Origin of the sequence: Anaerobium acetethylicum, from assembly GCF_900096945.1 — a bacterium.
Taxonomy (GTDB): domain Bacteria; phylum Bacillota; class Clostridia; order Lachnospirales; family Lachnospiraceae; genus Anaerobium; species Anaerobium acetethylicum.
The window spans coordinates 346,030-576,715 of sequence record NZ_FMKA01000001.1; the positions used below are offsets into that span (position 1 = coordinate 346,030).

The 230,686-nt window shown below is 43.2% G+C and carries 205 protein-coding genes, 2 tRNA genes and 2 other annotated features (2 of these 209 running past the window's edge); of the genes, 31 read left to right on the plus strand and 176 right to left on the minus strand.

The window, feature by feature from the left end; genetic code table 11:
* From queA to BJR36_RS01575, 4 genes are all read right to left on the minus strand, one after another.
* A protein-coding gene (queA, locus tag BJR36_RS01560) for a tRNA preQ1(34) S-adenosylmethionine ribosyltransferase-isomerase QueA (protein WP_091229085.1) crosses the window boundary here: on the minus strand, positions 1–145 show its start. The gene continues 881 nt to the left of window position 1, outside the view; the window shows 145 of its 1,026 coding nt (coding positions 1–145); it begins with the start codon at positions 143–145; the stop codon falls past the left edge of the window.
* A gap of 16 nt (positions 146–161) precedes the next feature.
* Positions 162–2,582, minus strand: coding sequence for a phenylalanine--tRNA ligase subunit beta (pheT, locus tag BJR36_RS01565; protein ID WP_091229089.1), 2,421 nt, complete (start codon positions 2,580–2,582; stop codon positions 162–164).
* A 60-nt stretch (positions 2,583–2,642) separates the two neighbouring features.
* Positions 2,643–3,662: a phenylalanine--tRNA ligase subunit alpha gene (pheS, locus tag BJR36_RS01570; RefSeq protein WP_091229095.1), complete on the minus strand. Its 1,020-nt coding sequence runs from the start codon at positions 3,660–3,662 to the stop codon at positions 2,643–2,645.
* 47 nt (positions 3,663–3,709) lie between these two features.
* Positions 3,710–4,016, minus strand: a binding site (T-box leader).
* 112 nt (positions 4,017–4,128) lie between these two features.
* Complete coding sequence (locus tag BJR36_RS01575; protein WP_091229098.1) at positions 4,129–4,473, minus strand: hypothetical protein; 345 nt, start codon at positions 4,471–4,473, stop codon at positions 4,129–4,131.
* 274 nt (positions 4,474–4,747) lie between these two features.
* Here BJR36_RS01575 and BJR36_RS01580 point away from each other — a divergent pair, with 274 nt between their 5' ends.
* Both BJR36_RS01580 and BJR36_RS01585 read left to right on the plus strand, forming a co-directional pair.
* Positions 4,748–5,128: a response regulator gene (locus BJR36_RS01580; RefSeq protein ID WP_091229101.1), complete on the plus strand. Its 381-nt coding sequence runs from the start codon at positions 4,748–4,750 to the stop codon at positions 5,126–5,128.
* Complete coding sequence (locus tag BJR36_RS01585) at positions 5,128–6,015, plus strand: cyclic di-GMP-binding domain-containing protein, MshE-related (protein ID WP_091229104.1); 888 nt, start codon at positions 5,128–5,130, stop codon at positions 6,013–6,015. The genes BJR36_RS01580 and BJR36_RS01585 overlap by 1 nt, the downstream gene beginning before the upstream one ends.
* 95 nt (positions 6,016–6,110) lie before the next feature.
* Here BJR36_RS01585 and thrC read toward each other — a convergent pair whose 3' ends face one another.
* The 5 genes from thrC to leuC form a co-directional block, all read right to left on the minus strand.
* Positions 6,111–7,598: a threonine synthase gene (gene thrC, locus BJR36_RS01590; RefSeq protein WP_091229107.1), complete on the minus strand. Its 1,488-nt coding sequence runs from the start codon at positions 7,596–7,598 to the stop codon at positions 6,111–6,113.
* Positions 7,599–7,790: 192 nt separating this feature from the next.
* Entirely contained in the window at positions 7,791–8,705 is a 915-nt protein-coding gene (locus tag BJR36_RS01595) for a cell wall hydrolase (protein ID WP_091229110.1), read from the minus strand.
* 371 nt (positions 8,706–9,076) lie between these two features.
* On the minus strand, positions 9,077–9,859 hold the full coding sequence (locus tag BJR36_RS01600; RefSeq protein WP_091229113.1) for a carbon-nitrogen family hydrolase: 783 nt from the start codon (positions 9,857–9,859) through the stop codon (positions 9,077–9,079).
* A 231-nt stretch (positions 9,860–10,090) separates the two neighbouring features.
* Complete coding sequence (leuD, locus tag BJR36_RS01605; RefSeq protein ID WP_091229147.1) at positions 10,091–10,576, minus strand: 3-isopropylmalate dehydratase small subunit; 486 nt, start codon at positions 10,574–10,576, stop codon at positions 10,091–10,093.
* Positions 10,577–10,589: 13 nt separating this feature from the next.
* A complete protein-coding gene (gene leuC, locus BJR36_RS01610) occupies positions 10,590–11,855 on the minus strand; it encodes a 3-isopropylmalate dehydratase large subunit (RefSeq protein ID WP_091229150.1) in 1,266 nt (421 codons plus the stop codon).
* A gap of 176 nt (positions 11,856–12,031) precedes the next feature.
* On the opposite strand from leuC, the gene BJR36_RS01615 reads away from it, so the two are divergent.
* Entirely contained in the window at positions 12,032–12,922 is an 891-nt protein-coding gene (locus BJR36_RS01615; RefSeq protein ID WP_091229153.1) for a LysR family transcriptional regulator, read from the plus strand.
* A 148-nt stretch (positions 12,923–13,070) separates the two neighbouring features.
* Here BJR36_RS01615 and ilvC read toward each other — a convergent pair whose 3' ends face one another.
* The 16 genes from ilvC to BJR36_RS01695 form a co-directional block, all read right to left on the minus strand.
* The gene (gene ilvC / locus BJR36_RS01620) at positions 13,071–14,090 is read right to left on the minus strand and encodes a ketol-acid reductoisomerase (protein WP_091229155.1); all 1,020 of its coding nucleotides are present in this window, start codon (positions 14,088–14,090) and stop codon (positions 13,071–13,073) included.
* A gap of 37 nt (positions 14,091–14,127) precedes the next feature.
* Positions 14,128–14,616, minus strand: a complete 489-nt coding sequence (gene ilvN / locus BJR36_RS01625) for an acetolactate synthase small subunit (RefSeq protein WP_091229158.1) — start codon at positions 14,614–14,616, stop codon at positions 14,128–14,130.
* A 323-nt stretch (positions 14,617–14,939) separates the two neighbouring features.
* Positions 14,940–17,378: a homocysteine S-methyltransferase family protein gene (locus BJR36_RS01630; protein WP_091229160.1), complete on the minus strand. Its 2,439-nt coding sequence runs from the start codon at positions 17,376–17,378 to the stop codon at positions 14,940–14,942.
* A gap of 32 nt (positions 17,379–17,410) precedes the next feature.
* Positions 17,411–19,207: a bifunctional homocysteine S-methyltransferase/methylenetetrahydrofolate reductase gene (locus tag BJR36_RS01635; RefSeq protein WP_207648800.1), complete on the minus strand. Its 1,797-nt coding sequence runs from the start codon at positions 19,205–19,207 to the stop codon at positions 17,411–17,413.
* A gap of 138 nt (positions 19,208–19,345) precedes the next feature.
* Complete coding sequence (gene nagB, locus BJR36_RS01640; RefSeq protein ID WP_091229164.1) at positions 19,346–20,083, minus strand: glucosamine-6-phosphate deaminase; 738 nt, start codon at positions 20,081–20,083, stop codon at positions 19,346–19,348.
* Positions 20,084–20,275: 192 nt separating this feature from the next.
* Positions 20,276–21,904: an FAD-binding protein gene (locus BJR36_RS01645; protein WP_091229167.1), complete on the minus strand. Its 1,629-nt coding sequence runs from the start codon at positions 21,902–21,904 to the stop codon at positions 20,276–20,278.
* Between the two features lie 9 nt (positions 21,905–21,913).
* Positions 21,914–22,945, minus strand: coding sequence for an ABC transporter ATP-binding protein (locus BJR36_RS01650; RefSeq protein ID WP_091229169.1), 1,032 nt, complete (start codon positions 22,943–22,945; stop codon positions 21,914–21,916).
* Positions 22,935–23,948: an ABC transporter ATP-binding protein gene (locus BJR36_RS01655; RefSeq protein WP_091229173.1), complete on the minus strand. Its 1,014-nt coding sequence runs from the start codon at positions 23,946–23,948 to the stop codon at positions 22,935–22,937. The genes BJR36_RS01650 and BJR36_RS01655 overlap by 11 nt, the downstream gene beginning before the upstream one ends.
* 12 nt (positions 23,949–23,960) lie before the next feature.
* Positions 23,961–24,890 (minus strand): ABC transporter permease, encoded by a 930-nt coding sequence (locus BJR36_RS01660; RefSeq protein WP_091229176.1) that lies wholly within the window; start codon positions 24,888–24,890, stop codon positions 23,961–23,963.
* Between the two features lie 11 nt (positions 24,891–24,901).
* Positions 24,902–25,864, minus strand: a complete 963-nt coding sequence (locus tag BJR36_RS01665; RefSeq protein ID WP_091229178.1) for an ABC transporter permease — start codon at positions 25,862–25,864, stop codon at positions 24,902–24,904.
* 86 nt (positions 25,865–25,950) lie between these two features.
* Entirely contained in the window at positions 25,951–27,636 is a 1,686-nt protein-coding gene (locus BJR36_RS01670; RefSeq protein WP_091229181.1) for an ABC transporter substrate-binding protein, read from the minus strand.
* 90 nt (positions 27,637–27,726) lie between these two features.
* Positions 27,727–28,560 (minus strand): MurR/RpiR family transcriptional regulator, encoded by an 834-nt coding sequence (locus BJR36_RS01675; protein ID WP_242875425.1) that lies wholly within the window; start codon positions 28,558–28,560, stop codon positions 27,727–27,729.
* Between the two features lie 63 nt (positions 28,561–28,623).
* A complete protein-coding gene (locus BJR36_RS01680) occupies positions 28,624–29,073 on the minus strand; it encodes a NanQ anomerase/TabA/YiaL family protein (protein ID WP_242875426.1) in 450 nt (149 codons plus the stop codon).
* A gap of 495 nt (positions 29,074–29,568) precedes the next feature.
* Positions 29,569–30,402 carry a MurR/RpiR family transcriptional regulator gene (locus BJR36_RS01685; protein WP_091229907.1) on the minus strand — a complete coding sequence of 278 codons (834 nt, stop codon included), beginning with the start codon at positions 30,400–30,402 and terminating at the stop codon, positions 29,569–29,571.
* Between the two features lie 216 nt (positions 30,403–30,618).
* Entirely contained in the window at positions 30,619–31,629 is a 1,011-nt protein-coding gene (locus BJR36_RS01690) for a GGGtGRT protein (protein ID WP_091229184.1), read from the minus strand.
* An 18-nt stretch (positions 31,630–31,647) separates the two neighbouring features.
* Positions 31,648–32,340: an iron-sulfur cluster assembly scaffold protein gene (locus BJR36_RS01695; RefSeq protein WP_091229187.1), complete on the minus strand. Its 693-nt coding sequence runs from the start codon at positions 32,338–32,340 to the stop codon at positions 31,648–31,650.
* A 219-nt stretch (positions 32,341–32,559) separates the two neighbouring features.
* On the opposite strand from BJR36_RS01695, the gene BJR36_RS01700 reads away from it, so the two are divergent.
* Entirely contained in the window at positions 32,560–33,351 is a 792-nt protein-coding gene (locus BJR36_RS01700; RefSeq protein WP_091229190.1) for a zinc dependent phospholipase C family protein, read from the plus strand.
* A gap of 70 nt (positions 33,352–33,421) precedes the next feature.
* Complete coding sequence (locus BJR36_RS01705) at positions 33,422–34,675, plus strand: MFS transporter (protein ID WP_091229193.1); 1,254 nt, start codon at positions 33,422–33,424, stop codon at positions 34,673–34,675.
* Between the two features lie 252 nt (positions 34,676–34,927).
* Here the strand turns inward: BJR36_RS01705 and BJR36_RS01710 are convergent, their stop codons facing one another.
* The 20 genes from BJR36_RS01710 to tgt all read right to left on the minus strand — a co-directional run bounded on the left by BJR36_RS01710 (position 34,928) and on the right by tgt (position 56,611).
* Positions 34,928–36,499 (minus strand): putative ABC exporter domain-containing protein, encoded by a 1,572-nt coding sequence (locus tag BJR36_RS01710; RefSeq protein WP_091229196.1) that lies wholly within the window; start codon positions 36,497–36,499, stop codon positions 34,928–34,930.
* Positions 36,487–37,194: an ABC transporter ATP-binding protein gene (locus BJR36_RS01715; protein ID WP_091229198.1), complete on the minus strand. Its 708-nt coding sequence runs from the start codon at positions 37,192–37,194 to the stop codon at positions 36,487–36,489. Before BJR36_RS01715 ends, BJR36_RS01710 begins: the two co-directional genes overlap by 13 nt.
* 143 nt (positions 37,195–37,337) lie before the next feature.
* On the minus strand, positions 37,338–38,033 hold the full coding sequence (locus BJR36_RS01720; protein ID WP_091229200.1) for an acyltransferase: 696 nt from the start codon (positions 38,031–38,033) through the stop codon (positions 37,338–37,340).
* 44 nt (positions 38,034–38,077) lie between these two features.
* Positions 38,078–40,069: a DNA topoisomerase gene (locus BJR36_RS01725; protein ID WP_091229203.1), complete on the minus strand. Its 1,992-nt coding sequence runs from the start codon at positions 40,067–40,069 to the stop codon at positions 38,078–38,080.
* Between the two features lie 204 nt (positions 40,070–40,273).
* On the minus strand, positions 40,274–41,359 hold the full coding sequence (gene asd, locus BJR36_RS01730) for an aspartate-semialdehyde dehydrogenase (protein WP_091229206.1): 1,086 nt from the start codon (positions 41,357–41,359) through the stop codon (positions 40,274–40,276).
* Positions 41,360–41,701: 342 nt separating this feature from the next.
* Positions 41,702–43,096, minus strand: a complete 1,395-nt coding sequence (gene argH / locus BJR36_RS01735) for an argininosuccinate lyase (protein ID WP_091229209.1) — start codon at positions 43,094–43,096, stop codon at positions 41,702–41,704.
* Positions 43,097–43,179: 83 nt separating this feature from the next.
* Entirely contained in the window at positions 43,180–43,818 is a 639-nt protein-coding gene (locus BJR36_RS01740) for an epoxyqueuosine reductase QueH (RefSeq protein ID WP_091229211.1), read from the minus strand.
* Between the two features lie 115 nt (positions 43,819–43,933).
* A tRNA-Thr gene (locus tag BJR36_RS01745) sits at positions 43,934–44,006 on the minus strand.
* Between the two features lie 217 nt (positions 44,007–44,223).
* Positions 44,224–45,621: a hemolysin family protein gene (locus BJR36_RS01750; RefSeq protein WP_207648801.1), complete on the minus strand. Its 1,398-nt coding sequence runs from the start codon at positions 45,619–45,621 to the stop codon at positions 44,224–44,226.
* 23 nt (positions 45,622–45,644) lie between these two features.
* The gene (gene alr / locus BJR36_RS01755) at positions 45,645–46,853 is read right to left on the minus strand and encodes an alanine racemase (RefSeq protein WP_330387778.1); all 1,209 of its coding nucleotides are present in this window, start codon (positions 46,851–46,853) and stop codon (positions 45,645–45,647) included.
* Between the two features lie 37 nt (positions 46,854–46,890).
* A complete protein-coding gene (locus BJR36_RS01760; RefSeq protein ID WP_091229219.1) occupies positions 46,891–48,375 on the minus strand; it encodes an NAD(P)H-hydrate dehydratase in 1,485 nt (494 codons plus the stop codon).
* A complete protein-coding gene (gene acpS, locus BJR36_RS01765) occupies positions 48,372–48,740 on the minus strand; it encodes a holo-ACP synthase (protein WP_091229221.1) in 369 nt (122 codons plus the stop codon). The genes BJR36_RS01760 and acpS overlap by 4 nt, the downstream gene beginning before the upstream one ends.
* Position 48,741: 1 nt before the next feature.
* Positions 48,742–49,347, minus strand: coding sequence for a hypothetical protein (locus tag BJR36_RS01770; protein WP_091229224.1), 606 nt, complete (start codon positions 49,345–49,347; stop codon positions 48,742–48,744).
* Between the two features lie 30 nt (positions 49,348–49,377).
* Entirely contained in the window at positions 49,378–50,028 is a 651-nt protein-coding gene (locus tag BJR36_RS01775; RefSeq protein ID WP_091229225.1) for a redox-sensing transcriptional repressor Rex, read from the minus strand.
* Between the two features lie 156 nt (positions 50,029–50,184).
* The gene (locus BJR36_RS01780) at positions 50,185–51,084 is read right to left on the minus strand and encodes a mechanosensitive ion channel family protein (RefSeq protein WP_091229228.1); all 900 of its coding nucleotides are present in this window, start codon (positions 51,082–51,084) and stop codon (positions 50,185–50,187) included.
* Between the two features lie 113 nt (positions 51,085–51,197).
* Positions 51,198–53,687: a 1,4-alpha-glucan branching protein GlgB gene (gene glgB / locus BJR36_RS01785; RefSeq protein WP_091229231.1), complete on the minus strand. Its 2,490-nt coding sequence runs from the start codon at positions 53,685–53,687 to the stop codon at positions 51,198–51,200.
* 293 nt (positions 53,688–53,980) lie between these two features.
* Positions 53,981–54,301, minus strand: coding sequence for a rhodanese-like domain-containing protein (locus BJR36_RS01790; RefSeq protein WP_091229234.1), 321 nt, complete (start codon positions 54,299–54,301; stop codon positions 53,981–53,983).
* Positions 54,302–54,492: 191 nt separating this feature from the next.
* Positions 54,493–54,822, minus strand: coding sequence for an ArsR/SmtB family transcription factor (locus BJR36_RS01795; RefSeq protein ID WP_091229236.1), 330 nt, complete (start codon positions 54,820–54,822; stop codon positions 54,493–54,495).
* 203 nt (positions 54,823–55,025) lie between these two features.
* On the minus strand, positions 55,026–55,328 hold the full coding sequence (gene yajC, locus BJR36_RS01800; protein ID WP_091229239.1) for a preprotein translocase subunit YajC: 303 nt from the start codon (positions 55,326–55,328) through the stop codon (positions 55,026–55,028).
* 158 nt (positions 55,329–55,486) lie between these two features.
* Complete coding sequence (gene tgt, locus BJR36_RS01805) at positions 55,487–56,611, minus strand: tRNA guanosine(34) transglycosylase Tgt (protein ID WP_091229240.1); 1,125 nt, start codon at positions 56,609–56,611, stop codon at positions 55,487–55,489.
* 248 nt (positions 56,612–56,859) lie between these two features.
* On the opposite strand from tgt, the gene aroC reads away from it, so the two are divergent.
* Positions 56,860–57,963, plus strand: coding sequence for a chorismate synthase (aroC, locus tag BJR36_RS01810; protein ID WP_091229243.1), 1,104 nt, complete (start codon positions 56,860–56,862; stop codon positions 57,961–57,963).
* A 113-nt stretch (positions 57,964–58,076) separates the two neighbouring features.
* On the opposite strand, the gene BJR36_RS01815 is transcribed toward aroC, so the two are convergent.
* Positions 58,077–59,132, minus strand: a complete 1,056-nt coding sequence (locus BJR36_RS01815) for a lactonase family protein (protein ID WP_091229244.1) — start codon at positions 59,130–59,132, stop codon at positions 58,077–58,079.
* Between the two features lie 373 nt (positions 59,133–59,505).
* Here BJR36_RS01815 and BJR36_RS01820 point away from each other — a divergent pair, with 373 nt between their 5' ends.
* Genes BJR36_RS01820 through BJR36_RS01825 form a run of 3 tightly spaced genes read left to right on the plus strand, consistent with a single transcriptional unit; the run spans position 59,506 to position 61,066 of the window.
* A complete protein-coding gene (locus tag BJR36_RS01820) occupies positions 59,506–60,045 on the plus strand; it encodes a helix-turn-helix domain-containing protein (protein WP_091229247.1) in 540 nt (179 codons plus the stop codon).
* A 23-nt stretch (positions 60,046–60,068) separates the two neighbouring features.
* A complete protein-coding gene (locus BJR36_RS20845; protein ID WP_278276575.1) occupies positions 60,069–60,191 on the plus strand; it encodes a hypothetical protein in 123 nt (40 codons plus the stop codon).
* On the plus strand, positions 60,185–61,066 hold the full coding sequence (locus BJR36_RS01825; RefSeq protein ID WP_091229249.1) for an RluA family pseudouridine synthase: 882 nt from the start codon (positions 60,185–60,187) through the stop codon (positions 61,064–61,066). Before BJR36_RS20845 ends, BJR36_RS01825 begins: the two co-directional genes overlap by 7 nt.
* Before the next feature lie 155 nt (positions 61,067–61,221).
* Here BJR36_RS01825 and BJR36_RS01830 read toward each other — a convergent pair whose 3' ends face one another.
* The 3 genes from BJR36_RS01830 to trpS are packed head-to-tail and all read right to left on the minus strand — an operon-like array spanning position 61,222 to position 63,738.
* Positions 61,222–62,190, minus strand: a complete 969-nt coding sequence (locus BJR36_RS01830) for a Gfo/Idh/MocA family protein (protein WP_091229252.1) — start codon at positions 62,188–62,190, stop codon at positions 61,222–61,224.
* Positions 62,191–62,202: 12 nt separating this feature from the next.
* On the minus strand, positions 62,203–62,703 hold the full coding sequence (locus BJR36_RS01835) for a heme-degrading domain-containing protein (protein ID WP_091229255.1): 501 nt from the start codon (positions 62,701–62,703) through the stop codon (positions 62,203–62,205).
* Between the two features lie 30 nt (positions 62,704–62,733).
* Entirely contained in the window at positions 62,734–63,738 is a 1,005-nt protein-coding gene (gene trpS / locus BJR36_RS01840) for a tryptophan--tRNA ligase (RefSeq protein WP_091229256.1), read from the minus strand.
* A 384-nt stretch (positions 63,739–64,122) separates the two neighbouring features.
* On the opposite strand from trpS, the gene BJR36_RS01845 reads away from it, so the two are divergent.
* Positions 64,123–64,602 (plus strand): S-ribosylhomocysteine lyase, encoded by a 480-nt coding sequence (locus BJR36_RS01845; protein WP_091229257.1) that lies wholly within the window; start codon positions 64,123–64,125, stop codon positions 64,600–64,602.
* A 60-nt stretch (positions 64,603–64,662) separates the two neighbouring features.
* Here the strand turns inward: BJR36_RS01845 and BJR36_RS01850 are convergent, their stop codons facing one another.
* The 10 genes from BJR36_RS01850 to BJR36_RS01895 all read right to left on the minus strand — a co-directional run bounded on the left by BJR36_RS01850 (position 64,663) and on the right by BJR36_RS01895 (position 77,532).
* On the minus strand, positions 64,663–65,202 hold the full coding sequence (locus BJR36_RS01850; protein ID WP_278276576.1) for a DUF5662 family protein: 540 nt from the start codon (positions 65,200–65,202) through the stop codon (positions 64,663–64,665).
* 42 nt (positions 65,203–65,244) lie between these two features.
* Entirely contained in the window at positions 65,245–65,949 is a 705-nt protein-coding gene (locus tag BJR36_RS01855) for a TraX family protein (protein ID WP_091229258.1), read from the minus strand.
* Between the two features lies 1 nt (position 65,950).
* Positions 65,951–67,906: an alpha-amylase family glycosyl hydrolase gene (locus BJR36_RS01860; RefSeq protein ID WP_091229260.1), complete on the minus strand. Its 1,956-nt coding sequence runs from the start codon at positions 67,904–67,906 to the stop codon at positions 65,951–65,953.
* 4 nt (positions 67,907–67,910) lie between these two features.
* Positions 67,911–69,713 carry an ABC-F family ATP-binding cassette domain-containing protein gene (locus BJR36_RS01865; RefSeq protein ID WP_091229910.1) on the minus strand — a complete coding sequence of 601 codons (1,803 nt, stop codon included), beginning with the start codon at positions 69,711–69,713 and terminating at the stop codon, positions 67,911–67,913.
* Positions 69,714–69,767: 54 nt separating this feature from the next.
* Positions 69,768–70,523 (minus strand): exodeoxyribonuclease III, encoded by a 756-nt coding sequence (locus BJR36_RS01870; RefSeq protein ID WP_091229261.1) that lies wholly within the window; start codon positions 70,521–70,523, stop codon positions 69,768–69,770.
* A 157-nt stretch (positions 70,524–70,680) separates the two neighbouring features.
* On the minus strand, positions 70,681–72,225 hold the full coding sequence (gene gpmI / locus BJR36_RS01875; RefSeq protein WP_091229263.1) for a 2,3-bisphosphoglycerate-independent phosphoglycerate mutase: 1,545 nt from the start codon (positions 72,223–72,225) through the stop codon (positions 70,681–70,683).
* 196 nt (positions 72,226–72,421) lie between these two features.
* Positions 72,422–73,168 (minus strand): triose-phosphate isomerase, encoded by a 747-nt coding sequence (gene tpiA / locus BJR36_RS01880; RefSeq protein WP_091229266.1) that lies wholly within the window; start codon positions 73,166–73,168, stop codon positions 72,422–72,424.
* A 70-nt stretch (positions 73,169–73,238) separates the two neighbouring features.
* Positions 73,239–74,432, minus strand: a complete 1,194-nt coding sequence (locus tag BJR36_RS01885; RefSeq protein ID WP_091229269.1) for a phosphoglycerate kinase — start codon at positions 74,430–74,432, stop codon at positions 73,239–73,241.
* Positions 74,433–74,633: 201 nt separating this feature from the next.
* Entirely contained in the window at positions 74,634–75,647 is a 1,014-nt protein-coding gene (gap, locus tag BJR36_RS01890) for a type I glyceraldehyde-3-phosphate dehydrogenase (RefSeq protein WP_091229271.1), read from the minus strand.
* A 226-nt stretch (positions 75,648–75,873) separates the two neighbouring features.
* Positions 75,874–77,532, minus strand: a complete 1,659-nt coding sequence (locus tag BJR36_RS01895; protein ID WP_091229912.1) for a Na/Pi cotransporter family protein — start codon at positions 77,530–77,532, stop codon at positions 75,874–75,876.
* A 295-nt stretch (positions 77,533–77,827) separates the two neighbouring features.
* Here BJR36_RS01895 and BJR36_RS01900 point away from each other — a divergent pair, with 295 nt between their 5' ends.
* Positions 77,828–78,628 carry a histidinol-phosphatase HisJ family protein gene (locus tag BJR36_RS01900; protein WP_091229914.1) on the plus strand — a complete coding sequence of 267 codons (801 nt, stop codon included), beginning with the start codon at positions 77,828–77,830 and terminating at the stop codon, positions 78,626–78,628.
* Positions 78,629–78,781: 153 nt separating this feature from the next.
* Here BJR36_RS01900 and mnmA read toward each other — a convergent pair whose 3' ends face one another.
* From mnmA to BJR36_RS01920, 4 genes are all read right to left on the minus strand, one after another.
* Positions 78,782–79,870 carry a tRNA 2-thiouridine(34) synthase MnmA gene (gene mnmA, locus BJR36_RS01905; protein WP_091229273.1) on the minus strand — a complete coding sequence of 363 codons (1,089 nt, stop codon included), beginning with the start codon at positions 79,868–79,870 and terminating at the stop codon, positions 78,782–78,784.
* A 125-nt stretch (positions 79,871–79,995) separates the two neighbouring features.
* A complete protein-coding gene (nifU, locus tag BJR36_RS01910; RefSeq protein WP_091229276.1) occupies positions 79,996–80,439 on the minus strand; it encodes a Fe-S cluster assembly scaffold protein NifU in 444 nt (147 codons plus the stop codon).
* 29 nt (positions 80,440–80,468) lie between these two features.
* On the minus strand, positions 80,469–81,656 hold the full coding sequence (gene nifS, locus BJR36_RS01915) for a cysteine desulfurase NifS (RefSeq protein ID WP_091229278.1): 1,188 nt from the start codon (positions 81,654–81,656) through the stop codon (positions 80,469–80,471).
* Positions 81,657–81,669: 13 nt separating this feature from the next.
* Positions 81,670–82,128: an RrF2 family transcriptional regulator gene (locus tag BJR36_RS01920; protein WP_091229280.1), complete on the minus strand. Its 459-nt coding sequence runs from the start codon at positions 82,126–82,128 to the stop codon at positions 81,670–81,672.
* Positions 82,129–82,387: 259 nt separating this feature from the next.
* Here BJR36_RS01920 and BJR36_RS01925 point away from each other — a divergent pair, with 259 nt between their 5' ends.
* Entirely contained in the window at positions 82,388–83,431 is a 1,044-nt protein-coding gene (locus tag BJR36_RS01925; RefSeq protein WP_091229282.1) for a 3-deoxy-7-phosphoheptulonate synthase, read from the plus strand.
* A 50-nt stretch (positions 83,432–83,481) separates the two neighbouring features.
* Here the strand turns inward: BJR36_RS01925 and xerD are convergent, their stop codons facing one another.
* From xerD to BJR36_RS01965, 7 genes are all read right to left on the minus strand, one after another.
* Positions 83,482–84,366 (minus strand): site-specific tyrosine recombinase XerD, encoded by an 885-nt coding sequence (gene xerD, locus BJR36_RS01930; protein WP_091229916.1) that lies wholly within the window; start codon positions 84,364–84,366, stop codon positions 83,482–83,484.
* 212 nt (positions 84,367–84,578) lie between these two features.
* The gene (locus BJR36_RS01935; RefSeq protein WP_091229919.1) at positions 84,579–85,118 is read right to left on the minus strand and encodes an NUDIX domain-containing protein; all 540 of its coding nucleotides are present in this window, start codon (positions 85,116–85,118) and stop codon (positions 84,579–84,581) included.
* A 138-nt stretch (positions 85,119–85,256) separates the two neighbouring features.
* A complete protein-coding gene (locus tag BJR36_RS01940) occupies positions 85,257–86,453 on the minus strand; it encodes a pyridoxal phosphate-dependent aminotransferase (protein ID WP_091229285.1) in 1,197 nt (398 codons plus the stop codon).
* 358 nt (positions 86,454–86,811) lie between these two features.
* On the minus strand, positions 86,812–88,368 hold the full coding sequence (rny, locus tag BJR36_RS01945) for a ribonuclease Y (RefSeq protein WP_091229287.1): 1,557 nt from the start codon (positions 88,366–88,368) through the stop codon (positions 86,812–86,814).
* 148 nt (positions 88,369–88,516) lie between these two features.
* Entirely contained in the window at positions 88,517–89,125 is a 609-nt protein-coding gene (locus tag BJR36_RS01950) for a regulatory protein RecX (protein ID WP_091229289.1), read from the minus strand.
* 115 nt (positions 89,126–89,240) lie between these two features.
* The gene (gene recA, locus BJR36_RS01955) at positions 89,241–90,296 is read right to left on the minus strand and encodes a recombinase RecA (RefSeq protein ID WP_091229292.1); all 1,056 of its coding nucleotides are present in this window, start codon (positions 90,294–90,296) and stop codon (positions 89,241–89,243) included.
* A gap of 549 nt (positions 90,297–90,845) precedes the next feature.
* The gene (locus tag BJR36_RS01965; RefSeq protein WP_091229296.1) at positions 90,846–91,172 is read right to left on the minus strand and encodes a hypothetical protein; all 327 of its coding nucleotides are present in this window, start codon (positions 91,170–91,172) and stop codon (positions 90,846–90,848) included.
* A gap of 303 nt (positions 91,173–91,475) precedes the next feature.
* On the opposite strand from BJR36_RS01965, the gene BJR36_RS01970 reads away from it, so the two are divergent.
* A complete protein-coding gene (locus BJR36_RS01970; protein WP_091229297.1) occupies positions 91,476–92,030 on the plus strand; it encodes a CDP-alcohol phosphatidyltransferase family protein in 555 nt (184 codons plus the stop codon).
* Between the two features lie 105 nt (positions 92,031–92,135).
* Here BJR36_RS01970 and BJR36_RS01975 read toward each other — a convergent pair whose 3' ends face one another.
* The 5 genes from BJR36_RS01975 to BJR36_RS20165 form a co-directional block, all read right to left on the minus strand.
* Positions 92,136–93,500, minus strand: coding sequence for a L,D-transpeptidase family protein (locus BJR36_RS01975; RefSeq protein ID WP_091229299.1), 1,365 nt, complete (start codon positions 93,498–93,500; stop codon positions 92,136–92,138).
* 471 nt (positions 93,501–93,971) lie between these two features.
* Positions 93,972–94,637, minus strand: coding sequence for a molybdopterin-dependent oxidoreductase (locus BJR36_RS01980; protein WP_091229302.1), 666 nt, complete (start codon positions 94,635–94,637; stop codon positions 93,972–93,974).
* Positions 94,638–94,743: 106 nt separating this feature from the next.
* The gene (locus BJR36_RS01985) at positions 94,744–94,929 is read right to left on the minus strand and encodes a hypothetical protein (protein WP_091229304.1); all 186 of its coding nucleotides are present in this window, start codon (positions 94,927–94,929) and stop codon (positions 94,744–94,746) included.
* 165 nt (positions 94,930–95,094) lie between these two features.
* Positions 95,095–95,841 (minus strand): YebC/PmpR family DNA-binding transcriptional regulator, encoded by a 747-nt coding sequence (locus BJR36_RS01990; protein ID WP_091229307.1) that lies wholly within the window; start codon positions 95,839–95,841, stop codon positions 95,095–95,097.
* On the minus strand, positions 95,811–96,008 hold the full coding sequence (locus tag BJR36_RS20165) for a hypothetical protein (protein WP_169823561.1): 198 nt from the start codon (positions 96,006–96,008) through the stop codon (positions 95,811–95,813). The genes BJR36_RS01990 and BJR36_RS20165 overlap by 31 nt, the downstream gene beginning before the upstream one ends.
* 118 nt (positions 96,009–96,126) lie before the next feature.
* Between BJR36_RS20165 and abc-f the strand changes: the two genes are divergently transcribed.
* On the plus strand, positions 96,127–98,049 hold the full coding sequence (abc-f, locus tag BJR36_RS01995) for a ribosomal protection-like ABC-F family protein (RefSeq protein WP_091229309.1): 1,923 nt from the start codon (positions 96,127–96,129) through the stop codon (positions 98,047–98,049).
* 124 nt (positions 98,050–98,173) lie between these two features.
* Here the strand turns inward: abc-f and BJR36_RS02000 are convergent, their stop codons facing one another.
* From BJR36_RS02000 to BJR36_RS02080, 17 genes are all read right to left on the minus strand, one after another.
* Entirely contained in the window at positions 98,174–98,878 is a 705-nt protein-coding gene (locus BJR36_RS02000) for a GntR family transcriptional regulator (protein ID WP_091229311.1), read from the minus strand.
* A gap of 16 nt (positions 98,879–98,894) precedes the next feature.
* Positions 98,895–100,061, minus strand: coding sequence for an isocitrate/isopropylmalate family dehydrogenase (locus BJR36_RS02005; RefSeq protein WP_091229314.1), 1,167 nt, complete (start codon positions 100,059–100,061; stop codon positions 98,895–98,897).
* Positions 100,062–100,086: 25 nt separating this feature from the next.
* Entirely contained in the window at positions 100,087–101,475 is a 1,389-nt protein-coding gene (locus BJR36_RS02010) for a beta/alpha barrel domain-containing protein (RefSeq protein WP_091229318.1), read from the minus strand.
* Positions 101,476–101,774: 299 nt separating this feature from the next.
* Positions 101,775–102,320: an HD domain-containing protein gene (locus tag BJR36_RS02015; RefSeq protein WP_091229322.1), complete on the minus strand. Its 546-nt coding sequence runs from the start codon at positions 102,318–102,320 to the stop codon at positions 101,775–101,777.
* Between the two features lie 59 nt (positions 102,321–102,379).
* A complete protein-coding gene (locus BJR36_RS02020) occupies positions 102,380–102,961 on the minus strand; it encodes a DUF1653 domain-containing protein (RefSeq protein ID WP_091229327.1) in 582 nt (193 codons plus the stop codon).
* 115 nt (positions 102,962–103,076) lie between these two features.
* On the minus strand, positions 103,077–104,456 hold the full coding sequence (locus BJR36_RS02025) for an MATE family efflux transporter (RefSeq protein WP_242875428.1): 1,380 nt from the start codon (positions 104,454–104,456) through the stop codon (positions 103,077–103,079).
* Positions 104,457–104,600: 144 nt separating this feature from the next.
* Positions 104,601–104,753, minus strand: coding sequence for an OadG family transporter subunit (locus tag BJR36_RS02030; protein ID WP_091229331.1), 153 nt, complete (start codon positions 104,751–104,753; stop codon positions 104,601–104,603).
* Between the two features lie 30 nt (positions 104,754–104,783).
* Positions 104,784–105,929: a sodium ion-translocating decarboxylase subunit beta gene (locus tag BJR36_RS02035; protein ID WP_091229335.1), complete on the minus strand. Its 1,146-nt coding sequence runs from the start codon at positions 105,927–105,929 to the stop codon at positions 104,784–104,786.
* 184 nt (positions 105,930–106,113) lie between these two features.
* Complete coding sequence (locus tag BJR36_RS02040) at positions 106,114–110,490, minus strand: DUF4214 domain-containing protein (protein WP_091229339.1); 4,377 nt, start codon at positions 110,488–110,490, stop codon at positions 106,114–106,116.
* A gap of 181 nt (positions 110,491–110,671) precedes the next feature.
* Positions 110,672–111,130, minus strand: coding sequence for a YaiI/YqxD family protein (locus BJR36_RS02045; RefSeq protein ID WP_091229342.1), 459 nt, complete (start codon positions 111,128–111,130; stop codon positions 110,672–110,674).
* Positions 111,131–111,240: 110 nt separating this feature from the next.
* A complete protein-coding gene (locus BJR36_RS02050; RefSeq protein WP_091229346.1) occupies positions 111,241–113,283 on the minus strand; it encodes an SPFH domain-containing protein in 2,043 nt (680 codons plus the stop codon).
* Between the two features lie 104 nt (positions 113,284–113,387).
* Positions 113,388–113,870, minus strand: coding sequence for an LURP-one-related/scramblase family protein (locus BJR36_RS02055; protein ID WP_091229349.1), 483 nt, complete (start codon positions 113,868–113,870; stop codon positions 113,388–113,390).
* A 51-nt stretch (positions 113,871–113,921) separates the two neighbouring features.
* On the minus strand, positions 113,922–114,392 hold the full coding sequence (locus BJR36_RS02060) for a hypothetical protein (protein WP_091229352.1): 471 nt from the start codon (positions 114,390–114,392) through the stop codon (positions 113,922–113,924).
* A 30-nt stretch (positions 114,393–114,422) separates the two neighbouring features.
* Positions 114,423–115,649 (minus strand): NAD(P)-dependent oxidoreductase, encoded by a 1,227-nt coding sequence (locus tag BJR36_RS02065; protein WP_091229356.1) that lies wholly within the window; start codon positions 115,647–115,649, stop codon positions 114,423–114,425.
* A gap of 45 nt (positions 115,650–115,694) precedes the next feature.
* Complete coding sequence (locus BJR36_RS02070) at positions 115,695–115,967, minus strand: acylphosphatase (RefSeq protein WP_091229358.1); 273 nt, start codon at positions 115,965–115,967, stop codon at positions 115,695–115,697.
* A 25-nt stretch (positions 115,968–115,992) separates the two neighbouring features.
* A complete protein-coding gene (locus tag BJR36_RS02075; RefSeq protein WP_091229360.1) occupies positions 115,993–117,759 on the minus strand; it encodes a hypothetical protein in 1,767 nt (588 codons plus the stop codon).
* A 35-nt stretch (positions 117,760–117,794) separates the two neighbouring features.
* Positions 117,795–119,597, minus strand: coding sequence for a glycoside hydrolase family 2 protein (locus BJR36_RS02080; RefSeq protein WP_091229364.1), 1,803 nt, complete (start codon positions 119,595–119,597; stop codon positions 117,795–117,797).
* A gap of 287 nt (positions 119,598–119,884) precedes the next feature.
* On the opposite strand from BJR36_RS02080, the gene BJR36_RS02085 reads away from it, so the two are divergent.
* The gene (locus tag BJR36_RS02085; RefSeq protein WP_091229367.1) at positions 119,885–120,070 is read left to right on the plus strand and encodes a (2Fe-2S)-binding protein; all 186 of its coding nucleotides are present in this window, start codon (positions 119,885–119,887) and stop codon (positions 120,068–120,070) included.
* Between the two features lie 112 nt (positions 120,071–120,182).
* Here BJR36_RS02085 and leuS read toward each other — a convergent pair whose 3' ends face one another.
* From leuS to BJR36_RS02110, 5 genes are all read right to left on the minus strand, one after another.
* Entirely contained in the window at positions 120,183–122,588 is a 2,406-nt protein-coding gene (gene leuS, locus BJR36_RS02090; protein ID WP_091229370.1) for a leucine--tRNA ligase, read from the minus strand.
* A 542-nt stretch (positions 122,589–123,130) separates the two neighbouring features.
* Positions 123,131–123,397: a binding site (T-box leader), on the minus strand.
* Between the two features lie 122 nt (positions 123,398–123,519).
* A complete protein-coding gene (locus tag BJR36_RS02095; RefSeq protein WP_091229372.1) occupies positions 123,520–125,256 on the minus strand; it encodes an ABC transporter ATP-binding protein in 1,737 nt (578 codons plus the stop codon).
* Positions 125,253–127,040 carry an ABC transporter ATP-binding protein gene (locus BJR36_RS02100; RefSeq protein WP_091229375.1) on the minus strand — a complete coding sequence of 596 codons (1,788 nt, stop codon included), beginning with the start codon at positions 127,038–127,040 and terminating at the stop codon, positions 125,253–125,255. Before BJR36_RS02100 ends, BJR36_RS02095 begins: the two co-directional genes overlap by 4 nt.
* Positions 127,041–127,098: 58 nt before the next feature.
* Positions 127,099–128,694 (minus strand): hypothetical protein, encoded by a 1,596-nt coding sequence (locus tag BJR36_RS02105; RefSeq protein ID WP_091229376.1) that lies wholly within the window; start codon positions 128,692–128,694, stop codon positions 127,099–127,101.
* A 334-nt stretch (positions 128,695–129,028) separates the two neighbouring features.
* The gene (locus BJR36_RS02110; RefSeq protein WP_091229379.1) at positions 129,029–131,119 is read right to left on the minus strand and encodes an elongation factor G; all 2,091 of its coding nucleotides are present in this window, start codon (positions 131,117–131,119) and stop codon (positions 129,029–129,031) included.
* Positions 131,120–131,503: 384 nt separating this feature from the next.
* Between BJR36_RS02110 and aroF the strand changes: the two genes are divergently transcribed.
* The 3 genes from aroF to aroA all read left to right on the plus strand — a co-directional run bounded on the left by aroF (position 131,504) and on the right by aroA (position 134,988).
* Entirely contained in the window at positions 131,504–132,517 is a 1,014-nt protein-coding gene (aroF, locus tag BJR36_RS02115; protein WP_091229380.1) for a 3-deoxy-7-phosphoheptulonate synthase, read from the plus strand.
* Positions 132,517–133,614, plus strand: coding sequence for a prephenate dehydrogenase (locus BJR36_RS02120; protein ID WP_091229383.1), 1,098 nt, complete (start codon positions 132,517–132,519; stop codon positions 133,612–133,614). The genes aroF and BJR36_RS02120 overlap by 1 nt, the downstream gene beginning before the upstream one ends.
* Before the next feature lie 93 nt (positions 133,615–133,707).
* Positions 133,708–134,988 carry a 3-phosphoshikimate 1-carboxyvinyltransferase gene (gene aroA, locus BJR36_RS02125; protein WP_091229384.1) on the plus strand — a complete coding sequence of 427 codons (1,281 nt, stop codon included), beginning with the start codon at positions 133,708–133,710 and terminating at the stop codon, positions 134,986–134,988.
* 93 nt (positions 134,989–135,081) lie between these two features.
* On the opposite strand, the gene BJR36_RS02130 is transcribed toward aroA, so the two are convergent.
* Together BJR36_RS02130 and BJR36_RS20170 are read right to left on the minus strand one after the other, a co-directional pair.
* Positions 135,082–135,366, minus strand: coding sequence for a hypothetical protein (locus tag BJR36_RS02130; protein WP_139133501.1), 285 nt, complete (start codon positions 135,364–135,366; stop codon positions 135,082–135,084).
* Between the two features lie 77 nt (positions 135,367–135,443).
* Positions 135,444–135,593 carry a hypothetical protein gene (locus tag BJR36_RS20170; RefSeq protein WP_169823563.1) on the minus strand — a complete coding sequence of 50 codons (150 nt, stop codon included), beginning with the start codon at positions 135,591–135,593 and terminating at the stop codon, positions 135,444–135,446.
* A gap of 356 nt (positions 135,594–135,949) precedes the next feature.
* Here BJR36_RS20170 and BJR36_RS02135 point away from each other — a divergent pair, with 356 nt between their 5' ends.
* On the plus strand, positions 135,950–136,507 hold the full coding sequence (locus tag BJR36_RS02135) for a DUF2703 domain-containing protein (RefSeq protein ID WP_091229390.1): 558 nt from the start codon (positions 135,950–135,952) through the stop codon (positions 136,505–136,507).
* A gap of 67 nt (positions 136,508–136,574) precedes the next feature.
* Here BJR36_RS02135 and BJR36_RS02140 read toward each other — a convergent pair whose 3' ends face one another.
* From BJR36_RS02140 to BJR36_RS02160, 5 genes are all read right to left on the minus strand, one after another.
* Complete coding sequence (locus BJR36_RS02140; RefSeq protein ID WP_091229391.1) at positions 136,575–137,618, minus strand: anti-sigma-I factor RsgI family protein; 1,044 nt, start codon at positions 137,616–137,618, stop codon at positions 136,575–136,577.
* The gene (locus BJR36_RS02145; RefSeq protein WP_091229394.1) at positions 137,602–138,093 is read right to left on the minus strand and encodes an RNA polymerase sigma factor; all 492 of its coding nucleotides are present in this window, start codon (positions 138,091–138,093) and stop codon (positions 137,602–137,604) included. Before BJR36_RS02145 ends, BJR36_RS02140 begins: the two co-directional genes overlap by 17 nt.
* Before the next feature lie 108 nt (positions 138,094–138,201).
* On the minus strand, positions 138,202–138,615 hold the full coding sequence (locus BJR36_RS02150) for a Fur family transcriptional regulator (RefSeq protein ID WP_091229396.1): 414 nt from the start codon (positions 138,613–138,615) through the stop codon (positions 138,202–138,204).
* Positions 138,615–139,436 (minus strand): metal ABC transporter permease, encoded by an 822-nt coding sequence (locus BJR36_RS02155; RefSeq protein ID WP_091229399.1) that lies wholly within the window; start codon positions 139,434–139,436, stop codon positions 138,615–138,617. Before BJR36_RS02155 ends, BJR36_RS02150 begins: the two co-directional genes overlap by 1 nt.
* A 5-nt stretch (positions 139,437–139,441) precedes the next feature.
* The gene (locus BJR36_RS02160; protein WP_091229402.1) at positions 139,442–140,107 is read right to left on the minus strand and encodes a metal ABC transporter ATP-binding protein; all 666 of its coding nucleotides are present in this window, start codon (positions 140,105–140,107) and stop codon (positions 139,442–139,444) included.
* A 159-nt stretch (positions 140,108–140,266) separates the two neighbouring features.
* On the opposite strand from BJR36_RS02160, the gene BJR36_RS02165 reads away from it, so the two are divergent.
* On the plus strand, positions 140,267–141,175 hold the full coding sequence (locus BJR36_RS02165; protein WP_091229404.1) for a metal ABC transporter substrate-binding protein: 909 nt from the start codon (positions 140,267–140,269) through the stop codon (positions 141,173–141,175).
* A gap of 213 nt (positions 141,176–141,388) precedes the next feature.
* Here the strand turns inward: BJR36_RS02165 and BJR36_RS02170 are convergent, their stop codons facing one another.
* The 21 genes from BJR36_RS02170 to BJR36_RS02265 form a co-directional block, all read right to left on the minus strand.
* On the minus strand, positions 141,389–141,733 hold the full coding sequence (locus BJR36_RS02170; protein WP_091229406.1) for a phenylpyruvate tautomerase MIF-related protein: 345 nt from the start codon (positions 141,731–141,733) through the stop codon (positions 141,389–141,391).
* A 277-nt stretch (positions 141,734–142,010) separates the two neighbouring features.
* The gene (locus BJR36_RS20175) at positions 142,011–142,184 is read right to left on the minus strand and encodes a hypothetical protein (RefSeq protein ID WP_169823564.1); all 174 of its coding nucleotides are present in this window, start codon (positions 142,182–142,184) and stop codon (positions 142,011–142,013) included.
* 25 nt (positions 142,185–142,209) lie between these two features.
* Positions 142,210–144,690, minus strand: a complete 2,481-nt coding sequence (locus BJR36_RS02175) for a Lon protease family protein (protein ID WP_091229411.1) — start codon at positions 144,688–144,690, stop codon at positions 142,210–142,212.
* A gap of 313 nt (positions 144,691–145,003) precedes the next feature.
* Positions 145,004–146,566: a sodium/proline symporter gene (locus BJR36_RS02180; RefSeq protein ID WP_091229414.1), complete on the minus strand. Its 1,563-nt coding sequence runs from the start codon at positions 146,564–146,566 to the stop codon at positions 145,004–145,006.
* A 226-nt stretch (positions 146,567–146,792) separates the two neighbouring features.
* The gene (locus BJR36_RS02185) at positions 146,793–148,406 is read right to left on the minus strand and encodes a LysM peptidoglycan-binding domain-containing protein (protein WP_242875429.1); all 1,614 of its coding nucleotides are present in this window, start codon (positions 148,404–148,406) and stop codon (positions 146,793–146,795) included.
* Between the two features lie 488 nt (positions 148,407–148,894).
* Entirely contained in the window at positions 148,895–149,251 is a 357-nt protein-coding gene (locus tag BJR36_RS02190) for a YtxH domain-containing protein (protein WP_091229418.1), read from the minus strand.
* 210 nt (positions 149,252–149,461) lie between these two features.
* Entirely contained in the window at positions 149,462–150,355 is an 894-nt protein-coding gene (locus BJR36_RS02195; protein WP_139133502.1) for a hypothetical protein, read from the minus strand.
* Between the two features lie 64 nt (positions 150,356–150,419).
* A complete protein-coding gene (locus tag BJR36_RS02200; protein WP_091229423.1) occupies positions 150,420–151,787 on the minus strand; it encodes an APC family permease in 1,368 nt (455 codons plus the stop codon).
* A gap of 48 nt (positions 151,788–151,835) precedes the next feature.
* Positions 151,836–152,813: a diaminopimelate dehydrogenase gene (locus tag BJR36_RS02205; protein WP_334292919.1), complete on the minus strand. Its 978-nt coding sequence runs from the start codon at positions 152,811–152,813 to the stop codon at positions 151,836–151,838.
* A gap of 112 nt (positions 152,814–152,925) precedes the next feature.
* Positions 152,926–153,861: a DMT family transporter gene (locus BJR36_RS02210; RefSeq protein ID WP_091229429.1), complete on the minus strand. Its 936-nt coding sequence runs from the start codon at positions 153,859–153,861 to the stop codon at positions 152,926–152,928.
* 209 nt (positions 153,862–154,070) lie between these two features.
* Positions 154,071–155,780, minus strand: coding sequence for a hydroxylamine reductase (gene hcp, locus BJR36_RS02215; RefSeq protein WP_091229433.1), 1,710 nt, complete (start codon positions 155,778–155,780; stop codon positions 154,071–154,073).
* Between the two features lie 193 nt (positions 155,781–155,973).
* Positions 155,974–156,747 (minus strand): Crp/Fnr family transcriptional regulator, encoded by a 774-nt coding sequence (locus tag BJR36_RS02220; protein WP_242875430.1) that lies wholly within the window; start codon positions 156,745–156,747, stop codon positions 155,974–155,976.
* On the minus strand, positions 156,669–157,631 hold the full coding sequence (gene asrC, locus BJR36_RS02225; RefSeq protein ID WP_091229441.1) for a sulfite reductase subunit C: 963 nt from the start codon (positions 157,629–157,631) through the stop codon (positions 156,669–156,671). The genes BJR36_RS02220 and asrC overlap by 79 nt, the downstream gene beginning before the upstream one ends.
* 16 nt (positions 157,632–157,647) lie before the next feature.
* The gene (asrB, locus tag BJR36_RS02230; protein ID WP_091229444.1) at positions 157,648–158,442 is read right to left on the minus strand and encodes an anaerobic sulfite reductase subunit AsrB; all 795 of its coding nucleotides are present in this window, start codon (positions 158,440–158,442) and stop codon (positions 157,648–157,650) included.
* Complete coding sequence (gene asrA, locus BJR36_RS02235; protein ID WP_091229446.1) at positions 158,429–159,451, minus strand: anaerobic sulfite reductase subunit AsrA; 1,023 nt, start codon at positions 159,449–159,451, stop codon at positions 158,429–158,431. The genes asrB and asrA overlap by 14 nt, the downstream gene beginning before the upstream one ends.
* 4 nt (positions 159,452–159,455) lie before the next feature.
* Positions 159,456–160,223: a formate/nitrite transporter family protein gene (locus BJR36_RS02240; RefSeq protein WP_091229449.1), complete on the minus strand. Its 768-nt coding sequence runs from the start codon at positions 160,221–160,223 to the stop codon at positions 159,456–159,458.
* Between the two features lie 359 nt (positions 160,224–160,582).
* Positions 160,583–162,325 carry an NADH-dependent [FeFe] hydrogenase, group A6 gene (locus BJR36_RS02245; RefSeq protein ID WP_091229450.1) on the minus strand — a complete coding sequence of 581 codons (1,743 nt, stop codon included), beginning with the start codon at positions 162,323–162,325 and terminating at the stop codon, positions 160,583–160,585.
* Between the two features lie 34 nt (positions 162,326–162,359).
* A complete protein-coding gene (locus tag BJR36_RS02250) occupies positions 162,360–164,147 on the minus strand; it encodes an NADH-quinone oxidoreductase subunit NuoF (protein WP_091229451.1) in 1,788 nt (595 codons plus the stop codon).
* 19 nt (positions 164,148–164,166) lie between these two features.
* A complete protein-coding gene (locus BJR36_RS02255; RefSeq protein WP_091229454.1) occupies positions 164,167–164,541 on the minus strand; it encodes a (2Fe-2S) ferredoxin domain-containing protein in 375 nt (124 codons plus the stop codon).
* 98 nt (positions 164,542–164,639) lie between these two features.
* Positions 164,640–165,197 (minus strand): ATP-binding protein, encoded by a 558-nt coding sequence (locus BJR36_RS02260; protein WP_091229457.1) that lies wholly within the window; start codon positions 165,195–165,197, stop codon positions 164,640–164,642.
* A 13-nt stretch (positions 165,198–165,210) separates the two neighbouring features.
* On the minus strand, positions 165,211–165,705 hold the full coding sequence (locus tag BJR36_RS02265; protein WP_091229459.1) for an NADH-quinone oxidoreductase subunit NuoE family protein: 495 nt from the start codon (positions 165,703–165,705) through the stop codon (positions 165,211–165,213).
* Positions 165,706–166,012: 307 nt separating this feature from the next.
* Between BJR36_RS02265 and BJR36_RS02270 the strand changes: the two genes are divergently transcribed.
* The 5 genes from BJR36_RS02270 to BJR36_RS02290 are packed head-to-tail and all read left to right on the plus strand — an operon-like array spanning position 166,013 to position 169,188.
* A complete protein-coding gene (locus BJR36_RS02270) occupies positions 166,013–166,363 on the plus strand; it encodes a DRTGG domain-containing protein (protein ID WP_091229462.1) in 351 nt (116 codons plus the stop codon).
* On the plus strand, positions 166,357–166,782 hold the full coding sequence (locus BJR36_RS02275; RefSeq protein ID WP_091229465.1) for an ATP-binding protein: 426 nt from the start codon (positions 166,357–166,359) through the stop codon (positions 166,780–166,782). Before BJR36_RS02270 ends, BJR36_RS02275 begins: the two co-directional genes overlap by 7 nt.
* A gap of 25 nt (positions 166,783–166,807) precedes the next feature.
* Positions 166,808–168,127 (plus strand): [Fe-Fe] hydrogenase large subunit C-terminal domain-containing protein, encoded by a 1,320-nt coding sequence (locus BJR36_RS02280; protein ID WP_091229468.1) that lies wholly within the window; start codon positions 166,808–166,810, stop codon positions 168,125–168,127.
* Between the two features lies 1 nt (position 168,128).
* Positions 168,129–168,464 (plus strand): hypothetical protein, encoded by a 336-nt coding sequence (locus BJR36_RS02285; RefSeq protein WP_091229470.1) that lies wholly within the window; start codon positions 168,129–168,131, stop codon positions 168,462–168,464.
* A complete protein-coding gene (locus BJR36_RS02290) occupies positions 168,457–169,188 on the plus strand; it encodes a PHP domain-containing protein (RefSeq protein WP_091229473.1) in 732 nt (243 codons plus the stop codon). The genes BJR36_RS02285 and BJR36_RS02290 overlap by 8 nt, the downstream gene beginning before the upstream one ends.
* Before the next feature lie 103 nt (positions 169,189–169,291).
* Here BJR36_RS02290 and BJR36_RS02295 read toward each other — a convergent pair whose 3' ends face one another.
* The 13 genes from BJR36_RS02295 to BJR36_RS02355 all read right to left on the minus strand — a co-directional run bounded on the left by BJR36_RS02295 (position 169,292) and on the right by BJR36_RS02355 (position 188,722).
* Positions 169,292–169,528, minus strand: coding sequence for a hypothetical protein (locus BJR36_RS02295; protein WP_091229476.1), 237 nt, complete (start codon positions 169,526–169,528; stop codon positions 169,292–169,294).
* A 385-nt stretch (positions 169,529–169,913) separates the two neighbouring features.
* Complete coding sequence (metF, locus tag BJR36_RS02300) at positions 169,914–170,774, minus strand: methylenetetrahydrofolate reductase [NAD(P)H] (RefSeq protein ID WP_091229923.1); 861 nt, start codon at positions 170,772–170,774, stop codon at positions 169,914–169,916.
* A gap of 221 nt (positions 170,775–170,995) precedes the next feature.
* Positions 170,996–171,613: a L(+)-tartrate dehydratase subunit beta gene (gene ttdB / locus BJR36_RS02305; protein WP_091229480.1), complete on the minus strand. Its 618-nt coding sequence runs from the start codon at positions 171,611–171,613 to the stop codon at positions 170,996–170,998.
* On the minus strand, positions 171,613–172,512 hold the full coding sequence (ttdA, locus tag BJR36_RS02310) for a L(+)-tartrate dehydratase subunit alpha (RefSeq protein ID WP_091229507.1): 900 nt from the start codon (positions 172,510–172,512) through the stop codon (positions 171,613–171,615). The genes ttdB and ttdA overlap by 1 nt, the downstream gene beginning before the upstream one ends.
* 49 nt (positions 172,513–172,561) lie before the next feature.
* A complete protein-coding gene (locus BJR36_RS02315) occupies positions 172,562–173,827 on the minus strand; it encodes an SLC13 family permease (protein WP_091229509.1) in 1,266 nt (421 codons plus the stop codon).
* Positions 173,828–174,198: 371 nt separating this feature from the next.
* Entirely contained in the window at positions 174,199–175,128 is a 930-nt protein-coding gene (cysK, locus tag BJR36_RS02320) for a cysteine synthase A (protein ID WP_091229512.1), read from the minus strand.
* Between the two features lie 35 nt (positions 175,129–175,163).
* The gene (locus tag BJR36_RS02325) at positions 175,164–176,474 is read right to left on the minus strand and encodes an O-acetylhomoserine aminocarboxypropyltransferase/cysteine synthase family protein (protein ID WP_091229514.1); all 1,311 of its coding nucleotides are present in this window, start codon (positions 176,472–176,474) and stop codon (positions 175,164–175,166) included.
* A 557-nt stretch (positions 176,475–177,031) separates the two neighbouring features.
* Positions 177,032–177,466 carry an RrF2 family transcriptional regulator gene (locus BJR36_RS02330; RefSeq protein WP_091229515.1) on the minus strand — a complete coding sequence of 145 codons (435 nt, stop codon included), beginning with the start codon at positions 177,464–177,466 and terminating at the stop codon, positions 177,032–177,034.
* Positions 177,467–177,804: 338 nt separating this feature from the next.
* Positions 177,805–179,139 (minus strand): NADP-specific glutamate dehydrogenase, encoded by a 1,335-nt coding sequence (gdhA, locus tag BJR36_RS02335; RefSeq protein WP_091229518.1) that lies wholly within the window; start codon positions 179,137–179,139, stop codon positions 177,805–177,807.
* Positions 179,140–179,570: 431 nt separating this feature from the next.
* The gene (locus BJR36_RS02340; RefSeq protein ID WP_091229520.1) at positions 179,571–184,934 is read right to left on the minus strand and encodes a DUF4214 domain-containing protein; all 5,364 of its coding nucleotides are present in this window, start codon (positions 184,932–184,934) and stop codon (positions 179,571–179,573) included.
* Between the two features lie 656 nt (positions 184,935–185,590).
* The gene (locus tag BJR36_RS02345; protein ID WP_091229926.1) at positions 185,591–186,634 is read right to left on the minus strand and encodes a M42 family metallopeptidase; all 1,044 of its coding nucleotides are present in this window, start codon (positions 186,632–186,634) and stop codon (positions 185,591–185,593) included.
* Positions 186,635–186,742: 108 nt separating this feature from the next.
* Positions 186,743–187,507, minus strand: a complete 765-nt coding sequence (locus BJR36_RS02350) for a DUF308 domain-containing protein (protein ID WP_169823565.1) — start codon at positions 187,505–187,507, stop codon at positions 186,743–186,745.
* A 249-nt stretch (positions 187,508–187,756) separates the two neighbouring features.
* A complete protein-coding gene (locus tag BJR36_RS02355) occupies positions 187,757–188,722 on the minus strand; it encodes a DMT family transporter (RefSeq protein WP_091229927.1) in 966 nt (321 codons plus the stop codon).
* Positions 188,723–189,114: 392 nt separating this feature from the next.
* Here BJR36_RS02355 and BJR36_RS02360 point away from each other — a divergent pair, with 392 nt between their 5' ends.
* Entirely contained in the window at positions 189,115–190,719 is a 1,605-nt protein-coding gene (locus BJR36_RS02360; RefSeq protein WP_091229524.1) for a CTP synthase, read from the plus strand.
* A gap of 147 nt (positions 190,720–190,866) precedes the next feature.
* Here BJR36_RS02360 and BJR36_RS02365 read toward each other — a convergent pair whose 3' ends face one another.
* The 17 genes from BJR36_RS02365 to nuoE form a co-directional block, all read right to left on the minus strand.
* Positions 190,867–191,202 carry a carboxymuconolactone decarboxylase family protein gene (locus BJR36_RS02365; protein ID WP_091229527.1) on the minus strand — a complete coding sequence of 112 codons (336 nt, stop codon included), beginning with the start codon at positions 191,200–191,202 and terminating at the stop codon, positions 190,867–190,869.
* A gap of 70 nt (positions 191,203–191,272) precedes the next feature.
* Positions 191,273–191,452 (minus strand): hypothetical protein, encoded by a 180-nt coding sequence (locus tag BJR36_RS02370; RefSeq protein WP_091229529.1) that lies wholly within the window; start codon positions 191,450–191,452, stop codon positions 191,273–191,275.
* 89 nt (positions 191,453–191,541) lie between these two features.
* A complete protein-coding gene (locus BJR36_RS02375; protein WP_091229532.1) occupies positions 191,542–192,192 on the minus strand; it encodes a hypothetical protein in 651 nt (216 codons plus the stop codon).
* 58 nt (positions 192,193–192,250) lie between these two features.
* On the minus strand, positions 192,251–192,697 hold the full coding sequence (locus tag BJR36_RS02380; protein ID WP_091229535.1) for a hypothetical protein: 447 nt from the start codon (positions 192,695–192,697) through the stop codon (positions 192,251–192,253).
* Positions 192,698–192,962: 265 nt separating this feature from the next.
* A complete protein-coding gene (locus tag BJR36_RS02385) occupies positions 192,963–193,892 on the minus strand; it encodes an MYG1 family protein (protein WP_091229539.1) in 930 nt (309 codons plus the stop codon).
* Positions 193,893–194,019: 127 nt separating this feature from the next.
* The gene (locus BJR36_RS02390; RefSeq protein ID WP_091229542.1) at positions 194,020–194,376 is read right to left on the minus strand and encodes a hypothetical protein; all 357 of its coding nucleotides are present in this window, start codon (positions 194,374–194,376) and stop codon (positions 194,020–194,022) included.
* Positions 194,377–194,842: 466 nt separating this feature from the next.
* On the minus strand, positions 194,843–195,742 hold the full coding sequence (locus BJR36_RS02395; RefSeq protein WP_091229545.1) for a DUF2156 domain-containing protein: 900 nt from the start codon (positions 195,740–195,742) through the stop codon (positions 194,843–194,845).
* A gap of 207 nt (positions 195,743–195,949) precedes the next feature.
* Entirely contained in the window at positions 195,950–196,588 is a 639-nt protein-coding gene (locus BJR36_RS02400; RefSeq protein WP_091229547.1) for an iron-sulfur cluster assembly scaffold protein, read from the minus strand.
* Positions 196,589–196,590: 2 nt separating this feature from the next.
* Complete coding sequence (locus BJR36_RS02405) at positions 196,591–197,766, minus strand: cysteine desulfurase family protein (protein ID WP_091229550.1); 1,176 nt, start codon at positions 197,764–197,766, stop codon at positions 196,591–196,593.
* A 9-nt stretch (positions 197,767–197,775) separates the two neighbouring features.
* Positions 197,776–198,195, minus strand: a complete 420-nt coding sequence (locus BJR36_RS02410; protein WP_091229930.1) for a DsrE/DsrF/DrsH-like family protein — start codon at positions 198,193–198,195, stop codon at positions 197,776–197,778.
* Positions 198,196–198,215: 20 nt separating this feature from the next.
* On the minus strand, positions 198,216–198,437 hold the full coding sequence (locus BJR36_RS02415) for a sulfurtransferase TusA family protein (protein WP_091229552.1): 222 nt from the start codon (positions 198,435–198,437) through the stop codon (positions 198,216–198,218).
* A 47-nt stretch (positions 198,438–198,484) separates the two neighbouring features.
* Positions 198,485–199,798: a phosphopyruvate hydratase gene (gene eno / locus BJR36_RS02420; RefSeq protein WP_091229555.1), complete on the minus strand. Its 1,314-nt coding sequence runs from the start codon at positions 199,796–199,798 to the stop codon at positions 198,485–198,487.
* Positions 199,799–200,047: 249 nt separating this feature from the next.
* Positions 200,048–200,377, minus strand: coding sequence for a rubredoxin-like domain-containing protein (locus BJR36_RS02425; protein WP_091229557.1), 330 nt, complete (start codon positions 200,375–200,377; stop codon positions 200,048–200,050).
* Positions 200,378–200,710: 333 nt separating this feature from the next.
* Entirely contained in the window at positions 200,711–202,453 is a 1,743-nt protein-coding gene (locus BJR36_RS02430; protein ID WP_091229560.1) for an NADH-dependent [FeFe] hydrogenase, group A6, read from the minus strand.
* A 16-nt stretch (positions 202,454–202,469) separates the two neighbouring features.
* Positions 202,470–204,263, minus strand: coding sequence for an NADH-quinone oxidoreductase subunit NuoF (locus BJR36_RS02435; RefSeq protein ID WP_091229563.1), 1,794 nt, complete (start codon positions 204,261–204,263; stop codon positions 202,470–202,472).
* 13 nt (positions 204,264–204,276) lie between these two features.
* Positions 204,277–204,672 carry a (2Fe-2S) ferredoxin domain-containing protein gene (locus BJR36_RS02440; RefSeq protein ID WP_091229566.1) on the minus strand — a complete coding sequence of 132 codons (396 nt, stop codon included), beginning with the start codon at positions 204,670–204,672 and terminating at the stop codon, positions 204,277–204,279.
* A gap of 11 nt (positions 204,673–204,683) precedes the next feature.
* Positions 204,684–205,298 (minus strand): NADH-quinone oxidoreductase subunit NuoE, encoded by a 615-nt coding sequence (gene nuoE / locus BJR36_RS02445; RefSeq protein WP_330387789.1) that lies wholly within the window; start codon positions 205,296–205,298, stop codon positions 204,684–204,686.
* 41 nt (positions 205,299–205,339) lie between these two features.
* Between nuoE and BJR36_RS02450 the strand changes: the two genes are divergently transcribed.
* Positions 205,340–205,411: transfer RNA gene (locus tag BJR36_RS02450), tRNA-Val, on the plus strand.
* A gap of 182 nt (positions 205,412–205,593) precedes the next feature.
* On the opposite strand, the gene BJR36_RS02455 is transcribed toward BJR36_RS02450, so the two are convergent.
* From BJR36_RS02455 to BJR36_RS02465, 3 genes are all read right to left on the minus strand, one after another.
* Positions 205,594–206,160: a DUF4256 domain-containing protein gene (locus tag BJR36_RS02455; RefSeq protein WP_091229931.1), complete on the minus strand. Its 567-nt coding sequence runs from the start codon at positions 206,158–206,160 to the stop codon at positions 205,594–205,596.
* 452 nt (positions 206,161–206,612) lie between these two features.
* Positions 206,613–207,515: an alpha/beta hydrolase gene (locus tag BJR36_RS02460; RefSeq protein WP_091229572.1), complete on the minus strand. Its 903-nt coding sequence runs from the start codon at positions 207,513–207,515 to the stop codon at positions 206,613–206,615.
* 61 nt (positions 207,516–207,576) lie between these two features.
* Complete coding sequence (locus BJR36_RS02465) at positions 207,577–208,644, minus strand: ADP-ribosylglycohydrolase family protein (protein WP_091229934.1); 1,068 nt, start codon at positions 208,642–208,644, stop codon at positions 207,577–207,579.
* Between the two features lie 408 nt (positions 208,645–209,052).
* Here BJR36_RS02465 and BJR36_RS02470 point away from each other — a divergent pair, with 408 nt between their 5' ends.
* A complete protein-coding gene (locus tag BJR36_RS02470; protein WP_091229576.1) occupies positions 209,053–209,529 on the plus strand; it encodes a helix-turn-helix domain-containing protein in 477 nt (158 codons plus the stop codon).
* Positions 209,530–209,886 carry a hypothetical protein gene (locus tag BJR36_RS02475; RefSeq protein ID WP_091229579.1) on the plus strand — a complete coding sequence of 119 codons (357 nt, stop codon included), beginning with the start codon at positions 209,530–209,532 and terminating at the stop codon, positions 209,884–209,886.
* Positions 209,887–209,926: 40 nt separating this feature from the next.
* On the opposite strand, the gene BJR36_RS02480 is transcribed toward BJR36_RS02475, so the two are convergent.
* Positions 209,927–213,022, minus strand: coding sequence for a glycoside hydrolase family 2 TIM barrel-domain containing protein (locus tag BJR36_RS02480; RefSeq protein ID WP_091229582.1), 3,096 nt, complete (start codon positions 213,020–213,022; stop codon positions 209,927–209,929).
* Positions 213,023–213,220: 198 nt separating this feature from the next.
* On the opposite strand from BJR36_RS02480, the gene BJR36_RS02485 reads away from it, so the two are divergent.
* Positions 213,221–214,063: a helix-turn-helix domain-containing protein gene (locus tag BJR36_RS02485; RefSeq protein ID WP_169823566.1), complete on the plus strand. Its 843-nt coding sequence runs from the start codon at positions 213,221–213,223 to the stop codon at positions 214,061–214,063.
* Between the two features lie 50 nt (positions 214,064–214,113).
* Here the strand turns inward: BJR36_RS02485 and BJR36_RS02490 are convergent, their stop codons facing one another.
* The 3 genes from BJR36_RS02490 to BJR36_RS02505 form a co-directional block, all read right to left on the minus strand.
* Positions 214,114–216,879 carry an AAA family ATPase gene (locus BJR36_RS02490; protein WP_091229587.1) on the minus strand — a complete coding sequence of 922 codons (2,766 nt, stop codon included), beginning with the start codon at positions 216,877–216,879 and terminating at the stop codon, positions 214,114–214,116.
* Positions 216,876–218,012, minus strand: a complete 1,137-nt coding sequence (locus tag BJR36_RS02495; RefSeq protein WP_091229592.1) for an exonuclease SbcCD subunit D — start codon at positions 218,010–218,012, stop codon at positions 216,876–216,878. Before BJR36_RS02495 ends, BJR36_RS02490 begins: the two co-directional genes overlap by 4 nt.
* Before the next feature lie 298 nt (positions 218,013–218,310).
* Positions 218,311–219,222, minus strand: a complete 912-nt coding sequence (locus BJR36_RS02505; protein WP_169823567.1) for an HNH endonuclease domain-containing protein — start codon at positions 219,220–219,222, stop codon at positions 218,311–218,313.
* Between the two features lie 542 nt (positions 219,223–219,764).
* Between BJR36_RS02505 and BJR36_RS02510 the strand changes: the two genes are divergently transcribed.
* Positions 219,765–220,274, plus strand: coding sequence for a recombinase family protein (locus BJR36_RS02510; protein WP_091229599.1), 510 nt, complete (start codon positions 219,765–219,767; stop codon positions 220,272–220,274).
* Between the two features lie 207 nt (positions 220,275–220,481).
* On the opposite strand, the gene BJR36_RS02520 is transcribed toward BJR36_RS02510, so the two are convergent.
* The 14 genes from BJR36_RS02520 to BJR36_RS02575 form a co-directional block, all read right to left on the minus strand.
* Positions 220,482–221,678, minus strand: a complete 1,197-nt coding sequence (locus BJR36_RS02520; protein ID WP_091229604.1) for a tyrosine-type recombinase/integrase — start codon at positions 221,676–221,678, stop codon at positions 220,482–220,484.
* 77 nt (positions 221,679–221,755) lie between these two features.
* A complete protein-coding gene (locus BJR36_RS02525; RefSeq protein ID WP_091229607.1) occupies positions 221,756–221,959 on the minus strand; it encodes a helix-turn-helix domain-containing protein in 204 nt (67 codons plus the stop codon).
* 34 nt (positions 221,960–221,993) lie between these two features.
* The gene (locus tag BJR36_RS20850) at positions 221,994–222,125 is read right to left on the minus strand and encodes a hypothetical protein (RefSeq protein ID WP_278276577.1); all 132 of its coding nucleotides are present in this window, start codon (positions 222,123–222,125) and stop codon (positions 221,994–221,996) included.
* 592 nt (positions 222,126–222,717) lie between these two features.
* Positions 222,718–222,879 carry a hypothetical protein gene (locus tag BJR36_RS20180; RefSeq protein WP_169823542.1) on the minus strand — a complete coding sequence of 54 codons (162 nt, stop codon included), beginning with the start codon at positions 222,877–222,879 and terminating at the stop codon, positions 222,718–222,720.
* Positions 222,880–222,883: 4 nt separating this feature from the next.
* Positions 222,884–223,843, minus strand: a complete 960-nt coding sequence (locus tag BJR36_RS02530) for a nucleotidyl transferase AbiEii/AbiGii toxin family protein (RefSeq protein WP_091229610.1) — start codon at positions 223,841–223,843, stop codon at positions 222,884–222,886.
* Complete coding sequence (locus tag BJR36_RS02535; RefSeq protein ID WP_091229612.1) at positions 223,830–224,606, minus strand: type IV toxin-antitoxin system AbiEi family antitoxin domain-containing protein; 777 nt, start codon at positions 224,604–224,606, stop codon at positions 223,830–223,832. Before BJR36_RS02535 ends, BJR36_RS02530 begins: the two co-directional genes overlap by 14 nt.
* A gap of 986 nt (positions 224,607–225,592) precedes the next feature.
* Positions 225,593–226,210 (minus strand): flavodoxin family protein, encoded by a 618-nt coding sequence (locus BJR36_RS02545; RefSeq protein WP_091229614.1) that lies wholly within the window; start codon positions 226,208–226,210, stop codon positions 225,593–225,595.
* Positions 226,211–226,323: 113 nt separating this feature from the next.
* Entirely contained in the window at positions 226,324–227,187 is an 864-nt protein-coding gene (locus tag BJR36_RS02550) for an aldo/keto reductase (protein ID WP_091229616.1), read from the minus strand.
* Between the two features lie 59 nt (positions 227,188–227,246).
* On the minus strand, positions 227,247–227,942 hold the full coding sequence (locus BJR36_RS02555; protein WP_091229619.1) for a flavodoxin: 696 nt from the start codon (positions 227,940–227,942) through the stop codon (positions 227,247–227,249).
* 153 nt (positions 227,943–228,095) lie between these two features.
* Positions 228,096–228,635, minus strand: a complete 540-nt coding sequence (locus BJR36_RS02560) for a flavodoxin family protein (RefSeq protein ID WP_091229622.1) — start codon at positions 228,633–228,635, stop codon at positions 228,096–228,098.
* Positions 228,628–228,774, minus strand: coding sequence for a hypothetical protein (locus BJR36_RS20545; protein WP_207648802.1), 147 nt, complete (start codon positions 228,772–228,774; stop codon positions 228,628–228,630). The genes BJR36_RS02560 and BJR36_RS20545 overlap by 8 nt, the downstream gene beginning before the upstream one ends.
* A 69-nt stretch (positions 228,775–228,843) precedes the next feature.
* The gene (locus BJR36_RS02565) at positions 228,844–229,470 is read right to left on the minus strand and encodes a flavodoxin (RefSeq protein WP_242875431.1); all 627 of its coding nucleotides are present in this window, start codon (positions 229,468–229,470) and stop codon (positions 228,844–228,846) included.
* Between the two features lie 99 nt (positions 229,471–229,569).
* Positions 229,570–230,466 carry a permease gene (locus BJR36_RS02570; protein ID WP_091229625.1) on the minus strand — a complete coding sequence of 299 codons (897 nt, stop codon included), beginning with the start codon at positions 230,464–230,466 and terminating at the stop codon, positions 229,570–229,572.
* Positions 230,459–230,686, minus strand: the final stretch of a protein-coding gene (locus tag BJR36_RS02575; protein WP_334292921.1) for a DUF362 domain-containing protein. Its footprint extends 624 nt past the window's final position; 228 of the gene's 852 nt are visible here — the last part of the coding sequence; its start codon lies off the right edge, out of view — the gene reads right to left on this strand; the stop codon is at positions 230,459–230,461. The genes BJR36_RS02570 and BJR36_RS02575 overlap by 8 nt, the downstream gene beginning before the upstream one ends.

Consider the following 230,686-nt stretch of genomic DNA (forward strand, 5'->3'; position numbering starts at 1 on the left):
AATCAATTATATCGGTAAAAACATGATGTTCTACCTCGCCAGTCTTTTTATCCAGTGTCAGCAGGCGCGAACTCGAACGGTCCTCAAGAGGATCCTGCGCGATCAGCTCCAGCGGCAGATAGAAATCAAAATCCTTTACATTCATCTCTTCACCATATCCCTTACTGTCTTAATTCGATTCCGATTCCCTGCAGTTCTTTCAAAATCCTGCTCATTGCAGCATTTACGTCAGCATCTTCAAGCGTTCTGTCCTTAGCACGGAATACGATCGAGTAGGCAACAGACTTGTGTCCTTCCTTGATCTGGGATCCTTCATAGATATCAAAGAGACTGTAGCTTTCCAGGATTTTCCCTCCCTTTGCTTCAATGATTGCTTCAACCTGGCCCACAAGAATCTCTTTCTTCATAACCATGCTGATATCTCTTGTCACTGCCGGATATTTCGCAATTCCTTCATATTTTCTGTCAAATGTGGCAAATGGTATGATTCCCGGCATATCCAGAACGGCAACATATGCCCTTTCTCCGATATCATAGTTATCCGCAACTTCCGGATGTACTTCTCCCAGATAACCTACCACTGTGTCTGCATAAACAATGGAAGCCTGTCTTCCCGGGTGAAGGAACGGTTTGCCTGATGCTGGATCATATGCCACCTTATTCTTCATTCCGATTTCTTCAAAGAACTCCTCAATAGCACCCTTCATCGTGAAGAAATCTCCTTCTCCGTACATACCGAGTGTAAACTGCATTTTTTCTTCAGGCAGCTCGGTCACCGGTATCTGCTTTGGAAGATAGATGTTTCCCATCTCGTAGAGGCGCACATTTTTATTTCTCCTGTTGTAGTTCGTGGCAAGTGATGTAAGCATTCCGTTAAGGGAGGTTGTCCTCATGATGCTGAAGTCTTCTCCGAGAGGATTGATAATCGTAACTGCATTTCTCAGTTCAGAATCAGCTGGTATCAGCAACTTATCGAATACTTTTGGGCTTTCAAAGGAATAAGTCATCCCCTGGTTAAACCCGCAGAACTGCGATGTGCTCCTTGCAACCGCTTCAATACGAAGTTTGAAGGAAAGCTTTCCTATGGTAGCCTCGCCTGTTGGGAGCGTTGTCGGAATGTTGTCATAACCGTAGAAGCGTGCAACTTCTTCTGCAAGGTCTGCAAAGCATTCCAGATCCTGTCTGAAAGTAGGTATGATAACTTCCTTCGCATCCGCATCATATCCAAGCTCAAGTTTTTCAAAATAAGACAGCATGGTCGCTTCATCGATGTCAGTACCGAGCATTTTATTTACTTTTTCGTAATCAAATGCGATTCTTCTTGTCTCGCTGCGCATTGTATATACATCTATCATACCGCCGACAACTTCGCCTGCTCCAAGCTCTTCAATCAGCTGGCAAGCCCTGTCCATTGCAGCTTCTGCATTTTCAGGGTCAAGACCTTTTTCAAACTTGCCTGATGCGTCAGTCCTGAAGCCGACCTTCTTGCTTGAAAGACGGATGTTGGTTCCGTCGAAACATGCCGCTTCAAAAACCATGGTCTTTACATTGTCTGTTATCATGGAGTTCTCTCCACCCATGATTCCCGCAATCCCAACCGGTTTTTCGCTGTCACAGATCATGAGGACGGAAGAATCCAGGATCCTTTCCTGCCCGTCAAGAGTTCTGAACACTTCTCCGTCTGCAGCCCTTCTTACAACGATTTCTTTTCCTGCGATCGTATCAAGATCATAGGAATGCATTGGCTGTCCGAATTCTTCCATAACAAAGTTTGTAATGTCGACAATATTGTTGATTGGCCTGATTCCGCTTGAAGAGAGGCATCTCTGCATCCATTTCGGAGATGGTCCGATTTTGATATTCTTCACTACTCTTGCACAGTAACGCGGGCAGAGATCCTTATCTTCTACATTGACCTTGATATAGTCGTTTACATCTTCGCTGTTTTCCTCGAACGTAACTACAGGTGGGACAAAAGCCTTTCCAAATGTAGCCGCTGCTTCCCTTGCAATACCAAGCACGCTGTAGCAGTCAACCCTGTTCGAAGTGATTTCATATTCAAAAACAATGTCATCCAGGCCAAGAGCCTTGATTGCGCTTTCCCCGACAACTGCCGATTGGTCAAAGATATAGATTCCATCTTCTGCAGCTTCAGGATACATGTCTTTTGTAGATCCCAGTTCTTCAATTGAGCAAAGCATTCCGTTGGATTCTACGCCCCTGAGTTTGCCTTTCTTTATTTTTATGCCGCCTTTTGTCTTAACGCCGTCATGGCCGCCTGCAACTCTTCCGCCATCTAAAACTGCCGGCACTTTATCGCCTTCATGAACATTCGTAGCGCCCGTAACAATCTGCACCAATTCCCCTGTTCCGAAATCGATCTGGCAGACGATGAGTTTGTCAGCATCCGGATGCCTGTCAATTTTTATGATCTGTCCGATAATTATTTTTTCAAGATCTTCATCAAGCCTTTCAAATCCTTCGACTTTTGTTCCTGATAATGTCATCGCGTCTGTGTATTCCTGTGCTGAAACTTCCAAATCAGGAACATATTTTTTTATCCATGATAATGATGTATTCATTCTTATTCTCCTTCTTGTATATATATTAATCGCTTCGGTACGGTACCGAAAAAAATTTGTCTAAAACTGCTTTAAGAATCTCACGTCGTTTTCATAGAGAAGCCTCATATCGTCGATTTCATATTTCAGCAAAGCAATACGTTCGAGACCAATTCCGAATGCAAAACCATTGTATTCGTCAGGATCGATTCCGCTCATTCTAAGCACATTAGGGTGAACCATACCACAGCCTAATATTTCAATCCATCCTGAGCCCTTGCACATCCTGCAGCCTTTACCGCCGCATTTGAAGCAGGTTACATCAACTTCAGCGCTTGGTTCCGTGAACTGGAAATGATGTGGTCTGAATTTAACCTTTGTCTCTTCGCCAAACAGTTCTTTTGCAAACTGTGCAAGGGTTCCTTTTAAATCGGCAAACGTTATGTTTTTATCGATTACAAGGCCTTCAATCTGATGGAATGAAGGTGAATGCGTTGCATCTACTTCATCTGACCTGAACACCCTTCCCGGCGCAATCATCCTGATCGGAAGATGTCCCTGTTCCATTGTACGCACCTGCACAGGTGATGTCTGCGTCCTTAAAACGATATTGCTGTTCACATAGAACGTATCCTGCTCATCTTTTGCCGGGTGATTTGCCGGTATATTAAGAGCCTCGAAATTGTAGTAGTCATACTCTACTTCTGGACCTTCAACAACTTCATATCCCATTCCAACAAAGATTCTTTCTACTTCCTCTAATGCTATGGTATTTGGATGACGGTGTCCTACATCGTTTTTCTTCGCTGGCAGGGTAACATCGATTACTTCTTCTCTTAATCTTGCTTCCCTTGCTACTTTCTCCATTTTATCTTTTGTTTCATCTAAAAGACTCTCAATTGCTTCTCTTGTCTCATTCACCAGCTGGCCGACCATTGGCCTGTCTTCAGGAGATACATCCTTCATGCCTTTCAGCACTGCGGTCAATTCTCCTTTTTTTCCCAAAAACGCTACTCGTACCTCGTTCAATTTTTCAAGCGTATCCGCTCCCTGAATCTGTCTGATTGCTTCTTCTTTGATAACTGATAATTTTTCTTTCATTATCGATAATCTCCTTTCTTTTGCTAAACAAAAAAACTCCGTCCCCGGCAAGGGACGAAGTTATATTAATTCCGTGGTACCACCCTAATTCCTGTATAAAACAGGCTCTTAGCATGCTTAACGCGCACAGTCGTCATTTTCTACCCGTTTAACGGCAACCACTTGATTCTGATATGATCCGATGAGGCAGGCTCTCCCTGACACACATATCCTACAGTATAGCTTGCGTTAAATTTCAAAAATGCAGCTCCGGTGGGAAATTCAATAATCATCTGAACTTAAGGAAGTTTTCAGCCGGCGTCTTCCTCTCTCTGTAAGAAAATGATCATCTACTGGCACCATCAATGCCTTTTCATATATAAGCATGATCATCACGAAACCTTACAGTTTGCTGACAATGCACACTCGTTCCGTATAATTTTATCACATTGCAAAAAGTTGTCAACACCTAATTGTCTGCAGAAATCTAAAAAAACTTTTTAGCGCCTTTTGAAGATACGACCGCATACCATATCAGGCAGCCCCAGAAAACAAATGTGCTTGCCATTACAATTATATCGTTAAGCTCAATCAGGTAGGTGTTAATAAGCCCGATAGCTCCATATATAATGACCACGACACCGAATATCCCCGTTTTAAGGGACATAAAATCAATGTAGCCAGGCAGATCTTTGCAGGCATCAAGATTCAACGCGCCGCTGATCAGAAATCCTTTTTTCATCTTCCCTGTAGTCTTCCAGACATATACGCTATAAAGAACATACAGACCGACGCCAACTACAAAAAAATCCATAAATTTCAAAAAATCCATTATTCTCACTTTCCTTTTCTTATAATTTGTTACTTGAATTATATCCTTTTTAAACCATTTGCACAAGGAATAAATCACTCTGCAAAAAGTGTTCTGAAACATTTCACAATTTTTCCGAGTCTTTCTTAACACGTTGCACAATTATTTTCCGATCTACACATATTTTTTCATTATCATATGTAATATTGTTACATAGAAGATTGAAATTGTCCTGTCATTAGTGTACTATATGATATATAGGTATACACTCAGATATATTAAGGAGGAGCAAATTATGGATTTTTCTACGATAAAGATACTCATTACTGACGATTCCGTTCTGGCAAGAAAGAAACTGAAGGACTATCTGGCCTCTTTAGGCTGCCAGCATATCTATGAAGTTTCAGACGGCCAGCAGGCGATAGACAGTTACAAAATCAACAAACCTGATCTTGTATTTCTGGACATCATCATGCCGGTAAAAGACGGCATTACCGTTGTCAATGAAATACTCGAATTCGACCCGAAAGCACGTGTTGTAATGGCTTCCTCCGTTGGAACCCAGAGCTATCTGAAAGAAGCGCTCAAAGCAGGAGCCATAGACTTCTTACAAAAACCACTTGATAACGAACTTGTTAAAAAGGTTGTTCTGAACGCAATAGGAGGACAAAAATAATGTATACGCAATTTTTTGGCAACTATCTATTAAGCAAAGGACTCGTCACATCAGAGCAGATGGTTGAAGCCATACGGTATACTAAAACCGTACATTTGAAACTCGGTATGCTGGCCATCCATGCAGGGTATATGACTTCAGGAGAAGTTGAGCAGGTTCACATCCTGCAGACGCGCATCAGCAAACCTTTTGGCGAACTTGCAGTTGCAGAAGGATTTCTGACTCCTGAGCAGGTCACCGAACTTTTAAGTGCTCAGAAGCCGGGATTTCTGCTTTTGGGGCAGGCATTGATAGAACGGGGATATATTTCCACCAATCAGTTCGAATCAGTTCTTTCCGCTTATCAGTCGGAATTTGAAATTACCGACAATGATTTTTCAGAAGATCAGACACATAGGATCGACACGCTGATCCAGGATTTTTACTATAGCAATCGTTCCGAAAACAGTGCTTATTATCTCAATTACATCACCCTGCTGTTCAATAATTTAATCCGTTTTATAGGCGAGGATTTTACTCCCTTTAAGGCATCCGCAATTTCAGCTTATCCTTCTAATTATTGCGTTTCCCAGGTTATTAAAGGCTCTTTTTCAGCATATACTGCAATCGATATGGACCGGGACACCTTTATCACATTTGCATCCCGTTATGCAGGCGAAAACTTTTCAGAATTCGACGAATATGTCAAGGCTTCCGTTGAAGACTTTTTAAATCTGCACAACGGTTTATTTGCAGTAAACATGTCGAACGATCACTCTATAGACCTGACTTTAAACCCGCCAATCCATGAAAACAACTGCATCATAGCCCCATCAGCTTTTTTAAGCTGCATCCCTGTAAGTTTTTCATTCGGCACAATCAATTTCCTGATTTCCAACCTCGAATAACTACAACAGGCAGTGAACCATATTAGAATGGTTCACTGCCTGTTTATTTTTGAAATATAGGAAATCCCTCGGATCTCCTATATACCTCTTTAATTCTACATGCCAAGAAATTTCGTAACAACAGCAGGCATTTCATCCACTTCACATACAGTATCATGAAGAACTTTGGCATCCCTGATTTCCTCAATTGCCTGAGGCACTTCTACGCCTGAAATTCTTGAAAGTTCATCAATCAATTCAAAATCACCCATGCTGTCATACTTATTATCAATTGCGTCCATTACGCTTCTTGCAAATTTGTATGGACTTGCTGTAGATGCAATTACTGCCTTTGTTTCATCTTTTGTTTCTGCTTTATACTTTTTATAGACACTCGCAGCAACCGCCGTATGCGTGTCGATCACATAATTTGTATCTTCATATATCTGTTTGATTACTGCAGCTGTTTCCTCTTCGCTTGCGTAGTTTCCGTAAAAATCAGCAAGTTCTGTTTTCATGCTGTCAGTTATCTCATATTTTCCGCTTCCGCTTAAAAGCGACATAAGCTCCTTATTTTTCGTTGCATCAGATCCTGCAATTCTGTAGATCAGCCTTTCAAGGTTGCTTGAAATAAGAATATCCATTGAAGGAGAAGTTGTCAGAATAAATTCGCGATTCCTGTCATAGCTTCCTGTGCGGAAGAAATCATACAGAACCTTGTTGTCGTTTGATGCACAAATAAGCTTGTCGATTGGAAGCCCCATGTTTTTTGCATAGTAAGCCGCAAGAATATTTCCGAAGTTTCCAGTAGGCACTACAACATTTATCTTTTCATCTTTTGATATTTCATCATTTGCGTATAATTTTGCATAAGCATACACATAATATACAATCTGTGGCACAAGCCTTCCAATATTGATCGAGTTCGCAGATGAGAACTGAAAACCTTCTTTTTCCATCGAAGCTTCTAATTCTTTGTCATTGAACATTGCTTTTACGCCGCTCTGTGCATCATCGAAGTTTCCGTTGATGCCAACTACCATTGTATTGGCGCCCTTCTGGGTCACCATCTGTTTTTCCTGAATCGGGCTAACGCCGTCCTTAGGATAAAATACGACGATTCTGGTTCCTTCAACATCTGCAAATCCTGCAAGGGCAGCTTTTCCAGTATCTCCGGAAGTTGCAGTCAGGATTACGATTTCATTTTTGACGTTATTTTTCTTAGCTGCTGTTGTAAGAAGATGAGGCAGGATTGAAAGAGCCATGTCCTTGAAGGCGATCGTCGCTCCATGGAATAATTCTAAATAATAAGCTCCGTCCGCTTTTACAATAGGTGCTATTTCATCTGTATCGAACTTTGAATCATATGCTTTTTCAATGCATCTTTTCAGTTCTTCTTCTGTATAATCTGTAAAGAATCTTTTCATCACTTCATATGCGACCTGCTGATACGACATAGCCGCAAGCGTGTCCATATCGATATCGAGTACCGGGATTTCAGTTGGCACAAATAGTCCGCCATCATCCGCAAGACCTTTTAATATCGCCTGCGATGCAGTTACAGTTTCGTTTTCGCTTCTTGTACTTTTATATAATAATTCCATAAACTCATTCCTTTTCTATATTCTTAGCAAGCAGATTCCCTTATATCAGTCTCCCCTACCGTCATGAATTATATCATACCTTTTAGGCCACTACAAGCCGTTTTTATGGAGTTTGAATTTTTATGCATGCACGATGTTTGTTCCTGCAAAGTCCTAAGGATAAGACATCCATAAACGGACCGTTGCTATTGATCAGTCCTTCAGAGCGTAGAATTCATGACCTCCATATTCAAAAAGCCATTTCAAATTCCTGTCGAACCAGCTCATATTGGAAGGATCTGCATCCGACCTGGCAGAGAAATAGAGCGCCCCCTGTGACGGGTTCTCTCCTGCCAGCGTCCGTGAAACAGCTTCCCTTGTTTCTTCCGAAACGGATACCCTGTAGTATCTGCCATCTGCCACAGGCGAAAACTGAACACTTCCTCCACTTTTTTGGAATACAACCCCTTTAACCGTATCCGGAAACGCATCATTATTCACTCTGTTAAGAATGACATTTGCCACCAGAATCTTACCAGTCATGTCTTCTCCGCCCGCTTCAGCCTCGACTATCCGCAAGAGTACATACCGCTCCTCCTCTGAAAGCTGAATTGCGGGTTGAGGGGGCGCCGGAACAGACTCCTTTTCTACCTGTGCACCTGTATCACAAGCTTGTGCAGATGCTGCGGAAACATCTGATTCATGCTCCGCCCGGACAGGTATGGCGCCATTCCCGATACACACCTTATAACGGGCTTCAACTTCTTCTTTCTTTTGCTTCATGCTGGCCACAGCATTTTTCAAACCCTGCGTCCCTGTCATCTTCCTGTTTTGCAAAAAATAGTCTTCCAGACTTTGTGTTGTGATAAGCAGACCAGCAACATCGAATTGTACTTTTGCCTTTGCGTCAATTTCTTCGTCATTTTCATCCTCTGAACTATTCGTGGATGCTTTTTCAAATCGCACAACCTTATTCTTGCCCGAACCGCTAAATTCATTCGAGCTCAGACTTATGATACAGAGCACCGCAGTGCCTGTAGAAATAATTGTGCAGGTCCTATAACTTTTCTTTGATACATTCTTGAGAAAGTTATAAATTCCTCGGAGAAACGAGTGTACTGTCAGCATACATACTCCTCTTTTCGTAATTTATTCATACAGGCAAGTTTTGTATATATGGCGGCTATGCCGCAGCCATCCAAAACATTCCCGCTATGTATATAAAAACAAATGATGAAAACGCCGCTCTTACGATACGTGCAATCTAAAGATCATGATTATACGCAATCAGTGAACAAGACTCTCTCGGACTATTCAACAGAATGATTACATTTATTTTCACTCTCTATTATGCATTTATGAACAAATTGTTGTTTTATTTCAATATTTATTAAATATTATATAATCTTTTCGATTTATTTGCAATCAATTCTTAACAAATTCGATACCTTTAATACTATCGTCTTTATAAGATGGGTTTCACAAGATGAACAAAAGCATCAAAGTTCCCTGTATAGATCTTCTCTCCTGTCATCCCTGATACGAAATGATTCACGGCACCTGTCAACCTTCTCTATATCGATTTCCCCCTCGATCAGCATTTCTCCATTTCCCGCCTCTGCGATCACCCTGCCTGTGGGATCGACAATCATGGAGTCTCCGCTGTAAGCGATCCCGTTTCCTGTTCCCACCCTGTTAATCCCTGCGATATAGCATTGATTTTCAATCGCCCTGGCTTTCAGCAGCGTTACCCAGTGTTCTTTTCTTGCCGCAGGCCAGTTTGCAGCAACCGTGATCAGTTTGGCTTTCCGTGATGCTGCCTGGAAAATTTCCGGAAATCTGAGATCATAGCAAATAAAGGTGGAAACGCACACATCATCTATCATGCATTCTGAAATAGCATCGCCTCCAACGTAATAAGCATCCTCCCCACCATTTGAGAAGGGATGTATCTTGGCATAATCTGATATCACGCTTCCGTCTTTAGAAATTATTGCATACCGATTCTCAGCTTTCCCTCCATTTCTTAAAAAAACATATCCTATGCCGCAGGCCATCCCGAATTCCAAAGCAAATCCCCGGAAGGTTTCCAGTGTGCGCAGACCGCCTGGAGATTCTCCGATTTTCTCAGTATCCATTGAAAAACCAGTCATGCTAAGTTCGGGAAAAAGGATCAGGTCCACATTCTGCAGTTTTGCATCCGCCATGAAACCCTTCGCCTTTTCGTAGTTGGTTGCCTTATCTTCCCATTTTATATCATACTGAGCCAGACATATCTTCATCCTTCTGCCCTCCTTGTTCTATATACAGGAACCCGACTAAGCATCAAGTTTCTTCCCATATCCACACGCCTAATCCTCTTTTAGGATTGTGTTTCTTCCTATTAAAAATTCTATATCTTATTCCGCAATAACAGATGCATCTTTACATGTTGAACCTTCCAGAAACTATGCTCTTATGATAGCAACAAACAATGCCGCAGGATTCCAAATAAGTCCGGCGGCATTGAATTGCTATTTTTCGTTTATGTAGTTTATAAGACCTTCTGCTTTTATTATTTTCTGCATGAACTCAGGAAAAGCCTGTCCCTGGAACTGGGTTCCCTTTGTTCTGTTATAAATCATTCCACTGTCAAAGTCCACTTCCACTTCGTCTCCGGCCTCTATTCCCTTTGCCGCTTCTGGACACTCGATAATCGGAAGCCCTATATTGATTGCATTCCTATAAAAAATCCTTGCAAAGGTTTCAGCAATTACACAGCTGATTCCTGATGCCTTGATCGCAATCGGAGCATGTTCTCTCGATGATCCGCATCCGAAGTTCTTGTCTGCAACAATGATGTCGCCCTTCTTTACATTCTTTACGAAATCAGCATCGATATCTTCCATACAGTGTGTTGCCAGTTCCGCAGGATCTGATGAATTTAAATATCTTGCAGGAATAATTACGTCTGTATCTATATTGTCGCCATATTTAAAAACTTTTCCAAATGCCCTCATATGCCTTATCCTCCTATAATCCAAGTTCTGCAGGACTTGAAATTTTTCCTGTCACCGCACTTGCCGCTGCTACTGCAGGGCTTGCCAGATATACTTCTGATTCGACATGTCCCATACGCCCAACAAAGTTACGATTGGTTGTCGAAACACATCTTTCACCTTTAGCAAGGATACCCATGTATCCGCCAAGGCAAGGTCCACAGGTAGGCGTACTTACTACAGCGCCAGCTTTTATGAATATCTGAATCAAGCCTTCATCTATCGCCTGAAGATAAATCTTCTGTGTTGCAGGAAGGATTATACATCTTATTCCTTTTGCCACTTTTCTGCCTTCCAGCACTTTTGCAGCAATCCTTAAATCATCAAGTCTTCCGTTTGTACATGAACCGATCACCACCTGGTCGATTACAACTTCATCTATTTCATCCATTGTCTTTGTATTTTCCGGAAGATGTGGAAACGCAACTGTTGATTTCAGGGTGCTTAAATCGATTACTATTTCCTGTTCGTATTCAGCATCCTCGTCCGCTTCATATATTTTAAATTCTCTTTTTGAATGCTCTTTCATGTATGAAACCGCGAGATCATCCACAGGAAAAATCCCGTTTTTCGCGCCGGCTTCAATTGCCATATTTGCAATTGTAAATCTGTCATCCATAGTCAGGTTAGCAATCCCGTCGCCTGTGAATTCCATCGATTTGTATAGAGCTCCGTCAACGCCGATCATGCCGATAATATGAAGGATTACATCCTTTCCACTAACCCATTTAGGAAGTTTTCCTGTAAGGTTGAACTTAATGGCAGCCGGAACCTTGAACCATGCCTTCCCAGTAGCCATTCCTGCTGCCATGTCTGTACTTCCTACACCTGTTGAAAAAGCGCCAAGAGCTCCGTAAGTACAAGTATGTGAATCTGCCCCTATTACGACATCTCCCGCAACAACCAATCCTTTTTCCGGCAACAGGGCATGTTCGATGCCCATTTCCCCTACCTCGAAATAATTGGTTATGTCGTGTGCACTTGCAAATTCCCTCACGCATTTGCAGTGTTCAGCAGATTTTATATCCTTGTTCGGTACGAAATGGTCGGGAACCAGAGCTATTTTATCTTTATCAAATACTCCCGTTACTTTCATCTTTTCCATCTCATGTATCGCTACTGGTGAAGTTATGTCATTGCCCAGTACCAGATCCAAATCAGCCTCTATCAATTGTCCGGCTTTCACTTCATGCAATCCCGCATGCGCCGCCAGTATTTTCTGAGTCATTGTCATTCCCATTTTTGGTTCCTCCTTGTGCTCTTATTGCTTTTGCAACAGTTATGGTGTTATTCTAACATATAATCTGGTATAATAGAAATACATATTAAGAATGTTTGATATAATCTACAGTCATATCGTTTACAGTTTTTCAAATCACAATATATGTGAAAAATATTTTAAGAAAGGAATTATCCATGGAATCAAACCTCTCTCTTTATAAAATCTTTTATACAGTTGCCAGCACCGGCAATATCTCAAGATCAGCCGAGAAGTTATATATCAGCCAGCCCGCAATCAGCAAGTCAATAGGCCGGCTTGAGGAAAACCTGAAAGCAACCCTTTTTATCAGGAATTCCAGGGGCGTAACCCTGACCGACGAAGGAAAGGTTCTTTACAGCCATCTGAAGACTGCCTTCGAAGCAATTGCCGCAGGTGAAGAAAATCTGAAGCACATCAGCGACCTCGGCATCGGCCATATACGCATAGGCGTAAGCGCAACCCTGGGCAAGTACATGCTCCTCCCGTACCTTAAGGATTTTGTGCTCAGGTACCCCCATATTAAAATCACGATCAAATGCCAGTCAACTGTACATACCCTCAGCATGCTGGAGCATAACGAAATCGATATCGGACTTATCGGGAAATCGGACAGCATAAAAAATCTTGAACTATTTCCTCTGGGAGAAATCGAAGATGTTTTTGTAGCAACCTCGTCTTACCTTGAGAATCTGGAACTCCGTGAAGGCAGCAGCAAATCCGATTTTTTCAAGAGCGGCAACCTCATGCTTCTTGATGAAGAAAACCTGACCCGTTCCTATATCGACAGCTATTTCCTGAAACACCATATCGAAACCCATCATATCCTGGAAATCAGCGACATGGATCTGCTCATAGAATTCGCACGGATCGGGCTCGGCATAGCATGTGTCATAAAGGAATTCGTGACTGATGATATAAGTGCAGGCACCCTTATGGAACTTCCGCTTCCCGCTCCCATAAAAAAGAGGGAAATCTGTTTTGCGTGGTCCTCGAAAACAGCACTTTCCCAGTCGGCGAAGACGTTTCTTGAGTTTTGCAGGGCATAGCCGGGCGAACTCTCATGCCGCTTCGGCGACCACCCTCCGCATGAGAGCCTGTCCTGGCATGCTTTCTGTTCCATGACGGCAAAGGCCCCCATGCTTCTATGCACGAGGGGCCTTTACTTCTATCTCTTATTTCAATTCCATAATCAGATTAGTTATTGATGAACTTATCTTCTTCGTTGTTCCAGCTGTAGAGTTTACGGATTTCTTCACCAACTACTTCTGAAGAATGTTCAGCGCCTAATTTTCTCATTGCTCTGAAGTGAGCCTGTCCGCCAGCTTCTGACATGTCTAACAGGAAGTCTTTTGCAAAAGTTCCGTCCTGGATGTCTGTCAATACTTTTTTCATTGCTTTTTTAGTCTCTTCAGTAATGATCTTTGGTCCAGTGATGTAATCACCATATTCAGCAGTATTTGAGATTGAATATCTCATTCCCGCAAAACCTGACTGATAGATCAGATCGACGATCAGCTTCATTTCATGGATACATTCGAAGTATGCATTTCTTTCATCATATCCAGCTTCTACGAGTGTTTCGTAACCAGCCTGCATAAGTGCACATACACCACCGCAAAGAACTGCCTGTTCGCCGAAAAGGTCAGTTTCAGTTTCTGTTCTGAAAGTAGTCTCAAGCACGCCTGCTCTTGCTCCGCCGATTGCTGATGCATAAGCCAAAGCTTTGTCTAATGCTTTTCCTGAAGCATCCTGGTGAACAGCTACTAAGCAAGGAACACCTTTTCCTGCCTGGTATTCGCTTCTTACAGTATGTCCAGGTCCCTTAGGAGCTATCATCGTTACGTCTACATTTGCAGGAGGAACGATCTGTCCGAAATGGATTGCAAAGCCGTGAGCGAACATAAGCATATTTCCTTCTTCAAGATTTGGTTCGATATCATTTTTGTACATAGCAGCCTGTTTTTCATCGTTGATCAGGATCATGATGATGTCAGCTTTTTTAGCAGCTTCTGCTGCAGTATATACTTCAAATCCCTGAGCTACTGCCTTGTCCCATGATTTGCTTCCTTCATAGAGACCAATGATAACGTTAGCTCCTGATTCTTTTGCGTTAAGTGCGTGAGCATGTCCCTGGCTGCCGTAACCGATAACAGCTATGGTTTTTCCTTCTAACATGGAAAAGTTACAGTCTTCCTGATAATAAATTTTTGCCATTCTAATTCCCTCCAGAATTTAATATTTTTTTTATGAGTTAAAGGTCTGATGATCCTCTAGCTAACCCTGTGATACCTGTTCTAACAAGTTCTTTTATTTTCAGCCCTTCAATAAGGCCGATAAACGCATCAAGCTTTGCCTGGTTTCCGGTAAGCTCTATCATCATGGAGTTTGTAGCGACATCCACGACTTTGGCCCTGAAAATATCTGCAACAGCAATGACCTGCGGCCTCTTTTCAGCAGTAACTTCGATTTTTACCAGAATAAGTTCTCTGCAGACCGACTCGCCATCTGACAGTTCTACAATTTCTTTAACGTCCACAAGTTTTCCAACCTGCTTCTCTATCTGTTCCAGAATCTGATCATCGCCATGGACAACAACTGTCATTCTTGAATACTTCGGATTTTCTGTCACGCCAACTGTGAGGCTGTCAATATTATATCCGCGTCTGCTGAACAGCCCTGATACCCTGCTCAAAACACCAGCGGTATTTTCTACCAGTATGGATAATACCATTCTTCTCATTGATAAACCACCTTCCGTTTTTATAAAAAACCACGTTATAAGACTGGACATTATAACGTGGAAAATTCTTTTTTATAATTCTTACGTTCTATTTATCTCAATAAGTGAACCCACTATTTGCTTATTACAACGTAACCATCCAGCTGCTGTTTATGCGTGCTTCCTTTACGAATTTATCGTAAAAGCATGTGGTCCGCCGTGCTAAAACATGTGTTTCGGCATGGCCTGTGCATATCATCTTAAGGTGAAACCGGCACGACCGAACAGTTACATTCTAACAATTATATTATTCTTTGTCAATATTCACAGAACACTTTTTCAATTTATTGCGTTAACGTAATTCTCTGCACCAGCTTTACTGCGTCCGCTGCATCCTTAGAGTAGCCATCTGCTCCGATTTCATCAGCATAGCCCTGGGTAATTACTGCCCCGCCGATTATCACTTTAGCCGTGCATCCGTTTTCCTTTGCATGCCGAATCACATGTTTCATCTCCTGCATGGTCGTTGTCATCAATGCAGAAAGTCCGATTACAGCCGCATTGTTTTCTATTGCTGTCTTGACAATCAATTCTTTTGAAACATCTTTTCCAAGATCGATCACGCGATAGCCATAGTTTTTCAGCATGAGCGCCACAAGGTTCTTTCCAATATCATGGATATCGCCTTCCACTGTGGCGATGACTACCACCGGCATCGCTTCGCCTTCTGCAGTCTCCTCAAGCATCGGTTCAAGATATTCGATGGCCTTTTTCATTGTTTCCGCACTGGCTATGAGCTGAGGCAGGAAGTAGATCTGCCTGTCAAAGAGCCTTCCCACTTCATTTATTGCCGGAATCAGCATTTTATTCAGAATATCTCCTGGTACTGCCCCTTCCCTGAGGCACGCCTTGACCAATTCCACAATGGTTTTCCTGCTTCCCTTCAGCACTCCTTCATAGATCTTTGTTTCGTAATTTTCCGCAACGGGGACAGTCTTACCCTGAACAGTTTCCATGGATGCTGCCGTTTCCTGCTCTTTACTGTTCATTTCTGTTATTTTGTTGATATAACTGATATCCGCTTCCTCCTTGTTCATGAGGAGGTCTGCTGCAAACGCTGTCTTTACAAGCATTTCCTGAGACGGGTTTGCTATGGCCATGGTAAGTCCTTCCTTAATCGCCATTGTCAGAAAAGTACTGTTAACGAAAGACCTGTCAGGAAGACCGAAGGAAATATTGGAAAGCCCGATGATCGTGGCAAGTCCAAGGGTATCCCTGCAATAACGGATTGTGGCAAGGGTGTCCAGCGCAGCATTCTTATCTGCACCGACGGTAGCGACAAGGCCGTCAACTACGATATCTTCCTTCGTCATGCCGTGCGCTATTGCCGCTTCCAGGATTGTATGAATAATTTCCATCTTTTCTTCCAATGATTTTGGAAGACCTTTGTCAGAAAGAGGAAGGAGAACGAACATCGCACCGTATTTTTTTGCAATCGGGATCAGCTTTTCAAATTTTTCGGTCTCGAGTGAAATAGAGTTGATCAGTGCCCTGCCCGGATACTGCCTCAGCGCAGCTTCAACCACCTCAATATGGCTTGAATCGATGCAGAGAGGAAGGCTCACTGCAGACGATACTTCACGGATTGTCTGCAGCATGGTCTGCTTTTCATCAATTCCATTCATTCCCACATTAATGTCCAGTATCTTGGCGCCGCATTTTTCCTGTTCAGCAGCAAAATCCAGCACCATGTTGAACTCGCCATTTCTGAGCTCTTCCTGGAGTTTTTTCTTTCCTGTCGGGTTTATTCTCTCGCCTACGATCATGAACCTGCTGTCCAGGCCAAAGCTCAGCAGCTTTCTCTCCGAGGCGATCACCCTGCCCTGGCTTTTGTTGAGCGGAGCAGGTTCCATATCTTCAGATGCATCCTTTAAAGCCCTGATGTATTCCGGAGTCGTTCCGCAGCATCCGCCGATTATGCAGGCTCCTGCTTCAACGATCTTCTTCATGTTCTTAACGAATTCCGATGGCTCCATGTCATATACCGTATTTCCGTTCTCATCCAGTGATGGAATGCCGGCATTCGGTTTTGCAATAATCGGTACGATGGCATGCTTCTTCATTCTTTCAACAATGGCGATCATCTTGTCAGGGCCTGTCGAGCAGTTCACGCCGACAGCATCCGCCCCCAGGTTCTGGAGTACGACGACTGCGGTTTCAGGATCTGTTCCATAGAGAGTCCTGCCCTCTTCGTTAAATGTCATCGTAACCATTACAGGCAGGCTGCAGGTCTCTTTTGCCGCAATAAGGGCAGCTCTGGATTCCTGAAGACTCATCATCGTTTCTATGACCAGGAGGTCGACGCCAGCTTCCGCAAGGTATCCGATCTGCTCCTTGTATATGTCGATCAGTTCCTCAAATTCCAAAGGCCCCATCGGCGCAAGCTGCTCCCCTGTCATAGTGATGTCACCGGCAACAAGTGCTCTTCCTGCTGCTGCCTCTTTTGAAATGGCAACCAGCTCTTTGTTGAGTCTTTCTATTTCATTTTCAAGGCCATATTCCGCCAGTTTGATCCTGTTGGCTGAAAAAGTAGGCGCATAAAGTATGTCTGTTCCCGCTTCCACATACTCCCGCTGAAGACCAATCAGCACCTCCCTGTTCTCAACTATCCATTTTTCCGGACAGACCCCCGAAGGCATCCCGCGTTTCTGAAGATTTGAGCCAGTTGCTCCATCAAGGATAACCGGGCTTTGTGTCAAGTTTGAAAATTCCTTTTTATTCATCTGCTTACCTGCCTATTCTTGTATTTTTCACTTTACAGCCTGCTTTTCTGTTCATTCTTTAGCATTCCTTCTACCAGGTGTACTCTGTTGAACGGAAGCATGAAATAAAAGCCATCCGCAACATCACCAAGCTTCGCCATAACTTCCCGGGCAATCGCAACGCCTGTGGCTTCGCCTTCCTCCCTGGTCATATCCGGACTGTACCTGTCCACGATTTCCTTCGGAACATGAATTCCCGCAATCTCATTCTTGATGAAGCTGGCATTTCTGTAGCTGATCAGCGGCATGATTCCGCAGAGAATTTTCGTATCCACCCTGCTCTTTATGTAATGTATCCTGTCCACATCTTCATCAGAAAAAATAGGCTGGGTCAGGAAATAAGAGGCACCTGCTTCGATTTTTTTCTGCATTCGTTCTATTTCTTTATCTATATTCGCACGTCCATGATTGAGTGCTCCGCCATAGACAATCGGCTCCTCTGAAAAATGCTCTACATTCATCTCCTTCACGAATTCCATCAGCTTTACGGAATTGAAGTCGAAAACGCTTGTAGTCTCATCCCTGTCGCCGCTGGGAATCGGGTCACCTGTCACGATCAGAAGATTCCTGATATTATTAATGTAGCCGCCAAGAATACCGGCTCTCATGGCGATTACATTCTTATCCCTGCACGCAATATGGGGCATGACCGGAATACCTACCTCATTGCCTACTTTTGCACTCATCAGGATAGAATCCACCCTGCCTCTGCCCATAGGCGAATCAGCAAAAGTAAGTATGTCAACATTGCCCGCCTTCAGTATGTTTGCACACTCCATTATCTTTTCAACTTTAGCATCATAAGGGGGATCAAGCTCTACAGCTATCACTTTTTCTCCGTTGAGAAGTTTTCTGTAGAACTTATTATTCACCGCAGCTTCAGGCTCCGTTTTCTCCCTGTCCATATGCATCTTTCCGATATCAACAGGGCTGAAATCAATCCTTTTCATGGTCTCTTCGATGTAAAGCGGGGTCGTTCCGCAGCAGCCGCCCAGAATGCTCACTCCAAGCTCAGAAATGCTCTGCATTTTTTCACCGAAATATTGGATGTTGTCAAGATAGACCATGCGGTCCTGCAGCATTTCAGGATAGCTGGAGTTCGGCATTGCCGAAACGTATTTCCCTGTTTCAAACTTCATCTTCTTCAGAACCTGGTAAAGATGGCTGGGCCCTATTCCACAGTTGAAGCCTACGGCATCAATTTCCTCTATGCTTCCAGCTTTTGCAAACAGCCTTGATGCGCTGATGCCCGACTTTGTATAGCCATAGCGGTTAATGCAGAACTGCGTGATAATGAATGCATCCTTGTTCTTCTCTTTTATGTATTTGACGATTTTCTTTATATAGTTGACATTCGGAAAAGTCTCAAATACGAAAACCTCGGCGCCGCATTCTAAAAAGCAGTCGCAGATCCTTAGATATTCATCCATGATTTCTGCAGGTTCGGAATGAAGATCCTCGGGAATCGGCCCTATGTCCGCCGCCACAAAGACCTTACAGCCGCTTCTGTTCACAGCCTCCCAAGCCAGCCTGTAGCCGCTTCTGATAATTTCATCCCTTTCTGCTGCAGTCCCGCCAAGAATCCGGGTATTTGCAGCAAAGGTATTGGTCCTGATCAGGCGCGCACCTGACTTTATATACTCTGAATGTATCCTTAAAACAAGTTCCGGATTTGTAAGGTTAGCTCTTTCCGAAATGGTCTCATTTGTATTATTTATCTGTGAAAAATAAGTACCAAAGGCCCCATCCGCAATCAGCTTTTTTGTTTTTAAATATTCTCTGATGCCCATATTATACCTCTTATTCATAATCATACTTTCAAAACATAATAACACAGTTTTTTTACAATGAAAAGCCGGCAGACAACATAGGTTGAAAAAAAGACTTCCAGCATTATGCCGAAAGCCTTTTCCTATTTTTACTGATGACTATATAAACTCCTGAATTTCTGCCAAAGCTGCCTCATCGCCCACTATTGTTACATCATTATGGAACTGGAGAATGGATGCAGGTACTTCAGGGGTAACCGGTCCAAAGAAAGCCTTCCTTACGATCTTGGCCTTATCCGCACCGCTTACTATGATTAAAATCTTCCTTGCCTTCATGATCGTTCCAACGCCCATTGTATATGCGAATCTCGGAACGTCTTCCGCCTTTTCGAACAGACGCGAATTTGCATCTATTGTACTCTGCGTAAGTGCGACACAGTTTGTTCCCTTTGCGTACTCCTGAGCCGGTTCATTGAAACCGATATGGCCGTTATGGCCAAGCCCAAGAAGCTGCAGGTCTATCCCGCCAGTAGCTGCAACTACAGCATCATATCTTGTACATTCAGCATCATCGTCAGTTGCCAGCCCATCGGGAAGATTTGTATTTTCAGGTTTGATATTTACATGCCTGAATAATTTTTCATTCATGAAATAATAATAACTCTGGTCATTTTCTTTTGAAAGTCCCTTGTATTCATCTAAATTTACGGACTTCACTTCCGAAAAATCGAGATCGCCGTTTTCATAACCTTCAATAAGCCTTTTATAAGTTCCTATCGGTGATGAACCCGTCGCCAACCCCAGAACGCAATCAGGTTTCATTACAATCTGCGCTGCAATGATATTCGCCGCTTTTCTGCTCATTCCCTCGTAATCTTTTGCTTCATAAATCCTCATAAATCCTGTTCTCCTTTCAAATCCGGCATTCACAAATGCCGTATAGCCCAAACTATGGTTCGATTATAACGCAGGTCCGGTCAAATTTCAAAAAATAATGGGGTTTAGGAAATACTTTCCTACTTTTCTTTGTTTTGGCCGCATTACACATGTAATTCTGAAATTAGTTTCAGCTGTTTTTGAATCGGAGGATTATTTTTGTATTTCAAACTCCGTCTGGCCATTATGTAAAACGATGCGTTTTCCATACTCCGGATCTGTCTCCGGATAATCCGCTCTGTAATGGGACCCCCTGCTTTCCTTTCGCATCAGAACAGCCTGGTTGAGCCCTTTCGATAAAGCAAGGATTGCCCTGAGCCTGCAGGATGTTTTCAGTTCTTCATACGAAAATTCATCAGTCCCCATACTTGTAGTACTGTCTTTTGTCTTCTGTTCTATTTCTTCTATTTCCGCTAACGTTTTCCTGATCTGATCATCCTGCCTGAAAATCATTGCAGTTTCAAAATTCAGCTGCCTCAGCCTTTCGATCCATCTTGCTGCATCCTTGACCACAGGAATATCTATCTCCATTTCTGTTTCAACGATATCAAGCTTCTTTGCATACTCAGCTGCGCTTCTGCCGGCAATGCTTCCAAACACAAGACCGTTTGCAGTAGAAAGCCCGCCTATCCGGTCAGCTCCGTGCATGCCTCCTGTAGCTTCACCGCATGCAAACAGTCCTTCTACTCCCGTTGCCGCATCTGAGTCTATCATGATTCCGCCGTTTGATGCATGATAGAATATGCCAAGCTGTATATCATCTTCTATAGTAAGGTTTTTCTTTTCTTTGAGCCAGTCAAAATAAGTCTTGATGAATTCGGGCTGGTTTTTCTTAAGCGCATCTTTATAGTGCACGGTGACACCGCGCTCATCCTTCATGCAATGTCTGAATATCCTGAAATCGACGTACTTCGAATACATTCTCGAGGTGAACGGTCCATGAGTCGAACGCTCATTCAACGCCCGTTCCCAATCCGTTCCGTCTTCTTCAAAAATGGACTTCTTTGTCTCACAATCGAGAAACTCGCTGTATCGGAATACCTTCTCATTAAAGACAGTCTTAGGGCATGGATTCAGATAACCGGGCATCATCTGCATGAATTCCAGGTTTACGAGAGTCGCACCCATCTCCATTGCCAGATACTGCCCCATGCTTGTCACATCATCCGTGTTCAGACGGTACTTGAAGAGTCCACCAAGTCCGCCGGAAGCAATGATGATGCTTTTGCAGAAGATCCTGATGAATCCCTGCTCTCTGTGGATGCCCAAGGCTCCCGTCATCCGGCCTTTATTCTTGAAGCACTGCACAATTTCAACATCAGGCAGCAGATTGATGTGATTCTTTTCAAGCTGCTTCGAAAGTGCTTCTTTTGCCCCTGCCTGCAGCAATCCGTTCCATTGCCGGTTTTTATGGTCGAAACAGGGAATGAATTCTGCCGCGCCTTTGTCCTCGGCTTCCTTCAATGGAACTTCATATTTTCTGAGTTTATCAATGCCTTCCGTTATATGGCTCACGAAGGTTTCAACAAGCGTTTTATCCGCCATTCCCATTCCCACATTCAGGATTGTATCAATGAAATCCTTTTCATCCTCTTTATCCTCAGGACCTACAAGGCCGAAGCCCCAGGTTCCGGGATAAAAACTGGATCCGGAAAAAATTTTCGTGCAGCTCGCCAAGGTTACATCTGCCTTCTGTTCTCCTGCCTTTATTGCAGCCATAACACCTGCGATACCCGCACCTATCACTAAGACATCTGTTTTTATTGTTCTGCTTTTTTCCATTATATTATTTTACTCCTGTCCTTTTTTGACGCTCTTGATTGTCTCTTCAGCAAAATGGCAGGCAACAAAGTGTTCTTCTCCATCAATGATATATTTCTTTAATTCAGGCCTCTGTTCCTTGCAGATCTGCTGGCACATGCGGCATCTCGGATGGAAATTACATCCTGAAGGAGGATTTACAGGGCTCGGAACATCGCCTTCCAGCAATATGCGCTTTTTCTCATAGTCGATATCTGCAACCGGAATTGCCGACAAGAGAGCCTGGGTATAAGGATGAATATGATGTGTATATAATTGCGCAGCATTAGAAAGTTCAACGATTCTTCCCAGATACATAACCGCAATCCTGTCGCTGATATATTCAACAACGCTTAAATCATGTGTAATGAAAATATAGGTAAGGTTTTTCTCTTCCTTCAGATCCTTTAGCAGGTTGAGAACCTGAGCCTGAATCGATACGTCAAGGGCACTTACCGCTTCGTCACAGATTACAAGTTCAGGATTGATGCACAGAGCCCTGGCAATTCCAATCCTCTGTCTCTGTCCGCCTGAAAATTCGTGAGGGTATCTGTCCATATATTCCCGGCGCATGTTAACAGCCTCCAGAAGGTCGCCGATAAGCTTGCGTCTTTCTTCTTTTGTCTTAATGCCAAATTTCTTAAGCGGATCTGAAAGCGACTGATAGATTGTAAAGGAAGGATTCAGGGAAGACTGAGGATCCTGGAAAACAATCTGGATTTTTCTTCTTGCCAGATCCATTTCCTCTTTATTGAGCTTCACAAGATCCTTTGGACCTCCTTCAAAATTATAGATCATTTCTCCTGCTGTCGCTTTATACAGCTGAAGAATGGTCTTTCCGAGGGTCGTCTTTCCGCACCCTGACTCACCTACAAGGCCGAGGGTTTCCCCTTTGTATATAGTAAGATCTATATCATTTACAGCCTTTACATAATTCTGGATTTTTCCAAAAAAGCCGCCCTTGATAGGGAAATGTGTTTGTACACCTTTTAAGGTTAATAATGGTTCTTTCTTATTTTCCATCTGCCATTACCTCCTGAAATCTGATACAGCGGACCATATGTGTTCCTCCAACCTGGTTTTCCTCAGGCATTGCTTCGTTACATTTGTCGCATGCATAATCGCATCTTGGCGCAAACTGGCATCCTGTAGGACGGTTGAACGGATCCGGTGTTGAACCTTTGATAGGATTGATATCCTGATTAGCACCCTTTCCTAAAATAGGGATTGATTTCAGCAACGCTTTCGTATAAGGATGTCCAGGACTCTTAAGTACTTCCCGGGCGCTTCCGCTTTCAATTATGTTGCCCATGTACATAACAGCCACATCATCCGCCAATTCACAGACAACGCCCATGTCATGGGTGATCAGCATGATAGCCGTATCATATTCCTTTTTCAGTTTATCCATAAGTTCGAATATCTGCGCCTGGATTGTTACGTCAAGAGCTGTTGTAGGCTCATCCGCAATCAGGACTTTCGGATTGCAGCTCATTGCCATTGCGATCATGGCCCTCTGCCTCATACCGCCTGAAAACTGGTGGGGGTATTCGTCAATCCTCTTTTCCGGATATGGAATCCCCATATCCTTCAGAAGCTTCAGCGCCCTCGCCTTCGCTTCTTTCTTAGATACATTCTCATGAGCCCGGATCATTTCAACAATCTGCCAGCCTACGGTATATACCGGATTCAGTGCAGTCATAGGATCCTGGAAAATCATAGCGATATCCTGTCCTCGTAAGGAACGCATCTCTTTTCCATTTCGCTCAAGCTCGTGGATTTTGATATCGCCCCTGTCCTCACTGTGGTAGATGATTTCGCCTTCTTCTATTCGTGATAATTTTGGCAGAAGCTGCATGATTGATGAAGCTGTAACGCTTTTTCCACATCCAGATTCTCCAACGATACAGAGAGTCTTGCCTCTTTTAATATCCATTGAAATTCCATTTATTGCTTTATTACACCTCTGGTTAGTGTAAAAATATGTTTTTAAATTTTTTACAGAAATAACTGTCTGGTCCTGCATATTCTTTGCCTCCTAACCTTGCTGCGTAGGGTCGGTAGTATCTCTCAGACCATCGCCTACAAAGTTTATACTCATAACAAATAATGATATTACTATACCCACAGGAAGCCACATCCACCAGTTGTTCTGGAGCGTATACATATCCTGTGCGGAATTGAGGATATTTCCCCAAGTCGCTATTTCAAGCGGAACACCAAGTCCTAAAAAGCTGAGTGCTGCTTCTTCCAGTATGAACATGGCAGTACTGAGCGTTATATTTACAACAACTGGTCCGATGGCATTTGGAAGCATATGCTTATAGCAGATAAGGAAATCGTTCAGACCGAAAACCTTAAGAGACTGTACATATTCTTCTTCCCTGATCGACAGGATCTGGGAACGCACCATACGGAAAACGCTGCCCCATCCGCAGATTATAAAAATGATCACGATATTCTTTGTACTCTGTCCTAATATGGAAACGAGCATAAGTACGAGAATCAGCTGCGGGAATGACATGAACACTTCCGAAACACGGACCATAATGCTGTCGAATAAGCCGCCTTTAAAACCACTGTAGCATCCAAACAGAATACCAAGTGTAGCGCATCCAAGGGCGCTTCCGAAACCAATCAGGATCGAAAGCCTTCCTCCGTAAAGTATCCTTGATAAAATATCTCTTCCTACTTTGTCAGTTCCGAGCAGGTGGTCAGCTGAAGGCCCTTTCAGGATGCTCTTCATGTCTACCTTAAGCGGATTATAAGACGTCAGCAATGGTGCAAATATGCACGCCAGAAGTATGACAAGGAATATGACCCCGCCCACAACAGCAAGGCGGTTGTTCAACAGTTTACGGAGCGTACGATTGCCTGCTTTTTTCGCTGCGAGAATGCCGCTTTCTTCCTGCTGTTTCAATTTATCTAATTTATTGTTAAAACGTTTTTTACTTGATAATGCAAACATACTGAGCCTCCTTAGCTATCCAATTTGACACGTGGATCCAATATTGCCGTTAAGATATCTACGATCGTACTTGCAAATAAAACCATTATTACAAATAACAATGCAACTATCATTACGAGATTATAGTTAGATGCACGGACTGCTGCATTAAACACCTGGCCAACACCTGGCCACTGGAACACTGTTTCGATTACTACAGACCCTGCAATCAGTGTCGGGAGCCTGAAGCCTACAAGTACGACAACAGGAGTTAACGATACCCTGAATCCATGGATGAGGTTTACTCTCCATTCAGGTATTCCCTTGCTTCGTGCTGTCCTGATGTATTCTTTATTCATCGTATCAAGCATACTGGTACGGGCATATCTCATTACGCCGGCAGTAAGTGATATTCCAAGAACAGATGCAGGCAGTATCAGATATTTCAGACGTCCGAAGAATGACACGACACTTGGATCTGTTCTGCCGCCAACCGGAAGCCATTCCAGGTTAAGTGCAAAAACAAGGATACAGACCATACCAAAAAAGAACTGAGGTATGGAAACGCCGATCATACCAAAAACTGTCAGCACGTTGTCTCCGATTGTTCCTTTTTTGATTGCGCCGGCAACACCAAGTATGCTTCCCAACAAAGTGGAAATCAGGAGTGCCGTTCCAGAAAGTTCAAGGGTTGCAGGAAGCGATTCTGCGATGATCTGACTTACAGGAACGCCGCTTGACACGCTGTAACCGAAGTTCCCCTGTACAAGCTGTAAGAGCCATTTGAAGTAGCGTACAACAAACGGATCATTAAGTCCGTATGTCTCGCGAAGAGCTTCCAGCTGTTCTGCAGAAAGACGGGCCAGCGCTTCGGGATCCATCAGATGGGAAACGGCGTCACCTGGTGTCAGGTCCAGCAGAAAGTAAATCAAAAATGTAATGATAAAGAGCATCGGTATCATTCCTAATATTTTCTTAAGTATGTACTTAAGCATTATAAATCCTCCTTTAATTCAGTCAGAGGGCTGTAGCTGCGAACTACAACCCTCCTGCCGAATTGAATATTTCTATCAGGTTATTGCTATTCGCCTAACTTCCAGTTCTGAATATCCCAGTTGTAGTTATACTGAGGATTTCCGATAGTTGCAGGACCTTCTGTAATCTTATCGCTAGTCACAAGGAAGATTGGCTGATAGTAAAGCGGAATTTCAAATAAAGTTTCGTTTTCATATTTCTGAAGTTCGAAGAAAGCTTCTTTCTGTACTTCAGGATCTGTTGAAGTGTTTGTTGCCGCAATCAGTTTATCCAGTTCTGGATCTGATGGAGTATGTGAGTTGATTGAATATCCAGTCTGATATCTGTCGTAGTATTCATGCATTGATAATGCTGCATTTGCCGCATAGCACATATCCCAGTCAACTGCTGAAGGTCCGTTTACAGGATCAGCTGGTGCCTTCCAGAGAATAGTTGCAAGATCGCCTTCCACTAATCTGAAGTTAATCTTGATTCCTACTTCTGACAGATAGCTCTGAATAATTGTCATCAGATCAACTGTTGCCTGATCTGTGTAGTAGTAAACCACGTCAAGTTCAGTATTTGAATCCCATCCTGCTTCTTTCAGAAGCGCTTTTGCTTTTTCTACATTATAAGCATAGTCGTTTAATCCTTCTGCTTTCCATTCTCCGTTCGGAGTAAGGCTGTTTGCAGAAATAGCTGCACCTTCGAAGATTCCTTCAAGAATGCTGTCCATGTCGAGGGCATATTTGATTGCCTGACGAACTTTTGGATTTGCAAGCGGTGCTTCTGATCCGTCAGCTTTTTTAAATTTGTTTACATAAAGAAGACGGGTGTATCTTACGTCTACCTGTTCGATATTGATTCCTTCAACACCTGTCAATGCTTTAACATCTGCAATGCTCTTTGTATAAGCATAATCTAATTTGCCAGCTTTAGCATTTGTTACAAAGTTTGCATCACTGTCGCCTGCGCTTGGATTGAGATAAATTGAGAAGTTTGCTGCTCCTCCCCAGTAATCTGCATTGGCTTCAAGTGTTGTATAGTTGTTCATCTGAACTTCTTTTACTTTGAAAGGTCCTGAACCGACAGGGCTCTGGAAGAACTTAGCCTGCTGGATGCTGAGTGGGTCTACGCCTTCAAATTGTGCCTTTGGAAGCGGTGCGAACTGTGTGAATGCAAGCAGCGCGTCCGATGCAACTTTTGAAAAAGTGAGCGTGATTGTCTTTCCATCAACAGCAATACCGGAAATACTGTCAGCAGTTCCTGCTATATAAGCATCAGCGCCGTCAATTGCCATAAATGTTGATTTGAATACTGAATTAAGAACTGTAGTCTTAAGGCTGTATTCGATGCTCCATTTGATATCATCAGCAGTAATGTCTGTTCCGTCGTGCCATTTGATTCCATCTCTCAGTACGAAAGTTAAGGTCTTTCCATCATCTGTAAAGGTGTAGCTTGCTGCCATCTGTCCTTCACCTTCAAGAGCTGTCAGGGAGCTGTCAGCCATAAGCAGGCGGTCATATAATGTCTTATTGTACATATATGATCCTGGATTTAACCATGGTGTTTCAAAAAATTCAGTTGGTCCTCCATTTGAATATAATACCTGTGGTCCTCCCGAAGTCTCTTCTTTTGTTTCTTCTGTTGCTGTTTCTTCTTTTGTTTCCTCTTTTTCCTTATTACCCGAGCATGCCGCAAGGCCCAACACCATTACGCCTACAAGTAAAAGACTTAAAATTCTCTTTTTCATAATTCTTCCTATCCTTTCTGAATGTTTTTTATAATCAGCGTTTCTCTTTCTCACGCTTATTATTAATTTGAATTGCTGCTCTGACCCGGATTATCCGAAATCATCACCTCTGGTCAGGGCGGATACCGTTTCCCTGTGCTTGGCTGATTTATAGTAGAAATCAGTATTCAGGAAATAAGTATAGAATATATCCGTCATCACCAGAATCGGGAACTGCGGAGAAATCATAGTGCCTCCTTCTAAATTTGCGGTGGATGCAATACTTAGAAGTTCATCACATGTGTCTGCGTATTCCTCATGTCTGCCTGCTGTAATAAATAGTACCCTGGCTTTTCTTTCTTTCGCAATCTTCATCCCTTCCAGAATATCCTTTGTTCTGCCGCTTATCGAAATCGCTATGACCAGCGTATTTTCATCTGCTAATGCTGCATTCATCTTTATTCTGTGGGAATCCTTCACTGCTACCACTCGAAGCCCTAATCTCATGAACCTCAGCTGAAATTCGTCAGCGGCGATTCCCGAACTGCCCATACCCATAACATAAACCTGGCTGCTTTCCGAAAGCATTTTCGCAATTCTGTTCATCTGCGATTCATCGACCAGCTTCACTGTCTTGTTCAACAGGTTCTGGTAAATATCCAATACTCGTTTTGTCAGTTCATTTATGTTGCTGTTCCTTTGGGAATAATCGAAACTTCTTTCGTAATCATAAATGAATTCACGGAAACCTTTATATCCGCATTTCTTTGCGAATCTTGACAAAGAAGCTTCTGATACGAAGAGCCTTGCCGCTATTGCTTTTGAAGAAAAGTCCGTCCTTTCATTATTTTCCATGAAAAATTCTGCGATACTCTTCTCCACATTCGTCAGGCTGTCATAAGATTCGATTATATGTCTAATCACAACTACATCAAAATGATCCACACAATCCCTCCACCAACACCTCCCAGCTAAAAAAGCAAATGATACATCTTCTACAGGTGCTGTCTAGATTTTAATTTTAAAAATCGCTTTTTTGATCCTTCCGGGCTTTTCGACCTGTACTGCCGTCATATGAGCATCCTCCGGATAACATACAAGGAAATCTCCCGGACTCAAAATCACACTTGAGGCTTTTTTCCCATCGAGGGGAAGAAAATCATCATCAGGAACATAATCTTTCTGTACCAGGTTGTCGATAAAATTAAGGTCAATCTCTTCCGTGCCTTCCAGCATAAGATGCACATCCAGATATTGTCTGTGCGCTTCCCAAAAGCGTTTTTCAGGAACTGTTGTCTCGTATGAAACAATGTTTACAAACAGATCTTTTCCTTCAATTTCATAACTGCCCGGTTCCCTTTCCAACAATCCATTCTCTGTTGCGTATGAAAGGCATTTCCCGATTTGGCTGGTCAGTTCTGTTCCATTGCCTGCATATTTCACATTACCCAAAATCACGTTGCGTCCCTCCTTTTGAACACCAATGAACATATATGAACTGTTTCATTCATGTCTATGTGCTTATTATATTCTCTTTAAAATTAATTTCAATATATGTGCCTTGTTCTGAAATCACTTTCACCTGTTTAGTCACTTTATACAATTATCGAACTTCCACCATGTTAGTTTTTGTGCTTTTAGTTGTCTGCTTGAAATATATTACCAATGTCATAGTGTATTTTAAACATATTGATTCAACGTTTTTGCAATAATACATTTTTATTGTTTTAAATAATAGCTGGAAAATAGCATTTTCCAAGCCGAACCATTCTTATCTCCTGATATTTATCTTAACGGAATCCGAAGCACTACTTGTCATTTGACAGCTTTGTTCAGAGAAAAGACTTATCACACAACATATTTTCATTTTAAAAAAAGCAACGGTATCAGGGTTTTCCTTCTACCGTTGCTTTCATATTGTTTTTTTCTTATCAGGTTTTTTAAATTCAGGAATCACCTTCCAAATTCACCTCTCAAAAGAGCTGACAATGTTTCTGTGTGTTTCGCTGACTTGTTATACAAATCCGTATTAAGGTAATATGTATAAAAAATATCGACCATGACAAGTATCGGAAACTGAGGTGAAATCGCAGTTCCTATCTCCAGGTTTTTTGAAGAAGCAATTCTCAGCACATCATCACAAATATCAGTATAATCTTCCGGATTCCCTCCCGTTATAAAAAGTATCTTCGCTCCTCTTTCCTTCGCAATGCGCATTCCCTCCAAAATCTCCCGGGTCTTGCCGCTTATGGATATTCCGATCAGAAGTGTATCTTCATCTGCCAGAGCAGAATTCATCTTAATCCTATGGGAATCACTGATCGCCTCGACACGCAGACCCAGTCTCATAAAACGGAGTTGGAACTCGTCCGCTGCAATTCCTGAGCTTCCCATTCCAATCACGTAAACCTGGCTGCTTTTTGTAAGCATCGTCGCAATCCGTTTCATCTGAGATTCATCAACAAGTTTAAAGCTCTTATTCAAAATGCCCTGATATATATCCAGAACCCTTTTCGTCATATCATCGATGCTGTCATTTTTTTTCGTATTTTCAAAACTTCTCTCATAATCGTAGATCAATTCACGGAAGCCCTTGTATCCGCATTTTTTTGCAAATCTTGAAAGGGAGGCTTCTGAAACAAAAAGCTTTTCGGAAATGCTTTTAGATGAAAAGTTTGATTTTTCCTTATTGTTGAGGAAAAACTCCGCTATATTCTTCTCCACATTTGTTAGCTTATCATAAACTTTGATTATATTTTTCACAACCATATCATCGGCATAATTCATAACATCCACCCTTTTGTCTCCGTAGATAAACGGATTATTTTCGCTAACTTATCAGGTGAAAACAAATGATGGCTGCGCCATCGCTTGTTTTCCTTCTGATAAGTTATATTATATGGGTTTATGAAAATTATTTCAAGTTTAACATAATTCACAAAATTCCGGATAAAAAAATCAGATATGCTTCTGAACAAGCATATCTGACTCTTTTGTGTTTTCTTAGAATTTACCAGCGTCAGCTGATTCCTGGATGGATACTGCAACTGCAACAGTAGCACCAACCATAGGGTTGTTACCCATACCGATAAGTCCCATCATTTCAACGTGAGCTGGAACTGATGAAGAACCAGCGAACTGTGCATCTGAATGCATACGTCCCATAGTATCTGTCATACCGTATGAAGCAGGACCAGCTGCCATGTTATCTGGGTGAAGAGTTCTTCCTGTACCACCGCCTGATGCTACTGAGAAGTATTTTTTACCCTGTTCGATACATTCTTTTTTGTATGTACCTGCAACCGGATGCTGGAATCTTGTAGGGTTAGTTGAGTTACCAGTGATGGATACGTCAACGCCTTCTTTGTGCATGATTGCAACGCCTTCTGTTACGTCATTTGCGCCGTAGCAGTTAACTTTTGCTCTGAGGCCTTCAGAATATGATTTTCTGAAAACTTCTTTAACTTCTCCCGTGTAGTAATCCATTTCTGTTTCTACATAAGTGAAGCCGTTGATTCTTGAGATTACCTGAGCAGCATCTTTTCCAAGACCATTTAAGATAACGCGTAAAGGTGCTTTACGTACTTTGTTGGCTTTTTCTGCGATACCGATAGCTCCTTCTGCTGCTGCGAAAGATTCATGTCCAGCCAGGAAGCAGAAACATGCTGTTTCTTCTTCAAGAAGCATTTTTCCAAGGTTCCCGTGTCCTAAACCTACTTTACGCTGATCAGCAACTGATCCAGGAATACAGAAAGCCTGTAGGCCTTCACCGATTGCAGCGGCAGCATCAGCAGCTCTTCTGCAGCCTTTTTTGATTGCGATTGCAGCGCCTACTACGTAAGCCCAGCTTGCATTTTCAAAAGCGATTGGCTGAATTCCTTTAACCTGATTATATACGTCTAATCCGGCATCTTTAGTGATTTTTTCAGCTTCTTCGATAGAAGCGATACCATAGCTGTTTAATACAGCGTTGATTTTATCTATACGTCTTTCATATGATTCAAATAAAGCCATCTTGTTTTACCTCCTCTATTACTCGTGTCTTGGGTCAATAATCTTAACAGCATCTGCTACTCTTCCGTACTGACCTTTGGATTTTTCAAAAGCTGTGTTTGCATCGTCGCCTTTTTTGATGAAATCCATCATCTTGCCAAAGCTTACGAACTGGTATCCGATGATTTCATCGTCTGCGTCAAGAGCAACGCCTGTTACATAGCCTTCTGCCATTTCAAGGTAACGAGGTCCTTTTGCAAGTGTTCCGTACATAGTACCAACCTGTGATCTTAAGCCTTTTCCTAAATCTTCAAGACCTGCTCCGATTGGAAGTCCGTCTTCTGAGAAAGCTGACTGAGTTCTTCCGTATACGATCTGTAAGAATAACTCTCTCATTGCAGTGTTGATAGCATCACATACTAAGTCTGTATTTAAAGCTTCAAGGATAGTTCTTCCTGGTAAGATTTCAGAAGCCATCGCTGCTGAATGTGTCATACCTGAACATCCAACTGTTTCAACTAATGCTTCCTGGATAATACCCTCTTTAACGTTAAGTGTTAATTTACAAGTTCCCTGCTGAGGTGCACACCAGCCGATACCGTGTGTTAAACCGGAAATATCTGTTACGTCTTTTGCTTTTACCCATTTTGCTTCTTCTGGGATTGGCGCAGCACCATGGTTAACGCCCTGTGCTACTTTACACATTTGTTCTACTTCATGTGAATAAATCATTTTAAGACTCCTTTCAACTATAACTTGAAATTTTTAATGTGCGGATAGACCACACACTTTGCATGTGTTATTATGTATATATGGTTTTTTGCTAAATTGTTAACACACACTCCTTTGTTATTTTCGCATAATATTGTGGATGTGTCTAGCAATTTTTGTTTTTTTCTAATTACTGATCCCAAAAATCCATTCTAACATTTGAAATACGGAGGAATTCATATGCCAACTACCTATGCTCACTACTCTTTCGGAAAAAAAGTACTGGAAAACCTGAATCCGGAAATCAAAGAGCTCATCACCGGACACCTGCCTCTTTTCTACCTCGGCCTTCATGGACCGGATATCCTTTTCTATTATAATCCGCTGCACGCAAATCCGATTATCCAGGCCGGCGACCGTCTCCATAAGAAAAATGCTGATGAATTTTTCAAAATGGCTCGTTCGATCATCCAGAAATGTCCGGATCCCGATGCCGCCACTTCCTATATTCTTGGTTTTATCTGCCACTTTATGCTTGATAGCGAATGTCATCCATATATCGAAGAAAAAGTTGTATCTACTGGCATTTCCCATGCTGAAATCGAGATGGAATTCGACAGGGCTCTCATTGTGGAAGACGGTCTGAATCCGCTCGCATTCAGACCGACAGGACACCTGAATCCGGACATCGCGAACGCGGAATGCATCTCCTGGTTCTTCAAGGCCATCTCGAAGAAGCAGATTCTTTCTGCACTGAAATCCATGAAGGCTTATCTCAACTTATTGGTTGCACCCGGAATACTGAAAAGGAATTTTATAATCGCAGCTCTCAGAATTACCGGAAACTACGATCATATGATTGGACTTATGGTAAAGCATGAACCCAATCCTGCCTGTGCGGATACCTGCAACACCTTGAAAATCCTAAGTTCTGCTACAGTCTGTCCTACAGTAAAAATGCTCCACGAATACCATTCAAATCTCAACAATTCCGAAAAACTGAGCAGCCGATTCAGCAGGAACTACTTGTAGACTTATACACAGCCGGGACAGATAATACTGGAATTACATAATCTCTCACGATCAGAAGGAGGCTACCATCATGAACAGTTCAAAAGACAGATTGACAAAGCTCGAAAAGTACTGGATTTTATACGACATCGGAAATTCTGCATTTATTATGCTGATATCAACAATCATTCCTATCTATTTCAAAAATATTGCACAGGCCAACGGCGTTTCAGCCTCTGACTCCACTGCATACTGGGGTTATTCCATATCAATCGCCACTGTCATAGTTGCAATCCTCGGACCGATCTGCGGCACCCTGGCCGACACCCGTGGTTATAAGAAGCCCTTATTCGCACTCTTCATGATGCTCGGCGTTCTCGGATGTGCGGCCCTCGCAGTTCCGATGCCGTGGATTGCATTTCTGACAGTTTTTATAATTGCCAAAGTCGGAATATCATCCAGCTTCATATTCTACGATGCCATGCTCCCCGATATTACAACCGACGAACGCATGGACTCCATTTCCTCAATGGGCTATGCATGGGGGTATATCGGAAGCTGTGTGCCTTTTACAATAAGCCTTCTTCTTATACTGAATGCCGGCAGTTTTTCGCTTACCACTTCAACTGCTACCGGAATCGCCTTTATACTCAATGCGCTCTGGTGGTTTTTCGTAAGCCTGCCGCTTCTTAAGAACTATAAACAGACTTATTATGTGGAAGTTGAAAAACATGTCATAAAAAAAAGCTTCCGGCGTCTTGCATCTGTAATCAAGGATATCAAACCCCACAGGGAAATCTTCGCTTTCCTAATTGCCTTTTTCTTCTATATTGATGGCGTCTATACCATTATTGAAATGGCAACCTCGTATGGAAAGGATGTCGGAATCAGCGACAACCAGCTGCTCTATGCCCTGCTGCTTACCCAGGTTGTAGCCTTCCCTTTCGCCCTGCTGTTCGGAAGGCTTTCCAAAAGCTTCAGGACAGAAAAACTGATCAGCATCTGCATAGCAGGCTATTTTGCAATTGCCCTGTTTGCCCTGCAGCTTAACCATGCATGGGAATTCTGGTTTCTGGCCGTATGCGTTGCCATGTTCCAGGGGGCCGTGCAGGCGCTGTCCCGTTCCTATTTTGCCAAGATCATCCCGAAAGAAAAATCGAGTGAATACTTCGGTTTCTTCGACATCTTCGGCAAGGGCGCTTCCTTTGCCGGAACGCTCACAATGGGCATCGCGACACAGGTATTCAACACCTCAAGGGCGGGCGTTGCTGTTATATCCATAATGTTCGTAATCGGATTTATTTTATTCAGGAGAGCTGTAGCCCTTAATACTGCAAGGTCATAAGGGCTTCAAATTTTTTATGGAATTTTTCACTCAGGAAATACTTCATTTACAGCCAGACAAAAAAGAGCGTAAGACTGCCGGACCGGCATGCCTTACGCCCTTTTTTAATTCATAGGAAATTCCTCAAATTTCCTATGAATTAAAACGCTCCGCGAGGATGCGCATGACGCACAAGAAGAATATGTCGCAAAAGCGACTGCGCGTCAGCGCGGGAGTTTCTCAAGCGAAACTCTTTGTTCTATAATTTGCTGCCTACTCTATACTCTCCATTCTCTCAAACAGGACAGATGCCCCCAATGCGGCAATCAGGGTGCCTGCTCCGCTCATTAGGATTGCCAGAACAAATCCAGCTTCCACATTGATCAGCAGCGTGCCAATTACCGCTGCCGCTATGGAAATCCCCATAAAGAACATCTGCAGAAACATTTTTGTAAACCGCTTGAAAAGCATTGGCAGAACTTTGCCAAGAAAGGCCTCCACAAATACAACCAGATAGAGCCTGTTCGCCTGTATAGATACATGAATCAAAATACACAGAAGAATCTGAAAGGCATTCAAGCCTAGAAAAATCCCCGCCGGCACCGCTATCAGACAGCCGTCAACAAATGCCCTGATGTGTTCGACAAGTGTTGCATACCATAATTTCTTCATTGCCGTATCCGGAATCAGATAAGTATATGGATTCATCAGTTCTTTTTCCCACTTCGTCGGATATCCGCTGAATAATACCGCAATATATGCGGACACACCTGGAATCACGAAAATACCGTACAGATCAACATCGTTCCTGGATGCAAAAAAGGCGATCGCGCAGCCCGCACCCAGACAGACAAGACTGAAAGGACTGAAAATGAAAAAACGGTTCTTCTTATACTCGAGCAGCTGCCTGTAAAATATGGCTTTTGCGTAACTTCCTTTGTATACGATATCTGCCTTTCTGTATTTCTTTTTCTTGCCGAACAGAAAAACTGCCTCTCCTTTTCTGGATTTCTCAAGCACATTCGTATAATCCTCTGCAAAACTCATGGCGTCCTCATAATATGCCCCTGTGCATTTCATTTTCCATGCCAGTACGCCTAGTACAAATGCCGTTATGCAGTATAGAACCGTGCATGCAACGTTCAGTGCGGTAGGACCCAGGAGCAGAAGCCTGATAAACGCTATGTTCCATCCTGCAAGCGGTACCATCTGAAGAAAAGGATGATTCAGAAAAAGACTCACTATATTAAAGGAAGCATTTTCGGAATAGAAAAGGTAAAGACCAAACAGAACGAGAATGCCTAAAATTCCAAATACACACCATCTTATGACTTTCGCCGTCTTTTCTCCGTCGCCTTCATTTCCATAAATCAGTACCATCATTGAAGCTTCCAGTACATTTTCCACAGCAAATGCGAGGACAAAATATGCCACCATTATCCAGGCTGAGACATGGAACCAGAAAACCCCTGCAAAAGCAAGCAGCAGACTGAAGACGAATCCCATTATATATTGCCTGATCTGACCGTACAGGAGCACAAGTTTCGGAGCCGCAGGCGATGTAAACACAAACTGGACATCACTGTTTTTGAACACAAGCCCTCTCCTTTTTGCATACGACAGCAGATTCATGGGAACCGTCATCAATGTGAAAAACGACAAGATCACAACCAGTCCTTTCGGGTTATCAAGCCCCATGTCAGTTATCATCTCCGGCATCGCAAAGAGCATACCTGTAAGATAGCAGCCTGCGAGCACCAGATAAATATAAGTGACAGGTTTTTTAAGCGATCTTTTCAGACTGTTTCGGATTGACGCACGGTAGACATAGATTAAGCTCTCCATTGTTCTTCACCGCCCGTAATCCCGAAAAAGAGCTCATCCAGAGCCTTGCCCTTGGCATCCTCTTTCGTATATTCGCCTATGATCGTTCCTTCTTCCATCACAAACATGACATCCCAAAGCTCTTCTACCATTTCAAGCATATGGGTACTTATCAGGACCGTCACTCCGTCCGATTTAAGTTCACCAATCACGTTCTTGAGTTCCTTGATTGCCATTGGATCAAGCCCTACCATCGGCTCATCAAAAAGAATAACCCTTGGCTTGATCAGCAGGGCACAGCATATGCTGACCTTCTGCATCATCCCCTTGGAAAGTTCATTTCCAAGCTTATCCTGCTTGTCCCTGAGTTCAAAACGCTCTAACAGCGCGTCTATCTCTTCTTCCGTGACGTCCAGGGCATATGCCTGTTTCACATAGTTCATATGCTCTCTCACCGTCAGCATCTCAAACATCGCCGGAATTTCCGGCACATAGGCAAAGACCCTTTTTGCATTCACATCTCTGGCCGGCATGCCTTCAATTCTGACGTCACCGGTGAACCTCAGCAGACCGGCGATACTTTTAATGATGGTTGATTTTCCTGCGCCGTTTGGCCCAAGCAGTATCCCGACAGTTCCGTTTTCAAGCGAAAACCCTACATCCTTCACCGCAACAATCTTACCGTATTTTTTTACCAAATTCCTAACTTCAAGCATCTCTTGTCCCCCTTGTCAACGCTTATATAATTGTACTAGTATCCTAATACAATCATATAATTTAGTTAAATATTTGTCAAGAGATGTTTTGTATATATATGGAAACTTTTTTTGTTTATACCTGATCCTATGACTGCTCCGGTCTAAGCTCTGCTGATTTCAGGCTGTACGGAAGCATTTTTTGACACGATCTCGCCTTCTTTTTTGAATATGCTGTTTTTAGGCACGAATCCTCTTACACTGGAAAGCGGATATATATTGCTGTTTCGTCCAACAATAGTACCCGGATTCAGAACGGAATTACATCCCACCTCTACATTATCTCCAAGCATCGCACCGAACTTCTTGAGCTGTGTGCCAATCTGCATATCCTTCATTTTGACTGTTACAAGGGTCTTATCCGACTTTACATTGGAAGTGATTGAGCCTGCTCCCATATGAGCCTTGTATCCCAGAATAGAATCGCCTACATAGTTATAATGCGGGACCTGCACCTTATTGAAAAGCACAACATTCTTCAGCTCAGTCGAATTTCCAACTACCGCACCTTCTCCCACTATTGCATTTCCCCTGATGAATGCGCAATGGCGGATTTCAGCATCTTTTCCTATTATAGCAGGACCATGGATATATGCAGACGGAGCGACTTTTGCTGTTTTTGCTATCCATATATTTTCTTCCCTTACTTCGTATTCTTCAGGACTCAGTGTTGCTCCCAATTCAAGGATGAAACTTCCAATTTCAGGAAGTACCTCCCAGGGATAGCTTTTTCCTTCAAATAATTCCCTGGCGATCGTCTGATCTAAATCAAATAAATTCTGGATTTTCAACTGTTCCATACAATTCTCCCTCTTTCTCTGTTTCCATATTTATGTCAAAACGGTTATTTGTAATTTACCGCCAGACTGTCAAAGCTTTTCAATAGTGCATGCTGATTATTCAGGTTCAGGACCCCATGCGTCCTTCCTCCAACAAATTTTTCCAGTTTTTCCATGTATTCATCAGGAGTTATATCCCCGTCTGCGACATAGGTGAGACCTTTTTCCCAGCTGGCAGTCAGTTCGGGATTCAGCAGCGATCTGACCGAAGCGTTCACCACATCATAAATCATGTCTCCAAGCTGTGTCGGAGATATCATCTGGGTTTTGCTGTTCAGGGAAATGTATTTTATGTTTACAAGCTTTTTCAGGATCTCAGCCCTTGTGGCGCTCGTTCCGATACCGCTTCCCTTGATCTGTGCTCTGAGCTCATCGTCCTCTATCAGCTGTCCCGCATTCTCCATTGCAAGAATCATCGAACCGGAATTATAACGTTTCGGTGGAGATGTCTCTCCCTCCTTGACATACATATCCCTGACCGGAAGTTCCGAACCTTTTTTCAGCGATTTCAGTATATTCATGAAGGCCTCATCGCATTTTGCGTCATCCCCATCCTGATCCTCCGCTTTCTTCTTGTCAAAGGAGTTGCCGGTCACTTTCAGATATCCCTCATCAGCCAGGACCTTAAAATTGGCAAAAAAGCTTTCCCCTTTCACCTTCGTCACGACACTGACTTTCTGATAGACTGCAGCCGGATAGAAGATGCTTAGAAATCTTCTTGCGATCAGCTCGTAAATCTGAGCAGATGTTGGAGAAAGGCTCCTGAGGGCATTCATCCCCTGGCCTGTCGGAATGATCGCATAATGGTCTGTAATCTGTTTGTCGTTGACATATCTGGTCTTCTCGATATTCTTATAATTTCCCGAATCGAGCACCTCGGATGCGAATTCCGATACCAGCGAAAAATTCTTAAGACCGCCTATATTTTTTTGTATTTCCTTCGCTACTGCAGTTGACAGGACCCTTGCATCCGTCCTCGGATAGGTGACCATCTTTTTTTCATACAACTCCTGCACCACTTTCAGTGTCTCATCAGGGCTGATCTTAAACAGCCTCGAGCAGTCATTCTGAAGTTCAGCCAAATTAAAAAGAAGCGGAGGGTTCTTGTTTTCCCTCTTTTTTTCTATCGATTCTATGACTGAAATAACCGGCTGTTCGGAGGTAAGCGTCTGAATGAGCTCCTCCGCCTTTTCTCTTTCCTTGAATCCGTTCTCCTTATAAAGGTCTCTTGATTCAAAATACCTGGAACCGGCTACGGCTTTCCATTCCGCCTCAAACTCCCTGCCTTCACAGTCAAGTCCGGCCAGGACTCTGAAAAACGGAGTCTTGACGAATTCCCTGATTTCTCTCTCTCTTCGGACCACCATACCCAGCACGCATGTCATTACCCTGCCTACCGAAAGTACTGTTCTGTCTGTTTTCAGATATTTCGATATGGTATTTCCGTATTTCAGGGTCAGCAGCCTTGAAAAATTGATCCCCATCAGGTAATCCTCTTTTGCCCTCAGATAAGCCGCTGCCGAAAGGTTATCATATTCCGCAAGATCCTTGGCATTCTCCACGCCCCTTAGTATCTCATCTTCGGTCTGTGAGTCGATCCATACCCTTTTCCTTTTCTTGTTTTTCACACCCGCCATCTGTTCAACAAGACGGTATATGTATTCCCCTTCGCGTCCGGAGTCAGTACAGACATAGATCATATCGACATCCTCGCGGTTCATAAGCCCGCTTACAGTATCGAACTGTTTTTTGACGTTCGGAATCACTTCATATTTAAACTCCTTCGGAAGAAACGGAAGAGTCGACAGACTCCATCTCTTCAGTGAAGGATCATAGGCTTCAGGATAGCTCATGGTGACCAGGTGGCCTACGCACCAGGTCACAATCGCCTGGTCTGCTTCTATATAGCCGTCCCGTCTTCTGGTATCCAGCTTCAGCGCTTTTGCGAATTCCTGTGCAACGCTTGGCTTTTCTGCTATGTATAATGATTTGGACATGTATTACCAACTTTCTTTTTTCTTATGCAGTTCTTTTTCTCTAACCGTTCAGAACCCCAATTCTGAATAGTTACCTTTTTCTTTAACATTCTAACATAAGGCATGGATTTTGAAAAGGGGATGCAGCTCTGCTGCATCCCCTTTTCAAAATACGTATCACTATTTAGGCCTGGCCTTTGCCGGCTAACGATTATGAATCGCAGCCTATTTTACCTGTATATACCCCTGTGCTTTTAATAACTCGGCGATCAATACTGCTCCGCCTGCTGCTCCACGAACTGTGTTGTGTGATAATCCTACGAATTTGTAATCGTAAACGATATCCTCTCTTAATCTTCCAAGGGTTATGCCCATTCCTTTTTCATAATCCCTGTCGAGTTTGGCCTGTGGCCTGTTGTCTTCTTCGAAGTATTTTATGAACTGTTTTGGTGCGCTTGGAAGTTCAAGTTCCTGAGGAAGCCCATTGAATTCAGCCCATGCTTTTAAGATTTCTTCTTTGGAAGGTTTCTTATCGAACGAAACGAATACTGCTGCTGTATGACCGTCTGAAACAGGAACCCTGATGCACTGTGTTGTGATTACAGGAGTGCTTGCTTTTACGATTTCTCCGTCTACAACCTTGCCCCAGATCCTTAACGGTTCCTGTTCGCTCTTTTCTTCTTCTCCACCGATATATGGAATGATATTGTCAACCATTTCAGGCCAATCCTGGAAGTTCTTTCCGGCTCCTGAAATTGCCTGGTATGTAGTTGCAACAACTACCTTTGGTCCGAATTCTTTCAGTGCATGTAATGCAGGTGTATAGCTCTGGATTGAGCAGTTCGGTTTAACCACGATAAATCCTCTTTCAGTGCCAAGGCGTTCCTTCTGTGCCGCAATCACTTCAAGATGTTCAGGATTCAATTCCGGAACAACCATCGGGACATCTTTTGTCCAACGGTGTGCACTGTTGTTTGAAACAACAGGAGTTTCTGTTTTTGCATAAGCTTCTTCGATTGCTTTGATCTCATCTTTTGTCATATCTACTGCGCTGAATACAAAATCTACTCCTGCAGCCACTTCTTCAACATCATTTACATTCTTTACGATTAATCCTTTAACAGCTTCCGGCATTGGAGTAGTCATTTTCCAACGGCTTCCCACTGCTTCTTCATAAGTTTTTCCAGCTGATCTTGGGCTTGCTGCTACCGTAACAACTTCAAACCATGGGTGGTTTTCCAATAATGAAACAAAACGCTGTCCTACCATACCTGTGCCGCCAAGAATACCTACTTTTAATTTCTGATCCATGCTAAAATCTCCTCTTCACATTCTTATATTGATGATACCTGCACACGCAATATCCGGATATTTCCGCTGTGTGTTTTTGTATCGCGTACATTTGTCTTCCTGTTATGTATAATAAACTATCTACATCAAAAAATCAACTTGTTTTTTTATTTTGTACAATTCATCCATCTCTTTTCGTCAGCTCATGCAAATTCTGTCATTATGCACAATTGCAGCCAAGAGTCTTAGTCGGCAGAGCGTTTTCTATCGCATAGGACAATCTGCTTATGAGATAAAAAGAGCCGGCCGGTTGCAAAAGCAACCGGCCGGCTCATCGGAATGGTTCATCCCTGCGTCCGTGATTTAGACACGGAACAGATGCTGATTTTCCGAAAGATATTTTTTATTTACTTCAATTACCTTTTCCATGGCTTCCTTACCAGGTGCACCGATGGTCATACGTTTTTCCACGCATGTTTTCAGACTGATCGCTTCGTAGATATCGTTTTCGAAAACAGGGCTGATCGCCTTGTATTCTTCCAGGCTCATATCATCCAGGGCAATGTTCCTGCCAATGCAGAAAAGAACAAGCTGGCCGACAATGCCGTGGGCATCGCGGAATGGAACACCTTTGTTTACAAGATAATCTGCCGCATCAGTCGCATTTGTGAATCCGTTCTTTGCACTTGCTTCCATTGTCGTCTTATTGAACTTCATGGTAGCTGCCATTCCCGTAAAGAGAGCAAGGCATCCTTTTACCGTATCGATCGCATCAAATGTAAGTTCCTTGTCTTCCTGCATGTCCTTGTTGTATGCCAGCGGAAGCCCTTTCATTGTTGTAAGGATAGACATGAGGGCACCATATACGCGTCCCGTTTTTCCCCTGACAAGTTCTGCAATATCCGGATTCTTCTTCTGAGGCATGATGCTGCTTCCGGTGCTGTATGCATCGTCAAGCTCCACAAAGCCATATTCGTTCGAATTCCAGATGATAATTTCTTCCGAAAATCTGCTAAGGTGCATCATGATTGTGGAAAGGGCTGAAAGCAGCTCTATCACATAGTCCCTGTCTGCAACAGAATCCATGCTGTTCAGGGTAGGCCCGTCAAAGCCGAGAAGTTCTGCAGTATACTCCCTGTCAAGGGGGTAAGTAGTGCCTGCGAGGGCGCCCGAACCGATCGGCGAAACATTCATCCTTCTATATATGTCTGAAAGCCTTGAGCGGTCTCTCTTAAACATTTCAAAATAGGCCCCAAAATGGTGAGCCAGTGTAATAGGCTGGGCCTTCTGCAGATGCGTGAAGCCCGGCATATAGGTTTCTGTATGCTCCTCCATTGTTTTGATCAGCGTATCCAGAAGCTCCTTTAAAAGACTGTCTATTTCAATCACTTCGTCCCTGGTATACAGCTTCATGTCAAGCGCAACCTGGTCATTCCTGCTTCTTCCAGTATGCAGACGTTTACCCGGTTCCCCGATGCGCTCTATCAGAGTCGCCTCCACAAAGCTGTGGATATCCTCATATGTTTCTCCTATCTCAAGCGCGCCGCTCTCTATGTCTGATAAAATACCTTTCAGGCCGGCAACGATGGCCTCTTTGTCTTCATTTGAAAGTATCCCCTGCTTTGCAAGCATTGTTACATGGGCAATACTTCCTTCTATATCCTGTTTATAAAATTTCCTGTCAAAAGAAATTGATGCATTGAAATTGTGTACAAGCTGATTTGTTTCTTTTGTGAAGCGTCCGCCCCAAAGTTTCATATTCAGTTCCCCTTTTCTTCCTGTATTTTTATATAATATCTCTGGTTTTTAATTATAACATCATATTCAAAAAAAGAAAGTCCTTAATTCAAGGACTTTTCTCTTTCCATTTTCGAAAATACGCATCCGCAGTAATCCTGCCTGTACATTCCATACTGCGCTGTCAGCTCAACAGAACGCTTGAATCCGTTCTTTTTCTTGAAATCGGAATAGAGATAGGCAATTCCCGTTTCTTCTGAAATCTTCTTTCCTATCTCGTTCAGCTGATCCGCATTTTTATGAGGGCTGATCGACAGGGTCGTCGTGAAATAATCGAATCCGCCCTCTCTGGCCCTTTTGGCAGTCTCCCTAAGGCGCAGCTCAAAGCATCTGGAGCATCGTTCTCCTCCTTCAGGCTCTTTTTCAAGTCCCCTGGTCTCTGCATAAAACAGGTCGGTATCATAGTCTCCTTCAAGAAATGAAATCTTATGCAGCACATCCAGACGGTCTGCGAATTCCCTCTGTTCAGCCGCTCTTTTCTCATATTCCTCTGGCGGGAAGATGTTCGGGTTATAATAGTACACGGTAATCTCGAAATACGCAGACAGATATTCCAGCACATAACTGCTGCAAGGCGCACAGCAGCTATGAAGCAGCAGTCGCGGTACTTCGCCATTTTTTTCCAGGGCATCCGTGATCTGATCAAGCTCTTTCTGATAATTCCTTTTTGGTATACCGTTCATAATCGTACTCCTTACTATGGTGAAGCTGCAGTATCAAGTTCCGGCTGCTCCTCGGTTCTCGGGAGCATCCGGATTCGGATACCCTTGTACCCGCAGGTTCCAGGGCGCAAAAAAAAGCTTCCGATCGGACTCGAACCGACGATCTGCTCATTACGAGTGAGCCGCTCTACCAACTGAGCCACGGAAGCAAATGTAAAAACATTACAGTCCTATTATACTCGTTTTTCAAAAATTTGCAAGACATTTTTTGGTTTTTTTCCAGTACAAACGTTCACGTATTACTGTTCACGCTGTGACTAGCAGCAAGCTGCTCGATGCACATTCTAAATAGCGCAGTTTTCTGTCATTGCAAGGGTCTTACTGTGCATGAAGAATAACAGAGAGTCTGCCAAGGCAGACTCTCTGTTATTCTTCATCTTCAGTTGTATCTGCTGGCTGATTCTTTTCTTCTGCTATCCTGCTGACATGTACGCTCCTGATCATCTTATTCTCCACAGACATGATATGGAATCTATATCCTTCATGTTCAATTTCAAACACTTCATCTTCTTCCGGAATTCTGTCAATCTTAGATATAAGGAATCCGTTGAGGGTTTCATAGTCCTCGTCTTCGAATTGTAATCCGAGTGCCAGCTCCACCTCTTCAAGAGGCGTGCTTCCTTCCATCATAAATGTTTCGTCAGACTGCTCTATGATATTGCTGTCATCTATGTCATACTCATCCATAATGTTACCCACTATTTCCTCGAGAATATCCTCCATAGCGACAAGCCCGGCTGTCTGGCCATATTCATCCACAACGATCACCATATGCATATTCTGTGACTGCATATTTTTGAACAGAAGGTTAATGTTCCTCGTTTCGGGAATAAAATCAGCTTCCCTTACAAGGCCTTCGATCTCCATGATAGACATGCCCCTCATTTCCGGATGGGAATAGGATTTCATGGCATTCTTCAGGTGCAGTACACCAATGATATTATCAAGATTGCCGTCGTAGACCGGAAATCGGGAATTCCGCTGGTTCAGTATGAAAGCAAGGGCATCATCAAGCGTCATTTCCCCATCAAGGGCAATCATGTTCTTTCTGTGCGTCATGATATCCTTTGCTTCTTTATCAGCAAACTCGATGATATTGTTTATCATCTGCGCTTCGCTTGCCTGCAGCACGCCCTGCTCATGGCCTTCATTTACCATATATATAATTTCTTCTTCGGTCACATCCTCCGCTTCATCAAACGGGCTGATTCCGAAGACGGAAACCACATTTTCTCCGAATTTTACCACCAGCCATATGAAAGGGCTGAAAAGCACGATTATGAAATTCACAGGACTAACCAGAAAATAAGCCAGCTGATTGCATCGCTTGATTCCTATTCTTTTCGGAATCAGCACGCCAAATGCCAGCATGATAAACATGACTGAAAATACAGCCAGCACCAGCGATACCGCATCGCTGACATTCGTATTGATTGCAGGAATCCCCCTGATCATCAGCCCGGCCAGGAAGCCTCTGATCCCTGTGACCGTAAACATACCGGCAGTAATGCCCGTAAGCATGGAGATGGTATGAACTGCTGCTATCAGATAAGAGGGGTTTTCAATGAATCTCAGCAGCCGCAAAGACTTCCTGTCTCCCTCCTGAGCCTTCAGACTGACCTCCATCTCACTTATGCTCTGTGCTGCTGCACCAAACCCAAACATAATCGCATCTAATGCTGTTAAAATAATCAAAAATGTAATACCGTCAACAAGACTCCCGCCTTCTGCCATTAATTCATGCTCCTTTTTTACCGGTTTCAATTTTAAATTCTGTCTAAAAGCCCCTAATTATCAAAATAATCAATGGCCTCAACAATTTTTCCGTTTTTCAAATAAACTCTTGGTATTCGTTTCCCAAGATCACAGACAAATTCATAATTGAACCGGTCTGCCAGATTTCCCATTTCCTCTACACTGATCCTCTGATTTCCATTTACGCCGATCAAAGTCGCCTCATCACCTTCCGAAACACCATCAATATCAGAAACGTCAACCATAAACTGGTCCATACAGACGCGCCCAAGAATCGGTGCCTTTTTACCTCTGATCAGGACCCATCCTTTTGAAGAAAGGCTTCTCGGGTATCCGTCCCCGTAGCCAACAGGTATGGTCGCCACCCGCATGTCTGCAGGAGCTCTGTATGTGGCTCCGTAACTTATCCCTTCACCCTTTTCAACATTCTTGATGTATACTATATGGCTGATCAGCGTCATAGCAGGGGTTAATTTGACCGCTTCCTTCGACACCTCGTCCGAAGGGTACAGTCCGTACATTGCAATGCCCGGACGTACAGCATCGATATTGGCCTCCTGAAGGTCGATACTTCCGGCACTGTTAGAACAGTGCCTTATCTTGAATTTTATGCCTTCCTTTTCAAGATCTCCTAAAAATTCTTTGAATTTTCTCAGCTGTTCAAAAGAAAAAGATTTGTCCAGTTCATCCGCTTTGACGAAATGAGTGAAAATCCCCTCAAGTTCCACATTCGGCAGACTGCTTATCTCCCTGACGATTTCAAAACTTTCTCTGCATGGCTTAATCCCGATCCGGTTCATCCCCGTATCCATTTTGATATGCATGATAACCTTTTTCCCGAGCCTGACGGCCGTTTCAGAAAGGCTTTTCGCCATATCAAGCTTAAACACTGCAGGTCTAATTCCATAGTTCACAATATCTTCATAATGTTCCGGAAACGTAAATCCCAGAATCAGAACAGGCTTTTCGATCCCGTTTCTTCTGAGGCTCAGCGCCTCTTCAACCGTTGCAACAGCAAAACCGAAAACAAAGTCCTGCGGTTCAATAAGCCGGGCAATCGGCAGTGCTCCATGACCGTACGCATCCGTCTTAACGACAGCGATTACCTTTGTTCCGTCTTTTAAATTATTTCTGATTGCAAGCATATTGCCTTCAATCGCATCCAAATCTATCTTTGCACAAACTCTTCTATATTCTTTCATCTTTATTCTTCCTCTGCTGCCGCTTACTTTTTTAAGCATTTTATTTTAAGCTGTCCGGGCCGATTCCAGACACTCATTATCTTACAATATCAGCCAGGCTGTCAATAATATCATGGGCCATCATGGAATACTGTCCTTTGTTTTCTGCGGCTATATCTCCTGCCATTCCATGAATGAGAACTCCTAAAGTGGCAGCCTCAACAATTGTGGTGTTCTGCGAGAGCAGTCCTATGATAATTCCTGTCAGGACGTCTCCCGATCCCCCGGTTGCCATGCCGTTGTTCCCTGTCTGGTTCATATACACTGCACCCGTTCCGTCTGCAACAACCGTCCTGGCATCCTTAAGCACACAGACAACATGGTGCTTCCTAGCAAATTCATCTGCCTCTGCAAGAAGATTCTGGGCAATCCCTTTTATATCTCTTTTCAGAAGCCTGGACATTTCTCCCAGATGGGGAGTCAGTATAATATCCTGTTTATGGTTTTCAAGAAGTTCAATATGCTCTGAAACAAGATTGATTCCGTCTGCATCGATTATTACGGGAACCTTTGCATTTCCCAGCAGTATATTCAGTATCGTCTTAGCTTCGATTCCCTTGCCGATTCCCGGTCCGATTCCTATGACATCTGCCCATCCTATGATCTCTTTAAAAGCTGTAACATCTATATGAAATCTGTCATAGGTCGAAAGTATTGCCTCCGGAAGCATGGTTTGCAGAATCTCTCTGTTCTCGCTTGGCGTATAGATTCTTACCAGACCGGCACCAGTCCTGTATGCGGCCTTGGCTGCCAGGTATGCGGCGCCGCTCATGTTGCATGATCCCGCGATTATGAGGATTTTGCCATAAGTGCCTTTGTTAGAATAAGGCCGTCTGTCGGGTATCCTTTTCAGATCTGATTCATCGTATGTATATACCTTCGGCAGGATGCCTTCAAATCCGAGATCTGTAATCCCAATATCTCTGACCTCGGTCCTGCCGCAATAAACCGCACCAGGATACAGAACCTGACCGAGTTTTTTATAGGCAAATGCAGCAGTAACATCAGCCTTCACTGCTGTCCCCAGAACCTGCCCGGTGTCCGCAGACACTCCGCTCGGAATGTCTGCTGCAAGCACCCTGGCATCCATGCTGTTGATCCGATCAACCGCTTCTGCATAACGGCCGCTGATTTCCGTATTCAGGCCTATGCCAAACAGAGCATCCACAACTGTCGTATATTCCCTGTCAGGAATAGTGTTTTCCACTTCTTTTCCATGATTTTTCAGAAGCGCCATCTGTGTGCCGGCATCTTCTGAAAGCCGGTCTTCATCACCTATGAACGCCACATCAACCTCATATCCTTTTAAAAAAAGAAGTCTTGCAGCTGCAAATCCGTCTCCTCCATTGTTACCGGCCCCGCATACGATCAATATTCTTTTCAGATTGAACTCTCCGTTTTCAAGTTCTTCAACAATGGAAAGTGCTGCCCTTTCCATAAGAACCATCGACGGAACTCCGATTTTTTCAATTGTGGCCTTGTCGCATCTTTTCATTTCGCTGCTGTTTACAAGGTATTTCATATGCTCTCATCCTCTCCAACTGCAAATGCGGAAACCAGTTCCTTTGTGTTTGAAATCGTTACATACATGTTTTTTATATGAAGCTCATCAGCCCTTTTCTTCGCTCCCCCGTACAGGTTCACGTATGGCTTTCCCCTCTCGTCCCGGAGCACCTCAATGTCTTTGGGCCCGAATCCGGAAAAACCTGTGCCAAGTACCTTTGATACGGCTTCTTTGACTGCAAAATTCCCGGCAGACTTTCGTGCATTTCCCTTCATGAACGCAATCTCTTCATACGTAAAATAACGCGCCAAAAAAGCCTCTTTTTTACAGGCTTTTTCAACACGGCCAATTTCAATTAAATCTGTGCCTATTCCCTTTATCATTTTATATTTCCTTATATTCCAAATCAAATAGATCGACGATTTCTGGTCCCAGTATATCATGCATATAAGAATAAATTTCAGCATTCTTCTGTTCCATATCCTGCTTCCGGATAATATTTTTCTTAAGTTCAATCCGTACCTGTTTGATCCATTCACCGATTTTGCGAATGCCTGAAGCATTCTCCTGAAGAATGCCATAGCACACATCCATACTCTGAAGCATCAGTATCTCATTAGCTTCCTTGATGCTTCTGGGAATATCCAGAAGCTCATCATCGTAGCTTTCGATTTTCTCGTTGATTTCTATAATCAGCCTCTGATTCTCTTCGAGTTTTTTCCCGCTCGAAGGATTTGTATCAGCAGCATCCATATGATCAACTATTTCCTGCATCAGATCGGATTTTATTCTTTTTAAATCTTTTATATCATTTACCAGTTTCCCCTGTCTTTTCAACAGGTCGTTGAGTGCCTTCTCGCTATCCCTGACTGCTGAAGTCTTTGCAGTGTCTGGTATGAGATTGTGCCATTTTTTATCCAGAGTCAGAATTGGCACCTTTTTATTTTCCAGCGACTTCCTGAACTCTTCTATTTCTTTTACCCCTGCCATGGCTTCCATCCTTATCCGCTCATACTGTGGCTATTTCTGTTCTTCCCTGCTCTTTTCAACACTTGTGATGTTATAGGAAAGCCGCATCAGGCTTTCTGATAAATGAACATTTTCCACAAGCACATCTTCAGGAAGATTCAAATCTGTATGCGCAAAATTCCAGATTGCTTTTACTCCACAATTAACAAGGCGTTCTGCAACTTCTTTCGCTGCTGTTTTTGGTATTGTCAAAGTTGCAATATCAACTTCATTTTCCTTAATGTAAGCTTCCAGTTCTGACAACGGCAATACTTCTATGTCGCGGATTTTTTTTCCTATCCTTTCAGGATTGATATCAAAAAGTGCTGTCATAATGAAGCCTCTTTTTTCAAATGCCACGTAATTAGCGATGGCATGTCCTAAATTTCCAGCACCAATGATTATCACATTATGCTTTTTGTCCAGGCCCAGAATCTTGGCAATTTCGGAATAGAGGAATTTTACATTATAACCATATCCCTGCTGGCCGAACCCTCCAAAATTATTCAAATCCTGTCTGATCTGGGATGCCGTCACTTTCATCCGCGAACTCAGTTCGCTTGATGAAATCCTTTCCACTCCTGATTCAATCAATTCACCTAAATATCTATAATATCTCGGCAGCCTTCTGATGACTGCTTTTGAAATCTCTTTTTCTTCCACCGGATCAACCTCCTATTTATGTCTATGCTTTATTATATATAAATGTTAAATTATTGTCAACAATTAACAGTTTCAAAGGGATAAGATTACCAGGATTGTAGCATATGCATAGAAGAAAGAGTCTGCCAAGGCAGACTCTTTCTTCTATGCGGCCTTTTACCCGATGACATTCTGATTCATCATCTGTTTTGAAAGGCTGATATCAATCCGGCTGTTTGGAAGTTCAATCTGATTTTCGTCAAATGCAAGCTTAATGTCCTCTGTCACCTTCCACTTCGTCGAATTAAAGTCCGATATATGTACCCAGAACTTGCATCCGATTACAACAGCCCTTTCTTCAAGGGCACCTACGAATATAGAGATTTCATCTTCTTTCAACACCTTTTCATCAGCATCAAGAAGCTCCCTGATGATTTCTTTTGCTTTCTTCAGGTCTGCTTTATAATCTATTCTGACGCTTATAGAAATCATTCTCTTGTCCTGTGCCGTCACATTTGTAAGACTTATATTCGCAAGTATTCCATTAGGAATTACTACCACCTTATTATCTGATGTCAGCAGCCTTGTGTGGAAAAGTTCAATAGAAACTACTGTTCCTTCATTCTTCTTATTGTCTTCAATAATGTAATCTCCCACTACAAAAGGTTTAACAATAAGGATAATGACTCCTCCGGCAAAATTCGACAAGCTCCCCTGAAGAGCCAGTCCTATTGCAAGTCCGGCCGAGCCAAGCAGGGCAATAAACGAAGTAGTCGGTATACCGAACAGCTCTATAATCAGAAGCAGAAGCACCATGTACAGGAGCGCCCTGACAATCGAATCGAGAAATCCGATTACACCGTCATTTACTCCTGTTTTCATCAGAGAACGGTTTACTATTTTCAGCATCACCCTGATCAGTTTGCGACCCGCCAGAATAATTGCAATTGCGATCAGTACCTTGATTCCAAAATCAAGGATCCCGGGGATCCTTTCACTGAAAAATTCAATTATCATATTGCTGTCAACAGATTTTATATCAATTTGTTGAATATCATCTACACTCTCAAATAACATTTTATTACTCCTGACTTTTATATTTGCTTTAATTCAAGAATATGCACACGGCATAGGCCATGTGCATATGTTGTCTGTTCAATAATTTTTGCCTTAATTCCTGAAGTCCTTTTTTACTTGTCCTTTTTAGCAGTCGCTTTTTTAGCTGCCGGCTTTTTTGCTGTTGACTTTCCCACAGATGTTTTCTTAACCGTTTCCTTTTTTGCGGCTTCCGGAACCTGTTTTTCTGCCACTGGGTCTATCAGGACAGAATGTGTGCTCATGAATTCCTCATTCTCAGCCTCAGCCTTTGCTACCTGGGCTGCAAGCTGCTCTTTCAGATTCGGTTTCTTTCCTGCCGGCTTCTTATCAGCGTCTTTGGCTTTTGTCTTCAGAGCCTTATTGTCAGATGCCTTCTCTGCAATCTTTGAAAATTTGAAAACAGAAATTCCAAGAGGTGGCACCTTAATTGTGATTGAATGATCCCTGTCATCGCATTCCTTTTTCTTGGACTGCTTCAGACGCGGATTTACAAACCCTGTTCCGCCGAAATCCGCACTGTCGCTATTGAAGATTTCTTTATACTTTCCACGGTACGGAACCCCGACGAGATAATCACTATACGATAAAGGAGTGAAATTGCATACGATGAGCAGCGTGTCTTCCTGATTCTCAGTCTTCCTTGCAAACACAACAATATTCTCATTTGCTGATATATTGTTTATCCATTCGAAACCTTCCGCATCATAGTCCATGCTGTAAAGTGCTGGTTCGGTTTTATATAGTTTATTAAGGGCCTTGACGTATTCCTTCATGTTGATGTGGTCTGTGTACTTCAGAAGATCCCATTCAACACTCTTTTCTTCCGACCATTCAGAGAACTGGGCAATATCCTGTCCCATGAACAGAAGCTTTTTGCCAGGATGAGCCATCATGTATCCGTATGCAAGCCTGAGGTTGGAAAACTTCTCTTCCCTGTCTCCTGGCATTTTCCCGATCATGGATCCCTTTCCATGAACAACTTCGTCATGGGACAGAACAAGTATGAACTTCTCGCTGTAGGCATATATCATGCTGAAGATCAGTTCTCCATAATGATAGGAACGGAAAAACGGATCATACTGCATATATCCGATAAAGTCATTCATCCATCCCATATTCCACTTATAATCGAAACCAAGGCCATCTTCTTCTACATCAGCTGTAACCATCGGCCACGCCGTGGATTCCTCTGCGATCAGAAGCGCTCCGTCTTTCCTCTTCTTGAATATTGAATTGAGATGTTTCAGGAATTCAACCGCTTCCAGATTTTCATTTCCACCGTAGATATTAGCTACCCATTCTCCATCATTCTTTCCATAATCAAGATAGAGCATAGATGCAACCGCATCCATTCTGATGCCGTCTGCGTGGTATTTTTCAACCCAGAAAAGCGCATTTGCGATAAGGAAATTGCTTACTTCCGGCCGTCCATAATTGTAGATCAGTGTTCCCCAATGAGGATGTGCTCCCTGCCTTGGATCCCTGTGTTCGTACAGGCAGGTTCCATCGAAATTAGAAAGAGCAAAGGTATCCCTCGGAAAATGTGCCGGTACCCAGTCGAGAATAATGCCTATTTCCTGCTGGTGCATATAATCCATAAAATACATAAAATCTTCCGGAGTTCCATACCTGCTTGTCGGTGCGAAATATCCAGTCACCTGGTATCCCCAGGATGCATCATAAGGATATTCCATTATTGGCATCAGTTCGACATGCGTATATCCCATCTCTTTGACATATTCCGCAAGCATGGGCGCTAATTCCCTGTAGTTATAAAACTCCCTGCCATCCTCAGGCCTTTTCCACGATCCAAGATGCACTTCATAGATCGCCATGGGCGCCGAACCGGAGTCTGTTTTTTTCCTTTTTTCGATCCAGCTGCTGTCGTTCCAATTGTACCCATCTATATCTGTAACTACAGAAGCAGTATTCGGCCGGAGTTCTGCTGCGTTTGCATACGGATCCGCTTTCAGGATTACAAGGCCGCTCTTCAATTTCAGCTCAAATTTGTATACTTCACCCACGTTGAGATCTGGGATGAAAATCTCGAAAACACCGGAATCCCAGAGCCTCCTCATCTGATGGACTCTTCCATCCCAGAGGTTGAAATTACCGACAACGCTGACGCGCATCGCACTAGGCGCCCACACTGCAAAATAGATACCCTCAGTTCCGTTAATTACTGCCTTATGCGCTCCCAGATGTTCATATATCGAATAATGGATTCCCGCATTAAAACGCTTCGTATCTTTTTCAGTAATCAGCGGCTGAAATGCATAAGGATCTTTGATTTCCCTTATCTCGCCATTATCGTATTCGATTGTGAGCGTATACTCAGGTATCGTCTTTCTCGGAATCAGAACCGCAAAGAATCCCCCTTCGTCTACAAGCTCCATTGCATATGACTTTGAAGTCTTAATCAGATTAACGCTGATACTTACAGCCGTAGGCATGTATGCCTGAATCAAAACACCATTTTCCGTTATATGCGGTCCGAGTATACTGTGAGGATTTTCTTCCTCCGAATATACCACCGCCTCTATTTCTGCCCAGTTCATCAATTCATAAAGCTTGTCGTCCACAAAAATCCCTCCATATTACTATTTTTATTTATGTCCCTATTTTCAGCATTTCTATACTCAGCCCGTTTTTCCCCTGTTATCAGGCTATATGCAGTTGATTTTAACCAATTGTTTATAAAACTGCCTACATCTAAGATATATGCTAAGCAAAATTTTGTCAACCTTCACAGACTTTTTCTGTATAAAAAGGACCACAGATAACATTTCTATCATCTGCGGTCCTCACTATTTTTCTATAATTTTAAAGCATGGTCTCCATCTCTTCATTCTGAAGGGATTTTGCTTCAGACATGTTATTTTTTCTTTGTACCGACATATGATCCCATTCCACCGGATACATTTATTACGCTGAACCCCTGTTTTCCAAGAATCCCGCAGGTTCTTGCACTTCTGGCCCCTGACTGGCACATGATGTAATAGTCTTTGTCCTTCTGCAGGTATTTTCCCGGATTCTCCAAAAGCTGACCCATCGGTATGTTCTTTGCAGTCTTGAGACTTCCGCTGCTGTATTCATAGGGTTCTCTGATGTCTATAATTTCCACCTTGCCTATAAGACTATCTATATCATTTACATTTATGACTTTTCCATCATTTCGTTTTAAAAATTCAAACATCTTTATCCTCCTTATTTGCAGCCCTGTCCAGGCATTCTTTTCAGGTTTTAGTCCCCAAAAGAGTATCTGCTGAAACTTTGATCATCAAATTGCTTACATTTACAATTATAGCACCTGGACTCTTTTTATCTGTGACTATGTCACTTTTCAAGATTAATACGCAAAATCAGATTGCAATGCCTGCCTGTAACTTATTTGAATTTTATTCTGCTTCCGCAGGAGCATCCTCCAGTTTTTCCGGAGCCGCCTTTTGAAAACACATCCAGGATTTCTTTCAGTTCATTCAGTTTTCCGCTATTCAGCGAATAGTGCATCCATTTCCCGGACTTGCGGCCTTCAACGATTCCGCTTTCACAAAGCATTTTCATGTGGTAAGACAGGGTAGATTGTGTAATCTCAAGCTTTTCCAGTATTTTGCATGCGCATATCTCCCCATCCACGAGAAAACTCACAATTACCAGCCTGTTCGGATCCGAAAGCGCTTTGAACATCTGGGCATACGCATTGTATTTTTCTTCCATTAAAATTCCCTCCCATTGCTATTCATATAGGACATGCTCCGCGGAGCGTATTTTATGTCATAGAACTGACATCCTTTAAAATATAAAAACCTCCCTGCATGCACTACTGTCCACAGGGAGGTTTTCAAGCGGATAGTCATAACCCGCGCTTTTTCTCAATTTTTACAGATTTATCGGCGCCGCCGGTTCTGCAAAATCATTCATTAAGCGTTCGCTTTTTCAACTTCAACGATTGCTGATTTCTGCATAGGAATACGACAGTTCTTGTTGCTTCCGAATTCCACGATTACTGTATCATCTGAAATGTCTATGATTACGCCATAAAAACCACTGGTTGTAAGTATGCTGTCACCTACTGCCAGTTTTGCGAGCATTGCAGTTACCTTCTGCTGCTGCTTTTTCTGTGGCCTGATTGACATAAAATAAATCAAAGCGCCAAAAATCACAATATAGGCAATAATGATTATCCAACTGCTGCCTGTTCCGCCTGTTGCTAAAATAGTCATAACTATTCCTCCTGAGAAATGTATTTTTATTTTGACCTGATTTCATATTTCCTAAAAAATACAAACATCTGCTATAGTCATTCTACACAATCCCCCAAAAATAGGCAAGGGGTTTTCATGAATTTATTATATTTTTAGAATTATTCAGAACATTAAATCTACAGTTGAAAACCTTCCAGTTTTGCCTTTTTATATTCCTGGTAGCGTCCTTCTTCAATTGCATTCCTTATTTCCTCCATCATGTTATTGTAGAAATAAAGGTTATGGAGAACACAAAGCCTCATACCGAGCATTTCCTTTGCTTTCAAAAGATGCCTGATATATGCCCTGCTGTAGCTTCTGCATGTCGGGCACTGGCAGTTTTCATCAATCGGCCTGCTGTCAAGCTCATACTTTGCATTAAACATGTTCATTTTTCCATGGTCAGTATATACGTGTCCATGACGGCCGTTTCTCGAAGGATATACGCAGTCGAAAAAATCGACCCCTCTGTCAACGGCTTCCAATATATTCGCCGGAGTACCGACACCCATAAGATAAGTCGGCTTGTCAACAGGAAGGTATGGGACTGTTTCATCCAGGATCCTGTACATTTCTTCGTGGGATTCTCCTACGGCCAGACCACCAAGGGCATATCCATCCAGATCCATTTCGGAAATTCTCTTAGCATGCTCGATCCTGATGTCTTCATAGGTCCCGCCCTGGTTGATGCCAAACAGCATCTGATTCTTGTTTATCGTATCAGGAAGGGCATTGAGCCTGTCCATTTCCTTTTTGCATCTTTCCAGCCATCTCGTGGTTCTGTCTACCGATGCCTGCATGTATTCCCTGGTCGCTGGATGGGGAGGACATTCGTCAAATGCCATGGCAATCGTAGACGCCAGGTTCGACTGTATCTGCATGCTTTCTTCCGGTCCCATGAATATCTTCTTGCCGTCTATATGGGACCTGAAATAAACACCCTCCTCTTTTATCTTCCTGAGGCCGGACAGTGAAAACACCTGGAATCCGCCCGAATCAGTTAAAATCGGCTTATCCCAGTTCATGAATTTGTGAAGGCCGCCTAGCTTCTTTACAATCTTATCCCCTGGCCTTACATGGAGATGATACGTGTTGGAAAGCTGTACCTGCGTCTTGATTTCCTGCAGGTCAGTCGTTGCGACTGCACCTTTTATTGCCGCAATCGTTCCGACATTCATAAATACAGGCGTCTGGATGACTCCATGTACCGTGTGCAGTTCTCCTCTTTTTGCCTTGCCGTCTTGTGTTAAAAGATTATACATATATACCACCGTTTCTAAATTTTAATTGATTTGTCAAAACCCTATTGACTAGTATATCTTTATTCCATTGGTTTTTCAATGCATTTTACGTCTTTCCTTTTCATTTTATGTTTACGAAAATGGGTTTTTGTAATATACTGTATGGAAATGCGGAGATCCTGATCCAGAATCTCCATGCAGGCCAAGCAGGTTTCTGAAGCCCTGCGGCCGTTTACGTTATTTATTACACTAATGAAATGAGGTTGTTTATGTCAGGTTCAGTATATGGAAATTTATTCAAAGTATCTACCTGGGGCGAGTCCCATGGTCGGGGAATAGGCGTTGTCGTCGACGGATGTCCGGCCGGTCTTCCCCTTTGCGAAGAAGACATCCAGATTTTTTTAGACCGGAGAAAACCCGGGCAGTCGAAATACACCACTCCAAGAAAAGAGGATGACGCTGTTGAAATTCTTTCTGGCGTTTTCGAAGGCAAAACTACTGGCACCCCAATTTCCCTTGTCGTTTACAACAAATCACAGCGTTCCGGGGATTATAGTGAAATCGCATCCTATTACCGCCCTGGCCACGCCGATCTTACTTATGACATCAAATACGGCTTCCGGGATTACAGGGGCGGAGGACGCTCTTCAGGCCGCGAGACCATCGGCCGGGTGGCAGCTGGCGCCATAGCCTCCAAAATACTGGCAGAAATAGGCGTAAGCATCTGCACCTATACAAAGTCCATCGGCCCGATTGAAGCTGACATGGATAAATTCGACGAGTCAGCAATCTCCCAAAATCCGCTTTACATGCCGGATTCCGATGCTGCCGAAAAAGCCGGCGTTTTCCTCGAAACATGCATGAAGGAACACGATTCTTCTGGTGGAATCATCGAATGCATCATCCGGAACATGCCTGCAGGCATCGGTGATCCCGCTTTTGACAAGCTGGATGCCTGTCTTGCAAAAGCCCTTATGTCCATCGGCGCAGTCAAGGCTGTGGAAATCGGTGATGGTATGGAAGCAGCACGACATCGTGGTTCTGTAAACAATGATCCCTACTCCTATGCCGCTGACGGCTCTATATTAAAGACAGCCAATCGTTCAGGCGGAATTCTCGGTGGCATCAGCGATGGTTCAGATATCGTCCTCAGGGCCGCTTTCAAGCCTACTCCTTCCATAGCGAAACTTCAGCCTACCGTCAACAAGGATGGAGAAAATATTGAAGTAAGCATAAAAGGACGCCATGATCCCATAATTGTTCCAAGAGCCGTTGTCGTTGTGGAGTCGATGGCTGCGATAACCCTTTTGGACCTGCTTTTCTCAGGCATGACTTCAAGACTTGATTCTGTCGTCAGGTTCTTCAGCAAATAAACACAGAGTCTGCCAAGGCAGACTCTCCTATGAGATAAAAACAGCCGTTCCCGGTACATTTCCTGTATCCTGGAACGGCTGTTTTTCAGTTCTGAAGAGCTGCCTACTGCTTACTAGTTTTCAATCTTTGAAACGATTATGCAGTTAGGAGTCTCAATTGCAATTGGTTTCCCGTTCAGCACAATATTTCCATTATCATAATTGACTTTGAAAATTGTGATTTCGTTGGACTCGTGATTTAATGAAATCAGATGTTTTCCATCAGGAAAGATTTCGATATCCTTCGGATAGTCGCCGCTGATCGGAAGAATGTTCAGCATCGTAAGGAGTCCCGTCTTCTTATCAATCCTGAATATTCCCACACTGTTGTCTCCGGCATTTGAGCAGTAGAGATAATTTCCATCCATGGAGAATTCCATAGCCGCAGCTGCCGTACCCTTGTTGTCACCAGACTTAACAGTCGGCACATTCTGAATCAGTTCAAACTTCGGATTCTTCTTTGTACCGTCATAGCTGTATACATTGATATAATTCTTCAGTTCGCATATCAGATAGGCAAACTTGCCATCATGGCTGAATCTCATATGTCTTGGTGCAGATTCCAGTTCACATCTCAGGAAATCAACAAGACTGATCTTTCCTGTATCGTGATTGAATCTGTATAATTTTACATGATCCACTCCAAGATCCACAGCGCAAAGATATTTTTCATCAGGAGTCAGCGTCACACAGTTCACATGCGGTCTGAAGTTACGTTCTGCTATACTCCCAAGACCTTTATGGAATACCTGATCCGCTATATCGCCTATCGTTCCATCTTCCTTGAGCCTCATCACAGTAACTTTGCCGTCATGATATCCTGCAACGAAAAGATATTTATTAGCCTTATCCGTTGAAAGATGGCATCCTCTCATGCCTTGTATGGATCTGATGCTCGTCATCGCCAGATCTCCATCCGGTTTAATCAAAAACGATACGACACCTTCATCGGCAATTGAATATAAATACTTTCCGTCCGCTGATTTTGTTATATAAGAAGGATTATGAATCTTTACCACTTTACGTTCCGTCATTCTTCCTTCTTTTGCATCAAGATCGTAAATGTGTATTCCCTCGCTGTGTCCGTGTGTATATGTTCCCACATAAGCAACGTACTTTTCTTTTTCCATATGAATGCCTCCTCTATATTGTCTTCCTGTCAGTGTTCTCATATTATGAGGATAAAAAGTTTATCCCGGCAGGTTCATGTGCCCTATATTTGCTATATTAACATAAACCGTCAATTTTGTTAAGATGCTATCTGAATTTTATCAACACAAATGCTGGCACCTGCTGTTCCGGAATATTGACAGCAATGTTTTTCAGTGTATAATTATAGTAAATGTTCAGAACCCCTGTCTCGCGAGGTGTTGTTATGCTGAATTTGCATATAAATCCGAGACATGCGTGCGCCAGATTGCTGATTTTTCAATTTTCAGCCATTATCAGGAACATCCGGATAAATCGGAAATACGCTTTTAAAGCACAGAAGGGAATGCCGATATGCAGATTGGTATAAAATTAAAGGAATTACGCATAATGAAAGGATTGACGCAGGAAGAGCTCGCCGACAGAGCCGAACTTTCAAAGGGATTCATCTCCCAGTTAGAAAGAGACCTCACTTCGCCTTCAATCGCCACCCTCATGGATATCCTGCAGTGCCTGGGCACTGATTTGAAGGATTTTTTCAACGATTCACCGGATGAGCAGGTAGTCTTCAAGAGTACCGACTATTTCGAAAAAATTGATTCTGATTTTAAGAACAGAATTGAATGGATCATTCCGAATGCACAGAAAAACACAATGGAACCTATCCGCATAACCCTGGAACCAGACGGTTCTACATACCCGGACAATCCTCACGAAGGCGAGGAATTCGGATACGTGCTCCAGGGAAGCATTACACTATATCTGGGCAAGAAGATTTTCAAGGTAAGAAAGGGCGAATCTTTCTACTTTACGCCCAACAAGGAGCACTATATAAAAGCCAGCTCTAAAAGCGGAGCCTCCCTGATCTGGGTCAGCTCTCCGCCTAATTTTTAACTTATTAATACTTGGAGGAATTTATGTATAAATTTACAGAACAGAAACCAGAAGAACTCGTTAACAACCCTTTCGTAATGATTGACGAAGACTACCATACCCTTTACATAACAGAAATCGAAAAGGTCTTTGTGAAGTCATGCTAAAAGTTTTGACCTACAGGATTTCCGAAAAAGAAGATCAGATGACGATCAATGATTTTCTGCACAGCAAAGGTTATTCCAGCCATCTGATCGTCCATTTGAAAAAGACCGAATCCGGCATAACCATAGACGGAGCGCTGAAATACATCACTTACCGCCTTTGCGAAGGGGAACTCCTCACGATCCGCATCCTGGAGACCACTTCATCTGAGAACATTGTTCCAACCGCCATGCCTCTTGATATTGTTTACGAAGACGATGACCTGCTGGTGATCAACAAGGCTCCCGACATGCCCGTCCATCCCTCACAGGGCAATTACAGCAATACACTGGCAAATGGCCTGGCTCATTATTTCAGCCTCCAGGGCCGGAATTTCACCTTTCGCTGTATCAACCGCCTGGACCGCGATACGACGGGACTTATGATTCTTGCAAAAAACATGCTGAGCGGCTGCATCTTATCCGACATGGTGAAATCAAAAAAAATCCAAAGGGAATACCTGGCCATTGCAAAAGGGATGGTTCCTGACGAAGGCGTAATAGAAGCCCCCATAGGCAGACTGGACGGATCCACGATTGAGCGGTGCATAGATTATGAAAAGGGCGATCATGCAGTAACTCATTACCGCCGGATCAAATACGGAAACGGACATTCCCTTGTTGCATTGAAGCTTGAAACGGGCCGCACCCATCAGATCCGTGTTCATATGAAACATCTGGGTTATCCGCTTCCCGGCGACTTTATCTACTGCCCCGATTTTTCAACTATATCGCGGCAGGCCCTTCACTCCTGGAAGCTTACATTCTTTCACCCCCTTACAGAGGAGCTGATGAAGTTTGAAGTTCCGCTTCCGGATGATATGAAAGCGATTCTGTAGCACGCACGTTCTTGAACTGCCCTCTTTTAGCACCCTATCATAAAAATATGCAAGCAAAAATCCCCATTTTACCGGGGATTTTTTCAATTATAGCAGATTTGTGCTATCCGTTCATGCTGCCTGTTCACAACCTTATTTCTGCTTCCCTGATCCTGTCAGTATCCGATGCATGCTAATATACGGTCTATGATCCGGGCATTTTTTATGGAAAACTCATTGCTGACGCATGGCTCTTCATCATGGAGTATGCATCTTCCGAGCTGCTCTATTTCAAGCATATAATTATCTGGAACGGCAACGGAAATCGTATCGCTCTTTTTTGCCCTGTGTACATAGAATTTCAGAACTCCATCGGCATTAAACGGAATCGGAACCTCCATTGTACCATCTGTGCCGTAGATATAGTATCTGTCTGCCCGTCGTCCGGAACACATACCGGTCAGAATGCTTGCCCTGGTTCCGCCGGGAAATTCCAGATAGGCAACAGTGGTATCGTCTATGCCCGCTTCCGTCAAATGAGCAACTGCTCTTACTTCACTTGGTTCTTCTCCAACCAGCATAAGGATCAGGCTGGTATTGTAGCAGCCAAGATCATACATAGCTCCTCCAAGGGTCTCTTTTCTCATCCTGATATCATCAGCCTCGGGACTCGGGGTCACAAATGTAGTCTCTATAAGGGTTGGAGTTCCTATGATTCCGGAATCCAGTGCATCCTTTACGATCTTGGATGCCGGACTGTGGAGATAAGCAAATGCCTCCATCAGAATTACACCGGCATCTCTGCAGGCTTTTACCATCTCTTCGACATCCGCAGCATTGCCTGCAATCGGTTTCTCACAAAGGATATGCTTTCCTTTTTCCGCAGCCTTCAGCACCCATTCCTTATGCATAGAATTTGGAAGCGCAATGTATACCGCTTCAACCTCCTCATCCTCCAGCATTGACTCATAGCTGTAAAAAGCCTTTTCAAACTGAAACATTCCTTTGAACCTGTCTGTCTTTTCCGGATTCCTCCCTGCAATGCCGTATAAGGTGCAGTTCTTCGCCTTCTGCATTGCAGGTATTGTACATTTTTTTGCTATATCAGCGGTACCTAACACTCCCCATTTAACCTGTTTCCCCATAGAAAACCTCCTTTACAGTTTGCCACCCCTGATTCTGGGCACTTCGTCAATATGAAGGTACTTGCTTATACATTTGATAAGCAGATCATGATCAGACATATGATCCATACCCGATACTATGATTGAACCAATTACTCCCACATCCTCAATTCTTATCGGGAATGCGCCGCCGCTTATTGCATATTTTTTGGGATCTAAAAACCAGCCATCAAGATCGTTTTCCGTCTTCTGCAGCAGGGTGCAGAGATGAAGGCTGCTTTTCTCCGTCACCTTAACTGTATTATGTCTCATCTTCATCTGCTGTTCATTGTAAAGAGTCGTTCCATCGAGACCGAACTGAAATACCGTATAACCATTATTCAGACGTATGCTTATTGCTACAGGCTTTTGCCTCCTTCTGGCTTCAGCCACAAGCATACACCCAAGTTCCCACGCATCCTCATTTGTAAAGTGGGTAAACTGCAAAATTTCTTCCTGCATTTCCAGAATTTTTACTGCTTCATCAATAGTCATATTAATTCCTCCTTACATAATTCCTTGCTTTTATCTGATTCTGTCAGGGAATCCTACCTTGCGCTGCACTTTTCTTAATGTCTTTGTTGCATAGTAATTTGCTTTCTCAGCATTGTTCTTGATGATTCCGTCGATATAATCCTTGTTTTTGGCAAGGTCTGCGCATCTGTCCTGTATCGGTTTCAGGCAGTCTCCGACTGATTCTCCGACTGCAGACTTGAAATCGCCATAGCCTTTGCCTTCGAATTCCTTCACTACATCATCCGCTGTCTTTCCTGTAACAGAACTGTAGATATCGATAAGGTTTTTGATTCCTGGTTTTGCATCGCTATATAATATTTCATTCTCCGAATCCGTTACCGCCCTTTTGCATTTTTTCATTATCACATCAGGTGGATCCATAAGATAAATGCTTGCATTTGGATTTTCGTCCGATTTGGACATCTTTTTTACCGGGTCCTGAAGGCTCATGATCTTTGCTCCGGTTTTTCCGATATATGCTTCCGGTATGGTGAATACGTCCCCATAAATTCCGTTGAATCTCTGGGCTAAATCCCTTGTAATTTCAAGATGCTGCATCTGGTCAATTCCAACGGGTACGACATCTGCCTGATAGAGAAGTATATCCGCCGCCATCAGCACCGGATAAGTGAAAAGACCGGCATTTATGTTGTCTGCATTTTTCTGTGATTTATCCTTGAACTGGGTCATCCTGTTCAACTCGCCCATATAGGTAAAACAGTTCAGAATCCAGCTCAGCTCAGCATGGGCTGATACATGGGACTGATAATAAAGGCAGTTTTTTTCAGGATCGAGTCCAGCCGCAATATATAAAACAAGCAGGTCTCTCGACCTTTTCCGAAGCACTGCCGGATCCTGCCTTACTGTAATCGAATGCATGTCTACAACGCTGTAGAAGCATTCATATTCATCACAAAGTGTAACCCAGTTTTTCAAAGCCCCCAGATAGTTTCCAAGTGTCAGGTTTCCTGTCGCCTGCATCCCGCTGAAAAGCACTTTTTTGTCATTGATCATTGTTAGTTCCTCCATAGTTATTATATAAAACAAAGCAATTTTTTGCCCTTGCAGACTCTTTGTCCTTTCACAGGAAAGCTTGTCCCATGATAGAAAAAAACATCACCACCAGCAACTGCCGGGGACGATGTTCCCTAATGTCACCCATTATGATTATGTCATCCATAATTTTAGATTCTAATGCAGTTACCTGTAATTTATTTAGTAACATCTCAATTTTTCAAAGTCTGTTGATAAATTACTTTAAGTTTATCACCCGTAACTTTGAAAGTCAAGAAATAAACAATGTGGTTGCATTCGCCATTTGGTATGGTTTATAATATTAGAACATCCTGTTAAAAGACGGCATACATCTGTCAAAAAAATTCTGAAAGGAAGTATAAAATGAAGAAGATAACCAGCTTTACAATTGACCATATAAAACTCCAAAAAGGAGTTTACGTTTCCAGAAAAGATCCTGTCGGCAGCAAAGTCATCACGACTTTTGATATCCGCATGACCAAACCGAACGAGGAGCCCGTAATGAATACGGCAGAGATGCATGCGATCGAACATCTCGCTGCAACTTTTTTAAGAAACCACTCTGAGTTTGGCGAACGCATCATCTACTTCGGACCTATGGGTTGCCGGACCGGTTTCTATCTCCTGCTTTCAGACGACTGCGAATCAGGAGACATTCTTTCGCTCCTGATCCAGATGTTTGAATTTATACGTGATTTCGAGGGCGAAGTTCCAGGTGCATCCGCAAAGGATTGCGGCAACTACCTTGATATGAATCTTCCAATGGCAAAATACCTGGCAAAAAAATATCTCGACGAAGTTCTATACTGCATAAGCGATGCCCAGCTGGTTTACCCGGAATAGGTCTCAGCTACGGACAGAACCATCCTGCTTTTATCGCTGTATGATAAAAGCAGGATGGTTCTATTTTTTTTTCAGGACGTCTGCCTTTATGTAGGCTATAGCGGCCTCCTCGCCCTCATCCGCCAGTTTGTTGAGAAGGGTTTCCAGGATGGATTTCGTATCATCATGAAGGAACTTTATTTTTCCTGCTTCATAGTATTCCAGGGGGCTCCTGTCCGTATAACTGCTGGCCAGGTATACTTTAGAAGCTGCTATACGATCAAAGAACATCTCTACCACATACTGCTCAGGCATTCTCATGCCCACTATCTCGCCCCTGTATTCGGCACTGTAGTCAAGCCAGTACTCATAATGATGCTTATTCCTCCCCTTATGGTGCAGCCATGCGGATGAATACCCCCGGTTCTCACGTTCGGCATTGTTCGGGCTTCTCGTTCCCTGAAAATATCTGCATCCAACCAGGAATTCTGACAGCGAATATTTTGACATGTCATGAAGCAGTCCCTGCCTGTAGAGTCCTACGCTGAAACAGTATTTTCTTACCATCAGATGGTGTTTTGTTATGGTTGTAAAATGTTTTACTATTTTTAAATCTTTCAAATCAATTTCTCCTTTATTGCCTTGTACAACATAATGCCATCTTTAGAAATTCCCATAGATCCTGACTACCGCCAGAACTGCAAGATGTGCGGGATAAAACAGATAGAAGGCATATTTCATCGAACGCCCCTTCTCCCCATTATATAGGGCAATAGGGAGCATAGAAAATATTGCATATGCCTGGATTCTGCCCTGAAAAAGCAGTATGTTCACGATTGCTGAAGAAACAGACAGCATCAGCATATTCTTCCGGAACATATAGAACAGGATAATTAAAAGGACTCCCGCAAAGCTGTAATCAGTCCTGAACAAATATACGAACAGGAAACAGACCGATACAACAGCCCCATATATAAGTCCTGAAGCCGAACCGCCCTTTCCATGGTTTTCAGACCGAGAAACCGCCGTGCTGTTCCTGTCTATCGCACATATTGCTGCAAGCCCGGCTGCAAGGGTGAAAAACACATTCTGGTGCCCCATGTAAACCGGTGTCCCATAAAAGGCCAGATCAAAAGGTATTTCGGAAATCAGTGCAAAAGCAGCCATGCGGAGGATATATTTTTTGACATTCTTCGTATGGGCATACCCCTCCACAAGCAGGAAGCAGTAAATGGGAAAGGCAAGCCTTCCGATTATCCGGAGCAGCAATACTTCCGGAAACACGACTGCGCCAATGTGGTCCACTGTCATGGAAATAACAGCAATCAACTTCAGTACAAATGAATCTATTCCTCTTTTTTTCTCCATACTAATTACCTATGAGGACTGCTATAGTCCTGGGCTTGATTTCAATGAGTCTCTGGTTTTCAAGGACCGGCTCGCTTCCTGCCGGATATATGCCGCAGCCTTCAGCCGCCCCTGTGTCTACTGCCACTTTCCAGCTCCTGCCTTTCGGAAGCTTCGGCATCGCAAATTCGTGCTTCTCCCAGTGCATATTATATGCCACATAGAGGAAATCGTCTTCCTTCCCGCCAGCCAGAACGGCGTATTTACCGCAGTACATCAGACCGATCTGCCGCGCATAGATGCCAAAATCAGGGTACCATGGTTTTTCGCCATGGTAAGAAAGATCGGGATATCCGCAGGAAAGATGATCCATGATCTTCAGCTCGGCAGGCATATGAAGGATCCTGTGTGCCTTCCGAAAACTAATCAGTTTCTGAACGAACTCCAGAATTTCACTGTTCTTTCTGCAGTCCTTCCAGTCAATCCAGGTACTTGTATTATCCTGACAGTAGGCATTGTTATTGCCTCCCTGGGTGTGCCCCATCTCGTCGCCTCCGAGCAGCATGGGCACCCCCTGGCTGAGCAGAACCAGCACAAGACCATTCTTGATCTGTCTCTTTCTAATCTCCATGATCTTTTTCTTTCTGGTTTTCCCCTCTGCACCGCAGTTCCAGCTGTAGTTGACGCTCATACCGTCATTGTTGCCTTCTCCGTTAGCTTCATTATGCTTCTCATCATATGATACGAGATCCATCAGCGTAAATCCGTTGTGGCTCGTCAGATAATTTATAACGCCTTCTTTCGATGGGTTTCTGCGTATGCGGTGTGCCATCTTGTTCAGATGATCATCATCTCCCTTTAGAAACCGTCTGGCATCAATCATAAAGCTGTCGTTATAATCGGCTATATGACGAAATGATGGATGCCTGCCTTCGGAATCACCATATCCTGCCGAGGCTCCGGCCCACATGATCTTTGTTTTCGAAAAAATCGGTGACGAAGCCACCGTCGTCATCGGAGCAGCTTCCCCATTCACATGGAAGCCGTCAACATGATATTCCATAGCCCAATGCTCCAGACAATCCATCAAAAGGCTGCAGGGGGTACCAGGAGCGAAATAGAATTCCATCACGATTTCAATTCCGTTCCTGTGAAGCGCCTTTACCATATCCTTAAATTCCCGTTCCGGATTTCCAGTTCCAGAATAGGAGGCCTTGGGAGCAAAATAGAATCCCGGACCGTATCCCCAATAATTTATTTTCGTAGCTTTTGCCTTCTCCTCCTCACCCGGCCATCCATAACCGGCGCTATTCCTTGACGGATCCATATTCCCCGTATTTTGTTTCATACCCTTATAATCAAGATACCGGATCCTGGATGCTATATCTTCCGGCTCCCTTACCATCTCATCAAACTCATAAACGGGCATCATTTCGATCTGATTGATTCCAAGCTCTTTGAGATAAGGAATTTTTTCTGCAATTCCCGAAAACGTTCCTTTTTCCTTCACATTCGAGGACGAATGCCTTGTGAATCCTCTCGGATGGATACAGTACATCACGATTTCTTCAAACGGAATCTCAAGAGGCCTGTCGCCTTCCCAGTCATAATCTTCATTTAGAAATCCACACCTCAAATCCCCGGCCGGAATCTCTATTCCCCAGTGTTCCCTTCCGGCTATAACCGCGGCATATGGATCCTGGACGATTTTCCCATCAATCCGGTAGTTATATTCATATCTGCCGCAATCAAAATCAGCCAGCATGAGAAAGTATATATCCCCCGCTTTACAGCCTTCCGAAAAGGATATTTCCTCACAGGGCTCTTTGCTGCCTTTTTCGTATAGCACGAGGCTGCAGGTTCTGTCATCCGGTACGGCAACGGCAAAGTTCATTCCCTCATGGGTCTTCGTAGCTCCAAGGGGTTTGGGCAACCCTCTTTTTATCTTAAAGCAAAAACCGTCCCTTTCACATTTCATATATTCAGCTCTTCCTCTCAAGTTCTATCTTTTCTGCCAGGTCATTGAGGTACATCCAGCGCTCCATCTTTTCTTCCAGTTCTGCCTCCAGCAGGGCCTTCTCACCCATAAGACTGTTCAGGGTACCATAGTCTGTAGCAGATTTTTCAATCTGCCTGTCCATCTCCTCAATTTTCTCTTCAAGGCCGGCGATGTCATCGTCGATCGTTTCGAATTCCTTCTCCTCCTTATATGAAAATTTAAGCTTCTTTTCCCGGACCCGGGTATCCTTTTTCTCAGCCGCCTGAGCCTTCTCCGTTTCTGGCGCCTTTTCGTACTCTTCCCTTTCCTTCACTGCAAGATAATCGCTGAACCCGCCTTCGTACTGTCTGAGGCTTCCATCCTCCTGAAATGCGAATATCCTTCTTGCAATCCTGTCCAGGAAGTACCTGTCATGAGAAACACTGATTACGATGCCGTCAAAATTATCAAGATAATCCTCTAGAATCGTAAGTGTCTGTATGTCAAGGTCGTTCGTCGGTTCGTCAAGAATCAGGATATTTGGTGCATCCATAAGGATCCTCAGCAGGTACAGACGTCTCTTTTCACCGCCTGAGAGCCTGTTTATATAGGTCCACTGCATATTTCCATCAAACAGGAATCTTTCAAGCATCTGGGATGCGGATATGCTCCCATCTGGCGTCAGCACATACTCAGCTACATTTTTAATGTAATCAATAACCCTGAGAGATTCATCCATATATTCATTTTCCTGAGAAAAATAACCAATTTTCACAGTCTGGCCGATGTCTACAATCCCCTCGTCCGGCTCGACCACACCGTTTATTATTTTCAGCAGGGTAGTCTTCCCGCAGCCGTTTCCTCCGATGATGCCAACCCTGTCACCCTTCAGGAATATATAAGAAAAATCGTTAATATAGGTCCGTCCATCATATGATTTCGTAATTCCGCTGACTTCAAGAGTCTTTCTTCCCAGCCTGGAGGATATGGAATTCATTTCCACAGAAGCAGCCTTCTGGGGACCTTTTCTATCCCTCAGCTCTTCAAAGCGTTCGATTCTGGCCTTCTGTTTGGTAGAACGCGCTCTCGCACCTCTCTGGATCCACTCAAGTTCCGTTCTCAGTATGCTGCTGCGCTTCCTCTCAGATGCGGCCTCTATACCTTCGCGCGCCGCCTTCAGCCTCAGATATTCTGAGTAATTTCCAGGATAGGAATAGATACTGGCGCCATCGATTTCTACAATCCTGTTTGATATCCTGTCCAGGAAATACCGGTCATGGGTCACCATCAGCAGAGCTCCCTTGAATTTCATAAGGTACTCTTCCAGCCATTCCGACATCTCATTGTCAAGGTGGTTTGTAGGCTCATCCAGTATCAGGATATCAGCAGGAGAAAGCAGGACATTCGCAAGCGCAACCCGCTTCTTCTGTCCTCCGGAAAGATATTTCGTCTCCCCATCGAAATCGGGAATTCCAAGTTTATTCAGCATCGCCTTTGCATCACTTTCGACAGTCCATTCGTTGTCTTTCCTGATATTTCCCTTCAGGACTGCCTCAAGCACAGTGCTGTCTTCATCAAATACCGGATTTTGAGAGAGATACCTTATGTGAATCTGGCGTCCCTTCGTTATTTTTCCGGAATCCGGCTCCTCAAGACCGGCTATCATCTTTAAAAGGGTTGATTTCCCGGTACCGTTTATTCCGATAATACCGATTTTTTCATTATCATTAATACTGAAATCAGCATCTTTAAAAACAAACCTGTCTCCGTATGTTTTTGTCATATTTTCTATCGTCAATAAGTTCATATCATAATTCCCTTTCATTCCCCTGCCAGCAATAATCCATCAGCGTGGGGACTTCTATTTCATAATCAGTTCTACAGGGCAATGATCGGACCCTAATATTTCAGTATGGATTGCCGCACTTTTGATTTTTGATTCAAGAGCCTTAGAGACACAGAAATAGTCTATCCTCCATCCTGCATTCTTAGCCCTTGCGCTGAATCTGTAGGACCACCAGGAGTAGATTCCTTCCGTATCTGGATAAAAATACCGGAACGTGTCAATAAATCCGGAGTCCAGGAGTTCGGTGAATTTAGCCCTTTCCTCATCTGTAAATCCTGCATTTTTTCTGTTCGTCTTTGGATTCTTAAGATCAATCTCCTTATGGGCAACATTCAGGTCTCCGCACACAACAACCGGTTTCTTTTCTTCAAGTTTCTTCAGATAAGCCCTGAAATCATCTTCCCAGCTCATCCTGTATCCCAGCCTTGCAAGTTCTGCCTGTGAATTCGGCGTATATACATTAACCAGATAATACTCTTCAAATTCAAGAGTAATTACCCTCCCCTCGCTGTCATGGCCGTCAATTCCTATGTCGTAACTGACAGACAGCGGTTCCTTCTTTGTAAAAACTGCCGTTCCCGAATAGCCCTTTTTAACAGCATAATTCCAATACTGATAGTAACCTTCCAGCTCCAGATTGATCTGGCCATCCTGAAGTTTTGTTTCCTGAATGCAGAATATATCGGCATCTATATTATTAAAAAAGTCAACGAACCCCTTCTGCACGCAGGCTCTGATTCCGTTAACATTCCATGAAATCATTTTTGTCATCTGTTTTGCCTCCTAACCCGTATTGTATTAATTATAGCATTAGTGCAATTCCTTTGTATAGTTCAATTTGGCCAGCCATTTTCACAGACAACCTGAAAGGACACGGCGCATATGCGCCGTGTCCTTTCACCAGAGTATTCAAAAATGCTGTTCCTGATTACGCTTTTTTAACAAGAAGCGACTTTCCAGTCATTTCTTCTGGCTGTTTCATACCCATCATTTCGATAAGCGTAGGCGCTATGTCCGCAAGACATCCGCCTTCTTTAAGGGTGTAGCTGTCGTCATAATTCACAAGAATAAATGGAACCGGATTAATTGTATGGGCTGTAAACGCTTCGCCTGTCGTATAATCCACAAGCTGTTCTGCATTTCCGTGATCAGCACAGATGAACATCTGTCCATCAACTTCCATCAGCGCATCAACTGCTTTTCCTACGCACTCATCAACTGCTTCGATGGCTTTCACTGCTGCGCCCTCAATTCCCGTATGACCAACCATGTCAGGATTTGCAAAGTTAACGATAATCACATCATATTTATCTGATTTGATTGCTTCCACAAGATTTTCAGCTACCTGATATGCGCTCATTTCAGGCTGAAGATCATAGGTGGCAACTTTTGGAGATTTCACAAGGGAACGTTCTTCCCCTTCGTTTGGAACTTCCACGCCGCCATTAAAGAAAAATGTTACATGTGCATATTTTTCAGTTTCAGCGAGTCTGAGCTGTGTTTTTCCATTTGCTGCAAGGAACTGTCCGAATGTGTTGTCAATAGATACTTTATGGAATGCCACAATCTTATTCGGGATTGTGATGTCATATTCTGAAAAGCATACAAAAGTAACATCCAGTCTCTTTTCACGCGGGAATCCTGTGAATTCATTTTCGCAGAAAACTCTTGTGATTTCCCTTGCCCTGTCAGGCCTGAAATTGAAGAAGATTACGGAATCCTTGTCCTGAATTGTTGCAACAGGCCTGCCGTCTTTTTCAATGACAGTAGGCAGTACAAATTCGTCGTTTTTGCCATCATCATAGGACGCCTGGATCGCTACAGAAGCACTTGAAGCAGTAGCGCCTTTTCCATATGCCATTGCCTTGTAAGCGAGTTCTACCCTGTCCCATCTGTTGTCACGGTCCATTGAATAGTAACGTCCCATAACTGATGCAACTTCACCTACACCGATTTCCTTCATTTTCTGTTCAAGTTCTTCAACAAAACCTTTTCCGGAAGTAGGTGCTGTGTCCCTTCCATCGAGGAAACAATGTACGTATACTTTTTCAAGCCCCTGCTGCTTCGCAAGTTCCAAAAGGCCATAGATATGCGTATTATGGCTGTGGACGCCGCCATCCGAAACAAGTCCGAAAAGATGGAGTGCGGAACCATTTTTCTTTACATTTTCAACCGCTTCATTAAAAGCTTCATTTTTAAAGAAATCGCCATCCTGAATTTCTTTTGTAATCCTTGTCAGTTCCTGATATATGATACGTCCGGCTCCCATGTTCAGGTGTCCAACTTCTGAATTTCCCATCTGTCCTTCCGGAAGGCCTACAGCCATACCGCTGGCATAACCTTTTACGAATGGGTATTCTTTCATAAGCCTGCTGATAACAGGAGTTTTTGCTTCTGCTATGGCATTGCCGTCTGTTCTTTCGTTTAATCCATAACCGTCTAGTATCATTAACACTGTTGGTTTCTTGCTCATATAAAATGCTCCTTTATACTATAATAGTCTGTAACTGTTCAGGACTATGTCCTTCCTAGTCACAATGATTTTACAGCCGGACCTGTATGACCAGTTCCGCTGCCGCATGCATCAACTGCATCCAATGTCTGCATTGGATGAATAGCCGAACAGGGATATTGCACCCCATCCGGCCAAAAAAATCCCTGGATTCTGGCTATTTGTAGTTTACGATTTTACCGAAATCAGGTTTTAATGAAGCTCCGCCAACTAAGCCTCCATCGATGTCTGGCTGTGCAAATAATTCTGCTGCACTTGCTGCTGTTACGCTGCCGCCGTACTGGATACGGATAGCTTCAGCTGTAGCCTGGTCATAAATTTCAGCTATGCATTTACGGATTGCTGCACATACTTCCTGTGCCTGTGCTGTAGTTGCAACTTTGCCTGTTCCGATTGCCCAGATAGGTTCATAAGCGATTACGGCTGCTGCTGCCTGTTCAGCTGTAACGTCTAAGAAAGCAATCTTGATCTGCTGACGGATAAAATCGATCGTTACGCCCTGTTCTCTCTGAGTGAGGGTTTCACCGCAGCATACAATCGGAGTGATTCCGTGTTCGAAAGCTTTTTTAACTTTCTTATTAACTGTTTCATCAGTTTCAGCGAAGTATTCTCTTCTTTCTGAATGACCGATTACAACATACTTTACGCCTACGTCAGTAAGCATAGAAGGAGAAATTTCTCCTGTGAAAGCGCCGCTTTCTTCGAAATACATGTTTTCAGCACCGATTTCAATGTTGCTGCCTTTTGCAGCTTCCATAGCCGGAATGATGTCGATTGCCGGAACACAGAATACTACGTCAGCTTCATCTGTTGCAACGAGTGGTTTTAATTCATTTACTAAAGCAACTGCCTGACTTGGAGTCATGTTCATTTTCCAGTTGCCTGCTATAATTTTTCTACGCATATCTATAATTCTCCATTCTTTTTCAAAAAGTGGTTATCTTGTCGAACTGTAACAGAACATCGTCCTGTTTTTACTTATCGTTAGCTGCAACAACGCCTGGAAGCTCTTTTCCTTCAAGGAATTCAAGAGAAGCTCCGCCGCCTGTTGAAATATGAGTCATCTTGTCGCCGAATCCTAAGATATTTACAGCTGCTGCAGAATCTCCACCGCCGATGATTGTAGTTGCATCGATTTCAGCTAAAGCTTTCGCTACTGCAACAGTACCGGCTGCGTAGTTTGACATTTCAAATACGCCCATAGGTCCATTCCATACAACAGTCTTAGCGTCTTTAACAGCGTCAGCGTAAAGAGCCTGAGTCTTAGGTCCGATATCAAGACCCATTTCAGTTACTCCCATTTCACCTTCGTTAACAGTTCTGAAAGGAACATCGTTTGAGAATTCTTCAGCTACTACTGAATCGATTGGAATCAGTAATTTAACGCCTTTTGCTTTTGCTTTTTCAATCATTTCTTTCGCATATTCCAGGTAATCTGCTTCAACCATTGATTTTCCTACTTCTTCTCCATTAGCTTTCATGAATGTGTATGACATTCCGCCGCCGATGATTAAAGTGTCTACTTTATCAAGAAGGTTGTTGATTACAGAAATTTTGCTTGATACTTTTGATCCGCCTAAGATAGCCACGAAAGGTCTTACTGGATTGTTAACCGCATTTCCTAAGAAATCGATCTCTTTCTGCATTAAGTAGCCTACTACTGCAGTGTCAACATACTGAGTAACGCCTACGTTTGAGCAGTGAGCCCTGTGAGCTGTTCCGAAAGCGTCGTTTACGAATACGTCAGCTAAAGAAGCAAGATCCTTGCTGAATGCTTCACCATTCTTAGTTTCCTCTGCTCTGTAACGTGTATTTTCTAAAAGGACAACTTCGCCGTCTTTCATAGCTTCAACTGCTGCTTTTGCGTTAGAACCAACAACTTCAGGATCAGCAGCGAATTTAACTTCCTGTCCTAATAATTCTGTTAATCTTGCAGCAACAGGTGCTAAAGATAATTCTGGTTTTGGTTCGCCCTTTGGTTTTCCAAGGTGTGAACAAAGGATTACTTTTCCTCCGTCAGCGATTAATTTTTTAATTGTTGGAAGTGCTGCAACAAGACGGTTTTCGTCTGTGATTTTTCCTTCCTGTAATGGAACATTGAAGTCACATCTTACTAAAACTCTTTTACCTTTTACATTGATGTCGTCAATTGATTTTTTATTAAGCATATTAACTGCTCCCTTCAACATGTATTTATTTTAAACTGCCCCGTTATATCAGGAGGGACATTCTTGAAAATGGGCCCGGTCCCATAAGCCTACCCTACAAGACCGGACCCACTATAGGATCTTATTCATTATAGCTTTTGTGAATGCCGTTTCCGACAAGGATATCCGCAATCACAGATGCCATATGCTGTTTAACAGAAATTAAGCTAATTCAGCAAAGTATTTGATTGTTCTAACCATCTGGCTAGTGTATGAATTTTCGTTATCATACCATGCAACAACTTTAACTAAAGTTTTTCCATCTCCAAGAGCTGTAACTTTTGTCTGAGTTGCATCGAATAATGAACCGAAAGTACATCCGATGATATCTGAAGATACTAATTCTTCTTCAGTGTATCCAAAAGATGCTGAAGCTGCTGCTTTCATAGCTGCATTAACATCTGCTGCAGTTACAGTGCCTTCACAAACAGCTACTAATTCAGTAACTGATCCTGTTGGAACTGGAACACGCTGAGCTGCTCCGTCTAATTTTCCTGCTAATTCAGGAACAACAAGACCGATTGCTTTAGCTGCGCCTGTTGAGTTAGGAACGATGTTGCAAGCTGCTGCACGAGCTCTTCTTAAATCTCCCTTTGGATGAGGACCATCTAAAGTCATCTGATCTCCAGTGTAAGCATGAATTGTAGTCATGAAACCTTTCTGGATTGGAGCTAATTTATTTAATGTGTCAGCCATAGGAGCTAAACAGTTAGTTGTACATGAAGCTGCTGAGATGATAGTATCTTCTGCTTTTAAAGTATCTTCATTTACGCTGAATACAACTGTAGGAAGATCATCTCCAGCTGGAGCTGAGATAACTACTTTCTTAGCGCCTGCATCGATATGAGCCTGTGATTTAGCTTTTGATACATAGAATCCAGTACATTCAAGTACTACGTCTACTCCGATTTCTCCCCATGGAAGATCTGCTGCGTTCTTTTCAGCATAGATTTTGATTTCTTTTCCGTCTACTACGATTGAGCTTTCTTTCGCTTCAACTTTATCGCCTAAAGCATATCTGCCCTGAGCTGAATCGTATTTTAATAAATGAGCCAACATTTTTGGGTTTGTTAAGTCGTTGATTGCAACTACTTCATATCCTTCTGCTCCGAACATCTGTCTGAATGCAAGACGTCCAATACGTCCAAAACCATTAATTGCTACTTTTACTGCCATGATTATATTCCTCCTAATTTTAAAAAAATTTATAATATACTGTCTCGGACAGTAGATTAAACAATGTCTTCCTGCAGGACCACTGTTCTGCAGTGCTTTTTTAATACCATAGTACCGAATAAACACTTCAAACGCAAAGATTGTTAAAGAAACAACAACCGCTTTATACATTCTACATAATTTGTCTGCAAATTTCAAGTATATTTTTAAATTTTATACCCAGGCGCTAAATTTCTTCCTTTACATATAATGCGATATTCTGAGCGTGATCCGAAATTCTTTCCAGGTTGCTTATAATATCAAGAAATGCAACTCCTGCTCCCGTCTGGCATGTTCCGTCAGATAATCGCTTAATATGCTTCTCACGCAGGTCTTTTTCCATAACATCAACCTTATCTTCACATTCTAACACTATATTTATATTTTGGATATCTTTTTCTTTCCTTGCATGGATGGCATTTTTATAGCTTTCGAGGACGATCTTCATAATACTGTTCAGTTCTTCCATTGCAGTATCTGAAAACCGGATTCCGTTTTTTTTCTTATATTCACCGAATTCAGCAATATTTTCCGCATGATCCCCAACCCGTTCTATGTCACTGACGGTATAGAACAGATTCTTTATGATATTGTGCTGTTTTTCGCTGAGAGACAAATTGCTTATTTTAATCAGATATTCCGTAATGATCTTTTCCATCTTGTTGATTTTAATTTCGTTTTCATGTACACGGGCACTTTTTTCAGTGTCATTTTCCTTTGCCGCTTCAAAAGAAAGCTCCAGATTTTTCAAAGTCACATCTCCCATATGCACAACTTCTAGAATTGCGTTTTCAACTGCAAAAGAAGGCGATTCCAGAATTCTTTCATCCAGATGTCTCAGGGCAACCTGATCCTCATCTACCACTTCAATTTCAGCTGTTTCCTCCTTAACCATTACGCCAGACAGCTTCACCAGCTTATCAGCAAAGGGCAACAGTATCAGCGTATTTGAAATATTGAAAATCGTATGGAAGATGGAAATCTCCACACTGTTAATTGACGATGACGCTAACTTCTTGTTAAACAGAAAGAACAGGAACATAATCACGCCAAAAACAACTGCCCCTATCACATTAAACAAAAGATGTATCACCGCAGCCCTTTTGGCTGTCTTGCTGGCTCCGATACTTGAAATCATGGCGGTTACGCATGTACCGATATTCTGGCCCAGAGTGATAAAGATTGCCGAGTTCCAATTCACCACCCCATTCATTGCCAATGTCTGAAGAATGCCAACTGATGCCGATGAGCTCTGTATGATTCCCGTCACGACTGTACCTGCGAGAATTCCCAAAAGCGGATTCTTGCCAAGCACGGCAAATGCCTTTGCAAAAATCGGAGCATCCTTATAAGGACCGATTGCCCCCGACATAAAGCCCAAACCTATAAAAAGTATACCAAAACCAACGCCGATTTCGCTGATTGTGATTTTCTTTTCGTCTTTCGAGAACAGAATTGTGAATACACATACACCGATTACAAGCGGCGCAAGGAATTCAGGTTTTAAAAACGCCCCCCATTCACTCATGGATACAATCCATGCCGTGACCGTGGTCCCGATATTTGCGCCCATAATCACGCCGACAGCCTGTCCCAGCTGCATAATGCCAGCATTTACAAAACCGACAACCATTACCGTCGTCGCCGAACTGCTCTGTATCACGCCAGTGATTGCAGCGCCTACAAGAACCGCAAGCAGCCTGTTGTTCGTCAATAATCCAAGAAGATTCTTAACTTTATCACCTGCTGATTTTTCCAGTCCATCCGCCATTACATTCATTCCATACAGGAACATGCCAAGGCCGCCGATAAACTTGAATGATAACTCGATACCACTCATCGCAATTTTCTCCTCCATTACTTGTTAAATTTCAATTGAATTTTCAGGGATTTCCAAGAATATTTAACATATTCTTAACATATATTTAACCTTTTAAAGAATAACATATTTTTGTCTTTTTTCAACATCTATTTTCCTAATATGGACATTTCTTGCATATTCACTTATTATATAGTTGTAACAGCCATTAAATTTTGCACTATTTCCACACGTATTTTAAGCGATTTTACTTTTTTACGAAAAAAATCGATGGATATTGTAAAAAATGACGATTAATCTAATCAGAAAGGAATCAAGCCATATGAATTCAGACTTTCATCTTCACTCCGATTTTTCGGGGGACTCTGATACGCCGCTTCACGAAATGATTGAAGAAGGAATCAGACTGGGACTTGAAACAATGTGTTTCACGGATCACCAGGACTGGGATTACCCGTCAGAAGATACCAGCTTTACATTTGACACCGACTCTTACTTCAGCGAACTTGCACGATTGAAAGAACACTATGCCGACAAGATTACAATACTGACCGGCGTTGAAATCGGGCTGCAGCCCCACCTTTCCGAACGATTGAAGCATTATGTCGAAAAGTATCCTTTCGACTTTATAATAGGCTCATCACATGTCGTACACAGGATGGACCCTTACTATCCGGAGTTTTTTGAAAGCCGGAGTGAAGAGGAAGCATACCAGGAGTATTTTGAATCGATCATCGAAAACGTCCGCCTTTTTTCCGATTTTGATGTTTACGGACATATTGACTATGTCGTGCGCTACGGCCCCAACAAAGGACTGTATTATTCATACGAAAATTATGCCGACGTTATCGACAGAATACTGAAGCTGCTGATTGAAAAAGGATGTGGCATCGAACTCAACACTGCAGGCTTTAAATATGGTCTTGGATATCCGAATCCTCATCCCGACGTCATAAAACGATACCATGAACTCGGAGGAGAAATCATAACAGTCGGTTCAGACGGACATAAGCCCGAACATATCGCCTACGACTTCCACAGAGTATCCTCTATCCTTAAGGATGCCGGATTCCGTTACTACACCGTATTCGAAAAACGAATTCCGTCTTTCATCAAACTGTAAACTGATCAATCCTTTCGAAAAAGAAGCTACATGAACAACATCTGATTGTTGATGTTCATGTAGCTTCTTTTTTATGCTTATTTTTATGTTTCTTTTTTATGTTTCTTCTTAATGTTAATAACTAGTCCTGACTATGTCCTTCACATCAATTCTTTACCGAAAGGCACTGATGATGGTTCCGCCTCCCAGCACGTAATCGCCATCATAGAATACCACCGCCTGTCCAGGCGTGATTGCCCTCTGGGGCTCGTCGAAGGTGCAGACAAGCCTGTCTGCATCCACCTTTTCAATCGTGCATGGTGCGCCCTTGTGGCTGTATCTGATTTTGGCGACAACTCTCACTTCGCCTTCTATGTCATCAACCGACATGAAATTCAGATGATCGGCATAAAGTCTTTTTGCGAAAACTTCATCCGAATCTCCTATCACTACTTCGTTGGTTCCAGGGCGGATTTCGAGCACAAATACCGGATGGCCCATGGAAAGATTAAGGCCTTTCCTCTGGCCCACCGTATAATGGGTGATTCCCTTATGCCTGCCGATCACTTCGCCCTTCGTGTTGACGAAATTGCCTTCTTCTATTTTTGCATCCGTATTCTCTTCGATGAATTTTGCATAATCATTGTCAGGGATAAAGCAGATTTCCTGACTGTCAGGCTTGTTTGCAACCCTGAGGCTGATGGTTTCCGCTATCTTCCTGATTTCATCCTTTGTATATTCTCCAACCGGCATGAGAGTATGGGAAAGCTGGTCCTGGGTGAGGTTATAAAGCGCGTAAGTCTGATCTTTCGCTGCTGTGGCAGATTTTTTCAGCGCATAACGGCCATTTGGAAGTTTCTCTATCTGCGCATAGTGTCCCGTTGCGATGTAATCCGCTCCTATTTCCAGGCTTCTTTTCAGAAGCGACTCCCACTTCACATAGCGGTTGCATGCGATGCATGGATTTGGTGTCCTGCCCTTTATGTATTCGTCCACAAAATAGTCCATGACATTTTCCTTGAATTCATGTTTGAAATTCATTACATAATAAGGGATATCAAGCGCCCGGGCGACCCTCCTGGCATCATCCACCGCACTGAGGCCGCAGCATCCACCGCTTTCCTCCTGAAGGTCATGTTCTTCATCCTGCCATATCTGCATCGTAACCCCAATGACATCATAGCCTTTCTCTTTCAGCAGGTATGCGGCAACCGAAGAATCCACTCCTCCGGACATTCCTACTACCACTTTCTCTTTTTCCATATACAGATCCTCTCAATCCTTACCTTGTCATAAACAGAATTATCCCACGGCCTCAGCCGCGGGAATATTCTGTCTTCTATCAAAACATATTATCAGCCTGTTTTTTTATCAGCTTCAAATCAAGCCTAATACTCTTCTTCAGGTGCTTCTTCATCCTCATGGATATCGGACTTTGGCTTTTCAAGCCCTTCTATTACAAGGCCGTTCTTCTCTGCATAATCCCAAAGTGCCGCATGGATGGCTTCTTCAGCCAAAAGCGAGCAATGTACTTTTACAGGTGGCAGCCCGTCAAGCGCTTCCATAACTGCCTTATTCGTGATGTTTAAAGCCTCCTGAACTGACTTGCCTTTTACAAGTTCAGTTGCCATGCTGCTTGTTGCCACCGCAGCGCCGCATCCAAAAGTCTTAAACTTCACATCCTGAATGATTCCATTGTCATCTATGTCCAGATAAATCCTCATTATATCTCCGCATTTTGCATTTCCGACGGTTCCAACTCCGCTGGCATTTTCAATTTCTCCTACATTTCTCGGGTTTTGAAAATGATCCATTACTTTTTCTGTATACATTATGAATTCCTCCTGATTATCTCTTTTTATTATTTGGCAGCCGCTCTTTTCACAAAATCTTCATACAGCGGCGACATATTCCTCAGTTTTCCTACGATTTCTTTTGCAGCTTCTGCAACGAAATCCATTTCCTCTACTGTATTTTCTTCACAGAGAGTAAGTCTTAATGAACCATGTGCAATTTCATGGGGCAGACCGATTGCCAGAAGTACATGAGACGGATCCAGCGAACCTGACGTACATGCTGAACCGCTTGATGCAGAAATCCCTTTCATATCCATCATGATCAGGAGCGATTCTCCTTCTACAAACCTGAAGCTGAAATTCACATTGTTCGGGAGCCTGTTTGTCCTGTGTCCGTTAAGCCTTACATAAGGGACTTCAGCAAGAACCTTCTCAATCAGATGGTCTCTGAGTTCAATTTCCTTTGCGGCTCTCTCTTCCATTGTGCTGACAGCTCTCTTGACCGCCTCCCCGAAACCGACTATTCCCGGAACATTCTCTGTTCCTGCGCGCCTGCTTCTTTCCTGACCGCCTCCGTGTATGAAGGAGCGGATTTTAACGCCTGTCCTGATGTAGAGGAAGCCGATTCCTTTTGGCCCGTTGAGCTTGTGCCCACTTGCACTGAGCATATCAATGTGACATTCGTCAACATTGATCGGAATCTGTCCAAAAGCCTGAACTGCATCCGTATGGAAAAGAATTTTATTTTCATGGGCAATTTCCCCGATTTCTTTTATAGGCTGTATGGTTCCTATTTCATTATTGGCGTACATGATGGTAATCAGAATTGTGTCCGGTCTGATTGCCTTCCTGAGCTCATCAAGCTTTACAGCTCCGTCTTCATCTACGTCAAGGTAGGTGACCTCAAAGCCTTTCTTTTCCAGATATTCGCAGGTATGCAGGACCGCATGATGTTCGATTTTCGAAGTAATGATATGCTTTCCTTTTGATTCGTATGCTTCTGCAGCGGCCTTAATCGCCCAGTTGTCCGATTCGCTTCCGCCTGCAGTAAAATATATTTCTTTGTCCTTCGCGCCCAGTGCTGATGCGATTATATCCCTGTTTTCACTTACCGCCGCTTTGCTTTTCGAAGCAAATTCATATACGCTGGATGGATTTCCATAAAATTCAGTGAAGTAAGGAAGCATTGCCTCTACTACTTCAGGTGCTGTCTTTGTTGTCGCTGCATTGTCTAAATAAATACTTCTCTTCATTATATTGATCTCCTTACTTCTGGCTGCATGAAGCATCTGTCGGCTCAATTCCGCGAACCTGCCTGCTTTCATCCACCAGTTCTTTTAGTTTCATTTCGTCTACCGTCTGATTAATACTGTCATTGATCCTTTTCCATACATGCTTCGTAACGCATATATCCGAACCGCTGCAGACATGTTCCTCATCAAATCCCATGCATTCTACAGGGTCGAGGCTTCCCTCAAGCGCCCTCAGGATATCACCCACCGAAATGTCGGCTGTCGGCTTTGCAAGGACGTATCCGCCCTGTGCCCCTCTTATGCTTTTGACAAGCCCGGCCTTTTTCAGTTTCGCCACAAGCTGCTCCAGGTAGCTTTCTGAAATTGCCTGCCTTTCAGCGATGCTGCAGATCGAAACGGGGTCTTTTTCACTATATAATGCAAGGTCAATCATGGCCCTGAGTCCATATCTTCCTTTTGTTGATAACTTCACACAATCACCTCTTTTTTAATTCCGACCGAATTACTCGGATATCACAAATCAAAGATATCACAATATGATTACCTTGTCAATAAGTCTGTGTCAAATCTTATCACAAATTATTTCTGCTATGCATGCACAATCTTTTTCGTCGACATTTGTCTGAAACTATATTATAATTGGACTTGTTTTAACAACAGACTGCCGGAAGATGCATCCAATATATGATGGATTGCCGCAGCACCGGTAAATTTTACAGACAAAAAGGAGAATGACTATTATGAGCTTTGAATTCATAAAAAAGCTGCCTACACCAAAAGAAATACGTCAGGAATACCCCATTTCCGAACGGCTGGCAGCCATAAAACAGCAGCGCGATGCTGAAATCAGGGATGTTATCACTGGAGAAAGCAAAAAATTCCTTGTCATAATCGGACCTTGTTCTGCAGACAATGAGGATTCTGTATGTGATTACATATGCCGCCTTGCCGCAGTCCAGGAAAAAGTAGCCGACAGGCTGATTCTTGTACCAAGAATCTACACAAACAAGCCAAGAACGACAGGCGAAGGCTACAAGGGCATGGTGCACCAGCCGGATCCCGAGAAAAAACCGGACCTTCTGGGGGGCCTTATTGCAATGAGGAAAATGCATATCCGCGCTATTGAAGAATCCGGGCTCACAGCAGCCGATGAAATGCTTTATCCGGAAAACTGGGAATACCTTACCGACATCCTTTCCTATGTCGCTATTGGCGCCCGCTCCGTCGAAAACCAGCAGCACAGGCTCACTGTAAGCGGCATTGACATTCCTGTTGGTATGAAGAACCCTACAAGCGGGGATCTGTCAGTACTTATGAACTCCATTGTAGCTGCCCAGAGCCGCCACCGCTTCATATACAGAGGATGGGAAGTCAAAACTGACGGAAACGAACTTGCTCATGCCATATTGAGGGGAGCTGTCAATTCACAGGGTTCTGCAATTCCAAACTACCACTATGAAGACCTTAGCAGGCTTCTCGAAATGTATAACGAAAGGGATCTTGTCCACCCTGCAGCCATCATAGATGCCAATCATGCAAACTCAGACAAAAAATACAGGGAACAGATCCGTATTACGAAAGAAGTTATGCACAGCCGTAAACTCTCATCCGATATCTGCGGCCTTGTTAAGGGTGTCATGATTGAAAGCTATATAGAAGGCGGATGTCAGAAAGTCGGCGGCCATGTTTACGGCAAATCGATTACCGACCCATGCCTCGGCTGGCAGGAATCAGAACGCCTGATCTATGAAATTGCCGAACTTAATATCATGTAATTCAAAAAAGCACGTAAAAGAGCAGGAACTTTGATGGTTCCTGCTCTTTGTTATCCCCTGGGGTGCGCTTTCATATACACCTCTCTGATTTTGTTATCAGACAGATGGGTATATACCTGCGTCGTTGATATATCTGAATGTCCAAGCATAATCTGTACGGAACGCAGATCCGCTCCGGCTGCTATCAGATGGGCTGCAAACGAATGCCTCAGCGTATGAGGCGTAATATCCGAAGTGATTTCTGCTTTCTTAGCATACTGCTTCAGCAGCTTCCAGAACCCTTGTCTGCTCATTGGTGTTCCGGAACAGTTCGTGAACAGTATGTCATTTTCAGCATCGGAAACCATACTTTGTCTGGAATGGGTCAGATAGTTTATCATTGCATTTTTGGCTGCTGCTCCAAACGGTATCAGCCGCTGTTTAAGGCCTTCATGACATACGATATAGTCCATATGCAGATTCACATCTGAAAGCCTCAGAGAAATAAGTTCAGTGACTCTGATGCCGGTCGCATATAGCAGCTCAAGCATGGCTTTATCTCTCAGTTCCTTAGGTGAATTTCCTTTTGGCTGGTCCAAAAGCCTTACCACCTCATTAGCCGAAAGTATTCCCGGCGTCTTCTTTTCAATTTTCGGCGGTTTGATCGCTTCGGCAATATCCCCATGCACCATTCCGTTTTTACTCAGATAGCAGAAAAACGATTTCATTGACGCGATGTTCCTCGATATGGTTGCCGTTGCAAATCCATTCCGTTCCAGATATAGTGTATATGAATTCAGGTTAGTTGCCGTAACCTTGGAAACATCATCGACACCCTGTTCCTGCAAAAAATGCTGCAGTTTGTTTAAATCACGCTGATAGGAGATTTCTGTATTCGCAGAAGTCTTTTTTACATCATGCAGATAACTGATAAATCTCAAAATTTCCTGTTCCATAATCATTCTTACCCCTTAGCCCGTTTAATGTATAACCCCGCATATACTCTTGCATAAGCATCATTATAATGATTATCCCCCAGAAAATCAAATGCTAATTTTTTACATTTTCTTTGAATCCCTTAGCAAAAAACAAAAAAATACAACATATCGGCCGATATAATTCCGGCCGTACTATATGTTGTATTTTATCATGAAAATCTTTTTTTATATTAGCTGCAGTATTTTTCTTTATAAGCCAGTATAGCCGAAATAGTCTTTGAATCCTGGATTATTCCAGTAAAAATCATGTTGCATAACTCATCAACACTGTATTCTTCAACATCCACAAACTCGTCATCGTCAAGATTCTGCTTCGACGGCTTAAGATTCTTTGCAACGTAGATATCGATCATCTCATTGCAGAAAGCAACCGATGTCGCAATTGAAATAAGAAATTCAAGTTCCTGAGACTTATATCCCGTTTCTTCTTCAAGTTCTCTTGCTGCACATTCAATGGTCGGTTCCTGACCTCCGCTATTTAATCCACCCGCCGGGATTTCCAGGGTATTCCTGTCCATCGCATTACGGAACTGCCTTACCATAAGTATTTTTCCTTCATCTGTCACCGGTACAATAGCGGCAGCCCCCTTATGCCCGATAAAATCCCATTCTGCTATATTTCCGTTCGGTATCTCTACATAGTCTTTATATAGATCTATGATTGAACCTTTATGTATAAGTTCTCTTTTCAATCTTTTTAATTCCGCCATGTTTTCCCCTTTCTTTCCACTGATTTTCTCGTGGACCATAACAATTATAGCATATTTAAAAAGCCTGCAGAAAAGAAACTTTAACCAGGTTTCTTTTCTGCAGGCTATTATATACCTGAAATGCCGATATACTAAGGATTATAAACTCTTAACGAATTTCTCTATCCTATCCAATCCTTTTTCAATCTGAGTGATCGAAATCGCATAGGAAAGGCGAATGTGATCATCGAATCCAAAGTCGCCACAAGGTATTACAGCCACAGCATAATCATCAAGAAGAATAGATGCCAGTTTTTCTGTAGTTCCGATTACTTCGCCCTTGTATTCTTTCTTCAGCACATCACTTACATCAACAAAAAGATAGAATGCTCCTGTTGGTTCAAGCGCTGAAATAAGAGGCATATTTAAAACTCTCTCATACATGTATTTTCTTCTTTTGTCGAATTCTTCCTTCATGATCTCAACTGTATCCTGAGGACCGTTTAAAGCCTCTACAGTAGCCTTCTGTGCTATAGAATTCGGGTTTGAAGTCTGATGGCTCTGGACGCTTCCCATAAGCTTGGCAATTTCCACGCTGGAGCCGGTATATCCGATTCTCCATCCCGTCATGGCATAACTCTTAGCCACGCCGCTGCAAGTGATGGTTCTTTTATAAATCTCTTCGCCAAGAGATGCAATGCTCACATGCTCTTCGCTTCCGTAAATCAAGTTTTCATACATTTCATCAGCCACTACATAGATGTCGTTTTTAACGGCAACATCTGCTATAGCTTTTAATTCTTCTTTGGAGTAGACCATTCCTGTCGGATTGTTTGGTGTATTTAAAATGAGTGCTTTTGTATTTTCAGTGATCGCAGCCTGAATCTGCTCAGCATTAACTTTATACCCCTGCTCTTTTTCCCCTCTGATGTATACAGGCACACCATCAGCTAATTTCACGATTTCAGGGTAGCTTAACCAGTATGGTGCAGGAATAATCACTTCATCACCCGGATTTAAAATAGCTTCGAATATGTTAGTTAAGGAATGTTTACCACCGTTGCTGATTACAATCTGGTTCAATTTGTAGTCAATGTTGTTGAAGCTCTTGAATTTCCTGCAGATCGCTTCTTTAAGTTCAAGAATTCCTGACGCCGGCGTATATTTTGTGAATCCCTCGTTGATTGCCTGGATTGCTGCTTTATTGATGTTGTCCGGTGTATTGAAATCAGGTTCACCTGCACCAAAACCTACAACGTCAATCCCCTGGCCTTTCATTTCTTTCGCTTTTGCTGTGATCGCTAATGTTGATGAAGGCTTAACTGCTGACGCCTTCCTTGATAATGATAATGACATAATACTGCACCCACCTTATTATTAATATAATATATAATTTACATTTACAAGTTGAGACGGTCTGAACATGTGCTCTTCCATCCTTGATACATTGTAATACATATTTTTCTCTTTTGCAAGTTTAAAGTTTCTGAAATTCTTTTTTCTGTCGTTTTGCATAACCAATACATGGTTTTTGCATTCTGTTTACATGTTTTTTTGCAAGTTACTCGTTTTTCTAATTCAGTTTTAGCCATTCCCCATACCAATTACTTTTGATCTCACAACAGGGACTTCGCCATTTGATAAAAAAAAATGGCCAGACCCTTAAAACATTCTGTTTTAAGGGTTCTAACCATTATTAAAATCTTACCGGTAATTATTTAGCGTAATCAGTTACTCTTGATTCTCTGATTACATTTACTTTAATCTGTCCAGGGTATTCAAGTTCTGTTTCAATCTGTTTTGAAATATCCCTTGCAAGCAATACCATATCTGCATCACTCACCTGTTCAGGCACTACCATGATACGGATTTCTCTGCCCGCCTGGATTGCAAAAGACTTATCTACACCTTTAAAAGCATTTGTAATATCTTCAAGCTGTTTCAATCTGTTTGTATAAGTTTCTAAGGTTTCTCTTCTTGCACCTGGTCTTGCTGCAGAAATCGTATCTGCGGCCTGTACAATGCATGCAATAAGTGATTCAGGCTCTACATCGCCATGATGAGATTCGACCGAATTAATAACAATTGCGGATTCCTTATACTTTCTGCATAAATCAACACCGATCTGAATGTGTGAACCTTCCATTTCATGGTCGACTGATTTTCCGATATCATGAAGTAATCCGGCTCTTTTTGCCATTCTTATATCCACACCGATTTCAGCTGCTAAAAGTCCTGAAATCTGAGCAACTTCTATAGAATGTTTCAAAGCATTCTGTCCATAACTTGTTCTAAATTTCATCTTGCCAAGCAATCTGACCAGTTCAGGGTGGATTCCATGTACGCCAACTTCCAGCGTCGCAGCTTCACCTTCTTCACGAATCATGACTTCTACTTCTTTCTGTGCTTTCTCAACCATCTCTTCAATTCTTGCCGGATGGATACGACCATCTACAATCAGCTTCTCAAGGGCAATTCGAGCCACTTCTCTTCTGATTGGATCAAATCCAGAAAGGATTACCGCTTCAGGTGTATCATCAATTATGAGGTCTACGCCCGTCATAGTTTCAAGGGTACGGATATTTCTTCCTTCCCTTCCAATAATTCTGCCCTTCATCTCGTCATTTGGAAGCTGTACTACGGAAATCGTGGTTTCAGCAACATGGTCAGCTGCACATTTCTGTATCGCTGTTACAACATATTCCTTAGCCTTCTTGTTTGCTTCTTCCTTAGCCCTGCTCTCGTATTCCTTGATCATCTTGGCAGTATCATGTTTTACATCGTCTTCAACAGTCTTTAAAAGATATTCTTTTGCCTGTTCGGAGGTAAGTCCTGAAATTCGTTCCAGTTCCTGCACTCTTTTTTCATGAATTTCTTCGACTTCGACTTTTTTCTTATTGAGCTCTTCTTCTTTTACTGCAAATCCCGCTTCGCGTTTTTCAATTGCTTCAGATTTTTTATCTAATGCTTCTTCTTTAGATAAAACTCTTCTTTCGTAACGTTGCAGCTCAGCTCTTCTTTCCTTGGTCTCTCTCTCGAGTTCATTTTTTGTTTTAATGGACTCTTCCTTAGCTTCAAGTAAGGCTTCGCGTTTTTTCGTTTCGGCAACCTTCAATGCTTCATCTATTATTTCTCTTGCTCTTTCTTCCGCACTTCCAATTTTAGATTCAATAAATTTCTTTCTATAGGAAATGGCAATAAGGGAAGTAATAGGCACAGCTAAAATAAGCGTAAGCGCAATAGTAATAGCTATAATTACACTTGTTTGCACAGGAGCACCTCCTTATTTAATTTTCATTGTACAAATACAACACTTAAATTTTATACTGTTTTAATAACTATGTCAAGTGGGGATAATGATTTTTTATGCAAAATGTTACAATAAACATGTAATTGTTACAACATTTTCATGATTTATCTCAATAATCTCTATTATTCATTCTGATGCGTCTAAGGATTTCATCCGAAGAAAACCCTTTCCGCATTAAAAACCCATAAAGCTTCTGTTTTTCCTCTTTTGTAGCCGTTTCAGGATCTACCCGTTTCTTTTTGATCAGTTTTTCGATCAGCTCTGCCTCGCTGTCTTCATTCCCTTCAAAAATCCTGCCTATTATATCCTTTGAAATCCCTTTATTCTGAAGTTCCTGCTTGATCTGCCTTCTGCTCCTGCTGCCGCTTCTGTTAAAGGCATAGTTTCTGGCATATCGCTCGTCATTAATATAGCCATAGGATTTTACATACTCCACCGCGCTGTCAATTATCTCTTCTGTGTAAAAATTCTGTCTGAGCTTCATTCTGATCTGGTTCTCTGTCCTGTCCATACTTTCCAAAAGATGAAGGCTTCTGGCTTTTGCCCTTTTGAGTACAACATCTGCGATGATTTTTTCATAATCTTCATCTGAAATCTCCGCTCCTTCTTCGATATGGAACCTTCTGATTTCACCTCTGTACAGGGCAAATGCGAATTCTTCGTCAAGGAATACTTTGCTTTTTCCTTTGTCTATCTTAATAATTTCAGTAACTGTCATTCTGAATCCTCTATTCTCCATTTATATCTCGTTAAGCGAACACTCTTACGAGATGACTAAAAATCAAATCAGGTGTGGTTTTGGCCACACCTGATTTGATTGAACCTTATAATTGTTATTCTTCGCTTTCGCCAGCTGCCGAACCTGATGATTTCAGTGCTTCCCCTGCCGCGCCGGTATTCAGCCCGAAACTCTCTCTTACTTTTAATTCAATTTCATCCATAACTTCCGGATGTTCTTTCAGATAAATCTTAGCATTTTCGCGTCCCTGTCCGATTTTCGCATCATTATATGCATACCAGGAACCGCTCTTAATGACTATGTTCTGATTAGCTGCAAGATCAAGAACATCGCCTTCTCTTGATATTCCCTGGCCAAACATGATGTCGAATTCTGCTTCCTTAAAAGGCGGAGCGATCTTATTCTTGACCACCTTTATCCTCGTCCTGTTTCCGACCATTTCTCCGCCCTGTTTGATTGCCTCGATTCTTCTGACATCAAGACGTATGGAAGAATAGAATTTCAAGGCCCTTCCGCCTGTTGTAGTCTCTGGACTTCCGAACATGACTCCGACCTTTTCACGGAGCTGGTTGATGAAGATTACCGTACAGTTTGTCTTGCTGATCGAGCCTGTCAGTTTTCTCAGCGCCTGCGACATCAGCCTTGCCTGAAGTCCCATATGCGAGTCACCCATATCGCCCTCGATTTCAGCTCTTGGAACAAGCGCCGCAACGGAATCGACAATGATGATGTCTACTGCTCCAGACCTTACCATTGTTTCAGTAATTTCCAAAGCCTGTTCTCCATTGTCCGGCTGTGATATGTATAAATTATCGATATCTACACCAATCCTCTTTGCATATGCCGGGTCAAGCGCATGCTCCGCATCGATAAAGCCTGCTATTCCTCCCCTTTTCTGAACTTCTGCAACCATGTGAAGGGCAACTGTCGTCTTACCGCTCGATTCAGGTCCATAGATCTCAACAACCCTTCCCTTAGGAATGCCGCCAAGGCCCAGGGCTATATCAAGACTGATCGATCCAGTCGGGAACGTCTCAATATTCATATTTGCTCCCGAATCACCAAGCTTCATGACAGCTCCTTTTCCGAACTGTTTTTCTATCTGCATAATCGCTGATTGTAAGGTCTGCATTTTATCTTCTTTTGCCATTATTATTCTCCTTCGTTACACGAACTTATGTTCGTTCCAATGATAATATAGTATTCCATTTCCTTTTGATTGTCAACACTTAATTTGCCTTTATTCAACCTGCAATAAGCATCCCTCCAGACACTCTGTTCTTTTTTACTTTCATGATGGGATTTTCCGCAGCAGAATGCTGCATTTAGAAATTATGGGAATTATATGAGCAACTGTTCCGCCACCCCTGGCTGCTGGGTTGTTGGCCAGAATGTTACTTATATTATAAATTTTAGCACAAGCTTCCTGTTTTGTAAAAGCAAACTTTTCTATAATTTTCTCTTCTGTCCAAATGCCGATTTCGGCGTCATGAGAACACATGCGAGTTCTTTCTCCAAAGATAAAGGCATCCTTTCGGATGCCTTTATCTTTGGAGACTTCAATAAGCTTAAGTAAGCTTTAATTCACTTTATTCATTATACAGTTCAATTCAAATCCAGCTTCGACCAATTCAAAATTTTTCACCGGTTCCGAAGCAGTCGGATTTCCAAACGTTCCCAAAACCTTCACAAGGTACATCTATTCAGCTGCATACATAGTTCCCTTATATGATTTTTCACGTTCAATATCGTCTTTGAGGCTTTTCAGCAACGCAATCTTCTTTTGAAGATCCCCTGCTTTGACCTCATGCTTCGAAATAGGGCAGGAACTATCTTCCTCACACAATCCGAACATATCAAAAGTCAGGTCGCCATATGATGCGCGCGATAAAAAGCCCCCAAGTATACTTTCCTTCTCTGCTATCATTTTCTCTTTTTCTACTTCCTGCTGATACTGGACTATCATATTATTAATATCCTCAATCAACTGGTCTGCTGCACTTGAATAGTAAAAATCCTGATCCATATTCCACCATCCTTTCGTAAACATTTTTTTAACTCGGTCTTCTCAAAAAAACGATACTTTTGCTCTTTTCACAATTATTATATCTTAAAACATCACGATATACAATCAATTTCAGCTTTGCCGCTTTTCATTTCAGTTATTTCACCATTTAAATCATTATTCGCTTTCTATTTTATTCCAACTGTAATATAATTATAAAATAAGAGCGTTTCATCCCCAGCCGGCCAATCATTATTCCAGGTTATTTTTCGAGCACTTTTGTTCTTTTAATCTAGACGCACATCATCCGAGGAGGCGATTTCAATGAAGGTTCAAGTAAAGAAAGATGCATTCAAGATCCCTAATCTGTTTGGATATTTCAGAATTATTTTAGCTGTCGTATTTGCGATAATTTATCTCAATGCAGACTCTCCAACAGATTACTACCTTGCTGCCGGGATAATTGCCCTGTCCGGTTTTACAGATTTCATTGATGGGCAGATTGCCCGGAGATTCCATATGATAACGGATTTCGGAAAAATACTGGATCCGGTCGCAGACAAAATCACCCAGGGGACCATCGCCTTCTGCCTGACAACAAAATTTCCGTGGATGATAGCTCTGGTTATACTCTTTTTGATCAAGGAAAGCTATCTGGGAATTGCCGGATTGAAGATTCTCAAAAAGATTGACAGCAACGAAGGTGCTAAATGGTATGGCAAGATCAGCACCGTTACGCTTTATGTCATCACCTTTGTACTGATTCTTTTTCCCGAGATGCCGGATCTGCCTGCCAATATTCTGATTTTCATCTGCATGGCAGTTATGCTCAATGCTTTTATCCTGTACATCAGACTTTACCGCAGGCTTTTAACATAAAATCATGGAAGGCGCTCTGCAAGGACCAGACTGTATCTGACACAGGCAAAGCCGGAGGTTGTGAACGGACAACCTCCGGCTTTGATTTTAATGATAGTTTTTTATTCAGTAGACCACAACAGCCATGCGCTTATAAACCATTTCATATATTTTAGCAGCATTCTCAGGCGGAAGATTGATACAGCCATGAGAGCCGTTTGTCTTGTAGATCTCCCCCCCGAAGGCTGTCCTCCACGGAGCATCATGCATGCCTATGTTTGAATTGAATGGCATCCAGTAACTGACTCCGGATGAATAGTCCTCTCCTGTAAGCGTCGCATCCCGCTCCTTATAGCTGATAGGAAATACACCGGTCGGAGTTCCCCTTCCAAGCGTTGTATTGCCAGTAACACAGGGAGTTTCTATTTTCAATTCTCCATTTATATATACAAACACGGTCTGTGTAGCAAGGCATATCTCAACATAGGAATTTCCAATATCGTTCGTATCCCTTACCAGCACGCTGTATGAGTATACCGGTTCAATTGTCTTGTCTTCCCCTTGTTTAACAGCCTCTATGAGGGCATTTGCGCTTTTCGTAACCTGCATGAGCCAGCCGTATGTGCCGCCCTTGATTTTTATGGTTTCGCCATAGCTTGTCCTGAATTCCCTCGTATCCCCATAGGTATCATACTTGCGGGAGATTAATCTCTCGTATTCCTTGACCTTGTCCAGATCGAATTGTATCTGGCCGGCCTCAATGGTGATCCAGTCCTTAATCAGCTCTTTATCTACAATCTCGGTCCTGTCACCAAAATCATACGTAATCACTGTAGACAGATATTTGTTGGCCTCATTTTTTAAATCCGTCATTTCCCTGCTGTCAGATGCTATGGCCGGTTTTGCAACATAATCGTCTACAGGCAGTCCTGTCTCTCTTACAGTGACGCCAGCCTCGATCATGCCATACAGTTCGTCCTTATCGATTTGAAATGCATATCTGTCCTCTACGATGACAAATTCTTCTGTCTCCTCAGAATACTCCACCCGGGCATCTATTGCATTTCCATACTGTATGTCTGAACTGTCAAGAATATCGTATAGTTTCTCTTTATTATATTCGTTTTTGACCTGTATATCATAATGCGTTTCTCTGCCGGCGTACAGGAACCAGCGCCATTTCACAAAATTATTTTTCACTTCCGTCAATTCATCAATTCCGTCATACACGCTGTCGATCTCATCTGCATTTATGGCAAACAGCGTTTCACCATATGCGGATACTTCCATGCCATCCCATACATTTGCCTTTGCCAGAACCTCGTTCGCCTGTGCAACATTCATGCCGCCCATATTGATATCGTTTACATATGTATTTGCCGGAAAATTATCTTTCATTTTATAAACGCCATATGCATAAACGGCCGCTATCGATAATACAGCCATTGTAACCAGGATTACTATCACTGTCGATTTCTTTAATTTCCTCATCTGTTCCTCCCCCTTCTTGTTTAATCCCCCGCTTGTTGCCGGCGCAGCCCCTCCCTGCAGCCGGAAGTTAATTGTTTCGTTTTATCATTTTTTGCAGACATGCCATTCATAGTTCCATGAAACGTAGGGATACCCTGAGTATGCACTCAGGGTATCTCGACATGTGTTTATAAAAAACATATTAATGCCACAACGAATGATCACTCTCTGTAAATCCGGTCCACAACAGTCCTGTTGATAGTCAGTGTTATTTAATTATTCGTAACTATTCAGGACTACGTCCGTCATAGTCACAAATGATGTACACAAATTGCAAAATCAGCAATTTGGGGCACGCATGTCTCGGGTTTTATGCAAATTCAGCATAAAAACACCTCGCGAGACAGGGGTTCTGAACAGTTACAATTATTCTAATAAATATTATACCGTAGGATTTTTAATTCGTAAAGCCCATTGTCCAATACAGTCCGTTTACTCTTCAACCTGATCGGAATAACCCCTGCTTTCCCAGTAGCCCTCATATTCCTCATTGTCCGACAGTTCGATTTCATTTACCCATCTCGCCCACTTATAACCAGGCTTGTCTTCGGCAACTACAATAAACGGATACCCAAGGGCAGGGGGCAAATCCAATTTATTTGCCGAATAGGCCAGAATCATATTTTTATCAATTATATTCTGCAATGGCTGTGATGTAGTATAACCGTCTACGGAATGGAATATTACAGTATTGGCCTTACCATCAGCTCCGGCAAGATCAATGATATCTTTCAGCAGAACTCCCTTCCAGAGCACAGTTGCCTCCCAGCCTTCCACACAATAAAGCGTTATCAGCTTTTCGTAGGATGGAAGCGCCAGCACGTCTTCATACCTCAGCGAATCCGGCTTTTCTACAAGGCCCGAAACCTTCAGGACATAGCTGTTGATATCTACTTCCTGTATGCCCTGAATGGAATTGTCACGTGGACCGATTGAAGGATCCAGCCTTATTCCATTGTATTCCCTGATTTCAAGCTCCTGATATCTTTCTTCTGTGGCACTGGAAATTCCGTCTGTATCCGTTGTACCGGTGCTTCTGCATGCGTTCAGAAAAAATATGCACACGAATGACAAAATGCAGCAAAATACTTTTCTCATGTCTTTTACCTCCTTTACGGCAAATCAGGAGTTCTTTTCAATATATACTTGTCTTTATTATAACTATATTTTCTTTATAACACAAACAAAACCGGTACTATCTGCGTTAATTTCCGACTATTCCGCACACAGCTTCCCCCATAAGGCTGTTGCAATCTGATAGAACGGACTTTCCCTTCAAAAAAATAGCCACAGCATGTTTGAAAATGCGGTACCCTTTCATCGTCCTTTCGCTTATCTTTCTCAGCTTGCAGTAGAGCAAGAACTCCTTAAGTACATCTTCGTTGAACATAAAAAAACCTCCTTAACATTGTGGATAAATGTTAAGGAAGTTGAATTATGTATGACCTTAATTGTTTTGATACATTTTTTACGTTTACCGTATCTGGTCAATTTCACCAAATTTTTCAATCGAATATATGTTTTGCAAAGTGCTTCAAGCTACTGATTTTACAAGCTATTCTGAATCGTCAGACGGTTCATCCCAGTTGTGGTAAACCTCCTGCACGTCGTCGTCCTCATCAAGAAGATCAAGGGTCTTCTGCATGGACTTGATGTCCTTTTCGTCTGTGAGTTCGCCCCATGTCTGAGGAATCATTGTGACTTCCGCGCTTATCATCGTAACGCCTGCTTCTTCAAGAGCCTGCCTTACGTCACTGAAGCTGTCAGGATCGGTTATTACTTCATAGCTGTCCTCTTCGTCTGCGAAATCTTCAGCGCCTGCGTCTAATGCAAGCATCATCAGTTCGTCGGCGTCCATGTCGCATTCTTCTTTGTCGATGATAATCTGGCCCTTTTTATCGAACATAAACGATACGCATCCAGGTGTACCGACGTTTCCGTTTCCTTTTGTGAATGCGTTACGGACGTTTGATGCAGTACGGTTCTTGTTATCGGTAAGCGCATCTACGATGATTGCGATTCCATTAGGACCGTACCCTTCGTATGAAACGAATTCATAGTTCACGGCATTTGCATCGCCGGCAGCCTTTTTGATGCTCCTGTCGATTGTATCGTTAGGCATGTTGTTTGATTTTGCCTTGGCGATTACATCTCGTAATCTGCTGTTGTTGTTCGGATCCGCACCGCCTTCTTTTACGGCAACGGCGATTTCTCTTCCTATTCTTGTAAAGATTTTCCCTCTGGCGGAATCGTTCTTTTCTTTCCTATGTTTTATGTTGGCGAACTTTGAATGTCCTGACATAATAACACTCCTTTTCTTCTCATAATATTTCTTTCTATGTAAACATCCCAGTTTGAATGTTTCATTACCGTCATATATTCTATCATTGTTTTCCAGCCATGACAAGGATAACTTGGCGGAAAATCACGTTCTGCATGCCCCTTGAATCCTGCATTTTCGGCATCCATTTTCAAATATAGGTTGTTTTTTGGTATTTATAAGTTATAATAATATGTGACTATCCAGGTCTTTATCCTGGATGGTCACATATTATTATACTAGATTTTTTTATTGGAGGTAAAGTGCATGATACTTGCATGTCAAAATATAAACAAATCCTTTGGCGATAAGGAAGTCCTTGTCAACGGATCGTTCCACATAGAAGAAAGGGAAAAAGCGGCGATTGTAGGAATCAACGGTGCCGGAAAATCTACGCTTCTGAAAATTATTATCGGTGAAATGAAGGCTGACTCAGGTGAGGTCATTATCACAAAAGGCAAGACCATAGGCTATCTTGCCCAGCACCAGGAACTGCCCGGCGGAACTTCCATCTATGACGCTCTGCTGGAAGTCAAAAGAGATGTGATTGACCTGGAGGAAAAGATCCGTTCCATCGAGGTTGAAATGAAATCACTGGAAGGTGCGGAACTCACTGCAAAACTCGAGTCCTATACCCGCCTGACCCATGATTTTGAACTAAAGAACGGTTACTCCTATAAGAGTGAAATCACGGGCGTTCTAAAAGGACTCGGATTTTCCGAAGAGGAATTCACAAAGGATGTAGACACACTCTCCGGCGGGCAGAAAACGAGGGTTTCCCTTGGAAAGCTTCTGCTGTCAAAGCCTGACATCATACTCCTCGATGAGCCAACCAACCACCTGGACATGGAATCGATCGCCTGGCTCGAATCATTCCTTCTGAATTATCCCGGGGCGGTAATCATCGTGGCGCATGACCGGTATTTCCTGGATAAGGTTGTGTCAAAGGTCGTAGAAATCGACAACGCCAGACTGAAGACCTTCCTCGGAAACTACAGCGCCTACGCGGTAAAAAAGGAAATGCTCAGGGATGCTCAGATTAAACAGTTCCTGAACCAGCAGAAGGAAATCAGGCATCAGGAGGAAGTAATCACCAAGCTTCGATCCTTCAACCGGGAAAAATCCATAAAACGCGCAGAAAGCCGTGAAAAGCTCCTCAATAAAATGGAGATCGTCGAGAAACCGACTGAACTCAATACTGATATACATATTAAGCTGGAGCCGAGATTTATCAGTGGAAACGATGTCCTTACGGTATCGGAACTGGCAAAATCGTTTCCGCCAGTCAGACTGTTCGACAATCTGAATTTTGAAATTAAGCGTGGCGAGCGGGTCGCTATCATCGGCAATAACGGAACAGGCAAGACCACGATCCTGAAAATCATAAACGGAATCATAGAACCGGACGGCGGCGAAGTCAAGCTGGGCTCCAAGGTCAAAATAGGCTATTATGACCAGGAACACAATGTGCTCAACATGGAAAAGACCCTTTTCGAGGAGCTTTCCGATGCCTATCCGAATCTGACCAACACCCAGATCCGGAATATACTGGCCGCCTTTCTTTTTACCAACGACGACGTGTTCAAACGCATCTCCGATCTGAGCGGCGGGGAACGAGGAAGGGTTTCCCTCGCAAAGCTTATGCTCTCCGAATCCAACTTCCTGATACTGGATGAACCTACCAACCATCTGGACATCACTTCCAAAGAAATTCTTGAAAATGCGATCAACAAGTATACCGGAACTGTGCTTTATGTATCCCATGACCGTTATTTCATTAACAAGACTGCAACAAGGATTCTGGATTTGAAAGCGCACACTCTTGTTAATTACATCGGAAATTATGACTACTACATGGAAAAACGCGACGAGTTCACAAAAATATATACAGACGGCTTATCCAGCTCTGATGCTGTTGATGAGGATACAGACTTGTCTACTACAAAACTTGACTGGAAACAGCAGAAGGAAGAACAGGCCAGGGCAAGAAAAAGAGAAAATGACCTGAAGAAGACCGAAGAACAGATTACAGCCGCTGAAAAAAGGGCCGCCGAGATAGATGCCCTTCTCTCTGATCCCGCTGTATATTCGGATGCTTCGAAACTGATCAAGCTCAACAATGAAAAAACCGAACTGGATGCCGAAATGGAACGGCTCTTTGGACTTTGGGAAGAGCTTGCTGAAGAATAATAATCAACACACAGGGCTCATTTTCCTGTTATTCAAAAACAAAAACGCGGAAGCTTTTGGAGCTCCGCGTTTTTTGTTTATCCGATTATGTAGAATCTTTATTGAGCCTGCTGTTTCAGTCCTGTCAGTTGCCGCTCTCGCTGCCCTGTCCAAGAATATCGTCAATAGCATAATTGCTCAGATTCTTTATTGTATTCATCATATGCTGATTTGCAAGGGCTTCTGCTTTATCTGCGTCCTTGAGCTTCAACGCCTCGACTATCTGCTTATGTTCCTCGTTAGATTTAAGTGCCCTGCTTTTAGTTGCCATGGTAATTTTTCTTACCCTTTGGACATAATGATGGAAATCCGACAATACGTGCTCTAAAATCTGACTTCCCGAAATATTGTACATCAGCTCATGAAACTTATTGTCAAGCTCCAGGACCTGGTCGAAATGTTCCTTTTCTGCATGGAATTCAGACAGATAGATGATTTCTTCAAGTTCGTCAAGCTGTTCATCTGTCACGAGACTGGCTGCCCATCTGGCACACAGTCCTTCAAGCAGGGAACGAATCTGATAAATATCCTTTACATCCTTTGACGTAATTCCCATAACATAAGCACCCTTGTTTGGAATGATATTGACCAGACCCTCCAGTTCAAGCTGCCTCAGGGCCTCCCTGACAGGAGTTCTGCTGACGCCCAGTTCCGACGCAATAGCAGTTTCCTTCAGTTCCTCGCCTCTTTTAAACTTTCCCGACAGAATATCTTCACGGATCCTGTTAAAAACGCGACCCCGGAGCGAATACTTGTCCGTTACTTCCTTTTGAACATCATAGTTGCCCAAACAAAAGACCTCCTGCCTAGTCTAACTTTTCAACAGTTTCCATGATGTAATCAGCGAACTCAGCGCTTGTACAGCCTGTATCCCTGCCCGTGATTTCCATTTTCTTTTCGGTAATTGTACAGATATCAAGTGCCTTGTAAAGCTTATCAGCTTCTGTATTGTATCCGATGTGTGCAAGAAGCATTGCTGCCGCACGGATAACGCTGCACGGATCAGCATATTTATCTCTTCCTTCGGTTACCATACGTGGTGCTGAACCATGAATTGCTTCGAACATGGAATATCTCTTGCCGATATTAGCGCTTCCTGCTGTACCTACGCCGCCCTGGAACTCAGCAGCCTCATCTGTCAGGATATCGCCGTAAAGGTTAGGAAGAACGAGAACCTGGAAGTCTCTTCTTCTCTTCTCATCAACCAGCTTGGCTGTCATGATATCGATATACCAGTCATCCGCTGTGATATCCGGATAATCCTTGGAGATTTCCCTGAAAATATCCAGGAATTTTCCGTCTGTAGTCTTAATGATATTTGCTTTTGTTACTGCAGTTACCCTTGTCTTGCCATTTGCTTTTGCGAATTCAAAAGCCGCTCTGATGATTCTTTCGCATCCCTGGCTGGTTACTACGGTGAAGTCAACGCCTAAATCTTCAGTCACATGGATTCCCTGGCTTCCAACAGCGTAGCTTCCTTCTGTATTTTCCCTGTAGAATGTCCAGTCAATTCCCTGTTCCGGTATTCTTACAGGCCTTACGTTTGCAAAAAGATCCAGTTCTTTTCTCATTGCAACGTTTGCGCTTTCTACGTTAGGCCATTCGTCACCTTTTCTAGGAGTCGTTGTAGGTCCTTTTAAAATAACATGGCATTCTTTTAATTCTTCCAGTACTGCAGGAGGAATTGCCGCCATTTCAGCCGCTCTTCTCTCAATTGTAAGGCCATCGATCGTCTTGAATTCAACTTTTCCTGCCTTAACATCTTCCTTCAAGAGATATTCCAGGACACGCTGAGCCTGAGCTGTGATAGCAGGTCCGATTCCGTCCCCTCCGCAGACACCGACGATGATTTTGTCCAATTCCTTATAGTTCAGGAAATCACCCTGGGCTTTCATCGTATCTACTCTCTTTAACTGTCCTTCTAAAAGCTTTCCGAATTTCTCTTTTGCTGCTTCAATCTGTGATTCGTACATTCTTTTTTCCTCCTATTGTTATCGATTATAATGTGACGTTCAGTTTCCTGCAGCTGTCTTCTATAACAGCTATCAATTCATCGTCTGTAAGCACTGTCACACGGCCTGATTCGTATTCTTCGTCAACCCATACTTTAACCATCTGTACAAGTTCAGAATTCTTGTCGACCTGTCTTTCGTCCTTCAGCTTATAATACGTATTAATCCAGTGAGCGATTCCCGCAAGACCGGATGTATTCGATACTGCAACAAGTACCGGACGATTTAAAAACTTCTCAGTATCAAATATATTATAAATCTCTTCATTTTTCAAGAGTCCGTCTGCATGAATTCCTGCACGGGTGACATTAAAGTTCCTTCCGACGAAAGGAGTCCTTGATGGAACCCTGTATCCGATTTCATTTTCGAAGTACTCTGCGAGCTCAGTAATGACCGTGGTATCCATTCCATCAAGTGTTCCTTTAAGCTGCGCGTATTCAAAAACCATTGCCTCAAGAGGGGTATTTCCTGTTCTTTCGCCGATTCCAAAAAGCGAGCAGTTTACGCTGCAGGCGCCATAGAGCCATGCAGTGGTGGAGTTCGTGACCGCCTTATAGAAATCATTGTGTCCATGCCATTCAAGGAGTTCTGACGGAACACCTCCGTGTGTCATCATGCCGTAGATAATTCCCTGAACGGAACGGGGTATAACCGCTCCCGAAAAATTCACGCCGTAGCCCATTGTATCGCAAGCCCTTATTTTAACCGGAATCTGATATTCTTCCATCAGTTTCATGAGTTCCAGGCAGAAAGGAATTACAAATCCATAGATATCTGAACGGGTGATGTCTTCCAGGTGGCATCTTGGACTGACGCCTGTTTCAAGACATTCTCTGACCACTCCAAGATAATGATTCATAGCTTCACTTCTGGTCATCTTCATCTTATAGAAAATATGGTAGTCGGAACAGCTTACCAGGATACCCGTTTCCTTCATGCCAAGATCCTTGACAAGTTCAAAATCCTTTTTGCTTGCACGGATCCAGCTTGTTACTTCAGGGAATTTATATCCCCTTTCCATGCATTTATATACAGCATCCCTGTCCTTTTTGCTATACAGAAAAAATTCGCTCTGGCGGACAATCCCCTTAGGACCGCCCAGTCTATGCAGATAATCGAACATCGTTACAATCTGCTCTGTTGAGTACGGTGCCCTCGACTGCTGTCCGTCTCTGAATGTAGTATCTGTAATCCAGATTTCATCAGGCATATTGAGTGGTACGATTCTGTTGTTGAAAGCAATTTTTGGAACCTCGTCATACGGGAAAAGATTACGAAAAACATTTGGTTTGTCTACGTCTACCAGATGATACATGTGTTCCTCAAGCTGCAGAAGGTTTGTATGCGGATTCATTTTAACCGGTCTATTTTCCATTTTGCTGCATCTCCTTTTCTTATAAATATACATTTTAAATTTTACAGTATAAGTCAAAAAACCTTGGTATCATTGTATACAATGATACCAAGGTTTGTCAACATGTATTTTATCATTTCATTTTCACTTCAATTCACCCGTTACTGTTCACTCCGCGACCAGTAACACGCTACGCGATGCACAGAAATGGTTGAAATGCACCATTTCGCGCTGCAAGCCCCGGGTTTTTCGTGATTTCCGCTTCGCTACACTCACAAAAAACACCTTGTGCAAACAACGTGTGAACAGCAACATTCACCCTAACCAAATACCTCTGCATAAAGTGCTTCCAGTTCCCTGTACATATCATGCTCATGAAGGGGTTCAAGGACTCTCACGAGGCTTCCGTAATACCACTTCTGTTCCTTCTTCCCTCTGTTGAACCGGCTCCACAGATTTTCTGCATGCTTCCTGTAATCAATGGATATGCTCCTCAGATTTGCAAGCTTGTCCGCACACATCAAAAGCATCTCATCATAATCGGCTCTGTCCTTAATGAATTCGATTGTATGCTGTTTTCGCTCCTCCCAGGAAAGCTCCTTGTTTTCCGAACAGGCGGCAACGAGCCCGGCAACCTTATCACCAAATTCATCTTTTATAATTTCCAATCCTACATCTGTATCTTCTACCGTATCATGAAGCAGTCCTGCTATGACAAGTTCCGTGCCACAGTCTGCCTTCTGGAGTATCATTGCCGTTTCAAACGGATGCACGATGTACGGAGTGTCCGTACCTTTTCTGAATTGCCTGAAATGTGCGTTTGACGCAAAACTAATTGCCCTGCTTAAATCCAGATTATCCTTCACTAATCGTTTCCCCCATTATATGAATAAGCTGTAACTGTTCAGAATCCCCATCCGGGCAGCTATCTCAACCGGTTGCATTCAAACTTAGCGTTTGCCTCGAGACAATGCTTCACAGCCTCGTATCTTTCTTCAATCGTCCCTTCATCCGCGACCACATCAAGGGATACGGCAATGTCGCTGATCAGCCTGTCGCTCACCTTTCTCTTGAGGCTCTTGAGTATTTCAAGTTTTTCAACATAGGTGCCAGCCTCCAGAAACTTAAGCAGGTCAGGATTCACTTCTTCATTCATACCAGACCTTCCAGCATCTTTCTGCAGCCTGACTTCAGCCGGCTGCCCGAAGTCCTCTGCATCCTCCCGTTCAACATCCTCTTCCTTTGTCTCAGAGGCCGGCGTAAGCATCTGCCTGTCTACAGGCTCGAATCTGTATTTCTGCTTCACATCAGGATACTTATTGCGGTCTACCTCACTGCAGAACATATCAAGCGGCCTTGCATAGGTCATGTAGCTGCCATAAAGAGCCTGATATATTACAAGCTGTTCTCCCGTCTCGGAATGAGATGCCACGGTTACGATCTGATAAAGCCTGTTCTTAAAATGCCTGTATATTTCCCCTGGTTTTGGTATTCTTTTCTGTTCCATACTCAACAGCACCCTTTCCTCAATAAAGCTCATTTTATATCTTAATTATAACATTCCGGCAATGCATTGGCAATGATGCAGACTAACTGTCCTGTAATCCACCGTCCTGTAATCATCAGCGCGTGACATTCCTCAGCCATTTCATGCTTCTGTAGCGTCTTGTCGCAACCGGTATTTTTATCAGTTCGTCGCACATCAGGATAACATAAACAGCCAGGACGCCCCATTTGAAGACGAAAGCGGCCAGGAATCCGAATATAATAGAGAACCCCCACATGAAGGCTACGTCCAGAAAAAGTCCGTACCTGGTATCTCCGCCAGCCCTGAAAACCCCTACTATCAGGGTGCAGTTATAAGCCTGTGCCATCACGAAGTATGCCATTACAAAAAGCATGAATCCCAGATATGATTTTGCCTGGCCGGATATGCTCATGTTCGATACCAGCAGTGGCCTGATTGCAAGCACCACACATGCACCGATCAGCCCGAACACGATGCTTAATCGTCTCAGTTTTTCAGCATATACTTTTGCCTCTTCAAATTTTCGCTCACCGATTGCCTTTCCCAGCAGAATTGCAGTGGCCGTGGAAATGCCGAAGGAAACCACCATTGCGAGCTGTTTGATTACCTGTGCTATGGAATTTGCAGCGACTGCAGAGCTTCCCAGATGCCCGATTATCGCAGCATTTGCCGATACCCCTGCTCCCCACATGAGCTCATTCACCACTACAGGAAGGGAAAAAATCATAAAATCCCAAAACAGAGTCCTGTCTATCGCAATAAAATCCCTGAATCGTATCTTCACTATATCGTTCATTCGGAATGCATAAAAAATAACAATAACCAGCTCAAGGATACGGGCAATCAGGGTTGCTGTTGCCGCACCTTCCACACCCATCGCCGGAAAGCCAAGATATCCAAATATCAATATGGCATTGAGGATAACATTCGTCAATAACGAAAGGAGATATACAACCGTTGAAATAAATACACGTTCTACACTCCTTAGTATATTCAGGTACGTCATCGTAATTGATGTCAGGATATAGGAAAACGAAACGATTCTCAGATATTTTACACCTTCCGCAATTACAGGCGGCTCCGATGTGAATATCCTGAGAAGTGCTTCAGGCACTGCCATGGCAGCTATTGTAAAGATAAGTCCGACGATCAGGGAAAGCCTGAGCGCAATGCTCATCACCTTCTCTATAGCTCTCATGTCCTGCTTTCCCCAATACTGCGCCGTAAGGACTGCTGCACCTGATGTCAGCCCGAAAAAGATAAGGTTCATCACAAACTGCACCTGACCGGCAAGGGACGCCCCCGCCAGTGCCGTTTCTCCCGCTTTTCCAAGCATAATAACATCTGCCCCCGTTATTCCGACATTGATCATGTTCTGCAATGCCATGGGTAATACAAGGGCAAATACTTTCCTGTAAAAAACCTTGTTTTCTTCCGATATTTTTAATTTTCTTTTTCCATTCATTATGTTCATATGACCTGCTCCTGTTATTTTCCTTTGGAAAGAGGAATCTTCCCTTTTCTGCCCGAGATTCAGTCTTGAAAGAACTGTGCACTCCTTTCCCGACTAAAAAACGAGAACCGGCAAATCGCTTCGCAATTTGCCGGTCAATAATTTCTATTTGTTTTCTTCGTTGGCTCCCTTATCAGGAATTTTCGACATAAGAATAACTATAAGGGTAATCAAAATAATTACCGCAAATATACCGAACATTCCTTTCCACATAATTTCCAAGCCATAAAGAACATTTTGCATAACATCTGGGTTCATAAAAAAGCTCCTTTCCTGTAGCCCCGTTTCCTATTTTAAGATCTGCGCTACCAACTCTAAAAGAATACCGCCTGCAAGTACTGAACCGATCTGTCCTGAAACATTCGCGCCGATTGCATGCATTAACAGGATATTTGTAGGATCTTCCTTTGTTCCCATCTTCTGAATAACACGCGCTGACATCGGGAATGCTGAAATTCCGGCGCCTCCAATCATAGGATTGATTTTCTTCTTCAGGAAGAGGTTCAGGAATTTTGCAAACAATACGCCGCCTATTGTGTCAAATACAAATGCTACAAGTCCAAGTCCCATAATCAGAAGGGTGTCAACGCTAACAAATTTGTCAGCTGTCATACTGAAGGAAATCGTAAGCCCAAGCAGTAATGAAATCAGATTTGCAAGTACATTCTGTGCTGTGTCTGAAAGTGAATTGAGGACACCACATTCTCTTAAAAGATTACCAAACATAAGGAAACCTACCAGCGCAATTGACGTTGGCGCAATCAGTCCGGCAATTACCGTAACGATAATCGGGAATGCGATTCTGGTTTTCTTTGAAATCTGTCCCGGTTCATATGGCATCTTAATCATACGTTCCTTTTTGGTCGTAACAAGCCTGATCGCTACTGGCTGTACGATTGGAACGAGAGCCATGTAGGAATATGCAGCAACTGCAATGGCACCAATATACTTTGATCCTAATATCTGTGATACAAGGATTGAAGTCGGGCCGTCAGCAGCACCGATGATACCGATCGATGCAGCATCCTTTAAATCAAATCCAAGCAGACAGGCTACCACGATTGTAAAGAAGATACCGAACTGTGCGGCTGCACCGAACAGGAACATGATCGGCTGGGATAATAAAGGTCCGAAATCGATCATTGCACCGATACCGATAAATAAAAGAATCGGAAGTGCTTCTGAAGCCTCAATACCTACCTCAAATAACCACTGAATGATACCGTGGGTATCCCCTACGCCTTCCAGTACCTGGTTCAATGCGCCTGATGCAGGAATGTTAACCATAATCGCTCCAAATCCCATAGGGAGAAGAAGTGTTGGTTCAAGTTCTTTTGCGATAGCCAGATAAATCAGCAAAATTCCGACTGCTATCATGGCCAGACTTTTTGGAGATGTAAACAGTGCTATAGCGCCGTCAAATAAAAATTCCATTGTTATTCCTCCTAAATTCTATTCATATAAAATTCATTATACTATAGAAATTCAATTAAAAAAAGATAAAATTTTACTATTATTAATAATATCAGAAATTTCCCCGCGCAGTATTATCCTGGGCGGGGAAATCGATTTTGTTTTTATCGGTTCTATTATGTTTTTATCGGTTCTATTTGTGATCTCAGTTTTTCAAACCAAAGCTTTCTATTATCTTTCTGAATTCCGGTGAATCCGCAAACCCAAACATGATTTCCTGCCTGCTCGTCTGGTTATTCATTCTATTGAGATGATACTCAAGTCCGCCCTGGTCATATTCCCTTCCCATAAACGTTCTATACAGGACTTTGACATAATCACTGTCTGTGAGGTTCTTTTTCTGGAATTCCGGCGAAAATATAAAGTTCTGTGCCGCCTGGACAGGAGTCATCCTGCCTTCCTGGATTTCACGTGCATAGTAGCTGAGACCGCCGGCTTCCGCCTCTCGATTTAATACTTCTGCATATAGACGGTATATGTACATGGCAAGATTGGGATTCTGATCTGCCGGATCCGTAACCGCAACGCTTCCTCTGTCTATTCCGTAGGAACTGCAGATATCCGTGAATTCAACTGATTCAACAAATCCCCTGAACACCCAGAGCCTTGACACTCCCTTATCCAGAAAGTCTGACCAGTATGCCTTTCCGCCTGCATCTGAAGCCCTGCCCATGAATGTCTCATAAAGCATCTCCACATATGCCCCGTTGCTGAGGTTCCGTCCCAGGAATTCCGGGCTGAATACGAATCCGCGGCCTACATCTGCCCCTGTACTTATACGGTCGACCAGATTTCTCCGATAAAAGCCTATTTCATCATCACCAGCTGTTCTTCCCAGTACCTTGTCATACAGCCTTCTGATAAAATCATCAATCTTTTCCTCTTTTGATGATTCTTTTGCAGTAATTCGGACCTCTCTGGTTCCTGAAACCTGATTTCCATCTGAATCCGACACCGTATATACTGCTGTGTAGCTGCCTGCAGTAACTGCATTTCCCAGCGCATCCAGGGGAACACCCGAGAACTCGAAATTGTCAGCATTAAGTTCAACTGTCCCATCTTCGATATCCGTTACTGTGATATTTCTCTTTGCCCAGTCAATCAGATTCAGCGCATTCCCTGTTTCCACAACTATGCTTTCAGATGCATGATTGCTGATTACAGGTATGCTTCCGCTAAATAACTGCCTGTTTTCCTCCATCATCGCAGCCTTGTCTGCTTCCTTAAGCAGGTTCAGTGCTGCAAGAAGTTTGTTCTTGAATACAAAACAGGATTTCTTATTCACTGCCTGTTCTTCATTCATATTACCCATGACAAAAGCAGTATAATTTTTCACTTTATTCAGGTAACTGCTATATACCGCTTCTTCTGAATCCGCAAGTTTTGCAAGTCCGTACCCTGTTATCCGGTAACTGTTTACAATCCTGTTTTTAGGAGAGAAGAAGGCTGACACATCTTCAAGGGTTGACCTGCTTATAAAATTCAGCTTTGCCGCACCCTCAAGATGCGTTATATTGATTTTGTACCCAACCTTAAACTTTACATCGATTTCTTCAGGTGCATTTACGTTTGCGATATAATTTTTTACATAGACCTGCTTTCCCGATTCATCAAGCACCTCAATCGATGCAAATGTCTGGCTGTCAAAAAGCGTATGAGGCTTGCAGTCTGCCGATGAAATATGAAGGTTCATCGTATGATAGTCAATCGTCATATTGGCGAAGGTGTTTGCATAGCCGCGGAACAGAATCTGCTCATCTCCGCTAAGCGGGCTTGTTGTCATCTTCCTGTAAGTAAAGCTGTCCGGTGTATCCTGTCCTTCTTTTACAAGGATATACTTATAGCCGTACTCATATGCCCCTGATTTTGGAGTCGGCATTTCCAGTTCATATGCGCCGATTGGGAGGTTTTTAAAGGACAACTTTAAATTTCCGGTATCCGCCTGAATCATCTCTTCGGTAATTCTGACTTCTGCTGCCGTCTCGCTTCCATTTTTGACAACACAGTATTTGCCCATGATTTGCGAAATGTCGTCAATGCTGACCGTAACCGCTGCATTTCCCCTGAGTCCAAAGCTGCTCAACTCAGCAGGAGCTGCCAGGGCATACATTCCTTTTCGTCCCAGTGCATTGGAAATTTCAACAGCCTTCTCATCTGTGTTTACCAGATCCCTTATGAAGTAAAGCATCGGATAGTCGGATTCATAGACCTCTGATGTCGTTTTGTCATCCGGCTCCAATGCCCATGCATTCAGATATGGAATGACATTCTTCCCGGAATAAGAGCTCAGATATCTGGCAATTGCATTGCAGGCATTTACATTATCCCCGCTGCATGCCTCCTTACGGACGCCTGTATGAAGCGCGCTCCAGCCCTCTTCAGGCCCGATTGTATTTAAGAGATTTACGAAAACATATAGTTTCGAGCCAAACCCCAGGCTGTCAAATTTCAGGTCTCCATTACGCTCGCGGATGAATTCTGCTTCTTTCGATTTATTTGAAAGATTTCCAAGCCATCCTGTCTGACCATATTCCAGGTACTTCATTTCCTGATAATGGCCAAGCACGTTATTTACGACTTCTCCAATATCCATTCCGCTGCTCTGCAGGACACCCCCATAACCATGTCCAAGTTCGTGAAGCGTCATCCAGTCTTTTACAAAGTAATCCCTGATACTGTTGCCATTGAAGGCTGTGTGGTCCCCACTGTAGTACGCAAGCCCAGCACCATGGATATTCGCTTTGACGAAATATTTTGTTCTCACGTTCTGGTTCATCCAGTCATTTGTGTTGATTTCCAGCCCAGTGTAAGAATCATATTCTTCCAGAAATTCATTGTACCAGGCAAGTGCATCGTCGAATGTTGTAAACTTCCTGTAATTATTGACATTAATTATAGTGCCTGTCCTCAAAGTATTATCCTTATCCTTTAATGGAAGCAGGAAAGTGGCGCGTTCCGTTTCAATTACAGAATACCCCGCCTTCGAAGCAGTCCAGCCAGCCATGAATGCCGCCTGGTTGTCACCATCATGATAATAGTCAAGTGCCTTTACGCTGTTCTCAAATTCAATTTCTACCACAGGATAGATATTGCCGTCATATGCCGATTTCATAAACGGGACCATGTTCAGGTTTTTAGACTCTGCTGGATAGTCCGCATCCCAGATCAGTCCTGGTTTTGCAGCAGTAACGGTTACAGGTGTTCCGTCTGCCGGGACGGTATAAGCTGATTCTTTTGCAGAGTCATCTGCAAACAGATTCAGATTCAGATTTGACTTATATGCTGTATTGACCTGCTTGATTTTAAAACTTGTTCCCTCAGGCATATAGATTCCAAGATTCTGCCTGTCATGATAGTTGCCTCTGTTCATTCCGGCAGCGTCCATGTTCCTTACACTTTTGATGGTATACAAAGTCCTCTGTATGACCATGGAAGTGGTCCCGTCGCCCTTGACTGTAACAGGCACATCTATTTCGGCCCTGTTGCCGTGACTGTCTGTGACAGAATACCCTATGCTGTAGGTTCCCGCTTTAGCGGTATTTACATTACTGTCTGTCAGTGAAATACTGTTGGTCAGATCTCCGTCCTCAAAATCCCTCGCAAAAATCCTGAATCTTGCGTCATCTGCGTTAAAATTCGTATTTAGCGGAATTCTTATACTGGTCGTTCCATAAAACGACGGGGCGTTCAAAACAGAGTAGTGGCCAAGCTCATTGTTTGCGAGCTTTTTTGCTGCCACGATCTGACCATTTAAATAGTCCCTGAATACATGGCTGTCAAGTTCTCCGCGAATATCTGCTTCAAATGCATTTACTGCCTCCGGAGTACGATACTGATCATTCAGTGCTGTGTGTTCCTTGTTTGAGAACAGGGCATCCATTTTGTTCAGAACCCTGTCTTCCCTGTAAAAATGAAGAAGGGATGCACTCGGACACGCATTGTAACAGTCTGCAAATTCAAATCTCAGCCTTTTGAATGCGGTCGGTGTGAATTTGAATTCCATCACATTTCCAGAAACCACACTTGAGGCTGTGGCAGCCAGGACGAAATCCTCTCCGCTATCAGTCTGGGAGGCATATATTTTGGCTACTGTGGCATAACCTTTGTTGCCGGAATTCATTCGGGCAGCATAAATAACACGGTCAAGAATTTCTGTCGAAGCAAATGTTACCGTTATTTTCGTGGGATCTGTTGATTTCCATACACCCGTATTTATGCCATAAAATGTATCCGTTGCATCATCAAACGCATTCGCCAGAGATTCCGCATTCGAGTATGCCGGATGATTGCTCACGTATGATGCAGGCACCGCCTTGTATTGATTGCTGTAAGCAGCGAAATCCTTCTGGTTTCTGATTTCAAAAACATTTACTTTCGCCGTTTCACCCACAGCACCTTCTGCCGCCATAACTTTGCCAATCATAACCTCAGAAAACATCATCAGATGATTTTCCGTGAATAGCATGGCAAGAATCAGAATCACTGCCCAAAAGGATATCCTCTTGTTTTTTTTGTAGACCATTTTGTTGTTACCTCCCGTGTCTGCTATTTGCTTAATAGAATTATTATGCTGGAATGCACGAACGATTTCCCGAAAAGTCCATAAACATCCCAAATTAATACAATCATAGCACAGATACGCACAAAATTATTTGTCTTATCACCTTATTTATTTGCATAATAAAGGTGCTTTCTATTACTTTTTATTCTTCATTCCTTTCTGTATCCAACTTGTTTTCAACAAGCTCGCCGAACCTGCTTTCAAACTCATTCCGGGCCTCGTCCGTAAATTTCTTATGCTTTCCAGCCCTCATTCCGCTGCGTCTTGCTTTTTTTGCAAGATGCCTTTCAAAAAGCTTCTGCTCTATATTCCCGTCAGTAAACTGCTTTCCCGTATGATGCATAGGGTATGCCTTTTTCGCAAGGGCCATTGCTGCCACGCCGTAATCCTGGGTAACAACGATATCCCCTTTTTCTATCATGTTGACTAGTGCAAAATCTGCTGCGTCTGCTGCTTTGCTGACCGTTACGACTTTAGCATAATCCGATTCCAGGATATGGCTTGTATCGACTATATAAATAAGTTCAACACTATTTTTCTTTGCAATCTTTTCTATGATTTCCCTGACCGGGCACGCATCTGCATCTACAAGTATTTTCATCTGCTCTGATCCTTTCTTTTCAGCAATGTTTCCGTATATAGCAAAAGCCCCCAGACAGGAAATCCGTTTGGGGGCCCAACTATTATGTTTGCTGCCTGATATCCGTTACCTTATTTCACTTCTTCTGGCTTCTGTATATCCGAAACCTGAACTTCCCCACCTTCAGCAACCGGCTGGGAACCCGCAGCCGGAGCCACGTCTTTTTTCATGTTCTGATCACTTCCGTCAAGAGACACCCCCAGTTTGTCCAGGGTGATGAATTTTAAAAGCGTATCCAAAACATTGCTGTTTCCTGTATTTTCGCTGCTGCCTCCCATATTTACGACGGTTTTCGGTACTACGTCTACTTTGGAATTCTTTATAGCGTCAGCCAGCTTTTCAGCAACTTCCTGGATAACCCTGTATTCAGCTCCTCCGTAAGCCTGAACCTGCGCATCGATTGCTCTTGCCTTCGCAAGACCCACATTCGTCTCTTTTGAAGCCTCTGCTTCACCTTCAAGAGTGATCTTCGTGGAATTAGCCCTGGCAAGCGCTACAATCTGGTTGGCTTCCTGTTCTGCCTTGCTTGCAAGCGCAGCACCGCTATTTCTTTCCACTTCAATCTGAATCTTTGATTTTGTAAGGAAGGCCTGCTGCTCAGCTGTCGCTTCGGCTTCGCGGAGTGATTTCTCGCTCTCAGCTGCTGACTGCTGCTTCTGGTAAGTTACCTTCTTTTCCTCTGCAATCTGCCTTTCCCTGAGCTGCATCAGGATATTCTCTATCTGGATATCTCCCACAGCTGCCTTTGGTGTGCCGATCAGCACTTCTTCGAGCTGAAGATTATATTTCTGGAATTTCTGCTTCATTTCATCAACGGCTCTTTCACGGATTGCGCTTCTTTCCTGAATCAGCTCGATCAGGGTCTTTGTCTGGGCAACATCCTTGAAATAAGCGCTTACCAGAGGATCCAGGGACTGGTTCACAAGCATATTGATGTCACCAAAACGCTGTATGACCCATGGCGCCTGCTTGTAGTCGATATGCATGACGACCGAAAGCGGAAGCGCAGGCTCGAATGCATCCTTGGTTATGATGTCCACTTCCGTCAGGTTCTCGTCGTATTTATGATCTCCTGTCTCTGCCTTGTTCCATTTTAATATGATGTTGGTCGTAGGTACCAGGACTACTTTTCCTGCATCCGTATTAAATGCATATTTTCCAGGCATCAGCGGCTTCTCCAGCACGCCCTTGCATCCGGCTCCAACAAGCTCTCCATGCTTATAGTCGTTTCCGCTTGTATCAACACCCGCGCTTCCAAAAAACGAAACCACGACGCCGACATAGCCGATCGGAACTACCGTCTTCGGTTTGAAATCGACTGTTGCGAAAAGTCTGTTGATATAGTAGGTACCATCCGTAAGCACCTGAAGCTGTTTACCACGTCGTCCGCCAAGTTCAAGGAACTTCTCCGGATCCTGAAAACTTGCGTGCTCTTCTCCAACACTTGCTGCGATGATCTCCCCTTCCTGCAGCGAAACGCCGTCATGTACAGTAACAATGCCCATGATGTCGCTGGTCTGCTCCCCTGATCCCATGATGATGACTGGACTGAATGCGTTTCGGGCGAGCAGTGTCTGCTGCATGGAAACCAGCTCCACTTTCTCCTGCTTTGAGCTGTTGAAAATCGCTTTGATTTCCCCCTGGGTTATGACGATAAACTGGGCTAAATTGATCGCATAGGTTCCTTCCCTGAGTATTCCCCTCTGGGGCCCTCTCTGTCCTCCATTCTCAAGAAATCCATGAACATCCTGAAAATTATTGGCTTCAGGAATGACTTTTCCAAGCGTCTGTGTAGGTGCCAGCGGCTTGCCGTCACGGGCAAATAAATAAGCAATCTGCCCCTGCGGAATCGTAATAAGCGGATACCTGTGGATCTTGAACATCAGCGCAGACCGGAAATGAATACCGCCTCGCAGAAGATCTGGCGAGTAACCCGCTTCACCCTTCAGTGCGATAATAGAGTTCTTCAGCGATCCTTTCATGCTCCACCACTTTTCGACCACAGCTACTTCGTCCGACGCAATGATCCTGAGTCCTAAAATCTGAAAAACAATAAGATAGAACCCGACTATTCCGGCTAAAATATATAAGCCTGTTGCAACGTAATCCCCCATAAAAAATCCTCCTCTAAAATTGTTATTTATTTCACTATACACCTTTTACAAAAAATAACAAGTAGAAATAATCTGGGGGCGGGTTCAACTTTGATTCTTCAGATTTACTGGTTGTTCTGATTATGCATGCAGTTATCAATTGCAACCACAAGCGCACACATAAATGGTGTATCCTGCTGATTGAATATGTCAATTTCATAGCTATCGCCCCATGACAGCCACTTTTTATGTATGCTTCCGAAATACTGTCCATCCTTCAATACATCATAATCCATTCCCAGGCAGTTTCCGCTTATTTCAAATCTCCCATAAATACTGCTGACATTCAGCTTCCTGCTAAGAATTGAAAACTCCTGGGTTATGGCAGCACACTGGCTGCCATCCTTATAAATTTCATACTGTGCCATAAAAAAAGTAAACCTTTTCTTTATGAAATAAAGTTCCCTGCCAAAAGGATCCTTCAAATGCATCTTGGCATTAATTGTAAACATTTCCCCTTCTACGTTGTAAACCACATTCTGATCCATATCATATATGTCATATTTGTCATTAAAGGAAAATACCCTCTGTTTAATATATAGTTTCATCGCTGTCTCCCTTACATTATAGTTTTATATACCGCTGACTCAATCCCCATGCTACTGGCCCGCAAACTGCGCGCCAAGAAATCCTTTGAGATTATTGATCATCTCCGGATTTTCTCCCACATAGAGAACAATGATATTTCCCCTTTTGAAAAAGTGTGGCAGGGAATCCCAGGACATCTGGATGTTTTTACTGACATCGTCTTTTACAGCACTGTAATAGAATCCGCAGGCATCCAGACACAGGGAATCTTCCTCCATGGCCCGGTTATTCTCATAGACATATACATAGATATTCTCCTGCCCGTTCACTGTAAGCCTGGTCCGCTCCCCGGCAAGAATATCTTTCATCATATCTTCCATTTCCAGCGAAAATCCTTTTTTCTCCAATTCATCAGCCAGATCATGCATAAGGTCATAATCTGCAATTACCCTCGCATCTTTCGATGAATAATAAATGAAGGTCGCTGCCAGCATCACGCCCATAATTAGCACTGCACCAATATACAACATGCCTTTTTTCATATAAACATCCACCTCCAAAGCCGCCTGCTATCAGATATCTTTGAATTTCTGCATATATTCATCCATGGCAGCTGCCACAGTTTTTGAGTATTTGACTGCTTCCACAACGGTTTTTGCTCCCAGCACGACATCGCCAGAAGCGAATATGCCTGCCCTTGTTGTTTCTCCTTTGCCGTCCGTCACCAGAAGTCCCCTCTCGTTCACCTCAATTCCCGTGGTGGTAGATACAATCCTGTTCCTTGCCCCCTGGCTTACCGAAATTATGACTGAATCCGCAGGCCTGAAGAATGTCTCTTTGTCCTCCCAGATCACGTTTTCATTTTCGTCTACCTTGACTTTTCTGAAGATTACCCCGTCATCGGTAATTTCAACCGGAGCGACTTCATATTCGAATTCGACGCCGTCAATCTTGGCATATTCCACTTCGCGTGGGCTTGCTGCGGCAGTTGCCGTTCTTGAATATACGGTCACATTGGAGGTCCCGTTCCTGAGGACAGTCCTTGCGACATCCATTGCTGCATTTCCGGCACCGATAATGACCACTTTTTCGCCCAGATCATATACATCCGGATTGGAAAGGTAATTGATTCCAAAATGCACATGGCCTAAAGTCTCGCCCTTGATGCGAAGCCTGTTGGGCTTCCATACACCTGTTCCGATGAATATGGACTTATAGCCGTCCCTTATCAGATCATCTACGCTAATGGTAAGTCCGATTACTGTATTCGGGCGGATTTTAATACCCATCTCCTTTAGTTTCTCCAGATACTTTTCCAGAATCGCTTTCGGGAGGCGAAATTCCGGTATCCCGTAGCGAAGAACTCCTCCGATTTTATCTTTTGATTCGAATATAGTGACATCATAGCCCTTCTGAGCCAAATCTACCGCAATAGTAATTCCTGCCGGACCTGAGCCTATGATGGCCGCTTTTATCCCGTTTTTCTTTGGGATACCAAGTTTCATGCGGTCGAAATAAGCCGTCGAAATATAATTCTCTATACTGCTGATATGCACCGGCATACCCTTTTTATTGAGTATGCAGTGCCCCTCGCACTGCTTGTCATGATCGCATATCAGGGAACATACTATAGAAAGCGGGTTATTTTCAAATAACATTTCTCCAGCCTTCATCAGCTCCCCCTTAAGAAAAAGCTCTATCATCTGCGGAATCTGGGTTTCAATAGGACACCCGACCCTGCATTGCGGCTTTTTACAGTTCAGACACCTTTTTGCTTCGTTTACAACATGAATCGACATGAATTTCCTCCTTGTGAGCGTATAATTCTATTTTTATCATAAAAGTCAATACCTGATGCTGAAATCAGATTCCTTCTTGTTTTCCATCTGTTCAATATGCAGCCTTTCAACATGTATGAACATGTTTCCGCCGTTTTTCAGTTCACTTATAAGCTTTTCAATCTTTTCCGTCGGACCCTGAACCTCCATTTCGACCATTCCGTTATCGAGATTTTTCACATAGCCTGCAAGACCGTATTGTATTGCCTTTGTCCTTACGAAATAGCGGAATCCGACTCCCTGAACCCTTCCTTCTGCAAGTATATGCCTTCTTTCCATAAAGCACCTCCCTTATCCTTCCAGTCTATTTTACCCGGGCCACAAACCCGGCACCGTTTGAAAAAACCTTTTCAAGAGACTCAAAATACTCCCTAAATTCAAAATAGATGTCGCTGTCGCTTTTGGTGAAAACCAGGACATAATCAGCTTTTTCCCGAATCTTTTCCAGAAACTCCTCGCCTCCGGTGAACCAGTGATAATAGTGTTCATGCCTCTGGTTTGTAATCGCTTCATACCAGTGGACATCATCCCAGGGGCCTGCCATAGGGACGTCATACTTTTCCGGCAGCAGATTTTCATAGACGTAGTCATACAGGGCAAGCTTATCCGCTGAATATCCTGATGTCCGAAGGGATCTGTAATTAAATACGAATATATTGCTGTCAATGGCCGAATCCACAGCCGGGGCGAATCGCTCATTCCTTTCCCTGATGCGCTCTTCGATACCAAATCCCTTCATTCCCAGCACAAAAAGCGCCGTTAATGCCGCCGATGCAAGTATCCCCTTTACATCTTTTGACAGATAACGGATTCCGTTAAAAAACAGAACCCACATTACAAGCCAGAGCGGATGGTAATTTTTATAATAATAATAGGAGGATGCGACGCCCCCCAATCCGATCAAAAGAAGCACAAGCATAGATACAAGAACCGTTGCCGCAATGAACACTGCAGAATCTGCGGCCCTGTTTCTCAGTATTTTATATGTCCCATAAAGGGAGAATGGCATCAGGAGTATAAAGTTATAATACAGATCCTTATAAATAAAGCCTTCCGTATTGATTGCCGACCCTAGCGAAACATCGCCTCCGAAAGTTCCGGTCAATATGTAAAACAGACCAACTGCGCAGGGAATCAGAAATATCGCCAGAAACAGCATGACTGTGTCCTGTCCGAACAGCTGCCTCTTCATAAAGCGGTCGCGGGCTATTGTCACAAATATTCCCACAAAAACAGCCGGCATAAACAGAACGTAGCATAGGAAAATTCCCAGGCACCCTAGGGAAATCAGCGCTATGCCCACCCTTTTGTCCCATTCATTTCTCAAAAAACCATCCGTCATGAAAATCAGGTATGCCACAAGGGTAACGCCAATGCCAAGATAGACCGATCCTAAATTGATATTATTCATCGGGTATCCCAGCATGTAGACAAGCGTAACTGCCCAGGCGGCAGCCTTCAGAAATTTGGTTCTTGCATATCCCGCAATCACAGCAAAAAACATCATCCCGCTGAGCAGGAACATGGCAAGATCCGAAATGATAAAAAGCCTGTAGTATCTGTTGACCTCGGAAAGCGGCGACAGCATCTCAATCACAAGGGCATTATTCAGCGATGCATGATACATGCCATAAACTTTCCTGTCATTGATGATATTCATTGCATATTTCAGATGGTTCTGAGGATCCGTAGTCTGATAATGGATCTGAAGATCCGTTCCATACCTCTGCACCGCAAACCCCGCCACAATCATCAACAGAATTCCTGCAAACAGGACATCTGTTTTTTCATAAAAATATTCCTGCCTTTTATTGTCTGCGATAATCCGATACCAGAAAAACAGAGCCGCTGCCAGATCACCGATTCCGATGGAAATAATGCCGACCGGAATATGGACAAAACTGAATATGCCAGCCACAAGAGTATGAAAGCACATCAGGGCGATAGCCGTAACAGGCAGCCAGACAACTCCATTCTGTCTGATTTTCGACTTTTCATAAAAATAGAATCCGCCCCCTGCTGAAATGCATCCCAAAAAAAATACTACTGAAGCTGTCCATGATAAGTCCATAATTTCTCCTCCGTTGTTACGATCACGCTATAATTTCAAATTTTAAGCCAGGCTGCGATCTTCTTCATTTCTTCCGGCTTCACCTTCAGGACCTTCCGGTCGTAGGTGAAAAATCCGTTTGTTTCATCCTCCACATCGCTGACCTGGGTATAGATCGATGCGCAGAGCCCATTTTTAATCTGTCCTGCAACCTCGTTCAGATAAACCTCATTCAACGCATTTTGAAATTCCTGCTCTCCCTGAAAAAACCGGTACCCATATGTTTTTTTCGAATTGCAGGAATGGTCCTGCAGCTTGTACGAGTATCCGCCGAATTCTGAAAGCACGACAGGACGTCCCCCGCCGCTGACTGCAATCTTATCAAAATATACATGCCGGCTCAGGACATCGCTTGATTTCTGATGGAACCATCCAGATCTGCTGATTACTATTCTTCCGTTATCTGACTTCTTCGCAGCCTCATACATCCTGTCGCTGTCGAATTGCCCCCAGCCTTCATTGAAAATGGTCCAGCAGCAGATAGAAGGATGATTATATAAATGTCTGATGGTTCTGCTCATATGCTTCTCGAAATTTCTCTTAACAGCCTTTGTCCTGAACTGTCTGGTATCATTACCCCCTGTATACCCCAGCGCAGGAAGGACGCTGTTCCTGAAATATGAATAGTGTCCCATATTCACCATATCCTGAAAAACCACCATTCCAAGCTTGTCACAAAGGTAATAATACCAGGCCGGCTCGATTTTTATATGTTTGCGAAGGGTATTGAATCCCAGTTCTTTCATAGTCTCGATATCCCTGCGATACCCCTTGATGCTGGCCGGAAGAAAAATTCCGTCGCTATGGTAGCCCTGATCCAGGACCCCGTGAAAAAAATAAGGTTTCCCATTCAGGCATAGCCGACTGACGCCGCCCGACTCCATGACGGATATGGTTCTCAGCGCAAAGTAAGATGTAACCGCATCTCCCGGCGTTTTCATCTCAAATTCATATAAATAGGGATCTTCCGGGGACCAGAGCCGGGGGTGTTCAATTGCTATCTTTATTTCCCGGCCCTCAAACCGCTTCCGGACAATTCCATCTTCCGTTTTTATCCATATTTCCTTCCATGACGCGGCAGAATCCACACGGATCGTGACCGAATCAAGAGAGGGGATTATCTTCAATCTGCGGATATAGTCATCTGATACGCTTTCCAGCCATACGGTCTGCCAGATTCCCGAAACCGGAGTATACCACATACCCCCGCGCTTCCTCCTCTGCTTTCCGTAAGGAAGTGCATGGCTCAGGTGGTCCTTCACCTTAACGATTATCGTATTTTCTTCTTCCAGGCTGTCCGTGCTATCAATACTGAATGGCAGATATCCGCCTGCATGAGTCGTCATCTCTCTTCCATTCACATAAACTGTCGCAATCTGGTCTGCGGCTCCAAAATGCAGGAGCACTTTATCTTTAACAAATCCTTCCGGAAGCATAAATTTTCTTCTGTAATACAGATACTGATATCTGCCCGGCACCTTATGGATTCCCGAAAGCAGAGACTCTGGCGGGAAAGGAACTAAAATCTGCATCGGAAAGCTTTCTGGTATCTGCCGTCCTGATGAGATTGCAAACTCCCATTTCCCGTTCAGATTCAGATAGGAATCCCTTTTCAGCTGCGGTCTCGGATACTCCTGCCAGGGCAGATCACACATAGTTTCTCCATCCGCAGTCATCAGATCACAATATCCCGCCTTTGGCGGGCCTGCTACTGCCCTTGCAACCTGATCAAAAAAGTTTGAAGCAAACAATGCCGCTTTGGATTTCTCCGAAAATTCTTTACGTCTTTTTTCACCCATCTGAACTCACTCCATTACACAAGTGCTTTTCGATTACTGCCGCCTATAGATATATATTATCATAAAGATAACGAAAAATACACGATTCGCATGTATTTTTCACACAACAATATTGTTTTGAAATGAGCAGGAAACGCTTTGTTATTTATTCTTTATTCATCAGACACTTACGAAGTTTCTTGATATGGTTTCCGAACATGTTATAATGAAAATATACAGGCCATTTGCAGCTATAATGGACACCATCCTGAATAACTGCTGCACTATCACGGAGGAGGTTGCATACGATGAGTAAAGTAATATGCTCCTGCAAAAATGTAACAAAAAAGGATATTAAAAAATCCATTGAAAATGGCGCCACATCTTTTAAAGAGGTTAAGCAGGAAACCCATCTTGCAAAAGGGTGTGGAAAATGCAAAAAGAAGGCAAAGAAGATAGTTACAAAGGCATTGAAAAAAATGAAATCGAAATGAAGTAATTTCAAAAGATTTTTATATTCAAACAACCTGATGAAGGCACTACTAGTCCTGTAAGCGACTAGTAGTGCCTTCATCTGATTGTAATTTTATGAATTGTTCGGTTTTTCTATTTCATTACGATGTTGATGATTCTTCCCGGCACATAGATTTCCTTAACAACGTTTCCGGTAAGCTTGTCTGCAATCGCTTCCCTGCCGGCCGCAATTGCATCTTCTTTGCTGATGTCAGCAGCAATTTTAATGACCATACGTGTCTTGCCGTTAATCTGTACAGCAACTTCGATTTCGTCATCTTTCATGGCTTCCTCATCATGTTCAGGCCACTGGTTTTCGAATACTGAAGTTTCGTGACCAAGCTGCTCCCATAAGTCCTCTCCGATGTGAGGGATAAATGGTGCAAGAAGGATTACTGCCGTTTCAAGGGTCTCCTTGTCGATTCCGCCTTCCTTCTTTGCCAGATCGATGAGCTTATTGTTGTACTCCATGAATCCGCTGACTACCGTGTTGAGGCTGAAGCCTTCCAGACGGGAAGTGATGTCGTAAATCATCTTGTTTCTGACTTTGATCATTTCCTTCGTAGCAGGCACATTCTTTTCTTTGTTGTCAGTTACCAGGTTCCAGAAACGGTTGATGAATCTGTAAACGCCGTCAATGCCCCTGTCATCCCATTCTGAATCGAGTTCAGGCGGTCCAACAAAAAGTTCATACATTCTTAAGGAATCGCAGCCATAATCGTTGACAAGTTCGTCAGGAGAAACAACATTTCCTTTTGACTTGCTCATTTTTGCTCCGTCCTTGCCGATCATTCCCTGATTGAAGAGCCTTGTGAAAGGTTCGTCGAAGTCTATCACTCCGATATCATTCAGGAATTTCGTATAGAACCTTGAGTACAGAAGATGGAGAACAGCATGTTCCACCCCGCCGATGTACATATCTACCGGAAGAAGTTTCTCAGCTTTTTCTTTTGAAACAAGCTCTTCCGTATTGTGGCTGTCTACATAACGCAGGAAATACCATGAGGAGCCTGCCCACTGAGGCATTGTGTTTGTTTCCCTCTTTGCAGGACCGCCGCATACAGGACAGGTGGTGTTGACCCATTCATGAATGTCTGCAAGAGGTGATTCTCCTGTTCCCGTAGGCTGATAAGATTCAACTTCAGGAAGAAGCAATGGAAGCTGGTCTTCCGGTACAGGCACGGCTCCGCAGTGTTCGCAGTGAACGATTGGAATCGGTTCACCCCAGTAGCGTTGTCTTGAGAATACCCAGTCCCTTAATTTGTAGTTTGTAGTCTTTTTGCCGATTCCTCTTGATTCCAGGATTCCAGGAACGTCGCGCTTCGCGTCTGCTGAATTCATTCCGTTGAATTCTCCGGAATTGATCATGATTCCTGCTTCCGTATAGGCTTCGGTCAGGTTTTCTACTTCAACGCCGTCTTTGGCGATTACCTGGATGATCGGAATATTGAATTTCGTTGCGAAGTCAAAGTCCCTGTCATCGTGGGCAGGCACGCACATGATTGCGCCTGTACCGTAGTCAGCCAGTACATAGTCTGAAATCCAGATTGGAACCATTGCTCCGTTTAATGGGTTCACTGCATAGCTTCCTGTGAATACGCCTGTTTTTTCCTTGTCCTGAAGACGGTCAACGGATGATCTCATGGAAGCTTTAAAAATATAGTCTTCCACTTCTGCTTTTTTATCATCTGTCGCAAGCGATTTTGCAAGTTCATGTTCCGGTGCCAGGACCATGAATGTTGCGCCATAAAGGGTATCCGGCCTTGTCGTGTAGACCTTCACGGTTTCTTCCCTGCCCTCTACCGCAAAATCAACTTCTGCGCCGTAGCTCTTGCCGATCCAGTCAGACTGCATCTTCTTCACTTTTTCAGGCCAGTCGAGCTTATCAAGGTCGTCTAACAATCTGTCTGCATAAGCGGTGATTTTAAGCATCCACTGTCTTAAGTTTTTCTTTGTTACAGGTGATCCGCAGCGTTCGCATTCGCCGTTAACAACTTCTTCATTTGCGAGACCTGTCTTACATGACGGACACCAGTTGATCGGCATCTGCTTTTCATATGCAAGGCCGGCTTTGAACATTTTAACGAAAATCCACTGGGTCCATTTGTAGAATTCAGGATCCGTTGTGTTTACTTCCATATCCCAGTCGTAGATTGCTGCGATTTCATTGATCTGCCTCTTGATGTTTGCAACATTCTCGGCTGTGGATTTTTTAGGATGCACGCCCATCTTGATTGCATAATTTTCAGCCGGAAGGCCGAATGCATCCCATCCCATTGGATGGATGATGTAGTAGCCCTTGAGCATTTTGTAACGGCTCCATACATCGCTGATTACATATCCCCTCCAGTGCCCAACATGGAGACCGCTGCCTGATGGATACGGGAACATATCCAGACAGTAATACTTTGGTTTCTTTCCATCATTTACATTTACGGGATTTGCTTCCCATTTCTTGCGCCATTTCGATTCTACTTCCTTATGATTATAAGATGACATTTTTATTCCTCCTGAAATTTATTATTATTCTGAGTGATTTTGATTTATGGGAAATTCGTAGAATTTCCTATAAAGACTAGCGTGTCAAAAGCCCTCTCGCAACCTTCGGCTTCGTCAATTTGCACATTCGCCATCCAGCAAGCAGTGATGCAAAACATGATTCAATGAGCAGCTTTATGAAGACGTTGGTAACCATTCCGGACTACGTCCTTCATAGTTACATATGATGCACACAAATTGCAGGAACTGCAATTTGGTGCACGCCGAACTCGGGTTTTTATGCAAAAGCAGCATAAAAACACCTCGCGTCACCGGACTTCTGAACAGTCAAACCATTGGTACGCAAGGCCGCTAAATGCGCGGCCCTACGTACCACTACGTCTTCATCTAAGCGAGAGCGCGCTGCGAATGAACATGTTTTGCATCACGTCCTCATTCTCGAAACTTGTGCAAATTGACGAACACTATTTTGTAAATGGGCTTTTGACACTCCACTCCTATAAATCAAAAAAGCCTTTTCATCCTGAACATATTCCTATATTCATAGAGACGAAAAGGCTGAACTCGCGGTACCACTCTAATTCATCCTGCACTGCAGGATGCACTCATTTTTCTATAACGGGAATCAGCCGCCTTTTTCTACTCAGGAACGATATCTTTACAGCCTGATGTTATCCCGGCATGTATGAAATCTTCAGTTTCAAAAAAGGAACTCCAAGGCGAGTTGGGAGTTTTCAGGTACTGCCTCACACCTTCCGGCAGTTCTCTGGGACCTTATGACTCTTAATACTCCTCTTCACAGTATTTACAATATTGCACTAAAAATAATTTTAAGCACTTGCTGTCCTTTTGTCAAGGACTTTATCTGACAACTCGCATTAACTAAGTAACCAACAGTAACCCGATCCATCCTCCCGACTTTCACATGAGATTACCGGTTATCGAACTGGCTGCTGTATAATTTGTAATAGAACCCTTTCTTTGCAATAAGCTCCTCATGCCTGCCCTGCTCGACAATCTGTCCGTAATTCATGACAAGTATCATGTCCGCCTCCCTGATGGTGGACAGCCTGTGTGCGATGACAAAGCTGGTCCTGCCCTTCATAATCTCGCGGAAGGCTTTCTGTATATACATCTCCGTCCTGCTGTCAATGCTGCTTGTGGCTTCATCGAGGACCAGCATCGGAGGCGATGCAAGCATCACCCTTGCAATGGTCAGCAGCTGCTTCTGTCCCGCTGACAGATTCCTTCCATCCTCCTCAACTTCCGTATCATAGCCGTCCTGCATTTTTTTAATGAAATCATGGGCATGGGCTGATTTTGCCGCATTCATAATCTCTTCTCTTGATGAATCAGGCTTTCCATATGCGATATTCTCTGCTATGGTTCCCTGGAAAAGCCAGGTATCCTGAAGCACCATGCCGATATTACGACGAAGGCTGTCCTTGGTAAAGCTCCTTGTATCTTTGCCATCCAGCAGGATTGTTCCATCGTTTATATCATAAAACCTCATCAGAAGGTTCACGAGGGTGGTCTTTCCTGCGCCAGTAGGCCCGACAATTGCAACCGTATCCCCTGCCCCTACCCTGAGTGTAAGATCTTTAATCAGAGGCTCTTTCGGTTTATAGCCGAAAGAGACATGGTTAAATTCGATATTGCCGCCAAAGCCCTCAAGTTCCACGGCACCTGCCTCTTCCGGCTGGGCTTCCTCATCCAGGAAGCCGAATATCCTTCCTGCTGAAGCCAAAGCCGATTGGAACTGGGTCATTATGCTCGTAATTTCATTGATCGGTTTTGCAAACTGACCTGAATAGGAAATGAAAGATGCGATACTGCCTACCGATAGTCTCCCGTTTAAGGCCATGATCCCTCCGGTAACCGCAACAGCCATAAATGACAGATTGTTGATAAACCTTGTGGTCGGATTTGTCAGCGAGGAATACCACTGGGCCTTCTGTCCGCATTCATAAAGCCTTGCATTGATTTCGCCAAATCTGTCGATCGACCGTTCCTCATAACCGATTGCCCTGACTATCTTCTGACTGCCTATAATCTCCTCCACATAGCCGTTCAGCTCTCCCATGGTCTTTGACTGTTCCTTAAACATCTTCTGGGACATTTTCGAAACAAAGGATGCAATCAGAAAGCAGACTGGTGTTACGAATACAACGATGATAGTAATTACAGGGCTGATTGACAGCATGAACAGAAAAGTCCCAAGAACAATTACTGTTCCTGACACGATCTGAGTTATTCCCTGAAAAAGCCCCTCTGAAATGGCATCGATATCATTGGTCATTCTGTTTATGATATCTCCATGAGATCTGCTGTCGAAATATTTAAGTGGAAGAACCTCGAGCTTTTCAAAGGCGTCTTTCCTGATATCCCTGATGGTATTGTAGGCTACCCTGTTGCTGAATATTGCAAGCAGCCACTGGAACAGTGCGCTAAATATATATAGGACAGCCAGCAGGGCCACTATCTTCAGCAGTCCCTTGAAATCAACGTTTCCGGTCCCTGCCATCAGGTCGATTCCCCGGCCTGCAATCAGCGGGCCGACCAGGGCTAATGTGTTTCCCAGCACTGCGGCAACAATCACAAATATGAAAAGCGCCTTATATTTTCCGGCATATGCCCAGAGCCTTTTTATTGTTTTTCTTCCTGTCATTGGTCGACCCCCTCTTCCTGAGGCTGCAAATCACAGATTTCCCTGTAGATTTCGCAGCTTCGGTATAATTCTTCATGGGTGCCGATGCCTGCCGCTTCTCCATCATTCATTACAATGATCCTGTCGGCTTCCTTCATAGTATTCGTCCTCTGCGAAACGACAAAACAGGTCATCCTGTCTGTCTTTTCTTTCAGGGCATCTCTGAGCGCCCTTTCCGTGGCGTAGTCAAGGGCATTGAAGCTGTCGTCAAGAATCAGTATTTCCGGTTCTTTCACAAGAGCTCTCGCTATGGCGAGGCGCTGCCTCTGTCCGCCGGAAAGGTTAACGCCGCCGCGGCTGACTATAGTTTCGTAGCCGCCTGGGAGCCTCTCTATAAATTCCGCAGCCTGTGCCGTTGCAGCAGCCTGCAGGATTTCAGGCTGCGTTGCATGTTCCTTTCCCCATCTGATATTTTCAGCAATCGTTCCGCTGAAAAGAACCGCCTTCTGTGGCACGACGCCTATCCTGTCAACCAGATCCTTTTTCTTGAAATCTCTGACATCTTTTCCGCAGATAAGCACCTTGCCTTCGTCTGCATCATAAAACCTTGGAATCATATTTACAAGGGTGGATTTTCCAGAACCGGTTCCACCGATGATTCCAATCGTCTCGCCGCGCCTGACACTGAAACTGATATTTTTCAGGGCATATTCACTGCCTCCTGCATAGGTCATTGATACATTTCTGAATTCCAGTACCGGTTCCATTACTCTTCCCTGTTTTTCTGTCTCAGCATATGATACCGTTTCCATTTCGCTCTCGCCCAGGCATAGATTTTCCGGGGATTCGGGATCCAAAATGGATGGCTTTGCATCCAGCACTTCCGCAATCCTTCCCAGGGATGCGAATGCCCTGGTATATAGGACCACAAGCTGGGAGATGACAATCAGTGCCGCCAGTATCATGGTGAGGTAGTTGATGAAAGCGATAACGGCTCCCGTCTGAATCGCCCCTGCATTGACTCTGATGCCGCCAAACCAGATGACTGCTGCAATCGACAGATTCATAACAAGGGTCGTCATCGGGTTCAGCAGCGACGAAATGCTTCCAACCCTTATTGCGGTCCTGCTGTATTCTTCATTAACAGCTGTAAACCTGCGGGACTCGTCGCTCTTTTTTGCAAAGGCCAGAATGACCCTGACACCCGAAAGGTTTTCACGTATTACAAGCGTCAGCTGATCGAGCTTCCTCTGCACCTGCCTGTACAGCGGGACAGTCTTTATCATGGTAACGGCCAGGATCAGGATAAATACAGGCAGCACAGTCATGATAATAACGGACAATTCTACGTCTAACGACACCGCCATCACTACTCCGCCAATACAAAGGAACGGCGCCCTGATTACAAGCCTGATCAGCATCGCCACACCAAGCTGCACCTGGTTCACATCGGAGGTGATCCTGTTAACAAGAGATGCCGTTCCAAATCTGTCAAGCTCTGTGTTCGAAAGCATTGCAACATGGCTGAACATGGCATTTCTCAGATCTGTCCCGAACCCCTGGGATACTTTCGAAGCCGTGTACTGGCAGACCAGGGCACAGCAGACGCCGGTCAGAGCAATCGCTGCCATCTTACCCCCCATGCCAATTATATAATTCCTATCCCCTGATGCCACCCCCACATCTATGATTTTTGCCATATAGAGGGGCAGCATAAGTTCAAGAACTGCTTCTGCAAGTTTGAAGGAAGGTCCTATAATCAGTTCCTTCCAGTATTTTTTCAGGTATTTAATAAGATATCTCATCATCTTTATTCCTTTATTTGTTATTCAGTCTACAAATGAAGTTTTGAACGGACCACTGCTATTCTACAATTGAAATAACCTCGTTGGTTTCTTTTCCCACTGCATATTCAATCGTTATCGTATCGCCTTCAGCGTACCTTATGATACCGACGAGATCCGCAACATCCACATCAAAAATGTCCCGGCTTCCTTCCAGCATGATGTAATAGTGAGAATTACCTTCTATTACACTCTGGGCTATCCTGCTTATGATGCCGGTCTTTTTCATGATATCACTGTCCGCAGTGCTGCTGATTCCGCTGGAAACCAGCAGTTTCGAGTAGATCTTCTCGCATTCTGCAACGCTGCCGCCGATGGCTACAAGCTGGTATTTCTCAACATTTACCATGGCATATCTTTTAACCAGTCCTTCATCATCCTTCAGTGCAATAAAGTAAGTCGGTTCCCCTGATATGTTTAACAAAAGCGGGAATGTGGCAATATAGCCCATCTCCTGCACCTGACCTTCGGCGGATGACATTGCCGATACCTCTGTGGCCCCTTCCACCGAATAATACCTGGTTTCCATCGTCCTCTGATTAATCAGGACAAAACCAACATTCGACTGGTCTCCTGTGACAGAGGTTACTCCCGTATAAAGCCAGACATCATCTTCAAGTGCAATATAGTTATAGCCATCTGTAGTCTGGATGCAGTCTTTCTGCCCCAGAATGCTGTTGAAATAGCCATGCTTCAATGTTCCATAGTAATCGTAATAAGAAATCACAAGTTCCGAGGAATAGACCCTGTCAATCCACTGCGGAACGTCCTCAACGGCATAATTGATGGTTTCCCCCGTTACAGCATTCAGCAGTATCACTCTGCCTACTGTCTCGCCCCCGAAAAGGCCAATTGTGAAGTCCTTCACAGGGCACACCCAGTAGGGAACTCCGTTATCATCAATCTCGAAATTGATGTTGTCGAATATATAGGTCGGATACTTGAACCTCAGATACCTGTATATATTCCTTCCGAAATGCTCGCTGTCAGAATACCTGATTTCATTCTCCAGCTGCACTACCTCTACATCCTGAGAAGCCATGTCTATTTTGATGTATGCCGGAATACCCTCCGACCGGTTCGTGAACCATTTGATCAGGCTTGCATATTTAAGCGGAGTCACCCGGACCGGTTCACCCTGATAGTTGATCTGGGTGTAGTGGTTGCTGGCTTCGAACTGTGAGACTATTTTTACCATGCTGCCCATTTTCCTGTCCCCCAGAAGCTCAGCCGACGCTTTATCAAGAATCGGGATCTGGCTGAAGGATATCTCCTCGATATCTTCCGTAAACTCCCTTTCTTCCACCTTCAGAATCTGCTGATATTTTTTGGCATTTATGACCGGAGAAGACAGCAGGCTCCCAACCGCATAAATCAGGATTACGACGATTATTATAACGCCTCCCGCTTTTATGACCTTGGAATTTTTCATCTCATCCGCATTCTTGAGCCTCGCAAAACCGTAGATTGCCAGCGCCGCAACAATCGCAGATATGATAAACACCCAGAACCCTGATGAATGGATATTGATGGCTGGAAGGGTCACATAATAATATGCGAAACCGATCAAACCAAGAACAACTAATATAATTAGATTTCTTTGAATTTTTTTCATTTTAATGCCTCCTTATAGGTTGCTGATTTTGTTAAATACTACTTATTCTAACAGTTTTGCAGGAAAATAACAACCAGCTTGTCAACATAAACGGACAGGGCACCGGAACATCATTCTCCGATACCCTGTCCAATTGACTGCCTGCAGATATCCACTCCTATCAGCCGGCATCTATACCCTATACCTACGGATTGTTCCGCACTTTGTGCTCCCACAATCCTGAAAACATGAGAAATCCGCCCTGTTCGGGCTGCTTTCTCATGTTTTGCGGGTCCCAAAGTCATGCTTTTTCATGCAAGCATGAAACACATGACCTTTTGACCCTGGTATCATACTATTCAGAAACCGCTTCCAGCTTCTTCGCTCTTTCTTCAATCTCCTTCATCTGTACGTCTGTCGGCGCCTGTTCATAACGGTTGAATTCATAGGAGAAGTCTCCCCTGCCTCCCGTCATGGATCTGAGTTCAGTGGAATATCCAAACAGTTCCGTCATCGGGATATCCGCTTCTATCTCCTGCTTTCCTTCGCCTGCCGGATTCATTCCAAGCACGCGGCCTCGTCTCTTATTGAGATCGCCCATAATATCACCTGTATATTTTTCAGGAACAACCACCTTCAGCGACACAATCGGTTCGAGCAGCATTGGATTTGCGTCCATGAATCCTTTTTTGAATGCGAGAATTGTTGCCATCTTGAATGCCATTTCTGATGAATCTACCGGATGATAAGATCCGTCCACCAGCGTAGCCTTTACTCCCACAACAGGATATCCTGCAAGAGGCCCTTTAAGAACACATTCCTGGATTCCTTTTTCAACTGCCGGGAAATAGTTCCTTGGAACGGCACCGCCAAATACCTTTTCTTCAAACACATATGGTTTTTCAAGATCTCCTGAAGGCTCGAATTCCATCTTGACGTCACCATACTGCCCGTGTCCGCCTGACTGTTTCTTATGTTTGCCCTGAACCTCGATTTTTTTCCTTAAAGTTTCCCTGAAAGCCACCTTCGGCCTGGACAATTCTATTTCCACTTTATATTTTTCAAACAGCTTACTGACAAGGACCTCCAGATGCTGCTCGCCCATGCCGTAAAGCAGTGTCTGACGATTCTCCTTGTCGTTTACATGCATGATTGTAGGATCCTCTTCCATAAGCTTCGCCAATGCCTGGGAAACCTTATCATCGTCTCCTTTGTTCTTTGTTTTATATCTCATATAGGTATAAGGGATTGAATGAACTGTTTTTTCATAAATTACCGGGCATGCCTTCGTGGAAAGCGTATCATCAGTCTTCGTATCTGACAGTTTGCCGATTGCCCCGATGTCACCTGCATATAACTCCTTTACCTCTATCGGAGTCTTGCCCTGCAGAATATATAATTTATTCAGTTTGTCTTCTGTATCCCTTTCAGCATTGTAGATCGTATCATCTGATTTTACGATGCCTGAACATACTTTAATAAGCGAATATTTTCCAATGAAGGGGTCTGCTATTGTTTTGAAGACATAAGCCGATTTTGCTCTCGTGGCATCATAATCAGCCTCGAATTCCTCGCCGGTCTTTGCCCTGGTTCCGCTGAGTTTTACCTTGTCAGGCGATGGAAAATATTTTTCAATTGCCTGCAGCAGCATCGTCGTGCCCTGTGCATTGATTCCTGAACCAATCAGGACCGGAACGATTGTTCCATCTATAACGTTGCTCCTGAGTGCTATGGAAATTTCTTCCTGCGTAAATTCCTCGCCGGCGAAATAACGTTCCATAAATTCTTCGCTTGTCTCAGCAACAGCGTCCAAAAGAGCTTCCCTGCAGACAGACAGATTCTGCATTGAATATTCGGGAATCTCACATTCTTCGTATTCACTGAGTTTTGTAAATCTTCTGCCTTCCATCTTGACTACATTTACAAAACCTACAAACTTTTCATTTTCCCTGATCGGAAGGTGGAAAGGTGCTATTTTTTTACCATAGAGCTCAGTAAGCTTTTCAATCACTTCCCTGTGGCTGGCATTGTCGTCATCCATATCCGTCACGAAAAACATTCTGGGAAGCTTATACTTTTCACACAGCTCCCATGCTTTTTCAGTTCCTGCTTCAACTCCCGCTTTACAGGAAATCACAATTACAGCTGCATCAGCAACTCTCGCTGCAGCTTCAACTTCACCTACAAAATCAAAATAACCGGGGGTATCTAAAAGATTGATCTTGGTATCCTCCCAGATCACAGGTACAACAGAAGTATTGATGGAAAAGAGACGTTTGATTTCCTCTTTATCATAATCGCTGATCGTATTTCCTTCAGTGACTTTTCCCTGACGGCTGGTGAGACCGGTTGTGTACGCCATGGCTTCGACCAAAGTTGTCTTGCCACAGCTGCCGTGCCCTAAAAGAACTACATTACGAATCTTGTCTGTCTTGTAAACGTTCATATGAATTCCTCCTATACTGATTTGCGGTGGCAGGATTAAAAATCCTGCACTGATGCGGTACCCTATGGATGCTGCACGTTGTTGACTTCGTTATATGGATATTTTACTAAAATTGTCGCATTATATCAAGCATTATATGTATTTATAACAAATTTATTTTCACGCACCCCGTTATAATTATATAATTGCTGCATTTTCCGACGTTTTTATCTGCTTTTTGGTGCTGTCTGCACGATATCCGCCCTGCAACCACTCGCTTTAAAGTGTTACACTTCATAGCGTTACACTTTAAAGCAACACAGTATTGACATTACATTTTAATCGGGTTAGAATAGGATTAAATCTGTATCACGTAAAAATTCAACAAAGAATGGAGAATAAATAATGATTATAGTAATGAAACCTAACGCACCACAGAGTTCAATAGATTTTATCGTAAAGACAATTACCGAAAAGGGGCTCCAGACCCATATTTCAAAGGGAGAGGAAGTCACGATCATCGGCGTTGTAGGCGACAAGTCAAGACTCTCTCAACAGAATCTCGAAATCGCGCCTGACGTTGAAAAAATCGTTCCCGTCACTGAAACCTACAAACTCGCAAACAAAAAGTTCCATCCAGAGCCTTCCATCATAAAAGCCGGGAATACTGAAATCGGTCCAAACAACCTTACCATCATGGCCGGCCCATGTGCAGTAGAATCAGAAGCCCAGCTCATGAAAATCGCATATGCCGTAAAAGCAGCCGGAGCCAACATCCTCCGCGGCGGTGCCTACAAACCAAGAACCTCCCCATACGCATTCCAGGGGCTTGAAGAAGAAGGCCTCCGCTACATGCTGAATGCAAAAGCTGAAACAGGACTTACGACAATCTGCGAAGTGACAAGCCTTGATGCAATCAACGCCGCTGTCAAATACGTGGATATGATCCAGATCGGTGCAAGAAACATGCAGAACTTCTACCTGCTGAAGGAAGCCGGCAAGTCAGGACTTCCCGTACTTTTAAAAAGAGGCTTTGCTGCAACGATCGATGAATGGCTCAATGCTGCCGAATACATAATCGCAGAAGGGAACCCCAACGTCGTATTATGTGAAAGAGGCATCCGTACCTTTGAAACTGCTACGAGAAATACGCTGGACCTCAGTGCCGTTCCTGTCATGAAGGAAAAGACCCATCTTCCTATCATAGTAGATCCAAGCCATGCAACAGGCGTCCGTGCCTATGTAGCTCCTCTTGCGAAAGCTGCCGTAGCTGCAGGCGCAGACGGACTTATGATTGAGGTGCATGACAATCCTGCAAAAGCACTTTCCGACGGGCCGCAGTCTCTTACCTTCGAACAGTTCGATACCCTCACAAAAGAGCTCCGTCCATACGCACAGCTATCCGGGAGGATATTTTAATGAACAGCAAACGCATCGGATTCATAGGCCTTGGCCTGATTGGCGGATCCATTGCCAGGGCTATAAGGCGCTGCTTTCCTTCCTCAGAAATCCTTGCATATGATACTGACCGGGATTCCCTTTCCCTTGCAATGGCAGACGGGATCATCGATTATGCATGCACAAAGATTGACGAGCATTACGGAACCTGCGACTATATTTTCTTATGTACGCCGGTTTCCTACAACTCCGGCTACCTCAGCAGCCTGAAAGAGATTCTCAGGCCCGGATGCATCCTCACCGACGTGGGGAGCGTCAAGACCGATATTCACCTGAAAATAATCGAGCTGGGGCTTGAAGCAAACTTCATCGGTGGACATCCCATGGCAGGTTCTGAAAAAACAGGGTTTTCGAATTCAACTGCACATCTGGTAGAGAATGCATATTATGTCCTGACCCCTTCCGCAAAAGTGCCTGATGAAGCCGTGCAGCGCATGCGGGAAATGGTAGCGGCAATCGGCGCAATACCGATCATTCTCGGCTATCAGGAACACGACTACATAACGGCATCCGTAAGCCATCTTCCGCATATCATCGCCGCCAGCCTTGTAAATCTTATCAAGGTTTCGGACTCCGAGGACGGGCTCATGAAAACCATTGCCGCAGGCGGTTTCAAGGATATCACCAGGATTGCTTCTTCCTCCCCGGTCATGTGGCAGCAGATCTGCCTGACCAATGGTGAAAATATTTCCAGGATTTTAGGGGATTATATAGACTATCTTGGAGCAATCAGGCAGGCTCTGGATTCCGGAAACCAGTCTGAATTATACGATCTGTTCTACACTGCAAGAGAATACAGGAACTCCATACCGAACGCTTCTCTTGGCCCTATCAAAAAAGTATTCGCCGTGTACTGCGACATTATTGATGAAGCCGGCGGAATTGCAACAATCGCTACAATCCTCGCAAGCAATAACATCAGCATCAAGAACATCGGCATTATACATAACAGGGAATTCGAAGAGGGTGTATTGCGGATCGAGTTCTATGAGGAGGATCCGTCATTAAAGGCAGTTGAACTTCTCCGGAAATACCGTTATACTGTCTACGAAAGATAAATTCATCAGAACGGTTCAGTCATGGCTGCTTGCTGGCGACGAATCTCGCACGATGAATCTGGATTAAGTTCACTTGATAAGGAGACTAAGTTTATGGAATTTCATAAGATAAAATCACTCAGAGGGGAAATCATGGTTCCCGGCGACAAGTCCATCTCCCACCGTGCAATCATGCTCGGCTCCCTTGCAGAAGGCACCACGGAAGTCACAAATTTTCTTCAGGGTGCAGACTGCCTGTCTACCATCGACTGCTTCAGGAAGTTAGGGATAGAGATAGAAAATGATGGAAAAACAATCCGGATACACGGAAAAGGCCTTGACGGGCTGAAAGAACCCTCTGCCATACTGGACGCAGGAAATAGCGGCACTACTACAAGACTGATTTCAGGAATCCTCGCTGCCCAGAATTTTGAAACCACCCTGACCGGAGATGAATCCATACAGAAGCGCCCTATGAAGCGCATAATCGACCCCCTTTCCATGATGGGGGCCGATATTCAAAGCATAAAAGGGAACGGCTGCGCCCCTCTGAAGATCAAAGGCGCCCCCCTTCATGCAATCGACTACGTATCGCCTGTGGCATCCGCCCAGGTCAAATCCGCGGTTCTGCTTGCAGGACTTTATGCAGACGGCAAAACAAGCGTTACCGAACCATATGTATCCAGGAATCATACCGAACTGATGCTGAAATTTTTCGGTGGTGAAGTCTCTACTGAAGGAACAACTGCAACGGTCAGCCCAAGGCCGAAACTGGAAGCCCGGAAGGTCATTGTTCCCGGCGATATATCCTCGGCTGCCTATTTCATAGCCGCTGGCCTTCTGGTGCCTGACTCCGAAATCCTCATCAAAAACGTGGGCATAAATCCCACACGTGATGGAATCATAAAGGTATGCAGGCAGATGGGTGCCAATATTTCACTGGAAAATATCGATCATTCAGGAAGCGAGGTTACAGCCGACATCCTCGTGCGTACAAGCGAACTTGAGGGAACAGTCATCGAAGGGGAAATCATTCCGACCCTGATCGATGAAATTCCAATCATTGCAATCCTCGCATGCTTTGCCAATGGCAGGACCGTAATCAGGGATGCTGCGGAGCTTAAAGTTAAGGAATCTAACCGTATTGATGTGATGGTTAAAAACCTTTCCCTGATGAATGCCAAAATAGCCGGAACCGATGACGGAATGATCATCGATGGCGGCCACCCTCTTACGGGAACTGTGATCGACTCAAACCTCGACCACCGCATTGCCATGTCCTTTGCAATTGCAGGCCTTCTGTCTGAAGGGACCACAAAAATCACCGGCAGCGAATGTGTGAACATTTCCTATCCTGATTTTTACAAGGATCTTGATTCTCTGATGTGCCGATAAGGATTGGCAAAGCCCTTCGCTTCATTAACTCCGATGCCCCACAATCACTTTCCAATGAAATCATAATAAGTGCCAGTCACTGCGAACAATTGTTCACAGTGACTGGCATCTTTCATACCACTCGATTACAGGTCTGAGATTCTCCTCGTTTACGAAATCTCCACCCTCTTTTATCATTTTGAGATATTCCTCTTCAGCTTCCGTCTTATCTTCTTTCTTTAGAAGCGCCGGTTCCATCATCCTGATCATTTGATTCATCATAAATTTGTATATTCCGCTCAGCCTGCTGATATCAAAGCCTCCCTGCAGATAAAACAAGCCGATGCCCTCAATCCGGTGTTTTTTTCGCAATTCATCAGCTGTCTTTTGATCCGGCACGCTCATTCCCACCGCACAGACTGCTTTGATATCATATCTTTTCTTTGCCTTTTCATACCCGGCGAGCGCCCCTGCCCTTATCCATCCGAGAAAAATAACTTCATCGCTTTTTTCAGGCTTGCAGCCGCCTTGTCTGCATCATAAACAGGAAGTCCTGTCTTAGCACCAAGCATCGCAGCATATTCCTTTGTATGTCCGGCATTCGATTTGTAAATAATCGCTTTCATCCGTCATCCCCCTTTTTTATTATTACTTTGTTTATTAGTAACTGTTCCGAACCCCTGTCTCGCGAGGTGTTTTTATGCTGAATTTGCATGAAAATCCGAGACATACGTGCGCCAAATTTCTGATTTTGCAATTTGTGTGCATCAAATGTGACTATGAAGGACATAGTCCTGAATAGTTACGTTTATTATATCACATGGCTTCCTCTGGTGATATCACCAAATTTTTCCAAACACATAAATGCCGGCTTGGTTTCAGAAACACATACATTGACAGATGTAAATGTGACTGCTATTATATTAGAAATACCAGTCAGCTTTTCAATCATGGAATTACATTTCAAAGGAGGATTTCGTTCATGAAAATCAAATATAATAAATGCTGCCCGGATAACAGCTGCTCCGATAGCAGCTGCTGCGGACAGGAAAAAACAATGACGACTGCAAAAGAGAAAAAGGAAATTGTAATAGATTTTCTTTTTCTCGACCTCACAGTGTGTGAAAGATGCCAGGGTGCAGAAACCAATCTCGATGCGGCGGTAAATGAGGTATCTGCAATCCTCAGCGCTGCCGGTTATGAAACAGTGGTTAATAAAATTAATGTGAACACAAGAGATCTGGCCGTCAGACACAGATTCCTGAGCTCTCCGACAATCCGCGTGAATGGAATGGATATAGCACTTGAAGTTAAAGAATCCCTCTGCACGGAATGCGGCGATCTCTGCGGCGACTCTGTAGACTGCAGAGTATGGATTGAAGATGGCGTAGAATATACGGAGCCTCCAAAGTCCATGATCATTAATGCAATTTTAAAAGAAGTCTATGGCGGTCACCATAAAACGCCTTCAGACAGTGCCCCTTATGTGCTTCCCGACAACCTGTCGACATTCTTCGATGGTATTGAAAAGAAAGCCTGAAACTTCAGAAGGCCCCTGCGATGACAAAAGACGAGTGCGCATGATCGCGCACTCGTCTTTTGTCATATTATTTCCCGGATTTCCCATTTGATTTTCCATTACTGCCCGAAGTATTATTTTCGGATTTTATTTCCTTATTCTTTTCGGTCTTCATGCTTGAAGTATCACTCTTCTCTTTTCCCGAATTGCCCTTTTCATTTGCATTTTCTTCTAAAACCGCATCTGTATCATCAGAATTATCCTGGGCAGCTAATGCTTCCGTCTCAACTGTACCTTCTGTTACCGCTGCTTCATCCGTCACTTCTGCTTCTTCCGATTCAGCTGTATCAGATTCCTCCGTGACTTCTGCGTTCGTATCTGCAACTTCTTTTATATTTCCTGATTTTCCGTGGGATTTGCAGTTATAGATTGCAGTCATGATTTCCTTAACGCTTGCATCCTTATATTCCTCAATAGTCGCTTCAGGATCAAGTGCCTGAAGTTTGTTTATAAGGTTCAGTTTTCCAGGTGTAATTTCCAATTCTCTCGCTTCATCTCTGCGTGCAAGAGCCACATTATCTTTTTCAACTGCAGCTTCCTGGCCGGTTTCTTCAAGCGCTGCCGCAGCCCCTGTCTCTGAATCCTCTGTCAGTGCTTCTGCAAGTTCTTCGTCATCGGTCTCTGAAGTCAGTGAAATCACTGTCGATCCGTCTTCTTCAATATAGCCGTTCTCTGCTGCCGAATCAACAAGATTCTGCACCGCCTCCTCAACTGTGTTTCCGATAACATCAACGCCTTCCATGATGCATTCTCCATCTTCATTATAGCCTTCCGCCGTAACTACCGTGTCAAATGCATTGACGCCGAGTTCAACGCTCGGATTGATATCAAGGCTCACATAGGCAACCGGTGTCTGGTAATAGGCATAGGCACCGCTTCCTGCACCGATAACTACAAATGCTGCACATGCTGCTGTAACTAATTTTTTCATAGACTCTCTCCTTTTACGGTTCTTCATGTAATCAGGTTCCTGTTTGTTCTCCAGCGCAGCCATCAAACGCTTTTCCGTTCTTGCGACGAGTTCATCCTCAGCCCTGATCTGGTTTAATGCGGATTTAAAATACATATTCATAATCCTTGCTCCCTATTTTTTCCTTTAATATTCCCCTCGCCCTGTAAAGCTGGGAATATATCGTATTTTCTTTTCGTCCAAGCATAGACGCAATTTCCGGTACTGCGTACTCCTCATAATAAAACAGATAGATGACGTCTTTATATTTTGAGGGAAGCTCCAGCACTAACTGCATCAGTTCATTTTCAGCCCTGGTTTCAAACGCCAGCTCAATACCATCAATCGGTTCCGTTTTGCGATACCAGAAGCATTTCATCACGTCTTTACACTTGTTTATGGCCACTCTGATCAGCCATGCTTTCTCGTGTTCAGGACTTTCAAAACTTTTCCCATGCTGAAGCAGTGCCAGGAATGTTTCCTGGAAGACGTCGTCCACGTCAGCCGGATTTTTCAGATACAGATAGCAGATACGGCGCAGCATATCAGAATACTTTTCCAATACCGCCTTGATGTAATCGCATGATGTCTCATCCATATGATACCTCCTTATACCTTAAATACGATTCAGCTCTGGAAATCCTTGCATGAAAAATAATTTTTCTCAGAAAAAATTCAGAAGAATCCTCCGATTGCCTAAAAGAAATTAATTATTCTTCTTGAAGCATTCGGGGCATTCACCCACAAATTCGAAATTGTGCCCTGTTATATGGAATCCGGTCTCATTCGCAATATTTTCCCTCATCTCTTCGAATGGACATCCGTCTATGGCAATGCGCCTGTGGCATTCGGAGCATACGAGATAATGGCAGTGCCCCTCACTGCTAAGCTGGTAGTAGGACTTCCCGTCACCTCCGATATTCTTCATAATGATGGATTTCTCGGCCAGCGTCGAAAGTGTCCTGTAAACAGTCGAAAAATTAAGCTCCCGCTTCTGCCTCGCCAGAACGAATATCTCATCAGCCGTCATCGGTTCACATGCCGATTCCAGGATATCCAAAATCAGTTTTCTGCCTTCGGTACTTTTCAATCCATTATTCTTAAGTACATTTTCCTTCATTACGCCTTCCTCCCCGCGATGCAGGCTAACCTGTTCCTGACAGCCTTTGCGATTATGACTGCAAGCAGAACGGCAACCGAAACAAGTGCCGTGAAGCCGCCCGGTGCTACATTCAGATAATAGGAAAGGATCAGTCCTGTCATGATATCGATGATACTGAAAATAACGGATGCAATCAGCGTTATTCTGAATCCTTTTTCAAGCTGCATCGCGGCTGCCACTGGCAGGGTGATCATCGAGCTTAAAACCAGCACTCCTACAATCCTGATAGATGCCGCAATTGCAGATGCCACAAGGATTGCAAATATATAATTGATGAGTTTTACCTTCACTCCCGCTATCTGCGCCGCTTCTTCGTCGTATGAGATATAAAGCAACTGGTGATAAAGGAACACCAGGGCAAGAACCGACAGCATGCTCAATATGAATATTGTAATCATGTCCGTTTTAGTGACTGTCAGTATGCTACCGAACATATAGGACTCGGTATTTGCCCTGAGTTTTCCCGAGCTCATAATTGTAATCGCAACTCCGACGCTCAGCGACAGCACGATCGACAGAATAAGGTCAGTGTATTTCTTAAAATAATTCCTTAAAAATTCAATCAGCGCTCCGCAGACAGCTGTGAATGCAAATGCTCCTATGATAGGATTCTGACCAAAAAGAAGACCAATCGAGATGCCGGCCAGGGATGCATGGGAAAGGGTGTCCCCGATCATCGAATAACGCCTTACAACCAAAAAAACTCCTATGCATGGACACAGGATCGATATTAAGAATGACACAATCAGTGCATTCTGCATAAAACCATACTGAAGCATATCTGTCACCCCTTTCTGTCGTAATGCAGGTACTCTGAAGCATATTTTTCAATATTGCAGAAGTGTCCGCATCCATTCTGTAAATGGTACAGCTTTGTGGAATTTTCAAAAACAGCCTCGAAATTATGCTCCACAGCCACTATTGTCATTCCGGTTTCATTCTCCATCTTTTTCAGCAGCCTGTAGATTTCCTTCTGGCTGTCAATGTCAACTCCTGTAGACGGCTCGTCCAGGATCAGCAGTTTTGGGTTTCCCATCAGCGCTCTTGCTATCAGGATTTTCTGGGTCTGTCCTCCAGAAAGCGTTCCCATGAGCTCTTTCCTGTAATCAGACATTCCTACAAGCGCCAGTGCACGCATGACAACTGTCCTGTCCTTGATTTTCATGATTTTCCTGTACGAATCAAGCACTTCAAAAACGGTGACCGGAAACGCGGAATTCGCATAGTCGCTCTTCTGGGGCACATACCCGATCTCTTTTGTTTCAATGGACATGCTCCCTGCTGTAGGCTTCAGAAAGCCGAGCATGATCCTCATGAGAGTCGTCTTGCCGCTGCCGTTGTCTCCGATTATAGAAACATACTCTCCGGCTTCTATCTTCAGATTAATATCATTTAAAACTCCCGGCTGTATGCCGTTATATGAAAAACACAAATGTTCAATATTTACCATGCTAAATTCCTCCTGTCATAAATTTTAAACCACATATTTCCTTTTGTAAACCCGTAATGCAAATCATTTGCAGTATCAGTCCTGGTTGACAAATTTTGGATTTTGGTATATCATTGCAAATGCAAATCACTTGCAATAAAACAGACGGAGGCATGTGCAATGAAAAAAATAATATCACTATTACTGATCATGAGCATATCCATTTCCCTCGCAGCATGCAAAGAGAGCTCGGGCGAAAAGGAAAAAGACGGTTCGAAAATTTACGTTTCCGTAACTTTCGATGCACTCGCAGAATTCACTAAGGCTGTGGGACAGGATAAAGTTGAAGTTGCAACCATAATCCCTGCTGGAACCGAACCACATGATTTCGAACCAAAAGCTGCCGATATCGCCAGGCTAAGCGATTCGGAAGTTTTCGTATATAACGGTCTTGGAATGGAAGCCTGGGCTGAAGAGACAATAGCAGCCGCAGAAAACAATTCATTAACAGTGGTCATCGCTTCTGAACATGCTGATACGCTTAAAAACAGCGGTGAAGAAGCCGATGAACACGGTGCCTATGATCCTCATCTCTGGCTCAGCATAAAAGGGGCTCAAACACAGGTCAGAAACATTGCAGACGGTCTCGCTTCTGCCGATCCTGAAAACAAGGCTTTCTATGAAAAAAATGCTGACAGCTACATTGCAGAGCTCGAAACGTTATTCCAGGAATACAAGGGCAAATTCGATTCTCTGGAGAACAAAAACTTCGTTACGGGTCATGCTGCATTCAACTATTTCTGCCGCGATTTCGGTCTCGTGCAGAACAGTGTCGCAGACATTTTTGCAGAAGGCGAGCCTGGTACGAAGCAGCTAGCGGATCTTGTGGATTACTGCAGGGAAAACAATGTGACGACGATTTTTGCAGAAGAAACAGGAAATGCCGACATATCCCGGACACTGGCCAAGGAAGTCGGTGCCGATGTACAGACAATCTATACAATGGAGAACCCTGAAGACGGAAAGACTTATCTTGAAAGGATGCGGGACAACTGCCTGAATGTATACGAAAGCTTATCCGTACAGTAAGGTTTTTTTACAAGTGGAGTGTCAAAGGCCCCTTTCAACATAATATTCGTCAATTTGCACATTTTTTATAATGAGGACGTGATGCAAATCGTGTTCATGCGCAGCGCACTCTCGCTTAGATGAAGACGTAGTGGTACGTAGGGCCGCAAAATACGCGACCAGCTCCATAAAAAAACTGCAGGCTATATAAAATATAGCCTGCAGTTTTTTTATTTAAAAATTTGTTCCGTTCCAGCCCCAGTTCGAGATCTCTTCGTATATTACATAAACACAGTCAGGGTCTATGCTGAGTTCTTTATGGATGATTCCGGTGATGGCTTTTGTAAGATTTTCATATGCATCTTTCGATGATTTTCCAAAAATCTTCACTTCTATATAAGCCAGCGGTCTCTCGCTGCTCCCTTTAAAATACATGATACTGTTGTCCTCAAAAGAAACCATAAGCCAGTTTTCGCTTTTCCCTGGAATCAATTCAATCGCCTTTCCAAGCTCCGATTTGATTGTCTCCCTTTTTCCGGCGTCAATGGCCGCAGTCGTTTTTACATTCATATATGGCATACTGTAAATCCTCCTTCATAGCTAAGATATGTAATACAATGTAGATTATACCCTTAGCCGTTGTCTATTACAATACAGCAAGTGAATTACTCACGACTCAAGTCATGAGAATGCGATGATTGTTTGTAACTATTCAGGACTACGTCCTTCATAGTCACAGATGATGCACACAAATTGCAAAACCAGCAATTTGACGCCTAGAGAACTCAGGTTTTTATGCAAAATCAGCATAAAAACACCTCGCGAAACGGGCGTTCTGAACAGTTACGATTATTTTTCAATAAAAAATAATATAATAGATCACATACACCCAGCTGAGAAGGCCATGTATAATTGCCCATAAAACCGAATGCCAGTTGGTATAGGAGATGACCATGGCCAGACAGGAACCGAACGTTATTCCGGTTCTGACTGTTTTATTTATTGTTGTGTTTCCTTTATTATCCGACATTATTTCACTCCTTTACCTTGAAATATCAACTATCGCTGCCATTTTCTTCCGCGGGCTCCTGGGCACGGTTATATTCCTGCAGCTTTTTGTCTGCCAGGTAAAAAATGCTTCCTTCAGGATATTTTCCATCAGGCCCTGCCGTTCCCGCCTCAACACCGGTCATGATTTCAATCCCCTCGTCAATGCTTTTGATTGCATAAATATGGAATTGTCCATCCCTGACCGCTTCCAGGATCTCTTCCTTCAGCATCAGGTTGTCTATATTTCTTGCCGGAATCATGACTCCCTGCTCGCCAGTGAGTCCCTTGCCTTTGCAGACATCAAAGAATCCTTCGATTTTTTCAGTGACACCTCCGATTGGCTGGATCCCTCCCAGCTGATCGACAGAACCCGTAACCGCCAGATTCTGTTTCAACGGCACTCCCGACAGGCTTGAAAGGATTGCATAAAGTTCGGCGCTGGATGCGCTGTCCCCTTCAATTCCTTCGTACAGCTGCTCAAAAGTGACCTGGGCAGTAAGGCCCATGGGCTTTTCCTGTGCAAGCTTTCCTCCCAGATAGCCAGCAAGGATGAGCACGCCTTTCGAATGAATATTGCCGCTCATTTCGGTCTCGCGTTCAATATTGATGACGCCTCCGCGTCCGGCATAGGTCCTTGCCGTTATTCTGGCCGGAAGCCCGAAGGAGTATCCTGACGCTTCGATGATAAACAGCCCATTCAGCTGTCCGACAACAGATCCTTCCGTACTTATCAAAATCTTGTCAGCCAGGATTTCCTCCTGGATTTTTTCCTCCAGCATATTGAGGCGGTACTTTCTCTCTCTGACGGCCCTGTCAACATGGGCAGCTTCAACGAACTGAGCCCCCTCTGTCCTTGCAAACGAATCGGACTCGCAGACCAGGTCGCTTACATCATTGAACTGGGTCGATAGTTTCTTCTGGTCTCCAGCCAGCCATGATCCATATTCAACAATCTTGGCAAGGGCACTACGCGTAAAATGCTTCAGTCCCTCTTTCTTGCATAAGGATCCGACAAAAGAAGCATAATCACTTATTGCTTCCTGATTTCGCACCATTTCGTCATCAAAATCGACTTTCACCTTAAAAAAATTCTGAAAATCCTCATCAGTGGAATAGATCATATAATATAAAGGACTGCCAATTAATATGATTTTTACATCCAGAGGAATCGGCTCCGGCTTCAAAGTCAGGGTCGGCACAAAACGGTACTGCTCGCCGATATTCTCGACAACTACCTGCCTGTATTTGATCGCCTTCTTGAGGGCATCCCAGGCAAAAGGATCCGTCAGTACATCCTTGGCCTGCAGTATGAGGTATCCTCCATTTGCCTTATGGATTGCACCTGGCTTCACCATGGTAAAATCCGTATTCATGGCAAGAATCTGGCTTTTGTATTCGATTTTCCCGAACAGATTGTAGTAGTAGGGATTAAACTCGACAACAACGGGTGCCCCTTTGTTCATATCATTGTGTATGAACAGATTCACCTTATATCTCAGGAACGGATCCATTTCTTCATGAGGACCGAGAATGGTCGTCTTGATAACATCCGGATCTTCACCGTTTTCCTGTTCTACCTCTTCCTCAGGCATCACCACCGGCGCCCTTACGATTGCCGGCTCGGTGATTACAAGCATGCTGTGGTTCTCTCCGATGTCCTTGATCACCATGTCCAGGTATTCCACAATCTTAGGAATCTGGGTATATTTATCTTTCATTTTCTGGACCAGGGGACCCGAAGCCATAATTGCAGTCTGAACGTTCAGCTCGCTCATTTTCTCATCAGCCTCTGTTTCTATCATCAGACCATCCTGCAGAATCTGATCCATTGTCTTTTCCAGCTTTATCCTGTTCTCTTCAATGGCTTTCTGTTCATCCTCTGTAAGTCTTTCAAGTTCATCCGCAATCATGGGCCTTCCATAGCGGAGCGGCACGAAAAGTATCCTGTCCGCAGCCTGCTTCACACCGAATCCGACTTCAAAAGCCTTCTGCTCCGTTATATGGAAAAGCTCTTCCATCTTCTGCTGCACAAACCTGACAATTGCATTCTTTCTCTGCTCATATTCGCTGCTCTCGAAAGCCTTTGGTATCGCCTCCCGTAGTTCTATTATGAGTATTTCCATGTCTTTTTGAAACGATCTCCCCATGCCGGCAGGAAGAGATATTGCCATAGGCCTGTCCCATTCGTTGAAATTGTTCACATAGCACCAGTCATCAGGTACCGGCATTTTCTCTGCCATCTGGGAAACCACCGACTTGATGTAGGCATTTTTTCCTGTCCCCTGATCTCCGACAACGAATATATTATATCCGTCTGCCTTCATGGATAGGCCAAACTGCATAGCCCTGACTGCACGCTCCTGTCCGATCACACCCTCCTGCGGAGGCACATCAAGGGTAGTCTCGATAGAGCCCAATTCCTCATTTGGATTGCAGACCTTCCTTAATTTTTCCAGCGGAACCTTATATTCATCAAGACTCTTCATATATGATTACCCTCCTCTGCACTTAAACACAATACCAGTTTTTACATACATGTCATATTATCATTATACTAAAATTCAATGCCTATTTGTAAAGTTTTTTATTATTTCTGCAATTCTCTTCTAATTCCAGATATCAGCCCCAAAAAGCAGATATTTTCACCCTGTTTGCATACTCCTTCCTGAAGAAAAAAAGCCATACGCACGGAACCAGCTTTAGGCTGTTCCAGTACGCACGGCTTTCAATTACTGTGCCAAACAATATTCTCAATAACATTTTTTGACTGACCCTGAAACAGCAAATCACTGAATCAGATTAGTCTTCATATACTGTAGCCAGATCAAACTCAATCTGAATCTCTTCCGATGGCTCCTTCGTCAGTAACGAAACAACAACAATCACAATGCAGGAAACCAGGAATGCCGGCAGCAGTTCATAGATGCCGAATATTCCACCCATAGGTTTTAAGGCAAGCTTCCATATAAACACCATCACCCCGCCTGCCAGCATACCGGAAATAGCACCTTCCCTTGTGGTTCTTTTCCAGAACAGCGAGAACAGCATGATCGGTCCGAATGTTGCTCCAAATCCTGCCCATGCGAATGATACGACCGTGAAGATAACGCTGTTTTCATCAAGCGCTATCACGATTCCAATAAGCGCCACCAGCACAAGCACGATTCTTGATACGCTCATTACCTGTTTATCCGTAGCATCCTTTTTGATGATACCCTGGAATATGCTCTTTGCAAATGCAGATGCGGCAATGAGAAGATAGGAATCTGATGAGCTGATTGTAGCCGCTAAAATCCCTGCCATGGCAAGTCCTGCAAAAAGCGTCGGAAGCAGCTTTGTGGACATGACGATGAAAATGCTTTCCGCAGCGCCTGCCGTTAAAAGTTCTGCAGGCACAATTGCCCTTCCGATCAGGCCTATGCATACCGCAGCAACCAACGAGATTCCACACCAGACTGTTGCAATCCTTCTGGACTGCCTGATTTCAGAATGTTTTCTGATTGCCATGAAACGCAGGAGCACCTGTGGGACACCAAAATATCCGAGCCCCCAGGAAAGTGTCGATATGATTGTAAGCAGTCCGTACTTTCCTGCCTCTCCGAAAAGAGGTGCTCCGCTTTCAGAAACCTGCTGTACGCCGTCCACGACTGTTGGAGAAGAGATTCCAAAGAAATCCAGGAATCCAGGTATCTCCCGCAGGTTTTCGAGCACCGCTCCAGGTCCTCCGGCATATATAAGCGATATGACAAGAAGAAGCCCCAGGGCTACAATCATCACAATTCCCTGCATAAAATCGGATACACTTTCTGCAAGAAACCCTCCAAGGAATGTATAGATAATAACAAACAATGCCCCCCCTATCATCAGATACTGATATGGAAGTCCGAATAATGAGTTAAAGAGCTTACCCACCGTAACAAAACAGCTGGCTGCATAAACTGTAAAGAATACCAGAATAAAAACTGACGAAATACCCATAATTATTTTATTCTGTTCCTTGAACCTGTTGCTTAAAAAGTCGGGAACCGTAATGGAATCCCCTGCTATGATCGAGTAGCCGTGGAGCCTTTTCGCCACCAGCAGCCAGTTGATGTAGGTTCCGATAAATAGGCCGATTGCAGTCCATACGGCATCGCTGAGGCCGTACCAATAGGCAACCCCCGGCAGACCCATAAGGAGCCATCCGCTCATATCAGATGCTTCGGCGCTCATTGCCGCAACCCACGGTCCAAGGGCCCTTCCACCGATAAAATAGTTGTCTGAGCTTTCGTTTGCACGTTTTGCAAAATATACACCGATTCCGATGACTACTGCCATATAGCAGCACATTGTAATAAATATTTCTAACGTACCTGTATTCATTCATTTAACCTCCGATTATTTTTATAATGCATGGAAAAATCCACACACTTTTCAAAATTATAGCAGATACGTATGGATTGCACAAGTATTTCATCAACAGAAAATACCGCTACAGCATGTTGTCTGCTGTAGCGGCATCTTTTGTTCTGTCACAGGAAGGTTCGTCCTCTGAAATCAAAACTTTCTGTATAAGTTTACTGAACTTCAGCGCTGTTGCCTGCTGTTTCTATTCAATGACAATGACTGCTGTTTTTCCTAATTCCATCCAGTCATACAGGAATTTTGCATGGCTTGTATAATTTCTTACGCATTTGTGGGAGAGCGGCACTGTTCCAATTGTACCTGAATATTCCTGCATTGGTGCATTCAGACCTACCGGAACACCATGGATATAAGATCCGCCAGTGAATCTGATGCCATAAGGCGCATAGCCTGCGATTGCTCCTGTTATATCATCCAGATACTGGAACTGGCTTACCCTTTGGATTGTCATGTAATATCCAAGCGGCGTCGGCATCTTATATTTCGTATTGGCACCGGTCGTAGCATAGGAATAGGAAACCAGATTCCAGCCGCCGTTGATCAATTCGAAAACACCTTCATTCTGGTTGTTTCTGTCTACTACGATGACTTTCGACAGGGTTGCAATGGAATTGCTGAGGGAAACATATTTCTTAGGGACATAATATTCACCAGAAAAGTTCATAGTTCTGATTTTATAGAATGTTCCCGATTCTCCAAGGACTGTTAACAGTGTACCATCTGCAATGTACCTAAACGATGCCCCTGTACTTGCCGAACTGTAGGCAGGCGCCGACTGGTATCTCTGAACACCGTAAGGATCCTGTGTGCCTCCATTGTAATACGGGGCTGCTCCATTTGCATTCTTGTAATTTGAAATATATGCTGTGGTGGTGCTGTCGACTTCATTCTTCAAAGCCGTAAGGGATGCAAGCATTTTTTCAAACTGGAAGGTGCGGTACCTGGCAAGAGAGCTCAGGATATAACCGCGGGCTCCGTTCGTCCATATAACCTCATACCACTGATCCGTTCCATAGCTGGAAAGATACTGCCCCTTGACCATTGCCACAACCTTTACCTTTGTATTATAGCCTGCCTTGCCGATCACTGAACCCGAGGTGCTTGGAGCAGATCTTATGTTGGCTCCGCTTACTGAAATCAGCACATAATCATAGGGTATGCTATACCTTGTATACTTCAGATTTACGGCAACGGAATCAGGAACTCTCGTATTATAAGTGGCTACCGTGCCGCCCGAACCTGTGGATCCCGTAGATCCTGTCGATCCCGTAGAACCTGTTGTGCCTGTGGAACCCGTTGCGCCTGGTATTTTCAGGACCTGTCCTACACGTATCAGATTCGGATTTGCTATATTATTGGCTGCCACAATCTGCTGCACCGTAACGCCGTATGCACGGGCAATTTTTGTCAGGGTATCTCCGCTCTTAACGGTATAGGTGCCTCCTGCAGATGCAGTTCCCGTTCCTGATGGCGCTGTGGTTGCCGGTGCTGCCGATCCTGATATTTTCAGAACCTGCCCAGGAAAAATAAGATTAGGATTGGAAATATTATTAGCAGCTACGATCTGCTGTACCGTAACTCCATACTTAGCCGCAATCCGGTATAAGGTGTCTCCGGATTTGACAACATACGTCGTCTGCGTTGTTTCTGTTGCATAAATGAGCTGTGGCGATGCATTCACTTTCAGGTCTGGTTTTATACCACCTGCTGCAAAAGCCTGTATCGGAAAAACTAGTACACATAATGAAATGACTGAAAGCATAAAAGTTGTCCTTCGGGTATTAAAGCTATTACTCATCCCTAATTCACCTCGTTTCATCAAATCATCGTTTCAGGGATACTGCAAAAACTTCATAACATCATATATTAGAATCAAAACTCCAGCCGCTCCTGTTCTGTTTCACTCGACTCAGCCCATATTCATTCCTCCCTAAGCATATAATTAACATAATTTTATACGTTAATTATATCACTTTTTATATAATTTCACAACTTATTGTCTGATAATTATTTGTCTTGCAGGCCAATTGTTACTGTTCACTCTGTGAGTAGCGAATCATTTTGTGCTTGCCGTATAAACCTTATGTCTCTGCAGCAAATACCCGTACTCCACTTATATGATTGCCTGTAACCTGCTTAACGTTTAAAATAAATTCTTCTTATCTTCATGTCATAAATCCCGCTAAACAGCCCCCCCATGTGCGGGCACATAGGGGGCTGTTGACAGATTGCTTTTCCAATATTATTTATCATCACAAACAGTTTCCCTTTAAAAAGTTCATATTTTTATTCGGTCTTTCCCTTTAATTCTTCAACCTTTGCGCCTAACTGCTCTTTCACTTCTCCAACTTTAGCCTCTGCCTGCTCTTTCACTTCTCCAACTTTAGCCTCTGCCTTCTCTTTTATCTCTTCGCCTTTCTCTTTCAGTTCTTCTGCTTTTTCCTCTGCCTGATCCTTGATTTCTTCTGCTTTGGTCTTTGCATCTTCAACCTTTTCTTCTGCTTTGTCTTTCAATTCATCAGCCTTTTCTTCCGCATCATCTTTCATGTCTTCTACTTTGTCCTTAACGTCTTCGATTACATCCTCTACTTTATCTTTGATGTCATCAAATACTTTCCCGATTTTATCCTTGAAACCACTCATATTGATTTCTCCCTTCCATTAGAAAACATCATTATCAGTTACCTTTCTTCTCAAATCCGAAAACGTAATCCACAGAACAAGTCACATGCAGTCGTATTGTTCATTTTTTCTTGTTGTCATTTATAATATACCACAAACCCATCGCCATAACAATAATACACAGAATCATTTCACTCTATTATTGATTTATCTGTCAATTCTTTCCTGTTATTAACATGAGCCTGGCTCCAGACCTTCCGATAAGTCCCGGATCCTTTCTTTTTTCCGGACATATACCAGGCTGCTGGTCCATTTTCCACCTGGACCCGCCACATATTTCCTGTATTCATCATAATCCATATAATATTTACGGCCCCAGGAAGAAATGCACAGAATGATCCTTCCAGCTGCCGGTTCTGGTATCACGCCCGTTACTATCACATAGTGTCCATGGATATTGCTGTTTGCTGATTTCACATATCCTCGTTCAACATGCCCCTCATTTTCCGTATTCACAGGCAGGTAAAAAGGGATTCCCGCATCCCCCCACAAAATCGGGGTATTTGGCCCCACAGAAAGGATAACCGGTATATCTGCTTTTATCATCTCCTCTATTCTTTCCAGCATCAAAGACGATGTAAGCGACCACGCCCATGAGGCTTCGTACTCGATTCCTGCAAATCTGAAGTATCTGTTTATTGCGGATGCAAGTTTTGGTCCTGTTACGCCGATCCATCTTTTTGTTTTCGTATATTGTGAATCAATGCATTCCAGATAGCTGATATAATGCTCCTGCATAATGGAGCAGCCGTCCTTCATGGCGATACGGGTAATCCTGTTCTGCCTGCCTGTATCCTGCAATGCCAGATATAAAAAAAGATCCCCAGCCGCAATCGTTCCACATCCGTAACTGCGGATAATATCCGAATGACTAAATCTCCCGTTCTTTTCATACCACATCTGGCTTCCTCCATAAAAAACGTCGCCATCTTTCTTAATTGCTACATACCCGGGACGATTCAAAGTACATTCTGCCATTCTGCCGTTTGCATTTCTCTGTATTCTGTGCTTGTTCATAACCGCCATTCCCCATCCATCCTCATACTTTGGCTTCTCCTTACACATAAAACGAAATGTCCGGATACTTTGCCACTGGCACCGCATCCGGACGTTCCTTCAAAAACTGCTCTTATCTGTCCGTACCCTTTTCGCTGTACCCATAATAGAAAAATCCTACTACACATACAAGCATACAGAACAGGACAAAAAATGTAACATAAGCAGGATTTGACACAAACCCGCCAATGAATATGATGCCAGATCCTATGATTCCAAAAACCGGGCAGATAATGCCTTTAAATCTGCTTGTGACGATGCCGCTTTTTTTCATGCCAAGCACTTTGAGATATAAGATAATATAGCAGGCATAACTGAACACGATAGATATTTCGCTTATGTCACCACCGCCCAGGGCTCCCATCTTCTGCGTCATATAATGGATTACCATCCATACCAATGACACTGCAAAAGAGACAAGCGCTGATCCTGTGGATATCTGCAATTTCGGATTGATCAATGCTACTGTCGCTGCTCCCGGCATCATTTTCTTACTTGCAAGGGCCTGGGGCATCCGCAAGCTTCCAAGGATGATCCCGTTCAATACCCCCAGGACTGAAATCACTATAAAAATCATCAGAATCTTCGATCCATTGCTGCCCAGAAGCATTTCGCCAACTTTGTTCACCGCTTCATTTCCGGTCGACATGATATACTCGGCACCAAGCATCTTGCTCAATCCCAGATAATAGGTCAGATAAACGCCGAGCACTATGATTGGTCCGAAAATCAGAGCAAGTGTCATATTTTTTCTCGGATTCTTCACTTCGTTTGTTATGCTCAGGGCCACAACCCAGCCATCATAGGAAAAGGCGATTGGCGCAAGCGCTGCAAGCCATCCGATCCCAACATCGCTCTTTGACACAAGCTCAACGCCTTCGGGGATGGAAGGATTTGAAGAACCCCAGAATATGCTGATCAGCGCAATCCCAAGCAGTGGAATCAGCTTGATCAGGGTCGATGCATTCTGAAAATATCCGCCAAGCTTTATAGATATCACGTTCACGGCATAAAACAGAATCATATACACGAACCCAAGCATCATCTGCATATTCAAAGTATTTTCAATATCGAAAAGCAGGCATGTGTAAATTCCCGCAACCCAGGAAATGACTGCAATCAGTGTCGGGAAATACACAAATGTCTGGAACCATCCAAAACCGCAGGAAACTTTTTTTGAAATGAATTCCTCATAATATCCGACTATTCCGCCGTTTGTCTTATTCCTGACCGAAAGTTCCGTTAGCGTAAGACTGCCGAAAATAATTCCAAATGCGCCGATGCAGAATACAAGTACACCAAGCCAGAGATTTCCGCCAGTATAACTAAGCACATCATCGCATTTGAAGAATATTCCTGTTCCGATTACGATTCCGACAATCATTGCAGTCGCGGTCATAAAACCATAATGCTCATTTTGATTTTTCTTTAAGTCCGCCATTTTCCCTCCATAACAGGCACTTTATAAATGATTGAATGCAATAACTGATTAAAGCATCTCTTTTCTTAATTCTGCTGCTGTTTTTGGTGACAGATATCCGAATGGAACATCAAATACCGTACATGCTCCTGTCTTTCCCTCTTTGGACATCTTGTATATGGCTCTTGCATAAGCAACCAGTATGCTTGCTGTAAATTCAGGATTGCTGTCAAGCGCCAATGAAAATTCCATTTTCTGTCTGGTTCCGTCTCCGGTTACGCCCGTTCTGATTACAAATCCGCCGTGAGGCATGCCGGCATGGTTTTTCTCTAACTCCTCTTTTGTTATGAAATTCACTTCCGTATCATAATCGGAGAAGTAATTCGGCATATTCTTAATGGTTTCTTCAATTGCCTTAAGATCAGCTCCCTCCTCAGGCACCACATAGCATACCCTTAAATGCTTTTCTCTCGTCGTAAGCTGTGGATTAGATCCGCTCCTTACTTTTTCCAATGCTGATTCAACAGGGACAGTATACTGCTTTCCGTCTTTTACGCCCGCAACTCTTCTGATGGCGTCCGAATGGCCCTGGCTTATGCCTTTTCCCCAGAATGTATAATCTGTTCCTTCCGGAAGAACCACGTTGCCCAAAAGCCTGTTCAACGAAAACAGTCCCGGATCCCAGCCAACAGAAATGACGCTCAGCTTTCCTGCTTCTTTTGCAGTTTTGTCCATCATTTCAAAATACTCAGGTATCTTGGCATGTGTATCAAAGCTGTCAACAGTATTGAACAGCTGTGCTATTTCTGGTCCCTGTACTGCAAGATCAGTTGCTGATCCCCCGCATAGAATCATAACATCGATTTCATCTTTGTAGTCTGCAATTTTAGAAATATGTACCATGAAAGGATCATTTTCTGCAACTGCACCTACTTCCCTTCTTGTAAAAATGGCTTTCAGTTCAATGTCAGGGTTCTGATTGATTGCTTTCCTGACGCCCCTTCCAAGATTTCCGTACCCTACTATTCCAATCCTTATGTGATCCATCATTACTATTCCTCCAATATTTTTGTTAAGTTGTTGTTTGTATGAACTATTTTATCACAAACAGCATACTTATAAATACCTAAATATCATATAACTTTGATTTTTTTTCATTTTATGCATTCTGTCCGGTTTCACTGCATGTTCCGGCATTCCCGCCTGCCTTCACCTGGGTTACGACCACTGCTGCGAGCATAAGGGCGCATCCCGCCTTTTCCTTTGCGGACATGACTTCTCCCAGCAATGCAGCTCCACTGACTGCCGCAAAAAAAGATTCCATGCTTAATATAATTGCCGCCACCGTCGGTTTTGTATATTTCTGTCCTAGGATTTGGAGGGTATAGGCAATGCCTACAACAAATACGGCCGAAAAGAGAATTGGTCCCGAGCAGGCCTCAATACTTTTGATATCCGGATTTTCAAAAACACCTGCTGAGATTGCAGAAAAAATCCCCGCTGTAGCGAACTGTACAAATGACAGCTTCAACCCGTCGGCCCTTCCTGCATAAGCATCAACTGTAATAATATGAAGGGCCCAGAAAATGGTGCCGATCAAAACAATGAAATCCCCGCTCTGCATAGAAAACCCCTCGTTTATCGTAAGCAGATACAGGCCTGCAGCTGCCATGGCGACGCCAATCCAGGTATTCGGTTTTCCTTTTCTTCCTGCCAGCAAGCCAAGCAGCGGTACAAGCACTATGTAAAGCGCTGTTATGAATCCTGCTTTGCCGGCAGTCGTATAGACGATTCCATACTGCTGAAAAGATGCGCCAAAAAACAAAGCTGCCCCGCATAGTATTCCGCCACCAAGCAGATCCTGCATTCTGTATGCAGGCTGCGGGCAATTTTCTTTCAGGGATTCTCTCCTGCTTCTGTCAAACCAATCAGAAACCAGGATTAACGGTATCAAAACCACCGCCCCTAAAAGAAATCTGCTTGCACCGAAGGTGAAAGGACCGATATAGTCCATTCCCACCTTCTGGGATACGAATGCCGTCCCCCATATGATTGCTGTAACCAATAAAATTATACTGCCTTTAAACTGTTTCATCTATTCCACCATTTCATTTCTTCGCTTTTTATATCCGGCTTCAATTATACTAAAAGAGAGGGAAAAAGAAAAGGGCAGGAACAAAAGATGCACCCTTAGTCAATACTAAGGGTGCATCTTTTGCAACACGGCATTCAATCCTGATGTTTCATGAATGCAGGCTGGCTTGTTAACTTATATCAGAAGAACTTCATTTCACGTCAATCTGTTTATTTTCCCATGAACAATTCAATGTCGCTGTCAACTGTTCCGATACCAGCGATTCCGAACGTTTCTACCAGGACTTTTGCCACGTTAGGAGACAGGAACGCAGGCAGTGTAGGTCCTAAATGGATATTCTTAACGCCAAGGTACAGAAGCGCAAGCAAAACGATTACAGCCTTCTGCTCATACCATGCAATATTATATGCAATCGGAAGGTCATTCACATCATCAAGTCCGAATACCTCTTTCAGCTTCAGGGCAATCAGTGCCAGAGAATAAGAATCATTACACTGTCCGGCATCAAGCACTCTTGGAATACCGCCGATATTTCCCAGATCCAGTTTGTTATATTTGTATTTTGCACAACCTGCTGTCAGGATCACTGTATCATTTGGAAGCTTCTCAGCAAATTCAGTATAGTAATCCCTGCTCTTCATTCTTCCATCACATCCGGCCATAACAAAAAACTTTTTGATTGCTCCGGATTTCACGGCATTTACAACTGTGTCTGCAAGCGCGAAAACCTGCTCGTGAGCAAATCCGCCAACGATTTTGCCGGTTTCAATTTCCGTAGGAGACTTGAGGCTCTTTGCAAGCTGAATGATTTTCGAAAAATCTTTTTTCCCGCTCTGATCCGCTTCAATATGTGTGCAGCCTGGGTATCCGGAAGCACCGGTTGTAAAGATTCTTGACTTTACTGACTCGCTCTTTGGAGGTACGATACAGTTTGTCGTAAACAGGATTGGTCCGTTGAAGGATTCGAACTCTTCAAGCTGCTTCCACCATGCATTTCCGTAGTTTCCGACAAAGTTGTCATATTTCTTGAATGCTGGATAGTAATGTGCCGGCAGCATTTCACTGTGGGTATATACATCGACGCCGGTTCCCCTGGTCTGTTCGAGAAGCTGTTCGAGATCAGCAAGATCATGGCCTGAAACAAGGATTGCAGGATTGTTTCTTACGCCGATGTTTACTTCCGTGATTTCTGGATTTCCGTATTTTGTAGTGTTCGCTTCATCCAGCAGGGCCATCGTTGCCACGCCAAACTCGCCAGTCTTTAAAGTAAGTGCAACAAGCTCTTCTGCAGTAAGGCTGTCATTCAGTGTTGCTGCAAGCGCTTCATATGCAAAAGCATAGATTTCGCTTTTTTCTTTTCCGAGATTCAGCGCATGATGGGCATACGCTGCCATCCCCTTCAGGCCATAGGTAATCAGTTCCCTGAGTGAACGGACATCTTCGTTTTCAGTAGCCAGAACCCCTACAGAAGCAGCTTTCTGAAGCATCGCTGCTTTTGAATCAACCTGAAAAGTTGCCGCATCATGAAGATTATAGACTTCAGCCGGATCCGCTGCTTCGTTCTTTGCTCCGAAAAGCCTTCTGAAAAATCCTCCGCTGCTCTTTGCGTTCTCAACGAAAAGCTTTCCTCTCAGCTCATCCCTCAAGGCAATCATCTTCGTTATTTCTTTTACAAATGCATCCTCATCAAAATTCGCATTTGTGATTGTCATAAATAAACTATTGAAAACTTCATGGTTTACTTCACTGAATTCCTTAACGTCAAGTTTCCCTTTTACAATAATTTCGGAAACCCCTTTGATTGTGTAAATAAGCAGATCCTGAAGCTTTGCAACCTGTTCATTCTTTCCACACACACCTTTAATCTCACAACCTGTTCCTTTTGCTGCCTCCTGGCACTGATAACAGAACATACTCATCTTAATTTCCTCCTATAATAATTCATAATTTTTTATTTTTTTATATTGTTCCTGTGTCTAAAGGAATTATACGTTAAACTTTCACACCCTAATGTTGCCCGGGCAACGTTTTCTATCGTTTTTACTGCTTTTTCATTTGATAAATCAAGAAAGAGCGCCCAATTGCGGCGCTCTTCGTACAAAACATCAAAAATCAATCTATCTTTTCGTATAGTCTGAAGGTATTTCTATCGTAGTCGATCAGCCCTTCCGCCTTCATTCGTGAAAGCTCCCTGGTTAATGCACTCCTGTCGGCACAGAGATAATCTGAAAGCTCAATTCTTCCCAGCGGCACTTCAAAATACATGCTCCCGTTGCGCTGGGCCTCCCGGGACAGATAGGTAAGGATTTTTTCCCGCAGACTCTTTTTTGATGTGACTTCCAGTTTTTCCATCAGCTGAATATTTTTCTGGGCAATCAGAATCACGACATTGTCGATCAGTGTATTATGAAAACTGCATGCTCTGTGGCAGGAATGCAGGATCCGCTCAAAAGAAAGGAACATGACTGTACAGTCCGCTGCCGCCTGAAAGGAAACAGTAGAGTTATAGGACCTGCTGCAGACGAATGTTTCTCCAAACACGCTCTTTTCCGTCATGATTGCCAGAATTGTCTTATTTCCCCATATGTCTTCCTTCACCATCTGCACAGTCCCCTGCAGAACCACTCCCACAGACTTAATATCGTCACCAGAATGAGTTATATAATTCCCCTTTTTGAAGGATTTCACATATGGTTTCAGACAGGTAAGCATGGAGTCCAGCTCTTCTTTTTTTATATTGCCGAAAAGAGGAGTCTCCATCAGCAAGTCGATATATTCTTTCATTTTATCCCTTTCTAAATCCTCACTTAATACTTTATGCCCTTCCAATAAACGGGGGTGTACACCTCTGCCATATCCGGAAGCTTCACGTCTTTCAGAGCCCATTTTCTGAACTCCTCAAAACCTGTTCTGTCGACAATATAACCGATATGCTCCTTGCCTCCCGGAGCCTCCGGATCAATATAATTATTCACATAATCATAAGTGTTCAATATGATTTTAATGATGCTTTCCTCATCGACCCATTTGATGAAATCCTCACCCATACGGGGATTCTTCTTCCCAGTTCTTCCAAAAAGAGTAAGGCGGTACAGTTTCTCACTGCCTCTGGTCCATGCTCCTGTAGGGCAGGCCAGGACACATTCGCCGCAGCCGATACATTTGGCCTCATTCCGTTCCACTTTATAGTTGACTGTCTTGAGGACGTTGACTGATTTCTTTTTGCAGGCTTTCACACAGGCCTCGCAGTTCACACATCTGTCTTTGTCATACTGAGGCTCCGTCATGCCCATGATTCCGAAATCATGCATTCTCACCTTGGCACAATCATTTGGACATCCTGTAAGGGCTATCTTGAAATGCAGGTCGTTTGGAAAAACCGCCTTCTCGATACGCTGGGCAAATGCGGTCGTATCATAGCATGCATAGGGACATACGCGGTTTCCGATACATGCGGTAATATTACGGGTCCCTGCAGCCGGGTATCCTCCGCCTGGCAGTTCCTGATTGATGTTCAGGCCTTCTATAACGGGCTGGAGAAGTTCATTCACCCGGGGCATATCTTCGAATTTTATGCCTGGAATCTCAAATCCCTGCCTGCTTGTTATGTGGATCGTCCCGTTGCCATAGGTGTCGGCTATATTTTGAATCATGGAAAGATATTTCGCTTCTAAGTGGCCTCCTGGAACACGTACTCTGGAAGCCGTTATTCCCCTCTCCTTTGTCACGCGGAAGGCATTCTTCTTAAGCAGCTTTGTATTCATGTCCATCCTGTTCTCTCCTCTCCTAGTCAATCAGTTTACGGCCTTTTGTAAAATTAAATACAGGGCCGTCCAGACAGACATATGTATCATCAATCTTACAATGGCCGCACTTCCCAATACCGCAGCACATCTTTCTTTCATGGGAAATCCAGATATTTTCTTCACGGAATCCGGCATTTAAAAGTCCCTGGGTTGAAAAATGCATCATAACCGGCGGTCCGACTACTATTGCAGCCGCATTGCTGACATCATCCAGCCTGAGTTTCGGAATGTATTCGGTTACAAGTCCAATATGGCATTGTTCATCGTCATCGGCGCAGTCAACAGTCAGTATGACATCCATGTTCTTTTCCCAACGTTCGAAATCCTTATGGAACAGAATATCCTTCGGTGTCTTGAATCCGGCTATCAGGGTCATCCCTTTCACGTCTCCGGGATGTTCTGAAAAATAGTCCACGACTCCCCTGACAGGCGATAGTCCCGTTCCGCCGGCAATTACAACAAGTTCCCTTCCCTTATAGAGGTTCACATCAAAACCGTTCCCGTAAGGTCCTCTCAGAAACATCCTGTCGCCGGCATAGCGTTCAAAGATTTCATTCGTAACCTTTCCGACACGGCGTATAGTCAGGTCGACCAGGCCGCCTCCGACACCGCTGACCGATATAGGTGCTTCCCCATACTTCGGAATTGAGACTTCAAAAAACTGGCCGGGCTTTACTTCGCCATCGTAGGTCATCCTGAATGTATATTCAATGTCAGTATGCTTGATCACTTCCTTTATTTCAGACAGAAACGGAACATATTCATTTTTCATCATGGTCGTTCACCTCCGCAACCGCATCCTTCAGTTTATTGATAATGTTTGAGAATGAAATATATTCCGGGCAGGCATCATCGCATCTGCCGCAGCCGACGCACATATGGTACCCGAAACGTTTTTTAAAGTCGTAGACCTTATGAAGCGTCTTAAATCTCATCCTCTGGCCATTTTTCTGCCTGTAGGAGCCGCCTCCCGCAACATCCGTGTACCCGTTGACCATACACGACGCTGTCACCCTGCGACGCTCGCCAACCTTGCCGTTATCCGTATAGAAAATGTCCTGCATTGTAAAACAGGTGCATGTAGGGCATACATAATTGCAGCGTCCGCAGTCTATGCAGCGTTTGTCGTATTCGTCCCACATCCTGGATTTTGAAACGTCCAGAGAAAGGCCCTCCGGAACTTCCACCCGAACCTCGGTCTCCGTTACATAGGAAGGACTGACTTCCTTCTTCTCCATGCTGTTTGCCAGAAAAAGCGGCTCCCAGTCTGAATAGTGGTTATCCACCGCATAGCCGTCTCCGTCCTTTTCAATACTTGCATCATAGAAATCCGCCCTGTTTGTTTCCATATCAACGCAGAAGCAGTTTTCAAATGCCTGCTTACAGCCAAGAAGGACGAACCTGACATTTTCCCTAAGCCTTTTATAATAATAGTCTTCAAAACCGTTCTTGAGATAGATTTCATCCAGACGCCTGACCGCATGAAGATCGCAGCTTCTCAACAGAATAACTGCGCCTTTTTTAGGTCCGTCCGCCTCCTTGACCTGCTCTTCCGTAAAGAAAAACAGTGTCTCTGACATGGGGAGCAGAATGTCCTTGAAGGAAAAATGGGATTTCAGATCAAATTCAATCTCCTCCACCTTATTGATTTCTTCATAACGAACAGAATCAGTATCCGAGAAGGCACCTTTTCCTTCCATGCGCTTCGGTGCATAAACATGATACTCCTCAGCCCATTTTTCAAACACGGCATTTATTCCGTTTTCGGCAAATAAAAAACCCATATGCTTACACCTCTTTCTTTCTGGAAATCAGGAAATACGGTATCGCCAGACAAACGATTCCACCGAACATATTTCCCAACGTTACCGTTAAAATATTGTAGAAATATCCTCCCATACTGACTCCCGCATCAAAAGGAGCAATCAGGGCGACTGTGAGCAGAGTCATATTTGCAATGCTGTGCTCGAATCCACTGGTGATGAATGCAAAAAGGCACCAGAAAATCATGATCAGTTTCCCGCTTTCCGACTTGCACCTGAAACCGCACCACGTGCCAAGGCAGACAAGGATATTGCATAGAACCGCCCGTAGAAACAAGGGCACAAGGTCTATTCCCATCTTTGCTGCTCCGGTGGCAGCGATAAATTCACCGGTTGCTCCTGTGGCGAATCCTGCTCCTGCAAAAGCAAATGCAAGCAGGATCGATCCGATCCAGTTGCCCACATAGCATGCCAGCAGCAGGATAAGCGCATCCTTCATGGATACCGTCCTGCCCATCACTCCGCCGGCAATCACCAGGTTGTTTCCTGTAAAAAGTTCAGCACCGGCAATCAGTACCAGGCTGAGCGCGATGCCAAAAGAACATCCCATTACAATCTTGACATAAGGTTGTCCGTTAAGCATGCCTCCTATCGTAAAAATCAACAGGATCCCGAACCCGATATAAGCGCCAGCCAGCATGGATGCCAGCAGATACCCTGTCGGGTTGTTTTTCAAAAAAGCCGTTTTGCTCTTTGCTGCCTGTGTAAGTGCAGCGAATTCTTCGTTGTACATGGCTTTGCCCCCTTTGAAATTTATGAAAAATCTGTAGTCCCCAAGTCTGTTTCAGAAGATCTCAGCTTTTGTTAATAATATAACAATATTATAACATACCACGACCGATTCGGATGTGGCAGATATCACATCACACTGATCATTTCGTAGCGTTCATGCATCCCCGTCACAGTTTCAATTATCCAAATTCATCTGGTAATAATCCAAATAGTCAATCTCATGTTATTATTATACAATATTTACTGACATACAATCAATAGCCTTTATCCGCCTCCACTGTCATAAATCATTGATTGTATAAAAACAAAAAACACCCGAACCCTCTGTTTCCAGAAGGTTCGGGTGCCTGACCATTATATTTAGTTGATGCTTCTCTTTACATAAGTTGTATGAAGGATATGGTGAGCCTTGTGGCTTCCAGGTTTTCCGAAATATGTATCGTAAAGCTCTTTAATTGCAGGATTTTCATGTGATTTTCTGATCACGTTTGCATTGTCGATATCATAAAGAACTTTTGCACGGAGGGTTCTGTAGTCGGTAAAGTTTCTTGTATCTGCAGAAACCTGAGGCATTCCGCCACCGTTGATACAGCCGCCCGGGCATCCCATGATTTCGATAAAGTGATAATCCGCTTCTCCTGAACGTACTTTTTCAAGAAGCTTCTTCGCATTGCTCATGCCTGAAGTAACAGCTACTTTTACATCCATTCCTGCTACATTGTAGACAGCTTCCTTGATTCCATCAAGACCCCTTACGTCAGAAAATTCCAATTTTGCAAGTTCTTCGCCTGTAAGCGTTTCAACCGCTGTTCTGAGGGCTGCTTCCATAACACCGCCTGATGTACCGAAGATTACAGCCGCACCTGTTGAGATGCCAAGCGGATTGTCGAACTGTTCATCTGGAAGTGAAGAGAAGTTGATGCCTGCACGTTTGATCATTCTGCCGAGTTCTCTTACTGTCAATACGATATCAACATCTGGAACCTCTGCTGCATCCTGGTCGTCACGTCCTATTTCGAACTTCTTAGCAGTACATGGCATACAGGAAACTACAAAGATATCCTTTGGATCTATGCCCATTTTTTCTGCATAATAAGTCTTGACAGTGGCACCGAACATCTGCTGTGGTGACTTACATGATGAAAGATTGTCAAGCATGTCAGGGAAGTAGAATTCTGCGAATTTGATCCATCCTGGTGAACATGAAGTAATGAGTGGAAGTTTTCCGCCATTCTGTACACGGTCAAGAAGCTCATTCGCTTCTTCCATGATTGTAAGATCGGCTGCAAGATCAGTATCAAACACCCTGTCAAAGCCTAAGCGGCGGAGTGCTGAAACCATTTTACCCTCAGTGTCAGTTCCGATAGGCATTCCGAATTCTTCACCTAAACCGGCACGAACGGAAGGAGCTGTCTGAACAACAACATGTTTTGTAGGATCTGCAATTGCTGCAAACACTTCATTTACATGATCTTTTTCTGAAAGGGCTCCGGTTGGGCAGACTGCGATACACTGTCCGCATGAGATACAGCTTGTTTCAGCAAGTCCCATATCAAACGCTGATGCAAGGTTTGTGTTAAATCCACGTTCATTAGCGCCGATTACTCCAACCACCTGTACCTTTGAACATACTGCTTCACAGCGTCTGCAAAGGATACATTTGTTGTTGTCACGGTACATATGAGCTGCTGAATAATCGATTGCATATTCATTTGCTTCTCCCGCATAGAATTCTTCATCATCCACGCCAAGTTCAGCACATAATTTCTGTAATTCACAGCTTCCGCTTCTTACGCATGAGAGACATTTTTTGTCGTGATCTGAAAGGATCAGCTGAAGTGTTTTCTTTCTGGAATCCAATACTTTTGGAGTATTTGTCCATACTTCCATTCCTTCATTTACAGGATATACGCATGAAGTCACAAGGCTTCTAGCACCTTTAACTTCTACAACACAGATACGGCAGGCACCGATTTCATTGATATCCTTTAAGAAACAGAGAGTCGGGATCTCAATATGGGCCTGTCTGGCAGCCGCCAGAATGGTTGAACCTTTTGGTGCAGCAACATCCACACCGTTTATTTTTATATTTACGGTTTCCATTATAAACCTCCTTATAGACTGTTAATTTACTATATTATTTTTTCGAAATTGCACCAAAACGGCATTTCGTCATACAAGCTCCACATTTAACACATTTTTCCTGATTGATAACGTGTTTTTCTTTCACTTTTCCATCGATAGCGCTGGCAGGACATACTTTTGCACACATTGTACAGCCTACGCACTTTTCTGGATCAACAGTGTAGGAAAGAAGATCTTTACATACGCCTGCAGGACATTTTTTGTCAACAACGTGAGCTACATACTCGTCTCTAAAGTAACGGAGAGTCGAAAGAACAGGGTTTGGAGCAGTCTGTCCAAGTCCGCAAAGAGCATTTTCTTTGATGTAGTAGCAGAGTTCTTCTAATTTATCAAGGTCTTCCAGTGTTCCCTGGCCCTTTGTTATTTTTTCAAGCATTTCGTACATTCTCTTGGTTCCGATTCTGCAAGGAACGCATTTTCCACATGATTCATCTACTGTGAACTCAAGGAAGAATTTAGCGATATCAACCATACAGTTGTCTTCATCCATAACGATCAGACCGCCAGAACCCATCATGGATCCGATTGCGATTAAGTTATCATAATCGATCGCGATATCGAAATGTTCTGCTGGGATACATCCGCCTGAAGGTCCGCCTGTCTGAGCAGCCTTAAATTTCTTTCCGTTAGGTATTCCGCCACCGATTTCTTCGATAACTTCACGAAGTGTAGTACCCATCGGGATTTCCACAAGACCGGTATTCTTGATTTTTCCACCGAGTGCGAAAACTTTTGTTCCTTTTGATTTTTCAGTTCCCATAGCAGCGAACCATGGTGCACCGTTTAAGATGATCTGAGGAATATTAGCGTATGTCTCAACGTTATTTAATATTGTAGGTTTTCCGAAAAGACCTTTCTGAGCAGGGAATGGAGGACGTGGACGTGGTTCACCCCTGTTGCCTTCGATTGAAGTCATAAGAGCAGTTTCTTCACCACATACGAATGCGCCTGCACCAAGTCTTAAGTCGATATCGAAGTCAAATCCTGATCCGAAGATGTCTTTGCCTAAAAGTCCGTATTCTCTTGCCTGTTCAATTGCAACTTTCAGACGGTCGATTGCGATCGGGTATTCAGCACGAACATAGATGTAGCCCTGAGTAGCACCGATTGCATAGCCTGCGATTGCCATAGCCTCAAGAACAACATGTGGATCACCTTCTAATACAGAACGGTCCATGAATGCGCCCGGGTCACCTTCATCCGCATTACAGCATACGTATTTCTGGTCAGCATCATTTCCCTTTGCAAGTTTCCATTTTAAACCTGTTGGGAATCCACCGCCTCCACGGCCACGGAGTCCGCTGTCTAAGATAGTCTGGATAACCTGGTCAGGAGTATATTCTGTTAAAACCTTTCCTAACGCTTCGTATCCGTGAGTACCGATATATTCATCAATATTTTCCGGATTGATTACACCGCAGTTACGGAGAGCAATCCTCTTCTGTTTTTTATAGAAATCCGTATCATTTAAGGATTTGATGCCTTCTTCTGTAACAGTCTCATCATAAACAAGACGTGCTACCGGCCTTCCTTTCAATAAATGCTCGGAAACGATTTCCGCAATATCTTCAACCTGAACCATTGAGTAGAAAGTTGCTTCCGGATAAACTATCATGATTGGTCCTAATGCACAGAGTCCAAAACAACCTGTCTGTACAACGCCGACTTCTTTGGTCAGACCATTTTTATCTATTTCTGCCTGCAGTGTGTCGATGATTTTTTTACTTCCTGAGGAAGTACATCCAGTTCCACCACAAACCAGTACGTGTGAACGATACATATTTATATCCTCCTATCTTTTATTTTGGCATTTCTGAACTAATTGTATATTTTCCCACTACCTGTCCGCGGATAAGGTGCTGTTCAAAGACCTCAAGCGCTTTTTCAGGTGTCATTTTAACATAAGTAACTTTATCTTTTCCAGGTTCCATGATCTCAACGATCGGTTCGTACTGGCATAAGCCAATGCATCCTGTCTGTTCAACTGAGATATTTGCAAGGTTTTTTGTCTGAACCATATCAGAAAATGCTGTTAATACAGGTCTTGCACCACTAGCTATTCCACATGTTGCCATTCCGACTACAACCCTTGTCTGTGTTGCGCTTTCAGAACGCACGCCAATCTGGCCCTGCATTCTCTCTCTAATTGCTTTTAACTCTTCCAGAGTCTTCATATGTTCTCCTCCTTGTTAATTTGTTAACATTCCAAAATATGAGAATCCTATAAACCGAATGAAAAACAATACCTGTTCCTGTCTATTACAACGATGAACTATATATATCTTCCTTCATCTACATAATCCTTATTTTCCTGCAGATATTCTTTTATATAGCAGGACACTTCAAACATATCAAAAGGTACATCCCCGAGTATCTCTCTGAATTCACGTGTATCTAATGTGAAACTCTTGCCATCTACTGCATAGGAATATAAAAAATCAATAGCATTATTACCAGTTATCAGCATATGCATTGTGCCTGTCATATCGCCGAGAGGCATTCTGTCCAGGTGAGACAGGACAAAAACCGCGGTAACAACCGTACCTTTACCTGGTTCTGAACAAATTGTAAAACTGCCCCCTGTACTTTCAGCAGCATATTTAAAAAATGGAATGCCAAGTCCTACCGCTCTGGTAGTCCTGGTCGTATAAAACGGATCCACCACTTTTTTTACCTGCTCTTCCGTCATTCCGCAGCCGTTATCAGATATGATAATTTCAAGCGTATCCCGTATGCTGTCAACAGCTACCGAAACACCGATCATATCAGCTTTGGCACATATGGAATTCTGGACTACATCCAATACATTCAGAGAAATTTCAGTCATCATATTCTACAGCAGGCTATTCGTACTTTTTAAGGATGCCGGCTACATCTTCAACTTTCAAACGACCATAAACATCATCGTTTACCATGAGTACTGGAGCGAGTCCGCATGCACCTACACAACGGCATGCATCAAGTGAAAACTTTCCATCTGGAGTGCATTCACCATTATCGATTTCAAGTAATTCTTTGAGTTTGTCAAGAAGATCGCCTGAACCTTTTACATAGCAGGCAGTACCGAGACATACAGAAATCCTGTTTTTTCCTTTTGGATACAACGAGAACTGTGAATAGAAAGTTACAACTCCATATATTCTTTCCAGCGGAATATCCATTTCATTAGATATTATAACCTGGACCTCCCTAGGCAAGTAACCATAAATGTTCTGCGCCTGCTGTAAAACTGGCATCAGCGCACCTTTGTCATTCTTGTTATCCTGAATGACTTTGAGTAGTTCCATCTCTTGCTCTTTAGTTCCTGCAAAAGGGACTGTTTTTTTTGTTGCACTCATTAAAAGAACCTCCTTATTTGTAGTATTTTCGCAAATATAGACAAATATAGACAAATATTATAATCGCTTATGATATCCGCCCATAATTTTTATCATTATATCATAGGTTCGACAAAAAATAAACAAAGAATCTATCGAATTTTTCAACTTAAATTGTATTTTAACCCATACAATAAGTTGAAATTCACTACTACAAATGATATACTGTCCTTATTTAGAAACTAATTTCAAGATTAATATTCAATGCTTTTTTACAACCACAAAAAAACTCTATGAATTATTCAAAAACAAATCCCGGAGGGTCATAATGACTGTAAATGAAATCAAAGAAATACTGGATGCTGAAATCATCTGCGGCAAGGACTGTGCAGATAAGGAAGTACATACAGCTTGCGGCGCCGACATGATGAGCGATGTTCTTGCCTTCGTTAAGAACCAATCCGTTCTGCTGACAGGCCTCTGCAATCCCCAGGTAATCCGAACATCCGAAATGATGGACATTATCTGCATTGTTTTTGTCCGAGGCAAAAAGCCGGATCAGGGTATGATCGCTCTGGCAGAGGAGCGGGGCATCGTTTTAATGACTACGAGCCACAGGATGTTTTCTGCCTGTGGAATGCTTTATGAAAATGGCCTCAGAGGAGGTACAAAATGTTAAACGATGAACTGCATTTGAGCTATCAAATTTTAGGAGATGATTTCACTCGGGCCGGCGAAGCTTCCAGTGATGTCAAGCACAAACTGAAAATGATGGGAATCAGCCCGGAAACAGTACGCAGGGTCGCGATTGCTATGTATGAAGGTGAAATCAACATGGTAATCCATGCCGATGGCGGAACCATAGATGTCATCATATCGCCCTCTGAAGTGAAGCTGATTCTGAAAGATAAAGGGCCGGGCATCGCTGATATCGAACTGGCAATGCAGGAAGGCTACTCAACAGCACCTGATAATATCCGTTCTCTTGGATTTGGGGCTGGAATGGGTCTTTCCAACATGAAAAAATACACCGATGAAATGGATATCGAAACTGAACTGGGTGTCGGCACTACCGTTACCATGACAATAAAGATCTAAAAAAAAACAGGAATAGGAGAAAATAATGGATAAGTTTTTTACTGCTGTCCGCTTAGATGAGGACCTATGCAAGGGCTGTATCAACTGTATAAAGAGATGTCCGACCCAGGCTATCCGCGTAAGGAACGGCAAAGCCGTTATTACCAAAAAGTTCTGCATCGACTGCGGTGAATGCATACGAATCTGCCCCCACCATGCAAAACTGGCCGTGTATGATTCTCTGGATGTCATGAACGATTACGAATATACAGTTGCACTTCCAGCCCCTTCTCTATATGGACAATTTAATAATTTAGAAGATATCAATATTGTACTTACCGCATTAAAACGTCTTGGATTTGATGATGTCTATGAAGTAAGTGGCGCTGCCGAGCTTGCATCTGAACTGTCTAGAAAATATGTCAAGGATCATCCGGAAAAATGGCCGCTGATCAGCACCGCCTGCCCTTCTGTTGTCCGTCTCATAAGAGCCCGTTTCCCCAATCTGATTGAACATCTTCTGCCCATCAAGGCCCCTGTTGACATTGCAGCTGCCATAGCGAGAAAAAGAGCCATGAAAGCCACCGGGCTTCCTTCTGAAAAGATTGGCATCATATTCATTTCACCCTGTGCCGCAAAAGTCAGCGCTGTCAAAACACCTCTGGGCTATGAGAAAAGTGATGTTGATGCAGTAGTGGCGATTAAAGATGTATATCCAAGACTTTTGAATTTTATGAAAGATATCGAAGAAAACCAGGAAATAGAGGACCTTACTATTTCAGGGAAAATAGGAATCAGCTGGGGTGGATCAGGCGGTGAGGCCGGCGGACTTCTGACTGACAGCTACCTGGCGGCTGACGGCATCGAAAACGTAATCAGGGTTTTAGAGGATTTAGAGGATCAGAAAATACCAGCGCTGGAATTCATTGAATTAAACGCCTGCAATGGTGGCTGCGTGGGCGGCGTTCTGACAGTAGAAAATCCTTTCGTAGCGAAAGTCAAACTGAAACGGCTTAGAAAATACCAGCCTGTTGCACGAAACCACATTAAAAAAGAAGAAATCCAGGATCCCTTTTGGACCGGCGGCGTTCAATACGAACCGGTTTTCAATCTTGGTTCAGACATTAAAGAGAGCATCGAAATGATGGCTAAAGTCGAGGAGTTATGCGACAAGTTTCCTGGCCTCGATTGCGGTTCATGCGGCGCCCCCACGTGCAAGGCTCTTGCCGAAGACGTCGTCAGAGGGGTTGCCAGTGAAAAAGACTGCATTCATATCCTCAGGCAGTATATCCATAAAATTTCAGATGAAATCTCAACTCTTGATTCACACCACACAGTAATGCCAGAAGAAAGGAATAAAGACTAATATGACAGTACAGGAACTTATCAACAAAGGAAAATTCAAACCAATCAATATCGGAAGCAATCTGGATCAACAGATTGCTGAACCCTTCTGCTGCGATCTGCTGAGCATCGCCATGGGAAAGGCACCTTCAGGTTCTGCATGGGTAACAGTAATGGGAAATATCAACACGCTCGCTGTGGCTGCACTCACAGATGTTGCATGCATCATTTTAGCCGAAGGGGTAATGTTTGACGATGCAACATTGGAAAAGGCGAAATCGCAGGATATAACTGTTTTTGGTACCGATGAGCACATCTTTGACGCTGCCCTTGCAATACATAACTTCCTTCATGAATAGCTTTTCCTATGACCTGCATATCCATTCCTGTCTTTCACCTTGTGCAGATGATGATATGACACCGGGCAATATTCTGGGTATGGCAGCTCTCAAAGAACTGGATATCGTGGCACTTACCGACCACAATTCCTGCAAGAACTGCCCTGCCTTTATCAAAATGGCACGGGAATTCAACATAACGGCCATTCCGGGTATGGAATTATGCACTTCAGAAGAGGTCCATGTAATCTGTCTTTTCAGAACTTTAGAAGATGCCATGGCTTTCGATCAATATGTTGATGCTCATATAATACATATCCCAAATAATGAATCAATCTTTGGAAAACAGGAAATATATGATGAGAACGACGAAATTACAGGCAAGGAACCGGATCTGCTGATCAACGCAACCGACATTTCCTTCACAGAAGTCCACGATCTGATGAACAGATTTAACGGAATCATGATTCCTGCACATATTGATAAAAATTCGAACAGTCTTATCTCGAATTTGGGGTTCATTCCTCCTGATTCGCATTTTAAATGTGCTGAATTAAAAAATATGTCTGTCTTGAAGAGGCTGCTCCATTCAAATCCATATCTTGAGACATGCAAAACCATAACAAACTCAGATGCCCACATGCTTGGAGATATCAACGAACCTGTGAACTTTCTGCACTCAGAAAGCAGAGAGATTGGAGATATCCTGGATGCCCTGAACACAAGTCCTGTACGGAACGTTTAACTTCTGTGTAGCACTTAAACCAATACAAAAAGGAGCTGTAAGTTCCGGCTAATCATCATTCTGCCAGAACTTACAGCTCCTTTTACTATAAAAACGGATACATCTAATCAATCTTATGCCATGCTGTATAAGGTTCTCCTTCATGAAGATGATAGCCATGCTCTTTCATGAACTCCGCAGCAATAATACCCTGCAGCTGTTCTTTCTGCTTTACCAGATGATCGTATTTTTCAGTATCTTCATAACACTGATCTGCTTCTCTGGTTATTTCATTCGATAAGTTTGCATAAGTTTCCGCCAGCGAGCATTTGTTTTTTAAATAATCATTAACGTAATCCATAAGTAACCCTCCGTTCATTCTGGTTGAGCTTCAAGCATCATTTACAGCAGGACCTCTCAGCAAATGCTTCAACTGCTATTGAGGCTTTCAAGCATGGAAGCTCCGTCTCCGAGTCCAACCCTGATCTCCGTGTGTTGCAAATTATATCATGGATTTCAATCACTTCCACAACCCACCAGTCCCGTGTCGTTCATCTCACACCGAGAGAACAGACAATCTCTTGCAGGAGCAGATGGTCGTGCAGTTAATAAATATATGTTTAATTATAGCTTATTTTTCATGTATTTTCAAGATAAACAAGTAATTTTTATCATTTTGTTGTTTTTATACAATATAGTCAATCAACTTTCTTTTGTGACCGATCCGCTCCAATAAATCCCAACGGTTAAATCAGGGTCTTGATTCCTTCACAAATCCTTTTTGCCACTTCCGGATTGTTCATGGTAAATATATGGATTCCGTCAACATCATGAGCCAGGAGATCCACGATCTGATTGATTGCATATGCGATTCCCGCATCAAAAAGCGCTTCCTTGTCATTTCCATATTTCTGCATCATCCTGCTGAACTTTCCCGGCAGTGATGCACCACACAGGGATACCATTTTTTCAATCTGGGCCTTATTGATAACAGGCATGATTCCCGCTTCGATCGGAACCTGTATTCCCGCTATCTTTGCCTTGTTCTGGAAATCATAAAACACTTCATTGTCGAAAAACAGCTGGGATATCAGGTATCCTGCTCCGTTATCGACCTTTTTCTTCAGATTAAGGATATCCTCGATTTCGTCCCGGGCTTCCATATGGATTTCCGGATAGCATGCTCCTCCGACGCTGAAATCACCATTCTCTTTGATGAACTTCACAAGGTCGCTGGCATATTCAAAATCGTGCTTTCTTTCGATTTCAGGATTAATATCGCCTCTCAGAGCCAGTATATTCTGAATGTCAGCTTCTTTTAGCTGGTCGAGTATCATGCAGATCTCTTCCCTGCTGTGATTGATGCAGGTCAGATGCACCAGCGGTTCTATATGATAGCGATGTTTAATCTTCTTTGCAATTTCCACCGTCAGATTATTCGTGCAGCTTCCGCCCGCTCCAAACGTCACGCTTATATAGTCCGGATGCAGTATGCTTAATGCCTCCAGCGTTTCATCAATATTTTTTATGGCCGCTTCCTTTTTAGGTGGAAATATCTCAAACGAAAGTACTGGTTTTTTCTTTTCAAAAATCGTCTCTATTTTCATGCTGCTCTTCTGCCTTCCCATTCTACTTGTATTTCCCTGTATTATATCCTTTTTTACACATTGTTGTAAATAGGAAAGCAGAAGGTTGCTTCCCTATTCCTTTTAATGAAGAGGACTGTCAATTTTTTTCAACCTGGTCCAAAAGAGGGATGCCGCACAATGCGGCATCCCTCTTTTATTTGGCTGAAAAATGGATTTATTATTATTTGAACTATCCGGTACTACTTAATAAAGCTTACATGCTTGCAGATTTCCTCTATCGCTGCATCTTTTTTCTCATTGAATTTGATCTTATTCTCTTCGAAAAGGTTTCCACCATGAGTGTCGATAGATACAATAAGGGGACCGAATTCCTTCACACGGCAGTTCCAGAGTGTTTCCGGCATACCGAGATCACGCCAGTCTGCACTCTCGATTTCTTCTACCGTAACGGCTGCTACTACTGCACAACCGGCAGGGAATACACAGTGTATTGCCTTATATTCTTTACAACCCTCCATTGTTCCGGCACCCATACCGCCTTTTCCGACAATCAGCCTGACTCCAGTTTCTTTGATAAATTCCTTTTCAAACTGTTCCATGCGCATGCTTGTCGTAGGGCCCACTGAAACCATCTCAAATTTATCTTCTTCACCTGCAATCGGCCTTACGATAGGGCCTGCATGAAAGATTGCTCCTCCATCGATATTTACCGGGAGTTCGCGTCCGCCTTCGATCAGGCGGCGGTGTGCCACGTCACGGCAGGTTACGATATGCCCGTTCAGATAGATAATATCGCCGATTTTGATATCCTCTAAATCTTCCGCTTTTATAGGTGTTGTTAATATTTTTTTTGCCATTATAAAGTTACCTCCTTATGAGAAGTGATTGTATATTTCATATCCTTATCAAAAATGATGTGTCCTTTTCTGTGTGACCAGCAGCCTACATTAACTGCCACACCGATTGTAGAAGGATGTCTTGCAGTATTTTCAATATGGACTCCCATTACGGAGAATTCTCCTGACATTCCCTGTGGTCCTAAGCCGATGCTGTTGATGCCATCCTTCAGTAATTTTTCCATTGCTGCTGCTCTTTCATTCGGATTGTGCTGTCCGAGGGGGCGCATCAGCGCTTTTTTGGATAACAATGCTGCTGTTTCCACTGAAGTTGCCACTCCAACGCCCACCAGCAATGGTGGACATGCATTCAGCCCGTAAGTGGTCATAATATCCAGAACGAACTTTGTCACACCTTCATATCCTGCCCCCGGCATCAGCACCATTGCTTTTCCAGGGAGTGTGCAGCCGCCGCCTGCCATATAAGTATCAATTTCGCATGTATCGCAGTCAGGTACGATTTCCCAGAAAACTGTCGGCGTTCCTTTTCCTACGTTCTTGCCAGTATTATATTCGTCGAAAGTTTCGACACTGTTGTGGCGGAGGGGAGCCTTGATCGTTGCTTCAATAACCGCTTCCTTCAGCAGTGCTTCCAGTTCACCGATAAGTGGGAAGTTCACGCCGCATTTCACAAAAAACTGTAATACGCCTGTGTCCTGGCAGCATGGACGGGAAAGTTCTTTAGCCAGCTTCTGATTTTCGAACATGGTATCATAAATGGTTATCGCCAAATCACTTTTTTCATTATTTCTTAATTCCTCTAATTTCGCATATACGTCATCAGGTAATACTTTTCCTGTATATGCAACGAATTTCGCCATGACATCCGTCATCCTTGCTACTGATTGCTCTTTGTTCATTTGAATTCTCCTTTTTATAATCAATTATCTATTTTGTTGTTCTGCTCCGTTACGGGTAGAATGGGAAAAACATTGGTAACAGAATCAGGCTTACTATTGTTGATACTATGATAAGTGGCAGCCCTGCCTTCACATAATCATTGAAACGATAGCCTCCAGCTGACATAACCATTGTATTTGCCGGCATACCGATTGGTGTTGCGTATGCACAGGATCCGCCGATTACAGTTGCCATGACAACAGCCCTTGGATCCGCTCCCATGCCTGCAGCAATTGATATACTGATTGGAACAAGCAATGCAGTCGTTGCCGTGTTAGACATAAAATTCGTCATAACGCATGCCAGCAGGAATACCGCTACCAGTAAGACAAATGGTGATGCATCCTGTCCTAGTGCACCGATTACCGTATCTGCAATCTTTGCTCCAGCTCCGGTTGTATCAAGCGCTTTCGCTAGCGACAACGTTCCACCAAACAGGAAGATCGTCTGCATATCTATCGCCTTGTACGCCTGTTTCTCCGAGATGACTCTTGTAACGATTAGAACCAGGGCCCCAATACATCCTGAAATTGCCAGATTGATTCCGATAGCTTCTTCGAATATCATTGCCAAAATCGTGAGTACCAATACAATCAGGGAAACTGTCTGTTTCCACTTCGGCACATTGCTGTAATCAATCTCCTCATCGAAAGTACTTTCATCTGCCTGTACCTTACCAGGCAAAAATTTATAGCCGATGACTGCAAAATAGATGATGCCGCAGATCAACATTGGAAGTCCGACTTTCGCATATTCGAAGAATCCAAAGCTCAGCCCCATTTCCTGGATTGCACTCTGTCCGATCAGATTTCCCGGAGCACCGATCAACGAAAGGTTCCCTCCGAGTGCTGCTGCAAATACCAGAGGCATCAAAAGTCTCGATCTTGAAAATCCTGACTTGGCTGCAATTCCTATTACTACCGGTATCAGTACTGCTGCTGTTCCTGTGTTTGACAAGACACCTGACATCAGACCGGTAACTACCATAATCGTTATGATCAGCTGCCTTTCCGTCTTTGCAAACTTTGTAACAATACCGCCGATTTTATTTGCCATTCCTGTCTCGAACAGGGCACCGCCTACGATAAACATCGCTACAAATAAAATTACATTTGAATTGATAAATCCTGCAAAAGCATCACCTACTTCCAATACTTTTGTTACCACCAGCGCAATACATACAATCATAGATGTTACTGCTAAAGGGAGTTTCTCTGTTACAAACATTACAATTGCGAATGCAAGTAACACTAACGTGATTACAATGGGATCCATACCTGCTTTTCCTCCTTGTTCTTGATATTACTTATTTTTTTATAAGTGATATTGTATCCAATTCACTCTTTGATAATAACTCTTTTTTCTCCCCGTGTCAATCATTTCGTTTACTTTCATCACTTTTTACTATTTTCGGGCTTGATTTTTGTGTATTTATGACAATAAAAGACCATTTCTTTCCTATGACGATTAGCATGTCCCCCCTTAGTAACGTTCGGCTTCATCAATTTGCATATCGCCACTTATCACACATTGATGCAAAACATGGCTTTATGAGCAGCTTTATGAAGACGTTGATGCTCCACTGCTATGACATAAGAAAACTGCACCGGTTGCTTCCATCCGGTGCAGTTAATCCATATATTTAATTATTCAAACAAAGCAGTCGATAAATATCTCTCTCCCGAATCCGGCAGCAAGACCACAATATTCTTTCCTTTGTTTTCAGGACGTTTTGCCAGTTCTGTTGCTGCTGCAAGAGCTGCGCCGGATGAAATGCCGACAAGCACTCCGTCTGTCTTTGCAATGCGTCTGGCCGCCTCGAATGCCGCATCATTTTCAACCGTTATGACCTCATCAACAATATCGAGATTCATTACTCCGGGAACAAATCCGGCACCGATTCCCTGAATCTTATGTGGACCCGGTTTTCCTCCTGACAATACAGGGGATGCCGCAGGTTCTACTGCTACAATTTTGATATTTGGATTTTTTGCCTTCAACGCTTCTCCATTACCAGTGATTGTTCCGCCAGTACCTACTCCGGCAACAAAAATATCGATCCTGCCTTCCGTATCTCTCCAGATTTCTTCTGCTGTAGTCGCTTTATGAACAGCGGGATTTGCCTCGTTTTCAAACTGCTGCGGAATGATTGCATTTCCATATTCCGCAACCAGTTCTTCGGCTTTTGCAATCGCACCCTTCATGCCCTCTGCGCCAGGTGTCAGGATAACTTCAGCACCCAGAGCCTGTACGATTTTTCTGCGTTCGATACTCATGGTATCCGGCATTGTCAGGATCAGACGCAGTCCTTTTGTTGCTGCCACAAAAGCAAGTCCGATTCCTGTATTTCCGCTTGTAGGCTCGATAATTACAGTGTCCTTGTTGATTTTTCCGAGCTGAATTCCTCTTTCAATCATCGCATTAGCAACGCGATCCTTTACGCTTCCCAGGGGATTAAAATATTCAAGTTTTGCAATGATCTTTGCTTCCAGCTTGTTCTCTTCTTCGTAGTTTGATAATTCCAATAAAGGGGTGTTGCCGATTAATTCAGTCAGTTGCTTTGCTATATTTGCCATAATGGTTTTCCTTCTTTCTTATATTTGCCAGGTCTCTATCTGACCGTGTTAAAAGCTTCGTCTAAATCCTGAATGATATCTTCGATATTTTCTGTGCCGATTGATAAACGGATGGTATTTCTTTTAATCCCCTGGTCTTCCAGTTCTGCGCCTGTAAGCTGGGAGTGTGTCGTGGATGCCGGATGGATGACCAGCGATTTCACATCAGCCACGTTTGCAAGGAGCGAGAATAATTCTAAACTGTCGATGAAATCTTTTGCCTTCTGTTCATCTCCCTTGATCTCAAATGTAAAGATTGATCCTCCGCCATTCGGAAAGTATTTCTTATATTGCTCCTGCTGGCCCGCATCAGCTGAAACAGCCGGATGATGTACTTCTTCTACCTGAGGATGACTACTTAAGTATGCAACAACCTTCAATGCATTTTCCACATGACGTTCAACTCTGAGAGAAAGCGTCTCCAGTCCCTGAAGGAAAAGGAATGCATGGAAAGGTGACAATGTTGCGCCTGTATCTCTCAGCAGGATGGCTCTGATTTTCGTGACAAAGGCTGCCGGTCCGACTGCTTTCGTAAAACTTACCCCGTGATAACTTGGGTTTGGTTCTGTAAGTGCAGGGAACTTGCCTGAAGCTTCCCAGTCGAATCTGCCGCTGTCGACAATTACGCCTCCGACTGATGTCCCATGACCGCCAATAAATTTCGTAGCTGAATGTACAACGATATCTGCGCCATATTCAATCGGTCTGATCAGATACGGAGTTCCGAAGGTATTGTCAATTACCAGTGGAATCTTGTGTGCATGGGCAATATTTGCGATTGCCTCTATATCGATTACTTCTGATCTTGGATTTCCCAATGTTTCAATAAAAACTGCTTTTGTATTCTCCTGTATTGCATGTTCAAATGCGCCTTCCTTAAAAGGATCGACGAATGTGGTTGTGATTCCATAATCGGGAAGGGTATGAGCCAGAAGGTTATAGGTTCCGCCGTAGATGTTTTTTGCCGCCACGATATGATCTCCATTGTGTGCCAGGTTCTCAATGGTATAAGCAATTGCTGCCGCTCCCGAAGCAACTGCAAGTGCCGCAACGCCGCCTTCCAGGGCCGCTATTCTTTTTTCAAAGACATCCTGCGTGGGGTTCGTAAGACGCCCATATATATTTCCAGAATCTGACAGGTTGAAGCGTGCTGCTGCATGATCGCAATCACGGAAAACATAGGAAGCTGACTGGTAGATCGGCACCGCCCTTGCATCCGTTGCAGAATCAGGGCTTTCCTGTCCTACATGTAACTGAAGTGTTTCAAATTTGAATTTCCTGTTTGCTCTTGTGATTTTTCCACTCATAATATTCTCCTAATCCGTCTCTGTCAGACTTAACTAATTTTCAGCAACTGTGTTCACCATACAATACAGACAAAGTTCTCATGTATACTTAACATAATCTTCCTGATACTTTTATGCCGAACTGGTAATTTTTAATCTATTTCCAACAGCAACAGCACATTCGATTTCCTTCCGAAAGGTAATGATTCTCTTTTTTAACTGGACACATTGTAGCCTCTCCCTTCAAATTCGTTTTGTACTTTTGAATTTCATACTTGGTTGATGTATTTGTATCTGAGATTTCATGGATAAAAGTTTTTGTTCCCTGCTCCGTTTTAATCTTCTTATGCTTGTATTATAATTGGTATTTCCTACTTTGTCAATAGGCAATGTATATTATCTCGCAAGACAGCCTGTATCTCCCGTGTGGAGCGCTTTTGATATATAGGAAATTCGAGGAATTTCCTATATATTAAAAAAAGGCTGAGTTTCCACGCTCAGCCTTCCCCCGTTAAAACGGATATTCATAATTTATTTACACAATCTGCCCATAACCTCATTGCCGCTTCCCCCTGAGGTTAAATTACATATTGATCTGTTTTTGCAAGTTCCCATTCAACCAGGTCGGCTAAAGTGTACTTGTCGACAACGCCTTTTATGGCATCGTCTAATTTTTTCCATAAAATCAATGTCGTGCAGTCATCCTGCCTCGAGCATAGGTTCACCTCGTCATCAAGACAGGAAACCGGAGCAAGGCTGCCTTCTGTAAGTCTCAGAATCATACCCACAGTATATTCTTCCGGTTTTTTTGCCAGACTGTATCCGCCCTGTGGGCCCCTTAAACTTTTTACATACCCTGCCTTATGCAAAATTGATATAATCTGTTCCAGATATTTTTCTGATATTTCCTGTCTTTTTGCGATATCCTTAATTCTGATTTTTTCTCCTATATCATTGATTGCCAAATCAAGCATGAGCCTAAGTGCATATCTTCCTTTTGTTGAAATTTTCATAAAATCGTCTCCTTATATTCCATTGTATTCCGGTATGAATATTATACATTTATAAGTATACACTTCACTGTCATAATGAGTCAACATTCTGGTGCTATTTTATTTTCCGATGGGATACCGCAACATTGTTACCATTCAACCTGTGAGCAGAACAGAAATGGTACCAGGTACCTCATTTCGCAAATTCATAGAACAGGCTTTCTTCAAAACAAAAAATCAGCCCTGTGCAATCTCTGCACAGGACTGGTTTTTTGTTTCTACTGTTAAGCGCCAAATTCAGGTGCCTGCTCCATTACATGGCAATCAGGTAACTTACAGTTGCGCCGTTATCTCTTTTCTTATACGATACCCTGAGCATTCATAGCTGCTACCACTTTTTCGAATCCAGCGATATTTGCTCCGACAACGTAGTTGCCTTCTACTCCGTAACGTTTTGCTGCATCTGCCATCTTTGTAAAGATGTCGATCATGATCTGTTTTAACTTCGCATCTACTTCTTCGAATGTCCAGCTTAATCTCTGGCTGTTCTGTGACATTTCAAGAGCTGAAGTTGCAACACCGCCAGCATTTGCTGCTTTACCAGGTGCAAATAAGATTCCTTTTTCTAAGAATAAATCTGTAGCTTCTGCTGTTGAAGGCATGTTAGCACCTTCTGCAACTGCGAAACATCCGTTAGCAACAAGTGTCTTAGCATCTTCAAGATCAAGTTCGTTCTGAGTTGCACAAGGAAGGGCGATATCACATTTAACTGTCCAGATGCCTTTTCCTTCGTGGTATTCAGCTGATGGTCTTGCGTCAACATATTCTTTGATTCTTCCACGTTTTACTTCTTTGATTTCTCTAACAACATCAAGGTCGATGCCTTCTGCGTCATAGATCCATCCGTTAGAATCGCTGAGTGCTACTACTTTAGCGCCTAACTGAGTTGCTTTCTGAGTTGCGTAGATAGCAACGTTTCCTGAACCGGAAACAACAACAGTCTTGCCTGCGATGTCTTTTCCGTTCTGTTTTAACATTTCATCTACAAGGTAAACAAGACCGTATCCTGTAGCTTCTGTTCTTGCTAAAGATCCGCCGTATGTTAATCCTTTTCCAGTTAAAACGCCTTCATAAAGTCCGGTAATTCTCTTGTACTGTCCATACATGAAGCCGATTTCTCTTCCGCCTACACCGATATCACCAGCTGGTACATCTGTGTCTGCTCCGATGTATTTGCATAACTCTGTCATAAAGCTCTGGCAGAATGCCATTACTTCTCTATCTGATTTTCCTTTAGGATCGAAATCAGAACCACCTTTTCCGCCGCCGATTGGAAGGCCGGTAAGTGAATTCTTGAAGATCTGCTCGAAGCCTAAGAATTTAATGATACTCTGATTTACTGAAGGGTGTAAACGGAGTCCTCCTTTGTATGGTCCAATCGCACTTGAGAACTGCACTCTGTATGCTCTGTTAACCTGAACCTGTCCTTTGTCGTCTACCCACGGCACTCTGAACTTGATAATTCTTTCTGGTTCAACTAAACGTTCTAATAATGCTGATTTTTTGTATTCTTCCTCGTTAGCTTCGATAACTAAACGTAAAGAATCAAGAACTTCCTTAACTGCCTGGTGGAATTCTGCTTCACCTGGGTTCTGTTTTACTACTGCTTCAATGACTTCATCAACGTATGACATTTTAAAATCCTCCTTAGTATTTTTATATAACAACCAAAATAAAGCCCTGAATTGCTTGCGTCTTCATTGTGGTTATTCATCAGATTGAATGTAACATAATGTGTAAATGCACTACCCTGCATTGATTGCGACTATTCAGTCTAATGACAGAATAAATCACATGATTTCACAAAAAAATATAAAAAAAAGCAATTCGTTGCAGACGGGTCCCATCATTTAACGAATCACCTTTGATTCTTATATGATTATAGCCTATTCATATCCTTTTTTCAACTCTTTTTTGTCGTTCTGCATTTTTTTTACAGATACATGACCGTGCTGCCTCATGATCGTTTTGGCACAAACAAAAAAGAGCTGCTATTTCCAAAAAAACGATACCCGGAAAACAGAAAAGCTTTTCCAGGTATCGTTTTTTATATCCTTAATTGGATTTACTTTAATCCGAATCCGGATATAATATTTTTAAATTCAGGCGAGTTTGCAAATCCAAGGAGGATTTCTTCGCGGCTAATACCGTTGCTCATCCTGTCCAAGTGATAATCCAGGCCTGCCGCATCATATTCCCTTCCCATAAAGGTCTTATACAGTACTTTTACATAGTCTTCATTTCCAAACTTCTTATCCTTAAATTCCGGGGAGAATATAAAGTTCTGCGCAGCCTGTACAGGTGTTACATTTCCAATAGCGATCTCTTTTGCATAATATTCAAGGCCTGCTTCTTCACCTGCTCTTCCCAGCACCTCTGTATACAGACGGTTAATGAACCTGGTAAGGTCCGTATACTTGTCCGTATATCTGGTAAGCTCCACATTTCCTCTGTTGATTCCATAAGAAGCACAGATTTCCGTGAATTCTGCTGACTCAACAAAACCTTTGAATACAAATTCCCTTGATACTCCATTGTTCAGGAAATCAAGCCAGTATGCCTTTCCTCCTTCATCAGATACACGGTCCATAAAGATGTTGTAAAGGACTTCTACATAATCAGCGTTGCTTAATGCCTTGTCCACAAATTCAGGACTGCATATAAATCCACGTCCCACATCTGCCCCTGAGCGCTCTCCACTGATAAGAAATTCAGTGTAGTAGCTTATTTCTTCAGCAGCTGCATCTCTTCCTAATACGATACTATAAAATCTCTGAACAAAACTTTCTGTCGGGGTCAATTTTTCAGTAACAACAGTAACAATGCATTCTGCTGTCCTGCTTCCATCCGCTGTAGTCACCCGGATTTTTGCTATTCCGTCTGCCACTGCTGTTACCAGGCCTGCAGTGCTTACTGTTGCCACGGCCTGATTTGTCGATGTCCAGGTAACGTTTTTATTCGCTGCATCTGCCGGTGCAACTGTAGCTGCAAGCTGGAATGTATCTCCTGCTGCTGTCATAGTCTTTTCAATTACATTAAGGCTTACTCCGGTCACAGCTACTACTGTTTCCTTTTTGATTGTAGCATATTCAAAATAATCCACGTCGATTACCTTAGTAGCATTTACGATCCTGATCTTATGGGTACCTGTTGTCAGGCTCGTATTTTCATACAGTACAGACTGTGTAGCAGCTGGACCATTACAATTCACGGTTCCCATCAGATTATCATCGATATATATCTGGGCTGTTCCAAAATTAGTATCCTTCTGTCCGCACCATCTGATTGCATTTCCTGTAAATGTAAATTCTACTGCTGATCCCTGTGTTGATGTGTATTTTGCAGTGCTGTTATAGAAGCTGCTTCCAGAATCATTGTTCCATGTGCCAGCGTATACAACAGATGCATCTGCATTGTCTGCTTTCACATAGTCTACTGTTGGTACAACAACAGGAACATCCGGTGTTTCAAGTGGAACCGCCCTTACGAGCATGGATCCATTTGTAAATGCAGTGTTTACCATTAAATTTAAACCACTGACATTTGTAGCCAATACAGTATTGTTTACATAATCTTCAATACGGTAGATTTTTGCAGGATCAAGTCCGCGTAATTCTACTTTTGCGCTTCCATTTCCAGGATATTTACTTCCATCCTTGTAGAAAGAATAATAGTTTATACCGTCTTTTTCAATTACATAGGTTTCATAAGGATCAAGCCCATAACTGTAAAGATCACCTATGAACCTTCCTTTCTGGAGCTGATAGGTATTGTAGATACCAGCCCATTTTTCGTATTTCTGCTGTCCTGCTGTACCTGCTTCCCAGTGTCTCTTTTCGATAAATACAGCGCCAGTTCCAACTGTAGATTCATACCATATTTCATTGTGGTCAGTAGTAACGGGGAAATAATCTCCTGCAAGTGCTTTATATGCCTTTACCCTTCTTCTTGTCTGGTCAACTGAAGTAGGATCTGCTGTAGGGATCTGTGTAACATATGGTAATGAATAGTAATCCTGTGGTGAACCGCAATTACATAAAAGGTGGAATGCGTCAGGATTAATTGAGATCATTTTCTCGTAAGCTGTTTTGTAGAAATCTGCCTGCTTTTCGGTGGATTCTTCCGGATATGCATGATTATGTGCAGGATTATAGCATTTTGGCATGCTCCATACATAATCGCTCTTAAATCCATCAAATCCCCAATCAGTCATTGCTGTTTCAATAAAGTTTTCATAGTACTCGATTGCACCTTCTGAAGATGGACAAAGGGCATATCCTGTTGTTCCGTTAAAGGTGTTATATCCGTTCATTCCGGACAGTTTTCCAAAACTGCCGTCCTGGTTCTTGACGAACCATTCAGGATGTGTCTTGTAAAGTGTACTTCCTTCCCTTCCACCATCGCATGGTCTCCACCAGATAACGGCCTTCATCCCGTGTGCATGAATTGCATCCGTCAGTTCTTTCATGGAAGTTGCTCCGTTTGGAAGTTTGCTGTTTAAAAGTGCCCAGGAGCCATCATTGTCAAGTGAAAAAATTTCTCCGCCTGCAGTTCCAGCTTCACTTGAATAAGCATTGTTGTACATAAATGCCTGGTTATACCAGCCGTCATCCAAACTAACCTGTTTTACTCCCATGGCCTGAAGCTGGTCCAGCTTGTTGATGATCTTGTCCATAGTCCAGTTGAATTCCCATCCCCAGGATTCCCATCTGAGATCATAACTGCTTTCAGGTATCTCTTCTTTTGAAAGGGTCTTGAATCCCTGTTTTGCCATTGCATCTGAATATCCACGAAGGCCATTATAATAATCTCCACTATGTACATTCATAATAAAATCTCCGGCCACTACAGCAGACCCTGCAGCAATTGTATTTCCCGGCCAGCTGATATTTACAATAACATTACCGGCAGCTCCTGTTACAGGAATAGCGGTTTCTCTTCTGGTAGTTGAAGCATCTCCGACTGCAACACCACCATTGGAGCAGTAAACGTCAGAAACAGGAATTCCGGCAGAGGCATAATTCTGTTTATTTGGTCTGCTGAATCCATCTGTAACTTTTACAACGGTATCATCATAGCTCTGTCTGCAGTCGCCACCGCCATTGTAGCTCCAGATGTCTCCGGTTGTCTTGTTAAGTGAAAATTCTGCCTCCACAAATTTGCTGACAGTTACTGCAGTCTCTCCCGCTTTATAGGAAACTGTTGAATACAGACCGCCGGAAACGCTGTCAGCTGTCTCAATCACCTGAGTCCTTGTAAGACCGGTGCTGCTGCTTTTTGATACGATAGTCAGTCTGTTTCCTGTACCCAGTTTACCTGTGATTCCGTTTTCAACAGTACAGTTAAAATCAGAGAAATCTTTCACGCTGCTGCCGTTAATAACAGGGTAGCCTGAAGTGGATGCAGGACTTACAAGAACCTCAGCAGTTCCGGTCTTTCTGTAGAGTTCCAGTTCACCATTTACAAATTTCACCTTTACGCCGTTACCATTAAGTGTAGCTGTCGCATTAACAGGTTCAGTAACAGTAATTGATAATGTGTTGCTGAGTCCTTCTGAGGTAGATGCTGTAATTGTAACACTTCCGCCTTTTAAGGCTTTTACTTCACCAAAAGGCGATACAGTAGCCACCGTTTCATCAGAAGAAGTAAATTTAATGTTCTTGTCACTTGCTGTCTGTGGAGCTACTGCTGCAGTAAGGCTGGTTGTTCCACCAACAGTCAGAGTGGTGAGTGCTGCAGTAAGATCAATACTTGTTCCTGCCGTAAGTGGCTGTACAGTATAATCAGCATTGTTGTTAAGTACTTTCATCACATTTTCATATGTGTTATCTGTATATCCGATTCTCCATAACTGGGGATTTGCAGATAATGCCGAATACCAGAGGCGGAGGCTTCCTTTTCCATAGTCGGATCCGGACTGGTTGTCATATAACAAACAGGTCCTGTAGATCTGGGCTCCATCCCATTTTCCAGTTCCACTTGGGGAAAGTAAAGCTTTGGTTCCTACTGGTTCCCAGTTGATTCCATCCTTTGATGTAGTCATATATAAAACGGAGCCGTCAGGGTTTGAGCCTGAAAAACACTGGGAAATAGCCATATACTGTTTCAGTTCCGGAATATATGTAACATCCTGATGCCATGGATAAAGCTGAAGTCCGGATGCATTTTTTCCAAGAAAGTTGTTAATTCTTTCAGGAGCAGACCAGTTAAGACCGTCTTTTGACCATCTGACTTCCACAAAGTTATTCTTACCATTGGTGTATCCCACATCTCCTGCATTGTTACTGTACATCAGGTAAAGATCCCTGAATTCGTCATATACAATTGCTGGAGAAAGCATATCATAGCGTTTAGTGGATTTTACTGCTGTCTTATAATCGCTCCAGTGGATGCCATCTGTTGAGGTCCTTACCCTGACTTCAGCACCAACGCCGCCGGCCTGGTCATCTGCCCAGTTCCAGTAACACATGAGCTCGTTGGTCTTTTTATTATAGACCATGTCTGCATCACAGTTGTGGTAACGTTCAGAAGATGGCATTGGATCGATAGGATTTGTAAGTCCTGCAGGCACCTCCCAGTTAACTCCGTCATTTGAAGCAACAATGGAAGCATTTTCATATTTTGAGGTTCCTGTTACATTTGGGGTATATGCCATCCAGTATTTGTAATTATTCCATCCCTGGGAAAAGTATACAACGTCAGGGTGGGTTACCTGGTCTGCTACTTTTGTGCTATCTGAATAATATGCAGGAATATTCAGATATGCAGAGGCATTTTCAAAAACTTTTGCAAATGAAATATCATTGGCCGGAACCTGTCCCATAACCTTAAGTTCTACAATGTGGTTCGAACTGTTGGCACTGCTTCCATACATATAAACGCGTACATATCTGCCTTTAACAGGAGTTGCAAGAGCTAAGGTCTTTCCTGCCTGTGTTTCTGAATATGTGGCATCAGTTCCTGCACCAAAGCCATGTACGTTTGCTGTATCTGAATTGTAAATTACAGTCTTATCGGTATCCTGAAAAGTGCCATTGTTAGATATTACAACTACAGTAGTTCCATATGTTCTGCCATCCTGCCAGTATCTGAACAGATCCACTTCACTGATATCGTAGCTGCCTCCAAGATCCACCTGGAGATAAGCAGATTCTTTTGCAGTAATCGAGCCAAAGTCACAATAGTTATTTGTGTTGATAATTCCATCCACTGCCATGGCAGGAGAACGATCCGTATTTACCCCTGTCGTACTTCCATCTTTTTTTGCCACAGTCACAGCTTTACCTGCCGCAAGGTTCGTTAAAGTGATTGCGGTCACAGTCTCAGCTGCATTGGAAACAGCAGCCGGCAGGGCTGCCTGAAAGCTCCCTGCTGACACACAGAGAGCCATAAAGCAGGCAGCAAGTTGTTTGATTTTTTTCTTTTTCATAATAAGCTCCTTTATTTATTATTCAACAGATTCTTTTAAGTCTCCAGGAACATCCTGGATATAGATCTGAATGCCCCTGACCATGAACCAGTCTGTTATCAATTCTTGTCATCAGGATATTTGGTTTTCCCATAAAACATCTCCTTTCTTATTAATTTGTAAAAATCGCATTCTTTTTTTGGAAATTTGTTAATTTTTAGTCGATTTTATCACGAAATCTCTTTGCTTACAATTAAGCCGTATAAATAGTGTCCAATTTCAGATTGATTACTAACAGGCCGGCATACCAATGACGAATTGGTCCTTTTTTTTGCAAAAGAAAGAAGGAATATCCGTTATTATAAACTATTTTTTCTAAAATGAATTTGCACAATAACGTCTTTATTTTTCAGCTACTGGACAAATAATTGCAACAAAGGATAAAAAAAAAACCAGATCCTTTATTGGTCTGGTTTTTCACTGATAGCAATTTTCATTTTTCCTTTGTTTGGCCTGTCTTCTATTTCTCGTCTTCAAGCCGGCATTCGGTTTCGACCTTTTTTGTAACATAAAGCCCCAGTGCTGCCATCACAATGAGTATCCCTGTCACAAGACCTGCTAAAAATCTTTTCATTTTCTCATTACCCCGATTCTGGATATTTTAAATTTCTCGCTTCCTAATTTCCGCCTGGTTCAGTCAGATAAAGATATATCAATCTGATTGTATTCTCCAGGGCTTCATAATGTGTCCTTTCCATGCCATGTGAAGCATGAACGCCCGGGCCGATCAGGGCTCCTCTTATATCGTTTCCCGCACTCAGAGCTGCTCCCACATCAGATCCATACATAGGATAGATATCGACAACATACTTCAGCTGATTTCCCTTAGCAAGTTCAACCAGGCGGGATACCATATTGTAGTCATAAGGGCCGCCCGAATCCTTCGCACAGATTGATACATCATACTCCGTGCAGCTCAGATCCTCGCCGATGCATCCCATATCCACAGCCAGCATTTCTGTTATATCTGCCGGAATATAAGCCGAGCCATGTCCGACTTCTTCATAGGTTGAAATGAACACTTTCGTGGTATATTCAGGCACTATCCTGTTCCTGGACATATGCTCGAGCAGGCTGATCAGACAGGCAACGCTTCCCTTATCATCAATGAATCTTGACTTGACAAACCCGCTTTCAGTGATTCTGGTTTTCGGATCTATGAATATAAAATCCCCAGCGCAGATTCCAAGCGCTTCGACCTCGCTTTTTGAAGAAACAGACTCGTCGATCCTTATCTCCATGTTCTGGGGATCTCTCGGTTTGGTCCTGCTGTCTTCATATACATGCGCCGCCGGGCTTGTACTTAAAAATGTTCCGCTGTACAGCACCCCCTGCCTGGTTCTGATTGTACAGTAGGCACCGTCCAAAGTCGGCACGGTCGGCGAACCCACAAGCGTGAACTTCAAAGTTCCACCGGAAGTAATCGATCTTACCATGGCTCCAAGGGTATCTACGTGTGCAGAAAGACCGACCACCCTCTCACTGCTTTTCCCAGGCACGGTTATAATGCCGCAGCCTTTTCTCGTAGTCTCAAACTCATACCCAAATTCTTTCGCAAATTCTCCGATTCTTTCCATTATTTCAAAACAGAAACCGCTTGGACTGTTAAAATCCAGAATCTCCTTTACCGTCTTCAAAACATATTCTTTATTAACTGTCATCTCCAATGTCGTACTCCTTTACTTTCCATAGGCTGAAAAACCGAAAAGGGAGACAAGACAGCCGTCTCCCTAACATAGATTATAGCCATTATGCAGCTCGTTTTCAATTTATTTTTTCTGTTCCTGTTGAATCTGCTGATTTCCAGAAGCCGCTTCTGGATCAGATTCGGAAGCCGCTTTAAAATCCTCTGTCCCCGAATCCGACTTCACAGATCCGGTCTGTTTCTCAGGTTCTGCAATTTCCTGTTTCACGGATTCCTCCGCTTCCAGTTTCTGTCTCTCATCCTTCTGAAAAAGCCCAATCTTGATATACAGATACAGGTTTGCAGCCAGGCCGATTGTCCCGTCTACGATCAGCAGGTAATAGGCAAAAAGTCTTCGCAGCTCTGCATCAGGGAAAAAATCAAGGATAATAGCAATAGATCCTCCCATTACCACCAGTGAAATCGTCAGCATCACTACCCAGATTCCGTCACGCATGCTCTTCAGATCCACAGCATACTGCAGCTTGGTTATTCCTGAGAGCAGAAGGCATATTCCAAGGGCCGCAATAAAAAATTCCACAAAGATATCCGTCCGAACCAGGGCGCACATTCCCAGAATCACCAGCAGGACACCTTTCGAAAAGCCATACTCACCGATACTTCTGTATGCTTCCGTCACAAAATATCGTGCTATGAGCACTATGCCCCATATGATTAATACAGCACATAGAAAATAGCATATGTAGGCCACCTGGACCTGCGGTACGAACAGCAGCAGCAGACCCAGAATGATAAATGCCGCTGCCGAGGATAGGATCAGAAGGGTTCCCCCCATCCTCCCCCGGATTTCCTGTTGTTCTTTCATAACCGCCTCACGTTTATCCTTCATATGCTTTCCCTTCCTTCCTGCAATGAACTGCAAAAAACCGACCTGATTTGGCCGGTTTTTTGTTTGCTGCATTGGGGCGAAACCGTTCAAACGCACCCTTGCATCTGCTGATTTCCATTTTTATTCCTGGCTATATTTTAGCATAATTGTACTGATATTCATACAGGTTTATTGTATTTCGCACTGCATGACCCGAATTTTCTGTGACTTACGCTTCGCTGCACTCACAAAACAGACACCTTGCGTTAACTAGGAGTGAACAGTAACGTTTTTCGAGCCTTTACCGATTGATGACCTGTTCACGATATAGATTCCTGTGCACACCAGTACAAGGGCAGCCAGGCTTGTCCATCCGGATGCCTGCTCTTTTTCTCCGAGAAACACAGCGGATAGGATAACGCCGAACACTGGATTCATAAAACCGAATACTGCTACTTTCGACACATCATTATATTTCAGCAGCACTCCCCATAAGGAATATGCGACTGCCGAGATCAGCGCCAGATAGATCAGCATTATGATGCCGGATGCAGAAAAACCGCCGACGCTGCCTCCCGACAGAAATCCAGCAGCACTCAGGACAATTCCACCAGCCACAAACTGATAGCCGCTCAGGACCAGAGGGTCTTCGTCCTTTGAATACCGCTTCATGAAAACCGAAGAGAATGCATACGCAATCGTGGATAAGAATATAAAGCCTTCCCCCAGAAAACTAAAACTCATATCAATCTGGCTGCCTGTGATATTGACAAGCAGAACACCAGTAAACCCTACTGCACATCCTGAAATTTTTGGCACCGTAAGCTTCTCCTGTCTGAAGATCAGACTTGCTACCAGAATCGCTATGAATACGTTCACTCCTATTATGATCGAAGCCTTTACCCCCGAAGTGTTCGCAAGCCCTATGTAAAAGAAAATATACTGCGCCACTGTCTGCAAAAAGCTTAACTTCAGGATTTTTGTCCATGAATCCTTTTTCGGGATCAGCAATTTGCGGTTGATCAGACTCCCTATTAAAATCACTAATATTCCAGCCAGCACGAATCTATATCCGGCAAATAGAATCTGGGAACCCGTATCTCCAGGCAGAATCTGAAGCATCCCATATCCAATCTTGATGGAGGGAAATGCGCTTCCCCACAGGGCACAGCATATAAGCGCCCCCATCCATACCACAATTGTTTTCTGCATAAATTTTTCTTTACTGTTTTTCATATTATTAATCCTTCCTGTAAATGCGCTCTGCTGCAGGCACTTCATAATTTCTGCTGCGCCTTTTCTATTATAATACATGACATGGTGTTTCAGACAGATAAATTTATAGTAACTGTTCAGAATCCCTGTCTCGCAAGGTGTTTTTATGCTGAATTTGCATAAAACCCGAGACCTGCGTGCACCAAATTGCTGATTTTGCAATTTGTGTGCATCATCTGTAACTATGAAGGATGTAGTCCTAAATAGTTACAATTTATTTATTCCTATTGACAACTGCACCTGCTTAGGGTTATTATTCATTGATAAAAAGCAAAGGCGCTGGTTATATTAAAATATAGCCAGCGCCTTTTTTATCATAGGAACGTTTGTCCTATCAAATTAAGGAGGTAAACATGTCGACAAAATACGTATTTGTAACTGGTGGTGTGGTTTCAGGATTAGGAAAGGGGATTACCGCCGCATCCCTGGGACGACTGCTTAAAGCACGAGGCTACAAGGTGACGATGCAGAAATTCGATCCGTACCTCAACATTGACCCTGGTACCATGAATCCCACCCAGCACGGAGAGGTTTTCGTTACAGAAGACGGAACAGAAACCGATTTGGATCTTGGCCACTACGAAAGGTTCATAGACGAGAACCTGGATAAGAATTCCAATGTCACAACTGGCAAAATCTACTGGAGCGTGCTGCAGAAGGAAAGACATGGAGACTACGGCGGCGGAACCGTCCAGGTTATCCCCCACATTACGAATGAAATCAAAAGCAGGTTTTACAGAAACGAAGTGGATGATGACCTGCACATTGCCATCATCGAAGTCGGGGGGACTGTCGGTGATATCGAAAGCCAGCCATTTTTAGAAGCCATCCGTCAGTTTCAGCATGATGTAGGGCGTGAAAATGCAATTTTAATCCATGTTACCCTGATTCCGTATTTGAAGGCATCTGGCGAGATGAAGACCAAACCGACCCAGGCCAGCGTGAAAGAGCTCCAGGGAATGGGAATTCAGCCGGATATCATCGTCTGCAGAAGCGAACTTCCGATTGACGATTCTATCAGAAGCAAGATCTCCTTATTCTGCAATGTACCATCAGACCAGGTGCTTCAGAACCTGGATGTGGAATATCTGTATGAAGCTCCTTTGGCCATGGAAAAAGAACACCTCGCGGAGGTTGCATGCCGCTGCCTGAAGCTGGAAAACAGGAAGCCTGATCTTGAAGACTGGGAAAACATGGTACAGGCATTGAAAAATCCGACACAGGAGGTTACGGTTGCTTTGGTCGGCAAGTATATACAGCTTCATGATGCGTATATCAGTGTCGTTGAGGCATTGAAGCATGGCGGTATCAAAAACCGTGCTACAGTCACCATAAACTGGATTGATTCAGAAACCCTGACAGAAGAAAATGCAGCAGACCTGCTCGGAGGCTCTGACGGGATTCTCGTACCAGGCGGATTCGGAAACAGGGGCATCGACGGAAAAATAGCCGCCATCTCCTACTCCCGTAAAAACAAAATACCATTCCTCGGCCTGTGCCTGGGCATGCAGCTGACCATTGTTGAATTTGCAAAAAATGTATTGGGCTATGCCGATGCAAACAGCATCGAACTGGATCCGGATACCACCCATCCACTGATTTCTCTCATGCCTGACCAGAGCGGCATCGTGGATATCGGCGGCACCTTAAGGCTTGGCGCATACCCGTGTGTCCTGGACAAGAATTCAAAAGCCTACGAATTGTATGGCAAAGAAATCGTTTCTGAACGCCACCGCCACCGTTATGAGGTCAACAATGACTACCGCAAGGCTCTGACAGACAACGGGATGATGCTCTCAGGAATTTCTCCTGACGGAAGGATTGTGGAGATGTGCGAGCTTCCCGGGCATCCGTTCTTCATCGCGACGCAGGCGCATCCCGAACTCAAATCACGCCCGAACAAACCTCATCCTCTCTTCACAGGATTTATAGCAGCTGCAATTGAAAACAAAAAATAAAGACAGACATGGAAAAACACCGCAAATGGATGATTGCATTTGCGGTGTTTTTCTATCCTAAATCAGTTTCTTTCATCCGACTCCATTTTCATTGCTGTTCAGTCCTTCGTCCTTCCCGGTCACGGATTGATAATCAGGCTGTTCCCCTTATTCCTTCACTACATCCCTTAGGATAAGCAGGCCTTCCATGGTCTTTGGAAAACCGGACGTGGGCGCAACAAGAAGAATCGCATGCTCGATCTCTTCCTTTGTGCATCCTGCTTTCAGCGCTTTCAGTATATGAGTCCTCAGTGCGTATGGATACTGTGCTTCCGTTGACAGGGCGACTTTAATGAGCCAGCGTGTCTTCTCATCCAAAGGCCCTCCCTGTTCATGAACCAGCTTTCCGAAATTCTTATAGGCGTCGTAAATTTCCTTATGGTTTTCTGTCAGGTATTCAAGGTTCTTGTTAATAATATCGATATTTTCAATATATTCATCCATCTTTCTTCCCCCTTGAGATCGCTAATTTGAATGGTAGCAGGTTTTGCATAAGGCTTTTTCTTTTCTATCTTTAATTATTTTCATATTTTTCAGGATTGAACCCGTTCTTTTGAGCTGTCCTGATCAGCTCCTCATCAGAGCATTTCTGAATCCGCTCCAGTTCCGTCAGTGCCATCGGAAACCCTGCAAAAGCCTCGGTGCCGAAGTAGTTCTCAAGATCCCTCCTGAGCAGGTCGATATCGATTGCCAAAATAAGCTTCCCCTTTCGTTCAAGTTTTTACTGTTGCTTTTCTGTAAATATTCAGAACCCCCTGCCTGTGAGGTTTTTTGTGCAATTTATTATTCCATATTCCTGCCTGCTGTTTTTGACTGCAGCAGCGGGTAATCCTTTTCATCAATTATCTCAACAGAAGTCACATACAAAACCTCGCATGCTCCATCTCCCGTATCCGTCCTCGACAGGCTGGATTCCCATGGGCCGTTCTCGTAATTTACCTTCACGAGATACCCCTCAAATCTTACATAATCCTCTTTCCTGATTCGTTTGATTTTTTTGAGAATCTCTTTATCCTTATGGATCAGATGCACATTAGCCGAATGGCTGGCTATATAATCCATAGTGACCGGGCAATCTTCCGAATACCGGTAGTAATACCACCGCCCGCTCTGGGAATAGTGGATTTCTTCGTCTGCCTCTTCCTGGTTCAGCTCGCCCCAGGCCATGGCCACGTCGTATTTGGAAATTGTGGAGGTGTAGTCAGAATATGCTTCCTTGCTTTTGACCACTCCCTCAATGGTGTATTCAGCCATCAGCGATACTCCGACATCCCCGTCCCCTCCTGCAACGGTTATGGTTCCAGGCACGGCAAGATCAACCTGTACTGGATCCGGAACATATCCATGGTATTCCTCAGACCGGAACAGGGATTTCCCGACCAGTAGTGCTATGACTGCAAATTCTATGATCAATAAATATTTAAGTTTGCTCATGGATGTCTTCTATGCTCCTTATGCTATGTTTATTATCTGTCTTCCGGACAGTCTTTGTCTAGAATTCCGCAACATCAAGGATGTAGTAGAGGGCCTCATTCTCAGCTTTCGTTGCAAAGAACGTATCCACGTCGTCCAGGCACTCTTCATACAATACGAATATATCGTAGCGGGGAAGCATGATTTCCTGAATTGCCTCAAATGCCTTGCAGCTGCTGCCGCCTTCCTTCTCAAAACTCTTGATTTCCGCCTTGATCAGACCGATTTTTTCGCCAAACCACCTTTCATCAGGTGCGTCATAGAGCTGAAGCGCATCCGAATCTTCATCGTATTCGGCCACAAGATTAAATTCCGCTTTGATGTAGTCCAATGCCCGTTTTGCATCCTTGCCCTCAAGCTTCCAGCACTCGCCAGGCTCCCCGGTTCCGAAATCCTGATCCCGAAGCTCTGACTCAGAAAATCCCTTTTCAATTGCGTATTTGCCAAGTTTAATAACATAACCCATATGATTCTGCCTCCCTCTAAGTTTTACCTGCCGGATTTTAGCTGCTATCAACGCTCTTTTAAGCGGTGGGCATATAATCCATGATCAATCATACCGGTTGCTCATTCAATATTCTTTTCTATATCATATCTCTATGGGTGCCATATATCAAGAGATTATTGCTGAACAGGCAAAAAACGGACCGGGGAAGTCTTTTTCCCCGATCCGTCTAATCAATTGTTCTATGATGTCCCCGGGACATTTTTCTTCACCGGTGCAGGCTGGTTCAAGACCTTTTCCTGCTTGCCAGCTTCATAAACAGAAACTTCAAAAGATGATGCGATTCTGTATTCTCTGCTGATGATTTTTCAGCTTCTGAAATTGCCATTTCCGCCCCTCTTTTTGCCCCTTCCAGCGTATCGAACGCTGCCAAAAATCCGCCGGCATGACAGAAGCTCAATTCAGGTATTTCGGCTCTCAGAATATCTTCTTTCTGCCCCGCCCATCTTTCAGGCAATCTGACTTTCGCTTCGCGCTCCTTGAAGCTCCTGGAAATCACCTGAAGATTAAAGCCCCCTCTCTGGGAAGGGTAAATAACAAGCCGGGCATCTGAAGGAATCAGGGTTTCTGACCATGGTGCATATTTTGGCAGAACAACGATTCCCTTTTCATCCATGAAAAGCAGCGCTTCTTCAACAATTGCTTTTGCGCGCTCCTTGCTTTTGCAGGATTCTATTTTATTCTGTATGAACGCTGATGCGAAGTTCAGGGCTGCATGGAATTTTTCATCTGCATCAGCCGCATCGTCCCAGGTCGGATTGAAGCTGCTGATCACGCTGGATAGCGGATTTCGCTCCCCGGTATTGTCCGTATGATCAAGCGGCTGGACTATGCTGTGGTCGAACTTCTCTGATTCCGATTCACCTACTATTTCCGGACCCAGGTCTCTCCACAGCTTGCCGAATGAAGCAAATGGAACTCCGTTTTCTCTTATTTCATTATCCACCTGGTGGTGATCATAAGCACCGCCGCCAATATCGAATACCAGACCCTGAAAATTCTCAGGAACCTTAAATCCCCTTATGATTTCAAGATTTGGATTTATATGTTTCAAAAGAGCAGCTGAAAACACATCATCCGAATGGAAAATGCCTCCATGCGTAAATACGCTATCCATGTTCTCTATCTGCTCTACACTTATCTTTGCAGTATTCATTGTTATTTCTCCTTAACCCTCTATCGATATCATTGCTTCATATCAAAGCATACAAGATACCATTATATAGTAAAAACCATATTTTGCAAGAGCAAAGGGTCTGCTTTGGCCGGCATTCATCTGTTGATTATACTTCTCCCCAGAATTTATATCTATAGTCAGCATGTACTTTCCTGACCTGTCTTCCTCCAATAATCATACACATGGAGGTCCATCTCTTTACCATGATATGATTCTGCATGCTTTTGAATTTCAGGCAATAGCCAGGCTGTTTTTCCGATTCCCTGCGCAAAGGTATCTCGGAGGAATGAATATTATCGCATGCATAACAGGATAATAGCTCTCCTTCATGAAGCATACAGCTGTCGCCATCAGATTGTTTGATTTGTGGCATATTATCCGCTGTGCGCAAATTAATATTCCCACATTTCTCACACTTGTAAAACAGAACATTGTCTTTTTCCGAATAGTCAATCAATAACATTTTAACCCCTCCTGTTTTTGGATTTTGTTACATTATTGTTACAATTGAGTAATCATTATAATATTATTATGCAACATATTACGAAATAATGCCACTGTTTATTAACATTTTGTGTAAAAGTTTTTTTATTTCTCACTTTTTACTCATTATCACATTATAATCATTCTCTCCCTTGTCCTTTGGACATTATGTGCGGAGCGTTTTTTATCTCATAGGACGAACTTTCCCATGACAGGACAAAGAGTCTGCCTTGGCAGACTCTCGCGCCGAGCGCGGTCGCTTTTGCGACACAATTCTCATCGCGCGAGTGCGCTTCCACGCGGAGCGTTTTTTATCTCATAGGACGAACTTTCCTATGAGATAAAAAAAAGAGCACCACTAACTACCGCGTTAGCAATGCCCCTAATCTCTCATTCTATATCTGTATCAGACCATTTCCTGACTAACCAGTACTGCCTCTTCCAGGCTACGCCTGTTCTTTCCTGACTAAAATCCCCTTTTCGGCCATAAATGCCGGATAATAAGATTCTTTTGCTTTTCTCAGCCCTTCGATTCCCATGTCTTCCTCCCTGTTTATATACCTGTATTCTGAGAGTTCATGTAAAACAAACTGCTGGTTGATCATCGGATATGCTCCCTGTATCTCCGCAAAGGCCTTTTCAAAATGAACAATAAACATATCATCGCCCGACCTTTCACCCATTGTCAGCGCAATAATCCTTCCATTTATTCTTATGATACCACCTGACATTCCCAATTCTTCTCTAAGCTGCAGTCCTTTGATAAGCACGCAGATTTCAGCTGCTTTCGATTTATCTTCGCAGCACCCATTCTGGACACACCATTCTTTGACCATTTCGATGCATTCTTCCGTGTTGGAATCAGTTATGGGCTCGTAGGTCCAGTCCTCATTTGTCTTTAAGAATTTGTTGATATGGTTCTTCTTGCCATGATATTTCTTGCCTGTGATATTTTTCAAATCTTCCATATGATAGACATAGTCTGCATGATCCCTGTTATAGCGGATTTCGAATTCACCGGGATATATATTTTCAATTTCATCAAACATATCCGGCTCAATGATATTCATTTCAAATGGTATTCCCTGCTCTTCACAATATGCAAACAGCCATTCAAATGCCTTTTTCAAGTCGCCCTTCCCCATGGGAAACGAAAAATTAACCTTTTCATCCACCCTGAACATTATGATCAGCATGTCCTCCGCGATCGTGTACCTGGTATCATAAACCTCCGACCATAAAACCAGATTTCCCACGCTGTAATCGCATGCCCTGTGACTGCGCATACCCAGATATTTTCCCAGTATTTCTTTATCTTCAATTGTTATCTTTTTAAATTTTTCCATTTTCGCACCTTCCTGTTTTGCCTGTCTTTATAAATTGTGTTCATCGAATGTAACTTTGAAAGACATATTCCTTAATTATTACTTAATTATTAATTCTATCACCCTGTCCGTAATTGTCTGTGACTTTGTCACATTAAGGCCATCATAAGAAGCAATGGCATCATATCCGGTGTTTTCAGGATATACTGCCATCGCTTCTTCTACTTTTTATATTTCCTCAAATTCAATCATTACCTCTTTCACATCCCACAGATTTTCCAGTCTTTCTTTTGCCTCTTCTTTTATGGAAGCAGCAAACTGGTGGTTTTCCGGCAGGTCTACCACAACCCTGATTACGCCGTCTTTGATCTCAATTTCTTTGACCAGATTCGTAGCCACCATATCAAGGCCCTTCATAGGATTCATTACTCTTTTCAGCCTTCTTCTCACGACTGCCTCTGTTGTGGGATCCTTGCTGACAGCCAGGCCCTGCTTTTCTTCGTAATTCTGTATGGCGCTTCTCAAGCCCTCCACTGCCAGAACCGAGCAGTGGGCTTTTATTGCAGGCAGGCCTCCCAATGCCTCGGATGCCTCCTTCCAGGTGATCTTCTTTGCTTCCTCAATTGTTTTTCCCTTTGCCAGCTCAGTGATGATGGATCCGGTTGCGATGTTGGAAGCGCACCCGTAGGATTCAAACTTGATATCCGTTATTTTTTTTGTATCGGGCTCTACCTGAAGATAAACAGTGACCATGTCTCCGCAGGCCGGGCTTCCTTCAGTCGCTTTCCCGTCCGGATGTTCCAGACTGCCGACATTACGTGGATTACGAAAATGCTCTAATACGATATCATTATATGGAAATGGCATTTCTACTCGCCTCCTGTTTTCCCCAGAGGACTGATTCTTCTCAGGTCCTCTACGATTTTAGCCAATTTATCAACTACGATCCCGATTTCCTCCATGGTATTCAGGCGGCTGAATGTGAACCTGATGGACCCATGTGCCCTTTCATGGTCTCCCCCGATTGCCATCATCACATGGCTTGCCTCGAGTGACCTGCTGAAGCATGCGGAACCGGTGCTTACGGCAATTCCGTACATGTCCAGATGCAGGGTAATGGATTCGCCTTCTACATGGTGGAAGGTGATATTCGCATTCTGGGGTATCCGCTTGTCCCTGTCCCCGTTCAAAGTAACGATCGGTATCTTTTCAAATACGAGACTGATGATCCTATCCCGCATTTCCTTCAAAAGCTGATTTTCATCGTCGTTGATCAGTTCGACCGCTTTTGCAAAACCGACTGCCCCGGGAATGTTTTCGATTCCTGCCCGCAGATCGAATTCCTGAAAACCGCCGTCCATGATCTTGACGATCGGCGTTCCCTTCCGCACAAAAAGTCCCCCGATTCCTTTCGGCCCATGGATGGTATGGGCGGATATGGTGATCAGATCCACATCTATCTTCCTTACATCCAAAGGGATTCTTTTGAAAGTATGGGTCGCATCCGTGTGAAAGAGGACGTTCTTTTGCCTGCACAGGGTACCTATTGCGGCAATGTCCTGGACTGTGCCGATTTCCTGGTTGGCATGCTGCACGGAAACAAGGATGGTATCATCCCTGATCAACGCTTCCAGCTGTGCAACATTCACGAACCCCATCTCGTCGACATCGAGATAATCAACCTCAAAGCCTTCCTTCTCTAAAGCTTTCGCACTATGCAGGACCGGAAAATCCTCAATTTTAGAAACAATAATATGCCGTCCCTTTTTTGCGCCTAATGCCCTGGCAACTCCTTTAATGGCCAGATTGCTCGATTCCGTATTGCCTGAAGTGAAAATCAGTTCATCCGCTTCTGCCCCCAAAGAACCCGCAATCCTGTCCCGGGCCTCTGACAGTATTTCACGTGCTTCAAGGCCCTGTGAATAGCCGAATTCCGAAGTGGCGACTGCATAATCATCAAGATAGCACGGCCGCATCGCTTCAAGTACCTTTTCATCCAGTCTGGTTGTTGCAGAGTTATCTAGGTAAATCACTTTTCCTGCCATCTCTTCACCTCATATGAACAACGTTATTGTTGAATTCCTGGCTTCTTTGATATAGGTGCCTACCGCTCCATAGGAGTCGATCAGATCCGTATTCAGGCCGCTTCGCTTCACGCCCATGATTTCCATGGTCATCTCGCAGGCAATGACTTTTCCTCCGAGTTCTTTGAAATCTGCGAACAGCCTTTCCAGAGAAGCGACATTCGCCTTCTTCATCCTTCTCCTGATCATGCGCTTCCCGATGCCGAGCATATTCATCTTCGATAGTGCACCTTTATTCAGTCCTCCTTTTTTCAGGCGCAGCAGGCCGAAAAAGGTGAAGTACATGGAAACCTCCATACCCATAGCCAGGGCTCCGTTAGCCACAATTAATGCACTGTATATCTTGTCCAGGTCTCCGCTGTGAACAATGATCGTCGCTTTCTCACTCATATCCGTTCCACCGTCCCTTCCTATTTCTGCAGCTTTATTTTCCACTCATTTCCAATCTGTTCATTGCTGATGATCTTCACAGATAAGGCATCAGCAGCCATGGGGATTTCCAGCTTTGATGCGGGATGGGTCCCGATGATTTCAATAAAATCGCCCTCTGCAGCCTTTCTTAAGGCCTTTCGCATTTCCACAAGCGGTATCGGGCATGTTTCTCCTCTGACGTCCAGTTTTATCTCAGCCATACATTAACCTCCCATCATACTGTTCCGGTTCACCTGCTGCCCCGACGCTACCGCAGATGCGCAAACGCTTTTTTACCTAAATATTCGGCCTCATTGCCCAGTTCCTCTTCAATTCTGAGTAGCTGGTTGTATTTTGAAACGCGGTCGCTTCTGGATGGGGCACCTGTCTTGATCTGTCCTGCATTCACAGCCACCGCGATATCCGCTAACGTCACGTCTTCCGTTTCTCCAGAACGATGGGACACAATGGCAGTCCACTTGTTATTCTTCGTCATCTCAATGGCCTCCATGGTCTCCGTCAGGGTTCCGATCTGATTCAGTTTAATCAGCACCGAATTGGAGATATGGCTGCCGATCCCTCTCTGTATCCTTTCCGTATTTGTTACAAACAAATCGTCGCCCACCAATTGGATTCTGTCTCCGAGGCGTTTCGTGAGCTTTGCCCATCCGTCCCAATCCTGCTCTCCAAGGCCGTCCTCCAGGGATATGATCGGGTATTTGTCACAGAGTATTTCCCAGTAATCAATCATCTGATCCACCGTCTTAAACTCTCCTGATTTCCAGAACAGATACTCACCCTTCCGGCCAGATTTTGCCGCTTCCTCATACATCTCGGTTGCAGCCGCATCAATGGCAACGTAAAAATCACGACCTGCCTTGAACCCTGCAGTTTCGATGGCTTTGACGATATATTCCAGTGCCTGCTCATCGGCCTCGAAATCGGGCGCAAATCCGCCTTCATCCCCTACCGATGTGACATACCCGTCCTCCTTCAAAAGCTTCTTCAAGGTATGGAATACGGTCACTCCCCATTCGAGCGCCTGGGAAAAGGAACGGGCTCCGACAGGCATAATCATGAACTCCTGAATGTTAAGGCTGGAATCTGCATGCTTTCCACCGTTGATGATGTTCATCATCGGTACCGGAAGCGTCTTTGCATTGACACCGCCGAGATAGCGGTATAGCGGGATTCCAAGGGATGCTGCCGCAGCTTTCGCTGTCGCCAGGGATACGCCGAGGATTGCATTTGCCCCTAATTCACCCTTGTTGCGGGTTCCATCTGCACGAATCATGACCTTGTCAATGTTGATCTGGCTAAGCGCATCCAATCCAATAACGGTCGGTGCAAGCTTTTCGTTTATATTATCCACCGCCAGCAAAACACCTGCTCCCAGATATCTCTTATCGTCATTGTCCCTCAGCTCAATCGCCTCGAACGCTCCCGTGGAAGCCCCTGAAGGAACTGCCGCTCTTCCCATGCTTCCATCCTCCAGAACCACCTCAGCCTCGACTGTCGGATTCCCTCTGGAATCTAATATTTCCCTTCCATGCACCTCTTTAATCTTCGAATTTCTCTTCATAGCAGATCCTTTCTATCCCTGCACCGGGATTCAAAACGCAAAAACCGACCCTGAAGGGCCGGTTTCTGCGTAATCTTTTATGTTGGAGGATACTGTTTTATGCTTGACCGCATTAACCAAACCCCAATTTCTGATTCTTTCGCTCATTATATCATATCTTTTTGATTATTGAAACGCAATTTAATCATTTGCCTTGTAATTTCTGAAAACGCCATTTCTGAAAACAAATATTTCTGCCGTTCCCTCTCGTTACCATTTCCCTTTGCCTGCATGATCTGCAATTTCAGATTTGCTTCTCTGCTTTATGATGCCTGCTTCCTCCTGTGCCTTCTTAAAAGTCACATAGCAGGTAGAATCGAGATTGATCTCCATACCCTCTTCTGCCAATCTTTTCATTCTTGCAGCAAGTTTTATAAGTTCCATATGAATGTCATTTGTACGGGTTGAATCAGTAATTTTATTTGCGGCTTCTTCGGACAGATTTGAGAACTTGTGCTCCGGAACAGCACATTTCGGGCATTTTTCAGGCGCTGCATCCCCCTCATAGATGTAACCGCAGACAGAACATTTCCATAACATAATTTTTTCCCCTCTCTTTTACTATATCGTGAACAAAGAGTTTCGCTTGCGAAACTCTCGCGCTGACGCGCAGTCGCTTCTGCGACATATACTTCTTGCGCGTCATGCGCCTCCTCGCGGAGCATTTTTGATTTACAGGAAATTCAAAGAATTTCCTGTAAATCAAAAAAAGGCATCGGTAAATAAACCGACGCCCTTGTCATTTTTCAGATATTTTCTTTGATTATAGTTTGTATACACAAAAATGTCAATATAACATGCATTGAAAAAGGATCAGGTCAGCGATTGGCTGACCCGATCCCGTGTCCCTGTTTCTATTTGCAACAGTTATTACTACATCTTTCTACGTTTCACATAATGCGTATGGAGAAGTTTGTGCGCTTTCTCACCGTAAGGCTCTCCGAGGTATTCCTCATACAGCTTTTTGATATAAGGATTCTCGTGGGATTTTCTGATCACCTTGTTTTTATCCTCAGTATATATTCCTTCCATACGTTTCCTGAGAATCTCCATATCTCCATGGTGATATGGCTGGCCGCCGCCGCCTATACAGCCGCCAGGACATGCCATGATCTCGATTGCGTGGTAGTCGGCTTTTCCATCACGGATATCCTCCAATAATCTTCTTGCATTACCGAGTCCGTGTGCGACGGCAATCTTGATATCTGCTCCATTGATATTTACTGTGGCTTCCTTTATCCCCTCAAATCCGCGGAGGTCATAGAAATCAACCTTTTCAAGGGTTTCATTTGTAAGCCATTCGTAAGCAGTCCTTAAAGCCGCCTCGATTACGCCGCCCGTTGCACCGAAAATGACGCCTGCACCTGACGATTCTCCCAGCGGATTGTCAAATTCCTCATCCTCAAGAGTCATCAGATCGATATTGGCTTCCTTCAGCATCTGTGCAAGTTCCCTGGTAGTGATTACAGTATCGACGTCAGGTGCTTCATCCTGGGTAAGTTCAGGCCTTGCAGCCTCATATTTTTTAGCAAGGCATGGCATTACGGATACTACGTAAATATTCTCAGGATCCAGCCCCATCTTTTCAGCATAATAGGTCTTCGCTATGACGCCGAACATTTCATGAGGCGATTTACAGGTTGAAGGTATGTCCAGCATATCTGAAAACTGATGTTCAAAGAACTTGACCCATGCCGGGCAGCAGCTTGTCAGTATCGGCAGTTTTCCGCCGTGCTGCAGCCTGTGGGCAAATTCAGCTGCCTCCTCCATGATTGTCAGATCCGCCGCAAAATCGGTATCAAAAACTGCATTGAAGCCCAATCGTCTTAAAGCTGCAGCCATTTTTCCGGTAACAAGGGTTCCCGGTTCGGCTCCGAACTCTTCGCCAAGGGCTACCCTCACTGCCGGAGCAGTCTGTACCATGACGAATTTCTTTTCGTTATAAAGAGCATCCCAGACCTTCGGAACATTATTGACCTCTGTCAATGCGGCAGTCGGGCAGACTGCAACACACTGGCCGCAGAACGTACAGGTCGTCTCATGCATCGGAAGATTCATGGATGGGGCCATGACTGTATTAAAGCCTCTGTGTATTGCTGACAGTACATTAACGGTCTGGACTTTGTTGCACATGGTTTCACATCTTCTGCAGAGGATACACTTGTCCATATTTCTGACAATGGATTTGCTTGATGTATCTCTTGGATGTTTTGACATTTCTCCCTGGTTCTTAATTTCGCGTACATTCAGTTCTGCTGCCAGGCTCTGAAGTTCGCAGTCCTGATTCTTCTCACAGATCAGGCAGTCTTTCGGATGGTTTGAAAGCAGAAGTTCGAGGACTCTTCTTCTTGCCTTTATGCACCGCAACGTATTCGTCGTGACCTGCATCCCTTCAAATACAGGAGTTGCGCAGGCCGGGGCAAGATTTCTTCTTCCAGCCACTTCAACTACACAGATACGGCAGGAAGCCACTTCATTTACCATTTTCAGATTATGCAGATCAAGATGACAAAGTGTCGGAATCCTGATATTTAAAGCTTTTGCCGCCTCCAGAATCGTAGAGCCTTCCTCAACAGCAATCTGATTATCATTAATCGTTACATTCACCATAGCCATAATGTCACCCCTTTTCCTAACGCATTTCGATGGCGCTGAATTTACATGCATCATAACATGAACCGCATTTTATACATTTAGTCTGATCGATTTCATGAACCTTCTTTGGCGCACCCGAGATGCAGCTGACAGGACAGGCCCTTGCGCAGGCTGTACAGCCGATACATTTATCCTCGATTACCCGGTAGGTCAGGAGTGATTTGCACACGCCTGCAGGACATTTTTTATCCCTTACATGAGCCAGATATTCATCATAAAAATAATTCAGTGTGCTCAATACAGGATTCGGGGCCGTCTGTCCCAATCCGCAAAGAGCTGTATCCTTAATAATCTCTCCAAGCTCCTTCAGCTCATAAAGATCTTCCTCTGTTCCCTGTCCCTTTGTAATCTTGTCCAGGATTTCATAAAGCCTTTTTGTTCCGATACGGCATGGACTGCACTTTCCACAGGACTCATCCACGCTGAAGCCAAGATAGAATTTTGCAATATCGACCATGCAGTTGTCTTCGTCCATTACGATCATACCGCCGGAGCCCATCATGGAGCCTATGCTGTTGAGCGTTTCATAATCGATTGGAATATCCAGGTTTTCCTCAGTAATGCATCCGCCGGATGGTCCGCCAGTCTGCACAGCCTTAAACTTCCTGTCATCCTTGATTCCTCCGCCGATTTCGTAAATGATATCCCTGAGCGTCATGCCTATAGGAACTTCAACGAGTCCGACATTCTTTATCTTTCCCGCTAAAGCAAACACTTTCGTTCCTTTTGATTTTTCGCTGCCGATCTTGCTGAACCAGTCTGCTCCCTTTGAAATAATAACAGGGATATTCGCAAGCGTCTCAACATTATTGATACAGGTAGGCTTTCCCCACAGGCCGCTCTCTGAAGGGAATGGAGGTTTGGTTGTCGGCTCTCCCCTGTCGCCTTCGATGGAATGGATCAGCGCGGTCTCTTCGCCACATACAAACGCCCCCGAACCAAAGGTCAGGTCAATATCAAAGTCAAAGCCCTGGCCCAGTATGTCCTTGCCCAGAAGGCCCGACTCCCTTGCCTGCTCGATTGCGATATTGAGCCTCCTAATTGCCAGAGGATATTCCGCCCTCACATAAATATATCCCTGACTTGCGCCGATTGCATATCCTGCAATAGCCATGGCTTCAAGAACCGAATGGGGATCTCCTTCCAGGATGGATCTGTCCATAAATGCTCCGGGATCTCCTTCATCAGCATTACATATGATATATTTCACATCGGAAACGCTTTGTTTCGCAAGTTTCCATTTCATACCGGTAGGGAATCCGGCGCCACCTCTGCCTCTCAGACCTGATTTGACGATGGTGTCGATCACCTCATCCCTTGTCTTTTCAGAGATACATGCTGCAAGAGCCTGGTAGCCTCCAACTGCAAGGGATTCATTGATATCTTCCGGATTAATGGTACCGCAGTTTCTAAGCGCAATACGAATCTGCCTTTTGTAGAAAGGAAGATCCTTCTGTTCTTCAAGCTTCACATTCAAATTCGGTTCTTCATACAGCAGACGCTCAACGCGTCGTCCTTTGATGACATGTTCTGCAACAATTTCTTCGGCATCCTCCGGTTTAACCAGAACATAAAATACATTATCCGGATACACTTTTATAATAGGCCCCTTTTCGCAGAATCCGAAACAGCCTGTAATGACTACTTCGACTTCATTTGAAATGCCGTGCTTCTCCAAACTTTCATTCAACCGGTCAACCAGCTTCAGACTGTCGGACGAGGTACATCCCGTTCCTCCGCAGACCAGCAGATGCATTCTTAAATTACTCATAGTTCCACCTCCCTTAATCAATCTGTTCAAAGGCTCTGGTTATTATGGCGTTCTGCAGAAGACGTCCGTTCTGCAGATGCTCTTTTACTATTTCACGTCCTCTTGCTGCATCGACATGGCCATATAATACGGAAGGCTGGTCGTGGTAAATCACTTCAACTACCGGTTCTTCGGCGCAGTATCCGATGCATCCGGTCTGCGTCACTGAAACATTGTGCATGTCCTGTTTGGCAAGCTCATCAATTATGGCATTTAAGGTTTCTCTGGCACCGCTGGCAATACCGCATGTTGCCATCCCCACCCGTACGATTATCCTGTCTTCCTTGTCTGCAATCTCTCTTAATTCGAACTTATCCTTCGCTGCCTGTCTGATATTCTGAAGCTCTTCCAGGGATTTTATCCTAGCCATACAAATACCTCCTACTTGCATTCTTCAATGATTTTCTTAACCTGATCTTTTTCAACTTTTCCGTAGACCTTGTCATTTACAACGACAACAGGTGCAAGGCTGCAGGCGCCAACGCACCGCAATTCGGACAGTGTAAATTTCATGTCTTCTGATGTATCTCCAGCCTTAAGGTTCAGCTGCTTCTCAAACTCTCTGAGAACCGCTTCAGCCCCCCTTACAAAACATGCTGTTCCCATACATACATTAATGACATATTTACCTCTTGGCTTCACCGTGAAATAGGAATAAAAGGTGATCACTCCATAAATTTTTGAGGTCGGGACACCTAGTTTATCTGATATGAAATAAATCACATCATCAGACAGATAACCAAAAATATGCTGTGCTTTGTGCAGAACGCCGATTAATGCCCCTTTCTTATCTTCCAGTCCGTTAATAAAGTTTTCAAGTTCATTGAATTCTGGGTTTGGATTACAATTACATGCCATATGTGAACCTCCTTTGCACATTATTATATTTATTTTAATACATATTTCACAATAATCATAGGAGTTTTCTACAATTTTATTATTTTCGGCATATTTGGCAGTGAATTTTCCGGTATTAACCATTTTCTTTTTTAGCATATTGACATATTTTTGAAAATGTATTAAAATAAGTGATATGAGGGTTCATAGTTCAGTGGGAGAACACTTGCTTGACGTGCAAGGGGTCGGCGGTTCGAGTCCGTCTGGACCCATACATACAAAGAGACAGGCAGTTAATTTAAATTAACTGCCTGTCTCTTTATTGTTTCGGTAATCGTACCTGTTTTACCTGTTTCTGCAGGTCTGATCTTATTGTCTCTCGATATTTACCCTGCTGCCGCCGCTTCCTGCTTCTGCAGGGGTGACGATCAGCTTCACGGAATGAATAATAATCCTAAACCCGCAGCGAGCCGCGGAACCCCCTTGCAGTATAGTAGGATTCTGCTCCATTATGGTATATGAAGACAGTGTCGTAGCGCCTGTCACAAAAAACAGCGCCACCGAGTCTTCTGATTTTTTCGGGCGTTTTCACCCAGCTCGATGTTTTCAGGTCGAAATCGCCAAGTTTCTGCAGTTCCCGGTATTGCTCCTCGGTCAAAATCTCAATTCCCATATCGGCAGCCATGTCAATGGCATTATTCTGTGGTTTATGTTCTTTCCTCGACTCCAGTGCCTCTCGGTCATAACAGATGTTTCTGCGGCCTTTCGGACTTTCCGCTGAACAGTCAAAAAAAATGTATTCCCCCGTCTTTTTTTCATAACCAACAACATCCGGCTCTCCACCCGTTCTTTCCATTTCATGAAGCGACCATAACTTTTCAGGATTATTCTCCAGTTTCGCCTGTACCTCAGCCCATTCAAGGCCTATATGGCGGTTCTTGTTTTTTTCAAAACGCTCTTTCAATGTCCTGAATAGTTCTTCACGACTTTCAGTTGACAGCTGATATTTTTTATTATCCATCATGTTCACCATCCTTCACAATATCATTTTTGATCAGGAATATGCAGTAAAAACGGAATCAGGAGATGTCTCCATTTATGAAAGCAATCCCCTGTTTTTCATGATTCCATAAATCTACGAGTTCAATTTTATAAGTTTTCGGAGTACTATCAGCGGCAAAAGGATCACCCATTTCAGCAATTTCAACATGTTATTTTCTACCCCCTTAGTTCGTGTATTGGCCAGGTTTATTACTCATATCAATTATAAAATCTTTCATTTCAGGCTTCTCACTCTGTTTTTGGAAGAGAATGAGCTCCATAGGCAGTGAACAAACTATTCCTGCAAATTATACAGGTATATTTTCTATACCTTTCGTGATTGATTAATATTATAACAATGCTTTCCTTACATGGCAATTCTTCCAGGAACAATACAGGCAACATCTAATCCCTCATATAGAAAATCCATAATCATTGGAAAATCCTCACAATTTCTTTTTTTGCCTCTTCTGTCAGAAAATGCCCCATACCAGGAATCACTTTTAGCTCGACATTGTATCCGGTGTTTCGCAGTATCTGGACAAGTTCAATGGTCGCTTTGCAACAACAATCTGCTTCACCTGCAATCACACAGATATTTCCACATCTGGTTTCAATAATTCTTTTTGCTAAATTTACCTCTTTATCAGATACGGCTGGTATAAGCAGATATATGTCATCATTAATCTTATTCTGAAGCAACGCCTGCACTAATATTCTACCACCCTGGCTAATACCGCATATATATCTCTTATTGGTCTTGCAGGATTTCAACACAGCCGTAATCTGTTCAATCGCCTTTTCTTCATCATCCCAGCAGTACCTGTCCTTTGCATATACCTGCGAAGATTGTATGAAAAAAAGTTTCTGATCCATGAAACATTCCGCAAATTCACCAGTAAATTCTGCAAAACTTGTGCCTCTCCCATGTACAAAATACAACGCCTCTTTACCCTCTGTGCCATTTTGAACTGGAATCAATTCACATTTCACATCTTTTGAAAGACGTTCATACTCTCTTTTTGAAAATTCAACAAGGCTTCTAAACTCAGGCCAACCTCTCAGACTATCCAAGTCAGTATCACACTCTAATTCTCCCGGATTAAGCCAGATACCATCCGCCTGCATGGAATGAAGAAGCTCTCCCGCATCATTGTCTTTCCCAGTAATGCTGTATATGCATAGGAGCAGATGTGCTGCTCTCTCTATCCAGCCGAATTCTTTCAAAACGACTCTTGCCTCTGCTACAGCACTTTCGATATCGCCTCGCATACACAGAGCAAATGCCCTATCCAATGTAATATCGTAGTTATTTGCTACTTCGCCTGCTGCCATGTATATCCACCCTTCAAATTTCTACTATTATCATTTTTGCTGGTTACTCCTGACAGTTATCCTACAGCATTCCGAAGTAGTCATTTACCAGATATAACTTCTGCGCCATATCCAATATCAACTCTTTCAATTCAATTTGAGACAGCCAGCTATGAGGAAGTACCTTCATTCCCCCTTCTGCTCCAAGAATATTTCCACAGATCGCACCTGTAGAATCACTGTCACCATCATGGTTCACAGCCATCTGCAATGCTTTCTTAAAATCCTTTTCCTTCAACGCACAATAAATGGCAACAGCCAATGCCTCTTCAGCCACCCAGCCTTCTCCCAGCTGACTTATTGCTTTTGATGTATCCATGTCAGAATTTGCTGACTCAACCGCTCCTTTCAATGCAAGCGTTGTCTCCTGGTTCTTATCATATTCTTTCAGCAGTTCAAAGGTTGTCTCCAAACTTTCAGGTAAACTTCTACCTTTTACAAGCTCAGCAATAATGGCCGCAAATGCTCCTGCCGCCACATATCCCGTTGGATGACCATGGGTCAAGGCTGCAATGCCCATTCCATGAACCATTGCTTCTTCCACATTCTTATGAAAAAAAAGCCCTACCGGGGCAACACGCATAACTCCGCCACAGCCTTTGCTGTTATTGACAGGCATTTCTACTGTTCCCATCCTGTCCTTAGCAAGAGCAGACAAACAACTGTTCCCAGGTGCTCTTCTGGCAAATAACTCCGGATACTCCAGGATCGTTTTATGATAGGTGATAATATCATTATCTGTTTCATGGGGCTGTTTTTTAAGCCAATAATCATCACTGATAGTCCCCGTCTGGGTATAATACCATCTGTAGTAGGATTGCAGTGTGCCGCTGCCTTCATAAGAGCCGATTCCTCTTTCTGCGCAGCGCAGATGGGACCAGATCAGTCCATCCGCTGTAAACAGCGTCATCTGTGTGTCATCCGATATGAGAGCCTTGCCGGATGTCCTGTCTATTGCTAATTCTGCAATTCCATTGTCTCCGAATTTTGAAATTATTTCATTTTTACTCATGAACTCTACAGGATAACCCAAAGCATCTCCCATAGCACCACCTAACAGGCAGGCTGCATATCGATCTTGAATCTCCATTTGACTTTCCCCCCAAACATTCTGGCTGTATTGTTCCATAAGTCTGTTTCCGCTTCCCGTATCCATTCAACAACCTTTCCAGAATTATGACAAACCATATATGTCAGATTATATCACTACCCTATTTGCAAGTCCAATTTTATGCACCTCTTATACTTGCTTTTGTTTTGCTGCCTTATATACCGGCATGGAGTCCGGTTTGTTTAGTTAATCCCTCGTTCCACTTATATGCTAAGCTACAGAAATTCTCGGAAATTTTTTAGCCCTGCCGCATCTGAAATCCATCGAATAAGCCAGAAAATACGGCCTATGTAACATGTGATGTTACATAAGCACACGATAATTTCTTGCGTTCATATGGCTATTGATATATGCTGATGGTAACAAAAACATTAAAGGAGCACCTACATGGAAATTGGTATAAAAATATCACAGGCAAGACGTGAGCTTGGCATCACGCAGATCGAATTAGCAGAAAAAATGTCAGTAACCAGACAGACTGTATCACGTTGGGAATCAGGAGCCGCTTATCCTGATATAGAGAAGGTGGTTAACCTGGCTGAAATCCTTCATGTAACATGTGACTATCTTCTGATGACAGCTTCCAGCAGTAAAAATGAAAGCTGTACTAATGAGAATGACAATGATCAGCCGCCCGCGACTTCTGTTACAAGACTGCTTTCTACGCTGGAAGGAAAAACAGTTCGCATGTCTTTTTATGATGATGAAGAAGATCTGGATGCTTTAAATGCAGCCTGTAAAGTCGAAGGATTTGAGGGCAACTGGATAAGAGTAATAATCAAAAACAAAAAGGAGTACAGACAAAAGTTCATTGCACTTTCGTCCATACTCTCCTTTGAAATCGTTGATACGGAGGATAAGTAGATGGATTATGTAATTGGGATGTTGGCCTTCTTTGGTTTTCTCGCCTTTATACAAGTCAGCAGTCTCTCCACCAAGCTGAAGCGGATGGAAAGACACGAAAATGATGATTCCCAGATGCGGAGCAGTCTGAAGGATGATATGAAGTCGATTCTGGCTCCCTGTGTCGGAAAAGAAATCGTTCTTGATTTTTATGAGGACGAAGAAGAACCTGACATGCTTGACACCAGTAAGCATAACAAATTTATTCTTATCGATGTAGATGATAAGTGGGCTTTCATCCGAATAGAGACTCCCAGAAAAACAGTGAATAAGCTGATTCGTTTTTCTTCAATCAAGGGTGTGTCTTTTAAAAACTAGTGCATTCATCGTTGAATTGAGAGAATTCCTGATTTTATTGTTATAACACCTGTATGGACACTTGATACTGATAATATCCCTTACCGATTAAATATTCTGAATGTATATTTTTCGTCCAGCCTGTATCGCCACCTAAACCTGCATGAACAGAATCCACATTCAGGTAAATTTGATTATCCTTTTCTATATTTTCTTCATAAGCGGCCTGATCACAAGAGAGAATCGAATAATCATGGATATCAAAATGGAATGGCACGGCACCTGACACACGAATTCCATGTCCGGCTTCATCACTTACAATCAGATAGCGCACGTCTTCTTTTCCGCCACACTCCACTGGTTTAATATAAGGAGTATATTGTTCTGGGACAGTGCTATGGTAACAACCGATATGCGCAGCTTCCTTTCTATCGGAATAATTTTCCCAAGGTCCTCTTCCATACCAGCTGATTTGCTGCTTGTCTCCAGCCAGTATAAAAGCAAGTCCGATTCTTGGAATCGTTTTTGTTTGACAGTTATTCACTACTGATTTACTGATCTCAATTCCCTTACTTCCAATCCTATACTGAGTGGATACAATGATTTTACCGTGATTATAGGATACCTCGGTAAAGACCAAAAGCTGTTTGTCCGATCTTGCAGTATTGACGCTTAACACCTCTTTTTCAGGAGCATTTAATCCTTCTGCAATCCATTCCTCTGCGTAATTACTTCCTGGCGTGCTGGTCCCCTCATCGATACCGGTTGCTGCGCGGTAAAAATTATCAGTACCACCGTGAAATGCATCTGCTGCCCCTAAGATTACCCTGTCAAAAGAACAGAGCAATTTATCAAAGCTGATATCTGTATCTTTACCAGTAACAAGAATCTTTTCCGCTGTTTCCTCAACGCTTAACATTTCACCTGCTATTGTAACTTCGCTTTTGCAAAGAACGGAATTCTCCAACGGCATCTGATACGTATAAATGATGTGCCCAGCCTCTGCATAACTGGATTTCTCTCTTAAGGAAATCTTGAAATTGACAAAGGCTTCTCCCTTTACCTTTTCTTCATTCAGGTCAAATTCAAGGTCTTCGGACTGTCCTGCCGGAGTGGCATATTGCTTTAACTCACCTTGATCAGCAATTACGCCATCGCATAAGAGTTCCCAGGTAATTCTAAGATGACTTAGGTCAAGCTGCTGATAGTTATTCTTTATTTTAAATCCTGCAATCGGAAAATATGGATGCACTTCATAATAGATGATTACAGGTGCCTGGCCATTTCTTACTTCATAGGCTGCTGGCTTCCAGCTCAAATCAGGAAATACGACACCATTGAGACACATATCCTTTACCGGATCCGTAACCTTTTCCGCAAATGCACCGCCATATACATACTTGACTGTGCCATCCGGTTTTCTCCGGGTCAATGCTTTATCCTGGAAGTCCCAGATGAATCCTCCCTGAAAACGCGGATATTTCTCTACCAGATCCCAGAATTGCTTGAAGTTACCATTACTATTACTTTTTGCATAGGCATATTCACACATGATGAACGGTCTTACGTCATTCAAATCCGCCATTTTATCTTCTATCCAGGATTTCGTAGGATACATTGGTGCAATGATGTCTGTGATATTTGCTCCCGGATCACTTGATTCATACTGAACATATCTGGTCTTGTCATATTCTTTGATCCAGCCATACATTGCTGCATGATTGATTCCTGCTCCGGATTCATTGCCGAGTGACCACAGTATGATGGATGGATGATTCTTATCCCGGAGCACCATTCTGGAGGCGCGTTCGATATATGCAGCGGTCCATTCCGGAGATGCGCTTAACTGACCGCCATATCCGTGGGTTTCCAAATTGGCCTCATCTACCAGATACATACCCAGTTCATCACAAAGATCATACCAATCATTGGCATGTGGGTAATGGCTGTTGCGGATGGCATTGAAGTTCATTTGTTTCATGCAGATAATCTGCTGTTTCATATAGTCTCTGGTTACGGATCTTCCGGTTTCAGGACAGAACTCATGCACATTAACGCCACGCACAATCAGACGTTTTCCATTCACACAAAGAACGCCATCTTTTCGGATTTCAATCTTGCGAAATCCTACTTTTGCACTTTCGATATCCGTAACAGTTCCTGCTCCATCTATAGTTTCCAGCACTATCGTATATAAATAGGGATCTTCAGATGACCATAAATGTGGTTTCTCAATTTTGACGGATGGAACTGCCACAAACTTTGGCATTAGATAAAAACCACATTTCGCATATGGGTCGCTTTGAAATGTCGTAATAAGTTCCTGCTCTGCATCAAAAAGACTAAGTCTGACGCAGCATTCACCATATCCCGGCACCGTATTATTCGGATGCAGCATAACCTTCAGATCAGCTTCCGCATAATTATCACCTCGGAATAATGTTTCTATCTTGTAATCCAAAAGCCGCTGCTTCGCTTTGGCATACACTCTGACTTCTCGATGAATGCCGGATAAATGCCAGTAATCCTGATCCTCCAGATAGGTCCCATCACAAAATTGAAGTACTTTTACTGCCAGCTCATTTCTTCCTGGTTTAACCACCTGTGTAATATCAAACGCAGCTTCTAACTTGCTATCCTGGGAATATCCCACCTCAACACCGTTCACCCAAAGATAAAAACAGGATTCTACTCCGCCGAATTCTATAAAAATATCTTTTCCATCATAATAATCCGGAATGTGGAACGTGGTTCGATAACATCCTGTCAGATTCTTCTCCGGCACAAAAGGCGCATTCAGTTCTACCTGCCCTTTTGCAATCTCAAGTTCATAATGGGAAGTTTCCCCTCCTCTTTGAAATGGATAAAGGATATTTGTATAAACCGGTTCGCCATAGCCTTGTAATTCCCAATTGGATGGCACCGGTATTTCGCTCCAGCTGCTATCATCAAAGTTTACTGTTTCAAAATCTACTGGTGCTTCTGAGGGGCTATCCGCTAATTTAAATTTCCAGTTCCCGTTTAGGCTCTGCACATATTTCGAACTGTTACGCTCACCATTCACCGCCTGTTGTACAGATTCATATGCTCCATATGGCGAATGCATCGGATAGCGGTTTCTCTGCGTTACATATTGATTTTCCCATTCGTTATTCATATTATTCTCCTATCTTCCTCTTTTATTGCTTACTCAAGTTAAAATAAAGTAACCTGTGTTCGTTATATTCCTGCTCCCTATTGTTTTAATCCTATACTTATCATACAATTAAATCAATCAAATCAAAATGTTTTATATGGTTATAGTTTTATCCATTTTGGTAAAAAAGATGATGACGAAATGAAAGAGGAGATTCCTATGAATATAGAAATGAAGAAGGATGTCATTTACCGTTGTATCGGCTCTGACTTTACAAACGGGATTCTTGCTTGTGGCTTCATGACCAAACCGACACATGACCATTCGCAATATGAGTTTTGCATAGACTACTACAGCTGTTTTTTACTTTTATCTGGTAGTGGTCATTATTATACTGATGAGAACCAGAAGATGCCGATTCAGGCTGGAGATCTCATACAGCGTATTCCTGACGTATGTCATTCTACGGAAATTACGCCGGATGGGACATGGCTGGAGTTCTTTATCAGTTTTGGCCGTTCCACTTACGACTATCTGTGCAGCCTCGATCTGCTTCCCATTGACACACCTGTGATCACTGCAGGATACGATGAAATAACCATACAGAAACTATCCCATTTACTATCTAAATTAAAAGAAAGCGAAGATAAAGAGCTTCCATATCTGTCCTTACAGGCACAGGAGCTGGTATTATCCTTACTCTCTTCCAAACAAAAAACTTCTTCTAAGGATTCCAGGATAGAATCCTTAGAAGAAGCATGCCGGCTGCTGGCCTCTGATATTGATAAATTGGTTTCTTTAGAAACGATTGCCTCCTCGCTAAATATGAGTTATGAAAACTTCCGGAAGCTCTTTCTAAAACACACGGGCTTATCGCCAAACAGATATCGGATCGAGCAGCGAATCAAACATGCCAAACTCATGCTGCTCTCCGGTATTTCTATAAAAGAAACAGCTCTGTTGACAGGATATGCGGATACCTACTCGTTTACCAAACAATTTACCCATACGGCTGGAATTTCTCCCGGGCGATATGTAAAAGAAAGCAAATTGAAAACCTGAAAGAAGCTACTTTTTAAAAACATAATCCATTGACTTTTTTATCAATCCGGCTATGCTATGATCTCAATAAAACTCTGGCCTGTTTTATCTTTTTTAACAACAATCTGCTTATCGATCTTTTCCTTTAGTTCGGCAACGTGAGAGATGATGCCAATAAGACGATTTCCCTCAGAAAGTCCTGCGAGAGTGTTGATTGCCTGCTTCAGTGATTCTTCATCAAGAGCCCCAAACCCTTCATCAACAAACATGGTATCGAGTTTTACACCTCCGGCAGATGCCTGTATCTCATCCGACAGGCCGAGCGCAAGGGAAAGCGAAGCTTTAAAAGATTCACCGCCGGAAAGAGTTTTTACACTTCTTTCAGTGCCGTTGTAATGGTCGATTACATTAAGCTCAAGGCCACTTTGGCTGCGATTGTTTTCTGCTTCCGCTCTACGCTTAAGTTCATACTGACCACCTGACATAACCATAAATCTAGTATTCGCACGAGCAACTATTCTGTCAAAATATGTCATCTGGATATAGGTTTCCAGCATGATTCGCTCTTTTCCAGTTATGTTTCCGTTTGCGGTATTCGAAAGTGCCTTGACCCAGGCATGTTTCGTTTCTGTCTGACTCAATTCTTCCGATTGCTTTTTAATGCCCTCAAGAGCATTGTCGTTACGGTCAAGCCTTGCCGTAATTGCGGACAGGCTGTTCGCGATATCTGCTTTCTTTTCTTTCAACTCATTGCTTTTTTCATTAAGCGCAGTTATGTCAACAGATTCCGCATCATTCAGCTGTTTTTCAAGTGCTGTCACTTTTCCTTCCAGTTCTTTCACAGCCGAAATACATGTTAGGTTTTGTTGTTCTGCATCTTCATAAGCTTTTTTCATTCTCGAAAGCTGTGTATCAAGCAATGAAAGCGCTTTTTCAGCTTCTGCCTTATCTGCGAACGCAAGACCTGTCTGTAATTTTCCGATATTTTCTGAGATTGCTGCTATTTCTGCTGCGAGAGAAGCTAACGACGCTATTGTTTCTGATTCTTCAGTCGTTTTCGTTTTTAACTGTTCTTCTAAAAGTGGAATTGACTTCTCTAAAGCAGCATGCCGGACACGTTTGATTCCTGCTTCCTTCAGTTCATTGGCAACTTGGGCTTCTTTTGCGCAGAGATCAGTACTCTTGATATTCAGATTGTTTTCAATTTCTTCAAAAGCACAAGCGCCTAAAATCGAAACGACAGATTTTTGAATTACGTCTCTCTTGCTCCCTGCCTGCGTGTTATATTTTGCCGCTTTTTCGCTTTGTTCAGCTGCTTTTTTTTCTGCGGCTTCAGATTTGATTTTTGCCGTTTCAAGCTGTTCTTTGCTCGGTGCAGTATCTGTCAGCTTTGCAGGCTCAGGATGTTCCATGGAACCGCAGACCGGACATTTTTTGCCATTCTCTAGTGTTTTGGCAAGCACTCCCGCCTGCTCGTCAAGATAAGCTTTATACTTCTGGTTGTAATCAGCCTTAAGCAGCTCCGCTTCTTTTGATGCTTTTCCATAGTCTTCCTGAGCAGAAACAAGCTGCTTTTCCAGTTTTTTCAGCTCCCTGAACTCCTCTAAAAGTTCATCAACAGACTTTTTCTCCTTTGCCAGCTTATCGCTCTTTTGTTCTATTTCGTTACAAACAACAGCAATATTTTTGAGAGCAACAAATTCGTCTTTTTCCGTTTTGATTTCACTGTCAAGCTTCTTAATCAGCCCCCGGACATCTGCCAGCCTGCTCTCGGATTTCTGTTTATCCGATTGCTTATTCCGCATCTTCGCTTGTTCTGAAGCAAGTTCATCATATTTCGGCAGCTCATTCCGCCTGATTGTAATCTTCTCAGACAGTGCTTCTTTTTCAGGTATTCTGGCTTTTTCTTCTTCAAATTTTTCTGAAATCTGCTTTTGCAATAGAGTCTTCTCTTTCAGTTCTTTTTGCGTTTCTTCTAATGCTTTTTTTGCTTTTTCGGTTTCGGCTGCCTTGCCCAATGCCTTGGCTATTTCTGAGAGTTTCTCGTCGAGTTTTGCTGCTTCTTCTGAGAGAAGATTTTTCTCGTCTTCATCTTGCAACATAATTTTATGAATCAGTTCAATTGTGTCTGCAACAGGGAGTGCTCCTGATTTTGCTTTAGTCAGCTCGATTTCCGCAACATCATCCGCCTTACAGGTTGCTCCGGCAATATACTGTTCCACGCTTTTTCTCAAAGCGTCACAAGTTCTTCCAAGTTCTGCCGATTCATTTTTCAATTTATCCTGCAAGACTTGATAATATCTAGTCCCAAATATTTCACGGAATATTTTCTGACGGTCTTCAGTAGATGCAAGGATTAATTTTTGAAACTCACCCTGGGCGATCATGGCTATCTGTGTGAATTGAGAACGGTCAATACCAAGAATTTCTTTCATGGCGCTGTTTACTTCGTTGATTTTTGTGACAACCCTGCCATCTGGCAAATGGAGTTCTGCATCTGCTTTTTGCAGCGTGAATCCGTCACCACGCTTTGCCGGACGTTCATAATTGGGATTTCGCTTTACATAGTACTGTTTACCGGCATATTCAAAATCAAGTTCAACATAAGTTGGTGTTTCTGCATCAGCATATTTACTTCTGAACATGGCGGTATCACGAACACTGCCACTTGGCTCGCCATAAAGCGCGTAAGTAATTGCATCAAAAACAGTGGTTTTTCCGGCTCCGGTGTCTCCCGTGATTAAGTATAAACCTTTATCACCTAGCTTGTTTAATTCAAATTCCGTTTTTCCGGCATAGGGGCCGAAAGCAGAAACGGTCAGCTTTATTGGTCTCATTTATCTTCCTCCCATATCTTTTCAATCAGATCTGACAAAAACGTCTTTTGCTCTTCAGAAACAGGCTGATTGTTTTGCAGTTCATAAAATTCCGACACAAGTTCGAGAGGCGATTTGCTTTCCAAATCACTTATACCATTAATAACAGCACCTTTGCGTGTTCTCTTGTTGTCGTAATCAAGCTTCATTATGTTTTTATAAATAACCCTGAGTTTGTTCATGGCATCCAGGACATCCTCTTCGTCTGTCAGGGTAATGTGGTAGTAATCTTCAATATTTAAAGCACTGTAAAAACTTTTTGCAGTCAATTCCATATATGTGCCTTTGATTTCACGCATATCACGCTTCGGGATCAAATCTGCAGTATGAATGGAAACGCTTCCTTTTTCTTCCATATCGATAACAGTTACAGACTTTTTATGGCCTGCTTCCGAAAAAGAATATTTCAAAGGTGTCCCACTGTATCTGAGGGTCTCCCTCCCGATGCTCTGAGGCTTGTGAATATGTCCAAGCGCAACATAATCGAAAACGTCAAAAACGAATGCCGAAATGTTGTCAGAACCGCCAACCGAAATATCTTCAGATTCAGAACGTTCCGAGCCTGTTACGAACTGGTGCGTTAGCAGAATATTCCTTTCTGCTTTGTTAACGCCTAAATGATCGATAGCCGTTTGCACTGCGTCTGTATAGGATTCAATGGTGCTCTCAGGGAAATGTGCTCTCACATGTGCGGGTTTGATAAATGGCAGCATGTAGATATTCACATCGCCGTGCTTGTCCTCTAATTTAACAGGTTCTATATCCTTGCTGTAAACAGGAGACATATAGACACCACTTGCATCCATCAGTCTTGCTCCGAAAGCAATACGTTCCGGTGAATCATGGTTTCCGCTAATAACGAAGGTCTTTAAATTGCGCTTAGAAAGACGCACCAAAAATTCGTCGAACAAAGCAACCGCCTCTGCAGACGGTACAGACTTGTCGTACACGTCACCGCAGATCAGCACCGCATCCGGGGCCTCTTCGTCAACTATATTTATTATTTTAGTTAGTATGTATTCTTGATCTTCAAGCATAGAAAATTCGTTCACACGTTTTCCTATGTGAAGGTCAGAAAGATGTAGTAGTTTCATATATACCTCCATTTTTTTGCCACAATTTCGTGTGTCTCTTTATTTTTTTACTGAAAATTTAGGAAATCTGGTACCGTCGCTGACCATGATTACTTTTCCTTCCTTGATCAGCCGGTGTGTCAATGCTGATATTTTTTGGGGGGGCAAAATTTCTATTTTGTTATTGCATTCCCTTATTTTTGTCATCGTACATAAATCATTATGCTTAATGATCTCGAAAATCCGTCTTTTCTGTTCTTCTAAGCTATTTTCATATGACATCGTATTCGGCCATCTGCGTTTTTCTACAAATCCAATGTCAGCGCAACGCAATCTTACGGTTCTCCCACTCCATAAAGCCTTGATTTTTTGCAGACTGGCAGATCGGTTGAATCAATGTATCCATGTTTTTTATAAATGCCTCCTCTGAAATTTCCGTGGAATATAGTCGCCCCTCCAAATCGGGATTGTTCAGATTTTTTCTTTTGTACTTTTGAAACAGTTTCCCTATCTCTTTATTGCTCTGCGCAATCCGAAAAGCGTCGTAATGTTGTTTTGATAATAATTCAATATCCATACTCCTGTTTGGCAGTTGATTGCTTTTACTGATATTGATTTTCGCAAATGTCGGTGTCAGATTCCAAATTTCATCACTTGTAAGGTAAGACCACGGAACAAAATGATCTATATGCATTTTCCCTAACTCATTGAAATTTTCGCTATTCAATGTTTTACCCGTATATATATCTTTCAATTGATGATGTTCTATAATGACACTCCAGAAATTCATGGCAGATTTCAGATCCCGTTTTTCAGGAGGGCGAATCTTGAATGGTATACCAGGAACGTTCGGATTTCTCCGCTGAAGATATTGAATGATTTCATTCTGAATCCATCCACGGATAATAGCCTCATTTTTCTGGAGATACCCCACCCACTTCTCATTCATTCGTATCTGTCTTGCTTTTCCAGGCAGCTGCTCATAATAATAGAGCAGCCTCGCATCCTGCATTGCCTTCGTCTCTATATAGCGAAAATCACGCCATTCCTTATCAGACAACTTACCCAAAAAAGGTGCTTGTAAACGATAGGGTACATTCAGTACTAATTTCTGTTTGGCCTTTTTGACATTCTCATCATTGCTCGTCTTCAAAAATTGTATTATTTCCTCTTTTTTCGCCGCCGGCAATAATCCTGATGTATCACGAACCTGGTTGATCAAAATTTCCATTGCATCCGCCGGCCCAAGGTTTAAATGATATTCCATTACCATATACCACGACTCTGCCACCATGCGGTGGATCAGCTGTTCATAGGTAATTACGACCTCGCCTTCACAGACTGCATCCAAAATCGCCTGAAACCAAAACAATTTATAGCTCTGATTCTTGTCCCTGAAAATCCCAGCAAGAAGATGAACCGGCAAATCATCGGTATCTGGAAGCATGCAATTCAAACCATTTAATCTATCTTTTCCAAAATCAGATTCAGCCATTTTTCATTTCCCCTTCCTTTTCTGATATTCGTTCAAATCCTATTGATAATTTTTCAGATAATTTTCACCGCCACTATACCGATTAATATTCTCAAGCAACTCTTCTGTCAGTTGCTTCTTGCGTATCTCTTTAAAAAAATTGTATCTTTTCAAAAAAAATCTAATATTTAGATTTTATCATATTTTCTGTTAATTGTTAAGGCATTGTATTTTTTGTATACGTATTTTTCGGGGCCAACTTTAAATAACTAAGTACAATTTATTTGTTGCAGATAAACGTGAAAGAAGCTGCAACTATCAGGCATATCTTTAAAGCGGTGGTAAATGGCCTTACAGTCGCGGAAATACTGCAATGGCTGAATAACAATAGATATACCACGAAATACGACACCAGGAAGACAAAGAAGGAATGCAGTACAAAGAGTGTCCGCTGGAATATTGCGGAAGGAATCGTAATGGATGAACTGGAAAAGCTGCTGTCTGAAAGAGGAATCGAAAAGATGGTTGATTATTTGATAAGCAAAATTGAGAAATTATCAAAGGAAATGTCAAAGGAGATCAAGGACCTTAAAAAGAAGCTGATCGCAAACGAAAAGCAGATCAACACACTTGTGGATGCCTTGCTGTCCGGTGTGAACTCTGATATGAGCAAGCACAAGATTAATTCCCTGGAAGCCGAGAAGAATAACATAATCGGAAGGATAGAATACTATGAGGACAGCGTGAAAGCGTCCAGCATCCCCAAGAAGGACCATATACATGCCTATCTAAGAAAGATATGGACATAAAAAATAAAGGCCCCGAAGACCAGCAAAGGATCATCAGGACCTATATTCAAAAGTAACAGTGTATCCAGACTACATCGAAATATTCTCGGATATGGATACAACCAGTGGAGCTGAGGGGAATCGATTGCGTTATCCATCGCCTGCCCCCTTGATTCCACTGGGTTTGCGGGTTCGGCTAATGCCTTTACCCAAATACCACCCAAACAACTATACGACATTTAGAAGCTGAATTGCCTCCACCTGCTGCTGCTGAAGCACATGAATATATTTCGCCCTTGTTATGGCCTGGGATCCATGGCCCATTAATTTGCTGACGACGGAAATGTCTACTGATTTTCTTACCAGTGTCGAACCGAAACTATGCCTCAGGATATGGAGTCCGCAGTGATCGATTCCTGCCTGCTTCAATACCAGGTCGAATGTCCTCTGCAGGTTCCTGCTTGTAACCGGCTTGCCATTTGAAGCGGATACGACCAGGTCCGTCACAATGCCGTGCGCTTTATTGAACTTCAGAATCTCCTGAAGATAATGGATGGCGCTGTCATTTAGTGGAATGCATCTGACCCCGTTCGCTGTTTTGGTGGATGCCACCACCTGAATCCTCTTCTTCCCCGTGTCCTTCCCCCTGTTGACTACGTTGCTCATAACCGCCTTGTTGATGCTCATCGTCTTTTTCTCGAAGTCGATATCTTCAAAAGTGAGAGCCAGCATTTCGCCGACACGGACGCCGGTATTCAGCATGATCATATAGACAAATGCGTATTTGTAATATGGTTCGCCGTTCTGGCGTCTCATATCCGCCACCTCTTTTAACCGCTTCATTTCAACATCATCCAGCGAGAACATCTCTTTCGTCTTCACGACGAAGTTATCCGACCGTGGCATCTTTACAAGACACATTGGGTTGAAATTGATGTCTCCACGGAGTGCGGCATATTCAAACAGGGGATTCAAGAGTTCAAAAATCTTCTTCACGCTAGATCTCGACATGGGCTGGGTTTTCCCATCCGAGGGATTTACCTTTTCATTGATAAGCCTCTGTATATCCGCCGAATCAAGGTTTCCCATCTGCCTCTTTCCGATTGTGTTTTTCACATGGTGGATATACGTACTCTCCATCCTGTCATAGGTGGAACTTTTAACAACGCCCAGCTTATAGGTGATCAGCCAGTTATAAAGATACTCGTTCAAAATTATCTTTTTGACGTTGTTATATCCTCTTGCCCTGAACCTGATATATTCCCTCAGCTTCTTTTTGACTTCGTTCTCCGTTTTGCCATACAGAGATTTTGACTCGTTATCAATGCACAGCCGTGCTTCCCATGTTCCGTCCTTTCTCTGCCGGATGCTTCCCATCCCGTCATCTCTTCTTTGTTTCTTTTCATTTTGCATTTCGTCTGCCATATAAATTTCCCCTTTTTATACACCAGCAATAACCTTAGCTCTATTGTAGCATACGTACGTTCGATTTTCTATCATGATTAATAAAATATCTCGTTTCCAATGTTATCTTCTATCCATTTTTCAAGTGCATTCTTGGTAGTAATATAATCCCTCCCTATTTTGACAACAGGTAAAACTCCTGACTGCATAAGCTCACACATCTTCGTCTTGCCGAACCCGAATAGCTCCTGCAATTCTTTTGCATTCAATACTTTTATATTTGTGTCTTCTATGTTCTGCACCCTTCCTTATAAGTCATCTGGATATCCTGAACTATCATAACAGCCGCAACAGAATCGTTGCCACTGCTATGATCGGTGTAAATGCTGCTTCATTCTCTATATCAGGTATTTTCCTCTTCCCAATCCCCCAGCCGGGTTCCATACGTACAGTCTTGTCATCGACCATCACTATATCCCAGCCAGAGCCTGTCCCGGCCGGATATAAGAATGCCTCTTCTATGAAAATGCAAAATGCTGAGACTCATGTGCTGATTTACCTCATTAACTCCTGTAACACTATGAAGAGTCTCTTCATTCAGGTGAGTACAAGCCTCTGCTCATAACCTTGGGCGAACAAAAAAATCCCTTTGTCAGGTTGGTCGTCGCACGAAATGGGCTTGTACCGCCCGCCAGAAACTGTTCTGGCAGGTGAGGATAAACTTTGGACGTATGGTTGTCCTATTCAGTTTTCATCGGCTTATTCCTAAGCATGAATAAATTATACAAGATAAATCGCTATACTGAAACCAACCAGCACTACCACTTGACCTACCGTGATACTGCAAGTTACATCTCACAACCTGTTTTTTCTCGATACCTTCCAGGATTCCTTTCAGGGTTTTCAATGCCAGTTCGACCTGCTTTTTTTCTTTATGACAAGTTAGATTCCCTTATCTAAATAAAATTTAACACCTTCATCCCAAGCCTTTTTAGCATCAATTGCAAGAATAACTGGCTTATCATTACATCTTTTACCAACTTAAAATGCTGTTTCGATATCATTCGATAAATGAACATATTGCCTTACTTTTGGTAATAACCCTTGATTCTCTATTGAATTCAATCAGTTCGCTAATGGCAGCTTCTAACCAAGCCCAAAAATCATCATATTCTTTTCTTTGCTCATAACCTTCTGATGCAAAATCATGCTTCTTTAGCATACTGTTATCTCAGTTCTGGTGGCTGCCTCATCTTCCACATTGCCATCGGATGATCTTTTACCCGTTCAATTATCTTCACATCCTGAAATAAAAGTTCTGGTTTGTACTCTTTATTTTCAAACGCAGTCATATATTCCATTTCTTCAGGCGTTACAATCATAAGTTCCTTTATGTATCTTTTAGCCTGTTTCTTCCTCTCGTCCAAGTCAAAGTTATCTTTTTTTCGAAGTACCGGAAATAAATCTCTTTTAATTTTCGAAAAATCAATGGTCTCGATTGCCGATGTGTCAAATGTTTTATTTACCTTTTCCTGGGATATTGTATTGTAGAATATAATACATTTACGAAACAGCTCTTGCTCCGATTCACCAAACAAGCCAAAATACTCCATGTTATTAAAATCATACAAATCCCTTGCCGCAGCTCTGCTCATTAATGCATTTGCCTTTGCAGCAAATATCTCCATAGGTGCAAGTGTAAGAATCTCCATCTCATCTTCAAAAATATCAGTTAATATCCTGCTCTTTACTGGTTCGAAAATATGCGATCTGAGCGAATAATTCAGTTCAATCTTAATACTGTCTCTATTGCCTCCAGTATTCTGATATTGAAAATGAAATGCATCTAAACTAAAACTAAATCTTGATGCTGGTGAAATCTGATATCCTTCTTGCAGCATATATTCCTTAAGTATTTGTGTTACTTTTTCTCGGGATATCTCCATATCTTCTCGATTATAGTTTTGTACAAAATCCATGTCTATATCAACCGAAAGCCTTGGAAGATTGAATACTGTCATGTTAATTGCTGTTCCACCTTTTAGCAAAAGATGTTCTCTCAGGTATTCCTGTTCATTGATAAACATCAGTATTTCCTTTAATCGAAGTACTTTTTCAAACGTATCTCGAACAAAACCGTTTTTCATTGCAATTCGTCCGATCTGCGCTTTATTATATTCCATCATTTACAATCTCCTCTCCGTTCTTTATATGTGAAATACTTTTTGGTACAACTATTTTCCAGGTATCGTTATATACCGCATCACTGGTATCTTTGGTTAGATACCTTTTGCTTTTTCCAATCTTTTGTCTGCATAATGAAAAAAATTCATCTGACAAACCAAGTTGTTTCCTTAAATTCCACAACAGAAATCCCATTTTTTGATACAAAAATTGATTGTTATACGCTTCTAAATACTGTACGATTCTTTTCTCCTGCAAATTATGCAGTCCCTGGATATTTGCAATCGTTTCCTCTAATCCAGATATTTTATCCATATCTTTGATGGTGTCTACTAATGTGCGCTCTTTATCCGTCACTTTTATACCCCCACTATACTTCACAGATTCAATGCCCAGCTTACATTTTGCCAGAACGCACTGGTAGGTATAGCCATCAAATTCAAAAGACTGAAATTTGGTCTCTGAAGAAACATACACATCATAATAGACCTGATCAGCCAGACCATAATACTCCACTGCCGTATGATGAGAAACATAGGATGTTGGTGTAATGTTACTGGCAATTTGAAATCGGTTGGCAATTGGTGCACCAGTCTCTCCGCTGATACAGGTATACATATTGTTCCGTATTTTAACTACAGTTCCTTGCTTCAAGAGCCGCTTAACTGCTGAGCGTGCACTTTCTATTTTATCTTTATCATAATATTTACATACATCTTCCATTGTAAATACTGGTACTTGCATTAATTCAAAGTATAGATTCATATCATCCTCCGTTTACTTTCTGCTAAAAATAGTTCATACACAAACTATTTTTCTTTGTTTTTAAACTATAATATCACTTTTTGAAATTAATGCAAGTTTATTTTCATGACATTTCAGGTCGTTATTAAACTAATTTTTTCAATTTTTAAACTTGTATGATTTGCACAATCCCAAGTACCCCTTTACATCTCATGGTATCTGAGATTCTCTGCCTATGGCTCCAGAGCTTCCAGATCATTGCTTGCTTTCACAAAGGAATAAAAAATAATTCAAAAAGTGAAACCAGCAGAAAAGAAATTCTTCGGGAATTTGCTTTTGCTCTTGAATTTGAGAACATAGCAACAGGATTCGGATTATAGTAATAATTATAGTAAAAACAAGGTATTAAGACAGGGCAATACCTCAACTCACTGCCTGTTCCTTTTTTCTTTTAACTTACCATGATTTATTGTCAGATTCCGATGTGTTCATAGGGTCAAATATCGATTAATATTTTATTTTCAGCCATATTATCGGTGCTGTTGGGATGATAGGTCTGCTACTCGATATTCTTTAATCTTTTCTAAAATTTCTTCAAGCCAGTCCCTCGCTTTAATTCCTAATGACGGGTAATAATCAACCAGTTCTGCCTACTATATTCATAAGTGGTCACCGTTACGAATCCACAGGTTGTCACTGGTCTCACAGAAACGGTGGCCCACCTTGTCATAGGTATAAACGGTTGTTTTTCCACCAGGTTCTGTTACTGAAACAAGATAGGCACGAAAATAGGGACTGGAATCTTGTTACAATTCCAATCCCTTACTTTATTTTTTTAGTGTGTAAGTCTTTTGAATCCCTCTCTTAATTGTCACACTTCTGTGGTGCCTTTTTTGATTAAACTAGTTAAATCCTCTTTATTCTTTACAAGCGATTTGCCAAATATACTGGATATCTCCAAATGTTTTGATTGTTCCTCTATTATTACGCAGGCCTCCTACTCATTATCATCTGCTGAAATTCGTGAATATATGTTCCTCCTTCTCCGGAAGACCATACTGTTCTTTACCCAGCTGTATGCTCTTAATTAAGAACGCCATATTTTTACCCAGCGTGCGCATAATCTGACATCCTTCTTTATCTGCGTAGACATCTTCTGGTGTGTATCCATGTACCATATTCCAATACTGACTCGAAGCGATTGGCATATTTGATATTGTAAAATACTTATTCAGCTCATCAAAAGTAGCTGTTGTACCACCTCTTCTTGCCGATACTACTGCTGCTCCAACCTTCATCGTCTTATCGCAGTTTGCACTGTAGAACAATCGGTCTGCAAATGAAACCAGCGTTCCATTTGCAGATGCATAATAAACGGGAGAACCGACCACTATCCCATCACATTCTGCCAGTTTGGGGGCTGTTTCGTTCACGATATCATCAAAAACACATTTACCCGTAGTTTTACATTTACGGCAGCCAATACAGCCTCTGATGTCTTTATGTCCTACATGGATAATTTCTGTTTCAATCCCTTCCTGATTCAATGTCTTTTCAACTTCTGATAACGCCGTGTAAGTACATCCCTTTGCATTTGGACTTCCATTAATTAGTAATACTTTCATCAAGACAACCTCTTTTCGTTTTATATTTTCATAGTTGCAGCTGCATGTGATGTAAGCTGTGTGCCGCATACACCCTGCACTAGCTGAAAGGTTTTCATGTTCCTTCCGTACTGCTAGCTTTTCTTCGCTTTACGCTCTTCCACCATCTTTGCGAACCACTCAACCATTGCCGGATCATAATGTGAGAAGAATGCACTTTCTTTCTTATCAAGAGCTGCGATTGTATCCATATCTTCACTTGCAAGTTCGAAATCAAATACATTAAGGTTTTCAACCATTCTCTCATAGTGAGTTGATTTAGGAATAACAACCACACCTCTCTGGATATGCCATCTTAAAACCACCTGCGCAACACTCTTGCTATATTTCTCTCCGATTCCTTTAAGTGTAGCATCATCGAACAAACCCCCACGTCCTTCACCGAATGGAGCCCATGCTTCAATCTGCACGCCATACTTATCCATGTATTCCTTAGCCACTACCTGCTGATTATACGGATGCGTCTCCACCTGATTGACCATAGGTTTGATACGTGCAAAACTTGCAATATCTACCATTCTGTCTGGATAAAAATTCGAGATACCAATTGCACGAATCCTGCCTTCTTCATAGAGATCTTCCAACGCTCTCCATGCGCCGTAATAATCTGAAAATGGCTGATGGAGCAGGCACAAATCAAGATAAGTTGTCTGAAGCTTCTTTAATGATTCCTCAACTGACTTTCTGCATTCTTCATATCCGTAATGTTCAACCCATACCTTAGTGGTAAGGAAGATTTCTTCTCTTGGCACTCCTGATTTTACAATTGCTGCGCCCACTTCCTCTTCGTTAAAATAGCTCTGTGCTGTGTCAATAGATCGATATCCTGCCTTCAATGCATCTAAGACACATCTTTCGCATTCGTCCTTCGTTACCTGATAAACTCCATAACCTAATATAGGCATTTCTACTCCATTACTTAATTTTACATATTCCATAATTTATTTCTCCCTTCGCCTTTCGCACATTTCCCCTGTTCCTGATGTAACATATACTATTATTCCAAACCTTCTACCCATGCCTGTATATCCTCTGCCGAAGCACCAGAACGCAACTTTTCACCTTCAAGCCAGTTTCCCGTTCCCGCCATCTCGGCAAGTAGTTCACCACTTTCTCCAATACCTGAGGATGCAGCAGTACAAAACGGAATGACCGTCTTTCCTGTGAAATCATTTGCTTTTACAAATCCGTCAACTGGCCAGGCTGCGATTCCCCACCATATTGGATAGCCGATAAACACGGTATCGTATGACTCCCAATTATCCACGGCTGCAGCTATAAGCTCTACATTTCTACTGTCTGGATTATCATGCTCCTTGGTTACCCGACTGTTATCATCTGACCAATTAAGATCATCATCGCTGTATGGTTCTACTGGTTCTAATTCAAAAATATCTGCATTCATAGTTTCTGCAATTGTATTAGCAACTGCTTCTGTATTGCCTGACGCCGAGTAATACACAACAAGCACTTTTCCACCTTCACTCTCAGTTTCTGCAGACATTTCATCAGAATTATCATTTATTTCTTCGTTTTCGTTTGATTCTTTACTTGAATCATCACTTACCACACCTGTTTGTGACGCGCTCTCTGATTTTTCTGACTGCGTTTCGTTTGTATTGGACCCGCATCCGGTAAGCACACCCATAAGAAATGTGCTGATTAATACCATAATGATTTTTTTGTTATTCATAATTATTCCGTCTCCTCATAAAACTTATTTTTTAGTTACTCTGCCAGCAGTATCAAATTCTTGAAGGTTCTACTGTTTTACAATTTCTTCGAGCCGCTCCAGCTTTCTGGTTCCTGGTATTGGTGCGATATAGTCCTTTTTGCAGATTATCCGTCAAACGCCCTTTCCCATTTCATATGCTTCCTGCATTGCTTTCTTTGTTTTTACGGAACCAGCTTCATATGTTCCAGTTCCATAGACCACTCCTTTTTCCCGAGAACCACCCAGACACACTGCAAATCCACGGAAACATTCCAGTGTCACATCCATGGCAGCTTTGTCTTCATCTGCACAGGTCATAATGTAATAGAATTCTTTATCCTTCAGTTTTGTCCATTGAGCCAGCGTTCTGTCAATTACAGTTTTCATCTGTGCATCTATGGAATAGAAATATACCGGACTAGCAAGTACGATACAGTCTGCGCCGTGCATTTGCTCCAATATCTTAGACATATCATCTTTGATGGCACAGACCCCTGCATGGTCCCTGCAATAGTAGCAGGCTGTACAATAACCTATTTTCTTCTCTCTAAAAAACACTTTCTCAACAGTATTGCCTGCTTCTGCAGCTCCTCTTGCGAACTCATCACATAAAAGATCTGAATTGCCCCCTTTTCTTGGGCTTCCTGATAAAACTAAAATATTTTTACTCATTGTGTTTCTCCTTCTTGTTTATCTTTACAAATAATTTCTGTAGATAATATCCTGCAAAAATCATAAGAATCGTTATTGCAAGCAAATCCAGTTCATAAAAAATAACCGGTTCTTCGTAATCGAAAAATACAAAGTGCATCTGTAATGTTATGTAAGATATAAAATTCCTCTTGAGCAATGCATATACTCCATATGCAGATACCTTGTGTCAGTGCACTACTTCATCCAGCCACTTTATGACTGCTTCTGTTTGATCGGACTGCATATCTCCGCCTCGTATGGCAAGTCCATCTAAAACCGTTGCATCAGGCTCGAAGTTCTTAATTGTGCTATATGTCCCTCCATCACCGGAACCTTCATGCGTATTAAAAGGAATAATTGTTTTTCCACTAAAATCATATTCATCAAAAAATGTGTACATCATCATTGGAAGCGTGTACCACCATATCGGGTACCCCACGAATACAACATCGTAATCATCCATATTTACGTCTAAATCCTTGAATTCAGGTCTCTCATCATTGTCCCGTTCAGCTTCCGTATAATCAAACAATTCCTGTCCTTCAGGATAGGGCTTTACCGGCTCAATTCTTCTGAAATCGCCGCCAACCTGATCGGATATCGTTTTTGCTAATTTCTGTGTATTTCCCGATTCTGAGAAATATACAACTAATACTCTTTTCCCATCCATGCCTATCTTAGCTACTTTATAATCTTCGCTTACAATATCGCTATCTAACCCAACACTGCCTCTATGTGTAAAATAGTAGAACCCACCTCCTACGCACACAAGAATTAATAAAACCACTAATATTTTGACTGACTTTTTGTTCATAAAAACTCCTTCCTCTTTCCTTATCTCTATTATAAAAAATTCGAGACTTCCTTAGAAGTCTCGTTTAGTGTTTCAGCATAAACCCAAGGGTGTATACTCTTATGCATTCATCAATAACCCCGTGATAAGAGCAACAATAATTACAAACATCAAATACATGATAAAGCGGCGGGAACCCAGTACGATTTTAACAGCACCCAGATTGGTAATCTTAGTAGCCGGACCGGTAATCATAAACGCCGCGGCTGACCCCATGCTCATTCCGTCATATAGCCATTGCTGTAAAAGAGGTATCGTTCCACCTCCACACATATAGAGCGGAACCCCTATCGTCGCTGCCATCAGTACACCAAATCCCTCGTTTTCACCAAACAAATCAACAAATGCATCTGTTGGTACATACCTCTGAAATATTGCCGACAATACAATTCCGATAAGAAAGTACAATCCGGTCGCTTTCACATTCCGTCCAAAATTTTTCAGTAGTCGGATCAGCAGATTCGGATCCGTATCACGACTTTTTGATTCTGCAAAGGACGAAAAGTTAAAAAACGAGGTTTTCCTGTAGAATATGTGTACTAGCAGCCCTGCCGCAATACCGCATAGAAGGCAGGATACGATCCGCATTGCCAATACCTGTGTTCCTAATGCTACGCTGTATATAATCAGCTGAGGATTGAGTAAGATTGATGACATCATAAACGCCGCCAGCCAGTCGTCTCTCATACCCTTCCCCGAAAAGGATGCGGCAATCGGAATCGTTCCATACATGCAAAGCGGTGAAGCGATACCCAGCAGACAGGCTGGTACTATACCAAATATACCCCACTTTTTTTCCTGTAAGTTACTAAATAGCCGGTGAATTCTTTCCTTACCGAACACGGACACTACTGAACCGATGATCATTCCCAACAGCCAATAAGGAAATATCTGTCCCAGCTGTACATTAAAGTAGTACCAGAGATAAACAGATTCACGATGCAATATCTCAATCATCAATGCTCACCAATTCATAGGTACGACTTCCAAGTCCGATTTCTTCTGCACTTTCCAACGCATGAAGACCGTTCATTTGTTCTATCCTGTTAACAAGAGCTTTGCTGCCTTCCGCAGCATATACAAGATCGATACACGCCTGGTCAAGCGCAACCGGATCGGTTGAGGCAAGAATTCCAATATCATGAATATCCGGTTTAGCCGGATTCCCATTACAGTC

Excerpts from the sequence above, each read along its gene's own strand:
- BJR36_RS02275 (WP_091229465.1), top strand. The coding sequence starts at position 166,357 with ATGTTAAACGATGAACTGCATTTGAGCTATCAAATTTTAGGAGATGAT.
- pheT (WP_091229089.1), bottom strand. The coding sequence starts at position 2,582 with ATGAATACATCATTATCATGGATAAAAAAATATGTTCCTGATTTGGAA.
- BJR36_RS02195 (WP_139133502.1), bottom strand. The coding sequence starts at position 150,355 with ATGTGTAAGGAGAAGCCAAAGTATGAGGATGGATGGGGAATGGCGGTT.
- BJR36_RS01710 (WP_091229196.1), bottom strand. The coding sequence starts at position 36,499 with ATGGAGAGCTTAATCTATGTCTACCGTGCGTCAATCCGAAACAGTCTG.
- BJR36_RS02425 (WP_091229557.1), bottom strand. The coding sequence starts at position 200,377 with ATGTTATGGAAATGTTCTGTCTGCGGTTACATCTATGAGGGGGATGCA.
- BJR36_RS02060 (WP_091229352.1), bottom strand. The coding sequence starts at position 114,392 with ATGAAAAAAGGCATGTTGTATATTGGTGCAGTGCTAATTATGGGCGTG.
- BJR36_RS02440 (WP_091229566.1), bottom strand. The coding sequence starts at position 204,672 with ATGGCTAGGATAAAATCCCTGGAAGAGCTTCAGAATATCAGACAGGCA.
- leuD (WP_091229147.1), bottom strand. The coding sequence starts at position 10,576 with ATGAGGGCATTTGGAAAAGTTTTTAAATATGGCGACAATATAGATACA.
- BJR36_RS02550 (WP_091229616.1), bottom strand. The coding sequence starts at position 227,187 with ATGGAATATGTAAAATTAAGTAATGGAGTAGAAATGCCTATATTAGGT.
- BJR36_RS01695 (WP_091229187.1), bottom strand. The coding sequence starts at position 32,340 with ATGATTTATTCACATGAAGTAGAACAAATGTGTAAAGTAGCACAGGGC.
- BJR36_RS01925 (WP_091229282.1), top strand. The coding sequence starts at position 82,388 with ATGACTATTATGAGCTTTGAATTCATAAAAAAGCTGCCTACACCAAAA.
- BJR36_RS02065 (WP_091229356.1), bottom strand. The coding sequence starts at position 115,649 with ATGTCGATTCATGTTGTAAACGAAGCAAAAAGGTGTCTGAACTGTAAA.
- BJR36_RS01845 (WP_091229257.1), top strand. The coding sequence starts at position 64,123 with ATGAAGAAGATAACCAGCTTTACAATTGACCATATAAAACTCCAAAAA.
- BJR36_RS02270 (WP_091229462.1), top strand. The coding sequence starts at position 166,013 with ATGACTGTAAATGAAATCAAAGAAATACTGGATGCTGAAATCATCTGC.
- aroA (WP_091229384.1), top strand. The coding sequence starts at position 133,708 with ATGGAATTTCATAAGATAAAATCACTCAGAGGGGAAATCATGGTTCCC.
- BJR36_RS02035 (WP_091229335.1), bottom strand. The coding sequence starts at position 105,929 with ATGGAATTTTTATTTGACGGCGCTATAGCACTGTTTACATCTCCAAAA.
- BJR36_RS20165 (WP_169823561.1), bottom strand. The coding sequence starts at position 96,008 with ATGGATGCCGAAAATGCAGGATTCAAGGGGCATGCAGAACGTGATTTT.
- BJR36_RS02150 (WP_091229396.1), bottom strand. The coding sequence starts at position 138,615 with ATGAAGGAAAATGTACTTAAGAATAATGGATTGAAAAGTACCGAAGGC.
- BJR36_RS01980 (WP_091229302.1), bottom strand. The coding sequence starts at position 94,637 with ATGAGAAAAGTATTTTGCTGCATTTTGTCATTCGTGTGCATATTTTTT.
- BJR36_RS01685 (WP_091229907.1), bottom strand. The coding sequence starts at position 30,402 with ATGAATTATGCCGATGATATGGTTGTGAAAAATATAATCAAAGTTTAT.
- BJR36_RS02435 (WP_091229563.1), bottom strand. The coding sequence starts at position 204,263 with ATGAGTAATTTAAGAATGCATCTGCTGGTCTGCGGAGGAACGGGATGT.
- BJR36_RS01630 (WP_091229160.1), bottom strand. The coding sequence starts at position 17,378 with ATGAATAAAAAGGAATTTTCAAACTTGACACAAAGCCCGGTTATCCTT.
- asrA (WP_091229446.1), bottom strand. The coding sequence starts at position 159,451 with ATGGGTTTTTTATTTGCCGAAAACGGAATAAATGCCGTGTTTGAAAAA.
- BJR36_RS01985 (WP_091229304.1), bottom strand. The coding sequence starts at position 94,929 with ATGTTCAACGAAGATGTACTTAAGGAGTTCTTGCTCTACTGCAAGCTG.
- aroF (WP_091229380.1), top strand. The coding sequence starts at position 131,504 with ATGATTATAGTAATGAAACCTAACGCACCACAGAGTTCAATAGATTTT.
- BJR36_RS02045 (WP_091229342.1), bottom strand. The coding sequence starts at position 111,130 with ATGAAAATACTTGTAGATGCAGATGCGTGCCCGGTCAGGGAAATCATA.
- BJR36_RS02025 (WP_242875428.1), bottom strand. The coding sequence starts at position 104,456 with ATGAACATAATGAATGGAAAAAGAAAATTAAAAATATCGGAAGAAAAC.
- BJR36_RS02565 (WP_242875431.1), bottom strand. The coding sequence starts at position 229,470 with ATGAACAAAAAGTCAGTCAAAATATTAGTGGTTTTATTAATTCTTGTG.
- BJR36_RS02485 (WP_169823566.1), top strand. The coding sequence starts at position 213,221 with ATGAATATAGAAATGAAGAAGGATGTCATTTACCGTTGTATCGGCTCT.
- BJR36_RS02280 (WP_091229468.1), top strand. The coding sequence starts at position 166,808 with ATGGATAAGTTTTTTACTGCTGTCCGCTTAGATGAGGACCTATGCAAG.
- BJR36_RS02180 (WP_091229414.1), bottom strand. The coding sequence starts at position 146,566 with ATGAATACAGGTACGTTAGAAATATTTATTACAATGTGCTGCTATATG.
- BJR36_RS01885 (WP_091229269.1), bottom strand. The coding sequence starts at position 74,432 with ATGCTTAATAAAAAATCAATTGACGACATCAATGTAAAAGGTAAAAGA.
- BJR36_RS01600 (WP_091229113.1), bottom strand. The coding sequence starts at position 9,859 with ATGAAGATATGTCTGGCTCAGTATGATATAAAATGGGAAGATAAGGCA.
- BJR36_RS01595 (WP_091229110.1), bottom strand. The coding sequence starts at position 8,705 with ATGCTGACAGTACACTCGTTTCTCCGAGGAATTTATAACTTTCTCAAG.
- asd (WP_091229206.1), bottom strand. The coding sequence starts at position 41,359 with ATGGATCAGAAATTAAAAGTAGGTATTCTTGGCGGCACAGGTATGGTA.
- BJR36_RS20850 (WP_278276577.1), bottom strand. The coding sequence starts at position 222,125 with ATGGTCGATGACAAGACTGTACGTATGGAACCCGGCTGGGGGATTGGG.
- acpS (WP_091229221.1), bottom strand. The coding sequence starts at position 48,740 with ATGATAAAGGGAATAGGCACAGATTTAATTGAAATTGGCCGTGTTGAA.
- BJR36_RS02480 (WP_091229582.1), bottom strand. The coding sequence starts at position 213,022 with ATGAATAACGAATGGGAAAATCAATATGTAACGCAGAGAAACCGCTAT.
- BJR36_RS01865 (WP_091229910.1), bottom strand. The coding sequence starts at position 69,713 with ATGAACTTATTGACGATAGAAAATATGACAAAAACATACGGAGACAGG.
- BJR36_RS02520 (WP_091229604.1), bottom strand. The coding sequence starts at position 221,678 with ATGGCAGACGAAATGCAAAATGAAAAGAAACAAAGAAGAGATGACGGG.
- BJR36_RS01815 (WP_091229244.1), bottom strand. The coding sequence starts at position 59,132 with ATGGAAAAAGAAAAGTACGTTGCTTATGTGGGAACATATACACACGGA.
- BJR36_RS02330 (WP_091229515.1), bottom strand. The coding sequence starts at position 177,466 with ATGAAAATTTCAACAAAAGGAAGATATGCACTTAGGCTCATGCTTGAT.
- BJR36_RS02375 (WP_091229532.1), bottom strand. The coding sequence starts at position 192,192 with ATGAGCAAACTTAAATATTTATTGATCATAGAATTTGCAGTCATAGCA.
- nuoE (WP_330387789.1), bottom strand. The coding sequence starts at position 205,298 with ATGCTAAAAAAGAAAATGGTTAATACCGGAAAATTCACTGCCAAATAT.
- eno (WP_091229555.1), bottom strand. The coding sequence starts at position 199,798 with ATGAAGAGAAATTCGAAGATTAAAGAGGTGCATGGAAGGGAAATATTA.
- pheS (WP_091229095.1), bottom strand. The coding sequence starts at position 3,662 with ATGAAAGAAAAATTATCAGTTATCAAAGAAGAAGCAATCAGACAGATT.
- BJR36_RS02350 (WP_169823565.1), bottom strand. The coding sequence starts at position 187,507 with ATGAAGGATAAACGTGAGGCGGTTATGAAAGAACAACAGGAAATCCGG.
- BJR36_RS02175 (WP_091229411.1), bottom strand. The coding sequence starts at position 144,690 with ATGAAGAGTCTTGATGAATATAAGGTTCCGCTGGAAAAATTAAGGAAG.
- BJR36_RS02050 (WP_091229346.1), bottom strand. The coding sequence starts at position 113,283 with ATGGGGGATTACGTTGCAACAGGCTTATATATTTTAGCCGGAATAGTC.
- BJR36_RS02380 (WP_091229535.1), bottom strand. The coding sequence starts at position 192,697 with ATGGGTTATGTTATTAAACTTGGCAAATACGCAATTGAAAAGGGATTT.
- BJR36_RS01725 (WP_091229203.1), bottom strand. The coding sequence starts at position 40,069 with ATGTCCAAATCATTATACATAGCAGAAAAGCCAAGCGTTGCACAGGAA.
- cysK (WP_091229512.1), bottom strand. The coding sequence starts at position 175,128 with ATGGCAAATATAGCAAAGCAACTGACTGAATTAATCGGCAACACCCCT.
- BJR36_RS02325 (WP_091229514.1), bottom strand. The coding sequence starts at position 176,474 with ATGAGTGGAAAAATCACAAGAGCAAACAGGAAATTCAAATTTGAAACA.
- BJR36_RS01975 (WP_091229299.1), bottom strand. The coding sequence starts at position 93,500 with ATGAGGAAATTAAAGAAATCGACAGTGATAGTAATCCTGGTTACAATG.
- BJR36_RS02385 (WP_091229539.1), bottom strand. The coding sequence starts at position 193,892 with ATGAATACTGCAAAGATAAGTGTAGAGCAGATAGAGAACATGGATAGC.
- BJR36_RS01820 (WP_091229247.1), top strand. The coding sequence starts at position 59,506 with ATGCAGATTGGTATAAAATTAAAGGAATTACGCATAATGAAAGGATTG.
- BJR36_RS01720 (WP_091229200.1), bottom strand. The coding sequence starts at position 38,033 with ATGGAACAGTTGAAAATCCAGAATTTATTTGATTTAGATCAGACGATC.
- BJR36_RS01585 (WP_091229104.1), top strand. The coding sequence starts at position 5,128 with ATGTATACGCAATTTTTTGGCAACTATCTATTAAGCAAAGGACTCGTC.
- BJR36_RS02560 (WP_091229622.1), bottom strand. The coding sequence starts at position 228,635 with ATGAGTAAAAATATTTTAGTTTTATCAGGAAGCCCAAGAAAAGGGGGC.
- BJR36_RS02250 (WP_091229451.1), bottom strand. The coding sequence starts at position 164,147 with ATGTATCGTTCACACGTACTGGTTTGTGGTGGAACTGGATGTACTTCC.
- BJR36_RS02315 (WP_091229509.1), bottom strand. The coding sequence starts at position 173,827 with ATGGATCCCATTGTAATCACGTTAGTGTTACTTGCATTCGCAATTGTA.
- BJR36_RS20545 (WP_207648802.1), bottom strand. The coding sequence starts at position 228,774 with ATGCACTTTGTATTTTTCGATTACGAAGAACCGGTTATTTTTTATGAA.
- BJR36_RS02135 (WP_091229390.1), top strand. The coding sequence starts at position 135,950 with ATGAAAATCAAATATAATAAATGCTGCCCGGATAACAGCTGCTCCGAT.
- BJR36_RS02105 (WP_091229376.1), bottom strand. The coding sequence starts at position 128,694 with ATGAAAAAAATTCAAAGAAATCTAATTATATTAGTTGTTCTTGGTTTG.
- BJR36_RS02100 (WP_091229375.1), bottom strand. The coding sequence starts at position 127,040 with ATGAGATATCTTATTAAATACCTGAAAAAATACTGGAAGGAACTGATT.
- BJR36_RS01635 (WP_207648800.1), bottom strand. The coding sequence starts at position 19,207 with ATGGGCATCAGAGAATATTTAAAAACAAAAAAGCTGATTGCGGATGGG.
- BJR36_RS02355 (WP_091229927.1), bottom strand. The coding sequence starts at position 188,722 with ATGAAAAACAGTAAAGAAAAATTTATGCAGAAAACAATTGTGGTATGG.
- asrC (WP_091229441.1), bottom strand. The coding sequence starts at position 157,631 with ATGGACATGAATACAAAGCTGCTTAAGAAGAATGCCTTCCGCGTGACA.
- BJR36_RS01825 (WP_091229249.1), top strand. The coding sequence starts at position 60,185 with ATGCTAAAAGTTTTGACCTACAGGATTTCCGAAAAAGAAGATCAGATG.
- BJR36_RS01615 (WP_091229153.1), top strand. The coding sequence starts at position 12,032 with ATGGAATCAAACCTCTCTCTTTATAAAATCTTTTATACAGTTGCCAGC.
- BJR36_RS02185 (WP_242875429.1), bottom strand. The coding sequence starts at position 148,406 with ATGAGTAATAGCTTTAATACCCGAAGGACAACTTTTATGCTTTCAGTC.
- BJR36_RS02460 (WP_091229572.1), bottom strand. The coding sequence starts at position 207,515 with ATGGCAGCAGGCGAAGTAGCAAATAACTACGATATTACATTGGATAGG.
- aroC (WP_091229243.1), top strand. The coding sequence starts at position 56,860 with ATGTCAGGTTCAGTATATGGAAATTTATTCAAAGTATCTACCTGGGGC.
- BJR36_RS02530 (WP_091229610.1), bottom strand. The coding sequence starts at position 223,843 with ATGATGGAATATAATAAAGCGCAGATCGGACGAATTGCAATGAAAAAC.
- BJR36_RS01935 (WP_091229919.1), bottom strand. The coding sequence starts at position 85,118 with ATGGCGGAATTAAAAAGATTGAAAAGAGAACTTATACATAAAGGTTCA.
- BJR36_RS02535 (WP_091229612.1), bottom strand. The coding sequence starts at position 224,606 with ATGAATCTATACTTTGAATTAATGCAAGTACCAGTATTTACAATGGAA.
- BJR36_RS01650 (WP_091229169.1), bottom strand. The coding sequence starts at position 22,945 with ATGGAAAATAAGAAAGAACCATTATTAACCTTAAAAGGTGTACAAACA.
- BJR36_RS01715 (WP_091229198.1), bottom strand. The coding sequence starts at position 37,194 with ATGCTTGAAGTTAGGAATTTGGTAAAAAAATACGGTAAGATTGTTGCG.
- BJR36_RS20175 (WP_169823564.1), bottom strand. The coding sequence starts at position 142,184 with ATGTCGGATAATAAAGGAAACACAACAATAAATAAAACAGTCAGAACC.
- BJR36_RS02415 (WP_091229552.1), bottom strand. The coding sequence starts at position 198,437 with ATGGCTGAGATAAAACTGGACGTCAGAGGAGAAACATGCCCGATACCG.
- hcp (WP_091229433.1), bottom strand. The coding sequence starts at position 155,780 with ATGAGTATGTTCTGTTATCAGTGCCAGGAGGCAGCAAAAGGAACAGGT.
- nagB (WP_091229164.1), bottom strand. The coding sequence starts at position 20,083 with ATGAGGATTTATGAAGCAAAAGATTACGAGGGAATGAGCAGAAAAGCG.
- nifU (WP_091229276.1), bottom strand. The coding sequence starts at position 80,439 with ATGTATACAGAAAAAGTAATGGATCATTTTCAAAACCCGAGAAATGTA.
- BJR36_RS02005 (WP_091229314.1), bottom strand. The coding sequence starts at position 100,061 with ATGTACGAATCACAGATTGAAGCAGCAAAAGAGAAATTCGGAAAGCTT.
- BJR36_RS20845 (WP_278276575.1), top strand. The coding sequence starts at position 60,069 with ATGTATAAATTTACAGAACAGAAACCAGAAGAACTCGTTAACAACCCT.
- BJR36_RS02340 (WP_091229520.1), bottom strand. The coding sequence starts at position 184,934 with ATGAAAAAGAAAAAAATCAAACAACTTGCTGCCTGCTTTATGGCTCTC.
- BJR36_RS02120 (WP_091229383.1), top strand. The coding sequence starts at position 132,517 with ATGAACAGCAAACGCATCGGATTCATAGGCCTTGGCCTGATTGGCGGA.
- BJR36_RS02455 (WP_091229931.1), bottom strand. The coding sequence starts at position 206,160 with ATGGATAATAAAAAATATCAGCTGTCAACTGAAAGTCGTGAAGAACTA.
- BJR36_RS01870 (WP_091229261.1), bottom strand. The coding sequence starts at position 70,523 with ATGACAAAAATGATTTCATGGAATGTTAACGGAATCAGAGCCTGCGTG.
- BJR36_RS01830 (WP_091229252.1), bottom strand. The coding sequence starts at position 62,190 with ATGGGGAAACAGGTTAAATGGGGAGTGTTAGGTACCGCTGATATAGCA.
- BJR36_RS01790 (WP_091229234.1), bottom strand. The coding sequence starts at position 54,301 with ATGTTTGAATTTTTAAAACGAAATGATGGAAAAGTCATAAATGTAAAT.
- BJR36_RS01970 (WP_091229297.1), top strand. The coding sequence starts at position 91,476 with ATGAAGGTTCAAGTAAAGAAAGATGCATTCAAGATCCCTAATCTGTTT.
- BJR36_RS02095 (WP_091229372.1), bottom strand. The coding sequence starts at position 125,256 with ATGACAGGAAGAAAAACAATAAAAAGGCTCTGGGCATATGCCGGAAAA.
- ttdB (WP_091229480.1), bottom strand. The coding sequence starts at position 171,613 with ATGGCAAAAAAAATATTAACAACACCTATAAAAGCGGAAGATTTAGAG.
- tgt (WP_091229240.1), bottom strand. The coding sequence starts at position 56,611 with ATGTATAATCTTTTAACACAAGACGGCAAGGCAAAAAGAGGAGAACTG.
- abc-f (WP_091229309.1), top strand. The coding sequence starts at position 96,127 with ATGATACTTGCATGTCAAAATATAAACAAATCCTTTGGCGATAAGGAA.
- BJR36_RS02400 (WP_091229547.1), bottom strand. The coding sequence starts at position 196,588 with ATGCCATTTCCATATAATGATATCGTATTAGAGCATTTTCGTAATCCA.
- BJR36_RS02160 (WP_091229402.1), bottom strand. The coding sequence starts at position 140,107 with ATGGTAAATATTGAACATTTGTGTTTTTCATATAACGGCATACAGCCG.
- BJR36_RS01940 (WP_091229285.1), bottom strand. The coding sequence starts at position 86,453 with ATGTCATTATCATTATCAAGGAAGGCGTCAGCAGTTAAGCCTTCATCA.
- gap (WP_091229271.1), bottom strand. The coding sequence starts at position 75,647 with ATGGCAGTAAAAGTAGCAATTAATGGTTTTGGACGTATTGGACGTCTT.
- BJR36_RS02240 (WP_091229449.1), bottom strand. The coding sequence starts at position 160,223 with ATGTACAACGAAGAATTCGCTGCACTTACACAGGCAGCAAAGAGCAAA.
- BJR36_RS02470 (WP_091229576.1), top strand. The coding sequence starts at position 209,053 with ATGGAAATTGGTATAAAAATATCACAGGCAAGACGTGAGCTTGGCATC.
- BJR36_RS02040 (WP_091229339.1), bottom strand. The coding sequence starts at position 110,490 with ATGGTCTACAAAAAAAACAAGAGGATATCCTTTTGGGCAGTGATTCTG.
- ilvC (WP_091229155.1), bottom strand. The coding sequence starts at position 14,090 with ATGGCAAAAATTTATTATCAGGAAGACTGTAACTTTTCCATGTTAGAA.
- gpmI (WP_091229263.1), bottom strand. The coding sequence starts at position 72,225 with ATGAGCAAGAAACCAACAGTGTTAATGATACTAGACGGTTATGGATTA.
- BJR36_RS02405 (WP_091229550.1), bottom strand. The coding sequence starts at position 197,766 with ATGGCAGGAAAAGTGATTTACCTAGATAACTCTGCAACAACCAGACTG.
- BJR36_RS01855 (WP_091229258.1), bottom strand. The coding sequence starts at position 65,949 with ATGGAGAAAAAAAGAGGAATAGATTCATTTGTACTGAAGTTGATTGCT.
- metF (WP_091229923.1), bottom strand. The coding sequence starts at position 170,774 with ATGAAAATAGAGACGATTTTTGAAAAGAAAAAACCAGTACTTTCGTTT.
- BJR36_RS02205 (WP_334292919.1), bottom strand. The coding sequence starts at position 152,813 with ATGGATCACATAAGGATTGGAATAGTAGGGTACGGAAATCTTGGAAGG.
- BJR36_RS01835 (WP_091229255.1), bottom strand. The coding sequence starts at position 62,703 with ATGACTATTGATGAAGCAGTAAAAATTCTGGAAATGCAGGAAGAAATT.
- BJR36_RS02110 (WP_091229379.1), bottom strand. The coding sequence starts at position 131,119 with ATGAACGTTTACAAGACAGACAAGATTCGTAATGTAGTTCTTTTAGGG.
- BJR36_RS02190 (WP_091229418.1), bottom strand. The coding sequence starts at position 149,251 with ATGAGTGGTTTCAAGGATAAAATCGGGAAAGTATTTGATGACATCAAA.
- BJR36_RS02165 (WP_091229404.1), top strand. The coding sequence starts at position 140,267 with ATGAAAAAAATAATATCACTATTACTGATCATGAGCATATCCATTTCC.
- BJR36_RS02030 (WP_091229331.1), bottom strand. The coding sequence starts at position 104,753 with ATGAACCCAGATGTTATGCAAAATGTTCTTTATGGCTTGGAAATTATG.
- BJR36_RS02490 (WP_091229587.1), bottom strand. The coding sequence starts at position 216,879 with ATGAGACCAATAAAGCTGACCGTTTCTGCTTTCGGCCCCTATGCCGGA.
- BJR36_RS01655 (WP_091229173.1), bottom strand. The coding sequence starts at position 23,948 with ATGCAGGACCAGACAGTTATTTCTGTAAAAAATTTAAAAACATATTTT.
- BJR36_RS01660 (WP_091229176.1), bottom strand. The coding sequence starts at position 24,890 with ATGTTTGCATTATCAAGTAAAAAACGTTTTAACAATAAATTAGATAAA.
- BJR36_RS01670 (WP_091229181.1), bottom strand. The coding sequence starts at position 27,636 with ATGAAAAAGAGAATTTTAAGTCTTTTACTTGTAGGCGTAATGGTGTTG.
- tpiA (WP_091229266.1), bottom strand. The coding sequence starts at position 73,168 with ATGCGTAGAAAAATTATAGCAGGCAACTGGAAAATGAACATGACTCCA.
- BJR36_RS20180 (WP_169823542.1), bottom strand. The coding sequence starts at position 222,879 with ATGCTAAAGAAGCATGATTTTGCATCAGAAGGTTATGAGCAAAGAAAA.
- BJR36_RS02070 (WP_091229358.1), bottom strand. The coding sequence starts at position 115,967 with ATGGAAAGAAGGCATATACTTGCAGAAGGAAGGGTTCAGGGAGTCGGA.
- BJR36_RS01700 (WP_091229190.1), top strand. The coding sequence starts at position 32,560 with ATGCCAACTACCTATGCTCACTACTCTTTCGGAAAAAAAGTACTGGAA.
- argH (WP_091229209.1), bottom strand. The coding sequence starts at position 43,096 with ATGAAACTTTGGGGCGGACGCTTCACAAAAGAAACAAATCAGCTTGTA.
- BJR36_RS02295 (WP_091229476.1), bottom strand. The coding sequence starts at position 169,528 with ATGGATTACGTTAATGATTATTTAAAAAACAAATGCTCGCTGGCGGAA.
- BJR36_RS01950 (WP_091229289.1), bottom strand. The coding sequence starts at position 89,125 with ATGACAGTTACTGAAATTATTAAGATAGACAAAGGAAAAAGCAAAGTA.
- BJR36_RS02285 (WP_091229470.1), top strand. The coding sequence starts at position 168,129 with ATGACAGTACAGGAACTTATCAACAAAGGAAAATTCAAACCAATCAAT.
- BJR36_RS02245 (WP_091229450.1), bottom strand. The coding sequence starts at position 162,325 with ATGGAAACCGTAAATATAAAAATAAACGGTGTGGATGTTGCTGCACCA.
- BJR36_RS02465 (WP_091229934.1), bottom strand. The coding sequence starts at position 208,644 with ATGGAGATTCAAGATCGATATGCAGCCTGCCTGTTAGGTGGTGCTATG.
- BJR36_RS02255 (WP_091229454.1), bottom strand. The coding sequence starts at position 164,541 with ATGAAGACTCTGGAAGAGTTAAAAGCAATTAGAGAGAGAATGCAGGGC.
- BJR36_RS02290 (WP_091229473.1), top strand. The coding sequence starts at position 168,457 with ATGAATAGCTTTTCCTATGACCTGCATATCCATTCCTGTCTTTCACCT.
- BJR36_RS02260 (WP_091229457.1), bottom strand. The coding sequence starts at position 165,197 with ATGATGACTGAAATTTCTCTGAATGTATTGGATGTAGTCCAGAATTCC.
- BJR36_RS01965 (WP_091229296.1), bottom strand. The coding sequence starts at position 91,172 with ATGGATCAGGATTTTTACTATTCAAGTGCAGCAGACCAGTTGATTGAG.
- BJR36_RS02200 (WP_091229423.1), bottom strand. The coding sequence starts at position 151,787 with ATGGCGGACTTAAAGAAAAATCAAAATGAGCATTATGGTTTTATGACC.
- BJR36_RS01705 (WP_091229193.1), top strand. The coding sequence starts at position 33,422 with ATGAACAGTTCAAAAGACAGATTGACAAAGCTCGAAAAGTACTGGATT.
- BJR36_RS02345 (WP_091229926.1), bottom strand. The coding sequence starts at position 186,634 with ATGACAGTTAATAAAGAATATGTTTTGAAGACGGTAAAGGAGATTCTG.
- leuS (WP_091229370.1), bottom strand. The coding sequence starts at position 122,588 with ATGTCATCTTATAATCATAAGGAAGTAGAATCGAAATGGCGCAAGAAA.
- BJR36_RS01860 (WP_091229260.1), bottom strand. The coding sequence starts at position 67,906 with ATGAAATGTGAAAGGGACGGTTTTTGCTTTAAGATAAAAAGAGGGTTG.
- thrC (WP_091229107.1), bottom strand. The coding sequence starts at position 7,598 with ATGGAATTATTATATAAAAGTACAAGAAGCGAAAACGAAACTGTAACT.
- gdhA (WP_091229518.1), bottom strand. The coding sequence starts at position 179,139 with ATGTCATACGTTGATGAAGTCATTGAAGCAGTAGTAAAACAGAACCCA.
- BJR36_RS02475 (WP_091229579.1), top strand. The coding sequence starts at position 209,530 with ATGGATTATGTAATTGGGATGTTGGCCTTCTTTGGTTTTCTCGCCTTT.
- BJR36_RS01580 (WP_091229101.1), top strand. The coding sequence starts at position 4,748 with ATGGATTTTTCTACGATAAAGATACTCATTACTGACGATTCCGTTCTG.
- BJR36_RS02390 (WP_091229542.1), bottom strand. The coding sequence starts at position 194,376 with ATGTTATTGATTGACTATTCGGAAAAAGACAATGTTCTGTTTTACAAG.
- BJR36_RS02155 (WP_091229399.1), bottom strand. The coding sequence starts at position 139,436 with ATGCTTCAGTATGGTTTTATGCAGAATGCACTGATTGTGTCATTCTTA.
- nifS (WP_091229278.1), bottom strand. The coding sequence starts at position 81,656 with ATGAAGAGAAGTATTTATTTAGACAATGCAGCGACAACAAAGACAGCA.
- BJR36_RS01990 (WP_091229307.1), bottom strand. The coding sequence starts at position 95,841 with ATGTCAGGACATTCAAAGTTCGCCAACATAAAACATAGGAAAGAAAAG.
- asrB (WP_091229444.1), bottom strand. The coding sequence starts at position 158,442 with ATGATGAAAAATGAATATGTTCCGTTTCTGTCTGAAATAAAGGAAGTG.
- BJR36_RS01740 (WP_091229211.1), bottom strand. The coding sequence starts at position 43,818 with ATGAACGGTATACCAAAAAGGAATTATCAGAAAGAGCTTGATCAGATC.
- BJR36_RS02140 (WP_091229391.1), bottom strand. The coding sequence starts at position 137,618 with ATGAATATGTATTTTAAATCCGCATTAAACCAGATCAGGGCTGAGGAT.
- BJR36_RS02495 (WP_091229592.1), bottom strand. The coding sequence starts at position 218,012 with ATGAAACTACTACATCTTTCTGACCTTCACATAGGAAAACGTGTGAAC.
- BJR36_RS02085 (WP_091229367.1), top strand. The coding sequence starts at position 119,885 with ATGAGTAAAGTAATATGCTCCTGCAAAAATGTAACAAAAAAGGATATT.
- xerD (WP_091229916.1), bottom strand. The coding sequence starts at position 84,366 with ATGGAACAGGAAATTTTGAGATTTATCAGTTATCTGCATGATGTAAAA.
- BJR36_RS01690 (WP_091229184.1), bottom strand. The coding sequence starts at position 31,629 with ATGGCTTTATTTGAATCATATGAAAGACGTATAGATAAAATCAACGCT.
- ttdA (WP_091229507.1), bottom strand. The coding sequence starts at position 172,512 with ATGAACAAAGAGCAATCAGTAGCAAGGATGACGGATGTCATGGCGAAA.
- yajC (WP_091229239.1), bottom strand. The coding sequence starts at position 55,328 with ATGACTATTTTAGCAACAGGCGGAACAGGCAGCAGTTGGATAATCATT.
- BJR36_RS02570 (WP_091229625.1), bottom strand. The coding sequence starts at position 230,466 with ATGATTGAGATATTGCATCGTGAATCTGTTTATCTCTGGTACTACTTT.
- BJR36_RS02505 (WP_169823567.1), bottom strand. The coding sequence starts at position 219,222 with ATGGAAATTTTGATCAACCAGGTTCGTGATACATCAGGATTATTGCCG.
- BJR36_RS01575 (WP_091229098.1), bottom strand. The coding sequence starts at position 4,473 with ATGGATTTTTTGAAATTTATGGATTTTTTTGTAGTTGGCGTCGGTCTG.
- BJR36_RS02265 (WP_091229459.1), bottom strand. The coding sequence starts at position 165,705 with ATGAGTGCAACAAAAAAAACAGTCCCTTTTGCAGGAACTAAAGAGCAA.
- BJR36_RS02010 (WP_091229318.1), bottom strand. The coding sequence starts at position 101,475 with ATGGAAAATAGACCGGTTAAAATGAATCCGCATACAAACCTTCTGCAG.
- recA (WP_091229292.1), bottom strand. The coding sequence starts at position 90,296 with ATGGCAAAAGAAGATAAAATGCAGACCTTACAATCAGCGATTATGCAG.
- BJR36_RS02080 (WP_091229364.1), bottom strand. The coding sequence starts at position 119,597 with ATGGGTGAAAAAAGACGTAAAGAATTTTCGGAGAAATCCAAAGCGGCA.
- leuC (WP_091229150.1), bottom strand. The coding sequence starts at position 11,855 with ATGGGAATGACAATGACTCAGAAAATACTGGCGGCGCATGCGGGATTG.
- BJR36_RS02410 (WP_091229930.1), bottom strand. The coding sequence starts at position 198,195 with ATGAGTGAGAAAGCGACGATCATTGTTCACAGCGGAGACCTGGACAAG.
- BJR36_RS01760 (WP_091229219.1), bottom strand. The coding sequence starts at position 48,375 with ATGAAATACCTTGTAAACAGCAGCGAAATGAAAAGATGCGACAAGGCC.
- BJR36_RS02365 (WP_091229527.1), bottom strand. The coding sequence starts at position 191,202 with ATGGATGAATATATTGAAAATATCGATATTATTAACAAGAACCTTGAA.
- BJR36_RS02360 (WP_091229524.1), top strand. The coding sequence starts at position 189,115 with ATGTCGACAAAATACGTATTTGTAACTGGTGGTGTGGTTTCAGGATTA.
- BJR36_RS01665 (WP_091229178.1), bottom strand. The coding sequence starts at position 25,864 with ATGCTTAAGTACATACTTAAGAAAATATTAGGAATGATACCGATGCTC.
- BJR36_RS02075 (WP_091229360.1), bottom strand. The coding sequence starts at position 117,759 with ATGGACTTATCATGGACAGCTTCAGTAGTATTTTTTTTGGGATGCATT.
- ilvN (WP_091229158.1), bottom strand. The coding sequence starts at position 14,616 with ATGAGAAGAATGGTATTATCCATACTGGTAGAAAATACCGCTGGTGTT.
- BJR36_RS02555 (WP_091229619.1), bottom strand. The coding sequence starts at position 227,942 with ATGAATAACAAAAAAATCATTATGGTATTAATCAGCACATTTCTTATG.
- BJR36_RS02220 (WP_242875430.1), bottom strand. The coding sequence starts at position 156,747 with ATGGGCTCTGAAAGACGTGAAGCTTCCGGATATGGCAGAGGTGTACAC.
- BJR36_RS02430 (WP_091229560.1), bottom strand. The coding sequence starts at position 202,453 with ATGGCTATGGTGAATGTAACGATTAATGATAATCAGATTGCTGTTGAG.
- trpS (WP_091229256.1), bottom strand. The coding sequence starts at position 63,738 with ATGATCAATGACAAAAAAGTGCTTTTCAGCGGGATGCAGGCGACAGGA.
- alr (WP_330387778.1), bottom strand. The coding sequence starts at position 46,853 with ATGCTTAAAAAAGTAAGCGGCAGCAGAGGAAGAATAAAGATGAAAGAA.
- BJR36_RS02055 (WP_091229349.1), bottom strand. The coding sequence starts at position 113,870 with ATGAAACTATATATTAAACAGAGGGTATTTTCCTTTAATGACAAATAT.
- BJR36_RS02210 (WP_091229429.1), bottom strand. The coding sequence starts at position 153,861 with ATGAAACAGTTTAAAGGCAGTATAATTTTATTGGTTACAGCAATCATA.
- BJR36_RS01645 (WP_091229167.1), bottom strand. The coding sequence starts at position 21,904 with ATGGAAAAAAGCAGAACAATAAAAACAGATGTCTTAGTGATAGGTGCG.
- BJR36_RS01770 (WP_091229224.1), bottom strand. The coding sequence starts at position 49,347 with ATGGCAGGGGTAAAAGAAATAGAAGAGTTCAGGAAGTCGCTGGAAAAT.
- mnmA (WP_091229273.1), bottom strand. The coding sequence starts at position 79,870 with ATGGAAAAAGAGAAAGTGGTAGTAGGAATGTCCGGAGGAGTGGATTCT.
- BJR36_RS02545 (WP_091229614.1), bottom strand. The coding sequence starts at position 226,210 with ATGAAAGTATTACTAATTAATGGAAGTCCAAATGCAAAGGGATGTACT.
- BJR36_RS01780 (WP_091229228.1), bottom strand. The coding sequence starts at position 51,084 with ATGTTATTTGAGAGTGTAGATGATATTCAACAAATTGATATAAAATCT.
- BJR36_RS01900 (WP_091229914.1), top strand. The coding sequence starts at position 77,828 with ATGAATTCAGACTTTCATCTTCACTCCGATTTTTCGGGGGACTCTGAT.
- BJR36_RS02170 (WP_091229406.1), bottom strand. The coding sequence starts at position 141,733 with ATGCCATATATGAATGTAAAAACGACTGCGGCCATTGACGCCGGAAAA.
- BJR36_RS20170 (WP_169823563.1), bottom strand. The coding sequence starts at position 135,593 with ATGAAAGCGATTATTTACAAATCGAATGCCGGACATACAAAGGAATAT.
- BJR36_RS02145 (WP_091229394.1), bottom strand. The coding sequence starts at position 138,093 with ATGGATGAGACATCATGCGATTACATCAAGGCGGTATTGGAAAAGTAT.
- BJR36_RS01795 (WP_091229236.1), bottom strand. The coding sequence starts at position 54,822 with ATGGAAGAAAAATACAATGCGTATGCCCAGATGTTCAAAGCGCTTTCG.
- BJR36_RS02395 (WP_091229545.1), bottom strand. The coding sequence starts at position 195,742 with ATGGAAAAATTTAAAAAGATAACAATTGAAGATAAAGAAATACTGGGA.
- BJR36_RS02020 (WP_091229327.1), bottom strand. The coding sequence starts at position 102,961 with ATGGAACAGAAAAGAATACCAAAACCAGGGGAAATATACAGGCATTTT.